This is a genomic window from Salinibacter altiplanensis (genome assembly GCF_002894645.1).
Taxonomy (GTDB): Bacteria; Bacteroidota; Rhodothermia; order Rhodothermales; family Salinibacteraceae; genus Salinibacter; species Salinibacter altiplanensis.
On record NZ_NCQY01000030.1, the window covers coordinates 342,325 to 557,899 of the forward strand.

At 64.7% G+C, this 215,575-nt stretch carries 180 protein-coding genes, 2 tRNA genes and 1 riboswitch; of the genes, 70 read left to right on the forward strand and 112 right to left on the reverse strand.

The genetic code is table 11. The features are described 5' to 3' along the window. Positions 1 to 246: 246 nt before the first annotated feature. From purN to hslU, 7 genes are all read left to right on the forward strand, one after another. Positions 247 to 900 (forward strand): phosphoribosylglycinamide formyltransferase, encoded by a 654-nt coding sequence (gene purN, locus B7R93_RS13490; RefSeq protein WP_103021268.1) that lies wholly within the window; start codon positions 247 to 249, stop codon positions 898 to 900. A gap of 12 nt (positions 901 to 912) precedes the next feature. Further along, positions 913 to 2,499 (forward strand): bifunctional phosphoribosylaminoimidazolecarboxamide formyltransferase/IMP cyclohydrolase, encoded by a 1,587-nt coding sequence (gene purH, locus B7R93_RS13495; protein WP_103021269.1) that lies wholly within the window; start codon positions 913 to 915, stop codon positions 2,497 to 2,499. A gap of 175 nt (positions 2,500 to 2,674) precedes the next feature. After that, positions 2,675 to 3,682 (forward strand): rod shape-determining protein, encoded by a 1,008-nt coding sequence (locus tag B7R93_RS13500; RefSeq protein WP_103021270.1) that lies wholly within the window; start codon positions 2,675 to 2,677, stop codon positions 3,680 to 3,682. A gap of 56 nt (positions 3,683 to 3,738) precedes the next feature. Then, complete coding sequence (gene mreC / locus B7R93_RS13505) at positions 3,739 to 4,560, forward strand: rod shape-determining protein MreC (RefSeq protein WP_232798451.1); 822 nt, start codon at positions 3,739 to 3,741, stop codon at positions 4,558 to 4,560. A gap of 205 nt (positions 4,561 to 4,765) precedes the next feature. After that, complete coding sequence (hslV, locus tag B7R93_RS13510; RefSeq protein WP_103021555.1) at positions 4,766 to 5,329, forward strand: ATP-dependent protease subunit HslV; 564 nt, start codon at positions 4,766 to 4,768, stop codon at positions 5,327 to 5,329. A 106-nt stretch (positions 5,330 to 5,435) separates the two neighbouring features. Continuing rightward, a complete protein-coding gene (locus B7R93_RS13515) occupies positions 5,436 to 6,494 on the forward strand; it encodes an NYN domain-containing protein (RefSeq protein WP_103021271.1) in 1,059 nt (352 codons plus the stop codon). 59 nt (positions 6,495 to 6,553) lie between these two features. Next, entirely contained in the window at positions 6,554 to 7,999 is a 1,446-nt protein-coding gene (gene hslU / locus B7R93_RS13520; protein ID WP_103021272.1) for an ATP-dependent protease ATPase subunit HslU, read from the forward strand. A gap of 612 nt (positions 8,000 to 8,611) precedes the next feature. On the opposite strand, the gene B7R93_RS13525 is transcribed toward hslU, so the two are convergent. From B7R93_RS13525 to B7R93_RS13535, 3 genes are all read right to left on the reverse strand, one after another. Next, complete coding sequence (locus B7R93_RS13525; RefSeq protein ID WP_103021273.1) at positions 8,612 to 9,532, reverse strand: universal stress protein; 921 nt, start codon at positions 9,530 to 9,532, stop codon at positions 8,612 to 8,614. A 188-nt stretch (positions 9,533 to 9,720) separates the two neighbouring features. Next, a complete protein-coding gene (locus B7R93_RS13530; protein ID WP_103021274.1) occupies positions 9,721 to 10,359 on the reverse strand; it encodes an SAM-dependent methyltransferase in 639 nt (212 codons plus the stop codon). 31 nt (positions 10,360 to 10,390) lie between these two features. Next, positions 10,391 to 12,214, reverse strand: a complete 1,824-nt coding sequence (locus tag B7R93_RS13535) for a M3 family oligoendopeptidase (protein ID WP_103021275.1) — start codon at positions 12,212 to 12,214, stop codon at positions 10,391 to 10,393. 174 nt (positions 12,215 to 12,388) lie between these two features. Here B7R93_RS13535 and ytxJ point away from each other — a divergent pair, with 174 nt between their 5' ends. Beyond that, positions 12,389 to 12,748 carry a bacillithiol system redox-active protein YtxJ gene (gene ytxJ, locus B7R93_RS13540; protein WP_103021276.1) on the forward strand — a complete coding sequence of 120 codons (360 nt, stop codon included), beginning with the start codon at positions 12,389 to 12,391 and terminating at the stop codon, positions 12,746 to 12,748. 8 nt (positions 12,749 to 12,756) lie between these two features. Beyond that, positions 12,757 to 13,329: a TlpA family protein disulfide reductase gene (locus tag B7R93_RS13545; RefSeq protein ID WP_103021277.1), complete on the forward strand. Its 573-nt coding sequence runs from the start codon at positions 12,757 to 12,759 to the stop codon at positions 13,327 to 13,329. Positions 13,330 to 13,337: 8 nt separating this feature from the next. On the opposite strand, the gene B7R93_RS13550 is transcribed toward B7R93_RS13545, so the two are convergent. After that, positions 13,338 to 13,757 (reverse strand): hypothetical protein, encoded by a 420-nt coding sequence (locus B7R93_RS13550; RefSeq protein WP_157942307.1) that lies wholly within the window; start codon positions 13,755 to 13,757, stop codon positions 13,338 to 13,340. Between the two features lie 121 nt (positions 13,758 to 13,878). On the opposite strand from B7R93_RS13550, the gene B7R93_RS13555 reads away from it, so the two are divergent. Beyond that, positions 13,879 to 14,535 carry a hypothetical protein gene (locus tag B7R93_RS13555; RefSeq protein WP_103021279.1) on the forward strand — a complete coding sequence of 219 codons (657 nt, stop codon included), beginning with the start codon at positions 13,879 to 13,881 and terminating at the stop codon, positions 14,533 to 14,535. On the opposite strand, the gene B7R93_RS13560 is transcribed toward B7R93_RS13555, so the two are convergent. Further along, positions 14,496 to 14,978 carry a hypothetical protein gene (locus tag B7R93_RS13560; protein ID WP_198598680.1) on the reverse strand — a complete coding sequence of 161 codons (483 nt, stop codon included), beginning with the start codon at positions 14,976 to 14,978 and terminating at the stop codon, positions 14,496 to 14,498. The two genes, B7R93_RS13555 and B7R93_RS13560, sit on opposite strands and share 40 nt — an antisense overlap. Before the next feature lie 118 nt (positions 14,979 to 15,096). On the opposite strand from B7R93_RS13560, the gene B7R93_RS13565 reads away from it, so the two are divergent. The 3 genes from B7R93_RS13565 to B7R93_RS13575 all read left to right on the forward strand — a co-directional run bounded on the left by B7R93_RS13565 (position 15,097) and on the right by B7R93_RS13575 (position 17,661). Next, positions 15,097 to 16,167 carry a metal-dependent hydrolase gene (locus B7R93_RS13565; RefSeq protein ID WP_103021280.1) on the forward strand — a complete coding sequence of 357 codons (1,071 nt, stop codon included), beginning with the start codon at positions 15,097 to 15,099 and terminating at the stop codon, positions 16,165 to 16,167. An 88-nt stretch (positions 16,168 to 16,255) separates the two neighbouring features. Next, the gene (locus tag B7R93_RS13570; protein ID WP_232798453.1) at positions 16,256 to 17,125 is read left to right on the forward strand and encodes a mechanosensitive ion channel family protein; all 870 of its coding nucleotides are present in this window, start codon (positions 16,256 to 16,258) and stop codon (positions 17,123 to 17,125) included. 110 nt (positions 17,126 to 17,235) lie between these two features. Next, complete coding sequence (locus tag B7R93_RS13575) at positions 17,236 to 17,661, forward strand: OsmC family protein (RefSeq protein ID WP_103021282.1); 426 nt, start codon at positions 17,236 to 17,238, stop codon at positions 17,659 to 17,661. Positions 17,662 to 17,736: 75 nt separating this feature from the next. Here the strand turns inward: B7R93_RS13575 and B7R93_RS13580 are convergent, their stop codons facing one another. The 4 genes from B7R93_RS13580 to pgsA all read right to left on the reverse strand — a co-directional run bounded on the left by B7R93_RS13580 (position 17,737) and on the right by pgsA (position 21,517). After that, positions 17,737 to 18,720 carry an NAD(P)H-quinone oxidoreductase gene (locus tag B7R93_RS13580; RefSeq protein WP_103021283.1) on the reverse strand — a complete coding sequence of 328 codons (984 nt, stop codon included), beginning with the start codon at positions 18,718 to 18,720 and terminating at the stop codon, positions 17,737 to 17,739. Positions 18,721 to 18,856: 136 nt separating this feature from the next. After that, on the reverse strand, positions 18,857 to 20,095 hold the full coding sequence (locus B7R93_RS13585; protein ID WP_103021284.1) for a competence/damage-inducible protein A: 1,239 nt from the start codon (positions 20,093 to 20,095) through the stop codon (positions 18,857 to 18,859). Positions 20,096 to 20,192: 97 nt separating this feature from the next. Beyond that, the gene (pyrE, locus tag B7R93_RS13590) at positions 20,193 to 20,873 is read right to left on the reverse strand and encodes an orotate phosphoribosyltransferase (protein WP_103021285.1); all 681 of its coding nucleotides are present in this window, start codon (positions 20,871 to 20,873) and stop codon (positions 20,193 to 20,195) included. A 38-nt stretch (positions 20,874 to 20,911) separates the two neighbouring features. Beyond that, complete coding sequence (pgsA, locus tag B7R93_RS13595) at positions 20,912 to 21,517, reverse strand: CDP-diacylglycerol--glycerol-3-phosphate 3-phosphatidyltransferase (RefSeq protein WP_103021286.1); 606 nt, start codon at positions 21,515 to 21,517, stop codon at positions 20,912 to 20,914. 364 nt (positions 21,518 to 21,881) lie between these two features. On the opposite strand from pgsA, the gene dnaK reads away from it, so the two are divergent. Beyond that, positions 21,882 to 23,882 (forward strand): molecular chaperone DnaK, encoded by a 2,001-nt coding sequence (gene dnaK, locus B7R93_RS13600; RefSeq protein ID WP_103021287.1) that lies wholly within the window; start codon positions 21,882 to 21,884, stop codon positions 23,880 to 23,882. Between the two features lie 172 nt (positions 23,883 to 24,054). On the opposite strand, the gene B7R93_RS13605 is transcribed toward dnaK, so the two are convergent. Further along, positions 24,055 to 24,843, reverse strand: coding sequence for a TatD family hydrolase (locus tag B7R93_RS13605; RefSeq protein WP_103021288.1), 789 nt, complete (start codon positions 24,841 to 24,843; stop codon positions 24,055 to 24,057). A 160-nt stretch (positions 24,844 to 25,003) separates the two neighbouring features. Here B7R93_RS13605 and B7R93_RS13610 point away from each other — a divergent pair, with 160 nt between their 5' ends. Further along, positions 25,004 to 26,308, forward strand: coding sequence for a SpoIID/LytB domain-containing protein (locus B7R93_RS13610; protein WP_232798454.1), 1,305 nt, complete (start codon positions 25,004 to 25,006; stop codon positions 26,306 to 26,308). A 131-nt stretch (positions 26,309 to 26,439) separates the two neighbouring features. After that, positions 26,440 to 28,506, forward strand: coding sequence for a TonB-dependent receptor family protein (locus B7R93_RS13615; RefSeq protein ID WP_103021289.1), 2,067 nt, complete (start codon positions 26,440 to 26,442; stop codon positions 28,504 to 28,506). On the opposite strand, the gene B7R93_RS13620 is transcribed toward B7R93_RS13615, so the two are convergent. The 10 genes from B7R93_RS13620 to B7R93_RS13665 form a co-directional block, all read right to left on the reverse strand. Continuing rightward, complete coding sequence (locus B7R93_RS13620; RefSeq protein WP_103021290.1) at positions 28,492 to 29,508, reverse strand: isoaspartyl peptidase/L-asparaginase family protein; 1,017 nt, start codon at positions 29,506 to 29,508, stop codon at positions 28,492 to 28,494. The genes B7R93_RS13615 and B7R93_RS13620 overlap by 15 nt on opposite strands. Before the next feature lie 24 nt (positions 29,509 to 29,532). Beyond that, on the reverse strand, positions 29,533 to 30,852 hold the full coding sequence (locus B7R93_RS13625; protein WP_103021291.1) for a peptidoglycan DD-metalloendopeptidase family protein: 1,320 nt from the start codon (positions 30,850 to 30,852) through the stop codon (positions 29,533 to 29,535). A 37-nt stretch (positions 30,853 to 30,889) separates the two neighbouring features. Continuing rightward, positions 30,890 to 31,495, reverse strand: a complete 606-nt coding sequence (locus B7R93_RS13630) for a cob(I)yrinic acid a,c-diamide adenosyltransferase (protein WP_103021292.1) — start codon at positions 31,493 to 31,495, stop codon at positions 30,890 to 30,892. Positions 31,496 to 31,608: 113 nt separating this feature from the next. Next, a complete protein-coding gene (locus tag B7R93_RS13635) occupies positions 31,609 to 32,427 on the reverse strand; it encodes an ABC transporter ATP-binding protein (protein WP_198598681.1) in 819 nt (272 codons plus the stop codon). A gap of 41 nt (positions 32,428 to 32,468) precedes the next feature. After that, entirely contained in the window at positions 32,469 to 33,134 is a 666-nt protein-coding gene (locus B7R93_RS13640) for a class I SAM-dependent methyltransferase (RefSeq protein ID WP_103021293.1), read from the reverse strand. A 60-nt stretch (positions 33,135 to 33,194) separates the two neighbouring features. Continuing rightward, positions 33,195 to 33,782: a peptide deformylase gene (def, locus tag B7R93_RS13645; protein ID WP_103021294.1), complete on the reverse strand. Its 588-nt coding sequence runs from the start codon at positions 33,780 to 33,782 to the stop codon at positions 33,195 to 33,197. Between the two features lie 138 nt (positions 33,783 to 33,920). Further along, the gene (locus tag B7R93_RS13650) at positions 33,921 to 34,265 is read right to left on the reverse strand and encodes a phosphomannose isomerase type II C-terminal cupin domain (RefSeq protein ID WP_103021295.1); all 345 of its coding nucleotides are present in this window, start codon (positions 34,263 to 34,265) and stop codon (positions 33,921 to 33,923) included. Between the two features lie 81 nt (positions 34,266 to 34,346). Beyond that, entirely contained in the window at positions 34,347 to 36,293 is a 1,947-nt protein-coding gene (locus B7R93_RS13655) for a Na+/H+ antiporter NhaC family protein (protein WP_103021296.1), read from the reverse strand. A gap of 17 nt (positions 36,294 to 36,310) precedes the next feature. Continuing rightward, a complete protein-coding gene (upp, locus tag B7R93_RS13660) occupies positions 36,311 to 36,940 on the reverse strand; it encodes a uracil phosphoribosyltransferase (protein ID WP_103021297.1) in 630 nt (209 codons plus the stop codon). A 70-nt stretch (positions 36,941 to 37,010) separates the two neighbouring features. Then, positions 37,011 to 38,765 carry an alanine/glycine:cation symporter family protein gene (locus B7R93_RS13665; RefSeq protein WP_103021298.1) on the reverse strand — a complete coding sequence of 585 codons (1,755 nt, stop codon included), beginning with the start codon at positions 38,763 to 38,765 and terminating at the stop codon, positions 37,011 to 37,013. Between the two features lie 589 nt (positions 38,766 to 39,354). Here B7R93_RS13665 and B7R93_RS13670 point away from each other — a divergent pair. Continuing rightward, positions 39,355 to 40,371, forward strand: a complete 1,017-nt coding sequence (locus B7R93_RS13670; RefSeq protein ID WP_103021299.1) for a galactose-1-phosphate uridylyltransferase — start codon at positions 39,355 to 39,357, stop codon at positions 40,369 to 40,371. 200 nt (positions 40,372 to 40,571) lie between these two features. On the opposite strand, the gene B7R93_RS13675 is transcribed toward B7R93_RS13670, so the two are convergent. The 16 genes from B7R93_RS13675 to B7R93_RS13750 form a co-directional block, all read right to left on the reverse strand. Beyond that, positions 40,572 to 40,961 (reverse strand): DoxX family membrane protein, encoded by a 390-nt coding sequence (locus B7R93_RS13675; protein ID WP_103021300.1) that lies wholly within the window; start codon positions 40,959 to 40,961, stop codon positions 40,572 to 40,574. A gap of 101 nt (positions 40,962 to 41,062) precedes the next feature. Beyond that, positions 41,063 to 41,422 carry a nuclear transport factor 2 family protein gene (locus tag B7R93_RS13680; RefSeq protein WP_103021301.1) on the reverse strand — a complete coding sequence of 120 codons (360 nt, stop codon included), beginning with the start codon at positions 41,420 to 41,422 and terminating at the stop codon, positions 41,063 to 41,065. Positions 41,423 to 41,556: 134 nt separating this feature from the next. After that, positions 41,557 to 42,024, reverse strand: a complete 468-nt coding sequence (locus B7R93_RS13685; RefSeq protein WP_232798456.1) for a MarR family winged helix-turn-helix transcriptional regulator — start codon at positions 42,022 to 42,024, stop codon at positions 41,557 to 41,559. Positions 42,025 to 42,138: 114 nt separating this feature from the next. Continuing rightward, positions 42,139 to 42,426 (reverse strand): Asp-tRNA(Asn)/Glu-tRNA(Gln) amidotransferase subunit GatC, encoded by a 288-nt coding sequence (gene gatC, locus B7R93_RS13690; protein ID WP_103021302.1) that lies wholly within the window; start codon positions 42,424 to 42,426, stop codon positions 42,139 to 42,141. 102 nt (positions 42,427 to 42,528) lie between these two features. Next, positions 42,529 to 43,329, reverse strand: coding sequence for a sugar phosphate isomerase/epimerase family protein (locus B7R93_RS13695; RefSeq protein ID WP_103021303.1), 801 nt, complete (start codon positions 43,327 to 43,329; stop codon positions 42,529 to 42,531). A gap of 189 nt (positions 43,330 to 43,518) precedes the next feature. Beyond that, the gene (locus tag B7R93_RS13700) at positions 43,519 to 44,892 is read right to left on the reverse strand and encodes a type II and III secretion system protein (protein ID WP_232798458.1); all 1,374 of its coding nucleotides are present in this window, start codon (positions 44,890 to 44,892) and stop codon (positions 43,519 to 43,521) included. A gap of 145 nt (positions 44,893 to 45,037) precedes the next feature. Further along, on the reverse strand, positions 45,038 to 46,030 hold the full coding sequence (locus B7R93_RS13705) for a hypothetical protein (protein WP_103021305.1): 993 nt from the start codon (positions 46,028 to 46,030) through the stop codon (positions 45,038 to 45,040). Positions 46,031 to 46,081: 51 nt separating this feature from the next. Next, complete coding sequence (locus tag B7R93_RS13710; protein WP_232798459.1) at positions 46,082 to 48,307, reverse strand: SPOR domain-containing protein; 2,226 nt, start codon at positions 48,305 to 48,307, stop codon at positions 46,082 to 46,084. Positions 48,308 to 48,371: 64 nt separating this feature from the next. Continuing rightward, the gene (locus B7R93_RS13715; protein ID WP_232798460.1) at positions 48,372 to 49,646 is read right to left on the reverse strand and encodes a type IV pilus twitching motility protein PilT; all 1,275 of its coding nucleotides are present in this window, start codon (positions 49,644 to 49,646) and stop codon (positions 48,372 to 48,374) included. Positions 49,647 to 49,859: 213 nt separating this feature from the next. Then, entirely contained in the window at positions 49,860 to 50,864 is a 1,005-nt protein-coding gene (locus B7R93_RS13720; protein WP_103021306.1) for a hypothetical protein, read from the reverse strand. A gap of 82 nt (positions 50,865 to 50,946) precedes the next feature. Continuing rightward, positions 50,947 to 51,729: a hypothetical protein gene (locus B7R93_RS13725; RefSeq protein ID WP_157942308.1), complete on the reverse strand. Its 783-nt coding sequence runs from the start codon at positions 51,727 to 51,729 to the stop codon at positions 50,947 to 50,949. A 97-nt stretch (positions 51,730 to 51,826) separates the two neighbouring features. Continuing rightward, positions 51,827 to 52,339 (reverse strand): hypothetical protein, encoded by a 513-nt coding sequence (locus B7R93_RS13730; protein ID WP_103021308.1) that lies wholly within the window; start codon positions 52,337 to 52,339, stop codon positions 51,827 to 51,829. Positions 52,340 to 52,445: 106 nt separating this feature from the next. Next, the gene (locus B7R93_RS13735; RefSeq protein WP_232798461.1) at positions 52,446 to 54,755 is read right to left on the reverse strand and encodes a GspE/PulE family protein; all 2,310 of its coding nucleotides are present in this window, start codon (positions 54,753 to 54,755) and stop codon (positions 52,446 to 52,448) included. Between the two features lie 56 nt (positions 54,756 to 54,811). Then, positions 54,812 to 56,167 carry a type II secretion system F family protein gene (locus B7R93_RS13740; protein ID WP_232798462.1) on the reverse strand — a complete coding sequence of 452 codons (1,356 nt, stop codon included), beginning with the start codon at positions 56,165 to 56,167 and terminating at the stop codon, positions 54,812 to 54,814. Positions 56,168 to 56,512: 345 nt separating this feature from the next. Further along, positions 56,513 to 57,535, reverse strand: coding sequence for an O-antigen ligase family protein (locus B7R93_RS13745; RefSeq protein WP_232798463.1), 1,023 nt, complete (start codon positions 57,533 to 57,535; stop codon positions 56,513 to 56,515). A 627-nt stretch (positions 57,536 to 58,162) separates the two neighbouring features. Further along, entirely contained in the window at positions 58,163 to 58,594 is a 432-nt protein-coding gene (locus B7R93_RS13750) for a hypothetical protein (protein ID WP_103021310.1), read from the reverse strand. Positions 58,595 to 59,135: 541 nt separating this feature from the next. Between B7R93_RS13750 and B7R93_RS13755 the strand changes: the two genes are divergently transcribed. Then, positions 59,136 to 60,131 (forward strand): threo-3-hydroxy-L-aspartate ammonia-lyase, encoded by a 996-nt coding sequence (locus B7R93_RS13755; RefSeq protein ID WP_103021311.1) that lies wholly within the window; start codon positions 59,136 to 59,138, stop codon positions 60,129 to 60,131. Between the two features lie 201 nt (positions 60,132 to 60,332). Here B7R93_RS13755 and metE read toward each other — a convergent pair whose 3' ends face one another. Next, positions 60,333 to 62,642 (reverse strand): 5-methyltetrahydropteroyltriglutamate--homocysteine S-methyltransferase, encoded by a 2,310-nt coding sequence (metE, locus tag B7R93_RS13760; RefSeq protein ID WP_103021312.1) that lies wholly within the window; start codon positions 62,640 to 62,642, stop codon positions 60,333 to 60,335. A gap of 191 nt (positions 62,643 to 62,833) precedes the next feature. Between metE and B7R93_RS13765 the strand changes: the two genes are divergently transcribed. From B7R93_RS13765 to B7R93_RS13800, 8 genes are all read left to right on the forward strand, one after another. Then, complete coding sequence (locus B7R93_RS13765; protein ID WP_103021313.1) at positions 62,834 to 64,009, forward strand: aminotransferase class V-fold PLP-dependent enzyme; 1,176 nt, start codon at positions 62,834 to 62,836, stop codon at positions 64,007 to 64,009. Between the two features lie 151 nt (positions 64,010 to 64,160). Next, positions 64,161 to 65,114, forward strand: a complete 954-nt coding sequence (locus B7R93_RS13770) for an aldo/keto reductase (protein ID WP_103021314.1) — start codon at positions 64,161 to 64,163, stop codon at positions 65,112 to 65,114. Between the two features lie 84 nt (positions 65,115 to 65,198). After that, the gene (locus B7R93_RS13775; protein ID WP_103021315.1) at positions 65,199 to 65,711 is read left to right on the forward strand and encodes a CIA30 family protein; all 513 of its coding nucleotides are present in this window, start codon (positions 65,199 to 65,201) and stop codon (positions 65,709 to 65,711) included. Positions 65,712 to 65,893: 182 nt separating this feature from the next. Further along, entirely contained in the window at positions 65,894 to 66,553 is a 660-nt protein-coding gene (locus B7R93_RS13780; RefSeq protein ID WP_103021316.1) for a deoxynucleoside kinase, read from the forward strand. A 38-nt stretch (positions 66,554 to 66,591) separates the two neighbouring features. Continuing rightward, the gene (locus B7R93_RS13785) at positions 66,592 to 68,697 is read left to right on the forward strand and encodes a TonB-dependent receptor (RefSeq protein WP_157942309.1); all 2,106 of its coding nucleotides are present in this window, start codon (positions 66,592 to 66,594) and stop codon (positions 68,695 to 68,697) included. Between the two features lie 114 nt (positions 68,698 to 68,811). Beyond that, entirely contained in the window at positions 68,812 to 69,876 is a 1,065-nt protein-coding gene (locus tag B7R93_RS13790; protein WP_103021318.1) for a YihY/virulence factor BrkB family protein, read from the forward strand. 94 nt (positions 69,877 to 69,970) lie between these two features. Beyond that, positions 69,971 to 72,187, forward strand: coding sequence for a BamA/OMP85 family outer membrane protein (locus B7R93_RS13795; protein ID WP_232798464.1), 2,217 nt, complete (start codon positions 69,971 to 69,973; stop codon positions 72,185 to 72,187). Positions 72,188 to 72,241: 54 nt separating this feature from the next. Next, positions 72,242 to 77,422 carry a translocation/assembly module TamB gene (locus B7R93_RS13800; protein WP_103021319.1) on the forward strand — a complete coding sequence of 1,727 codons (5,181 nt, stop codon included), beginning with the start codon at positions 72,242 to 72,244 and terminating at the stop codon, positions 77,420 to 77,422. A 50-nt stretch (positions 77,423 to 77,472) separates the two neighbouring features. Here the strand turns inward: B7R93_RS13800 and B7R93_RS13805 are convergent, their stop codons facing one another. The 3 genes from B7R93_RS13805 to B7R93_RS13815 all read right to left on the reverse strand — a co-directional run bounded on the left by B7R93_RS13805 (position 77,473) and on the right by B7R93_RS13815 (position 81,277). Then, the gene (locus B7R93_RS13805; protein WP_103021564.1) at positions 77,473 to 78,162 is read right to left on the reverse strand and encodes a haloacid dehalogenase type II; all 690 of its coding nucleotides are present in this window, start codon (positions 78,160 to 78,162) and stop codon (positions 77,473 to 77,475) included. Between the two features lie 221 nt (positions 78,163 to 78,383). Next, positions 78,384 to 79,580, reverse strand: a complete 1,197-nt coding sequence (locus B7R93_RS13810; protein ID WP_103021565.1) for an MFS transporter — start codon at positions 79,578 to 79,580, stop codon at positions 78,384 to 78,386. A gap of 269 nt (positions 79,581 to 79,849) precedes the next feature. After that, the gene (locus B7R93_RS13815; RefSeq protein ID WP_103021320.1) at positions 79,850 to 81,277 is read right to left on the reverse strand and encodes a pyridoxal phosphate-dependent decarboxylase family protein; all 1,428 of its coding nucleotides are present in this window, start codon (positions 81,275 to 81,277) and stop codon (positions 79,850 to 79,852) included. A gap of 135 nt (positions 81,278 to 81,412) precedes the next feature. Between B7R93_RS13815 and B7R93_RS13820 the strand changes: the two genes are divergently transcribed. From B7R93_RS13820 to darG, 3 genes are all read left to right on the forward strand, one after another. Then, a complete protein-coding gene (locus B7R93_RS13820; protein ID WP_157942310.1) occupies positions 81,413 to 81,733 on the forward strand; it encodes a hypothetical protein in 321 nt (106 codons plus the stop codon). 148 nt (positions 81,734 to 81,881) lie between these two features. Further along, positions 81,882 to 84,794, forward strand: coding sequence for an aminomethyl-transferring glycine dehydrogenase (gene gcvP / locus B7R93_RS13825; protein WP_103021322.1), 2,913 nt, complete (start codon positions 81,882 to 81,884; stop codon positions 84,792 to 84,794). Between the two features lie 136 nt (positions 84,795 to 84,930). Continuing rightward, positions 84,931 to 85,998: a type II toxin-antitoxin system antitoxin DNA ADP-ribosyl glycohydrolase DarG gene (darG, locus tag B7R93_RS13830; protein ID WP_103021323.1), complete on the forward strand. Its 1,068-nt coding sequence runs from the start codon at positions 84,931 to 84,933 to the stop codon at positions 85,996 to 85,998. Positions 85,999 to 86,027: 29 nt separating this feature from the next. Here darG and B7R93_RS13835 read toward each other — a convergent pair whose 3' ends face one another. Next, positions 86,028 to 87,680, reverse strand: coding sequence for a potassium channel family protein (locus B7R93_RS13835; RefSeq protein ID WP_103021324.1), 1,653 nt, complete (start codon positions 87,678 to 87,680; stop codon positions 86,028 to 86,030). 238 nt (positions 87,681 to 87,918) lie between these two features. Here B7R93_RS13835 and B7R93_RS13840 point away from each other — a divergent pair, with 238 nt between their 5' ends. Together B7R93_RS13840 and B7R93_RS15965 are read left to right on the forward strand one after the other, a co-directional pair. Then, positions 87,919 to 88,770, forward strand: a complete 852-nt coding sequence (locus B7R93_RS13840) for a DUF3667 domain-containing protein (RefSeq protein ID WP_103021325.1) — start codon at positions 87,919 to 87,921, stop codon at positions 88,768 to 88,770. A 205-nt stretch (positions 88,771 to 88,975) separates the two neighbouring features. Beyond that, entirely contained in the window at positions 88,976 to 90,364 is a 1,389-nt protein-coding gene (locus B7R93_RS15965) for a UDP-2,3-diacylglucosamine diphosphatase (RefSeq protein ID WP_232798465.1), read from the forward strand. A gap of 39 nt (positions 90,365 to 90,403) precedes the next feature. Here the strand turns inward: B7R93_RS15965 and B7R93_RS13850 are convergent, their stop codons facing one another. The 3 genes from B7R93_RS13850 to B7R93_RS13860 all read right to left on the reverse strand — a co-directional run bounded on the left by B7R93_RS13850 (position 90,404) and on the right by B7R93_RS13860 (position 95,338). Then, a complete protein-coding gene (locus B7R93_RS13850; RefSeq protein WP_103021326.1) occupies positions 90,404 to 91,333 on the reverse strand; it encodes a hydroxymethylglutaryl-CoA lyase in 930 nt (309 codons plus the stop codon). Between the two features lie 177 nt (positions 91,334 to 91,510). After that, complete coding sequence (locus B7R93_RS13855; protein ID WP_232798466.1) at positions 91,511 to 93,721, reverse strand: insulinase family protein; 2,211 nt, start codon at positions 93,719 to 93,721, stop codon at positions 91,511 to 91,513. Positions 93,722 to 93,781: 60 nt separating this feature from the next. Continuing rightward, positions 93,782 to 95,338, reverse strand: coding sequence for a M16 family metallopeptidase (locus tag B7R93_RS13860; protein WP_232798467.1), 1,557 nt, complete (start codon positions 95,336 to 95,338; stop codon positions 93,782 to 93,784). 207 nt (positions 95,339 to 95,545) lie between these two features. Here B7R93_RS13860 and B7R93_RS13865 point away from each other — a divergent pair, with 207 nt between their 5' ends. After that, entirely contained in the window at positions 95,546 to 95,839 is a 294-nt protein-coding gene (locus tag B7R93_RS13865) for a DUF493 domain-containing protein (RefSeq protein WP_103021327.1), read from the forward strand. A 38-nt stretch (positions 95,840 to 95,877) separates the two neighbouring features. Further along, entirely contained in the window at positions 95,878 to 96,411 is a 534-nt protein-coding gene (locus B7R93_RS13870; RefSeq protein ID WP_103021328.1) for a rhodanese-like domain-containing protein, read from the forward strand. 674 nt (positions 96,412 to 97,085) lie between these two features. Here B7R93_RS13870 and B7R93_RS13880 read toward each other — a convergent pair. From B7R93_RS13880 to thiO, 6 genes are all read right to left on the reverse strand, one after another. Next, positions 97,086 to 97,159, reverse strand: a tRNA-Arg gene (locus tag B7R93_RS13880). 116 nt (positions 97,160 to 97,275) lie between these two features. After that, a complete protein-coding gene (gene thiD / locus B7R93_RS13885; RefSeq protein ID WP_103021330.1) occupies positions 97,276 to 98,118 on the reverse strand; it encodes a bifunctional hydroxymethylpyrimidine kinase/phosphomethylpyrimidine kinase in 843 nt (280 codons plus the stop codon). Positions 98,119 to 98,163: 45 nt separating this feature from the next. Continuing rightward, entirely contained in the window at positions 98,164 to 98,796 is a 633-nt protein-coding gene (locus B7R93_RS13890; protein ID WP_103021569.1) for a thiamine phosphate synthase, read from the reverse strand. Between the two features lie 112 nt (positions 98,797 to 98,908). Then, the gene (gene thiG, locus B7R93_RS13895) at positions 98,909 to 99,730 is read right to left on the reverse strand and encodes a thiazole synthase (protein ID WP_103021331.1); all 822 of its coding nucleotides are present in this window, start codon (positions 99,728 to 99,730) and stop codon (positions 98,909 to 98,911) included. A gap of 48 nt (positions 99,731 to 99,778) precedes the next feature. Continuing rightward, positions 99,779 to 100,021, reverse strand: coding sequence for a sulfur carrier protein ThiS (gene thiS, locus B7R93_RS13900; RefSeq protein WP_103021332.1), 243 nt, complete (start codon positions 100,019 to 100,021; stop codon positions 99,779 to 99,781). Then, a complete protein-coding gene (thiO, locus tag B7R93_RS13905; RefSeq protein WP_103021333.1) occupies positions 100,018 to 101,157 on the reverse strand; it encodes a glycine oxidase ThiO in 1,140 nt (379 codons plus the stop codon). The genes thiS and thiO overlap by 4 nt, the downstream gene beginning before the upstream one ends. Before the next feature lie 180 nt (positions 101,158 to 101,337). Here thiO and B7R93_RS13910 point away from each other — a divergent pair, with 180 nt between their 5' ends. Then, positions 101,338 to 102,423: an NAD(P)/FAD-dependent oxidoreductase gene (locus B7R93_RS13910; RefSeq protein ID WP_232798468.1), complete on the forward strand. Its 1,086-nt coding sequence runs from the start codon at positions 101,338 to 101,340 to the stop codon at positions 102,421 to 102,423. A gap of 65 nt (positions 102,424 to 102,488) precedes the next feature. Here B7R93_RS13910 and B7R93_RS13915 read toward each other — a convergent pair whose 3' ends face one another. From B7R93_RS13915 to B7R93_RS13925, 3 genes are all read right to left on the reverse strand, one after another. Beyond that, positions 102,489 to 104,504, reverse strand: a complete 2,016-nt coding sequence (locus B7R93_RS13915; RefSeq protein ID WP_103021335.1) for a S8 family peptidase — start codon at positions 104,502 to 104,504, stop codon at positions 102,489 to 102,491. A gap of 12 nt (positions 104,505 to 104,516) precedes the next feature. Continuing rightward, positions 104,517 to 104,735 carry a hypothetical protein gene (locus tag B7R93_RS13920; protein ID WP_103021336.1) on the reverse strand — a complete coding sequence of 73 codons (219 nt, stop codon included), beginning with the start codon at positions 104,733 to 104,735 and terminating at the stop codon, positions 104,517 to 104,519. A gap of 74 nt (positions 104,736 to 104,809) precedes the next feature. Then, the gene (locus B7R93_RS13925) at positions 104,810 to 105,859 is read right to left on the reverse strand and encodes a YncE family protein (RefSeq protein ID WP_157942311.1); all 1,050 of its coding nucleotides are present in this window, start codon (positions 105,857 to 105,859) and stop codon (positions 104,810 to 104,812) included. Between the two features lie 432 nt (positions 105,860 to 106,291). On the opposite strand from B7R93_RS13925, the gene B7R93_RS13930 reads away from it, so the two are divergent. Next, the gene (locus B7R93_RS13930) at positions 106,292 to 107,671 is read left to right on the forward strand and encodes a pyridoxal phosphate-dependent decarboxylase family protein (RefSeq protein WP_103021338.1); all 1,380 of its coding nucleotides are present in this window, start codon (positions 106,292 to 106,294) and stop codon (positions 107,669 to 107,671) included. 64 nt (positions 107,672 to 107,735) lie between these two features. Here the strand turns inward: B7R93_RS13930 and B7R93_RS13935 are convergent, their stop codons facing one another. The 5 genes from B7R93_RS13935 to B7R93_RS13955 form a co-directional block, all read right to left on the reverse strand. Continuing rightward, positions 107,736 to 108,278, reverse strand: a complete 543-nt coding sequence (locus tag B7R93_RS13935) for an SPOR domain-containing protein (protein ID WP_103021339.1) — start codon at positions 108,276 to 108,278, stop codon at positions 107,736 to 107,738. 48 nt (positions 108,279 to 108,326) lie between these two features. Further along, entirely contained in the window at positions 108,327 to 109,217 is an 891-nt protein-coding gene (locus B7R93_RS13940; protein ID WP_103021340.1) for an aldehyde dehydrogenase family protein, read from the reverse strand. Beyond that, entirely contained in the window at positions 109,118 to 110,707 is a 1,590-nt protein-coding gene (locus B7R93_RS13945; RefSeq protein ID WP_103021341.1) for an aldehyde dehydrogenase family protein, read from the reverse strand. Before B7R93_RS13945 ends, B7R93_RS13940 begins: the two co-directional genes overlap by 100 nt. 160 nt (positions 110,708 to 110,867) lie before the next feature. After that, positions 110,868 to 111,779, reverse strand: a complete 912-nt coding sequence (deoC, locus tag B7R93_RS13950; RefSeq protein ID WP_103021342.1) for a deoxyribose-phosphate aldolase — start codon at positions 111,777 to 111,779, stop codon at positions 110,868 to 110,870. Between the two features lie 103 nt (positions 111,780 to 111,882). After that, a complete protein-coding gene (locus B7R93_RS13955; protein ID WP_103021343.1) occupies positions 111,883 to 113,277 on the reverse strand; it encodes a sigma-54-dependent transcriptional regulator in 1,395 nt (464 codons plus the stop codon). Positions 113,278 to 113,535: 258 nt separating this feature from the next. Between B7R93_RS13955 and B7R93_RS13960 the strand changes: the two genes are divergently transcribed. The 4 genes from B7R93_RS13960 (at position 113,536) to B7R93_RS13975 (ending at position 117,588) form a co-directional block, all read left to right on the forward strand. Next, positions 113,536 to 114,516: an ABC transporter substrate-binding protein gene (locus B7R93_RS13960; protein WP_103021344.1), complete on the forward strand. Its 981-nt coding sequence runs from the start codon at positions 113,536 to 113,538 to the stop codon at positions 114,514 to 114,516. After that, complete coding sequence (locus B7R93_RS13965) at positions 114,513 to 115,538, forward strand: FecCD family ABC transporter permease (protein WP_103021345.1); 1,026 nt, start codon at positions 114,513 to 114,515, stop codon at positions 115,536 to 115,538. Before B7R93_RS13960 ends, B7R93_RS13965 begins: the two co-directional genes overlap by 4 nt. A gap of 131 nt (positions 115,539 to 115,669) precedes the next feature. Then, entirely contained in the window at positions 115,670 to 116,731 is a 1,062-nt protein-coding gene (locus B7R93_RS13970) for a polyprenyl synthetase family protein (RefSeq protein WP_103021346.1), read from the forward strand. A gap of 92 nt (positions 116,732 to 116,823) precedes the next feature. Further along, positions 116,824 to 117,588 (forward strand): MBL fold metallo-hydrolase, encoded by a 765-nt coding sequence (locus B7R93_RS13975; protein ID WP_103021347.1) that lies wholly within the window; start codon positions 116,824 to 116,826, stop codon positions 117,586 to 117,588. Between the two features lie 7 nt (positions 117,589 to 117,595). Here the strand turns inward: B7R93_RS13975 and trhA are convergent, their stop codons facing one another. Together trhA and B7R93_RS13985 are read right to left on the reverse strand one after the other, a co-directional pair. Further along, on the reverse strand, positions 117,596 to 118,288 hold the full coding sequence (gene trhA / locus B7R93_RS13980; protein WP_232798470.1) for a PAQR family membrane homeostasis protein TrhA: 693 nt from the start codon (positions 118,286 to 118,288) through the stop codon (positions 117,596 to 117,598). 97 nt (positions 118,289 to 118,385) lie between these two features. Beyond that, a complete protein-coding gene (locus B7R93_RS13985; RefSeq protein WP_232798472.1) occupies positions 118,386 to 118,949 on the reverse strand; it encodes a YkvA family protein in 564 nt (187 codons plus the stop codon). Between the two features lie 202 nt (positions 118,950 to 119,151). Here B7R93_RS13985 and B7R93_RS13990 point away from each other — a divergent pair, with 202 nt between their 5' ends. Continuing rightward, a complete protein-coding gene (locus B7R93_RS13990) occupies positions 119,152 to 119,571 on the forward strand; it encodes an OsmC family protein (RefSeq protein WP_103021350.1) in 420 nt (139 codons plus the stop codon). An 81-nt stretch (positions 119,572 to 119,652) separates the two neighbouring features. Here B7R93_RS13990 and B7R93_RS13995 read toward each other — a convergent pair whose 3' ends face one another. From B7R93_RS13995 to B7R93_RS16250, 3 genes are all read right to left on the reverse strand, one after another. Next, entirely contained in the window at positions 119,653 to 121,335 is a 1,683-nt protein-coding gene (locus tag B7R93_RS13995; protein WP_103021351.1) for an acyl-CoA carboxylase subunit beta, read from the reverse strand. Positions 121,336 to 122,046: 711 nt separating this feature from the next. Beyond that, complete coding sequence (locus B7R93_RS14000; protein WP_103021352.1) at positions 122,047 to 122,241, reverse strand: general stress protein CsbD; 195 nt, start codon at positions 122,239 to 122,241, stop codon at positions 122,047 to 122,049. Between the two features lie 170 nt (positions 122,242 to 122,411). Further along, the gene (locus tag B7R93_RS16250) at positions 122,412 to 122,633 is read right to left on the reverse strand and encodes a hypothetical protein (RefSeq protein ID WP_272482666.1); all 222 of its coding nucleotides are present in this window, start codon (positions 122,631 to 122,633) and stop codon (positions 122,412 to 122,414) included. Positions 122,634 to 123,151: 518 nt separating this feature from the next. Between B7R93_RS16250 and hemG the strand changes: the two genes are divergently transcribed. Further along, positions 123,152 to 124,537, forward strand: a complete 1,386-nt coding sequence (gene hemG, locus B7R93_RS14010; RefSeq protein ID WP_103021353.1) for a protoporphyrinogen oxidase — start codon at positions 123,152 to 123,154, stop codon at positions 124,535 to 124,537. Here hemG and B7R93_RS14015 read toward each other — a convergent pair. The 15 genes from B7R93_RS14015 to B7R93_RS14085 all read right to left on the reverse strand — a co-directional run bounded on the left by B7R93_RS14015 (position 124,531) and on the right by B7R93_RS14085 (position 143,906). Continuing rightward, entirely contained in the window at positions 124,531 to 125,274 is a 744-nt protein-coding gene (locus tag B7R93_RS14015) for a hypothetical protein (protein WP_232798474.1), read from the reverse strand. The two genes, hemG and B7R93_RS14015, sit on opposite strands and share 7 nt — an antisense overlap. A 146-nt stretch (positions 125,275 to 125,420) precedes the next feature. Next, complete coding sequence (locus tag B7R93_RS14020; RefSeq protein ID WP_103021355.1) at positions 125,421 to 126,275, reverse strand: SDR family oxidoreductase; 855 nt, start codon at positions 126,273 to 126,275, stop codon at positions 125,421 to 125,423. A gap of 56 nt (positions 126,276 to 126,331) precedes the next feature. Further along, positions 126,332 to 128,935 carry an acyl-CoA dehydrogenase gene (locus B7R93_RS14025; RefSeq protein WP_198598683.1) on the reverse strand — a complete coding sequence of 868 codons (2,604 nt, stop codon included), beginning with the start codon at positions 128,933 to 128,935 and terminating at the stop codon, positions 126,332 to 126,334. 213 nt (positions 128,936 to 129,148) lie between these two features. Continuing rightward, positions 129,149 to 129,895, reverse strand: coding sequence for an SDR family oxidoreductase (locus B7R93_RS14030; RefSeq protein WP_103021356.1), 747 nt, complete (start codon positions 129,893 to 129,895; stop codon positions 129,149 to 129,151). Positions 129,896 to 130,054: 159 nt separating this feature from the next. Next, a complete protein-coding gene (locus B7R93_RS14035; protein WP_103021357.1) occupies positions 130,055 to 131,260 on the reverse strand; it encodes a thiolase family protein in 1,206 nt (401 codons plus the stop codon). Between the two features lie 286 nt (positions 131,261 to 131,546). Continuing rightward, entirely contained in the window at positions 131,547 to 133,958 is a 2,412-nt protein-coding gene (locus B7R93_RS14040; protein WP_103021358.1) for a 3-hydroxyacyl-CoA dehydrogenase/enoyl-CoA hydratase family protein, read from the reverse strand. Between the two features lie 129 nt (positions 133,959 to 134,087). Beyond that, a complete protein-coding gene (locus tag B7R93_RS14045; protein ID WP_103021359.1) occupies positions 134,088 to 135,995 on the reverse strand; it encodes an AMP-dependent synthetase/ligase in 1,908 nt (635 codons plus the stop codon). Between the two features lie 64 nt (positions 135,996 to 136,059). Beyond that, a complete protein-coding gene (locus B7R93_RS14050; protein ID WP_103021360.1) occupies positions 136,060 to 136,683 on the reverse strand; it encodes a TetR/AcrR family transcriptional regulator in 624 nt (207 codons plus the stop codon). A 202-nt stretch (positions 136,684 to 136,885) separates the two neighbouring features. Next, positions 136,886 to 138,055: a type IX secretion system outer membrane channel protein PorV gene (gene porV / locus B7R93_RS14055; protein WP_157942312.1), complete on the reverse strand. Its 1,170-nt coding sequence runs from the start codon at positions 138,053 to 138,055 to the stop codon at positions 136,886 to 136,888. 622 nt (positions 138,056 to 138,677) lie between these two features. Next, the gene (locus B7R93_RS14060) at positions 138,678 to 138,935 is read right to left on the reverse strand and encodes a histidine kinase dimerization/phospho-acceptor domain-containing protein (RefSeq protein WP_103021361.1); all 258 of its coding nucleotides are present in this window, start codon (positions 138,933 to 138,935) and stop codon (positions 138,678 to 138,680) included. 71 nt (positions 138,936 to 139,006) lie between these two features. Then, positions 139,007 to 139,864, reverse strand: coding sequence for an MBL fold metallo-hydrolase (locus B7R93_RS14065; protein WP_103021362.1), 858 nt, complete (start codon positions 139,862 to 139,864; stop codon positions 139,007 to 139,009). A gap of 91 nt (positions 139,865 to 139,955) precedes the next feature. After that, a complete protein-coding gene (locus B7R93_RS14070) occupies positions 139,956 to 140,597 on the reverse strand; it encodes an LON peptidase substrate-binding domain-containing protein (RefSeq protein ID WP_103021363.1) in 642 nt (213 codons plus the stop codon). A 252-nt stretch (positions 140,598 to 140,849) separates the two neighbouring features. Continuing rightward, a complete protein-coding gene (locus B7R93_RS14075; protein WP_103021364.1) occupies positions 140,850 to 141,608 on the reverse strand; it encodes an ABC transporter ATP-binding protein in 759 nt (252 codons plus the stop codon). Positions 141,609 to 141,701: 93 nt separating this feature from the next. Next, positions 141,702 to 143,078 (reverse strand): sigma-54-dependent transcriptional regulator, encoded by a 1,377-nt coding sequence (locus tag B7R93_RS14080; RefSeq protein WP_103021365.1) that lies wholly within the window; start codon positions 143,076 to 143,078, stop codon positions 141,702 to 141,704. Between the two features lie 111 nt (positions 143,079 to 143,189). Continuing rightward, positions 143,190 to 143,906, reverse strand: coding sequence for a tetratricopeptide repeat protein (locus B7R93_RS14085; RefSeq protein ID WP_157942313.1), 717 nt, complete (start codon positions 143,904 to 143,906; stop codon positions 143,190 to 143,192). A 347-nt stretch (positions 143,907 to 144,253) separates the two neighbouring features. Between B7R93_RS14085 and gap the strand changes: the two genes are divergently transcribed. The 8 genes from gap (at position 144,254) to B7R93_RS14125 (ending at position 153,094) form a co-directional block, all read left to right on the forward strand. Beyond that, positions 144,254 to 145,258 (forward strand): type I glyceraldehyde-3-phosphate dehydrogenase, encoded by a 1,005-nt coding sequence (gap, locus tag B7R93_RS14090; RefSeq protein ID WP_103021366.1) that lies wholly within the window; start codon positions 144,254 to 144,256, stop codon positions 145,256 to 145,258. Between the two features lie 93 nt (positions 145,259 to 145,351). Continuing rightward, positions 145,352 to 146,548 carry a phosphoglycerate kinase gene (locus B7R93_RS14095; RefSeq protein ID WP_103021367.1) on the forward strand — a complete coding sequence of 399 codons (1,197 nt, stop codon included), beginning with the start codon at positions 145,352 to 145,354 and terminating at the stop codon, positions 146,546 to 146,548. Between the two features lie 434 nt (positions 146,549 to 146,982). Beyond that, positions 146,983 to 147,924, forward strand: a complete 942-nt coding sequence (locus B7R93_RS14100) for an ABC transporter ATP-binding protein (protein WP_103021368.1) — start codon at positions 146,983 to 146,985, stop codon at positions 147,922 to 147,924. A 5-nt stretch (positions 147,925 to 147,929) separates the two neighbouring features. Then, positions 147,930 to 148,778, forward strand: coding sequence for an ABC transporter permease (locus B7R93_RS14105; protein WP_103021369.1), 849 nt, complete (start codon positions 147,930 to 147,932; stop codon positions 148,776 to 148,778). 97 nt (positions 148,779 to 148,875) lie between these two features. Then, positions 148,876 to 149,769 (forward strand): dimethylarginine dimethylaminohydrolase family protein, encoded by an 894-nt coding sequence (locus B7R93_RS14110; RefSeq protein ID WP_103021370.1) that lies wholly within the window; start codon positions 148,876 to 148,878, stop codon positions 149,767 to 149,769. A 122-nt stretch (positions 149,770 to 149,891) separates the two neighbouring features. Then, a complete protein-coding gene (locus tag B7R93_RS14115; RefSeq protein WP_103021371.1) occupies positions 149,892 to 150,584 on the forward strand; it encodes a TIGR04283 family arsenosugar biosynthesis glycosyltransferase in 693 nt (230 codons plus the stop codon). Between the two features lie 337 nt (positions 150,585 to 150,921). Further along, positions 150,922 to 151,335, forward strand: a complete 414-nt coding sequence (locus B7R93_RS14120) for a BlaI/MecI/CopY family transcriptional regulator (RefSeq protein ID WP_103021372.1) — start codon at positions 150,922 to 150,924, stop codon at positions 151,333 to 151,335. Beyond that, on the forward strand, positions 151,316 to 153,094 hold the full coding sequence (locus tag B7R93_RS14125) for a TonB family protein (RefSeq protein ID WP_103026635.1): 1,779 nt from the start codon (positions 151,316 to 151,318) through the stop codon (positions 153,092 to 153,094). Before B7R93_RS14120 ends, B7R93_RS14125 begins: the two co-directional genes overlap by 20 nt. A gap of 65 nt (positions 153,095 to 153,159) precedes the next feature. On the opposite strand, the gene B7R93_RS14130 is transcribed toward B7R93_RS14125, so the two are convergent. From B7R93_RS14130 to obgE, 6 genes are all read right to left on the reverse strand, one after another. Further along, a complete protein-coding gene (locus tag B7R93_RS14130) occupies positions 153,160 to 153,687 on the reverse strand; it encodes a hypothetical protein (RefSeq protein WP_103021373.1) in 528 nt (175 codons plus the stop codon). 134 nt (positions 153,688 to 153,821) lie between these two features. After that, positions 153,822 to 154,322 (reverse strand): HNH endonuclease, encoded by a 501-nt coding sequence (locus tag B7R93_RS14135; protein WP_103021374.1) that lies wholly within the window; start codon positions 154,320 to 154,322, stop codon positions 153,822 to 153,824. A gap of 264 nt (positions 154,323 to 154,586) precedes the next feature. Beyond that, complete coding sequence (locus tag B7R93_RS14140) at positions 154,587 to 155,717, reverse strand: RluA family pseudouridine synthase (RefSeq protein ID WP_103021375.1); 1,131 nt, start codon at positions 155,715 to 155,717, stop codon at positions 154,587 to 154,589. Between the two features lie 38 nt (positions 155,718 to 155,755). Next, complete coding sequence (locus B7R93_RS14145) at positions 155,756 to 156,910, reverse strand: aminotransferase class V-fold PLP-dependent enzyme (protein WP_103021376.1); 1,155 nt, start codon at positions 156,908 to 156,910, stop codon at positions 155,756 to 155,758. 193 nt (positions 156,911 to 157,103) lie between these two features. After that, a complete protein-coding gene (gene dprA, locus B7R93_RS14150; RefSeq protein WP_103021377.1) occupies positions 157,104 to 158,267 on the reverse strand; it encodes a DNA-processing protein DprA in 1,164 nt (387 codons plus the stop codon). After that, on the reverse strand, positions 158,264 to 159,286 hold the full coding sequence (gene obgE / locus B7R93_RS14155; protein ID WP_103021378.1) for a GTPase ObgE: 1,023 nt from the start codon (positions 159,284 to 159,286) through the stop codon (positions 158,264 to 158,266). The genes dprA and obgE overlap by 4 nt, the downstream gene beginning before the upstream one ends. Positions 159,287 to 159,465: 179 nt before the next feature. On the opposite strand from obgE, the gene rnhA reads away from it, so the two are divergent. Next, entirely contained in the window at positions 159,466 to 159,906 is a 441-nt protein-coding gene (gene rnhA / locus B7R93_RS14160) for a ribonuclease HI (protein ID WP_232798476.1), read from the forward strand. Between the two features lie 60 nt (positions 159,907 to 159,966). On the opposite strand, the gene B7R93_RS14165 is transcribed toward rnhA, so the two are convergent. Continuing rightward, positions 159,967 to 160,599, reverse strand: a complete 633-nt coding sequence (locus B7R93_RS14165) for an IMPACT family protein (RefSeq protein ID WP_103021573.1) — start codon at positions 160,597 to 160,599, stop codon at positions 159,967 to 159,969. Between the two features lie 306 nt (positions 160,600 to 160,905). On the opposite strand from B7R93_RS14165, the gene B7R93_RS14170 reads away from it, so the two are divergent. Genes B7R93_RS14170 through B7R93_RS14180 form a run of 3 tightly spaced genes read left to right on the forward strand, consistent with a single transcriptional unit; the run spans position 160,906 to position 166,187 of the window. Further along, positions 160,906 to 162,318 (forward strand): efflux RND transporter periplasmic adaptor subunit, encoded by a 1,413-nt coding sequence (locus tag B7R93_RS14170; protein WP_103021379.1) that lies wholly within the window; start codon positions 160,906 to 160,908, stop codon positions 162,316 to 162,318. A gap of 47 nt (positions 162,319 to 162,365) precedes the next feature. Continuing rightward, positions 162,366 to 165,497 (forward strand): efflux RND transporter permease subunit, encoded by a 3,132-nt coding sequence (locus B7R93_RS14175; protein ID WP_103021380.1) that lies wholly within the window; start codon positions 162,366 to 162,368, stop codon positions 165,495 to 165,497. 39 nt (positions 165,498 to 165,536) lie between these two features. Then, positions 165,537 to 166,187 carry an SAM-dependent methyltransferase gene (locus B7R93_RS14180; RefSeq protein WP_103021381.1) on the forward strand — a complete coding sequence of 217 codons (651 nt, stop codon included), beginning with the start codon at positions 165,537 to 165,539 and terminating at the stop codon, positions 166,185 to 166,187. A gap of 87 nt (positions 166,188 to 166,274) precedes the next feature. On the opposite strand, the gene B7R93_RS14185 is transcribed toward B7R93_RS14180, so the two are convergent. Further along, positions 166,275 to 166,347: transfer RNA gene (locus B7R93_RS14185), tRNA-Ala, on the reverse strand. 252 nt (positions 166,348 to 166,599) lie between these two features. Here B7R93_RS14185 and B7R93_RS14190 point away from each other — a divergent pair. Next, complete coding sequence (locus B7R93_RS14190; protein ID WP_103021382.1) at positions 166,600 to 166,761, forward strand: DUF2256 domain-containing protein; 162 nt, start codon at positions 166,600 to 166,602, stop codon at positions 166,759 to 166,761. Between the two features lie 75 nt (positions 166,762 to 166,836). Next, the gene (locus B7R93_RS14195) at positions 166,837 to 168,288 is read left to right on the forward strand and encodes a DASH family cryptochrome (protein ID WP_103021574.1); all 1,452 of its coding nucleotides are present in this window, start codon (positions 166,837 to 166,839) and stop codon (positions 168,286 to 168,288) included. Between the two features lie 319 nt (positions 168,289 to 168,607). Here the strand turns inward: B7R93_RS14195 and B7R93_RS14200 are convergent, their stop codons facing one another. The 3 genes from B7R93_RS14200 to recO all read right to left on the reverse strand — a co-directional run bounded on the left by B7R93_RS14200 (position 168,608) and on the right by recO (position 171,044). Then, positions 168,608 to 169,234, reverse strand: a complete 627-nt coding sequence (locus B7R93_RS14200; protein WP_103021383.1) for a class I SAM-dependent methyltransferase — start codon at positions 169,232 to 169,234, stop codon at positions 168,608 to 168,610. Between the two features lie 57 nt (positions 169,235 to 169,291). Continuing rightward, complete coding sequence (gene lexA / locus B7R93_RS14205) at positions 169,292 to 169,942, reverse strand: transcriptional repressor LexA (RefSeq protein ID WP_103021384.1); 651 nt, start codon at positions 169,940 to 169,942, stop codon at positions 169,292 to 169,294. A 310-nt stretch (positions 169,943 to 170,252) separates the two neighbouring features. After that, complete coding sequence (recO, locus tag B7R93_RS14210) at positions 170,253 to 171,044, reverse strand: DNA repair protein RecO (RefSeq protein ID WP_103021385.1); 792 nt, start codon at positions 171,042 to 171,044, stop codon at positions 170,253 to 170,255. Positions 171,045 to 171,242: 198 nt separating this feature from the next. Between recO and B7R93_RS14215 the strand changes: the two genes are divergently transcribed. Next, the gene (locus B7R93_RS14215) at positions 171,243 to 171,680 is read left to right on the forward strand and encodes a ComEA family DNA-binding protein (RefSeq protein WP_103021386.1); all 438 of its coding nucleotides are present in this window, start codon (positions 171,243 to 171,245) and stop codon (positions 171,678 to 171,680) included. Positions 171,681 to 171,699: 19 nt separating this feature from the next. On the opposite strand, the gene B7R93_RS14220 is transcribed toward B7R93_RS14215, so the two are convergent. Next, the gene (locus B7R93_RS14220; protein ID WP_103021387.1) at positions 171,700 to 171,966 is read right to left on the reverse strand and encodes a hypothetical protein; all 267 of its coding nucleotides are present in this window, start codon (positions 171,964 to 171,966) and stop codon (positions 171,700 to 171,702) included. 182 nt (positions 171,967 to 172,148) lie between these two features. Between B7R93_RS14220 and B7R93_RS14225 the strand changes: the two genes are divergently transcribed. The 3 genes from B7R93_RS14225 (at position 172,149) to B7R93_RS14235 (ending at position 178,038) form a co-directional block, all read left to right on the forward strand. Next, complete coding sequence (locus B7R93_RS14225) at positions 172,149 to 172,907, forward strand: response regulator transcription factor (protein ID WP_232798477.1); 759 nt, start codon at positions 172,149 to 172,151, stop codon at positions 172,905 to 172,907. Positions 172,908 to 173,182: 275 nt separating this feature from the next. After that, entirely contained in the window at positions 173,183 to 174,202 is a 1,020-nt protein-coding gene (locus B7R93_RS14230) for an NAD-dependent epimerase/dehydratase family protein (protein ID WP_103021575.1), read from the forward strand. 113 nt (positions 174,203 to 174,315) lie between these two features. Beyond that, positions 174,316 to 178,038, forward strand: a complete 3,723-nt coding sequence (locus B7R93_RS14235; protein WP_103021389.1) for a multifunctional oxoglutarate decarboxylase/oxoglutarate dehydrogenase thiamine pyrophosphate-binding subunit/dihydrolipoyllysine-residue succinyltransferase subunit — start codon at positions 174,316 to 174,318, stop codon at positions 178,036 to 178,038. A 183-nt stretch (positions 178,039 to 178,221) separates the two neighbouring features. Here the strand turns inward: B7R93_RS14235 and rpsU are convergent, their stop codons facing one another. Then, complete coding sequence (gene rpsU, locus B7R93_RS14240; protein WP_013061703.1) at positions 178,222 to 178,434, reverse strand: 30S ribosomal protein S21; 213 nt, start codon at positions 178,432 to 178,434, stop codon at positions 178,222 to 178,224. Positions 178,435 to 178,518: 84 nt separating this feature from the next. On the opposite strand from rpsU, the gene rdgB reads away from it, so the two are divergent. Together rdgB and dtd are read left to right on the forward strand one after the other, a co-directional pair. Next, entirely contained in the window at positions 178,519 to 179,157 is a 639-nt protein-coding gene (gene rdgB, locus B7R93_RS14245; RefSeq protein WP_232798478.1) for an RdgB/HAM1 family non-canonical purine NTP pyrophosphatase, read from the forward strand. A 66-nt stretch (positions 179,158 to 179,223) separates the two neighbouring features. Next, complete coding sequence (gene dtd / locus B7R93_RS14250; RefSeq protein ID WP_103021390.1) at positions 179,224 to 179,676, forward strand: D-aminoacyl-tRNA deacylase; 453 nt, start codon at positions 179,224 to 179,226, stop codon at positions 179,674 to 179,676. A 131-nt stretch (positions 179,677 to 179,807) separates the two neighbouring features. On the opposite strand, the gene B7R93_RS14255 is transcribed toward dtd, so the two are convergent. Then, positions 179,808 to 180,017, reverse strand: coding sequence for a hypothetical protein (locus B7R93_RS14255; protein WP_103021391.1), 210 nt, complete (start codon positions 180,015 to 180,017; stop codon positions 179,808 to 179,810). 282 nt (positions 180,018 to 180,299) lie between these two features. Here B7R93_RS14255 and B7R93_RS14265 point away from each other — a divergent pair, with 282 nt between their 5' ends. The 3 genes from B7R93_RS14265 to B7R93_RS14275 all read left to right on the forward strand — a co-directional run bounded on the left by B7R93_RS14265 (position 180,300) and on the right by B7R93_RS14275 (position 183,209). Next, entirely contained in the window at positions 180,300 to 181,931 is a 1,632-nt protein-coding gene (locus tag B7R93_RS14265) for an amidohydrolase (RefSeq protein ID WP_103021577.1), read from the forward strand. Between the two features lie 116 nt (positions 181,932 to 182,047). Beyond that, positions 182,048 to 182,560: a cyclic pyranopterin monophosphate synthase MoaC gene (moaC, locus tag B7R93_RS14270; RefSeq protein ID WP_103021393.1), complete on the forward strand. Its 513-nt coding sequence runs from the start codon at positions 182,048 to 182,050 to the stop codon at positions 182,558 to 182,560. Between the two features lie 46 nt (positions 182,561 to 182,606). Then, complete coding sequence (locus B7R93_RS14275; protein ID WP_103021394.1) at positions 182,607 to 183,209, forward strand: hypothetical protein; 603 nt, start codon at positions 182,607 to 182,609, stop codon at positions 183,207 to 183,209. A gap of 30 nt (positions 183,210 to 183,239) precedes the next feature. Here the strand turns inward: B7R93_RS14275 and B7R93_RS14280 are convergent, their stop codons facing one another. The 5 genes from B7R93_RS14280 to rpmE all read right to left on the reverse strand — a co-directional run bounded on the left by B7R93_RS14280 (position 183,240) and on the right by rpmE (position 187,371). Next, the gene (locus tag B7R93_RS14280; RefSeq protein WP_103021395.1) at positions 183,240 to 184,187 is read right to left on the reverse strand and encodes a UbiA prenyltransferase family protein; all 948 of its coding nucleotides are present in this window, start codon (positions 184,185 to 184,187) and stop codon (positions 183,240 to 183,242) included. 19 nt (positions 184,188 to 184,206) lie between these two features. Next, entirely contained in the window at positions 184,207 to 184,680 is a 474-nt protein-coding gene (locus B7R93_RS14285; protein ID WP_103021396.1) for a hypothetical protein, read from the reverse strand. Between the two features lie 75 nt (positions 184,681 to 184,755). Next, positions 184,756 to 185,541: a PspA/IM30 family protein gene (locus B7R93_RS14290; RefSeq protein ID WP_103021397.1), complete on the reverse strand. Its 786-nt coding sequence runs from the start codon at positions 185,539 to 185,541 to the stop codon at positions 184,756 to 184,758. Between the two features lie 67 nt (positions 185,542 to 185,608). After that, positions 185,609 to 186,976, reverse strand: a complete 1,368-nt coding sequence (locus tag B7R93_RS14295; RefSeq protein WP_103021398.1) for a thymidine phosphorylase — start codon at positions 186,974 to 186,976, stop codon at positions 185,609 to 185,611. A 143-nt stretch (positions 186,977 to 187,119) separates the two neighbouring features. Further along, positions 187,120 to 187,371: a 50S ribosomal protein L31 gene (gene rpmE / locus B7R93_RS14300; protein ID WP_103021399.1), complete on the reverse strand. Its 252-nt coding sequence runs from the start codon at positions 187,369 to 187,371 to the stop codon at positions 187,120 to 187,122. A 179-nt stretch (positions 187,372 to 187,550) separates the two neighbouring features. After that, positions 187,551 to 187,669, forward strand: a riboswitch (SAM riboswitch). Between the two features lie 96 nt (positions 187,670 to 187,765). Between rpmE and B7R93_RS14305 the strand changes: the two genes are divergently transcribed. Next, the gene (locus B7R93_RS14305) at positions 187,766 to 188,971 is read left to right on the forward strand and encodes a trans-sulfuration enzyme family protein (RefSeq protein WP_103021400.1); all 1,206 of its coding nucleotides are present in this window, start codon (positions 187,766 to 187,768) and stop codon (positions 188,969 to 188,971) included. Positions 188,972 to 189,085: 114 nt separating this feature from the next. Here the strand turns inward: B7R93_RS14305 and uvrB are convergent, their stop codons facing one another. From uvrB to B7R93_RS14355, 9 genes are all read right to left on the reverse strand, one after another. Continuing rightward, on the reverse strand, positions 189,086 to 191,161 hold the full coding sequence (gene uvrB / locus B7R93_RS14310; protein WP_103021401.1) for an excinuclease ABC subunit UvrB: 2,076 nt from the start codon (positions 191,159 to 191,161) through the stop codon (positions 189,086 to 189,088). 590 nt (positions 191,162 to 191,751) lie between these two features. Next, complete coding sequence (locus tag B7R93_RS14320; RefSeq protein ID WP_103021403.1) at positions 191,752 to 193,584, reverse strand: FG-GAP repeat domain-containing protein; 1,833 nt, start codon at positions 193,582 to 193,584, stop codon at positions 191,752 to 191,754. A gap of 50 nt (positions 193,585 to 193,634) precedes the next feature. Continuing rightward, positions 193,635 to 194,708, reverse strand: a complete 1,074-nt coding sequence (locus tag B7R93_RS14325; protein WP_232798479.1) for a YncE family protein — start codon at positions 194,706 to 194,708, stop codon at positions 193,635 to 193,637. Positions 194,709 to 194,791: 83 nt separating this feature from the next. Beyond that, positions 194,792 to 197,182 (reverse strand): choice-of-anchor B family protein, encoded by a 2,391-nt coding sequence (locus B7R93_RS14330; protein ID WP_232798480.1) that lies wholly within the window; start codon positions 197,180 to 197,182, stop codon positions 194,792 to 194,794. A gap of 229 nt (positions 197,183 to 197,411) precedes the next feature. Further along, positions 197,412 to 198,257, reverse strand: coding sequence for an acetyl-CoA carboxylase, carboxyltransferase subunit beta (accD, locus tag B7R93_RS14335; RefSeq protein WP_103021405.1), 846 nt, complete (start codon positions 198,255 to 198,257; stop codon positions 197,412 to 197,414). 111 nt (positions 198,258 to 198,368) lie between these two features. Continuing rightward, the gene (gene tsaB / locus B7R93_RS14340) at positions 198,369 to 199,073 is read right to left on the reverse strand and encodes a tRNA (adenosine(37)-N6)-threonylcarbamoyltransferase complex dimerization subunit type 1 TsaB (RefSeq protein WP_103021406.1); all 705 of its coding nucleotides are present in this window, start codon (positions 199,071 to 199,073) and stop codon (positions 198,369 to 198,371) included. 45 nt (positions 199,074 to 199,118) lie between these two features. Further along, the gene (locus B7R93_RS14345) at positions 199,119 to 199,883 is read right to left on the reverse strand and encodes a 3-oxoacyl-ACP reductase (RefSeq protein WP_232798481.1); all 765 of its coding nucleotides are present in this window, start codon (positions 199,881 to 199,883) and stop codon (positions 199,119 to 199,121) included. A 209-nt stretch (positions 199,884 to 200,092) separates the two neighbouring features. Next, on the reverse strand, positions 200,093 to 200,698 hold the full coding sequence (locus tag B7R93_RS14350) for a DUF1684 domain-containing protein (protein ID WP_103021407.1): 606 nt from the start codon (positions 200,696 to 200,698) through the stop codon (positions 200,093 to 200,095). A 36-nt stretch (positions 200,699 to 200,734) separates the two neighbouring features. After that, the gene (locus tag B7R93_RS14355; protein ID WP_103021408.1) at positions 200,735 to 201,226 is read right to left on the reverse strand and encodes a DUF411 domain-containing protein; all 492 of its coding nucleotides are present in this window, start codon (positions 201,224 to 201,226) and stop codon (positions 200,735 to 200,737) included. A 278-nt stretch (positions 201,227 to 201,504) separates the two neighbouring features. Between B7R93_RS14355 and B7R93_RS14360 the strand changes: the two genes are divergently transcribed. Beyond that, positions 201,505 to 203,625, forward strand: coding sequence for an elongation factor G (locus tag B7R93_RS14360; RefSeq protein ID WP_103021409.1), 2,121 nt, complete (start codon positions 201,505 to 201,507; stop codon positions 203,623 to 203,625). Between the two features lie 17 nt (positions 203,626 to 203,642). On the opposite strand, the gene B7R93_RS14365 is transcribed toward B7R93_RS14360, so the two are convergent. Then, entirely contained in the window at positions 203,643 to 205,157 is a 1,515-nt protein-coding gene (locus B7R93_RS14365) for an aminotransferase class V-fold PLP-dependent enzyme (protein WP_103021410.1), read from the reverse strand. Positions 205,158 to 205,320: 163 nt separating this feature from the next. Between B7R93_RS14365 and B7R93_RS14370 the strand changes: the two genes are divergently transcribed. After that, entirely contained in the window at positions 205,321 to 206,121 is an 801-nt protein-coding gene (locus B7R93_RS14370; protein WP_103021411.1) for a hypothetical protein, read from the forward strand. Between the two features lie 75 nt (positions 206,122 to 206,196). Here the strand turns inward: B7R93_RS14370 and rpoN are convergent, their stop codons facing one another. Continuing rightward, positions 206,197 to 207,711: an RNA polymerase factor sigma-54 gene (gene rpoN / locus B7R93_RS14375; protein WP_103021412.1), complete on the reverse strand. Its 1,515-nt coding sequence runs from the start codon at positions 207,709 to 207,711 to the stop codon at positions 206,197 to 206,199. A 292-nt stretch (positions 207,712 to 208,003) separates the two neighbouring features. Here rpoN and ruvB point away from each other — a divergent pair, with 292 nt between their 5' ends. Next, on the forward strand, positions 208,004 to 209,038 hold the full coding sequence (ruvB, locus tag B7R93_RS14380) for a Holliday junction branch migration DNA helicase RuvB (RefSeq protein WP_103021413.1): 1,035 nt from the start codon (positions 208,004 to 208,006) through the stop codon (positions 209,036 to 209,038). A 597-nt stretch (positions 209,039 to 209,635) separates the two neighbouring features. Continuing rightward, positions 209,636 to 209,980, forward strand: coding sequence for a ferredoxin FdxA (fdxA, locus tag B7R93_RS14385; protein ID WP_103021414.1), 345 nt, complete (start codon positions 209,636 to 209,638; stop codon positions 209,978 to 209,980). A gap of 343 nt (positions 209,981 to 210,323) precedes the next feature. On the opposite strand, the gene B7R93_RS14390 is transcribed toward fdxA, so the two are convergent. The 4 genes from B7R93_RS14390 to B7R93_RS14405 form a co-directional block, all read right to left on the reverse strand. Continuing rightward, a complete protein-coding gene (locus B7R93_RS14390; protein ID WP_103021415.1) occupies positions 210,324 to 210,791 on the reverse strand; it encodes a DoxX family protein in 468 nt (155 codons plus the stop codon). Between the two features lie 152 nt (positions 210,792 to 210,943). Beyond that, on the reverse strand, positions 210,944 to 213,052 hold the full coding sequence (locus tag B7R93_RS14395) for an acylase (protein ID WP_103021416.1): 2,109 nt from the start codon (positions 213,050 to 213,052) through the stop codon (positions 210,944 to 210,946). Between the two features lie 30 nt (positions 213,053 to 213,082). Then, positions 213,083 to 213,865: a GHMP family kinase ATP-binding protein gene (locus tag B7R93_RS14400; RefSeq protein WP_103021417.1), complete on the reverse strand. Its 783-nt coding sequence runs from the start codon at positions 213,863 to 213,865 to the stop codon at positions 213,083 to 213,085. Positions 213,866 to 213,936: 71 nt separating this feature from the next. After that, positions 213,937 to 214,659, reverse strand: coding sequence for an alanyl-tRNA editing protein (locus tag B7R93_RS14405; RefSeq protein WP_103021418.1), 723 nt, complete (start codon positions 214,657 to 214,659; stop codon positions 213,937 to 213,939). 256 nt (positions 214,660 to 214,915) lie between these two features. Here B7R93_RS14405 and B7R93_RS14410 point away from each other — a divergent pair, with 256 nt between their 5' ends. Further along, positions 214,916 to 215,437 (forward strand): hypothetical protein, encoded by a 522-nt coding sequence (locus tag B7R93_RS14410; RefSeq protein ID WP_103021419.1) that lies wholly within the window; start codon positions 214,916 to 214,918, stop codon positions 215,435 to 215,437. The last annotated feature ends 138 nt before the right edge of the window (positions 215,438 to 215,575 follow it).

Below are 215,575 nucleotides of genomic sequence, written 5' to 3' on the forward strand. Positions count from 1 at the left end.
ATGTGTCCGGGGTCCGGGCACTCTCTCTTCCCCAAAGTTTGCCGCTACGCCCCTCAGAACGACCGAGCCAGGCGCTCTGAAAGGCAGTGGTTTCGCCTGTGCCGCACGAAAGGATGAAAAGGCCCCGTGTGCACGATCTCACAGCAAATTTGCCGGAAAAGTGCTGGCATTTGCTGTCCCCTACCCGCATCTTTGGTTTTGCACAAGGTGTCCTCCCCTTTTTATCACTTGACTGCAAGCCGACCGATGCGTCTCGCTGTCTTTGCCTCCGGGGAAGGAACCAACTTTCAGGCCATCCTCGACGCGGTCGGCGATGACCTTCTCCCGGCCCAGGTGACGTGTTGCATCAGCAACACCCAAGACGCCGGAGCGCTCCAGCGGGCGGAGCAGCACGACGTGCCGACGGAGGTGATCCCACCTGCGTCCTTCGAGACCCCCACGGCCTTCGGTCAGTCCCTGCTTGACGCTTTGAAGGCACATGAGGTCACCTTCGTCGCCCTCGCGGGGTATATGCAAAAGATTCCCCCGAATGTGGTCGACGCGTACCGGGGCTCCATGACGAACATTCATCCAGCCCTCCTTCCCGCCTTCGGCGGACAGGGCATGTACGGAATGCACGTCCACCGCGCTGTGCTCAACTACGGCGTTCACTGGACCGGGGCCACCGTGCACCTCGTGGACGAAGAGTACGACCACGGGCCCATTGTCCTCCAGGAACCAGTGCCGGTTTACACCGACGACACCCCCGATGTCCTCGCCGACCGGGTTCGCGAGGTGGAGCATCGCCTCTACCCGGAGGCCCTGCGCCTCTTCGCCGAGGATCGGGTTCGCCACGACGGGCGCACCATTCGAATCGAAGATGCCACCGCTTCCCCCCGCTCCCCCTCAGACTCGGAATAACCATTCCCCCGCATGCCCACCGACGCCCCTACGCCTGTTCGCCGCGCCCTCCTCTCCGTCTACGACAAGACCGGCATCGCCGATTTCGCGCGGCGACTCCGTGCTCTCGACGTCGAGCTCATTTCCACCGGCGGCACCGCCGCGACGCTCCGGGATGCCGGCCTTGCGGTCACCGACGTGGCCGACGTGACGGGCGTGCCCGAGGTACTGGAGGGGCGCGTCAAGACCCTCCACCCGGCCATCCACGCCGGCATCCTCGCCCGCCGCTCGCGCACGGACGACCTGGCGGCGCTGGACGAACACGACTATGCCCCCATCGACCTCGTCGTCGGCAACCTGTATCCCTTCTCCGAGGCAGTCCAGGACCCGGACGCCGACCCAGAGACGGTCATGGAATACGTCGACATCGGCGGCCCGACGATGCTGCGCGCCGCCGCCAAGAACCACTTCGACGTGGGCGTGGTCTCGGCGCCGGATCAGTACGCCGCCGTCGCCGACGAACTGGAGCAAAACGACGCGCACCTGTCCGCCCCAACGCGCCAAACCCTCGCCGAAGCGGCCTTTGCCCACACGTCCGCCTACGATCAGACCATCGACGCGCACCTCTCTCGCCCCTCCGAGGCAGGCTCGGACACCGACTCCGGCCTTCAAGACACCTACAACGTCTCGCTTCCCCAAGCCCAGTCTCTTCGATACGGCGAGAACCCCCACCAGAACGGCGCTCTCTATGGGAACCCGTCCAAGTTCTACGAGAAGCTGCACGGCCGGGCGCTCTCCTACAACAACCTCCTCGATACGAGCAGTGCCCTCGCCCTCATCGACGAGTTTCGCGACGCGGGGCCGACCTGTGCCATTCTCAAACACACCAACCCTTGTGGCGTGGCTACCGCCAACACCCTTGAGGACGCGTGGCAGCAGGCCTTCGCCACCGACACCCAGTCTCCCTACGGGGGCATCGTCGTCGTGAACCGGCCCCTCGACCGGGCAACCGCAGAGGCGATCGACGAGATCTTCACCGAGATCGTCATCGCACCGGCGTTCGAGTCCGGTGTGCTCGATTTTCTCACGGAGCAGGACCGGCGCCGCGTGGTTCGTGCCAAGCACCCCGCCCGCGACAGCGGCCGGCTGGACACGCGGTCCGTTCTGGGCGGCGCGCTGGTACAGACGCGTGATCCTGCCCTCCCATCGGCCGCCGATGCCCGGGAGGAATGGGACGTGCCCACTGCCCGCCCCCCCTCCGACGACGAACGCACCGACCTCGACTTCGCCTGGCGCGTGGCCAAGCACGTCAAGAGCAACGCCATCGTCTACGCCCGCGACCGGGCCACCCTCGGCATCGGCGCCGGACAGATGAGCCGCATTGATGCCTCCGAACTCGCGGTCTTTAAGGCCGGCAAGTCGGAACTTGACCTTACCGGTTCCGTGGTAGCGTCGGACGCGTTTTTTCCGTTCGCCGACGGCCTTGAAGCCGCCGCGAGCGAGGGGGCCTGCGCGGCCATCCAGCCGGGAGGGTCCATTCGCGACGACGAGGTGATTGAGGCCGCCGACGCCCACGACGTGGCCATGGTACTGACCGGACAGCGTCACTTCCGGCACTAGGCCGGCCCCGATGACCAGCCCCGACAAACGGCCCTGTCGGGCCGACCGTCAGCGAGCAGCATGGCTCGTCCATCGGCCCCGGCTTCCTCCTCCCCACCGTCCCCATTCCACCGGTTGGCCGGCCCGTAGCCTCTCTTCGGCGCCGCCGGTCCTCATCCTCCGCACAGAACGATTGATGTTTTTCAACCTCTCTCAGGACGTCGCCATCGACCTCGGGACGGCAAATACCCTCGTCTACATCCGCGGCGAGGGCATTGTCCTCAACGAGCCGAGCATTGTCGTGGTCGACTCCGACACCGACGAGGTACGGGAGATCGGTCACGAGGCCCTGCAGATGCACGAGCGCACCCACCAGGACATCGAGACCATCTGGCCGCTGCGGGACGGGGTCATCGCCGACTTCAAGGTCGCCGAGGAGATGATCCAGGGCCTCCTCCAAAAAGTGAAGGGCAACTGGCTCACCTCCATTCGGAGCATGGTCGTGTGCGTCCCAAGCGGCATCACGGAGGTTGAGAAGCGCGCCGTGCGCGATTCCGCCGAGCACGCCGGGGCCCGAACGGTCAACCTCGTGTCCGAGCCCATGGCGGCGGCCATCGGCATCGGGCTCGACATTCAGGAGGCCGTGGGCAACATGGTCGTGGACATCGGGGGGGGAACGACTGAAATCGCCGTCATCGCCCTCTCCGGCATCGTCCTGGACGAGTCGCTCCGCGTCGGCGGGGCCGAGCTCGACAAGGCGATTGTGCAGTACTTCAAGCGCAACCACAATCTCCTCATCGGCTCCCGGACCGCCGAACGCATCAAGTGTGAGGTCGGCAGCGCGATTGAGCTGGACACGGAGCTGGACCTGTCGGTGAAGGGGCGCGATCTCGTGAGCGGGATTCCCAAGGTGCGTACCATCTCGTCGGTCAACGTGCGCGAGGCTCTTCACGACAATCTTGAGCAGATCAGCGCGGCCGTCCTGCGTACGCTGGAGCGCACACCCCCGGAGCTCGGCGCGGACGTGCTGGAGCGGGGCATCATGATGACCGGCGGGGGGGCCCTCCTGGAAGGCATTGATCAGATGCTCCGCGACCGCGTGGAGCTTCCCGTGTACGTGGCCGAAGACCCTTTGAAAGCGGTGGTCCGGGGCACCGGCGAGGTGCTGGAGAACCTGGAAAACTACGAGCGCGTGCTCACCTGAAGCGGCAGAACGCGTTCCGTTGGTCATTCCTTCGGACCTGATGCTGCCTGTCCCCCATGGCGTCTCAGAATCGCCCCACCGACTGGCTTCTTCTGAGCGCCGTTCTTCTGGTGGCGGGGGCCCTCATGCTCACTCAAAACCAGCCGCTGGTCCGCACCCTGCGGGCACAGGCGATGGGATGGACCGCTCAGGTCGAGAGCACCTTCGCCTGGGTGGGCCGCTACCTCCGGGTCCTCGAACGGAACAACGAGCTGCGGCGCGAAAACATTCAGCTCTCTAGCCAGGTCGCCCGCACTCGCGACGTGCGCCAGCGCAACGACGAACTGCGGCGCCTGCTCGACCTCACGGACACCACCGACGCTCCCCTCCGTCCCGCCCGCATCGTCACGAAGGACATCTTTCAGAAGGAAAACTTTCTCATCCTCGATGTCGGCACCGCCGACGGCGTCGCCGAGGGCATGCCGGTCGTCCACGAGCAGGGCATTGTGGGCACTGTCGTCCTGACGAACGAACACTACGCCCGGGTCATGCCCTTCCTTAACACGGACTTCCGGGTGCCGGGCACGATCCTTCCGCTTCGGGCCGAGGGAATCGTCCGCTGGGGCGGCGAACGCCTCGACCGCCTCCAGCTCGACCACGTCGTCAAGACCGAGCCCGTAGAGGCGGGCCAACGTGTCGTCACCAGCGGCCACAGCAGCACCTTCCCCCCTGGCCGCCGCATCGGAACCGTCGACTCCGTGGCCGCTCCCACCGGCCGAAGCGAACTCGACATTTCTCTCCGTCCCGCCGTGCCCCTCTACGAGATCAGCCACGCGGTCGTCATTCTGCGGGAATCGCCCCCCCAGCAACGGGCGCTCCAAGAGCCGTCTGCACGCTAACACCGCCCTTCCCGGCGACGGACAGAAGAGTGTGCGTTCGTCGCCCCCCACCGGCTAAAGTTTAGCGAAAAACGTGGCTCATGGTGTTCAGGCCAGTCAGTCTCGAACCGCTTCCCGCGCAGGGCATATAGGTACGGTGCAGAAGTTTTCCTGCGTGTCACCTAGCAGAATGCGCCCGTTCTCCCTGATGTCCCCCTCCTCGTACATGACTGCCGACACCGACTCCCCCCACGCAACGACCGTCCTTGGCGTCCGCCACAACGGACAAATTGCCCTCGGATCGGACGGCCAAGCCACCATGAACGAAACGGTCGTCAAGCACGAGGCCGAGAAGGTTCGCTCGCTGTACGACGGGGACATTCTGGCCGGGTTCGCCGGGTCCACCGCCGACGCGTTTACCTTGTTCGAGCGCTTCGAAGAAAAGCTTCAGGAATACGGCGGCAACGTGGCCCGGGCGGCCGTGGAGCTGGCGAAGGAGTGGCGCACCGACAAGTACCTCCGCCGCCTCGAAGCCCTGCTGGCCGTCGCCTCGCCGCGAGAGTTACTGCTAATCAGCGGCGCCGGCGACGTGATCGAGCCCGACGACGACATTCTTGCCATCGGCTCCGGCGGCTCGTTTGCCCTGGCCGCAAGCCGCGCCCTTCTTCAGAACGCAGAGGGGCTCTCTGCCCGCGAGGTCGTCGAGAACGGCCTCTCAATCGCCGCGGACATTTGTATCTACACGAATCATAACCGGACCATCCGCGACATTCAGGCGGAATCGGAGTAGCTGCGAGCACTCCCCCATTTGATTCCTCGGGGCTCCACGGACAAATGCTTCCCCCGGACGGAGGATTTCACGTTACATTGCCCTATATTCAGGACACACTCATTCTATGTCCTACGATTCCCCAGCCGATGGCGAGCCGCCCCGACGGGCCGCCATGTACGTCGACTACGACAACCTCTACACCATCCTGAGGTCTCAGAGCGAACGGGACCGGTCGACCAGTGCGTACGCGGAGGAGATCTTCGAAGAAGTCCGACGATACCTGGAGGAAGGAGACGACACCCCCACCATCCAGGGCCGTGCGTACGGCACCTTCGACACCCTGCCTGACGGCAACGACACACAGATTCCTTCGGCCCTGCACCGGAAGGGCATCACCCCGGTCCACGTCTCCGCAGGAATGCAGGACAACACCTCGGAGATTCGCCTTACCCTTGACGTGACCCAGGCCCTGACGCGCCGACCGAATGTCCAGACGGTGGTGATCGTCACGGGAAACCGCCCGTACCTCCCCCTCGTCCGCTGGATTCGGGAGCAGGGCTGTCGCCCGCTGGTGGCCGCCGTCAATCCGCCGCAGACGGCCGACACCCCCTCGTTCGTCGAAGACAGCCGGTATCTCGACGCCCGCAATCTTCTCAGCGAAGAGTCGCGGGAGGATCTGCTGGCGAACGCCCCCACCGGTGGGGCCACTTACACCCGCGCCCAGGCGCCCGACGCCCCGCCCCCCCAGCAGTTTCAGTCGCTCGATAACCCTGCAGCTCAGCGGGCCATCAAGATTACGGAGAAGCACTTTGGACAGTACGACGAGGTGTACCTGACTCCCCTGCTCCGCAAGCTTTCCGACATCATGGGGCCGGACGAGGACCCCAAGTCCCTCGTGAGCGAACTGGAGGCGGCCGGGGCCGCACGCCTCGAAAAACGGAACGGCTACCCCTACAACTACACCGTTCTCATTGTGAACGACGAGCACCCCAGCGTCCAGGAGCTCCACGAGACGGTCGGCCGCTCCTCGACTTCGTCCCCTTCCCCATCCTCGGGCGGCGACGGGGACAAATCCGCCGACGCGTACGACATGGACGAGGCCATCCAGTCCCCCACGGCCCCTGCCTCCGCCGTCGCGTCGGAGAACGAAGACGAGGCGTCCTCCCGCACGGACGAGGACTGAGACGGTCTGTCTCCTGCCCCCCTTTGCACCCTTTCGATCACCGCCGATTCCGATTCTGTATGTCCGACGTCACCCAGCACGTTGAAGACCTCACGCCCCGTCAGATTGTCGACGAGCTCGACAAGTACATCATCGGGCAGGACGACGCCAAGAAGAACGTGGCGATTGCCCTCCGCAACCGTTGGCGCCGCCAGAACGCGCCGAAGGACATGCGGGACGAGATCGTCCCGAACAACATCATCATGATCGGGCCCACCGGCGTGGGAAAGACCGAGATCGCCCGCCGGCTGGCCCGCCTCGCCCGGGCCCCGTTTATCAAGGTGGAGGCCTCCAAGTTCACCGAGGTCGGCTACGTGGGGCGCGACGTGGACAGCATGATTCGCGACCTTACCGACATCGCGGTCAACATGGTGGAGAAGGAGCACAAGGAAGCGGTGCAGGACCGGGCCCGGGAGCTGGCCGAGAAGCGCATCCTGGACATTCTCATTCCCCCCGACGACGACACAGCGGCCCAGGCCGACAACGGGACGTCCGACGGGCCGGACCTTGCGGTGCGCGAGCCGGACGACGCCGAGTCTGAAGACGACTCCACGAGCCTCCGGGAACGCACCCGTGAAAAGTTTCGGGACAAGCTGGAGCGGGGCGACCTCGACGACCGGGAGATCGAGATTGAGGTAACGTCCGACTCGCAGTCGATGATGCAGATGTTCGGCCCCATGGGCATGGAGGAAATGGGCGTCAACCTGGAGGAGCTCTTTGGCAACCTCGCAGGCGGCCAGAAGCGAAAGACGCGGCGCGTGACCGTGGAGGAGGCCCGCGAGATCCTCACGCAGGAGGAGGCCCAGAAGCTGATCGACATGGACCAGGTAAAGGAAGATGCCCTGGAGCGGGTACAGCAGGCCGGGATCGTGTTCGTCGACGAGATCGACAAGGTGGCCTCCGGCACTCGAACCCGCGACGAGGGCGGCCAGGGCGCCGGCGTGTCGCGCCAGGGCGTACAGCGGGACCTCCTTCCTATTGTGGAAGGCTCCACCGTAACCACAAAGCACGGCATGGTCGAGACCGACCACATTCTCTTCGTCGCCAGTGGGGCCTTCCACGCCTCCAAGCCCAGCGACCTCATCCCCGAACTGCAGGGCCGGTTCCCCATCCGCGTGGAACTCAACAACCTCGACGAGGACGACTTCTACGAGATCCTCACGAAACCCAAGAACGCGCTCGTCAAGCAGTACCGGGCCCTCTTCCGCTCCGAGGACGTGACAATCGAATTCGAGAAGGAAGGGGTGAGCGAGCTTGCACGAATCGCCGCCGAAGTGAACGCCGACGTGGAAAACATCGGCGCGCGACGCCTCCACACGGTGCTGACGACGCTTCTGGAGGACCTTCTCTTCGACGTCCCCGAGGAAATTCCGGCCGGCTCCAAGATCACCATCGACGCCGATAAGGTGCGCGACCGTCTGAGCTCGATCGCGTCGAGCCGGGACCTCAGTCAGTACATCCTTTGACTTCTCCCCCGGTTGAAGCCGGGAGATTCTTCACGGGCTTCTCTGCCCTCGTCCCACGACGGGTCTACGTCCCTGCCTCTGGGCCTGTCGGTCCTCAGAGGTCTTGTGCGAACCCGCCGGGTTATACCAGTTGCGAGGGATCACCATGCACCGGATGGCTCTGGGACGTCTCGGAAGGCCCGTCGCGAGGCGCGCCTCGCGACGTTCTCTTCCCGTATCATTCACACGAATGTGCACAATGACCGTCGGCATTTGGTATTACACCATTGCGGTCTGCACCACATGTGCGGTCGATGCCGCCCTCCGGTGGGCGAGGCCATCTCGCCAGCTACTCGGATCCCGAACCTGTCGCTTCTGTGAACCTGTCGCTTCTGTACCTGAAGGCGTTGGTACGCCCACTCCTTCGAGCGAGCCTGCCCAGGCGAAAGCTCAGGGCACAGACGCTTAGAGCGCGGTCGAGAGGCACAGTCGAGAGGGGTTGCCTCCGCATTGCCGCTTGCCCCACAAAGCGCCAGGCACGCCCGCGAACAATGAAATCCTTTCGTTTCACTCAGCAAGAAGAGTCCCGCCACCGACAGGTTCATGTCTCGGCCAAAGCACGGGACGGGACCTTTACATCTCTTCTCGCGCTCTACTCAATACCGTAAGCACCGGGCAGTGCACGTGTCGAATCACCTTCTCGGCCACGCTGCCGAGCAGAAATCGATCGAGCCCGGTACGGCCGTGGGTTGACATGGCCACAAGATCAATGGACTCAGCATCTACGAATTCCGCGATGGATGGAGCCGCATTTCCCACAATCACGTGCGGTCGGGTCTCTTGCTCCGGCCCGCCGGTCTCGGCGAGGAAGGTGTCCAGATGGTCCATCATCTTCTGCTCGATCTCCGGCTCCATGTCGTAGATGGACTGCACCCCGCTCGTGTAGAAGGCCGGCTGGACGCGCTCGGGCACAACGTGAAGGACATCGATTGTAGCGTCGTACAGGGCCGACCAGGCTTTTGCGGTGCGGAGGGCCTTGCGAGACGGGTCAGAAAAATCAACAGGAACGAGGATCCGGTCGACGGCCCACGTGGAAAACGCTGAGGGATCGTCGGCGTGGCCACGGATGGTCAGCACCGGCTGCTCGGCCCGGCGCACCACCTCCTCGGCCACGCTGCCCATCAAGATGCGACTCGGTCCGCGGCGCCCATGCGTGCCGAGCAGGATGAGATCCATTCCGGCCTCCGCCGCGTAGTTTACAATTGCGGGGCCGGCAGACACGTCGCGGCGCACCACGTTTTTAACAGTCACCGCATTGAGGGCATCGGCCGAGAGGGGACCTTCCTGTTGCACCTCGTCGCGAAGCCGCGAGAGCTCCTCGTTCGGCAAGCGCCCCCTCTCCGCGTCCGGGTCGGGGGCTTCGTGCAGGACCTCGGCGTGGAAGACGTGAAGTGTCGCCCCCGTCCGGGCGGCCAGATCCAAGGCGTGGCGAATGGCGCGGGCGGACACCGGTGAATGATCGTGGGCGACAAGCAGGTCGTCAATGTCGAGCATGGGATGGGGAGATGGGAGAAGTGGGGCAGAACAGTCAGGACGCGCGTCCGGGAGTCTCGCAGCGGGAAACGTACCGTCTGCCATTGCTACTGTCTGCACGGGCGGCCCCGACCCACAGGCACGGCAATCCGGGAAAATGTTGTGGGGCTGTCCCCCACATCCGCGCATCATTCAGGTCCGTGTGGCCTTCAAGGGGCCCCAACCTGTACGGTTGCTCGCACGACGGCGGCTTTTCCATTGAGATGCGAACCCTCGTGGAGGTGAACATCGACAGGCTCTACACAGACGTGCGATTCACCCGCGAAGGCCCGACGCACTTCGTCGACCGGGACCATCCGGTCCATCCGGCTGGGGCCCAGGCGGTCATAGTCACCAGTCAGGTGGGCGGGCCGAAGCCACTCGGCAAACATCCAGCCGCCGGGCCGTACCAGGGTTTTTAACAGCCGATACAGTCGGGGGCGCTCGTCGGGAAGCAACTGCAGAAACGTAACGAGGGCCGCGTCCCACTGCCGACTGGGCTGCCAGGTACGCACATCTGCCTGTATGGTGTTGAGCGATAGGTCTTCAGCCATCGCCCACTCCTGTGCCGTTGCGAGGGCCGTCTCTGAAAAATCGACCGCCGTGGCGTGGTGGCCGTGTGCCCGGGCGAGCCAGGCCGGCGTGCGTCCCTCCCCTGCCCCCAGCTCCACGACCGCACTCTCTGGGGGCAGGCGATGGGCCTGTTCCTCCACGAAGGCATTTGGCTCCGCCCCAAAGAGCGGCTCGTCCCGCTCGTAGCGGACATTCCAGAATTCCGGGTGGCTGCTCGAGCGCGAGGAGTCGGACACGGAAGCGAAGGAAAAAGACCGGGTGGACGGCTCACGAAGAGGTACGCGGGGATCCATTCTCACGAGACGGATCGAGCGTGGTCTGGCCCGCGAGCGCCTCCGCCTCTTCGATGAGGGACTCGACGTGCGAGAGGCCCGTTTCCCAAAAATCTTCGTCTTCCAGGTCCACGCCCATCTGGCCGACCAGTGCGTGGGGCCAGTCGGCCCCGCCTGCCCGCAAGAGATCCAGGTAGCGGTCGGCGAAGCCCCCGTCGGCCGCTTCGTAGCGGGCGTGCAGGGCCAGCACCAGCAGCTCCCCGAACGCGTAGGCGTACACGTAACCGGGCGTGTGCAAGAAGTGAGGGACGTAGCTCCACCAGTGTTGATAGTGTTGGCCAAGGGTAACGCTTCCCTCGAACATCGCCCGCTGCGTCTCCATCCAGTGCTCCGCGAACTGGTCCGCCTGAAGCTCACCCTGGTTGCGACGGGCAGTGTGAATTCGGTGCTCGAACCGGTTCATGGCCACCTGCCGAAAGACCGTCGCGAGCGTGTCGTCAATCTTGGCAACCAGCAGGGCGAGGCGGTTCGCCGGGTCCTCCTCGTTGCGCATCAGGCGTTGGAAGACGAGCATCTCGCCAAAGACCGACGCCATCTCCGCGGTCGTGAGGGGCGTGCCGTGGTGAAAAATGGACTGCTCGCGTGCCAGAAACTGGTGCACTCCGTGGCCCAGCTCGTGGGCAAGGGTCTGCACATCGCGGGGCTTGCCGGTGTAATTGAGGAGCACGTACGGGTGCGCACTCGGCACCGTGCCGTGGCTGAACGCGCCGCTCCGCTTGCCCGGGACAAGGGCAGCGTCGATCCAGTCTTCCTCGAAAAACTGGCGGGCAACCCGGGCCATCTCGGGGTGAAAGTCTCCGTAGGCATCCAGAACAAGGGCCCGTGCCTCGTCCCACTCGTAGGTTGTATCCGCCTCGCGGATGGGGGCGTAGCGGTCGTAGTCGTGTAGCTCCTCAACGCCCAGAAGTTGTTTCTTCAGGCGATAGAAACGCGCCACGAGATCGTACCGACCGGTCACGGCCTCAACAAGCGTGTCGACCGTCTCGTCGTCCACCTCGTTCGCGAGATTCCGCTGCTCGAGCCAGTGGTCGTGGCCGCGCAGCCGGTCGGTGGAAGCCTTGTCGGCGAGGAGCGTGTTGAAGACGAATGTGAGGGTGCGACGGTGGTCTTTCAGGCCGTCCGTAAAGGCGAGGGCCGCTTCTCGCCGAAGCGTGCGATCGGGGTCGTAGAGCTTCGACAGAATCTGTTGCTGCGTGAGCGCCTCCCCGTCGAGCTCGTACCGCGCCGCCCCGAGCGTCTCATCGAAGAAGCGAGTCCAGGCGTTTTTGCCAGTGATGCTCTTCTCAGAAAGCACCTTCTCTTCGTCCTCACTCAGGACGTGTTCTTTTCGCCGATATTCGGTCTCCAGGTAGTGTCGGTAGTCGTCAAGGGCCTCGTGGGCGAGGAGGTCGGCCACCCGGTCCGCGCCGAGAGCCACCCATTCGGTCTCAAAAAAGACGAGGCGCTGCCCGATGCGGTCGACCGTCTCCTGCACCGACTGGCGGAGTGCCCCTCGCTCAGCATCATTGGTGTCGGCCGTCCAGTACAGGTAGGCATACGCCTGCGCCCGGCCGAGGCGGTCCTGGAGGGAACCCAGCGCGTCGAGGGCCTCGGCCAGTGTCTCGGGCCCCAGCTCCGCGATCCGTCCTCGGTACCGCTCGGCAAAGGCCGTCGCATCGTCCTCCAGGGCCGCAAGGTCCTTCTTCAGGGCGTCAGGGTGGTCGTAGAGATCAGTGAGGGCCCACTGTACATCGTCGGCCGCGTTCTCTGGCGTCTCCATAAGCGTGCGTGACTGAGTGAAGCAACAGAGGTTGGGGCCCGCCCGGGTCAGTCGGTCCATCTGGAGGCTCCCCAGGTGGTATTGACCGATTGTTCACCCCCGTCCGTGTATCACGGCATCCGTCTTACGGTACGGATAACGCAAGCGATCTGTCCCATTGACGCACAAACTTCAGTGTCTGATTCTCCCTTTCGTCCCCTTTCTACCGATGCCAGCTGGGCGGAGGCGCAATCCGCCTCCAAGGACCGCCCGGTGCTCGTGTTCAAGCACAGCTCAGCCTGTCCGGTAAGCGCCAAGGCGGACAAACAACTGCACGCCCTCGCGGAGGACAGCGCTCTGCCCGTGTACAAGATCGTCGTGCAGGACAGTCGAGCCCTCTCCGACGAGATTGCAGAGGCCCTGGACGTGCGACACGAGACGCCACAGGCCATCGTGCTCGACGATGAGACGCCGGTGTTTGAAGCCTCTCATTTCGACGTGACCGCCGATGCCGTCCGGGAGGCCGTCCAGTCTGCGTCTTCTTCCACCAATTAGCTCATCCCATGCGTCGCCTTTCGACCGTTGCCTGCATCGCCAGCCTACTCCTTCTGCTTGGCGCGTGTGGGGAAGACGACACGACCCAGCCGTCCGATCAGCCATCATCATCCGTATCCGAACCGGGCGGCCCCCTTCCCGGGAAGGTACGGGACGTAGGGCCCGAGCCGGTGCCCGGCCTCACGCTGAGGACGCTCGACGGGACCGAGATTGACCTCGCTGCTCAGGACGGGCAGGTGCTCCTCATCAACTTCTGGGCCACCTGGTGCGCCCCGTGCCGGGAAGAAATCCCGGATCTCAAGCGCCTGCACACAGACCTGGACGACCTCACCGTCATCGGGGTTGCCCTGGATCGCAAGGGGCGGGAGGTGGTGGAGCCGTTCGCCCGGAAACTGGACATCAATTATCCGCTCGTCGTGGACAAATCGGGGGCCGCCGAGGCAGAGCTGGGTCCCATTCCCGGGCTCCCCACCACAGTTCTCGTGACCCCCGACGGCCAGGTCACGAAGCGCGTCGTTGGGATCTTTCCCACCGAGAAGATGCGTCCGACCCTCGAAGCGATGCTCTCTGACGAGGCATAGAGGCGGCTCTACTCGTCGTCTTCTCCTTCCTCCTCTACGCGTTCTCGCCGCATCAGATAGTCCTCAAGGCTCCCCACGACGACACGCGTCTCCTCGTCAACCTCGACGTCCTCGACGTCTCCGGCCCGGATTAGCTTTTTAATCTTCTTCCGATCAATCTGCTTGAGAATCCGCCGGGCCTCAGTCCGGCTCACGACATCCTCCCGGTAGTCGGCAGCGAAGTCCTCAAGAAAATCAAGGGTCTCGTCCGTGAGGTCAATCATCCGAATCTCCTCGTTGGCGTCGGAGAGGGACCAGTACAGGTCTGCATCGATCAGGTGGCGATCGGTCCAACGAACCAGGGTTTGCTTCGAGAGCTGAAGGTGCTCGGAAAGCTCGTCAAGCGGCATCGTCTTCGGCTGCCGGGACGTCGCGGGTCGGTCAGGCACAATATGCATCCGATGGCATTTGGGGAAAGACTAGCATATCTTTGACACAGAACACCCTCTTTTGTTCCTGCGTGTTCGTCCGTACTGCCGCCTGACGGTTCCAGACCCCACGCTTCTCCCAATGCCTCCCTCCCGCTCTCAGAAGGACTGGAACGCCCTGCTTGCCCCGGTCCTTTCTACCTCGGTAAAGGCCGCCAGCGAACGGCTCATGCAAACCGAAGAGATTCGGCAGTGGCTTCGGCAGGCCTCCGCCGAGGCGGCCGAGGGCATGCGTCAACGCCCCGACATGCGTGGCGAGATGCAGGGGTACGCGCAGCTGAAGGCGGCCTTCGACGAACGCTTCCCTGCGCTTCTCGACGCCGTTGCGGACCTGACCGAGGGATGCGGGACGATTGGCCTCGACTGGACGCCCATGAATCCCACCATGAGCCGCGTGGAGGTGGATTTTCACCGGGAACTGGCCGTTGATCTGTTCACGCGGCTGGACGCGCCGACCCTCGAGGCCGCCCGGGCGGCCCTGTACACTGTGGAGGAGGCCCTGCCCGACGGAACGCCCTTTCCGAACCGGCCCAACACGGCTACCGGCCTGGTTGCCCACGACGGCTCTTGCGTGGGGGTCCGGGTGCGGGAGCACCTGGGCGACGACCCGGGGAGCCGGCACCGCACCGTTACGCTTCTGCCGGAAGACCAGAACGCCCTCGAAAACTTGTCGGCGCAGGACGCTGTGCCGCGCCTCCTTCAACTGCTGGCCCCTACAGATTCCTCGGCGGCCGCCTGACCCGACGTGGCGTCGGTCCCGTCAGCCACACGGGCGATTTCCCCTGTGTCTTCGATTTTCCATCCTTGCTCTCCCTCTTCGCTCGCAAACCAGAGCTGTGCGCCCGGTTGTAAAAACTCGCTCAGGAACCGCACGAACGTCTCGGGGGCGACGTTGGCGGGCACCTCGTCACTGACCAGCGTCAGTTGGCCTTCACGGACCTGGAAGTAGCCAAGGGCAAACGGAAGCGGCCCGCTGGTTTTCGTGCTCAGTTCCTCCCGGTACACTTCACTCTCCGCCCGCAAGGACTGGACAAGCTCGACCGTTAGCCAGTCTTTCTCTCGTCCCCCGATGAGGCCGTGGTGCCGCCGCTCGAACAGCTTGCGCACGAGCCCCTCCAGCACCTCCTTCTTTTCGGGGGAGACGACGGCCTCTTCGACGCGACAACGATAACGGTCGGGCATGGCGACCTCATAACGGATGTGCAAACACTACGGCGAGCCCAAGTCAACGGCCCAGAGGCGCCGTACAGAAGGTCCTTTGTGACGTTCCTCTTTCACGCCGAACAACCATTGTGCCCCTATGGACTCAGTCACCCAGATCACCCTAGGCGCCGCGGTGGGCGAGGCCACGGCGGGTCGGGAGGCCGACCTGAAAGCACCGCTGTGGGGCGCAGCTTTTGGCCTCCTGCCCGACCTCGACGTGCTCGCCAATCCGTTTCTGACGGACATTCAGGCGCTTACGATGCACCGGAGCGTCACGCATTCGCTGATGTTTATCGCCTTGGTCGGGGTCTGTGCCGCGTACGGGCTCCGGCGGTTTCACCGCGACATCCCGGTGTCCGTGGGCCGGTGGGGCGCGCTGGTCGTTCTCACGCTCGGGACACACGTGGGGCTCGACTGCCTTACGACCTACGGGACCCAGGTCTTCTGGCCCTTCAGCAACTACCCTGTGCTCCACGGGTCCGTTTTCATTGTGGACCCCCTGTATACCGTCCCACTGGCAACGGGGCTGCTGGTGGCCCTCCGGGGGACCGCCATGGCGTCGGCACGGCGCTGGGCAAACTACGCCGGCCTTGCCCTGAGCTCCGCCTATCTTCTCTTCACGGTCGTCAACAAGGCACACGTAACGGGGATCTTCAACGAGGCCCTTTCGGACTCTCCTCCCGAGCGCGTCTTCACGACGCCCACGCCCTTCAACAACCTTCTCTGGCAGGGCATCGCGGAGACCGACAGTGGATATTACGTCGGGGCCTACTCGCTGCTCGACCCGGACGCCTCCGTGGACTTTCGGTCCGTTCCCAAGCGACATGACCTCCTGGGCGACCAATGGGACAATCCCATCGTGAAGAGGGTGCGGCGGTTCTCACAGGGCTACTTCATTGTGCGCCGGGCCGCCGACGGGGCGCTGCACATCCATGACCTTCGATTCGGACGCAATGACGTCGGCCTCACCGACGATGGCGAGTACCTTTTCACGTATAAGCTACAGATGGAACCGGACGGAACCGTCGTCGGCATCACGCGCGGCGAGCCCCCGTTCGACGTTACCGCCGCGTTGCTCCGTCGATTTCTTGCGCGCATCCTGGGCCACCCCGGTGCCTCTTCTGCCCCGTCGGGGGCGGGTTCTGAAAACGGATCTCCGGCTTCCTGATAATTCCTCGTCGGAATTGGCACTTTTTTTCGTTTCTCGATACGTTTGGGGTGCCTTTCCCTTCCGTCAGTCATCGCCCCCCTCCGCCATGAACGAGCTTCTCTCCCAGTCCCAAGCGTATCTGAACGCCGAGACGATTCAGGTGCTCGGCTCCTACGTGCTGCGCATCCTGGCCTTCGTCCTCATTCTCGCCGCGGGCCGGTACGTGGCACGGTGGGCCCGCACCCTGATCCGAGGGGGCCTCGACAGGCCGAAGGTCGATACGACCCTGACGAAGTTTGCCAGCAACTTTGCGTACTACGCCATCTTCCTGCTGGCCATCTTCGCCGGCCTAGAGACAGTCGGCATCGAAACCGCGAGCTTCGTCGCCGTCCTGGCCGCCGCTAGCTTCGCGGTGGGCCTGGCGCTGCAGGGAACCCTCGCCAACTTTGCCGCGGGCATCATGCTGCTGATCTTTCGGCCGTTCAAGGTGGACGACTACGTGGAGATTGCCGGCGAAACCGGCTTCGTGCGGGACATCTCTCTCTTCTTCACCCGACTGACGACCCGAGACAACCGCCTCGTCATCGTCCCAAACGGCGACATCTTCGGCTCTACCATCCGCAACATTTTTGCCCACGATGTCGTCCGGGTGGACTGTGACGTGGGCACCGACTACCCGGCGGACCTCGACGCCACTCGCGACGTGCTGCTGGAGGCCGCCCGAAATGTGGAGGACCGCGTGACGGAGAAGGGGGAGCAGGCCGCCCTCACCGCGCTGGGCGGCTCGTCCATCAACTGGCAGGTGCGCATCTGGGCCACCCCCGATGACTACTTCCGTCTCAAACAAGAGCTGACCCGGCAGGTGAAGCACAAACTGGACGAGGCCGAGATCGGCATTCCGTATCCCCAGATGGACGTTCACCTCGACGAACTCAACGGCACTGGCGACCCCACGGAGACCGACTCAGTGGAGTAACGCGAATGTGTTTTTTTGCAAACCGGGGCCCCGAGAGGAACGTACAGAGCAACGTTCGTTTGGACAGCCAGCGCTTGCATTCCCCCATCCACAAATTTTCACTTCCAACTATGCCTACTCGTTCTGCGGACGCAACCTGGACTGGAGACCTCCCCGACGGCAGTGGCACCATGCAGCTTGGAAGCGGGGCCTACCAGGGGGCATACTCGTTCCACTCCCGGTTCGAAGACGGAGACGGCTCCAACCCCGAAGAACTGATTGCGGCCGCCCACGCAGGCTGCTACTCGATGGCCCTGTCTAACGTGCTGGCGGAGGCCGGGCACGAGCCCGAATCGGTCAACACCACCGCGGACGTGACGCTTCAGATGGTCGAGGAGGCCCCCACCATTACCGACATCCATCTGACGACCGAGGCGTCCGTGCCGAGCCTCGACGCAGACACGTTTGAGGAGCACGCCGCGGCGGCCAAGGAAGGCTGCCCGGTCTCGAAGGCCCTCGCGGGCACGGAGATCACCCTCGACGCGAGCCTGACGTAGGCGACGACATGTCGGCCGGTTCTCCCGTTGCGCCCCGAATTCTCAGTCGAGGATTCGGGGCGGTCGTACATTGGCCTACGAGATCACCTGCAGGACGATCTTGCCGGCGTTCTCATTGTTCTCCATGCGTCGGTGGGCATCGGCGACCTCGGTCCAGTCGTAGGTCGAGTCGATCACCGGGCGGAGCGGTCCATCCACGAATTTCGGCACTGCCTCCGCCGCAAATTCACGAGTAAGCTGCACCTTGTAGTCGAGGCTCCGGTCGCGAAGCGTGGACGTCAAGAGCTGAACGCGTTTGGCCATCAGATCGCGCAGGCTCACGTCCTCGACTGTGCTGCCGCCCAGGGTTGCAAGCAGAACGATGCGGCCATCCATCGTCAGGGCCTCCACGTTTGGCAGGAAGTACGGGGCGCCGATGAAGTCAAGGATGATGTTCACCCCTTCTCCTCCCGTAAGCGCGTCGATCCGGGCGGCGAAGTCCTCTGACTCATAGTCAATGGTGGCTGCCGCCCCTAGATCGCGGCAGAGCTCGTGCTTCGGGGCCGAGGCGGTAATGAAGGGACGTGCACCGGCCGCTCGCGCAAGCTGAATGGCAGCGGTTCCTACCCCACTGGCGCCGGCATGAACGAGCACATCGTGGTCCTCCTGCAGTCCCCCCAGCCAGTGCAGGGCCTGATACGCCGTGAGAAAGACCTCCGGGAGGGCCGCCGCCTCTCGCATGGAGAGACCCGGCGGCACCGCCATCAGCAAGTCTTTGTGGACGACGACCTGCTCGGCGTATCCGCCCCCGGCCAGCAGGCCAAACACGCGATCTCCCTCCTGCCAGTCGACCACACCGGGCCCGGTCTCTTCAACCACCCCGGCCATCTCAAGGCCCAAAATGTTGGACGCCCCTTCCGGTGGATCGTAGTGGCCACGGCGCTGGAACGTATCGGCACGGTTGAGGGCCGTGGCGTGCACGCGGACCCGGACGTCGTCGGCCTCGGGAACGGGAGTCGGCACCTCGCCGATCATCATCGCGGACGGGTCGCCGGGCTCAGGGACACGAACAGCTTGCATACGCACAGAAAGGAATGGGCGAAAGAGTGTCTCGAATTGGGACTTCCTATAGCGGTACGCGTTGCTAGCCACACTCGGTCGAGGCGTTCCCGTCGGGCAGACCGGCAGGACCGATCGGCGGCCTGTCGTATTCCGCCTACGCCGACAGCTCCCGGCGCGCTTGCTCCAGGGCCGCGGACGCGAACAGCTCCTTGTTCAGCGTACGGTCTTCCACGAACTGGTGGCGCCGCGCCTGTCGTCCGGACGCGTCGGCATGCCCGACCCACACAGTCCCCACGGGCTTGTCCGGCGTGCCCCCCGTCGGCCCCGCAATCCCGGTCGTCGATATCCCCACCGTGGTGCCCAGGGCCTCCCGAACCCCCTCCGCCATCTGGAGCGCGACCGCTTCGCTCACGGCGCCGTGCTCACGGATCGCCGCTTCCTCGACATCGAGGGTCGCCTGCTTCACGGAGTTGGCGTAGGCAACGACACTTCCCAGATAATAGTCGGACGACCCAGATACGCCCGTCAGCCGGTGCCCAATGAGGCCGCCCGTGGCGCTCTCCGCACTGGCGATCGTGGCGTCGTGGGCCCGCAGGGTGTCGCCCAGTGCTTGTTCAAGCGTGACGTCACCGGTGCCGATGACACAGTCGCCCGCCCGGTCCCGGATTGTCGCCTCTATCTCGTCGAGACGAGACGTCGCCGTGGCCTTCTCGGCGCTGGCCGACAGGCGCACGCGCACGCCGCTCGTGGAGGGCAGGTAGGCCAGGGTCACGTCGTCTCCCAGCACGCCAGACAGGTCTCCCAGGTTCTCCTGCAGCGCCGTCTCCCCAATCCCCGCCGTCACGAGCGTCCGGTGACGGACCTCGCCCACGCCGGGCTCCTGCTCAAGGCGCGGTTGGACCGAGGCCTCAAAGATGGCGGTCATCTCTTCCGGGATTCCGGGCAGCAGCACGATCAGGCGCCCGTCCGGGGCCTCGTGCCACAGCCCCACGGCCGCCCCCACCGGATTGGCAAGGGCCTCGAACCCCTCCGGCCGTTCGGCGAGGGACGAGGCGGACGACGGCACGTCCCGGTTCCGCCGGTCGTAGTAGTCTCGCACACGCGCAAGGAGATCCGGGTCGGTCTGGAGGGGGGCGCCGAAGTAATCGCCCACGACCGCCCGTGTGCGGTCGTCATGGGTGGGACCGAGCCCCCCGGTGCAAACGACGAGGCGGGCCGCCTCGTACGCCCGGTCCAGCTCCCGAAAGATGTCTTCGCGGTCATCCCCGACGGTGACCGTCCGGGTCATCCGGACGCCGAGCTGGCTGAGCTGCTCCCCCAGCCATGTGGCATTGGTATTGGGGGTCTGCCCAATCAACAGTTCGTCGCCAATGGTTAGGAGCTGTGCCTTCATCGATACAGGGAAGAAGAACCCAGAGGATATCGGAACGAAACGACGTCTGCGTCTTGGCGGGACCCGTTGTCAGCGTGCAGGGCCGTTGCGGGATGGTTCAGTCCCCGTGTTCGTCGGACCAGGCTTCGGGGTCGGCCTGCCAGTCGTTGAGAAGCGCCTGTGCGTCGTCCGAGAGCGAATGCTGACGGCGCGCCACGTCCAGAAGCATGGGAAACGTCGTCAGCACGTGGCAGGGCACGCCGGCCTCCCGAAACGCCGTGACGGCGGCGTCCAGCCCGTAGGAGAAGATCGCCAGCACGGCCGGAACCGTGGCTCCGGTCTCGCGGACGGCCGCCACCGCGTCCAGCGCGGACCGGCCCGTCGAGATGAGATCTTCCACCACAACCACCGCATCGCCCGCCCCCAACCGTGCCCCTTCAATGCGCTGCCCCTGCCCATGTCCCTTGGCCGAGGCGCGCACGTACGCCATCGGCGCGCCGAGCCGGTCGGCCAGCCACGCCGCATGGGGAATGCCGGCGGTGGCCGTTCCCCCAACGGTGAGCGGCGCCCAGTCGTGATCCGCGACCGTCTCCGCGAACCCATCCGCAATCGCGTGACGAACGGACGGGTGCGCAAGGGTCCGCCGGTTGTCGCAGTAGATGGGGGCCACGAGGCCCGAGGACCACGTGAACGGATCGTGTGGGCGGAGCGAAACCGCGTCGATGCTCAGCAGGGCCTCCGCGAGCGAACGGGCCCGGTCGGCCGATGGCAACACAAAAGGGCTTTGGGAAGTCGGCATAACGGACGACAGGAATCAGTCGAGCACAGGAGGTGAGCCTACTCCAAGTCTACTTTTTCTTCCACCGGGGCCACCACGTAGAGCGCCCCCGTCGCTAGCGTGAAGCCCACAACGACCGTCAGGGCCAGTCCGGGCGCCCCGCTATCGTACAGCACCCACCGGGCCGCCTCCCGAAGCGGGGGCGCGAAGTGCGTGGCCGCCCGGAGCGTGAGCACACCGAACAGGAAGGCCGCCTGCAGCATCGTCTTCCCCTTCGCCACACGGTAGGTATGAAGCGTCTCGCCGGAGGCCTCGACCCACGACCGGACGCCCGTGACGACCAGGTCGCGGAGGGCGATGGCCACGACCGCCCACCACGGCACGAGATCAGGCGCCTCAAGTGCAAGAGCGATGAAGGTCCCGAGAATGAGCACCTTGTCCGCCAGGGGGTCGAGGTACTGCCCGAGCCGGGAGCGCACGCCAAGCCGGCGGGCCAGCACCCCGTCGTAGTAGTCCGTCAGGGAGGCCAGGACGAAGAGCACAACCGCACTCATCTGGCCGGCCTTGCTCGGAATCGACAGGAACAGAAGCAGCAGCGGGGTCACCAAAATCCGGCCGACCGTCAGGAGGTTTGGAATGTAGCGGAGGGCTGTAGAGGTGTACATGATGGTCTCAGGGTAAGCACGAGTCGCTGGAATATCTCAGGCCCTCAGCGATATTGGCAAAAATTTGCACGGGCAAGTGGGGACACGGTTGCAGTTCCAAAGACCATGCCCGCACGCCTGCAAACTTTTCAGTGTGTGGGGGGACGCAGTGCCAATGTTGACGCCCCGCCAGCGCGGATTGCCCCAGCCGGTCCTGCCGCCCTGTCATTCTGGCGGACCCACCCCGGCACTTTTCGGGACGGCATCGTTTTTGGAGCTGGACGCCTGTGGCGATGTAGAGTCAAGGAACGCCGAAGGATGGCTGCTCCCTGACGCCAACGCGCCTTCGACTTTCGAGCTGACCCGAACCAACACGCACGCACTCATGGGCAAAGTCATTGGAATCGACCTTGGCACGACGAACTCCGTCGTGGCAGTGATGGAAGGGGACGACCCGGACGTCATCGAGAACGCAGAAGGAGCGCGCACCACGCCGTCTGTTGTGGCCTACAAAGACGACGGCGAGCGCCTCGTGGGGGCTCCCGCGAAGCGCCAGGCCATCACGAACCCCGAAAACACCGTGTCCTCGATCAAGCGGTTTATGGGCCGCTTCTACAATGAGGTTGAGGACGAGATCGAAGAGGTGCCGTACGAGATCGTCCGCGGGGAAAACGACACCGCGCGCGTCCAGATCGACGACCGAAAGTACACCCCGCAGGAAATCTCGGCCGTGGTGCTGCAGAAGCTAAAGCAGACGGCCGAGGAGTACCTGGGCCAGGAGGTCACCGACGCAGTGATCACTGTGCCGGCGTACTTCAACGACGCACAGCGGAAGGCCACGCAGGAGGCCGGCGAAATTGCGGGCCTGAACGTGCAGCGCATCATCAACGAGCCGACCGCCGCCTCTCTCGCCTATGGCCTCGACGACGAGAGCGACCAGGTGGTCGCCGTGTATGACCTCGGCGGTGGGACCTTCGACGTCTCCATTCTGGAGCTCGGCGACGGGGTCTTCGAAGTGAACGCCACGTACGGGGACACGCACCTCGGGGGCGACAACTTCGACAAGCGCCTCATCGACCACATCGCCGACGAGTTCGAACAGGACACGGGCATCGACCTTCGCGACGACCCGATGGCCCTGCAGCGCCTGAAGGAGGCCGCTGAGGAGGCCAAGATCGAGCTGTCGAGCGCCAAGACGACAACAATCAACCTGCCGTTCATCACGGCCACGGACGAGGGGCCCCAGCACCTCAACATGGACCTCAACCGGGCCACCTTCGAGAACCTGATCGGGGACCTCGTCGAGAAGACGGTCCCGCAGATGGAGAAGGCCCTCGACGACGCGGGACACTCCAAGAGCGACGTTGACGAGGTCATCCTGGTCGGTGGATCCACGCGCGTCCCGCTCGTCCAGGAAACCGTCGAAGACTTCTTTGGCAAGAAGGCCAACAAGTCCGTGAACCCGGACGAGGTGGTGTCCCTCGGCGCGGCCGTGCAGGGCGGTGTGCTGAGTGGCGACGTGGACGACGTGCTGCTACTGGACGTGACCCCGCTCAACCTCGGCATCGAGACGCTCGGGGGCGTGATGACAACGCTGATCGAGGAGAACACCACGATTCCGACGAAGGAGGGCGAGGTCTTCTCCACCGCCGCCGACAACCAGACCTCCGTGGAGGTGCACGTCCTGCAGGGCGATCGCGAGATGGCCAAGGACAACCGCACGCTCGGCCGCTTCCACCTGGACGGCATTCCACCGGCCCCGCGCGGCACGCCACAGATTGAGGTCACGTTCGACATCAACGCGGACGGCATCCTCAACGTGTCCGCCGAGGACAAGGACACCGGCAAGGAACAGTCCATCCGCGTGGAGGCGAACAGCGGCCTCTCCGACGAGGAGATTGAAAAGATGAAGGAGGAGGCCGAGCAGCACGCCGAGGAAGACGAGCGGCGCAAGGAGCGCGCCGACACGATCAACGAGGCGAATTCCATGGCCTACTCCGTGGAGCAGGGCCTCGAGGAGTACGGCGACAAGATCCCGGAGGACAAGCGGTCCTCCCTCCAGGACGCCCTCGATGCGCTCAACGAGGAGCTCGAGACGGCCAGCGCCGATGAAGACGTCACCGCGCTCGAGGACGCCCTTGACGAGCTCAACGCGGCATGGTCCGCCGCCGGCGAAGAGATTCGCGAGGCGCAACAGCAGCAGGCCCAGCAGGGCGCTGCGGCCGGTGCAGGTGCAGGCGCCGGTGCGGCCGGCCCCGGGGCTGAAGGCCCTGCCGGCGGCCCTGCGGGTGGACCGTCCCCCGAAAACGGTGCCACAGACACCGACGACGAGGAGGAGGTCCAAGACGCCGACTACGAGGTGGTCGACGAGGGCGACGACGAGTAGTCGCCAATCCCCTGGACGCACGGTGTAGAACTCACCTCCATCCGCGTTCCTCTACATCGCCCCGCGGGGTCACTCACGAACGGCCCGCGGCCTTCCAAACGCCCCGATCGGCTTGTTCCGGTCGGGGCGTTTTTTGTGGCCCGAGTGGCCGCCCACGCTTACTCCCCAGCCGTCACCGCGTGCCGTCAAGCTCGTAAATGGCACGGGCATTCTGGGTCGTGATCTTGGCGACTGTCTCCAACGGAAGGCCCTTGATGTCTGCAAGCCGCTCCACGACATGGCGCACGTAGGCCGGCTCGTTCCGATCCCCCCGGTTGGGCTCCGGGGCCAGGTACGGACTGTCGGTCTCCACGACGATGTGATCGAGCGGAACGTCCTTCACATACTGGTCCACGTCACTGTTCGAAAACGTCATGATGCCCCCCACCCCGAGGTAGAAGCCCAAGTTCCACGCCCGCTCGGCCACCCTGGGCGGGTCGACGTAGCAGTGAAGAATCCCGCGCATCTTCTCCGGCACGTCAGCCCGTACGTACTCCTCTTCGAGAATGGCGAGAATGTCCGCCGCGGCCTCGCGGTTATGAATGACGAGGGGCAGGTCGGCCTCAATGGCGAGGCGGATGTGCTTCCGGAAGAAGCGCTTCTGGCGGTCGTCGAACGAACGGTCCCAGTAGTAGTCGAGCCCGCTCTCCCCCACCGCCACCACACTCGGATGTGCACACCACTCCACGACCGCCTCAAAATCGTCCTCGGTGGCCGTTTCGGTCTCCGAGGGGTGTAGGCCCGCCATGGCATAGAGCCCGTCGTGACTCTCACACAGGTCTACGGCCTGCCGAATGGAGGGAACGTCGATGGCCGGCATTACGATCACGTCGACCTCGGCGCCCCAGGCGCGACGCAGGACCGCGTCCCGGTCGTCATCGAACTGGTCGAGGTACAGGTGCGCGTGCGTATCGATAATCATGAGCTGAGGAGACAACCGCAGGCGAGAAGGAGACTGGACGAAATGACCCCGCCGATACCCCGGGAACGAAGTCCCCATTTTGCACCGTAGGAGCATCGGCGACAATCAAGTTCACGGTGCGCGTTAGAACATGAACCGAAGGCCTCATACTGTAAACGCGTTGGCGCAAATTTCCCAGATTCTCCGTCCAGGCGTCTGGGGCCTTCCTGAGCGGGTGCTCGCCGTGGTTCTGCTTGGAGCCGGGGCCCCGCTGTCGGCTTCCGCACAATCGCCCCCCGACAGTGCGGACTGGGTACAGGTGCGGCTCCACCACGGGACCGATGTCGAGTCTGCTCGCCTCACCCCAAAGCGGCACCCGCTCTCAGTACGCCTGTCCAGCGGCGATCCCCCAATCCTCCGCCTGTCTCCCGACGAAACCATGACGCTGGGGCGCCGCCAGGGAGACGTGCACGCCCGGCATGAAGAAGCCAACCTGTACGCCCGATCGCTGCGGCTCGCGCCGTCGAATGGGGGCATCTGGACGCTCACACTGCCCTCCGGGTCCACCCGTACGTACACGGGCCGCCTCACCCTTCGCCCCGCCGACTCCGGCGCGGGCCTTCAATTGGTCAACCGGGTGCCCCTGCAGGACTACGTGGCGAGCGTCGTCGCCGCGGAGTATGGGCTCGGCGACCGGGCGGGCACCCGGGCCATGGCGGTCGTGGCCCGGACCTACGCGCTCTTCTCCAGCAAGCACTTCGACGAGGACTACGACCACGTTGACGGCACAGCCTCGCAGGTATACCGGGGGGACGCGGTCATTACCGAACCTGCCCGCCGGGCAGCCCAGGAAACGCGGGGCCAAGTCTTGACCTACGACGGAGCGCCGATTCAATCGGTCTATTTCTCGTCGAGTGGGGGCCACACCGCCGACAACGAGGACATCTGGACGGACAGTCCCTCCCTTCCGTACCTGCGGGGCAAAAAGGACCCGTACGACCAGGGCTCGCCCAAGCACCGCTGGACAACGCGTGTGAACCGACGGGCCCTTCTGCGGGCACTCTCGTTGCATCACGGCACCTCCGTCGACGGATTCCTGCTCGGCGACCGCACCTCGAACGGCCGACGAGCGACCATCAGGGTTCTCTTCTCGAACGACAGCGAGGCGGCGATGGAGGCAGGCACCTTCCGGTCGGTCGTAAACGAGCGGGTGGATGGCGTCTCCCTGAAGAGCACATGGTTCGATGCTCGTCGGGATGGTCCGGAGTACGTGTTTTCTGGACGAGGCCACGGGCACGGCGTCGGCCTCAACCAGTGGGGCGCCCACGCGATGGCCGAGCAGGGCAAAAGCTACCGCGAGATTCTGTCGTTCTACTACACGGGCGTTGAGATCCGACAGCTGGACGAGATGTCGTCTCCTGCGGCCGTGGCCCAGGACCCCCTCAGCCCACCTGTTGACTCTACCGCGCCTCGGGTTGGGTGGTAGGCCGCAGTGCTCGGGTCCCTTGAGAGGGGCGTTCCCACTGCCAGACGTCTGAGTTGCCCCTTTTGGAGGCCTGCATTGTCACTGAGTATCCCCCTGTCCGTTTGCATTTCTCCGCCATTCGTTTGAGAATTATGTCGTTTTCGTCGGTGCGCGTCGCTCTCCTGTATGGGATTGGGCTCGCGCTCCTCGTCGGATGCCTGCTGCACCACTCTCCCAGCCACGCTCAGGCGCCCCCGGACACGTCCGTCGCCATGCAGGTGGAGATGGCCCCGGTTGAGGTGACGGCCACTCCGTTCCGAATCGCGAACGAGGCCCCCTCCTTCTCCGCCGCCACACGGACCCGACCCGATCAAGCCCTCAACAGCACCCCCTCACTGTCGCTGGAGCAGGTGTCCGCGGGACTTCCGGGCCTCTCGGTCCAGAGCCGCACGCACTTCGCCTTGGGCGACCGCATCACGATTCGAGGACTCGGGTGGCGGGCCCAGTTCGGGGTGCGTGGGATTCAGATGCTCCTCGACGGCATTCCGCTCACGACGGCGGACGGCCAGTCGGTGGTGCACATCATCGACCCGTCCTTCGTCCGTTCGCTGGAGCTGGTACGGGGGCCGGCCTCCACCTTCTGGGGCAACGCGAGTGGGGGCGTCTTGTCCCTCTCCACCCGCCCTCCCCGAGCCTCCGCGCATACGGTGCGGCTCAAGGAAACCGTTGGCTCCTACGGGCTCTCGAAGACCGACGTGCAGGTGACTCCGGACCTCGGTGCCCATCAACTGAGCGTCTACTCGTCCTACCTTGCCCAGGACGGCTTTCGCCAACACAGCGAGACACGCCTCCTGCGGTCCGGGGGGACCGGAAACGTCTCACTGGGCGAGGACCGGGGCGTGCGCATAGTTGGGGCCTTGCAGCACATGCCGCAGGCCCAGTCGCCCGGCTCTCTGTCGAAGACGGCGGCCCAGTCGTCCCCCGGCCAGGCCCGCCCGGCCATTCTGGACTTTGATGTAGGAAAGGACGTGACGCAGGGCCAACTTGGGGCGACGTACTACGACGACACGGGCGCCGGCACGGTGAACGCCACCGTGTACGGGCTCTTGCGTGACCTTCGCAATCCCATCCCCTTCAACGTCATCGACCTGCACCGCCGAGCGGGTGGGGTGCGGTTGACCCTCGAAGACGAAACCCCGTCTCTCCGGTGGGGCGTAGGCCTCTCGGGAAAGCTGCAGCACGACGACCGACGCGAATTCACGAGTGCCAACGGGGCCCCAGACCGTCTGTTGATTGATCAACTCGAGACGGTCGACAACGAGGCCCTCTTCGGCCGCCTTTCTGTTCCCCTGGGCCGCCTTCAGGTGGACGCAGGCCTGCGCTACGATCGTCTCCAGTTCGAGGCGGACGATCGGCTCGGAAGCGACGATGGCACACAGGCCTTCCGCACCCTCAGCCCTGCGCTGGGGCTCTCGTACGAAACAGGCCCCGCACGCCTGTTTGCGAACCTGAGTACCGGTCTGGAAGCCCCCACCACGACCGAACTGAGCAATCGCCCCGACGGAGAAGGCGGCTTTAACGACCTGGACGCCGAGTCTGTGGTGGGCATCGAGGGAGGCGCAACGGGCACCTGGCCCGCACAGCACCTCTCGTACGACCTGGCCCTCTTCTACCAGGACGTGGACGACGTGCTCGTCCCCTTCGAGCTGCCGGACGAGACGACGGCCTACCGCAATCAAGGGGCTGCACGGCACCGGGGGGCCGAGATCTCGGTTCGCTGGCAGCCCCCCGGTCCCGTGTCCGTGCAGGCCAGCCACTCCTTCGTGGACGCCGAGTTTACGGAAGGCACTGTGGCGGCGGACAACTCTACGACACGCCTTGAGGGCAATCAGCTCCCTGGCGTGCCGTCGCACCGGTTTGCCGGCACCCTTCGAGCCCGAACGGCCCTCGCCCACGCCTCCGCCTCCGTGCGAAGCGTGAGCGAACAGTACGGCGACACTCAAAATACGGCCACGAACGACGGATACACCACCGTGGACATGCGCCTCAGTCACCCCGGAATCGGGATCGGGGGCGGGGCAACGCTTACGCCCTTCCTCGCCCTCAACAACGCGTTCGACGTGCGCTACAACGACGTCGTCGTGAATGCCTTCGGGGGGCGATTCTACGAGCCCGCCGCCGGTCGACACTGGCGCGCCGGGACCTCACTGCAGTTCTGAACGGGGGGAATCCCGCTGGACGGAATGACGGGTAGTTCCTGCGTCCGTCCACTGCCCTCGTGCCATTCGGGGCGTCGTGAACGCAACCGCAGCGTCTTCGGGCGTGACCGCAATGCAGCCGCCCGTGGCCCCCGTTCCATCCGGAGAGGTGACGCACTCGTGCATGCGCGAGAGGGCCGTGCGCGCCGCCGTCTCCACGGTGTCGCCTCTCCGGACACGCTCCCGCACGCTTCGGGCCAGCCCCACGGCCGCGATGGCCTCCCCCCACCCTGTTGCACTGACCGCCACGTGGGCATCGGCGTAAAAGCCGGCGCCCGGCAGCGGCGAGTCGCCCACACGCCCCGGGGGCTTGAAGGGCGTGCCCCCGGTAGACGTCGCGGCCGCGAGCGCGCCCGAGGCGTCCCGCATCACCGCCCCCACGGTATCACCACCTCGAAGGTCGGCGTCCCCCGAGCGAAACGACTGGCTCGGATGATTCGACCCCGCCTGCGTTCGAGTCCGTTCGTAGCGCTGCCGCTCACGCGGATGGACCAGCGCCTCGTTCGGGACGAGGTCTATCCCCATGGACTCCGCAAACCGCTCCGCGCCCTCCCCCGCCAACATTCGCACGCGCCCTTCTCCGTCCTCCAGCACCCGACAGGCCACGTCGACCGGGTGTTTCAGACGCCGCGTGGCCATGACAGCCCCGTAGTCCAGCGTCGTGCCCTTCATGATCCCGGCGTCCAGCTCCGCCTGTCCGTCTTGATTCAACATCGCTCCGTAGCCGGCATTAAAGGCACCGTGGGCCTCCAGGGCCCTCGTTGCCATCGCAACCCCTGCTAGGGCGTCCGTCTCGTTTTGGTGGAGAGGCCCCTCAGCACGAAGCACAGACTCCTCAAGCACAGACTGGAGCCCTTCACGATGTGCGTCTACCGCGCCGTCCGGGATGTCCCAGGCCCCGCCGTGCACGAGCAGCAGTGGCCCGTTCGTCTCAATGTGCCGGCTGTGGAGGGAACGTGACATTCGGGAGGGGCTAATTCGTGGGGGCTACCGACTGGCCAGGGGGCCTCCTGACAGGTCCAGTGGGGCTCTCCGCTGCGAGCCAGACTCCGATGGCGCCCGGGCAAACACCGTCGTCCCGTCGAGGCGCGGCAGAAGGGCCCGCACGGTCTCCCGAAACGCCTCCCGATGCTGCAGCGGAACGGGCTGTGAGGGGGGCAGCTCCAGCGTAACCGGATTGACGGGCGTGCCGTGCTTCCAGAGCCGGTAGTCGAGATGGGGCCCTGTGGATCGGCCCGTGCTCCCCACAGAGCCGATGGTCTCGCCCTGTTGCACACGGTCCCCGGACGTCACAGCGATCTGCGAGAGGTGGAGGTAGCCGGAGGTGTAGGTGCCGTTGTGGCGGATCTTGACGTAGTTCCCGTTCGGCCCCTTGTACCCGGCCCGTTGCACGACCCCGTCCCCCACCGACCGCACCGGCGTGCCGCGCGGGGCCGCGTAGTCGACGCCACGGTGGGGGCGGTATTCCTTCAGCACCGGGTGGTACCGGCGATTGGTATAGCCCGAGCTGATGCGAGAATACTGCAGCGGGGCCTTCAGGAGCTGACGCCGGAGGCTCTGTCCCGCGCGGTTGAAGTACTCGGCATCGCCCGTCCCCGCTTCGAACCGGAACGCGTAGTAGTTCTCGCCTCGGTGCCGCACACATGCCGCCACGATGTCTCCGGGCTGCACCGCGTCCCCCTCCACCGAGCGGGCCTCGTAGACGAGGCGAAACGAGTCGCCCGCCCGCAGCCGGAAGAAGTCGATCTGCCAGGCAAACACCTCCGAAAGCCGCAGGGCGAGGAGGGGATGTCCCCCATTCTCCACGACACTCTCATACAGTGACCCCTCCACCGTCCCCGCGGCTGTGGCCCACCGGCGACGAACCGACCGGGTGGACACATGGGTGCGGCCCGGATGCCGAAGGTCAAAGACAATGTACCGGAGCGCGTCGATCTGGTACGCCAGATACCGCGGCTGCTGGAGCCAGCGGTTTACGTAGACGCGATACGGGCGCCCGGCCCGGAGATCCGAGACGTCGAACTCAGGCCGGGCCGCCGCCGCGAGATTCAGGATGGTCTGGTAGTCCACCCCATGTGCGTCCAACACGTCCGAGAAGGTCTCCGCCCGGCCCACGCGGTTGTGGTCTACCCGATAGCGGCCTGCGGGCAAGCCGTACCCGTCCGCGGAGGCCTCAAACGTTGCCGTTGACCCATTCGCCTCCTTTTCTGGGGGCGGAGCGGTCGCCCCTGTTTGGCAGGCAAGCGCCCCGCCCGCCACGACCAGGAGCACGGCCAGCAGTCGCAGGGGCCCAAGTGAGAAGGACATGATGTCCGCCGTGAGATGAGTGGAACGTATGGGGCAGTTACGAATCAGTGTCCGCCTCGGACGATGCGTCGTTGGCGTCGGGGCCATCGGGGCTCCACGTGTCTTCCTGGACCCCCGCCTCCCGGTTGGCCCACCGCGCCAGCACGAAGAGGAGGTCGGACAGCCGGTTGAGGTAAATGATCACCTGCTCGTTGATGGGCGTCGCGGTTTTGGCCTCTACGCTGCGGCGCTCCGCACGGCGGCACACGGTACGGGCGGAGTGGAGCGACGCCCCGGCCGGGGTTCCCCCGGGCAGGATAAAGCGCTTCAGGGCCGGCAGATCCGCCTCGAACCGGTCAATCCGATCCTCAAGGGCCTCGATGTGAGCCTCCTCAATGCGCTCCACGACGGGCTTGGCGTCCATGGGCGTCGCCAGATCCGCGCCCAACACAAACAGCTCTTCTTGAATGTCCCCCAGCACCGGATCGAGCGTCTCCTGCCCCGGCTCGCCGTCCAGATGCCCCCGAGCGAGCCCGACGATGGAGTTGGCCTCGTCCACCGTGCCGTAGGCGTCGATGCGGGGATTGCCCTTGCCCACCCGTTCTCCCCCGAAGAGAGACGTGGTTCCGTCGTCGCCGGTCCGGGTGTAGATTCGTTTGCTCATTGGGGGACTGTGGATCGGAAAAACAGGGCGCAACAATTGACCACGGCGTGGCACGGCTGACCTCCGCTTGCGTTTCCAAGGAGCCTCCGGGCAGCGGGAGCGTCCGGGGGAAGTTACCCGGGCCCCTCGCTTCCGTCGGCAGACGGCACAGGCCCCACGTAGTCGATCCGGAGCGTGCCGTCCGGATGGTGGTCCAGCGCAACCCGCATGCCGAACACCGAGGCGATGCGATCCGGCGTCAGCACCGACGCCGGCGGGCCCTGGGCCCGCAGCTTGCCGTCCGCAATCAGGAGCAGCCGATCGGCGTAGCGGGCCGCGAGCTCCAGGTCGTGCCCCACCGCGAGGACCGTCCGCCCGGCCTCCGCCTGGGCCCGCACCTGCTCCATGAACGAAAACTGATAGTGCACGTCTAGGTGGGCGGTCGGCTCGTCCAGCAGCAGCAGGTCCGCCCCCTGTACCAGGGCCTGCGCCAGGAAGACACGCTGCATCTCTCCTCCGCTCAGCGAGAGCACCGACCGGCCCGCAAAGCCGCTCAGATCCACTCGGGCAAGGGCCTCTCGAACGCGCTCGCGGTCCGAGCTCCGGTAGGACTGCAGCCAGCCCCGGTGCGGGGCCCGCCCAAGGAGCACGAACTCTTCGACCGTGAAGTCGAAGGCGAGGGACCGTGCCTGGCGGACGAAGGCCTGCGCCCGGGCTCGCTGCTGGGCGCCCATCGCCTCGATGGGCGTGCCCGCGAGTCGGATCTCCCCCCCAAACGGAATGTGTCCGCCAATGGCCCGCAGAAGGGTCGTTTTGCCCGCGCCGTTGGGCCCGAGGACGCCGACCCACTGCCCGACCGCGACCTCGAAGCTCACGTCACGCAGGATCGTGTGCCCGTCGAGCGTAACGGAAAGTCGGTCGACCGAGAGCAGGGCCACGCTGTGTCCGGACATCAGTGCAAGAAAACCATCCCCCACAGGGCTCGTGCGCTCGCCTACGCAGGCGTCGCGACCAGCACCTCCGAGGGCACGCCCCACCCCGTCACCGTGGCGTGGGTCTGCACGGCCCAGCGGGCCTCATCCAGAAGCGTCCGCTGCCGAAGGGGCCGACACCCGCCGACCCACTCCGGGCGACTCCGGTGAAGGGCATTCCACAACCTGCTCACGCACCAGGGCAACAGCGATCGCCCCCGCGTAAGCCCCGCGAGGCAGAGCCGACCGTCGTCCCGCAGGAGACGATGCGCCTCCCCGAGGAATGTTCGAGCATCATCTCGTGACAGGAGATCCAGCAGGTAGGTGGCCACCACGCGATCGTACCTCCCATCCGGGGCATCAAACGACAAGCGTCCGTCGGTCCGGCGAACCGTTGCGCGGGTCTCAAACGACGCGAGTCGGGTTCGGGCAATCCGCACCATTGTCTCGCTGAGGTCGTGTCCCACGTAGCGCGCCGCCGATGGACAATGGGTCGACAAGAGGCGTTCGGCAAACCTTCCGGTGCCGCATCCAACCTCCATCACCGACCGGGCGGTTTCGAAGTGCCCCCGGGACACGAGCAGATCGAAGGCCGGGGCCTCGTAGAACACCTGGGTGTCCTGCCATGCCCCGATCCGATCGTAAACGGCCTCCACCTCCGAATACGAGAGCGTCCGACGGGCAGTCATGTCGCGTGTCTACGGCGGCAGGCTCAAACGGAGGCGCTTGCTCCTTCGGCGGAATCCACGCTACCGGGACGGAACGGTGTCGTCGTCCTTCGTGACGAGCGGATAGTCGGCCTCCACCTCCCCGTTTACCATTTCCCGAAGGGGGCGGCGGAGCAGCCGCTTGCGGAAGCTGCTGAGATAGTCGGTAAAGAGGACGCCGTCGAGATGGTCCCGCTCGTGTTGCAGGACTCGGGACAGCATGCCCCCAGCCTCCAGTTCCTGCTCCTCAAACGCACGGTTCCGGTAGCGCATCCGGATCCGTTCGGGGCGTGCCACGGCCTCTCGCACCTCCGGGATCGACAGGCAGCCCTCCTCCATCTCCGCGGTGTCGTCGCTCTCCTGCACAATCTCGGGATTGATGAAGGTCATTGGCTGGGGCGGAAGCGACTCTCCCGCCTCCGCAATGTCGTCGGCCATCGGGGTGAGGTCCACCACGAAGAGGCGCTCGGTGCGCCCCACCTGCGGTGCCGCCAGCCCGATGCCCGCGGCGTTGTGCATCGTCTCAATCATGTTGTCGATGAGCTCCTGGAGCGCCTCCGTGTGTTCTTCCACGGGGTCGGTCTCCTCCCGGAGGGCGTCGTGGCCGTACACGTATATCGGCAGTATCATGGACGAAGGGGATTGCCAAAAGACTGTACTCACTGGGTCTAACAGAGCCGTACGTGCGGAAGTGCCGGCCCGACGGCTCCCGAAAGCAGAAATCCCACAAACTCTCCGTCCCCGGTGGGTGCTCTCATCCCTCCCGACCTACTCTCGTCCGTAGTCGTCCTCCAGCCGGATGATGTCGTCTTCCACGCAGCGCCCCATCTGCGTCTCGATAAAGACCAGCGGCCCGTCGCCATCGTTCTCGATGCGGTGCACGTCCCCCTCGTCGATGAAACAGGTGTCGCCCTCGGCCACCGCAATGGTCTCGTCGTTGCGGGTAAAGACGCCCGACCCTCGAACGACGACCCAGTGCTCTTTTCGGAGTTCGTGCTTCTGCAGGGAGAGCCGCTGGCCCGGATGCACGATGATGCGTTTCACGCGGTATCCCGGCTCATTCAGGTATTCCTCCCATCGGCCCCAGGGACGGTCGTCGGCATCGAGAAACATGGCGTTGTGCGTTGATTGGTGAACAGAAAACAGAAGAGGTGCGTGTTGATCGGCATGGCGTGCGGCACGGCGGGTGTGCGCCTACGCCGGGGCTTCCACGGCGGGCTCGGCCGTGTCGACCGGCGTCCCCACTCCTTTCAAGAACCCGTACAGAAGCGCCATGCCGAGCAGAAGCCCGAGCCACCACGGCATCCCGAAGCCAACGGGCAGCGTGCCGAAGAGGATGGCCACGGCGCCGACGCTGAGCGCATACGGCAGCTGCGTGCGCACGTGCTCCACGTGATCACACCCACTGGCCATCGACGAAAGAATCGTCGTGTCCGAGATGGGCGAACAGTGATCCCCCCACACCGACCCGGCCAGCACGCACGACACCGACGAATACAGGATGTGGTAGTGCGCTGAATTGTCCATCCCATTCTGGGCGAGCACTGCCCATACCAGGGGAACCACCAGCGGCATGAGGATGCCCATGGTGCCCCAGCTCGATCCCGTCGCGAAGGCCGTCGCGGCCGCGAGCACGAAGATGAGCGCCGGCACCCCCCCCGGCGGAAGCCACTCACCGAGGACCGACACGAGATAGTCGGCCGTGTGCAGCACTTCGGTGATGTTGGACAGGGCCCACGCAAGCACGAGAATAATCATTGCGAACAGCATGGACTTGAGCCCCTCGTACCAGGCCTCCACGGTCTGCTCCACGTTCAGGATGCCCTGCCCGATGGATAGCGCCGCCGCCACCAACACCCCGAGGATCGACCCCCACATCAGGGCCGTGTACGAGTTTGCCTCCCCAATAATGTCCCGCAAGGGGGCATCAACCCCAGCGGCCTGAACGCCCGTTGCGTACAGCCCGCCGAGCACGCCCCCCACCAGCACGAGGATCGGAAGGACCGCGTTGACGGCGCGAAACGGCGTTCCATCGGGGGGGCGCAACTCTTCCCCTTCCGAGGCCGCCTCGTCGACCTTTGCTTCCTTGCCCAGCACCTCCCCCGTCTCACGGGCCCGCTTCTCCGCCTGGTACATCGGCCCGAAGTCGAGCCCCGAGTAGGCCACCAGGAAGACGAAAAACAGCGCGAGGAACGGGTAAAAGTTGTAGGGCAGTGAGCTGAGGAATACCGAGTAGGCCCCCTGGGAAAACCCGTCAATGTTTTCGATGGCGGTGCCCAGCAGGCCCACCTGATACCCGATCCACGTGGTCACAAACGCAAGGGTCGCGATGGGGGCCGCGGTTGAGTCCACAAGGTAGGCCAACTTCTCACGCGAGATGCGCAGCCGGTCGGTGACCGGGCGCATGGTGTTGCCCACAATCAGGGTGTTGGCGTAGTCGTCGAAAAAAATGCTGATGCCCAGGACCCCCGTCACGATCTGTCCCCGCTTCGAGTCGCGCGCCCATCCCGTCAGGCGCTCCACGATGCCGAGGGTGCCCCCATTTTTGGAAATGATGCCCACCATCCCCCCAATCATGAGGGAGAACAGGATGATGGCCACGTGGCTGGAGCTGGCCATTGCGTTCAACACGTAGACCTGAAAGCCGTCCAGCAGGCCCTTGAACACGCCCCACGGCGTGAAGCCGATGGCGATGACCGCGCCCACCCAGATCCCAAAGAACAGCGCCGGCACCACACGCCGGTACAGCAGCGCCATCCCGATGGCCAAGAGGGGCGGCAAGATAGAGAGCCAGCCCGGAATGGTTCTCGTAGTGGTCGAGCGCAGCACCGCGTCGTTCGCCACGACCTCGACGGAGGCACTCCCGCCCGACGAGACCGAGACGCCGTCCGCGGTCCATGCCGCCTCGGCTGCGTCGTACGAAAGCGAGAACGTGGACCCCGCCACCCGCAGCGTCGGGGCCCCCCGTGCAGCCAACGAGGAGTCTCCAGGCACCGAGACCGAAAACTCAATTCCACTCAGGACCGGGTCTGGGACGTCGATCGCCCCGTCCTGGGCGGCGGCCGGCGTCGTGGTCCCCCAGAGACACAACAGACCCGCGAGCAGAAAAAGGGATCGGGGAAATGAAGCGAGATGGCCCATCGGTCAGCGTCCCTCGGTCACGATCGCGTTCCAAAGATTCGGTCCCCCGCGTCGCCCAAGCCGGGGCGAATAAAAGCATTGTCGTCCAACTCCCGGTCCAGCACCGCCGTCACCACCGGCACGTCCGGGTGCTCTTCGCGGAGCTTCCGCACCCCCTCGGGCGCCGCCACGAGACACGCAAAGGTGAACTCCTGTCCTCCCTCCTCCTTTAGGTGGTCGAGGGCAAAGGATGCACTGCCCCCCGTGGCCAGCATCGGGTCCACCACGAACACATGGGCGCGCTCAACGGTCGACGGGATGTTGCTGTAGTAGTCGACGGGCCGATAGGTCTCCTCGTCGCGCTGCATGCCGAGATGGCCCACCCGGGCCTCCGGCACGTACCGCACGAACCCATCCACCATCCCGAGCCCGGCCCGCATGATCGGCACGACCATCACCTCCTCGGCAATTTCGTAGCCGGTCGTTTGTTCGAGGGGCGTCTCGATGGTCGTCTCCTCCAGCTCGATGTCTCGCATCGCCTCGTAGGCGAGGATCGCCGCCGCGTCGGACACCGTCTTCCGAAACTGGCCGTGCGGCGTCTCCTCCCGGCGCAGGAGGGTCAGGTCGCGCTTTAGAAGCGGATGGTCGACAACCGTCAGGTTCTCCATGGGAGATCGGAAAGAATGCGCAGAACAGGATCGGTGCGGCCGCAGGGAGGCGCTTCCACCTCATTGCCCACTACGCCTCAGGCTCGTCCAGCCACGGCTTCCGAGAGCCATAGTCATCGGTGATCTCTTTCACCTTGTCCGTAAGCAGGATCACGCCGATCAGGTTCGGGACGATCACGATCCCGAGGGCAATGTCCCCGATGGTCCAGATGGTCGTGAGGGCGGTGACCGCACCGGTAAAGTTCATGAGCACGAAGACGACCTTGTACGGGAAGATGGCCCGCTCGCCGAACAGGTAGTAGGCACAGCGGTCGCCGTAGTAGCTCCACGAAATGGAGGTGGAGACGGCGAAGAGCAGCACGCTTAGGATGACGACGTACCCGCCCCAGTCGCCAAGCGGGGAGAGGCCGCGCTCGAAGGCGAGGCGGGTAAGGGGCGCGCCGCTGCGCACGCCTTCCCCGTACAGCACCTCGTACTCGGTCCCGTCGTCGGCCACGGCGACCTCTTTCGTCGGATAGAGCGTGCCCGTAAACGGCTCCTGAAGGTCCTCTGCGTCGTCGCAGTCGTTGGCACACGACGTGTAGAAGGAGCTTACCACGGCCTGCCGCCAGGCAAACTGCGCGTCCTCCTCGGGGTTGGGCACCTGCTGATCGCCGTTCTCAATCCGGATCTCTTCGGGCGTATTGGAACTGGGAAAGATGCCGCCCTCATTCTCCACCCGGTACTCCGCGTTGCCGGAATCAAGATTGAACTCCGTGGCCACCTCGGCCCCCCAGGCCCCACTCACAAGAATGGCCAGGCAGGTGAGCGTGACGACCGTAATCGTATCGATGAACGGCTCCAGAAGAGCCACCACGCCCTCGGACGCGGGCTCGTCGGTCTTGGCGGCCGAGTGCGCAATGGGCGCCGAGCCCATGCCGGCCTCATTGGAGAAGAGGCCGCGTTGCACCCCGTACGTGAACGTCAGTAAGAACGCCCCGGCCCCCGTTCCCGCCACCCCCGCAGAGGGGTTGAAGGCGTTCGCAAAAACGCTTCCGAGCGTCGGAAGAATTTCTGTGTAGTTGAAGGCAAGGACGAGCAGTGCACCGATCACGTATGCCGCGGCCATGACGGGCACGAGGACCCCCGTGACGCGTCCAATCGCCGTCACGCCGCCGAGAATGACGAGGGCGATGATGGTGGCAAGCACAAGTCCCGAGAGCCACACCGCGACGCCAAACTCCGCACTCATCACGTCGGCCACCGTGTTGGACTGCACCGCGTTCCCGGTGAGGAAGGACGTGATCATCAGCATGACGGCAAAGAAGACCGCCAGGGGCTTCCAGTTTTGGCCCAGTCCCTTTTCGATGTAGTACATGGGCCCCCCGGCCACAGTCCCCTTCCAGGTCTGCTTCCAGGTCCCCTTCTCCGCCTCGGTTGGTTCTTCCACGTTTCGGTAGAACTGCGCGATGGTGACCTCGCTGTACTTGGTGGCCATGCCGAGGATGCCGGTGACCCACATCCACAGCAAGGCCCCCGGGCCGCCCACGTGAATGGCAAGGGCCGCCCCCGCAATGTTTCCAATGCCGAGGGTGGCCGACAGGGCCGTCGTCAAGGCTTGGAAGTGAGACACGTCTCCAGGGTCGTCCGGATCGTCGTACATGCCGGACGTGACGGCAATGCCGTGCGGAAACTGACGGATCTGAACGAAGGCCAGTCGAAGGGTGAAGTAGATGCCCGCCCCCAACAGCAACAGCACCACCCACGGTATGTATTGCCCCCCTCCGATGGGGACGCCGTAGGTCCAGACTGCATCGTAGAGGGTGTCAACGATCGTTTGCAACATGGAGTGAGTGCAGTGACACGGCAGTAAGTACGCGAAAATCGGTAGCTAGGAGCCGAAGGCCAATGAGAAGGGTCGATCCGGCACCAGCACGCAGAAGTCCCACGACCATTGCCGGGACCGACGCTCCTCTTTTTTGGAACGCCGTTGGAATATAGGAGGTGGGATGCACCTGCGCAAACGCGTTCACTTTTCCCGTTTCTTCACCCGGAGGACCGGAAGTCAACGGTCGAACGTTCCTGCTCCGAGGACCAGAGCATTCCATCCCATTGCCCCCCGCCCTCTATGCTGTGGATCGCCCGGGCGCCGTACGCCCCCTGCCTTCCCGCCGGCTGATTCTTCAGACACGTGGAGCCGAGTACGCCCCCACGGGTGAACACAGACTGCTCGGCACGCGCCTCCGTACACGACAGCCCCACGCCCCGGCTGCACCCATCATGACGTGCCCTCGCTGCATCCGACAGACAATTGGACGAAGGGCTTTCGAAACCTCGACCTGGACCTTTGCGGGACGGCGGGCGGGTTTGTTTGTTTGGTCCCCGTCGCTGTTTCCGTTTGGAGCACACGTTCTCTTCCCCCGCCCGGTTCTTCTATGCCCTCTTCGTACGCCCCAGAAACGCGCCAGGATCGAATCACCAACCAGTGGGTCGCCTTCGCGCCCTCCCGGCACGACCGCCCCAGGCACACGACAGAGCAGTCGTCCTCTCCGCCGCCCACAGACAGCTCCCCCGAGGAGGGATGCCCGTTCTGTCCGGGGCACGAAGAGATGCTGCCCTCGGTGATCTGGGAAAAGCCTCGGGCACACCCTCCCGGATGGACCACACGGGTGGTCCCCAACAAGTACGCCGCCCTCACCCCAGACCAAGACCACGTCCCTCACACGGGCGACTTGTACCGCACCCGCGCGAGCCGAGGGCACCAGGAAGTAATTATCGATACGCCCGACCATCACCACTCCCTGGCCCAGATGCCGGTCGCCCAGGTCGACGCCGTGCTTGAGACCTATCTCCAGCGCTACCACGCACTCCGCACGAGGGGCGACGGCCTGATCCCCACTCTTTTTCGAAACCACGGCGCACGTGCCGGGGCCTCCATCGCACACCCCCACAGCCAACTGATCGCCCCTGCCTTTCGCCCGTCCCAGATTGAACGGGAGGAGCAGGCAGCCCACGCCCGATACAAGGAACTGGGCGATTGCCCCTACTGCGTCATGATTGAAAATGAACTCGACGTGGCGGACCGGCTCGTCTGGACGAGCGACTCCTTCGTCGTGTTCGTCCCGTTTGCGGCCCGGGTCCCGTACGAAATGTGGATTCTTCCTCGCCGGCACGACCCGGAATTTGGGCGGCTCGAAGCGGAAGAACGCACTGCGCTGGCCCGAGCCCTCCGAACGGCCCTTCGTCGCCTCCACCAGTGCCGAGAAGACCCAGACTACAACTTTTTCGTCCGGACGGCACTCGACTACAACGTCGACCACCCGCACCTGCACTGGAGCCTTCGGATTCGTCCCCGGACTACCATTCAGGCCGGCTATGAGGTGGGCACCGGACAACACATCAACCCTTCAATTCCCGAACGGGACGCGGCTGTGCTCCGTCCATCCAGTTGAGAAGCGGAAGATCTCCCGCGCACAAACACAAAAGCCCCGGGGCACAGACGGCCCTGGGGCTTCTCCTGGTGGGGGAACAAGGTGCTGGTACATATGACTCCGACGCATAGGTTATGTTTCTTGCCTTCCGAACGTACCGATAAATTCTATTGTTGGAAGACCCTTAGCACGCAGAAGCGCCGCGCATGCGCGCAAGAGCTTCAGGATCCGGTGCTCGTCTCCGGACGCAGGCTATACGCGCCCGGTCCATGCACCGCCAGCAGGAGAAGCCCTCCCATGATCGAGAGGTTCTTCAGGAACATGACCACCTGGGTCTGCTGACTGAAATCGGTGTGGAAGATCAGCGTCGCGGGAATCAGGAAGAGCACGAGCACGACAGCCCCAACCCGTGCCCCGTATCCCAATAGGACCGACAGGCCGCCGACCACTTCGAGGACGATGGCGCCCACCAGCAAGAGCCCCGTCGCGGGCATTCCGTACTCCGCCATGTACTGCACTGTCCCCTCAAAGCCGGCAATCTTGTTCGCGCCGGAGACGACGAAGATGAGACCAAGGAGCACTCGTGCAGCGGGGTGGACGTATGCCTTCATCGAAATGTGGAAACCAGGGACGATTGATTGAGGGTGCAGGAAGCAGTGCCGCAGGGGGAGTAGGCCAGATCAGCCCCCTCTCCCCTGGCACGTGTTTCTACCTATCCAATCTGGTAGAACTTCTCATTGGTAACCTGGCCATCATCGTTCCAGGTGCGCACCGCCACCTGCTTCTGCTCCACGCGGCCAACCCCTTCCAGGGTCATCTCGTTGTGCCACTCCGAAAAAGTGACGCGGTTCTCTTCGTCAATGGCCCGGGCCTTGATCTCCGCGGAGTGAAACTGCTCTAGCGAGCCGACGAACTGCTCCTCGTATTCTCGATTTTCCTCCTTGCCAACACGACGACTGTCGCCCTCTTCCATGACAACGTCATCGGCGTAAAATTTGTCGAAGGCCTCCAAGATCTCGCCCTGGAGGATCATCTCGTTAAGCTCTTGATCCAGTGCGCTGAAGTCACTCATGTCAGGTATGAGGTTAGTTGTGGGTAGCGGTCGAACGTGTGCGTGACCGGGCCGCCTGCCTCCGGTCCGTCTAGTGTCCCAACATTATCCGTTGCAACATGTTTCAGGAAGAAAAAAAGGGGTCACGCATTCTCTCAGAACTCTGCGTAGATCCCTTCACAAATTCGGGAAAGGTGCTGGAGGTCGTGCTCGGACACCCGTCCACCAAACCATTGTTGAACCTCGCGAATTTCGGGATCCATCTGCCCGAGTAGGTCCAGTCCGTCGTCGGTGATGGTGTGGATGGTCATCCGGCGATCTTCTTCACTCGTGCTGCGTCGGACAAGTCCTCGGTCCACCAGTTTGTCGATGAGCCGCGTCACGTCCGGCGATGGATCCAACATCCGTTCGATGATCTCGCATCGCGGATGGCCCTCCGGGTGCACGCCTCGCAGGATGCGAAGCACGTTGTGGTGACTGAACTGCAGGTCGTGTTTTTCACACACCTGTTCTACCCGTCCCCGCACCTCCGCCGCGGCCACGAAGAGGTTCAGCATCGCCTCCTGCGTCCCGTCTTCGAACGAGGCGTTTTGTTTGATGTGGTCGCGCAAGATTCGTCCCATACTGATGGATGCCAACTGGGCGGGCATTTCTTATGTTTCAACACACAAGTGAGCAGAGAGAGCCCGCACCAGGATTCGGTGAGTGGCCGTCGCTCTCAACCGCGGACCGAGGATTTACTCGACCACCTGGGGAACGAGAAAGTGGTCGCCGTCGGCCTCCGGGGCCGGTTCCAGGGCCTGCCCCTGGTCGATCCGGTCGTCGACCTCGTCGTTCCGAACAACGTTGGTCACGTCGAGGACATGGGACATGGGCGGCACCCCGGACGTATCCAGCTCGTCGAGCTTCTCCACGTACCCGAGGATTTCACTCAGTTCATCGGCCATCCGAGCCTCTTCTTCCGCCGAAAAGTCGAGACGGGCAAGCTGTGCAACGTGTCGAACGTCGTCGCGGGTAACGGACATGGGGAAAGGGGGCCTGGAGGACGAAAAAGACGGTGTACGAACGGTGCCGATCCAGAAACGAGAGTCCACTGACTCGAGTTTCTCCGGAAGCTCCGCGCGGCCTCACCCCGACGGAGCCGAGGCACGAACCTCTCGGATCATTCGGATGAGGGTGGTGGCGGATCGCAGGCCGTGTTTCGGACGGGGCTCTAAGAACATCTCCAGGCTGATCGGTCCCTGAAAGCCCTGGGCAGACAGCTGCTGCAGCTGTTCCGTCCATCCTACGTCTCCATCGCCCAACGGCGTGTCGGCCCATCGCCCCTCCTCCACACGCCCGTCACTGCACCGGACGAGCGTCACGAGTCCCGCGAGGGCCGCGAGCCCCGTGCTCGGGTCTTCTCCCGCCCGCAGTGCACCGACCGGGTTCCACGCCGCACGGACATTGGGGGCCTCCACGCCAGACAACAGCTCGGCGAGGGCCTGCCCGGTGGGGCATGCAGTTTCGGGGCCGTTTCGCACCGCAACCAGGACGTCGTGCTCGGCGGCCTTCTCGCCCGCCTGCTGAAGCGCCTCCGCCATCGGCCCGAAGGATGCGCCCGGCTCCGCGGCGAATGGACTAATCGTGACCCGCGGGCACCCCACCCGGCGGCACAACTTCAGGGTGTCTTCGAACTGCAGCAGGTCATTCATCCACGCCGCCCGGTCGCTCACCGGCCCTTCGAACATGCTCGGCACCACGCTCGAGAGAAGCAGCTCGGTGCCCTCCAACTGCCCTCGGATCTGCTTCTCGTTGACGAACGGGACCCGATCGTCCGCCCCCCCCACCGTTCGTAGCTCCATGCCGTGCAGGCCCCACAGCTGCGTATAATGAAGGGCCCGGTTCAGATCACTCGTGACCGTGTCGGTTAGCCAAACAGGAACCACGGGAAGAGCAAAGGGATGAGCGAGAAGAGGTACGCCCACCGTATCAGCCGACGAAACGGGTGTTCCCTTTGTCCAAGGCCGTGTGCTCACCCCTGCGCGCTCGCTCGCAGGCGCCAGCCCGTCTCGCCAATCGGGGACGAGGGGACGAGCACACGCTCCCCTGTGACAATGGTTACCACCGGATCGCCGTTACCTCCGCTCGTCGTTGTTTTGCCCCACGGAGTCTCCGGGCGCTTCGTCGGGCTCCGGAAACTCGGCGTCTTCGGATGTACCAATTCGATCCAGTGCTTCACGCGCTTGCCGACGTCGCTGATCCAAAAGATCGTCGTCCGTCTTCTGCTCCGCACGCGCCTGCAGGGGATCGACCACCTCCGCCCGCAAGACGATCATCAACTCCTGCTTCGTCACGTTCGTCTGCTCGGTCCCAAAAACGTAACGCAGCCCGAAGAACCAGCCCGGGAGATCTTTAAGAATGGGCACCCCGCTTCGGGAGGTCGTCTTTTGGGTCGAAATCAGCCCCCCAATGGCGGTCGCCTCGCCGTCGACCAGGAGAATCTGCGTGTTCGCCTGGTTCCGATTGATGATGGTTCCCGAGGGGCTCGGCTGGCTGTTTGAGTCCTCCACCTTTACGTCCATGTGCACAAAGTCCACGACGGGCGCCTCCGCCGTGTCCGCCACCGGCTGGCTAATGAGCGTTGGCGTCACGTCGACGATCACACCTGTCTCGAAAAACTCCGTGACCGTGTTGCCGGAGAAATCGGTGGTCTGGATGGGAATGTCTTGACCAATCTGTATCTGCCCCTGCTCGCCGCTCTGAACCGTGATCTGAGGATTCGAAATGGTTCGGCCGATGTTGTCCTGTTCGAGGAGGTTGAGGAAGCGGCGAAACCGAGAAAGGGAAATCTGGTCCGGCGGCTGGAGAATGCCCTCGACGCTATCAAAGAGATCCCCGGTGTCGATTGTGAAGAGGCTCCCCCCTCCTTGCTGGCCCCCAGCCCCTCCTTGACCGCCCCCGCTTTGTCCTCCGCCCTGTCCTCCAGTTTGTCCCCCGCCTTGTCCTCCTTGATTAATGGACCCGAGGAGATCATCCCAGCGCAGGCCGAGGTCGCGAACCTTCGTGAGGTTGAGATTGAAAAGGACCGCGTTGATTCGAATTTCGCGGGTCCCGATCTCGGCAGGAAGCGTCTCCGAAGGCTCCGTGGAGGCCGTCTCCGTGTTTTCGGACTCCTCCGCCGGCTGTACGAGAAAGGCCGTCTCGGTTTCTCGAAAGACAAGGCCGTTCACCTCCAAGACGTTCTCGAACGCATCGAGGAAGTACGTTCCCGACACGGAAACGCCGATGGGCCCGGAGCGATTGCCCGGGTCAACGACGGGCTTGTCCAGCTCCCGCTCAAAGATCGGACTAATGAGCTCAATGAACTGGTTGAAGGGGGTGTCCTGCTCAAACGACACCAGCAGCTCAGGAGAGATGTTGCGGCGCGTCTTCTGCCGCTCCGGCCGGTCTTGGGCCTCGGCGGGCAGACAGAAAAGGCTCCCCCAGGCGAGGATGAGAAGGACCGACACAAGACCTCGGAGGCGGGAAGGGCAGATCATGAACGCAGGGCGTCGGCGGTGCGAAAGATCACAAGCGAGAAGCGAAGACGGGGGCGGGGGCCTCGGGGCCGGGATCGCGGGGCTTTGCTACCGTGGACTGGAGCAAGGACTATTCCTACGGATCCGTGGGCGCCCCGCCGCCTCCGTTCCGGAGCCGGAGGGGACTCTCTGAGCCCAGTGTGCGCTCGACGCGATCCACGATTCCTCCTCGGTTCAGGCGCGCCACGACTCGCCCCTCCGACGGGCGTACGTCCACGATGCGCCCCAGGTACACCCGGTCCCCCTCCCCCACTCGCTGAAGTTGGCCTTCGGCCTGGAAGACGGCTTTCCCGTTCACAATGGAGACCAACTGTGCAGACTCGACGTTCAGGCGGTCGTACTGGTTGGGCGGCACCTCTTCGAAGACGAGAGGGTAGAATGGGTTGATCTCAGGCGCAGGCTTGGGGACCACCGAAGACGGGAGCGGAGGGCCAGTGGAGGCCTGCGCCACCGGCAGCCGTCCGGCCTCTTCCCCTTCGGAAGCGGAAGTCGGTGCGGGCAGACCCGTGGCGGCTCCGTAAATGGCCTCCACATCCATGTCAAACGAAACGAGGACCTTCATGGTGGTGCGCCCGCTCTCCTCGTCGGTCTCTCGTTCCTCAAGATAATTTAGGCTCAGGCCGCGGACGCGGTAGAACGGCCGGTTGTTTTCGATCGTCCAGACAAACTGGTAGAGGTTTGTAAAATAGGCCTTTCCCTCTGCATTGAACGTGTGCACGCTGTAGCCGTCCCGGTCCTCCGGGCCGGCCGACATCACGTCAAACTGCTGGAACCCCGTCTCAGTAAGTTCGGTGAGGTAGGACACGATGTCCGGAGACGAGATTGTCGCGGGCACCACCTTGTACTGAGTCCGCCACCGACGGCGAACGGTTTTCAGCCGTGACTCCGCGTTGGCACGATCGGCGCGGAGGGATCGAATTTCCTCCCGTCGTTGCTTCTGCTCCTCGATCTGTTGCTCTAGCGTGGCGATCGTGTCCTGCTGGCGAAAGTACGTGAGGTAGGTGCCCACGCCGGCCACCAGGACCAGACAGGCGGTGAGCAAAATTTGATTGGAGTCGAGCCGAAACATGCGTCGTCCGCAAAAGGCGAGAAAGAGTGCGTGCCGTCGGAGATTCTCGTGTCAGGCCGAGCGTTCCGGGTCCGATTGATCGGGCGACGTAGACGGCGAGGCGGCCTCGGTGGGGGCTGTGTCGTCCTGCGCGTCCGTCGTCTCGAGCAGCCAGGCTCCCTTCGCGAGGGTGCCGTTCAGGTCTTGAAGAACCGAGAGTGCGTTCTGGACGGAGACGAACTGCCCGACCCCCACCCGGTACCGCCCATTTTCCGAGCTGTGCCAGATTTGGACCGGATGGGAATCATCCCCCAGGCGCTCTCGAAACCGCCGCACCGCCTCCTCGGCCGCTTCGCTTTCCAGCACCGAAGCCACAACGACCGTCCAGATTGAGGAGGCCTGATCGGTTGTGTCACGACGTGCTGCCGTATCTGCGCCTGATTGGTTTCCTCCACCATCGGCGGTTCTACTGGTATCAGGGCCGGCCGGAGCCGTCGCAGATTGCTCGTTTGGGGCTCCGGAGGAGTCTGAGGCGGGCGGCGGTGCAGTCGGCCCTGCCCCCACCGCCTCGTTCCCGCCGGCCAGCTGCTCGCCCCGCTGCTCTCGCCAGTACTCAATGGCCTCCGGCTCGGTGGTATCGAGTGGCACAGTCAGTTCAAAATCGAACAGCGACACGTCCCGCGTTTCTGTAAACGTGAGCTCCAGGATGCTGCCGTCCAGTCGCTGCGCCAGTTCAATCACCTTCGACCGGTCGGTGGACCGGCCGAGGACGGTGATGTCCGTTCCAGACTGCGGGCTCCACTGATCGAGGGTAAGGCCCCGGATGTCGTTCATCTGTCTCGTGATGGTGGCCAGCCCGCTGCTCCACTTGTTGCTTCCACGCAGGAGGGTGTGGATCGTCTCGTTTGCCTCGGTATACTCGGTCGTCGCGGCCTGCAGGCTGTCGATCCGCCGCTGGAGTGCCTCCCGGTCCACACGGCTCACCGTCTGCTGTAGGGGACGCAGCTCGGAGCGCTTCTCAGTAATGGTGCTCGCGTTCACGTAGTAGAGCCACACGAAGCCGAGGGTTACGACAGCGAGGAGCGTCAGGAGCGCGGGCACGGGCCACCCCACCGGGAGGCGCAGGCGACTCGCCTCGTACTTCTTCGCCAGCATGTTGACGGGCTGGAAGTACGACGCGAACTCGGCGTCGTCAAGCAGGCGAAGCGCCACGCCGGTGGCCCCCACATACGCCTCTCCCTCGGTGTCCTCTCCCCCGGGCAGGTGTGACCGCAGCACGTGGAGCTCGGCCGTGGAGAAGTACGACTTGAACGCACTGGCGAGCACCTTTTCGTCCTCCTCCGCGACGAGCATGAGGTGCTGCACCTGTCCCATCCCGTACTCGTCCTGCAGAAGGAGAACGCGACTGCAGATGGTCTCGGCGGAGTCCTCCGCCGTCAGCTCCGGAAGGTGCTCCGACTGGCGAAGCGTGCTGCCCTCGATGAAGAGGACGAGCGTATCCTCGGTCCCGGAGCGCACGAAGATGGTCTTCTCGGGCGTGCCGGGCGGCAACTGAAGCACCGAGCGGGCGAGGCCCAGGTACAGGGACACCTCCGCGTCCAGCAGCCGCGTCTGCGGAGAGCGGGACAGGGTCTGGTCCTGCATCGCCTCGAGGGTGGACAGGACCGGGCCGCCGGGCCGCGCAATCAGGGCCAGCACCCGCTGGAACCCATCGCCCGTGCGGTGCATCGGCACGAAGCCCACCCGCTCCTCCTCCACCGTTCCTTCGTACTGGTCGTCCAGCATTTCCAGAAGCGTAGATCGGGACGCCGGGAGGGGAAGCCCGTGATCCGTCTCTTCGGCCTCCTCCTCATCGGTCTCGTCGGGCGGGAGACGGAGCTCTACGTCGTCGATCTGGGACGTGGTGTTGCAGAAGGCGATCCTGGGGTCCTCGTATCCCCGCTCGGCACACTCGTCGAGCAGGGTGTCGAGTTCCACCTGAAAGCTCCAGACCTCTTCGCCGTCGTTGGGGGCCCCGAGGGCCTCGTCCCCCTCACCGATGGTATCAAACTCCGATCCCATGAACATGTCATCGCCCCCACCCCCCTCGTCGCCAAACTGAATGGTGACGTCGTCAGGCTCCTCTTCGACGTCGGGCGCCATGTCGCCCGGCTCCTCGAACGGAAGGTTCTCCCCGTGAGGGTCCGACGGGCCGGACGACCACCGGAACTGGACGGTCGTCTCCTCCTCCGTACGGTCCAGCAGCACCGCGTGGAGGGTATCGGCCGATACCACTATGCCAAGGGCGTATGAGCTCATCGACTCGAAACAGTCAGCGTCTCAGAGTGAGAAATGGCCGTACGGAAAGCAGAACGGGACAGTCCTAGAACAGGCGACGGAGGCGCTTCTTGTTGTTGGCGTAGTCCATCGCGTGCTCGGGCTTGATTTTTTTCTTTCGCACGAGGCGGTAGAGGTCCTGCTCGAGGGTGGTCTGTCCCTGCTTCCCCCCCTCCCACATCATCTGGTAGACCTCGCCCACGTTGTCATTCTTGATCGCCGCGCGGGCGGACGAGCCCACCCAGAGCACCTCTTTCGCCATCTGCCGCCCCCCGCCAACCTTGGGAAGCAGCTGCTGCGAGATCACGCACCGGAGCACGTCGGCGAGGCGGTGGCGCACGCGCTCCTGCTCCTCGGGCGGCACCTCCGCCACGATGCGGTCGATGGTTTCCATCGCCGAGGAGGTGTGGAGCGTAGAAAAGACCTTGTGGCCCGAGTCGGTAATTTCGAGGGCCGCCTGGATCGTCTCCGGGTCGCGCATCTCCCCGATGACCACGATGTCAGGGTCTTGGCGCAGGGCCTGCGTGATGCCGGCCTTGAAGGTCTCTACGTCTTTGCCCACCTCGCGGTGGCGCACGATGCACTTCTTCGGCTTGTGCATGTACTCCACCGGCTGGGCAATGACGACGACATGCCCAGGAAAATCTTCGTTGTTCGCGTCGATGATGGCATCGAGCGTGGTGCTTTTCCCCGACCCCGTAACGCCGGTGATGAGGGTGAGCCCGTCCCGCACGTGCCGGAACATCATGCCCTTCTGAATTTTCTCGTGGAAGCCCAAGTCCCCTAGGGCAAACACCTCGTCGGTGATGGCGCGCATGTTGAGGGCGGCGTGGTCGTAGTCCGAATACGCCGTGGCCCGGAAGCGGCGCGGTCGGCCGTCGTCTCCCGTCACGTCCGTCAGCCGGTACGAAAAGTCCGCCGCCCCCTCGTTCAGAAGCTGCTGGGTCTGCTTCTCGTTGAGGAGGTTGAGAACGAGGACGTCGGTCGCCAGCGGGTCGTATCTCCCGAACGCCTCCTCGCGTCGCTTTTCGCCGTCGACCCGGTACCAGATGTTGCCGTCACAGGCCCGCCCCCCGAGGTCCATGTCGCTGGCGTCGAGTGCCAGGGTCCGCTGGACGAACCGGTTTACGTGGTCTCGGAGGGCCGTCTCTTCGTTTGGCGGGAGCGAGGCGGTCTGCTCCGCCAGGTACCGGAGCCGCCGCTGGCCCCGGTACCCTTGGGGGATGGACTCAATGATGCGCGTGCAGGCCTCCGGCACGTCCTCATCGGCCGTGGCGCCGGGCTGCGCGGGGGCCGTCGCGGAAGAGGAAAAATTTTCCATGATCGGATGTCTCTCAGAACAAAGCACGCGGACCCATGACCGGTAGGCTCGCCGGGATTCGTCATACACCACAAGATTCGCGCCGACGATCTAGAACCAGGGGGCCGTGAGGGGTTTGCATGGGAAAAGGGCTCACAGGTCACCCGTGAGCCCTCTCCCACCCTGTTTCTACCAGGGTCTGTGATTACGAAATGAATCCCATTCCCAACAGGACTACGATGAATTTGAATTCGGATCCGTCAGCGCCACGTCGAACACCTGGTCGCTGAAGTCCGGAACGCTCCCGTAGTCCTCCAGGTCGCGAAGGCCCTCGCCATTGGACTCCCATCCCTCGCCTCCGTACGTCTTCTGCCACCGATCCCAGCCTCCGTCGTATCGCGGATAGCCATTCTCCTTGATGTCCCACAGCTGGGCCTCCGAAAAGACCCGCTGGTCTTCGAAGGACACCCGCCAGCCGTCGGACGATCCGATGGTCGTCTCCTCCACCATGCCGTACGGCGCTTCCCGCATGGTATTGAGCTTATCGACGTCCTGCTTGAAGGAAAACTGGGTGTGGTCGTAGTCGTCGGGAAAATTGGCAGACTCGCTGCCTTCGTGGCTGCAGTTCTTGTCCACGGCCAGAATGAAGTTCAGCCGCGTTCCCGACTCGATGGTCTTGTCGTAGCTCGCGGAGGTGCCGTTGCGGTTGTTGCCGGGCGGGAAAATCATTTCGGGGTCGGGCTGATCCTTCGGCTTCGTGCCCGGCTTCACCCGCTTCAGGTAAATGGCCGAACAGTAGCCGGCCATCGACTGCTCGAACGTCACGTTGAGCTGACTGGGGACCTCAACCGTCGGGGCGTCCATCTTGTTGTTCGCGTATCCCCCGAGACGGTACTCCACGGTCGAATCCGCCACCGAGAACCGACTGACCGACACGGCTGTGTAGGCCGAGGAGCTTATTTTCTTCAACCAGGCCTTGTACGTCCCTCCCTCGTACTCTCCCTGAACCGTATCGACCTCGGAGACGACTTCCCCAACCTCTTTGTCCGGTTCGTCGGTCTTGTGGGCCTCGGACAACACCGAATTGTATCCGGTCCGGGCAATCTGACGGGCGATGACCTCCCCCTGACGGAGCGACTGGCGTTCTCTCGTGTCGAGGGACGTTTGGTTTCCCTGGAATGCAAGAACGGTCACGGCGCCGACGACCGATAAGCTGAGAAGCAGACTGAATTTGCCCATGGCAAGTGTGTATTGTTTGTGTAAAGGTTGTTTTGGCCTCCTGACAGCCGAGTTCGTCCCCCTCATCCGACGGGGGCATTTCTCAGGGCTTCCCCCTTGAGCGGCCCCCTTTTCCACCGGGGCATTTGTTGGAGCCTTTGCTTCCGCCCGATGCCGTGTACATGCACGCCGCCGCACACCCGAAGGGCGTGCCGGTCGGGTCCGTCATCTCTTTCCACCCCTTGGGCGTGCAACTTGCCGCGTTCTTCGGAACGTTGATTACACTGGCGTCCGATTGATCTCGGACGAGCAGGACCGATCCCACATGCGTGGCCTGTGGAAAGGTCTGCGCATTTTGGAAGGGCGATACGACGGAAAATCGGACCCGGACGCTATGAACCTGTTCTCCGTTGGCAGCCGGGTTGGCGACCGGATTGGCGTCTTTATCTAGCAGGGAAATCTTGAAGTAGCCGAGCGAAGAGGGACTCACCCCTTTGACATCAGACCAGGAGGACCAGCTCCCCGTCCCCATTTCCTTTCTCCGCTTCCTGCGAGTGAGTTCGTAAAGGGTCTTTTCCGTTCCATCGACCATGCGGGTCCCTTTCGGGCTCACTTTATACCGGGTGGCGATCCGGTATTCCTGATCGCTGCTACTGGCAGTGGTCGAGTCACGGTAGAACGTGAACTGAGTAGTGATGTCGGATCCCGTCGGGTTCTCAAACGGAGTCCGTTCGCTCTCTTCAAAGTTTTCCCCCATCCGCTGGATGTCTTCCTCGAGCCACGAGGCGAAGGTCTGTGTGAGTTCCCCCATCCGATTCCGCGATACCTCCGCCACGCTGTTCTGCGTGGCCCGGGACTGAATGGACAAAAGGATCAAGGTCGTCATCAATGCAACGACCGTGGCGGTTAAGTTATCGTAGAGAAACTGCATGGCGGACAATGACTCTGTGAGGGGAGTCCGGCGTCGTACACCGCTGTCGCTTTTAGTAGTAGCTCAGGACCTCCGAAAATCGGATCGGATCGGTCAAGAAGGGGTCGTCCCCCGCGTCCTGGATATAGATCACGACCTCTTTCCGAAACGTGGGCCCCGCGACCTCCTGCATGCTTGCATCCACGTAGTGGACCTCCACCTCGACGGTAAATTCCATGTCGAATTCCGGGGTCTCGAAGGTCTCAGTGCTGGGCTTCATGTCGTGAAAGTCCCCCACCGAGTCACAGGTTTGACTGCCTCCGAATGCCTGGCAGGCCATTCCTGTCTCGAACGAGTTCTTGAATTTCGAGGGGTCGGTAATCCGCTCTTTGGTCCCCCCCACGGTCGCCTCGTCGAACGCCCGCGCCCGGATCACCTCCATCGTCTGCATGCTCACCCCGAGGGCCATCTGCTCCATCTCCGACCGGACCACCTGCCGCTGCTTTTGCAGCTCCGTCTGCATCTGGTTGAAGTTGAAGAACGTGGCCATCATGAGCGCCAGAAGGGCCAAAAGCGTCTGTTGCATGGCGACCAGTCTGCGTGTTGAACAGTGTGCCGAAGGGCTGTCGTCTTCCGCTCGCGGCGGCCTGTCGGCCGGGCCCCAGTGCGGGCAACCGGGGCCGGACGCGGGTCTACGTCGCCACCACCCGGACCATCTCCTCGACGGACGTCTCCCCGTTCAGAATGGACTCTCGGGCCGAGGCCTGGAGCGACCGCATACCGTCCTCCTGCTCCGCGTGCTTCCGGATGGCTCCCTCGTCGACAATGCCCTCCGCCTCAACGATCATGTGGCGGATCGGCTCGGTGAGGTACAGGGCCTCCGCGATGGCCCGTCGTCCGTCGTAGCCGGTGCCGCCGCACTGACTGCACCCCCCCTTGTCGTCCGCCGCGTAGAACGTGCCGGTGGTGACCTCCTCCTCCGAGAAGCCCAGCTGCCGCAGCTTTACGGCGTCCGGGTTCCTAATCTCTTGCTTGCAGTTCGGGCAGAGCGTGCGGATCAGGCGCTGGGCCACCACCAGGTTGATGGCGTAGGCAATCAGGAAGGGCTCGATGTCCATCTTGTAGAGGCGGCTCACGGCACTCGGCGCGTCGTTGGTGTGAAGCGTCGAGAACGTGAGGTGCCCCGTGTTCGCGAGCTTGATGGCGAGCTCGGCCGTCTCCTTGTCCCGCATCTCCCCCACCATCACCGTGTCCGGGTCGTGGCGCAGGATCGAGCGGAGGGCGTCTTTGAGCCGCAGCTTGTCGCTCAGCTTAATCTGCCGCGCCCCTTCGATGATGTACTCCACCGGGTCCTCAATCGTGAGGACGTTCTCGCCCGGCCCAATCACGCGGTGCAGCGCCGCCACGAGCGTCGTGCTCTTCCCGGAGCCCGTGGGCCCGGTCAGGATGACCATGCCGTTGGGCTGGTTGATCGCGTGCTCGAACCGGTCGAGCGCCCGCGGCCCCAGCCCCAGCTTGGTGAGGTCCGTGATGACCTTGCGGTCGTCCAGCACGCGGATGACGACGCTCTCCGAGTCGATGTCCTGGTTGGAGCTGGCGATCGGCATGATGGAGACCCGGTACCGAATCCGAGTCCCGTCCACGTCGCGCTGAATGAAGCCGTCCTGGGCGGCGTCGCTCTCGAAGCGATCGACGCTCATCGCGTTGTCCTTGATCACCGACAGGAGGGCCTCCGGATGCACGCGATCCTCCGTGTGCCAGTGGTTCAGGCGCCCATCGACCCGGAAGTGAATTTCGACCTCCTTGTTCGAGTTGGGATAGATGTGGATGTCGGACGCGCCCTCCCGCACCGCCTCCACGAGGGTGGCCTCGAACAGATTGATGAGCGTCGACCGGTTGATCTCCTCCTCCAACTTCTCCTCGTCGACCAGGTCTTCCTCCTCCTCAAAGTTCTGCCCGAGGTCGACGGTCGACTCGTCGTCGATGCGGTCCAGGTACTCGTTGTCTTTCGGGAAGGCCTCCGAAAGCAGCTCGTTGACGGCCGACTTGGGCGCGTACTGGAGCTCAAACGCACTCAGGTGGAGCGAGCGGGCCGCCCGATGCACCTCCGGGCGCATCGGGTCGTGGGTAATGAGGATTACCTTTTGTCGTCCCTCCGCGCGCTGGACGTGGTGGGGAACGAGCCCTAACTCAAAAAGCTGCTCCTGCTGGTCTTCGGTGAAGGTCTCAACCGTGGACCGGACGAAGTTCAGGTCGGGGCCTTGGGCTTCGAGGTCCGCCACCGAGAACGCGTAGATGCGGGCCGCCCGCTCGTAAACGACCTCCTCGTCTACCCTGTCCTGCTGAGCCAGTACCCGCCAGAGGGCAAGGTCCGCCTCTTCCGTGTCGCGCTCTGCCTGCGCGGCCTCCACCGCCCCCGCACTCACGACGCCCCGTCGAAGCAGCATCTCCACGACCCGGTCATTGGTCCCGACCGAGGAGTTGGAGGCCATGCGGGAGGCGGCCTCGTCGATCATCTCGGTGTCAATCTCGGCCTCGAGCTCGTCGAGCGCCTCCTCCGGGCTCGGAAGACCAGGGCCCCCGTCGGTGGGGGCATCTACCTCCCGCGGATCGTCGAGGTCGGGGGCCGGAGCAGAAGGGTTTGGCGCCTCCTCCTCGGGGGCCGTGTCCAGGTCTCCGGGGGCTGGAGACCCGTCCCCGAGCGGCTCAGGGGACACGTCCGCCCCAAAATTCGTGTCTCCGGGGGAGTGGCCGTCCGACGTCGTTTCCTCGTCGTTGGGGGACACGGGCAAGCGGTTTCTCGCCGAGAACGGGGGCACGGCAAACCGAGGAGAATCCACCGGCCCCAGCGTCAGGGCCTCTGGACGAGGTCCTCCCCCCAAAGAACGGGACGGCTCTGTGGTCGAGCCCTCTTCTCCACGGTTCGGGGCAGAGGGAGAGGTCGTGTTCTCCTCCTCCGTCCGAAGAGAAAACGTATGGTCGGTGTCGGTCGAATTGCTCACTACGACAACGCAAAATTAAGAACCCAGTCAGTTCAGATCGCCTCACCTGTGCCTGCTTACATGCCCATCATGTCGGCCTGCGACGGCTGGATGAAGGCCATCTCCGCCGAAAGAATGGTGAGGAAAAGCACCCCGATGGCGATGATGATGGACACCCCCGTCTGGATGCTCTCCACCGCCGCGTCGAGGCTCAGCTCCGTCTCCTGCTCGTAGTAGTCGGCCATCTGCCGGGCACTCTCGCGCACGCTGCCCGTCTCGGCCCCGCTCTTAAAGCGCGTGATGGCCATCGAGGTGAACACCCCACTGGCCTTGAGCGCCTGCACGAGGCTCGCCCCCTGTGCCGTCATCATGGGGATGGTCACGTTCCGGATGCGGTACTCCATGTACTTGTTGCCACAGGCCTCGGCCGCAATCCGAATGACCCGCAGGTTGTCCCCGGCCCCCGAGTAGAGAATCGCAAACACCCGGCAGAAAATTTCGATGTTGATCTTGTGGAGCAGCTTCCCGATGAGGGGGATCTTGATCATGTACTTGTGAAGGTAGAATTTCCCCTGCTCCGTTCGGGCCCAGACGGCAAACGCCAGGAGGGGCCCCACCGTCCCGATCAGCACCCACACCCAGTACCGGTCCAGCCAGGCCGCCATGTCGAGCGAGAAGCTCGTAAGCGGCGGCATCGTCACGTCCATGCCCTCGAAGAGTCCTGCCGTGGCCGGCACGATGTACCAGATGTACCAGATCATCGCCCCAATCATGGCGACCGTGGTGACCGCCGGCATGATCATCGCGCTCCGGACCCGCGAGCTAAACTCGTCCTTCCGCTCCAAGAAGCGGGCCGTGGCCTCGTAGATCTCCGCCATGTTCCCGCTCTTGGAGGCAATGCCCAGCATGTAGGCCGTAAACTTGCCGAGCTTGTCCCGGTGCTTGTTGAACGCCTTCTCGGCGTTCATCCCGCCCTTCAGGTCGGAGTTGAGGTCGCGAATGACCTGCTGGAGGCTCGTCGACGACACGTCGTTTACCAGCATCTCCAGCACCTCGTCGAACGGCAGATTCTCTCGGAGCAGGTTCGCCGCCAGCCGCACAAACATGATGAGGTCGTCCTGCGGCGGCGAGAACTCGAAGTCAAACCACTTCTTCCGCACCTTGACCACCTCCAGGCCCATGTTTTCGAGGGCCTCCTCCACCTCCTGACCCGAGAAGGCCTTCTGCTCCCCCGTCTTCACGGTGCCATTCGGGTGGCGCACCTTGTAGGAGAAGGTCCGACGCTTCTTCAGGTCCGACGGCTTGAACCCGTGCTCGTCGGACAGGTCCTCCACCTTCTCGCGGGCCTTGCGCTTCGACGACGCCATGATGGTGCCCTGCACCGACTGGCCGCCGGCCGCTACGCCCTGAAACCGGTATTCGCGAGTGGCCATGGCAAGGGAGGCTGGATTCGTCTGTTTTGATGTCTTTTGTGTAACTGTAGGAGTACCGAAAGTGTTTACTTTGCTCCTACAGATTACACCCCACACACACTGTGCCGGATTTGGTCCCCGGCCTGTCGGCCTCTTCGTCCTGATTTGTTTGGGAGCCACCGTTTATTATCGACGCCATGAACGGAATCTTTACCTCCGCCTTCGATTGTCCTCTCCGCTAATCACTCAGAGGATTCCATCCAGGAGGGCGTGCCACTTGTCACCAAAGCTGTACGGGTTGCCGAAGGGACCGCCCCAAGAATCGTCGGTCGCTCAATTCAGGGCGTCTCAGAAATGCGCGGTGTCCTACCGGTCCCGTCGCGCTCGGTCGATCACCTCGGGATCCCGGACGTGAAGGAACCCCTGTCCCCAGTACCGAGGAGAGAACCGATTCCGATCCACTGCTTCTAACAGGGCGTCCCGCCGCTCGTCGACGGTCGTTAGATCTTTGAGACTGCTCCCCACCACTCCCATCGCCACGACCAGCAGCACGCACAGCACCGCATGGGACATGCTTGAAGGGGCAGTCGTTGGCTCTTGCTGGAATTGGTAGCGGCCCCACGCCCACCCGCCGACCAATGCGAGAAAGACTTGGCTGATGGGCGTCACGAGCAGGCCACTGACCATGGCGTGGCTCGCTGCCGCCAACACCGAACCCACCAACGCCACCCGAATCCCATTGGCTTCTCCCGACGCCCGTTTCGCCGCGCGGGCTTCCTGCCTCATCCAGCGCCAGCCGCCCCACACCGCGAGCCCCGTCATGACGACGGTCGACGGAAGTCCCCACTCGGCCAGCCACTGTAGAAGAGCGTTGTGGGGATGAGCACCAGTTGCGAAATGGAAAGGCGGCCAGGCAAAGTGCATCGGGCCCGCCCCAAACCAGGGATGCGCCCAGGCCAACTCCAAGCTCGTCGTCCACAATTGGAGACGTCCTGAATACGTCCCTCCCTCGGAAAACTTTTCGACCACTGGGGGGCTTTTGCCCGCCGAGAAGAGGAGATAGTACAACAGAAGTCCCGCGAGCAGACCTGCAGCCTGGATGAGAAGCCAGGGTTTCGCGCGGCGCCGAAACAACAATCCAACTCCCACGGCAGCTACACCCATCGCGACGATCGTCCCGCGCACATTGGATGCAAAAATCAACGCCCACCACAGCGCCATCAACCCAAATACCCCCCCTCGGGCTGTTTTCCATGTCTTTGGGAGCACCACCACGATGCCCGCGAGGAGCGGTAGGGTCCAGGTTTGGTAGTGATTGAAGAAGCGGATATTGACGTAGTTCGTGCCACCCTCCGGCCAGAGTTTAATCTCCTCAGTCGTAAGGTGCATGCCGTAGCCTACCCCGAAAAACACGGCATAAAGCAGAGCACTGAGTGCTACTGCTCCGAGAATCCGGCGCTCCACATGCTTCGAGGTCCCCTGGACAGTAGATGCAACGATTCCTGCTGTGACGAAGAGCAACAGAAAGTGTCCGGCTTCCAGAAAACCGTAGAAAGACACTGGGGCCCACAGAGCAGACAGGAGCCCTCCTCCGAGCACCAAACCCAGCCCCCACTTCGCAACTGCTGGGAGCCATCGAAACGTCGCTAGCCAGCGTCGCCGAGTAGCCTGCGACATCAGCAGCACGCAGCCTACCAAATTTAAGAGGCCAATCTGAAGAACTCGCTTTTCGTTGTACAGACCTACCTCAGACAAGAACGAAAACGTGGGAACGAGGGAAACACATCCTAGGATAGACCAAAACAGGATTGAACTGATGGTGATCTTTTGGCCCAAGCATTGAGCAGTCTGGGTCGTATTTTGACCTTGGATGGCATTAATCATCAGCTTGGATCTCTTCAGTTCTAGCCTTTTTCTGCTTCTTTTCACAGACTACTAGATTGGCAGAGAAAAAGGGCGGCCCCAAAACTGGGACCGCCCTCTGACTTTCCTCAGATGGTGGGAGGCTGATTCATTTTAGCTGCTGAAGCTAGTAGAGACAGACTCATCGGCACTCGGATTCACTGTAACTGTCACAGTTTGTGGGGCATCGCTGCTGGTACACTCAATGTCTGCACTACCACCTCCCACATTTTTGATTTCACACTTGCCGTTGCTACCTGCACCTTCAGCCGTAACCTTGGTGTCGGAGCTAGATGTGGTTTCATATCCCAGTTTGGTAACGATACCTGAGGCCGAAGCACCGCTACTAGTGAGATCAACTCCACCCATCTGCGACGGCTTTCCAGCAAGTCCCTGAATGTCCGAGGCAATCGATGTTCCCCGCTGCACGAGGGCATCCTGCGAGGCCTGGGCCTGGTTTTCGCTGAAGGCCTGGATGCCGGCCACGGTGGCCAGTCCGACGATGACGGTACTCAAAACGAGAAGTAAAAGCTGCTGCTGTCCCATGGTATTCGGTGATTGTGGTTAGAGGGTCGCGTGTCGCGGGACGCGCACCGCGGGGACCGTCTTCCGAGGCCCGAAAGCCCGTCCCCGCGGCCGCATGAGGCGTCGCCCGCATCTTCGTCCACTCTTACATCACAGGAACTGTGCCAATTGCTTACAAGACACACGTATTATGTTCTTTAAGATAACATTCCGGGGAGTCCTCTTCCCTGATGTCCTTGAGACGGGGTAAACGCGCGGCTCGGTCTGGGAGAGGGGCCACTTGTCCGCTCCTGCCCGCTCTGCCGTCCGGGTCAATCCGTAATCGGACCGGTAGCATTCTCATCTTCTGGCCTCAGGTCGGGCGCCCTTGGGATACACGCTGTTGCGCCGTACCTATTTTGGCATTTTGTTTTGCAATAACGGATACTGAGGAACCGGTCCGTCTCGGTCGGTTGTCAATGGAGCGCAGCGCCTCCCCCGCTCCTGCCACTGGCTTGCTCAACCTTCCGTTTAGAGTCCCGTTGGGGCAGTGCGCATTCTCTAAACGCTCCCGTTCTCTGCCATGCCCACCGATTCGACCGTCTCGTCTCCCGCCGTCACGTACGCCGACGTGGCCGCCGCGGCCCGTCGCCTCGACGACGTGGTGCACCGGACGCCCGTGATGACCTCCCGCACCGTCGACGACCGCGTGGGCGCCGAGGTCTACCTGAAGTGCGAGAATTTCCAGCGCACCGGCGCCTTCAAGATTCGTGGGGGCTACAACGCGGTCTCGCAGCTGCCCTCAGCGGACCAGGAGCAGGGCGTGGTCACCTACTCCTCCGGCAACCACGCCCAGGCCGTGGCGCTGGCGGGCCGGGCGCTCGGCGTGAACGCGACGATCATCATGCCGGAGACGGCCCCGCAGGTGAAGCTCGACGCGACCCGCGGGTACGGGGCGGAGGTCATCGAGTACGACCCCGACGAGACGGTCCGGGAAGAGCTAGGCCGGCGCCTCGCGGAGGAACGCGGGCTCACGCTCGTGCCCCCCTACGACCACCCGGACGTGGTGGCGGGACAGGGCACGGTCGGCGACGAGCTGTTTGATCAGGTCGGGACGCTAGACGTCCTCCTCGTGTGCTGCGGGGGCGGGGGGCTGCTCTCTGGCTGTGCCCTGGCCGCGGGGCACCACGCCCCGAACTGCACCGTCATCGGCGTGGAGCCGGCGGCCGGCGACGACGCGACGCGGTCGTTCCGCAGCGGCGAGCTGCAGACAGTCGAAAATCCGGACACGGTGGCCGACGGGGCCCGCACGCCCTACCTGGGCGACGTGACGTTCCCGCTCGTGCTGGAGCACGCCGACGACATGGTGACCGTCTCGGACGCCGCCCTCGTCCGGGCCATGCACCTGCTCTGGGAACGGATGAAAATGGTGGTGGAGCCGACCGGCGCGCTCGGCGCCGCGGCTCTGCTCGACGGAGTGGTGCCTGGCAACGACCGCCGGATCGGCGTCGTCGTGAGTGGCGGAAATGTCGACCTCTCCCGCGCACAGGCCCTGTTCGAGACGTATGACCTCGAGTAACAGCCCCCCCGGCGACGGCCTCCCCTCCGCAGACCGGGGACCCAGTCAGAAGCCCGCACCGGTCGGTTGACCGATGCGGGCCCTTGTTCTTTTCCGAACGCCGGGACCGACCGCTGTACTCGTAGAGAGGAGAGGGCACCCCACCGCCAGTGTCTTGGGGGACTCTCTCGTCCCCTCACAGGAACCGGGACTCACGGTCGTCTACGCCGTGGCCCGCTCGCGGGCGTTCTCGGCGGCCTGCACCATGTTTTCGAGCGCGGGGCGCACCTCGACCCAGCGGCGCGTCTTGAGGCCGCAGTCGGGGTTGACCCACATCTGTGACGGCTCGAGCACGTCGAGCGCCGTCCGGATGAGCTCCTCCATCTCCTCCACCGACGGCACGCGGGGGGAGTGGATGTCGTAGACGCCGGGACCAATCTCGTTCGGGTAGTCGAACGCGTCGAACGAGTCGAGCAGCTCCATCTTCGACCGGGACGCCTCTACGGAGATGACGTCGGCGTCCATGTCGGCGATCGCCTCGATGATGTCGTTGAACTCCGAGTAGCACATGTGGGTGTGGATCTGCGTCTCGTCGCGGACCCCACTGGAGGCAAGCCGGAAGCATTCGACGGCCCAGTCGAGGTAATCGTCCCACTGGTGTTCGCGGAGGGGCAGCCCCTCGCGGAAGGCCGGCTCGTCGATCTGGATGGCCTGGATGCCCACGTCCTCGAGGTCGAGCACCTCGTCGCGGATGGCGAGCGCAATCTGGCGACACGTCTCCGCGCGCGGCTGATCATCGCGCACGAACGACCACTGCAGCATTGTGACCGGGCCCGTGAGCATGCCCTTCACCGGCTGGTCGGTCTGGTCGTTGGCGTAGGAGAGCCAGCGGGTGGTCATCGGCTCCGGGCGGCTCACGTCGCCGGCGATAATGGGGGGACGCACGCAGCGCGTGCCGTAGCTCTGCACCCAGCCGTTCTCGGTGAAGAGGAAGCCGTCGAGCTGGCGGCCAAAGTGTTCGACCATGTCGCCCCGCTCGGCCTCCCCGTGGACGAGCACGTCGAGCCCGATCTCTTCCTGGGCGGCGATGGTGTCGGCAATCTGCTCCTCGATGAAGTCCTCGTACTCGGCCTCCGAAATCTCGTCCTTCTTGTACTGGGCGCGCATCCGGCGCACATCGTCGGTCTGCGGGAAGGACCCGATTGTGGTGGTCGGGAGGGTCGGCAGGTCGAGGGCCTCGCGCTGGAGGGGACTGCGGCTGGCGTGCGGGGAGTCGCGCTCCGTCATGGCGGCGTCGATCCCCGTGACACGGCCCTGCACGTCCGCGTCGTTGATCCAGTCGGACTCGGCGCGGGCCGCGTGCGCCCGGCGGCTCTTTTCGAAGAGGGCGGCCGTCGCCTCCTCGTGTCCGTCGGCCCGCTCGGCCAGGGCCACAATCTCTTCGATCTTCTGCGTGGCAAAGGCGAACCAGGTCTTCATCTCGTCGCTCAGGGCCGGCTCCGTGTCGAGGTCGACCGGCACGTGCAGCAGCGAGCAGGACGGCCCGACGAGCACGCGGTCGGGGCCGAGGGCATCGACGGCCGTCTCGACGGTTTCCAGCAGGGCGTCGAGATCCGCCCGCCATACGTTGCGCCCGTCGATGACGCCGAGCGACAGCGCCAGGTCGTCGGGGACGCCGTGGTCAAGGGCGTCGGCCAGCTGTCCCTCCCCACGCGTGAGATCGAGGTGCAGCACGTCGATCGGCAGGTCCAGGGCCGTCGGCAGGTTGTCCTCCAGGCCCCCGAAGTAGGTGGCGACGTGCAGGTCAAGGTCGGCCGCGTCGGCGAGCGCCTCGTAGGCCGTCTCGACGGCGGCACGCTCCGCATCGCTCAGGTCGAGCACGAGATTCGGCTCGTCGAACTGCACGGCCTCGCAGCCCGCGTCGGCCAGCTCCTGCAGCACCTCGGCGTATACCGGAAGCAGGTCGTCGAGCAGGTCGAGCGCATCGAGGTCCTCCGCCTGGGTCTTGCCGAGCAACAAGAACGACACCGGCCCGATCACGACGGGGCGCGTCTCCACGCCCTGCGCTTTTGCCTCCTCGTATTCGTCAATCGCCTTGGTCGACGACAGCGAGAAGCTCGTGTCCCGCGAAAACTCAGGGACGATGTAGTGGTAATTCGTGTCGAACCACTTCGTCATCTCCATCGCCTGCACGCCCGACTCTTCGCCCTCCAGGTCCTTCTCCTGCAGGCCGCGCGCCATGGCGAAGTACGTGTCGAGGTCGACCGTGTCGCCGTCCCACGGAAAGCGCTCGGGCACGGCGCCGACCATGGCGCAGGCATCGAGCACCTGGTCGTAGTACGAGAAGTCGTTGGAAGGCACGACGTCGAGCCCCAGCTCCTGCTGCGTGGCCCAGTGCGATTCGCGGAGGGCCCGGGCCGAGTCGCGGAGCTCGTCTTTCGTGAGATCGCCCTTCCAGTACCCTTCTACGGCCCGCTTCAGCTCGCGGTGGGCACCGATCCGGGGAAAGCCAAGGTTGGTTGCCGTCGCCATGGACGTCGGGGAGGTCGGTTGTTGGGGAGATGAGAGCTACAAGATGTACGGGCGTCCTCACAATTGTTACCACAGTTCTCCTCATTTTCCAGAACCTCCACAATCGGTCCCGAAAGGGCGCTCACGCGAACGGGCGAAGAGAGCGCCCGTACGGAGGACATGTCATTGCCTTGCTCAGCATTCCTAGGGGTATGGACCTCGACCGCCTCCGCGCCGAGACGCCCGGCACCGACCACGTTCTGCACTTCAACAACGCCGGGGCGGCCCTGCCCCCACAGCCTGTCCTCGACGCACAGGTCACGCACCTGGAACGGGAAGCGACCATCGGGGGGTACGAAACAGCGGCCGAGGCCGAGGGACAGCTCCACCGTACGTACGACGCCATCGCCCGGATGCTGGGATGCGGGACCCACGAGGTGGCCCTTGTGGAAAACGCGACCCGCGCCTGGGACATGGCCTTCTACGGCCTCTCCTTCGGGCCCGGCGACCGCATTCTTACCTCCCCGTCCGCCTACGCGAGCAACCACATCGCCTGCCTCCAGGTGGCCGAGCAAACAGGCGCCACCGTAGAGGTGCTTCCCCACGACCAGGACGGACAGGTAGACGTGGAGGCGCTCCGGACACGGATGGGCGACGACGTCGCGTTGATCGCACTCACGCACGTCCCCACCAACGGTGGACTCGTCAATCCGGCCCGGGCGGTCGGTGCGGTGGCGGACGACGCGGGCGTGCCCTTCCTGCTCGACGCGTGCCAGTCCGCCGGTCAGATGCCGCTGCCGGTCGACGAGATCGGCTGCACCATGCTCTCGGCCACGGGGCGCAAATACCTGCGGGGGCCGCGGGGCACCGGCTTCCTGTACGTGCGGGACGACTGGATCGAGCGCATCGAGCCGCCCCTCTTGGACCTCCACGCCGCCACCTGGACCGCCCCCGACGACTACGAAATTCACGCGGACGCCCGCCGGTTCGAGACCTGGGAAGGCCACATCGCCGGGCAGGTGGCCCTCGGGGTGGCCGTCGACTACGCCCTCGACCGGGGACTGGAACCCATTTTCGACCGCAACCAGCACCTCGCCCAGGCCCTGCGTGCCGGACTCTCCGATGTGCCCGGCGTCACGGTCCACGACCAGGGACGCGTCCGCTGCGGCATCGCTACGTTCAGCACGCGGCAGACGGACGCCTCGGCACTCCAGGCCGCACTCCGAACACAAGACATCAACACCTCGGTCTCTCCCCCCAGTTCCACCCGGCTCGACGCCGAGGCACGCGCCCTGCCCGACCTTGTCCGGGCGTCGGTCCACTACTACAATACCGAGGCCGAGATTGACCGCTTCGTGGCGGCCCTCCGTTCGGCTCTGAACCAATGATGGAGGCGAGGAACGGCCCCGCGCCGTCCTTGAAGACCCAGCGAGACCGGCCTGCATCCCTGCGACACGAGAATCATTTCGGGGGGTGCTCGCTACGTAGGCATCGGCCGGTTCCCTCAACAACTTCCGAACATACCCAGCGACACAACCGATGCAGTCCATCTCGTTCGCGAACGGCGACGAAATGCCCATGGTTGGCCTCGGCACCTGGAAGTCTCCCCCGGGCGAGGTCTACAAGGCCGTCAAAACGGCCCTGGAGGCCGGCTACCGCCACGTCGACTGCGCCCCCATCTACAAAAATGAACACGAGGTGGGGAACGCCCTGCGCGACTCGTTCGACGCGGGGACAGCGAGCCGCGAGGATGTGTGGGTCACCTCGAAGCTGTGGAACGACAACCACCACCCGGACAACGTCCGGCCCGCCCTCGAGCAGACGCTCGACGACCTGCAGCTCGACGCGCTCGACCTGTACCTCATCCACTGGCCGGTGGCCCTAACCCACGGGGTCGATTTTCCCGAGTCCCCCGACGACTTCGTGTCGCCCGAGGAGGTGCCCCTGACCGACACCTGGGCCGCGATGGAGGCCCTTAAGGAGGACGGCCTCGTTCGCCACATCGGGGTCTCGAACTTCAGCGTGCCAACGCTCCAGCTGATTCTGGACGAGGGCGAGGTCCGACCGGAGATGAATCAGGTGGAGATGCACCCTTACCTCCCGCAGCCCGACCTGGTCTCGTTCGCGAAGTCACAAAACATCCCCATCACCGCCTACTCCCCACTCGGCTCCGGGGACCGTCCCGACGCCATGAAGGCCGACGACGAGCCGACGCTCATGGCAAATCCCACGATCAACGAGATCGCGGATGCCCACGGCGTGTCTCCCGCCCATGTGCTTCTCCAGTGGGGCCTGAACCGGGGCACAGCGGTCATTCCGAAGTCGACGACCCCGGCTCACATCGAGGACAACCTGGCCGCCGCGGACCTCGACCTGTCCACGGACGAGCTCCAGACCATCGACACCCTCGACCAGAATTATCGCTATCTCGCGGGGGCCGCCTGGACGATGGAGGGCAGTCCGTACACACAGGCCGACCTCTGGGGCGAGTAGCACGCCCCGCTGGTGCAGCAGTAGCGAACGCATGCATCTCGCCTCCCGCCGTCCCCACTGGATCTGTCTTTCGACCGGTCCGAGATGTCTTCCTCCTCTCTCTTCGACTTCTCGTCCGCTACGCCCGACGATCCGGACGAATGGCGGAGTGTCGACGACCCGGTGATGGGCGGCGTCTCCGAGAGTACGTTCGTTGCGGGCGAGGGCCACGCCGTCTTCACCGGCACCGTATCGCTCGATCACGGCGGGGGCTTTGCCTCAGTACGAGCGCCGGACCGCACCTACGACCTGAGCGACCATGAGGGTGTCCACCTGCGCCTCCGGGGCGATGACAAGCACTACTGGTTCACGGCGTATACCGAGGCGGCCCGTTCGGTCAGCTACCGGGCCTCTCTTGCTCCCCCCACGGAGTGGACGACCCGTACGGTGCCCTTCGACACCCTGACCCCGTACCGTCGCGGCACGAAGGTCCCAGACGCCCCCTCGTTCGCCCCCGCCCAGATCCGGACGATTGGGGTTTTGATCGCCGACGAGCAAGCGGGCCCGTTTCGGCTGGAGGTGGCCTGGATTCGCGCCGGCCTCCGCTCCACTTCCTAGCCCCCACCGTCGGCCCTGTCCCTGCCTCCGTTCGTGCCTGTCAAGAACGGCACGACGGCTTTGCTCAGAGGGACATGCCCTCCTGTCTTTGCACAAAAAAGATCGGGACCCCGTGTCGATTTTGCCTCGCCCCTCCTAGATTGCTACGCGGTTCGATGGACTGAGGTACAATTTCTTCTCCTATGGAAAGCGCCCCCGCCAACGCGCACGACGCCCCAAAGCACGTGGCCATTTCTGGCAACATTGGCGCCGGGAAAACGGCCCTTACGGAAGTGCTTGGGGACTACTACGGGTGGGAAACGGTCTTTGAACAGGTCGACGACAACCCGTACCTCACCGATTTTTACAACGACATGCGTCGGTGGTCCTTCAACCTGCAGGTCTTCTTCTTGTCCAAGCGGTTCGAACAGCTGCAGCGGATTGAGGAAAGCGAGACCTCCGTCGTGCAGGACCGCTCCATCTACGAAGACGCGCACATTTTTGCCCGGAACCTTTACGAGATGGGCCACATGAGCGCCCGGGACTACGACAACTACACGGACCTGTTCACCATCATGACGTCGTACCTCCAGCCGCCGTCGCTGCTCATTTACCTTCGGGCGTCGGTGCCCACCCTCGTGAACCACATTCAGCAGCGGGGACGTGAGTTCGAGTCGACCATCCGCATCGACTACCTGGAGCGCCTACAGGGGCACTACGAGGAGTGGATCGACCACTACGACCGTGGGCCCAAGCTCATCATCGACGTGGACGAGCTCGACTTCGTGGGAGAAGAAGACGACCGACGGATGGTGTTGAATCAAATTGAGAGCCGGCTCTTCGGTCTCTTTCCGGACGAGTGACGGCGCCCGGTCGCCCTTACTCCTGACGCGCAGCGGACATGCCTTCTGCCCTCCGGTCATTTTTACGCCTGCTGTTCGGCCTTCTCCTCGTCGGGGGCGTAGGGCTGGGAAGCGCGTTGATGGCGGCCCGGTTCGCGCATGCACAGGCAGACACGACCGCCGCCCCGGACACGCTCCAGCGTCCTTCTGCCGCCGCCCCCGGCCGCTCCTCGTCCGACACGAGCACGGCACGCCAGGAATCGTTTCGTCCCCTGTCCCCCTCTTCCCCGTACGGCCGAGCCCACTCCGACTCCCTACCCGGTCGACGGCCGCACGTGAGCGTCGAAATGATGCTGGCCGAGCAGCCGGGTAGCTTCCTCTACGACCTCGGGGAGTACGGGTGGCCCCACGGCTGGAGTCCCCGGGGCCTCGCTCCCCACCGGGTGCATCTCTGGTCAGGAGGCCTCCCGGTTGACGACCCCCTCACGGGCCGTGCCCGGTTTGAGCTCCTGCCGCCCTCGTTTTTGACCCCGCCGCGCACCGGCCTCGATCCCGGCGGAGGGGCCGTCGGCGTGCACACGGCGTGGCGGACCTACGCCCCCAAGCGCCCGGTCACCGAGCTGCGGTATCGGTTTGACCGGGACGGGCTTCACGCGATCGAGGTGGGCCATTCCCAAAAACGCCGCCTCGACCTCTTCGGGCCGCCCGGGGTGCTCCATCTGACCTTCGGGTACGGCGGCCGAAAGGCCGACGGCATCTACAACGGCAGCGCCCTGCGTACCGAGCGGCGCATCTGGGGCCGCCTTCGGTACTTGATGAACGACTGGGCCTTCGAAGTGTCGGACCGTTCGACGCTCTCCCGCATCGGGGCACACGGCGGGGCCGTCCAGAGCTCCGGCCCCTCGATCTACGCACTTCCCCTTGCCGCCTCCAATGTCCGCCGGCCGAACGACCGACGCAAAACGGTCCGCAATGACCTGACGGCCCGCCTGCAAGGGCCCCTCGTGCCGGGGCTGTCCCGCCCGATGGACGTGTCGGCCCGCTGGACCTCCCACACCTTCGACTTCCGCTCCACAGGGGGCGACGCCGACACGACCTGGACCGTCCCGGTCACCGCGGGGCACATCCGGGCTCGGCAGTCGCTACGGGTCGGCGCTCATCACCTCACGGGAAGCATTCGCGGCTCCCTCTGGAGGATCGGGGACACCAACCTGCCGACGCTCGACGGACGCCGGGGCGCCGCCCACGTCCTCCTTCGCGACTCCCTCCGCCTGGGGCGTTCTGATGTGACGCTCAACGTGGGCGGCCACCTCACGTCTCAGCAACGCTACCCGTCCGTCACAGCCCGCCTCCAGCGCCCAGTCGGGCCCATACAACTATTTGCCTCGGTGACGGCCACTGGGCAACGGGGCGCGTGGATCGAAGACGACGGATTCGCCTCGCACGTCCAGCCCCTGGCCGGGGAGCGCGGCGGGGGTGCCGACCGTGTGCTGGAAGGGACGATCGGGGGACGCGCCCAGTTCGGCCCCTTTAGCGTCGAGGGAACGGGGTTTGCCCATCGGATTCAAAACGCCGTCGACCTATACGCCGTGACGCCGGAGGACGCCGCGGCCACAACGATCACCAATGACGTGGCTGCTCGCCAAACGTCTGCTCCTGTCCAGCGGGTGGGCGCCACCGCTTCGCTTGGATGGCGCAAGGACGCCCAGCGGGGTCTGTACGCCACCGGCCACGGCACACTTCTACAGACGCTGGACCCCGACGCGTCGCCCCTCCACGCCCGCCTCGCCAACACCCTGCCAGAGGCATTCGGCCGGGCACGGCTGGGGGCACGGTTCGTGCTGTTCGACGACTTGATGACAGATCTCTACGTGCAGGGCCGGGGGTGGGGCGCCCTGAACAGCCGATGGTTTCATCCGCCTACGGGGCGCCTCGTGGTGCCCCCTCGCACCTCCTCTCTTCCCAAAACCTCGAGGGGCAGCATCGGCCCGAGTGGCACCGTCGACCTTCGGGCCGAGGTCCAATTTCGCAGTGCGACCCTCTTTTTCACGTTTCAAAACGTGCAGGCCGGCACCCAGCTGCAGCCAGGGACTTTCGTAACGCCCGTTTACCCCCTTCCGCCCCAGCAATTTCGATTCGGCGTCTTCTGGCCCATTTTCAACTGAGTCCTCGCCCCGAGCACCGCCCAGAACGCGCAGGAGGAATCACGACCGCAAACCGCCAGGTATAATCAGGCCCTTTGGAGTTGCTCCGTATCCCCTGTCTCCTTTCTCAACCACATGCCCTCCTGGTTCGACCTTCCGGCGGCTCTGCGAGGGACCTTGTCGTCCGTCTGGACCGGCACAATGTACTACGCCGTCGGGTTGTACCTGGAGCTGTCCGAGAAAAACGTCTTTTTGTGGGCCCAAGCCATTGCCTTCAAGGTCCTGGTCACGATCGTCCCCATCGTGATTCTTGCCACCGGCATCGCCGGACGGGTGCTGCAGGGAAAAGACGCGTTCACGGCCGTGACACGGTTTATTCGGGAGCTCCTCCCGGGCAGCCAGAGTCAGCGGCTCATCGACTTCTTGACCCAGCTTCAGGACGCCAGCGCAACGATCGTGGGGATTGGGGGCGTAGGTCTGTTTCTGTCGGCCATGTCCCTTTTTATTACCCTGCGAATCGCGGTCAGCAACGCCTTTGAGCAGGACTGGCACCAGGAGCGATCCCTCCTTCGGGGCTATCTGTTCGATGTCCGGATGGTTGTCCAGGTCGGAATTCTCTTCCTTTTGAGCGTGGGGCTCTCCGTGTCGCTTCCGTCGTTTGTGAGTGAGGTGATCATCGGGCAGCTGCTGGGCCCCGAGCAGTGGGTGCAGTGGCTGTGGGGACGCGCCATCTGGATGACGGGCCTTCTGCTTCCGCTCCTGCTGACGACCGCCATGTTCTTCCAGCTCTACTACCTGGTGCCCCAGCCCTGCCCCCGAAAGCGCAGTGCCCTCGCGGGCGCCGTCCTCGCCGCAGTGCTTTGGGAATCGGCCAAACAGGCCTTCACGTTCTACGCGACCTACGTCGGCTATGGGACCGGCACCGAGGCGCTGGGCAGCACGTTTGGCCTCATCGTTGCGTTTGTCTTCTGGGTGTACTTTTCCGGCGTCGTCCTGATGATCGGGGCCGTCGTGGCCTCCCTTCAGGAGCACCGGCACGTGACCGCCGGGGAGCTGCCGGGGGCAGAGTTGCCGTCTCAGTTGGGCGTGTCGTTTCCGGGCGGAACCGGAGGAGAAGACGCCCAGGAACCGACGGGGCGATCTGGCCTTTCTGTTCCGCCGGCCCGCCCCTCCCAGTCAGGCCCCCAGTCGTCCTCGTAGGCCCCCAGACCGCCGTCCCTCTCCCAACCGATCGCTTCATTTGACCACGGTGCTGTCTTTTTCTCCGCCTCCTTCAGGCGCCCAAAGGGGACTCGTGCTGTTGCTGCTTGTGCTGTCCGCCACTCTTGCGACGAGCCCACGCCGTGCTCCCGCCCAGGCCCCGCTCCGCTCCGCCGACGCCAACACGTCGGTCCACGAGATTTCCTTCCGGTTCGTAGACCAGCAGACGTTCGCCCCCAGCCGACTCCGCGAACAGATCGGAACTACGGGTCCCGGGACACTCACCCGCCTGCGCAACCGGGTCTCGTTTCTTCCAGGCCTGCAGGCCCGCCGTCTGTCGTTCAATCCAGTGGTCCTTCAGAAGGACGTCGTTCGCCTCCGGCAATTTTATCAGCGAAACGGATTCCCCTCAGCGGAGATCGACTATCCGGCCACCCAGCTCGACTCCTCGCGCAACCGGATCCACATCATCTTCACCATCCGCGAGGGACCGTCCGTTCAGATCCACAGCGCCGACTTTGTGGAGGCCTCGAGCGGGGCCCCGTTCGCGACGACCCTACCGGACGCCCTCCAGGGGGACTGGGCGGCATTCCGGCGCGGCAAGTTGAGCGTTGGCGGGCGATACACGGACTTCGAGCGGACCCAGATCAAAGACCGGGTGCAAGCGTGGCTCCGAAACCGTGGGTTCGCCTTCGCCCGGGTTCAATCGTCCGCCTCGGTCGACACAACCCAGTACGCGGCGGATCTGCGCTTCATGGTCGATTCGGGGCCCCGCACCGTCTTCTCCGAGATTCAGGTGGACGGCAACGCGTCGGTCGACCGGTCTATCATTCTTCGGGAACTGCCCTTCGCCGTAGGCGATCGGTTTTCCGCCGACGCGGTGACGGAGGGACAGCAGAAGCTCTTCGACTTAAACCTCTTCCGCGTTGCCCTGGCCGACGTGCCGAGCCAGCCTCGTGACAGCACCACCACGGTCCGGTACCGCGTGCGTGAGCGCGACCTGCGTGGCTACTCCGGCGAGGTCGGGTACGACACGCGCTCGGGGATAACGGTGAACGGCAGCTGGCGCCACCGCAACTTTTACGGAAACGGCCGTGCCTTCCTGGTAAATCTCATTGCAGAGACCGGATACCCCAACTTTCTGGCCCAACCGTCGTCACAGGAACTGAGCCGGCGCCTTCGGGCCTCCGTAACCCTGCGCCAGCCATATATCTTGTCGAGGGACCTGTCCGGCTCCCTGTCTCCGTTCGTGGAAGAGCGCTTGAACCCTGCCCTCGCGCCGGACCCAACCCGCCCCCTCGATCTCAACGAGCGCAGGTTTGGGCTCGAATCGACCCTGGTGTACGACTTCATTCCGTACCGGACTGTGTCGTTCCGGCATTCCTTGTCTCGTACCCAGCAGTTTTCGGCGTTGGAGACAGCGGATGCGGAGCGTCCGGGCAGACTGACGGTGGAGGACGACCTCTTCAGCAAGAGCATCTTCACGCTCAACGGGACCTTCGGGGCCGCCGACGACTTTTTGAACCCAACCGAGGGGTACATTCTCCGCCCCACCGCCAAGGTCGGCGGCCTCTTTCTAAAGTCCGGGGTTGAGTTCGTCCAGTTGAGCGCCGAGGTGAGTGGATATCTCCCGGTGTCGTCGTACCTGGAGGTGGCGAGCCGCGTGTTCGTGGGGTCGACCTGGCCGTTCGGCGAAAGCCTTGACAACTTGAGCCGTCCCTCCAACCCCTCCGCCACAGACCGACGCGAGAACCTCATTTTTCAGAACCGTTTTTCGGACAACCTCTTCTACGCGGGGGGCGGCAGTGACGTCCGGGGATGGTCGTCCCGTCTCGCAGGCGGGAAGGTTCTCCGGGAGTCGAGTGTTCTGAGCGACGGCTTCGCGTACCGACCGATTGGGGCCCGGAGCAAGGTGGGGCTGAACCTGGAGGCTCGATTTCCCCTTCCCGGCCTCGGATCGAACTGGCGCACAGCCGCCTTCCTGGACGGGGCCTACGTGACCTCGGGCGCCCTCGACCTCACACCCCCAGCCACCGCGCCTTCGATCATTTCGGGGCCGGACGGCACCCCGGTCAGCACAGATCCCTCACAGGTCTTGGTGGGCACCGGGGCGGGCCTCCGCTACGAGACCTCGTTCGGGTTCCTTCGGGTCGACCTCGCGTACAAACTGACCCCCGACGCGTTGGACCTGCGCGCGGCCGAGGACGTGGGCGCCGCCGTAACGGCCGACAATCCGTCCCCACTGTCGGACGTAGACACCGGCTCCCTTCAGCGATTCCGCCTCCACTTCGGCATCGGACGGTCGTTCTAACCGCAGTCCCGGACGCCCTGCCGCCCTCCTTCTCTCGTTGTTTCCACTCTCGTCGTGGCTCCCGCCCCCGATTCGCCCAATCCGAACACTGAGCCCCCTGAAGATGCCGCCTCAGGCTCTCGTGCCCGTCGGTGGGGACGCCGCCTGCTGTGGGGGGTGGGGGGCGTGGTCGGCACGGCTGTGGGCCTCGTGGGGCTCGTGCTGCTGGGCCTGCAGACGGAGACCGGCGCAACCGCGGCGGCACAGTTCCTTGCGCGCCAGGCCAACCCGCTGCCCCAGACCACCCTCACCGTCGGGCGGGCATCGGGCACCTGGGTGCAGTCGCTCCGCCTCACGAACGTGTCGCTGACACGCCCGGACTCCGGCGCATCCGGCCCTGCGTCGATGGCGCACATCGACACCCTCGCGGTGCAGTATCGGCTGGGCGCCCTGCTCCGGGGCCGCCTCCACCTGACGTCGGTCTCGCTCCGCGGCCCCTCGGTGACCCTACGACAAGCCCCCGACTCCACGTGGGACTGGGCACGCCGCCTGCCCGCCTCGGAGCCCGCTCCCGGGGACACGAGCGCCTCGTTTCCGATCGAGGTGGACCGCTTCCGGCTGACAGATGGGGCCTTTTCGGCCCAGTTTTACGCGGGAGGACGCGACTCGACGGCCCAGATTCAGGACCTCGCGGTGCAGACCCGGGACCTCCGGTACGGGTCGTCGACGGGCGGTCGGCTCGACACGCTCGGGCTGCGCGCCCGCCTGCCCGCCGACACGACGGACCTGCGACTGGCGGCGCGAGGGGCGCTGTCGGAGCGACAGGTGACCCTCGACACCCTCCGGCTCACCTCGCCCCGGAGCGCCGTCCACGGCCACGGATCGGCCCGCCTGCCGATGGCGCCCTCCGACTCACTCGACGACGTGGCCCTTTCGCTTCGGGCCGCCCCGCTCGTCCTGGGCGACCTCACGGCATTCGCCCCGTTTTTGGAGGTGGACCCGGCGGAGGCCCTGGACCTCCGCGCCCGGCTGACCGGCTCGGGGAAGCAGCTCACCCTCGCGACTGACGTCACGGTTCGCAACGGCGGCGGGCGTCTCACGGCCGAGGCTACCGCCACGCCGCGCACCGACGCGCCCGCCGAGGGGTCCCCGTTGGTGTACCGCATTGACGCTGAGGCACAGCGCCTCACGACGAGCCTAATCGGGGCGCCCGCCCCCACTGAGAACCGGATCACGGCCACTCTCACAGGAGCGCTGGAGGGACCGGCGCTCGACTCGCTGAACGGCCGCCTGTCGGCGTCCGTGACCGATACTCGCGTCTACGACGTACAGGCCACCGACCTGGGCCTGGAATCGACCGTTCGGGACGGGGCTGCCACCCTGGACCTGCACGGATCCGTGAACGACGTCGGGCTTTCGGTAAGCGGGTCGGCCCGTCCCTTCGACGCGGCCCCGTCGATGGACCTGGAGGGCCAGGTTCGCGCGTTGCCGCTGGCGGCCGTGGCCCCGGACGCCGGGGTGGAGGGGTCCCTCACGGCAAGCGCCCAGGTGCAAGGCCGGGCGATGACGACGGACACAGCTACCTACGACGCAACCGTGCGCCTGAAGAACTCGCGCGTCGGTGCCCAGGCGATCGAGTCCGGGCGCCTCACGGCCGCACTGCGCCCCTACGAGGTGCGGGCGGACGGAAACGTTCACTTCCCGACCGGTCGTCTCCGGATGGCCGGTCACGCTGCCCTCGATGGATCGGAGCGGTTCGTTCTGGAAACGGGACGCGTAGAGGACGTCAACCTGGCCGCCCTCGTGGGCGACACGACCGACAGCCGCGTGACGGCCACCCTGACGGGCGACGGACAGGGGTTCGACCCCGCGACGATGCGGGCGCAGGCCACCCTCGACGTTAAGGATTCGCACTACGGACCGCACCGACTCGACTCGCTGACGACCACCACGCGCCTCCGCGGCGGTCGCATGACGGCCGACGCCACTGCCCGCCTCAATGACAGCGACTGGTCGCTCGCGGCCCAGGCCCGTCCTTTTTTGGCACGCCCGACGGTCGAGCTTACGAAGGGCCGCTTCCAAAGCGTCGACCTCGGCCTGTTCCTGCAGGACTCGACGCAGTCGAGCGCCCTCCACGGGACCGTTGAGGGACGGCTACGGGGCACGCGTCCCGATAGCCTGTCTCTGGACGTTGGGCTTACCCTCGATACGTCCCGCGTGAACCAGCAGCCGATCACGACGGCGTCCCTGGACGCGTCGTTGCAGAACGGCACCCTCCGCTCGACCCTCGCCCTGGATGCCCCAGAAGGAGCCGCCGAGATTCCCGTGCGGGCCCGCCCGTTCGACGAGACCCCCTCCTATCAAATTGACGAAGGAGGCTTCGAAAATCTGGACGTGGGCGCCCTCACCGGGCGGTCATCGCTAAACACGGCCCTCTCGGGCACACTCACCCTGGACGCTGACGGCGCAAAGCTGCCCGCGCTCAGCCTGGAGTCAGAGTTGACGCTCCGCCCCTCTACCATCAACCAGGCGTCCGTGGACGGCCGTCTCTCGGTGGCGACGAGCCCGAACCGGATCGAAGCGGACGGACAGTTCACCGTGGCCGGCGGCTCCCTTCGGCTCCAGGGCCACCTCGACAGCCTCGCCCACACTCCTTCCTACGGGCTCCGGACAACCGCCCGGTCGATGGATCTGGGCGCCCTCGCCGGACTCGACTCCACACGCTCTCGGCTCCACACGGCACAGTGGAGGGCACACGGACGGGGCGTCCGCTGGGACAGCCTCACCGCGTCGACCCACTTTGTCGCCGATTCCATCCGCGTCGACGATGTGCGCCTGAACAGTGTGGAGCTGTCGGGCCGCCTCGAGCACGGTCTTTTTCGGGTCGACACCCTCGGCGTGCAGTCCAACGTGGGAGACGGGCACGGACAGGGCCCCCTCGCCCTGACGCAGGACGCAGGGACATCGAACTTTGACCTACAGGCCAACGTGACCGACATCGCCCCCGTCCGCCGGACAACCGGGCTGTCCTCCCTGGCCCTGCGCACAGGTCGCCTCACCGCCCACGTCTACGGCTCTTCATCGGCGCAGCGGTTTGACGGCACCGTGGAGGTAGACGGGCTCATCTACGACGACGTGCGCCTCAGCGATGTCACCGCACTGTTCACCGGTCGACGCGGCACGACGCAGCTCCTCGATCAGTTCACAATCACCGGGACCGCCGGGTATCTCTCGGCCTTCGACTTTACGGCGACCCGAACCCGTATTGAGGCCGACTACGACGGCACCGCCGTCGATCTCTCGACGGACGTGCAGTTGGGCTCCGATCGTCGCGTGCAGCTTGGGACGAGCCTCCAGCCGGCGGCCGACTCAACGACGATCAGCGTTCACCGCCTCACGGCTCAGCTCGGCCCCGATCGGTGGTCGCTGCGTCGCCCGACCTCAGTTGCGATTGGAGATGCCTACCGGCTGGATACACTTCTTCTGGAGAGCGACAAACAACGCATCGAGGCACAGGGCGTAGTGGCCCCAAGCGGGACGCAGGACTTCAACGCCACGCTGGAGCAGGTCCGCCTTCGCGGCATCGCTCCGCTTCTGGGGCTGTCGGGCCTCGATGGGGTGGCCACAGGGCAGCTCCGCCTGTCCGGCATGGCGTCCGCACCGGTCCTGGACGGCACCCTCGACCTCGACCTCCGATCCGAGGACCGTGCGGTCGGGACCCTTCAGCTGGACGTGGGCTACGAGGATCTGACCGCGCGCCTCGATGCCCGCTTCACCCACCAGGCCGGCAGTGTATTGACAGTCAACGGCTCGGTCCCCGCTGACCTGCGCCTCCAGGCCCCCACCCCTGCCTCTCTCGCCGATCGCTCCGTTCGCCTGAAGACCTCGGCCGACCAGTTTCCCCTCGACTGGGTGGACCCCTTCTTCGATTCGGCCACGATCCGCTCGGTCACCGGCACCCTCACCACCAACGCCAGCATCCGGGGCACCCGCGGCAGCCCCAAGCTCTCGGGGTCGGCTTCGGTCGCGGACGCAGGCGCCTTCCTCCCACCCATCAATGCGACGTACCAGGACGGCCGGGCCCAGCTTCAACTGGCGGGAAACGAACTGACCCTTGAGAGCGCCCGCCTCCGCACCCCCAACGGCGGGTCGGTGCGGGCCGATGGCACCATCTCGCTTCCGCAGCTCACCGTCGGGGAGTACGACCTCACACTGAGCGCGTCCGAGTTTCTCGCCATCAACACCCCTGCCTACCGGCGGGCCGTACTCGACGGCGACCTGACGCTGCGCGGGACCGTGCGGCGGCCGGTGCTATCGGGCGGCGTGCAGGTTCAGAGTGCTAACGTCTACTACGCCGAGGCCCTTGCCGAAAGCGGGGCCACCATGGGTGCCGTCGAACTAACCACACAGGACCGGCTGACGCTCGAAGAGCGATTCGGGCTGCGCCTCACGTCGGCCGACACCACCACCTTCGACACCTACAAGGCCATGGCGCTAGACCTGACCGTTCAGATTCAGGGCAACACGTGGGTCCGGTCGAACAGCAATCCGGAGATGAACGTGCAGTTTACCGGCGACTTGGACGTGCAGAAGTCGTCTCTTCAGTCCCCGCAGGTCTTCGGGACCATCGACGTCGTGGAGAGACGAAGCACGCTACGGCAGTTTGGCCAAGAGTTTCAAATTACAGAGGGGTCGCTCACGTTCAATGGCGACCCGGAGGCGCCATACCTCGACCTGACGGCGGTGTACGACCAGAAAGCGCGCGGGAGCCAGAACTCTGAGGTGCGCATTACCCTCTCCCTGTCGGGCCGCCCCGACGACCTGTCTCCTTCCCTCTCGTCGGAGCCCACGATGAGCACACGCAACATTTTCTCCTACCTCGCCACCGGGCGGCCGGCCGACGCGCTTCTGAGCGGCAGCTCGGAGGGCGGAAACCTCGCCACACAGGTCGCTCTCGGCCAGGCCTCCAACTTCGTCGAAGGCCTCGCAGCTAGCGAGCTGGGGCTGGACGTCGTCCGCTTCGACGTTCGCACCGAGGGGACCTCGTACCTCACGGTGGGCCGCTACCTGACCCCGCACTTCTTCGCATCGATTGAGCAGCCTGTCCTCGCCCCCTCTTCGCAGACGTCCACACAGTCGACGGCCCTCATTCCGGACGTCACCCTTGAGTACCAACTCACCAACTACCTTCAGCTCCGCTCCCGGAGCAACCAGCAGTCCTTGCAGTTCAACCTGCTCTTCGAGTACGCCTACTAGCAGCTTGGGGGCCTGCTACGCGTTTCGGGGCCCCAAAGCATCGGCTGCCGTCACGGAAGAAGCACGTCGGCAAGGCGTTCGAGGTCGGGCACCGCACGAACCGGGTCGGTTTGGGGCGCCGGCGGGTCGAACCGCTCGCCGTAGCGCCGGACCCGCACGCAATCGATGCCGAGCCGCCCCGCCGGGTTCACGTCGTGGTATACGCTCTGGGCGACGTGGAGGAGCCGGTTGGGCGGCACGCCAAGCCGGGTAAAGGTCGTCTCGAAGGGCGTCAGGGCCGGCTTGTACGCGCGCACCTGCTCCGCCGTGATGACGTCGTCGAAGTCCACGCCGAGGTGCCGGGCCGTGTCGTGGAAGAGACCGTCGTCCACGTTCGAGACGACGGCGAGCCGAAATGCCCCATCCAGCCGCCGAAGTGCCTCGTTCGTGTCTGGGAAACAGGGCCAATTCCGCACCGAACCAACGAAGCGCTCCGCCTCCACGTTCGTGGGGGTAAACCCGAACCGATCTCCGAACCGCCGGAGGACGCCCCCCAGCACCTCCCGGTACTTGATGTACTCCCCGGCCTCCACGTCCCGCTCAAACTCCACATAATGCCGAAAGAGGGCCTCGTCGTCGAGCTCAACATCGTGGGCGCGGAGGATGGGCCGGAGCGCCGTGGCGATGCCGTCGGCCCAGTCAATAAGTGTGCCGTAGCAGTCGAAGGTGAGAACGCTGTAGTCGTCGGGGTTGAGCGGCATGAACCAGAAGCAGAGGGGAAAACGGAAGGCGGACAGGGCCACTCATATGAGTGGGCCCGGGACAAGATGCAGCGTCGTGCAGGAGGACCGCATCGTGCACTCCTCAACGGCGCCTGGGGAATCGCAGCGGAGTTGGGACGCAGTGGGCGACGTGGCAGCGCGGGGAGGGCAGCAGCCGAGCACGCGTCGTCCGGGCCGCAGGGCGCCCACCAGACAGCTTTTCAGGACGCCCCCTGTTGCGCCGTGTCCGTCCGGGTGCGTCGCATCCCATACAGGAGCACCACCAGCATGCCTCCCAGCAGTGCCGCCAGGGCAAGGAAGGCCGCCCCCCACCCGAGCAGGTCGGCCAGTGCTCCGGTGACGACGCTGCCACTGGCCCCAAGCACCATGTAGGCCGTCCGGACAAGCCCGAAGCCCGCACTGCGCTCCTCCTCCCCCAGGTGGTCCATAAACTTGGGCAGCAAGGCCGCGCCCCACCCCATCGCCAGCCCGGCGCAAAGGGTTGCCCCCACTGTGATCCACAGTCCCTCTCCCGCAACGAGCCCACCGTACCCCACCACCCCAATCCCCACGGCGGCCGTGGCGGCCGGGTACCGTCCCACCCGGTCCGACAGGGTCCCCAGAAGCGGCTGGGTGAGGCCCTGCACCACGAAGTAAGCCGAGAAGAGCACGCCAGCCAGGGCCTCGCCGTAGCCCTGGTACTCGATTAGGAACGCGGGAAGAAACGAGGCGGTGGCCTGCCATACGAACGCCCCGACGACAGAGAGCCCGGCCGTGAGCGCGATCGGCGGCCGACTGAGCAGCTCGCGCAATGGCTCCAGGCGCACGCGGCTCCAGGGCGACTCGTCGGGGCGCACTGCAGCGATCGGACGAACCACTCGCCCAAACAGGAGGGCACTGGGCAGCGCGATGACCGCCCCTAGCGCGACGGCCCAGCGCCAGCCCAGCCACACCCCAACGCTCCCCGCGGCGAGCGGAACCAGCACCCCCGCCACCGGCGCCCCCGCAGTGTGAAGCCCGATTGCGGAGCCGGTGTTCGGGATGGTGCGGGTCAGCAGGGACGTGGCGACGCTGAAGTGAAGCCCGGCGACGCCCCCCAGCACGACCGCCCCGACGAGGAAGATGGGATAGCTCGGGGCCATCGCCACCAGTGCGCTCGCCAGGGCCGTTCCGCCAACCGCCACGAGGATGATGCGCCGCTCCCCGTACCGGTCGGCGAGCAGCCCACTCGGAAACTGCGAGGCTGCGTACGCCATCCACATGCCCGTCAGGGCCAGCCCAATCGCTCCGTTGGACACTCCGAACGCATCGCTGATGGCCGGGACCACGGGACTAATGGCCAGCCGTGCGGCCATCGTCGCGAAAAAGGCCAGGGTGCACGCCCCGAGGACGGCCCCCTGGTACGACCACAGTTTCACGGTGGAGGCACGATCGGGGAGAGAATTGGAACGAATGCTCGACGTGTACGCGACGCCCACCCCTCGGTTGGGAAGCGAGTGTGACGAACACGGTCTTGCTTTCGTCCTTCGCGAAGTGTTCGCCGGACGGTCTCCCACACTGAGCCCGACTCTCAAGCCCCCGGCAACTCCACTGGCAGTGCAGGCTGAAGCAACACCGCGGCGGTCAACGACGCACTGTCCCCGGAAACAGAACCAGGAGGAACGCCCGGACAGTCGGGGGCCTGCATCTACGGAGAGACTGGAGAGATGTCGGCTCGCAGGGAATCGAGGCGGGCGATGGTTTGCCGGAGGTCGTCGCTCGTCGTTCGCGGATTGATGGGGCAGAGCCGAAGCACAGGCCGGTCGTTGAGCGTCGTCTGCGTCAGGAAGATCCCTCCGTCCTCGTTCATCGCCGGGACGAGGCGACGCGTGAGGGCGTCGGCCTGGTCGGGCGTCCATCCGTCCGGCGCGTAGCGGAAGGTGATGATGCCCATCTGCGCCGGGGTGATCACCCTCCACCCGGGCCGGGCCCGAAGAAGCCGCTCGGCCTGCTCGGCCCGGTCGAAGCCACGCTCGACCGCGGTGGCGACGTGCTCACGGCCGAAGACCTGGAGGGTCATCCACAGCTTGAGCGCCCGGAAGCTGCGCGTAAGTTGAATGCCGGAGGCCGAGAAATTGACCTCATCCTCCGCCCCCACCGCATCCTCCAGGTACTCCGCCTCCAGTCGGAAGGCGCGGCAGAGGTGCTGCTTGTTTCGCACGAGCACGCCCCCGATCTCGAAGGGCTGGAAGAGCCACTTGTGCGGATCCATCGTCAGCGAGTCGACCCGCTCGATGCCCTGGAGCCGTTTCTGTCCCCGCTCACAGACGACCGTCGGGGCCCCGTACGCCCCGTCCACGTGCAGCCACAGGCCCTCGGCGTCGGCCAGGTCCGCCAGTGCGGGCAGCGGATCAACGGCGCCGGTGTTGGTCGTGCCTGCGTTGGCGATCACGCAGAAGGGACGACGCCCGGCCGCCCGATCGGCCGCGACGGCGTCCCGCAGCGCCGACGGGTCGAGGCGATGCCGGCCGTCGGAGGGCACCCGGCGGAGCTGGTCGGGACGAAACCCGAGCAGCCGGAGGGCCCGGTCGACCGACGTGTGCGTCTGGTCGGAGCAGTAGGCGACGGCCCCGGTGACATCGTCGTCCAGTCGGGCATGACGGGCCGCGGCCAGGGCCGTTACGTTTGCCATCGAGCCCCCACTCGTGAACAGTCCCCCGCTCGTGTCGGGGAGGCCACAGAGCTCACGCAGCCAGTCGATCACTACCAGTTCGATCTGTGCGGCCGCGGCGCCCGAAATCCAGGTTCCCGAGAAGATGTTGAACCCCGACGCCAGCAGGTCGGCCAGCACGCCGATAAAGTTGTTCGGGCCCGGCACGAAGCCGAAAAACCGCGGATGGTCCACCCGCATCGTGTTCGGCAGCACCTCGTCCTCCACCCGATCGAGGACATCTTCCGGAGGCGTTCCCTTCTCCGGCAGGACCTCCCGAAAGTGATCCTCAAGCTTCTCCCGCGACGGAGCGTTTCCCAGCGGCTCGTCCGTGCCCTCCGCAAAGTGATCGACCAGGAGGTCCACCACCCGGTAGCCCAGCGTCCGCATTTCATCGGGAGAGAGGTCGAGGCGGTCACGGTCCATGGACACGGTGCTTGCGAGTGTGTAAAGGAAAGCGGTTTGGAAACGAAGTCCCAGGGCACGAGTTGCGCGGGGACCGGAGGACGTCGGGGCCTCTCCTGCCCCCCCACAACGACGGGTTGCTTCGTCGATTTGTACATGCACCCGCCCTTCCACAAGCGCTTCCGATCAGCAGGTCTCATGGTCACCCTCTACCGCCGTCCCGACGACACACAGGCCGACGAGATCGAAGAGGCCCTCAACGACATGGCCATCGCCCATGAAGTCGAACGGGTCGGAGAGGAGGCCCCCCTTCCGGAAGACCTCTCTCCCCTTCCGGCCCTCCGAGAGGACAGCGAGGTCGTCACCGGAGCCTCGGCCCTTCGCACACGCCTCCAAGCTCTACGCGACCTGATGGCGGACTGGCACCGATTTCAGTCCGATGCCTGTTACGTCGAGGAGGACGGATCGATCTGCTAGCCTTCCCGGGATGTCCCCACGGCCGGGCCGGTCTGTTGCAGGCTTTTCAGCAATTGCGGACAACACCGCGTGCCCGTGGGACATATACCTGATTGTCTCGGCATTCTCACGCCCTGGACTCTCTTCTCACCCAACCCTCTGTCTTCAGATGGCCATCGATCTCTCGTCCGCCAACACGTTCGACGAGCGTCACCTCGGCCCCACGGCCACCGACGTGGATGCCATGCTCGACGCCCTCGGGGCCGAGTCGCTCGACGCCCTCGTCGACGCGGCCATTCCGGACTCGATCCGCACCGACAAGCCGCTCGACCTGCCACCCGCCCTTACCGAACAGCAGGTGCTCGGCGCGGCCCAGGACGCCGGCAAGAAGAACGACACGTGGCGCTCGTTCATCGGGATGGGGTACCGCAATACCCACACCCCCCCCGTGATCCAGCGCAACATTCTGGAGAATCCGGCCTGGTACACGCAGTACACCCCCTACCAGGCCGAGATCGCACAGGGACGCCTGGAGGCACTCCTCAACTTCCAGAACCTGACGATCGACCTGACGGGCATGGAAATCGCGAACGCGTCGCTGCTCGACGAGGCAACCGCCGCCGCGGAGGCGATGATGATGCTGAACCGGGTCGACCGCCGCAGCGACGCGTCTACGTTCTACGTGTCCGAGGACTGCCACCCGCAGACCATCGAGGTGGTACAGGGCCGCGCCGAGCCAATTGGGATCGATGTGATCGTAGAGGCTCCCGAGAACTTCGTCTTTGGCGAGGACACGTTCGGCTGCCTCTTGCAATATCCCACGACCGACGGCGCGGTGCACGACTATGGGGACGTGGCCGACCGGGCCCACGAGGCGGACGCCTACGTGGCCGTGGCCGCCGACCTGCTGAGCCTCACGCTGCTGGAGGCGCCGGGCGAGTGGGGGGCCGACGCGGTCGTCGGCTCCACACAGCGCTTTGGGGTCCCGATGGGCTACGGCGGGCCGCACGCCGCCTACTTCGCGACGCGCGAGCGATCCCAGCGCCAGGTGCCCGGCCGCATGATCGGGGTCACCAAAGATGCCGACGGCGAGATGGCGCTTCGCATGGCGCTCCAGACCCGCGAGCAGCACATTCGCCGGGGCCGCGCAACCTCCAATATTTGTACCTCCCAGGTGCTGCTGGCCGTGATGGCCTCGATGTATGCCGTGTACCACGGTCCCGAAGGGCTCCACGGAATTGCCACGCGGGTGCACGATCTCACGAAGACCCTGGCCGAGGGGCTGGAGCGGACGGGCCACACGGTCCGCCACGACGCGTTTTTCGACACCCTGCGCGTGGACCTGACCGACACGACCCAGGCCCAGGTCCGCGAGCAGGCCGAGGCCCACGAGATCAACCTCCGCTACTACGACGACGGGTCAGTGGGCATCGCACTCGACCAGACCGTCGACGCCGAGGACCTCGACGCCCTCTTTACCGTCTTCGGTGCCACCAACGGCCAGAAGCTGTACGCCGACGACCTGGCCGCCACCCTCGACAGTGGCTACGACGGCCCGATGCCACGACAGACCACGTACCTCCAGCATCCGGTCTTCAACTCGTACCACTCCGAGGGCGAGCTGACGCGCTACATGAAGTCGCTGGCCGACAAGGACCTGTCGCTCGTCCACAGCATGATCCCGCTGGGGTCGTGCACGATGAAGCTGAACCCGACCGCCGCCCTCCAGCCGATCTCAAACCCGCAGTTTGCGGGCCTACACCCCTTCGCCCCCCAGGAGCAGGCGGAAGGCTACGAGCAGGTAATCGACGAGCTCAGCGGCTCCCTCACGGAAATCACGGGCTTCGACGACATCTCCTTCCAGCCGAATTCCGGGGCCTCCGGCGAGTACACCGGCCTTCTGATCATTCAGGCCTACCACGAGGCACAGGGCGAGGGACAGCGGGACGTCTGCCTCGTCCCCGAGTCCGCCCACGGCACCAACCCCGCCAGTGCCAACATGGCCGGGATGGAGGTCATCACCATCGACTGCGACGAGAACGGGGACGTGGACCTGGAGGACCTCCGCGAGCAGGCCGAGGCAAACAGCGACCGCCTGGCCGCCGCGATGATCACGTACCCGTCCACACACGGCGTCTTCGAGGCGCACGTCCAGGAGATCTGCGACGTCATCCATGAGCACGGCGGGCAGGTGTACCTCGACGGCGCCAACGTCAACGCGCAGGTGGGCCTCTGCCGCCCCCGCGAGTACGGGATCGACGTGTGCCACCTCAACCTGCACAAGACGTTTAGCATTCCGCACGGCGGCGGCGGACCCGGGGTAGGACCGGTCTGCACGGCCGAGCACCTGAGCCCCTTCCTCCCCGGCCACCCGGTGGTCGAGACGGGGGGCGACCAGAGCATCCCCGCCATCGCCGCGGCGCCGCACGGCAGCGCCCTCATCCTGCTCATCTCGTGGGCGTACATCAAGCTGCTGGGCCCGGAGGGCCTCACCCAGGCCTCGAAGACGGCCCTCCTCAACGCCAACTACCTGGCCGACCAGCTGTCAGACCACTACGACATTGTGTTCCGCGGGCCGAACGACCGGGTGGCCCACGAATTTATTCTCGACCTCCGTCCGTTCCGTCGCGAGCTCGACATCAACGAGCAGGACGTGGCAAAGCGGCTCATGGACTACGGCTTCCACGCCCCCACGATGAGCTGGCCGGTGGTGGGCACCCTCATGGTGGAGCCCACGGAGAGCGAATCGAAGGCGGAGCTCGACCGCCTGGTCGACGCGTTCGCCGCCATCCGCAGCGAGGTTGAGGCCGTGGAGTCCGGCGCGCTGGGAGCGGAGGAAAGCACCCTCAAGCAAGCCCCCCACACCGCCGAGATGGTGACGGCCGACGCGTGGGACCATTCGTACAGCCGCGAGACTGCGGCCTATCCGGTGGAGGCGGTGCGCGAGCGCAAGTTCTGGCCGACGGTGCGCCGCGTAAATGACGCCTACGGCGACCGGAACCTCTACTGTACCTGTCCGCCGACCGACGCGTATGAGGCGGAGGAAGAGGAGGAACTGCAATCGGCCTTGAAGACCGCGTAGCCGTCTTCCCTGGTGGCTCTACGCCGGGCGCTTCGCGCTCGCTCGTGCAGACCGTCCGTTCGAACTTCTTGAATGGAGGGAAAGGGCCACGAGACACGCCTCGGGGCGCTTTCTCTTTGGTCGCTGTGCTCAGCCCATGGTCGAGATTGTACGCGGCGATCTGTTCGATGCGGACGTGGCGGCGCTCGTAAACCCAGTCCACTGCGCGGGCCTCATGAAGCGCGGGCTGTGTCGCCAGTTCAAGACCCGGTTCCCCGATAATTTCGAGCAGTACAAAGCCGCCTGCAACGACGGGGGCCTGGCGCCGGGCGACGTGCTCGTCCACGACCGCGGGGGGCTTTTCGGGGACGATCAGCACCCCCGCTACGTCCTGAACGTGGCCACCAAGGACCACTGGCGCGACGCCTCGTCTCCCACACACATCGAGTCGGGTATGGCGGCCCTCATCGACGAGGCCGTTGCCCACGACATCCCCTCACTCGCCGTCCCCGCACTGGGCTGCGGCGGGGGTGGGCTCGACTGGCCCACGGTGCGCCCGCTGCTCACCGCCCCACTCCAGTCGCTCAATGGCGTCCGCGCCCGCCTCTACGCCCCCCGGTCGGCGGACGCCCAAGAGGATTCTGGGGCGGACGAGCGTCCCGCGATGACACGGGGGCGGGCGCTTCTCCTCGCTGTCTTCGACGCCTACGCCGGGCCGGGCGACACCGTCAGTCCGCACGCGGCTCACAATCTCGCCTTCCTACTGCAGGGCCTGGGCGAAGCGCTGCGCCTCACGTTCGAACCGGGCCCCCGCGGCCTTCGCGCCACGGGCCTCACGGCGGTACTGCGCCGAATCAACGGTCACTTTGTCGCGGGCCACGTTCCGTCGCACCAGGAGTCCCCCTTTCGCCTGCGCCAGGCAGCGATCGAGTCGGCCGGTGACGTGCTCTCGGGCCTCTCCGACGCCACCGAACGTCTCGGCCGGGCGCGGGAGCTCATTGAGGGCTACGATGCGCCCGATGCGCTCGAGCTGCTCGCCACCGTGGGCTGGATCATGCGGCACGACGCCCAGGCTCGGCGCCGCCCCGAAGCGGTGGTACGGGCCGTACAGGACTGGAGCCGCCGCAAGGCAGAGCGCTTCGCATCGGAGCAAATTACGGCGGCCTGGCAGCGGCTCCGCCGACACGAGTGGATCAGTCCAGGACAGCCGGCGGACTCCGAGTGACCGCAGTGGTGCGTGGACCCGGACCTCCGTCACTGCGATGATTTTTCAGGCTCAAATCGAGCTCGAAATTGCTGGATGCCGTCCTCGGTTCCGGCGACGAGCACCTCGTCGTCCGCCTCGAAGGCAAAGAGGGCGTCGTCGGGATCGGTGAGAAAATCGCCCTCCCGATACACGGCAAGCACTGTGTAGTTGGTCTGTGCGTCCGGATCGACCTCCCCCAACGTTTTTCCGGCCCATGGGGAGGCGGGGAGGCGGACCACGTTGATGTGTCGATCACGGGACCGGTAGCCCTCATCCTCGAATATCGTGGCGGCCAGCATCCGCCCACAGACCGTCGGCAGGGCCTGCACAAAGTCCGCGCCGGCCCGGTAGAGGTTCTGGACGGCCATTTCGTCGTGGGTCCGCACCAGAATCTGCACCTCCGGGTTCAGGTCGCGCGCGATGAGCGTCGCAAACGTGGCGACGCTGTCATCGTCCACGGCGATGATGAGGGCCGACGCGTCTTCGATTCCGCAGGTCCGAAGCGCATCAGGGTCGCGAACGTCCCCCGCCACGTCCACCTCCTTTCCGTCTTTGAGGTCGAGCACCGTCACCTCGGCGTGTGCCGCCCGGAGAGATTCCCGCGCGGCCTCCCCCGAGTCGCCGTGCCCAGCGAGAATGATGGACTGTGGCGTGAAGGCGCGCACGTAGGGGGCCATCTCGTCCCGGAGAGCGTCCAGTTGATCGGGCGTGCCGGCAAGAAACAGGCGCGTTCCCGCTTCCAAGGGCGTATCGGCGTCCACCGACGTCTCGAAGGTACCCTCGAACCATGCCCCGACCACGCGCACCCCGAACCGTTCCGTGAGCCGGAGGTCGTGGAGCGAATGGTCGTGGGACGGGCCGTGCCGGGTCACGATAAGCTCCGCAAAGTCGATCTCGGCGCCAATCGTGGCCTGCTCCTCCACGTTGGCCGCGGCCGCCACAGGTACCTTCGCAGCGAGGCTTCGTCCGAGCAGCTGCCGGGGCGACAGCGCCACGTCCGCTCCCGCTGCCCGGTGGTATCGGGTTGCCGAGGCGTCCTCGGCGAGCGTAATAATACGGCGTTCTGGACTCGCCTCACGGGCCGCGAGCACGATGCTGGCGTTTTCGTCGTCGGCCACGTCGGCCACCAGGGCCTTCGCTGCACCCACGGATGCACGCTCCAGGACAGCGGTTGACGTTGGGTCCCCCTCCATGACCTCGTACTCCTGCTCGTAGAGGGACGCAGCCCGATCCGCATCGGGCTCGATCAGCACGTAGTCCTGGCCTCGCGCACTCATTTCTCCAATGAAGACCTCGACCCGGGGTGTGTAGCCGCACACGATCACGTGACCGGACCGGCTCGAGAGCGTCGTCGGGGCCGTGGGGCGAAGCGCCTCTCGGAGCCAGGGTACGACGAACACGTCCACGGCACTCAGGATGAACCCAATGCCCGCCAGCTGGATGACAATCACGAGCACGTTCATCTGGGGACTGCTCCACGGCGCATCCTCGCCGTATCCGGTCGTCGTGAACGTCTGCACCACCACCTCCAGGGCCTGGTACCACGGCCGCGGCCGCCCCTCCCAGAGGCTCATGCCCAGGCTGTATGCCGCCGTCAGCCCCAGCGTGGCGGCCACGAGCACGAGAAGGTAGTACACGGTGCGGCGGGTCAAGAACGTCATCGCGCCGAAGGGTCGTTGGGAGGAAGAAGGTGGATGCTGGAGGGATCGACCAAACGGGAACAGGGCCTGTGGAGATTGGAAAGCCGATCGGCCTTAACCTATGCCTCGACGCCCCGAGGGACAACGTCTTCGTGCACCGTCCATCCGCCCCTGTTGCCTTCCAAGTCGGACGGAACGACGCACCGGGCGCACAAATGCAATCGGAGCGGTTCCTTTCGCATCATCTCTTCTTTGGTCGATGTCCGACACCCCGGAGGCCCACCCCGAAGAGCCCTCGTCGGACCGAGGAGCCTCCTGTCAGAATTGCGGCGCGCCCCTCGTGGGCGAGTACTGTTACCAATGTGGGCAGCGGCACGTCCCTACGCTCCGGGTGCCCTACCTGATGCGTCGCTTTTTCGAGTCGGCCCTAGACCTGGAGGATCTGGAACGAGGCGTCGGGCAGACGCTCCGTCGCGCCGCGCGCAATCCGGGCCGCGTGGCCCGCCGGTACGTGGATGGGGAACGGAGAGAGTTCGTCAATCCCCTCGGCTACTTCCTGCTGACCGCCACGGCCACATTTCTCGTCTTCTCGGTTTTTCAGGAGGTGTGGGTGCAGAGCCAGGCCGAAGCGTACAAGGTGATGTGGCAGTCGCTGGGCGCGAGTTCTGACGAGATCTTCCGATCCGGATCCCCGCTCCGGTCGCTCGGCTGGTCTTCTGCTCAAGACCTTGCAGCGGGCATCTTCCAGTTCTTCCAACAAGTACAAACCTACGTCGGGCTCTTTACCTGTGTCGCTGCGGGCCTGCTTCTTCGGTGGGCATTTCCGAAACGGACCGTCGCCGAGACCCTCGTGTTTGAACTCTACGTTACGGCCCAGGCCACCCTGTTCCTCGGAATGCTCGGCCCACTGCTCTTCTGGGGAGCCCCCACCTTCATCGGTGTCCTGCCTATTTTTTTGCAGGTTGGTCTCCACGCCCACGGTGCCGGGGCGTTCTTCGGAACGCACTGGCGGGCTCGCCTCCTGCCCCCCTGTGCCTATTTGGCCAGTGTGATCCTATTCATTATTGGCTCCGGTCTTGTCACTGCCGGCGTTGTGACCTACCTGGCCTGAGCAATCAGATCCCCATCCCCCCCCTCGCCGCGGACATGGACTATTTCTCTACCGGATGCTAGGTCTCCCCCTCCCCCACAAACTGTTCGGTGGTGAGCGACGTGGCGCCCCCCCAGCCGGACAAACGCTCGCGCTACGGCCTCGACTCGACCGGAACCACAGTCACGATGCGCGGAGACGGGGACCAGGCACTCGGAAGCTCATTGTGAGACGCACTCGCATCCGGCGCTCTCAGTCCGGTAGCGAGGGCCCGTCTCGGACCATGAAGGACTGGCGCGACCAACAAATTTGGAGCTTCGCCCGCTCGGACATCCAGCCGATCGACTTCCGCTGCCTCGCTGACAGCTCCTTTACGGTGCAGCGGGTGGCCATAACCGATGCGGCAGCAGCCTCGGACGCATGGGGGCCGGCGGGCGACACGCTGTTCCAAGACGCGGTCTCGTCGGTGCTGCGTGTTCTCTCATCGCCTCAAGTCGACGGCTTTGCGGCGCCCATCGCTTCCGACACCCAGCAGCAATACCGCGCCGTAGCCGACGACCTCCCGTACGTCGTTCAGTTTCAAGGACGCACGTGGGACCGGTCGCTCCTTCGGGGCCGCTCGGCCCTCTCGTGGAGTCCAGTTGAGAAGGCCCCGTTTGGTCGTGTATTTGAAGCGCACCCATTCGGCCGGCTAATTTTCTCGGGCCGACGGTGCAACTCCACGCGGGGCTCCCTGTTTTCCCACGGCGTGTTGCTTGTCATTTCTCGCTGCGCCCCCATGGCCGCCTCCACGCAGTACCGAGCGATCTGGGTTTCCGATGTCCACCTGGGGACCCCACAGGCCAAGGCTGCCTATCTGCTTGACTTTCTGCGCACCCACAAGGCCGACCGGTACTACCTCCTCGGCGACATCATCGACGGGTGGGCACTGAAGCGGTCCTGGTACTGGCCCTCATCGCACAACGACCTGATCCGGGGCCTGCTCCAAAAGGCCGAGGGCACCAACGTCACCTACATCCCCGGCAACCACGACGAGGTGGCGCGCGATTTCCCCAGCCTCCAGCTCGGCGGCATTACCATTCAGCGCAAGACCCAGCACACCACGGCGGACGGGCGTCGCTTTCTGGTGGTGCACGGCGACGAGTTTGAAGGGGTCGTCCGCCACGCCGAGTGGATCGAGCTTCTGGGGAGCTGGGCGTACACCGGCGTCCTCGCGGCCGACCGTTGGTACAACCGTCTGCGGCGCCTTCTGGACCTGCCCTACTGGTCTCTCGCCAATTACATAAAGGAGACCCGTCACATCCGACAAGTCATCGCGGAGTTCGAGGAGACCGCCGCACGTGAGGCGGACGCTGAGGGCTTCGACGGGGTCATTTGCGGCCACATTCACCGCCCCCGAATGCGGGCCATCGGCGACACGCAGTACGTCAATACCGGCGACTGGATCGAGAGCTGTACGGCGCTGATGGAGCACCGGGACGGACGACTCGAGCTCCGCCGGTGGATTCCGGACGGGGACGGCCCCCGGTGCGCGATCGCGAGGGAAGCGTCTCCAGAGCGGAACGGCACGCCCCCGTTGGTCTCGTCCCCCGGCGGGGCCCCTCAGGAGGAATAGCTGTGCTCGGAGACCGGGCGTCTGCCGGGGTCCTCTTGTTTATTCGGCAGAGATTTCGGCCTCGGATCCCTCCGCTCGCTGCAAAAGCCGATGCAGCTTCCCCGGGAACTCTTTGCCCAGAACCGACTCGACACGAGCCGACGCTCGTCCCACCACGTCCCGGTCGACATCCGTCTCAATCCCGAGTCCGTCGAGCAGGTACACGGTGTCTTCCGTGGCAATGTTGCCGGTGGCCCCGTCGATGAACGGACAGCCCCCCATGCCCGCCAGGGACGTGTCGAACCGTCGCACGCCGCACTGCAGCGCCGCGTAGACGTTGGCGAGGCCCAGCCCACGGGTGTCATGGAGGTGGAGGACGAGGGGCGTATCACCGATGGCGTCCTGCACGGCCCGAACGCGGTCTTTGATCATTCGGGGATGCGCGAGGCCCGTGGAGTCGGCAAGCGACAGCGACTCGACGCCCAGGTCGGCGAAGTGGCGGCTCATGTCGACAACCTGGCCGAGCGGCGTGTCGCCCGGCGCCCGGTACCCAAACACCGTCTGGAAGCCCATCTGTACGTCCAGCTCATGCTCGTGGGCGTACCGCACCATGTCCTCCGCCTGCGCGACGGCCTCGCCGACCCTCCGGTTTGCGTTGTCGCGGCTGTGCTGGTCGTGCGTCGCGATCGAGAGATCCACCTGCGACAGCCCGGCTTCTCGGGCGCGCTCTAGCCCCCGCTGGTTCAGCGCGAGGCCGGCGTACGTAACATCGTCCCGCTCGGGCAGTCGCTCGCACACCGCTTCCGCGTCCTTCATCTGAGGGACCCACTTCGGGTGGACGAACGAGGTCACCTGAATGCGCGGCAGGCCCGCGTCGGCCAGCGCCGCAATGGTGTCGACCTTGCGGTCGGTCGGAATAAACTGGTCCTCGAATTGAAAGCCATCGCGGGGGCCGACGTCGCAGAGCTCGACGGACTGAGGGAGGGACATGGGGGCGATAAAACGCTGTGCACGAGAACGAGCGGTACTCCAATGCCCCAGCGCGCCCGAACGTTCGGCAGACGGACTCTCCTCCCCCCACGAATCGAACACGGAAGGACGAAACGCCCGAGGCTCCATGGACAGAGCCCCGGGCGCTTGTGGTGTCTCGTTGTTTCTTCTGAAAAGCTACTGCGATGCGCCACCGCTCGCCGAAGAGTCAAGGGTGAAGAGCCCCTCCTTCAGGTCCGTGTTGATGTCAAGGCTCTGAATGTTCGCCGTGACGGTATTCTCGCCGTCCCCGGTCGACTGGATCGTCTCGGTGGTGAACGGCAGCCGGACGCCGCTGACCTCTCGGAAGTCGGTGAACGTCTGCGTGACGCTCACCTGCTGGCCCGTCTGCGGATTGGTCTGTTCGAGGGTCAGGCGCTCCGGCCGCATCGTCTCGGCGTGGAGGTAGAGCGTGTATTCGGACCCGGCGGGCGGCTGCACATCGGCGACCCGGTAGCGCGTCCCGTCCACGGTCGTCTCTCCTTCGGCCGCAACTGTCAGGCCCTCGTGGTCCAGGCTGGCCATCAGGTAGGGGAGACTGCGCCAGAGCTGCCCCATAATCTGACCGCGGGCCGACGGCGGGGCGGTGCGCGTGCCCTGCGGGGTCTTCATTTTCATCGTCTCGCCGTCGTTAACCACAGTGATGTTCCCCATGGCGGTGCTGACCTCCGTCCGCAGTTGATTCGGGAGCCGGACCACGAGCGTGCTCTCAGTTCCCTGCTGCTCGGTGACGACCCGCATGTTCTGAATCTGGTCAAAGGCCGATCCGCCGAGGGCCTCTTTGGCGTTTGCCATCAGCTGTTGCCCTGCCATCGCGGCCTCCTCCTCGGCCGCCGTCATGTCGGCCTGTTCTTCACTCGGGGACTCGCGCGGGATTGAGATGTCGAGGGTATCGACCGTCCCGTCTTGGCTGAGCGTCGACAGGTCCTTGCTGAACTGGTCGCCGTTTCCGACGATCAGGATGTGCGACTCGTCCGGGTGGAGGTACGTCTGCGCCGCCGACAGCACATCGTCCGGCGTCACTTCCTCGATGGCGGCCCGCGTCCGCTGCAGGAAGTCGGCGGGATAGTCGTAATACTCGTAGGTCGCACGGCGCCCCAGGATTTCCCGCTCCGAGTCAAAGTTAAAGACGAAGGAGTTCAGGTAGCTGTCCTTGGCAAGGCCGAGCTCCTCCTGAGTGGGCGGCTCGTCCCGCATCCGCTTCACCTCCGTCATGACCGCGTTCGTGGCCTCTACGGTGCTGGCGCTCTGGGAGGCGACACTCGCGTAGAAGCGTCCCGGTCGATTGTAGCCCGCCGTGTACACGCCCCCGACGGAGTACGCCAGGCCTTTTTCCCGACGCACCTGCTGAAACAAGCGACCGGAAAAGCCGCCACTGAGGACCTCGTTCATCATCTGGACCGACGCGTAGTCGTCGCTCTGGCGGGTCAGCTCCCCCGGGTGTCCCATGCGAATGTTGCTCTGGTTGACGTCGCTCTTCTGCACGAAGTTAACCGAATGGGCCCGCTCAGCATCCGGTTCGGGGGGCGTCGGCGGCTCAAAGTCGGTCGGGGCTTCCCAGTCCCCAAACTGTCTGCGGAGTTTCTGCTCCATCTGGTCGGCGTCGAAGTCCCCCCACACACTCAGGATGACATTGTTCGGGTGCACGTACTGGTCGTGGAAGTCGACCAGGTCTTGCCGCTCGATCCGGTCTACGGTGTAGAGCTCCGGGGTGCGGGCGTACGGACTGTCGTCTCCGTACAGGACCTTGTCAAACTCACGCCCCACGATGGAACTGGCGTTGTCGTTCCGGCGCGTGATTCCCGACTGGACCTGGCTCTTGGCCTGCTGCACGCGATCCTCTGCGAAGGCGGGCCGGCGGAGCACCTCGGCAAACACAGGGAGGACCGTGTCGACGTGGTCGGCAAGCGTCGACATGTAGGCCGAGCCGGAGGTCTCCCCGATGTTCGTCTCGACGGTGGCCGCGATGTTTTCGAGAACCGTGTTCAGGCTGTCCGGCGCCATCGATTCGGTGCCGCCGGTGCGCATGACGGTCCCGGTGATGGAGGCCAGGCCCCGCTTCTCGGCGGGCTCGTAGACGGAGCCCACCCCGATCTGGGCCGAGGCATTCACCTGGGGCAGCTCCGGGTCCTCCAACAAAAAGACGGTCATGCCATTGTCGAGCTCGATGCGCTCCGGCTCCGGCACTTCGAAGTCGCGGAGATCCGGGTACGTGAGCTCCGTCACGTCGTAGTCGGCCGTCTGGATGTCCGTCTCCTGGGCCGATGCCGACGGCACAACACCCAGCCCCAAGAGGGCAAGGCCCAGGGCCGCGACGGACAGGATACGAGAAAGGAAAAGTCGATCCATCGTACGAGGAGATTCTGGTCAGCGAGATGTACCGAGAGGGTGTGGGAGCAGCGAGTCGGGTTAGTTCGCGGCGGCCGTGGGCTGCTGCTCATCGTCGGTCGTCTTGATCATCGCAACGGTGCGGTTGCTCTGCTTGAATGTGTTCTGGGCCACGCGCTGCACATCGTCCGCCGTAATGGATTCGATGGCGTCCAGCCGCCGGAAAACCGAGCGCCAATCGCCCGTCAACTCCTCCATCTGTGCAAACTGCAGGGCAAGCCCCTGATTGGAGTCGAGCTGTCCGATGAGGTTGGACCGGGCTCGCGTCTTCGCGCGCTCCAGCTCTTCTTGCGTGATGCCGTTCTCCTTGAGGGCCTCTAGCTCATCGTAGATCATGTGCTCCACACTGTCCGGCGAAACGCCCCGGTTGGGAACCCCAAAGATGCCGAACATGGTGTCGTACTTGCTGCCCGGGAAGGCTGGCAGGGCCTGCACCTGGAGGGCCTTCTCTTGCGTCACCAGGCTCTCGTAGAGCCGACTCGTGCGGCCGCCCGTCAGCACGTCCCCCAGCACGTCATACACGGGCGCATCCTCGCTCTGCATGCTGCCTCGGTGGAACCCCATCATCACGAACGGCTGCGTCTGTTCGCGGATGACGACGCGGCGCTCACTGATCTGCTCCGGCTCTTCGGTCCGGACCGGGAGCGGCTCGTCCCCCCCGGACAGATCCCCAAAGTACTCCTCGGCGAGGGACCGCATCTGCTCCGGGTCGACGTCCCCCGCGATGCCGATGGTTAGGTTGCGGGGACTGTAGTGCTTTTCAAAAAACTGCTTCGCATCGGTCCGCGACAGGTTTTCAAGGTCCGACATGTGCCCGATGGTCGGGTTGCCGTAGGGATGTGCCTTGAACGCGGTGGTCAAAAACTCTTCGACCAGGCGGCCTGTGGGGCTCGACTCCGTGCGCTGCCGACGCTCCTCCATTACCACGTCGCGCTCCGTGTAGAACTCGCGGAGCACCGGGTTTGCAAACCGGTCGGATTCGAGGGCAAAGAAGAGCTCGGCCTTGTTGGCCGGCAGGCTGTAGAAGTACCGGGTCGCGTCGGCCGAGGTGCTGGCATTGAGGCCGCTCACGCCATTCCGCTCAAGGACATTTTCGAATTCTCCCTTCTCGATGTACGACTCGGCCTCGTTCGAGGCCTGCTGAAACTGATCTTCCAGCTCCGCAATGCGGGACGAGTCGGCCTGCGGCCCCTTCGCTCGCTCTCGTCGAAGCTGCAGGTAGACCTCCTCCTGGCGCTCCAGGGCCTGCATTTCTTTCTCGATGTCCTTGGTGCTGATCGTCGTCGTGCCCTTGAACGCCATGTGTTCGAACATGTGGGCGATGCCGGTCTTGCCCTGCGGCTCATCGACCGACCCCACGTCGGCGTACGTCGCAAACGAGGCCACCGGCGCGTCGTGGCGCTCGACCACCACGAAGTCCAGTCCGTTGTCGAGCGTGAAGGTGGTTACCTTGTCCTCGAATTTCTGTAGCAAGTCTTGTCCCTGCGTGGGCAGTGCCGTCCCCGCCAGCAAGACAAGCAGTGCCGTGAGCGTGAGGCCAATCCGCGACCAGCGCTCGCGAAGCAAAGTCCAATCCATGAGACACGGAGGCTTTTTGAAGTGGGAATGACGTTTGGCACATTTAATAACGACCCTGCTCCGCTAATTTGATACAGCCTCGCCCCCACCCACACCCTCCTTTATTGATAATTTCACACTCTCCCTACACCCCACGTCGTAGAACGTACCGATACCGCCACGCGTAGGTAGATGCGCCAAGGGCTTTTGAACCAATGTCTTCTTTTGATGCAGTTTATCAATCAGCCGGACGCCGAAAACGACGAGGCCTGGTGGGACCGCTTTGAAGAATTGCTCGACGACCAGAACGACTGGCCGACACAATATACCTTCAAATTTATCGCCCCGGCGGCCCGACTGGACGACCTGAAGGCCGTGTTCGATGATCACCCGGTCCGGGTTCGGGAGTCCAGCAAAGGAAACTACAAGAGCGTAACGGCCCACCTCCGCATGTCGTCAAGCGAAGAGGTCGTCGAGATCTACGAACGGGCCTCCGGCATCGAGGACGTCATCGCGCTCTAGTCCCCCCACTCGCCCTCGCCCATCTGTCCCTCGTATTGATGCATAGGCTCCTTGCGTCTCTTCTGTGTTTGGTGGTCCTTCAGACCGGCTGTTCGGAGGAACTGACGTGGCGGGCCGTGGACCACCTAATCGCGAGCGACTACCCGGACACGCCCTCCCTCTCGACCGACTCACTCGCCGCGCGGCTGGCGGCCCGCTCCTCCTCGCGGCCCGTTCTGCTCGATGCCCGTTCGCCCGAGGAGTACGCGGTAAGCCACCTGCCCGGAGCGCGGCGTGTGGATCCGTCGGCGGACGCCTATCCCGCCCTGGACACCCTTGCGTTGGACGCGACAATCGTGGTGTACTGCTCGGTCGGCTACCGGTCGGCGGGCGTGGTACAGGCACTGCAGACGCAGGGCTTTTCCCGAGTCTACAACCTACAAGGCTCCATCTTCCGCTGGGCAAACGAGGGGCGGCCGGTTGTCCGGGACGGCGAACAGGTTTTCGCGGTGCACCCCTACGACGCGACCTGGGGGCAGTTGCTCACAGACTCCTTGCATGTGGACCAGGCCCCTGAGAACGGCACACTGTGAGCGCGTTGATTCCCTCGTTCCGCCAAGGACGACCTGAAAGGAACGAGTATTTCAGCGGTGCAAAATTGCAATACCAGAAGCAGACGCGACAGAGAGTAAGGGGTTTGTTCCGGCGCATTTGTTCGATGGACGCGGGCACGCCAGCAGCGCAATGTGGATGCCTCCACGTGGCCTCTTCACGGTCGGAATCCGAAGAAAGAGGCATGGGAACGACCATCCAACTCCCCCGGTCGCCGTGGTCGCGTGGAAGCTGCGTCTCAAGAGCAAGGGCTCCGGCAAGAAGGCCACCAAGTTCAGGATCGGGCCCCTCAACAACTGCCGCTGACGGAGCGCCCACCATGCGGCAGAGGAGACCGCGAGCACGAAGCCGACGGCCGGAAGGGACTCGCCCCGAAGGACGGCGGCACTGGTGCTGGGGAGGACGGCACCATGGCCGTGGCCGGCCACATCCTCGCCGTCAGCGAGAGAACGGGCCGGGCGCACGCGGCACGGAATTGAGGTGGTGAGCCTGGGGACCGTGCCGGAGTAAACCGGCCCCTTTTCGAATCTGACCCTGACAGTATGCCCGACAGGGAGACTTTGGGCGGCCCGAGTCGGTTCACAGAATCCGCCCCGCTATCCCACAAACATAGAAAATCCCGCTCCGGCGGAGACGCCAAAGCGGGATTGAACTGCCTGCCCGGGAGGATTCGAACCCCCGGCCTCAGCCACCGCAAGGCTGCGCTCTGTCCAACTGAGCTACGGGCAGGTGTTTTGCTCGCGCCACCGTTTCTGCGCAAGACACCATCTCACACGCTCTACGAAACGCAAAAGATCCCCTCGTCGACGTTCTTACGAAGTGTTCACGCTGTTGGGGCCCAGCCGCTACGTCGACGCGGCGGCCACGTCGGCTTCTGTAAGAGCTGCCTCGGGATCGAGGTGGAAAAAGTGATTCGTGGGTCCCCGTCCATCTCCGAGCGGCAGAGCGTGGCGGATGGCCCCGGTTACGTACCGCTTCGCCCGGTCAATGGCCGCACCCAGGTCGTGCCCCCTCGCCAGGTGGGCGGCGATGGCGGAGGCGTAGGTGCAGCCGGTGCCGTGGGTGTGCTCCGTATCGATCCGCGGGGCCTGGAAGCGCCGTGTCGTGTCGCCGTCCACGAACACGTCCACTGCGTCGTCGGTCCCGGACAGGTGTCCCCCTTTGATGAGGACGGCGTCCGGGCCGTGCTCAAGCAGCACCTCTCCGGCCGCCCGCAGGTCCTCGGGCGTGTCGATTTCGATATCGGTGAGGTGCTCGGCCTCGTGGACGTTCGGCGTGACGAGGGTCGCCAGGGGCAGCAGGTCGTTGACCAGCGTGTCGATGGCCTCGTCCTGCAGGAGCTTGAAGCCGGTTTTCGAAATCATGACCGGGTCGACGACGAACGGGCGCAGGTCATGGGCCGCCACCCGGTCGGCCACCGTCTCAATGATTTCGGGGGCCGAAAGCATCCCGGTCTTCGCCGCCCGGACATCCATGTCGGTGGCGACGGCATCGATCTGAGCGGCCACGAGCGACGGCGGCAGGTTGTGTGCCTGCGCAACTTCTTCGGTGTTCTGCGCCGTGACGGCTGCGAGCGCCGACGCGCCGAAGACGCCGTTGGCCTCCATGGCCTTGAGGTCGGCCTGGATGCCAGCACCACCTCCGGAGTCGCTTCCCGCAATGGTGAGGGCGACGGGTTTCGTGGGCATGAGCAGGACTGGTGTTGGTGAGTGCGATGCGGCGAAGGGACGGCTCTACGCGTGCTCGGCGAGTGCGCGCAGGTAGGCGCGGGCCGCGGCACGGGGCGTGTCCACGTCCATGATCCCCGAGAGCACGGCCACCCCACGAGCGCCTGCCCCCCGACACACCGAGACCCGTTCGGGAGTAATGCCGCCGAGGGCAAGCACGGGCACCGGCGACGCAACGCGACAGAAGGCGCGAAGCGTCCCCACGCCCGCCGGAGGCTGATCGGGTTTGCTCGTGGTTGGAAAGACCGGACTGAAGAAGTAATAATCAACCCCCTGCGTCCGGTCCCCTTTCGCCTCCGCATGCTCGTGGGCGGAGTAGCCGAGGAGGGCCTTCGCCCCTAGCCTCTCGCGGGCCTCCCTCCCCGACGGCCCCCGCCGTCCAACGTGTGCCCCGAGCCCAAGCGCCTCGGCAACGTCTACGCGGCTGTTGACCGTGACTGTGACGTCCGCGGCCGCGGAACGGAGCCGCGGGGCGAGCACGCGCGCCGCCGTCGCAAACGCTTTCGGCTTCGCCTCGTGGTCTCGAAGGTGCACCCAGCGCACCCCGGCCTGAACTGCCTTCACTGCCCGATCGGCCCGGGCGTCGCTCGTGAAGCCGTCCGCAATAAGTGCCAGGGGCGGGCGCGGCAGGGATGCCATGGGAGACATCGAGGGAGTTGGGAGCAGTGCGGGCAGTACGGTTCAAGGCCCGAGCACCGGGCCGCCCGGGCGGACGCGCCACTCGCCCCAGCGTGGGCAGCGCCTTCTCCCATCATGTCCCGATCCGTCCCTCCATCGAAGAAGACGCCTCCGCGTACAGGCGCTGTGGAATGCGACCGGCCCGATGGGCCGTTCGTCCCGCCTCAACCGCCTTGCGCATCGCGCGGCCCATATCAACCGGGTGCTGGGCCTGCGCGATCGCCGTGTTGAGCAGGATGCCATCGTACCCCAACTCCATCGCCGTCACCGCGTCGCTGGCGGTGCCAATGCCCGCGTCGACGATCAGGGGCGTGTCCTCGATCATCTCACGGATAATGCGCAGGTTGTACGGGTTGACGATGCCCATGCCGCTTCCGATGGGCGACCCGAGGGGCATGACGGCCGCGCACCCAAGGTCGGCCAGCTTGCGGCACGTGATGGGGTCGTCGTTGGCGTAAGCGAAGACCGTAAAGCCATCGTCGACGAGCGTCTGGGCGGCATCGAGCAGCTGCTCCACGTCTGGCATGAGCGTCTCATCGTCCCCGATCACCTCCAGCTTGACGAGGTCGGTGCCGAGGGCCTCTCGGGCAAGGCGGGCCGTCAGGACCGCTTCGCGGGCCGTGTAGCAGCCCGCCGTGTTCGGCAGCACCTCGTACCCCCCCTTGCGGATGAGATCAAGGTGGCTCTCCGGCGCCGGCTTCTCAATGTTGACCCGACGGATGGCGACCGTGACCAGCTCGGTCCCCGTCGCCTTCAGGGCATCAAGCATGACCTGCGGGTTCGGATAGCGGCTCGTCCCGACAATGATACGGGACGAGAAGGAATGGTCGCCGATCACGAAAGCGTCGTCCGTCTCCTTCGCGACCGTTCCGTTGGTGTGTGCAGCGTCATTCATAATCAGAATGCTCAACGCAAAAGGCCTCGGTCCCCCCGATCCCCGTTCTTACCCGCCCGGCTGCGCCTGAATGATCTCCACCGAGTCCCCTTCGGCCAGCCGCACGTCCTCCCAGTCCTGGCGACGGACCACACTGTCATTGAGGGCCACGGCCACCCCGGCCGTCTCGTCCTCGTTCTCAGGGTCGATTTCCAGGTCTCGGAGCAGCTCGGTCAACGGGTAGTCCTCAGGCACGGTGCGCCGGTCTCCGTTGACCGTGACAGGAATGGACAGGTCGGTCGACGAACTCATGCGGACGCGGTCGTGGATTGAGTGTTGGAAAACCGACAGGGAGAAAACGGTCGGAGCCAGTCCGAGGTTTCTCCGGTGCGGATCAGCCGCGCCATTTCCTCGGCCGTGATGGGAGTCAGCAGGATGCCGTGGCGGTAGTGGCCGGTCGCCATGAGGACCCCGGGGGCGGCCGACGGTCCCAGGAGGGGCGCGTGGTCGCGGCTCGCCGGCCGCAGTCCGGCCCACGTCTCGTCGACCGGCAGGTCGCGGATCCCCGGCACCACCTCCCAGCCGCCTTCCAGGAGGTCGTAAAGCCCCCCTGCCGTCACCGTGGTGTCAAACCCCATCTCTTCGCTCGTGGCCCCCATCACGATGCGTCCGTCGCTCTTCGGGGCGAGGTACGCCTCGGGCCCCCGGATTACGTGCTGTAGGTCGAAGGGGCGCTTGCTCTGCAGCTGCAGCGATTGTCCCTTCACCGGGCGCACCGGGGGCGTGGCATTGGGGGTGAGGCCATCCAGCTCGCGGGACCAGACCCCCGCCGCCACCACGACACGGTCGCCTTCAATGCACGCCCCGTCGGCCGTCCGGACTGCCGGGGCGTCCCCGTCCGGCACCACCGCCTCGACGGGCGTTTCTTCGTGCAGCGTGCCCCCCTCCGCCCCGAACGCCGTCTTCAGCGCCGCCACGAGGCGACGGTTGTCAACCTGATGGTCCGAGGGGGCGTACACGGCGGCGGCCAGGCCCGGGGCCACGAACGGCTCCACGCCCCGCGCCTCCTCCCCGGTGAGCCACTCCACGTCGAGGCCCTGGTCTCGCTGAAACTCGTAGAGCCGTTCCAGGGCCTCGGCGGCATCGCGGTCGTCGGCCACAATGAGGGTCCCTTCGTCGCGGTAGTCCACCGACTGTCCCGAGGCCGCTTCCACCCGCTCGGCAAAGTCCGGCCAGCGCCGCAGGCTCTCTCGGTTGAAGTCGTAGAGCTCTCGCTCCTCAAATTCAATCTCGGCGTCGGGGGCCAACATGCCCGCCGCCTGGTACGACGTGCCGCGCCCGGCCGCTTCCTTCTCAAAAATTGTCACGGGGGTGCCACGGCGGACAAGCTCAAAGCCGATGCTCAGCCCAATCGTCCCCCCTCCAACGATGAGAACATCCCGATCCATACCAACACTCACGATTCGTGTCACAGGCTGCGCGGCGCTTTCGGTTGCCCTTTCGTGGGAAAACGCCCAACCACTTGATGCTGCGGTCTCAAACAGATCATTTTCCAAAAGTGTCCCGAACGCCAGCGCGCAGGGCGCGTGTGGAAAGGGTACGTTGCATTTGCCCTTGTTGTCTTTCGTATGCGTTACGACGCCGACGTGATTGTCGTGGGGGCTGGGCTGGCCGGGGCCTGCGCGGCCTTCACCCTGAGCCGGAACCACAAGGTCCACGTGCTGGAGTCCGACGAGCCCGCGTCCGGGGCGTCCGGGGCCGCCGCGGGCCTCGTGAATCCATTCATGGGGCGCCGCGCCCGCCCCACCTGGCGCCTGCGCGAGGCCTTGGCCGCCGTGCCAACGCTTCTGGAACGGGCCGGCGCCGCCGAGCTGTTTCCCGACACCGGCGTCCTCCGCCCCGCCGTGGAGCCCGATCAGGTGGCCCCCTTCCAGGAAACCGCCGAGAACCATCCGGAGCTTGCGACTTGGCTGCCGCCGGCGGCCGTGCAGGCTCGGTACCCCACGGTGCGCCCCGACCGCGGCGCGCTGTTCATCCCTCGAGGCGGGGCCGTCAACGTGAAGGCGATGGTGCGGGCGCTCCTGGACGCTGCGGCGGCCCGAGGGGCCACAATCGAAACCCGGGCGCCCGTGCTCTACTGGCGCGAGACGCCCACCGCCGCGGTGGTGGAGGTGGATCGGGGCGACGACACGGACGAGCTCCGGGCCGACCGCGTGCTCCTTACCCTCGGGCAGGGCTTCCCGCCCTTTCCCGAACTGCGACGACTGGGGCTCGACGGGGTGAAGGGCCAGACCGTCCGGGTCCGCCGTCCCGCGGGATGTCCCAAGAACCTTCCGCCACTGTCGGGCCGCGGCTACGTGGTGCCGGATGGCAAAACCTTGGTTCTCGGCAGCAACTACGAGAACGACTACGACGACCTCACGCCGGACCCGGCCGCCACAGAATACATCCAGGAAAAGGCAAGCCGCATGATTAAAGGCCTCGACCAGGCCGAGGTGCTCGACGAGATGGCAGGCGTTCGCGTGAAGCACGCGGAGACGAACCTGCCGCTGCTCGGCCCCCTTCCCCGCCGCGATCGAATCTGGACCTTCACCGCCCTCGGCTCCAAAGGCCTCCTCACCGCCCCCCTTCTTGCCCTCGATCTCCCCACCTATCTCGCCGACCCGGCTCAAATCCCGGAGGCGGTTCGCATTTCGGGGACCGAGCCTTCCTGATTCCCCCTTGGAATCCCTCCGCTTGGGCCGTCCGCTACTGATAGACATCCGTGGAGGGCGCCCTTCTATCGCACCACCACGATCCGGCGCGTCGTCGTCACGTCCCCGACCGTCACGCGGGCAAAGTACACCCCGCTCGGCAGCCCCTCAACCCCAATCGCCATCGCGTGCCGACCGGCCGGGCGCGTCGCGGCGTGCCGCCGTACTTGCTGGCCGACGGTGTTGTAAAGGGCCACCTCAACGCTTGCCCGCTCCGGAAGCGCCACCGACAGCCGGGCCTGCGAGCGGACCGGGTTGGGGGCCACCGTGCCGACCTCAACGGTATCCGGAAGTGCCTCGGCCCCGAGGGCCGACGTCTTGCTCTCGGAGGAGAGGCAAATCTGATTCCCAGTGACAGCATTGCAGCCGCCCCCACCGCCGTCGTCGTTCGGGTAGATGGTTACTGAACGTTCAGCCACACCGGTTGCGTTGGTTACTTCATCAAAGGCAACGACGCGAATGCCTCCATTGTCGGTCGTCTCGTCGTCTGTATCCCGAAACGAGGTCGTGCAGGTGAGGCTGGTCCCGCAGGTTCCCAGCCACGAGTCGCCGCTTTTGCGCTGTTTCTTCCAGCTGATCGCGTAGGAGCCGGAGCCCCCAGAAACGGAGGCCTCCCACGTGGCCGTTTCGCCTTCTTTTACTTTGATCGGACCACTGATGATCTGCGCATTCGGGGGTGGGAGGGCGTCTTCGACTGACTGTCGCGCATTGAGGCGGCCTGCGCCATCCCAATTCGTATTTCCGTAGTCGTCCGCATTGGTCTCGATATCACTCCGAACGTCCGACTCAGTGAGAGACGAGTTCGCCGAGAGCATCAGCGCCGCTGTCCCCGACGCCTGTGGCGCCGCTGCCGACGTGCCGCCGAAGCAGCCGTAGTAGTTTTCTGGCTCGTCAGCGTCATCAGTCTCATCACAGGCGGTCGCGTCAGGCTCGTACCCACTGCCTCCCACGCGATCCGAGGTGCGCACGTCTCCATTTCCTCCTACGTCGCCGCTGGGAGCAACGATGGCCACCTCGTCATCGCGCGGGCTGTAGTACCATACATTGTCATCCTTGTCAACAGCGCCCACCACCAGCAGGCCCGGTATTGTCGCGGGAAAGGTGACATCGTTTCCAGTGTTGCCAGCAGACTTGACAACCACACTGCCTTTCCCGTTGCGTCCATCTTGGCGGGCGCGAGTGAGGGCGGCCTCAACTTCATCGTTCGGTGGACCGCCCCAACTGTTGCTCAAGACATCAGCGCCGTTTTGCCACGCGTAATCGATGGCATTTGAAGTTGGTTCGCCGTAGGGACCATCGAAGATATTGATCGGCATGATCTTGACGTTTGGGGCCACGCCGCGCACACCTTTTGTATTGTGATTAGCTGCGATGATCCCCGCGACAGCTTGGCCGTGCTGGCTTGCAGAACTGGGTGAGCCGTCACCGCCTCCTGCCGTGCGACCGTTGATGACCTGTCCACTGCGAAAGTCCTCGTGTTGCTCCACGCCGTCGTCCACTACGGCGACGGTGATAGAGGAACTTCCTTTCGAGAGTGCCCATGCTTCCGGCGCGTCGATGTCCACGTCGGCGGTGCCAAGGTTACTGCTAGTGTTGTTCAGATAGTATTGCTTGGGATATAGCGGGTCGTTGGCGCTGGAACGGGGCTGAATCCTGCCCTCCCTCTGGAGATTGACGTGAAAAGTGGGCACCGACCAGACGGTTAGCTCGCTCTCGTAGTAGCGATTCGCCGCTTCGAGGGCGTTCAGGGCCGACGCTTCGGTCACGCGCAACGGGTACTCGTTGTACTCACGCGCCTGCCGCCGGTCAATTTCGTTGTCCAAAGGGGCGACTTCGACGCCGTACTTCTCGTTGAGCGAGTCGATCTCGGCCCGGGAGACGTCTGGCTTGAATTTGACACTGAACTCGTCGGTCATGACAAAGTGCGTCGTGTCGCTGTTTTGCGTGCGGAAGAACGCCGGTATGGTGCGTCGAACAGGCACCTGCTGGGTAAGCTGGTTGATGATGGTCAGGCTGAGTGCCTGCCGGTCTTCCGCTTCCAACCAGTAGAATCCTCAGTCGGCGTTCAAGACTTTGCGCAGCCGGACGTCAGGCCGACGAGACAATGCGCTGGTGAGCGCCGCTTGGGCGGTTTCGGGGATCTGGATGACCTTCCACTTCTCGGCCTGCTCGATGGGTATCTGGCGCTCGTCCGAGTAGTAGTGGTGGCCCTGCCCAAAGGCAGTTGGGGCCAGCAGGAATAGTACGGTAAGGAGCGTAGCAAACTGTTTCATGACGTTAACCCGCTGTAAGTTTGTTCGTGAGAAAGCGACTGTGAAGCTCGAAGGCAGCGCTTCGAGTCTGGAGTCTACGGATCGGGAACGGTTGCAGTACCGAGATGCAAAATGTAGCTCTTTACGTACCCCTCCTTATCGCGCTCCGGAGTGTAGGTGGCGAGCACCTCCGCCGTCTCTGTATCCACTTTGATCAGCGCCGGCCTCGCTTGCCCATCGTCGTCAAGTCTGATTCGGGCCGGTCTCGGGTTTCTAATTACGAATGCCCCCCCATTGGGGAGCATCGTGATCTTGTCGGCGATCAGCGCTTCGTAGCCCAGCTCAAGGGCTTCTCCCCCATCGATGAATACAGTCAGTTCGCGCCGCTGTGTATCGAAGCGGAGCACCTGATTGGTCGGAACATGTTCGAGCATTCCGCCCGCCGGGCAGTCGATGAAGACGTAGCGCCCGTTCGGCGTGACGGCCAGCTCCGCGTAGCTTCCTACCTGACTCGTAAAGAGCACTTCGCCGCTTTGCACGTCCATCATGTAGAAGCGACCCGGCGGGCCCAGCGACGACCACGTCGTCGCAAACAGGTAGCGCTTGTCCGGGGAAAGGGTCAGATCGGAAAGACCTAACTTATCGGGCAGGGAAATCGTGCGTGTAACCTTTGCCTCGTTCGGGTCGTAGACGCGGATCTGAGGCCCGCTCTCGGTGCTCACGCCGAAGTAGATCTCTCCGCGTTCGGGATCCACCGCCGCTCCCTCCAGAGGACCGACGGATAGTTCATGCTCTAACTCCAGCGTCGCGGCGTCAAAGAACTGTGCGCTGCCGTCAAGATCAAAGACGACTAAATGATCGTTTACCGGTTCGTAGAGCAACGGGGCACGTCCCTTGAACGAGCCGGCCACTGAGGCACGCTTCATGATGCGTCCGCTGGTAGGATTAAAGGCCGCCAGCACTTTGCGTGCGCTCCCTTCAAACCTATTTCCGGTGCCCCAAGCGGTGTACCAGCGCTCACGATCCAGGGAAGAGGCCACCCCGATGGGCGTGCGATCCGGCACCTCAGTAATCGGCGCAGGTTCGAGCGTCTCGGGGTCGAAGCGCCAGAGGCCATCCGCGTCGCCACCTACCGAGGCGACCACAGCGGGTCCCGCCGGTAGCGGCTGGCCCGTGTCGCCATCAGAACCAAAGAGGTCGCACCCGGCCAAGAGACTCAACCCAAAAAAGCACACAATGCCATAGACTCCCCCCCGCAACAAGAGCCGTCTCCAGAAGCGAAAGGATTCGGGTTGACGAGCACTCATCGGGCAATGCGTCTTACGCAATAGGAAAAGACGACCGGGAGCGACGCACTCAGAAGCCGATCCGACCGGCTCGGAGCACTTGGCGTCAGCAACGTGTAGTATTTATGTAAGGTACACAATTATAATAACAGAGGGGGGGTAGGGATGTCAAGCCACGATCAATCGCCTCTGCGAGGCCGCCCCGATTCCCTCCCTTTTGCCACTGCATCTTCGGCGGTCGAGTCCTACGTTGTATCGTCCGCGGTTCTCCTCACAGTTGCCTGTCCCCCCATGCCCGATGCCCTCCTCCACCGCGCCCTCCAGCACGTTGAGGACTGGGAGCAATCCTGGGGCGACTTCGAGCGCCATCCCTCGCTCGGCGTCAGCCCGGATCGCCTCGACAGTGTCTTCGACGAGTACCTGGAGCGGCTGGAGGGCAACTACCCGTTCCACCACCCGCGCTACGCCGGGCAGATGCTGAAGCCGCCCCACCCCGTCGCCTGTGCGGCGTACGCGGCGGCCCAGCGCATCAACCCCAACAACCACGCGCTCGACGGCGGCCCGCCCACCAGCCAGATGGAGACGGAGGTCGTGGCCGACCTGGCCGCCATGCTCGGCCTCCCCGACACCGCCCTCGGCCACCTCACCGGCGGGGGCACGGTGGCTAACCTGGAGGCGCTCTGGGTGGCCCGCGAGCTGCGTCCGGATCAGGCGGTCGCGGTGGCCGAGAATGCCCATTACACCCACGGCCGCATGAGCGACGTGCTCGACACAGAGGTGGTCCCCGTCTCGGCCGATGCGCGGGGGCGGATGGACCTGGACAGTCTCGAACGAGCCCTGGAGCAGAATGGCATCGGAACGGTCGTGCTCACCGCCGGAACCACGGGCCTCGGGGTCGTGGATCCGATCGACGAAGCAATCCCACTCTGCGAGGCGCACGGCACCCGCGTTCACGTCGACGCCGCGTACGGGGGCTTTTTTCGGCTCTTGACGGAGGACGCGGCGCCCGAGATTGAGGGCTTTCCAGCCGAGCGATTCCGCGCGATTGAAGACGCCGACTCGGTGGCCATCGACCCGCACAAGCATGGCCTCCAGCCCTACGGCTGCGGGTGCATCCTCTTCCGCGACCCGGCGGTCGGGCGCTTCTACCAGCACGACTCGCCGTATACCTACTTCACGTCCGACGACCTACACCTGGGCGAAATCAGTCTGGAGTGCTCGCGACCCGGGGCGGCGGCCGGGGCCCTCTGGTGCACATTGAAGGCCCTCCCCCTGGCTCCGGACGACGGCCTCGGCCCTATCCTAACGGCATGCGTGCAGGCGGCCCGGACCTGGACCGAGGCGGTGGAGGCCACCGACGCCCTCCGCGTCGTAGCGCCCCCAGAGACCGACATCGTCTCGTATGTGCCGGCCACGACAGAATCGTCCCTCTCCGCCGTCCACGAGGCCAGCCAGGCTCTCTTCGACACGGCCATGAACGACCCGGACGATTCCATCTTTACCAGCGTCTACCAGCTCTCCGCCGACGCGCTGACGTCCCTCCACCCGTCCCTCACGGCCGATCGGGACGAGGCCGCCGTCCTGCGCAGCGTGCTCATGAAGCCGGGGCACGAGACGTACGCAGAATCCCTGGTGGAGCGGCTGTCGACCCTTGCCATGGAATCCGTCTAGCTAATTTGCCTCCGAACGGGTGAGGGAATTTCGTGTCGCGTGTTTCGTAGCTGCCTCTGCCCCTCTATTTCACGACCGTGACTGTGCCGCGTGAGATGAAAGCGTTCGGGTACTCCTTCTGCACGAGTGCAAGCGCGTCTTCGGCGGCGTCCCGCTCGGCAAAGGCCCCCACCCGCACCCGATAGTAGGGCTGCGAGTACTGAACCACGATGGGCGGATCACTTCCCAGCACGGAGGCCGAGTCCTGGCCCTTCTGGTTCTCCCACCACTGCCGCACCTGCTCCCGGAAGTCTTGCGCCGCCTGCTTGTCCCGCGCCGAAAACACCTGCACTCGAAAGCCCTCAACGGTCTGCTGCACGCCCTCGTCCGCCCGCCCCTGCAACAGCCGATCAGGCACCTGATGAGTCACCTCCACGGTGCGCTTCGGGGGGCGCGCGTCGTAGGCCGACGGATCGAACGTCTCGTACTCGGCCACTGGGGCTGCCTCCTCTGCGGAGCCCGGCCCAGGCTCCGCGGGGCCGCCCTGGCCAGAGGTCTGCGACGTGCCGGTGCAGGCACACAGTGCGACCGCCAGCGCGGCGATTGAAAGAGGCGAATGGACACGCATGGAAGGGGGAGAATTGGCAAAAGAATGTCTGTCAGGGCGTCGGGTCCCCTAGCGACCGACCGGGTGCCACGTGGTCTTGACCTCCACGAACGGCACGATCCAGTAGGGCGACTGACTCTCATCGGCCCGCCACTCAGTGGGCGACCGATCCGACCGAAACTCCATCCGCGTGACGCTCTCCGCGCCCTCCCGCTCCAGAATGGTCCGCTCTTCGGTCGACGCCCCCACGCTCAGGATTGCGTCCACGTCGCGGTGCCCGCCCACATGTCCCCGAAGCTCTTCCCGGGAGCCCGTAAGGATGTTGACGACGCCGCCGGGAAGGTCGCTCGTGTCGAGCACTTCCGCGAGGTCGAGGGCCAGCGTCGGGGCGTCGTTCTCCACGAGGAGGATGACCGTGTTGCCGGGCACAATGATCGGGGCCATGCAGGAGACGAGCCCGAGGAGCGGCGCACTCTGGGGGCAAAAGGCAGCGACGACGCCCGACGGCTCCGGGACCGAGAAGTCGAAGTGCGAGCTCGCCACCGGATTGATGCTCCCGAACACCTGCGCGAATTTGTCGGTCCAGCCCGCGTAGTAGACGAGCCGATCGATCGCTGCGTCCACCTCCGCCACGGCCGCCCCGGAATCGTAGCCGGCCGTCTCGACCAGGGTGTCGACGAACGCCTGCCGGCGAGATTCCAGCATCTCGCCCATACGGTACAGGATCTGCCCCCGGTTGAAGGCACTCCGCCCCGCCCAGCCATCGTGGGCGTCGCGGGCCGCCACTACTGCATTCCGAAAGTCTTTGCGCGACGCGCGACAGATGTTGGCCACGAATTCGTCTTGATGGTCGGTGGCGGTTATGTATCGTCCGCTTTCGGTTCGGGGGAAGCCCCCGCCGATGTAGAGCTTGCGGGTTTTGTAGACGGGGAGCCGTTCGTGGGCGTCTGTGGCTGCCATGACTGCGATGGAAGTTCAAGGTACGGAAGAAGACCGTGGACGCCCCCCTCGCGGCCGAAGCCGCTTTCCTTGTAGCCGCCGAAGGGGCTGGCGGGATCGAACTTGTTGTAGGTGTTGCCCCAGACCACGCCGCTTTTCAGCGCCTGTGAGATGGAGAAGAGTTTCGAGCCCTTGTCGCTCCAAATGCCGGAGGCAAGGCCGTACTCGGTGTTGTTGGCCCGCTCAACCGCCTCTTCGGGGGTACGGAACGTGCTGACCGACAGGACGGGGCCAAAAATCTCCTCCTGCGCAATCCGGTGCGACTGGGTCACGTTGGTGAAGAACGTAGGCGGAAACCAAAAGCCATTCTCCGGCAGGTCGCACTCGGGCTGAAACTTGTCTGCTCCCTCCTGCTCGCCGATGTCTACAAGGCGCCGGATCTTCTCCAGCTGCTGTTGCGAGTTGATGGCCCCGATGTCCGTGTTCTTGTCCAACGGATGGCCCACCCGGAGCGTCGCGATGCGATCGCGTAGCTTTTGGGTCACCTCCTCGGCGACGCTCTCCTGTACCAGCAGCCGCGACCCGGCGCAGCACACGTGCCCCTGGTTGAAGTAGATGCCATCGACGATGCCCTCGACGGCCTGATCGATCGGCGCGTCCTCGAAGACGATGTTCGCCCCCTTCCCGCCCAGCTCCAGCGTGAGGCGCTTCTGCGAGCCGGCCAGCTGCTTCTGGATGTGCTTGCCGACCTCGGTGGAGCCGGTAAACGCGATCTTGTCGACCTCAGGGTGCTCAACGAGGGCGGAGCCCACCCCGCCGGCGCCCTGCACGATGTTGACCACGCCGGGCGGGAGGCCCGCCTCTTGGATGACCTCCGCGAGCTTGAGGGCCGTGAGGGGGGTGGTCTCGGCGGGCTTCAGCACGACCGTGTTGCCGGTGGCAAGGGCCGGGGCCAGCTTCCACGCCGCCATCAGGAGCGGGAAGTTCCAGGGGATGATCTGGCCACAGACGCCCAGCGAGCGGGGTCGACCTGGGCCCGGAAGGGCGTATTCCAGCTTGTCGGCCCACCCGGCGTAGTGGAAGAAGTGGGCCGCCACGAGCGGGATGTCCATGTCGCGCGACTCACGGATCGGCTTGCCCCCGTCCATCGACTCCAGCACCGCAAACTCACGCGACTTCTCTTTGATCATTCGCCCGATGCGGTAGAGGTACTTCGCCCGCTCTTTGCCGGGCAGGTCGCGCCAGTGCGACTCGTAGGCGGTGCGGGCCGCCAACACCGCGTCGTCGACGGTCTGCTCATCGGCAAGGCCGACCTCGGCAATCGTCTCCTCCGTGGCCGGATTGATCGACGGAAAATACTCGTCTGTGTCCCGGAACGCCCCGTCGACGAACGCACCGTAGCGGTCCTCCAGGCGCACGTGGTCGGCGGACTGCGGCGCGGGGGCGTACTCCCACTCGTCACCGAAGAGCAGCTCGCGGGCGGTGTCGGGGGCAGCCTCTAGTTCACTCATACGCTTCAAGCGAATGATGCAGAATCAGTTACGTCAAACGTGCTCAGCAAAGGCAGCGCGAAGTATTTCGTGCTGCGTACGTCGTGTTGTTCGTCCACCTGCGCAATGCGCAACACAAAACGACATTCAGAGCACCGGGCTCAGGCGTTCTTCGGAAAGATCAGCCCAGGGAAAGATATCGTTTCGAATAGTACCGCCCATACTGTTCCTTCTCCAGTTGCAGAAGCAGATCGTTGAGCAGGGACGACGCCCCAATGCGAAACCGCTCGGGGGTCAGCCATGCGTCGCCGAGCACCTCTTTGACCATGACGAGGTACCGGAGGGCCGGCTTCGCCTTCCGGATGCCCCCCGCCGGCTTCATGCCGACCTCGCGGCCCGTCTCCCGGTAGTAGTCGCGGATGGCCTCCAGCATCACGAGCGTCACCGGCATGGTGGCCGCGGGCTTGACCTTGCCGGTGGAGGTCTTAATGAAGTCGGCCCCGGCGTCCATCGCGATGCGACTCGCAAGGCGGACCGCGTCGTAGGTTTCCAGCTCGCCGGTCTCCAGAATCACCTTCAGGTGCTTCTCCCCCGACGCCTCCACCAGCGCACTGATCTCGCGGTGGACCCGCGCGTACTCACCGGACAGAAAGGCGTTGCGGCTGAGCACCACGTCGATCTCATCGGCCCCGGCGTCCCGGACCCGCTCCACCTCGTCCACCCGCTCGTCGAGTGCGGCCTGTCCGCTCGGAAAGTAGCTGGCCACCGAGGCAACCCGAATGTCCGTGCCTTCCACATGCTCGCGGGCCACCGGCACCATCGGCGGGTACACACAGACCGCCCCGACGGAGGGGTGGTCCTGACTGCTGCCAGGATCGGGCGTGCGGGCCTTCTGGCAAAGCGATTTCACCTTGCCCGGCGTATCGGCCCCCTCTAGCGTCGTCAGGTCCAGCATCGCGATGAGCCGCGTCAGCCCCTCCACCTTGGCCTCCTTCTTGATGCTGCGGCTGGCGAGGCGGGCAGCACGCTCTTGAGCGGCCACCTCGTCGACGGTGGGCACCTGTGGGGGGCGATACGCAGCAGGCCGTGGCATAGGGGAGGCAGAATTGTGCCAAAGGGGTGTTCGAGAGGATGCTCCGGTCAGATCTCAAAACGGGTTGGACCCCGGACCGATCCCCACGCAGTTTGAGAGGCCGCTACCGGTCCACGACCTCGTCGAGGTTATAGCGCTTGCGCTTGTCCCAAAGCGTCTTCTTGGAGATGCCGAGATCGTCCGCAATGTCGGCGTAGCTGTCGTCCAACCGGGTTTCGAGGGTGCGACGGATGTAGGCCCTCTCTACGTCCTTGAGGGTCTGGCCGAGAGCAAACTGAAACCCGTTGTTGCCCACGGGCTGTTCCCGGTCGTCGAGGCGACTGGGCGGGGCGAGGGTCAGGTCCTCCGCCTCGATCCGGTCGCCATCCACAAAAATCATGGCCCGCTCAATGACGTTCCGGAGCTCGCGGACGTTGCCGGGCCAGGTGTGATTCAGCAGCTTTTCCCGTGCCGGATTTGCAACGCCGTTCACGTCGCGCCCGAACTCTCGGTTAAATTCGGAGATGATGTGCTTGCCGATCAGCAGTACGTCGTCCCCCATCGAGCGCAGCTGTGGCATCTTGACGTTTACGACGTTGATGCGGAAGAACAAGTCTTTCCGGAATTTGTCCTCCTGGACGCTCTTTTCAAGGTCGGAGTTGGTGGCGCAGAGGATCCGCACGTCGGCGCTTTTGTCCTCCACCCCCCCAAGGCGCCGGAACTCGCGGCTTTCCAGGAACGAGAGCAGCTTCGCCTGCAGGGCGAGGCTCATCGAGTCAATTTCGTCGAGGAACAGGGTGCCCCCGTCGGCCACCTCAATCAGGCCCTCCTTCGAGTCGCGCGCGTCGGTGAAGGCCCCCTCCTCGTAGCCAAACAGTTCGGCCTCGAGCAGATTATCGGGGAGGGAGGCGCAGTCGATGTCCGTAAACGCCGCCTCGGCCCGCGGGGAGTTGTAGTGGAGGGTCTTGGCCGCCAGGTTCTTTCCGGTGCCCGTCTCACCGGTAAAAAGCACCGTCGTGTTTGACGCATTGCGGAGCGTTTCGAGAGTCTCCCGCACCTCCATGATCGGCTCGCTCTCGCCCAGTATGCCCTCGATGGGATACTGCTTCTGCTTCTCGGTTTTGATCTGCTTGAGCTCCTGCTGCGCCCCGTACAGCTCAATGGCCTTCTCCAGCAGGGCCCGCATCTCTTCCAAGTTGACGGGCTTCTCGAGGTAGTGAAACGCCCCCTGCCGCATGGCCTCTACGGCCGTCTGCACCGACGAGTGGGCCGTCATGATGATGATGGGCACGTCGAGCTCCCGCTCGCCCAGGTTTTCCATCAGCTCCACCCCGTCCATCTCGGGCATGATCATGTCCGTCACGACCACGTCGGGCTCCTCACTGCCCTCGTCGAGGGCCTCCAGAAGCGAGTTCGGATTCACGAAGGCATCGACGTCGTAGCCATCTCGCTCCAGTACGTTGCTGAACAAGTTGCCAATTTTCGGCTCGTCGTCGACAACGAAAATCCGCTTGCTCATAAAAATCCTGGGGGCTCTGCACCAATGATGGACCGGGCCGGGCGTGCCGTTTTCACCCGCGACGGCTGACTTTGCTTTGAAGAAGAGATAACTAATGTAAAGAGTGTCCTCCTCCCTGTCCAGCGCACCGGGAGATTCTTTGATTTTGCGTCGACTGCCCCGTCGGTGCGGGGCGCCGTGGCCCATCCTCCGCCAACACCTTCCCCACCCCGCAGTACAAGCGAGGCCGGAATCAACTTTTCCACTTTGCTTCCCTCCATGACCCATCGCTCCATTGGGCTTTTGCTTCTGGTCGTCGTGCTGACGGGCGGGTGCGGAGACGCCGCTCCCGATGAGGCCTCTCGGACCGTCGTCGACGACCTCGATCGGACTGTTGCCCTCGCCCCATCCGTCCGACGGACAGTCTCCCTCGCGCCCAACCTTACCGAGATCGCCTACGCCGCCGGCGCCGGAGACCGGCTGGTAGCCATCACGTCGTCGGGCAATTATCCGCCGCCGGTCGACACCCTTCCCCACGTGAGCGCCCTGCCCATTGACTTCGAGGCCGTGGCGGCACAGGAGCCGGACCTCGTGCTGGCCACCGATCAGATCAACGCGCCCGGCGACACGGACACGTTCGAAGCCCTCGACGTGCCGATCTACTTCTTCTCCTTCGGGTCGGTGAACGACATCCTGTCCGGCATCGAGACCATGGGGCAGCTCTTGGGGACCGAGGCCGCCGCCGCGGACAGTGCCGAAGCGCTGCGATCCTCCCTCGATGCCCTTCGTGCCCGTACTGACTCGATTCCGGACGCGAAGCGGCCCCGCGTGCTCGTGCTGGTCGGAGACGATACGCTCTACAGCTTCGGTCGCGGAAGCTACGTGCATACACTGGTAGAGGCGGCCGGCGGGACAAGCATTACCGCCGACATCGAGAATCAGGCCCCGACGCTCAGTGACGAGTACGTTCTTCAGGAGAAACCGGACGTGATTCTTGGGCTGTGGGGCCCCGACTACGACCCGAATCGTCTGCTCGACCTCCATCCGACGTGGGACGTGGTGCCGGCCCTCCAGAACGACCGTGTCTTCAGCGTCCCTACGTCGCTCATCGCCCGTCCTGGCCCGCGCGTCCTGCGAGGCACCCGCCTGCTGGCCCGATCCCTGCACCCCGACCGCTTTTCGGGCACGCCGGACTCTATTGGGCACGCGCCCTCTTCTTCCGCCCCTTCTCCTTCGACGTCGCCCTCCACGGCTCCATGAAGCGCCCCTGGCTCGTCGGTGCGGGACTGACGTCGGTCCTGGTCCTCACGATCGGGGCGGCCGTGGCGGTGGGCAGCACGGCCACGGCCTGGGCCGACGTGTACCAGGTTCTTGCCCATCGGCTCTTCGGGCTCGGCCCTGCGCCGGACCCCATCGTCGATCGCATTGTGTGGCGTCTGCGCCTCCCGCGGGCCGTCCTGGCCTGCGTCATGGGCGGCGGGCTCTCCATCATCGGCGTGGCAATGCAGACCCTCGTCCGCAACCCGCTCGCGGAGCCTTACATCCTGGGCATCTCCAGCGGGGCCTCGGCCGGGGCGTCGCTCTTCTACCTCGGCTTCTTGCCGCCCCTGCTCAGCAAAACCTTGACCATGCCCCTCGCGGCCTTTGCGGGGGGACTGGCCTCCATCACGATCGTCTACCTCGTGGCCCGCGACGGGGTCCGCGTGTCGGTGGCCCGGCTGTTGCTGGCCGGGGTCGCGATGTCCGCCCTCATGGCCTCGATCACCTCGTTCGTCACCTTTTCTTCCCCGGAGCCCGACAAGCTGCGAGCGGTCCTCTTTTGGCTGCTCGGCTCGCTGAGTGGGGCGCGGTGGGGACTGCTTCCCATCCCGGCCGTCACAACCGCCCTTGGCCTCGGGGCCATGCTGGTTCTCGCCCGCCCCCTCGATGCCCTGCTCGTGGGAGAAGAGCCCGCTCAGGGCCTCGGAATGCCGGTCGAGACCCTCAAGCGCGGGCTCATCGTATTGGCGACGCTGGTCACGGGGACGCTCGTGGCCGTCTCCGGCGCCATTGGGTTCGTCGGGCTCATCGTGCCGCACGCAGTGCGCCTGCTCGTGGGGGTGCCCCACCGGCGCCTCGTGCCGCTTAGCTTCGTGGGGGGAGCCATCTTCCTCTGCTGGGCCGACCTCGCCGCCCGCACCGCCCTCCCGGGTCAGGAGCTGCCCGTGGGCATCCTCACCGCCCTCTGCGGCGTGCCCTTCTTTCTGGCCTTGCTCCGCCAACGCGCCTACCAGTTTGGGTGACCGAGGCACGGAGGGACCACGGAAGAGAGTGGGCCTTCTTCCCCTCTCACGCTCGCCGTCGCCTCCGGCAAACCTTTCCCCGGGCCGAGACGTATCGGGAGTAGATGTTTCAATCCAAACTGAAACCCCAAATGCCCGACGCCTCCTCCGCCGCCACGAACGGGCGCGCCGACGCCCCCCCCACCGACGGAGAACCACCGCCCCTGGACCGGCCCGTCCCCACCACCCTCGACGACATCCGCGTGCCGGTGGAAGACGACCTCGACGCCTTCCGCTCCTACTTTCGGGAGGCAATGCGCTCGGACCACATGCTGCTGGACAAGGTCACGCAGTACGTCCTGTGGCAGAAGGGGAAGCGCATTCGGCCGATCCTGGTGCTGCTGTCCGCTCAGGCGTGCGGGGGCGCCGCAACGGACCAGACCCACCGGGCCGCCGCCCTCGTCGAACTTCTGCACACCGCCACCCTCGTGCACGACGACGTGGTGGACGACGCAGAGGAGCGACGCGGGGTGTTTTCGATCAACGCCCTCTGGAAAAACAAAATCGCGGTCCTGCTCGGCGACTTTCTGCTGAGCCGGGGGCTGCTTCTCTCCCTGGACCACGATGACTACTCGGTGCTCCACACCCTCTCCGACGCCGTGCGGCGAATGAGCGAGGGGGAGCTGCTCCAGATCGAGAAGTCCCGCCTGCTCGACATCGACGAGGAGACGTACTTCCGCATCATCTCGGACAAGACCGCCTCCCTCATCTCCGCCTGCACCAAGAGCGGGGCCGTCAGCGTGACCGACGACGAATCGCTGATCGAGCGCATGGACCAGTTTGGCGAAACCCTGGGGCTCGCCTTCCAGATCCGGGACGACCTCTTCGACTTCAGCGTGGAGGACGCCGGAAAGCCCATCGGCATCGACCTGCAGGAGAAGAAGATGACGCTGCCGCTGATCGTGTCGCTGCGCGAGGCGGGCAAACGCGAGCAGAAGCGCATCCTCGACATCGTCGACCAGGACGAGAAGGACCGCGACGACCTCCGTACCATTGCGGACTTTGTGGATGACTACGGGGGGATCGAGCATGCGCGCCGCAAAATGGAGTCGCTGGCGGCGGATGCCCGCTCGCTACTGAGCGCCCTCCCCCCATCCGAGGCCCGTGCCTCCCTCGCCGGACTCACGGAATTTGCCATCCAGCGCTCACGCTGAGGCCGCGACGGAGTTCGGCATTCGGAGGATGAGTTTCGGTTGACGCCCTCGGCTCCTCGCACATCGCCGTTCACAATCCGAAACGACCCGCCATGCCCGCCCTTCATCTCCTCGGCACCGGCGCCGCCCTTAGCGACCCGCACCGCACCACCACCATGCTCGCGGTGACGGACGACGCCTCGCCCCCCAATACGCTCGTCGTGGACTGCGGCGGGAACGTGCTCCAGCGCCTGCAGGCCTGCGGCCGGTCCATTGACGACGTCGACGGCCTCCTGGTGACCCACGCCCACATGGACCACACGAGCGGCTTTCCGCTCTTCATGGAAAAGATCTGGCTCGACGGACGCGACCGGCCGATTCCCGTCTGTGGAATCGAGCCCGCCCTGGCCCAGGCCCGGCGCGTCTGGGACGCCTTCGCGCCGGTGCACGAGGGCTGGGACGGCATTCCCCCCATCGACTGGCGCGAGGTGCCCCACGAGCGGGGGACCCGCATCTGGACCCAGGCCCCGTGGACCGTCACTGCAGCCCCAGTGAATCACGGCGATACGGCGAACGTGGGGCTCCGCATCGAGCACGCCGACGGCGACGGGGGGCTGGCGTACTCCTGCGACACGGCTCCCGCCTCCAGCGTCGTGGACTTGGCGCAGGGCGCCGACGTGCTGGTCCACGAGGCCAATGGCGTCGGGGGCGGGCACTCGACGGCCGCGGGCGCGGCGAAGGTGGCCGCCGAGGCCGACGTGGATTACTTGCTCCTCGTGCATCTTCCGCCGGGCGACAAGCGGGACCGCCTGCGCGAGGCCCGCCAGGTCTTTCCCCACACGGACCTCGGCGAGGAACTCGGGACGTACGCGTGGTAGCGCGGGGCTACAGGACGTACAGCACCACCGCGGCGTAGTGACAGGCGCTCCCCACCAGCACGAAGACGTGCCAGATGGCGTGGCTGTACCGCAGGGAGTGCCAGCCGTAGAAGAGGACGCCGACCGTGTAGGCCAGCCCGCCCGCCGCGATTAAGAGCAGCCCCCCCAGCGGCAGCGCGGCGCTCATGGGGTTCGCGAAGAGCACCCCGAGCCACCCCATGAGCAAGTACAGTGTGGTCGCCGCCGGGTGGAAGCGGTGCGTCGAAAACAGCTTGAACAGCAGCCCCGCGAGGGCGAGCCCCCACACGAGCGCGAGCACGGTCCAGCCCCAGTCCTCCCGCATGAGCACCCCCACGAACGGCGTGTAGGTGCCCGCGATGAGGAGGAAGATGGCGACGTGGTCGAGGATGCGCAGGATCCGCTTCAACCGCGCGGTGCCGACGCTGTGGTAGAGGGTCGAAGTGGCGTAGAGGAAGACGAGCGTCCCCCCGAAGACCGCCGAGGCCGCCAGGTCCCACCCCCCGCCCGCGACCCCCGACAGGACGATCAGTCCAATCCAGCCGATCACGCTCAGCACGAGGCCAATCCCATGCGTGATGGCGTTCGCGAGTTCTTCCTCGTAGGACTGCCGCTTGTGCGGCGCCATGGTCGGGTCCTGGGCGGGCTCGGAGGCCTCGCCCTCAAAGTTCCAGGGAAGCATGGCGGGCATTGCCTACCGGCGACCAGTCAAAAGGAAATAAGAGCATCCCATGTATGGGTCTCCACGTGTAAGGTACGACGCGCCACGGAGCCTACTGTTACGAGGAAATTAGGTCCGGACCGGGCGCGCCCCGATCGGTGGTTTCTTCCTGTCTTCGGTTGGCGCGTCGCCATATTCGGTAGTCCCGCAAATCTTGCTCCACCAGGGAGAGACAGGCCGACACGACGGCGGCATCGTCAAGGAGCCCCACCAAAGGCAGAGCATCCGGAACGAGGTCGAACGGGTTGAGGACATAGAGGAGCGCGAAGCCCACCGCACTGAGCGTCCAGACCGGGAGGCCACGGTACCGCCCCGCCCGGACATCCCGGATCAGATCCAGAAGCAGCCGGCCGTCGTCCAGCAGCCGCCGGATCCCGCCGTCCTTCCGAAAACGCGCCTCAATCGCCTCGGCGCGGTCGACCACCGTGTCGAGGTCCGCCTCCGTGATTCGCCGAGCCTTCTCCCGCACGTACTCGGCATCGATGCGGTCCAGCCGATCGGCGAGGCGCGTGTCCCGGACGCTCCGGATTCGCTTCCGAAGTCGGGCAAAGACGGACGCGGAGGAGGAGTCATCCGACGAACCCTGTGAGATGGGGGAAGGATCGGTCTGACCGTCGGCCATGTCAGGCGGAGCGATGTGGGAAACACAGGGATACACGAGATGCGGGGACGAATGCTCCCGCCCCTGGCGTTTTAGATCCCCACTTGCCCAACATCCCAAAATTCATTTTGCAATAACGGCAGCGTACGCCCACTGACTCTTTGCCTTCAGTTTTCTATACTGAGACCCGAGGTTCTTTTCACCTATCCCCCTTTTCGTGCGTATGCACCTGAGCATAGACCAGATCAACGATGCCGTCCAGTTTCGGGGCACAAACGGCGATCACGACGTGACGATTGCCTCCACGAACGACCAGGAGGGGCTGAGTCCGATGGAGATGGCCGCGCTGAGCGTCATCGGCTGCAGCAGCATCGACCTCCTGACAATCTTGGAGAAGCAGAAGCAGGACATTGAAGACTTCAGTGCCGACATTGACGGGGAGCGCGCCGATGATCCCCCGCGCGTCTTCACCGACCTGCACCTACACTACGAGTTCAGCGGCGGCGTGGACCCGGACAAGGTCCGCCGGGCCATTACCCTGAGCCTCGACAAGTACTGCTCGGTGTCAAACATGGTCGACCAGACCGCTACCATTACGTTCACCTTCACCGTCAACGGCGAGCGGTACGAGCAGGAGGAATAGTCACTCCTCAAACATCACTCCTCAAACAACAGTTGCCCCTCGGCACCGGACACGGGCCGAAGCCCCTCGCCCTCCGCCGGCCTATGTCTGGATCACACCGGGATTGAACCGCTCCAGGGTGGGATTGTGGTCTACCATGTCGAGGCCACGGGCGAGCCAGTCACGCGTGTCATGCGGATCGATAAGGGCATCTACCCAAAGGCGGGCCGCCGCGTAGTAGGGCGTCGTCTGCTCCGCGTAGCGATCCTGGATTTTGGACAGCAGCTCCTGCTCATCCTCCTCCGACAGCTCCTTCCCCTGCTTCTCCAGCTGGCGCACTTTGATTTGCTTCAGCACCTTGGAGGCCTGCGTTCCCCCCATCACGGCAATCTTGGCCGAGGGCCAGGCCAGCACGAGGCGGGGGTCGTAGGCCCGCCCGCACATCGCGTAGTTGCCGGCCCCGTACGAATTGCCCACCACGACGGTCAGCTTGGGCACGGTCGAATTGGACACGGCGTTCACCATCTTCGCTCCATCCTTGATGATGCCTCCCTGCTCGGCCCGCTTCCCGACCATGAAGCCCGTCACGTCCTGGAAAAAGACGATCGGAATCTCCTTCTGATTGCAGTTCATGATGAAGCGGGCCGCCTTGTCGGCGGCGTCGGCGTAGATGACACCCCCGACCTGAATTTCGCCCTTCGAGTCGAGGTCCGTCCGGTTGCGCACCACGGCCCGCTGGTTCGCCACGACCCCCACATTCCACCCGTCGATGCGGGCGTAGCCGGTGAGAAGAGTGCGTCCGTAGCCCTCCTTGTACTCGGTCCAAGACTCCGCGTCGACAATCCGGGCCAAAATCTCGCGCATGTCGTACTGCGCATTCCCTTCCGCCGGAAAGAGACCATACAGCTCGTCCGCCGGGTAGGCGGGCTGGACCGGCTCCTTTCGGGCGTATCCGAAGCGCTCCGTCGGGCCGGAGTGGTCGACGAGCGATCGGATCTTGTCGAGCGCCGCCTCGTCGTCCTCCACCTTGTGGTCAACCACGCCGGAAATTTCGGAATGGGCCGTGGCGCCCCCCAGTTCTTCCGCTTCCACATCCTCCCCGATGGCCGCCTTCACGAGGTACGGCCCCGCCAAAAACACGGAGCCGGTGTCCTCCACGATGATGGCCTCGTCGCTCATGATGGGCAGGTAGGCCCCGCCGGCCACACAGCTTCCCATGATGGCCGCGATCTGCGGGATGCCCTTGCTCGACAGCTTCGCGTTGTTGCGGAAGATGCGGCCGAAGTCGTCCTCGTCGGGAAAAATCTCGTCCTGCATCGGCAGGTACACGCCCGCCGAGTCGACGAGGTAGAGGATGGGCACGTGGTTCTCCAGCGCAATTCGCTGCGCGCGAAGGTTTTTCTTGGCCGTAATCGGAAACCAAGCCCCTGCCTTCACGGTGGCGTCGTTCGCCACGATCATACACTCCCGACCGCTCACGGGCCCCAGTCCCATGACGGTCCCTCCTGCCGGGCAGCCCCCCTCGTCCTCATACATCTCGTACCCGGCAAAGAGCCCCAGCTCCCCAAATGCCGCCGGGTCGTCGACCAGGTACTCGATTCGTTCCCGGGCCGTGAGCTTGCCCCGCTCGTGCTCTCGCTCCCTCTTTTCCGCCCCGCCTCCTGCCCGGACCTGCGCGGCCCGCTCCTGCATCGTCTCGACGAGGGCCTCGTACTGGGCCGCCTGATCCTGAAACGAAGCGCTTTCAACTGGGGATTCGGTGCCTATCGTGTCGGAGTCGGACATGCAGAGATGAGCGTTGGGGAAGACAATTACGAAGCCACTTCTGTCCCTAAACTAATCGATGCGGGCCCCAATCCAAAATGCTCTGCCACTCCCCTACTCGGTACAGGGAGGCACAGAGAGACACGAGAGGCGCGGGGAGATACGACAAGACAACAAGGGCCTTTCTCCTCTTCTGCCTGGAGCCTCACCTTTCCACCAGCGGTCTCGACCGGAGGCCCCCGACCCGAAGCACACGACGCGCGAAGCATCCCCGCAGGGGCAGGGCCTTTCACCGGGCAAAACACAGCCGAGAATGACTCGCCTTTTTGCGTCTCTCAGGGACGACGCTCGGCTGATGGCTGGGCTCCTCAAACACCGTTTGTGGGATGGATGAGTCGCCGTGACAAAGGGAGCAGGGCAACGTTGCAAATAGCACTCATGTGATCCCTCGTGTCGGCGCTACCAGGGACGTGCAAAGGCCATCCTGCGCGCGATTCCCAAGGTCGCAGCGCTGGAAGCGAAGTGGCCGAGTGCTTTCAGGGTGCGATCGGGTACTGGCCGAGGGAGCCACAGAACGTCCACCAAACAGATTCTCATTCTCTCAAACGCAAGGCGAACACAAAAAGCCCGCCCTCACGCCGAGGGCAGGCCTTTGTGAACAGTACGCAGCGGGTTTGCTGGATGAGAATGCCCGCTCGTCCGAGGCGTCACTCAACACCAGCACCGAACAGTCTACAGGATGGCGCTCATTTTGCGACGGATTTCGTCGACGGGCTCTTCGGTTTTGTCGTGGATCAGCCCCACGATCTTTGTGAAGTTGCCCCGGGCTCGCTTCATTTGCTTGTTGTCAAAGTCCGTTTCGTCCCAGATGTCTTTGATTTGGTCGCGGATCCGACGCCAGTCTTCATTCATTTTTTCCGTCGCCATAAGCCAGTCTCGTAGGGATTTTGAGTAAGGATGCGATGTGGTAAGTGGATGATACTGTGTTTTTAGCGCCGGAGTTTCCTCAGTTCACGCCAGACAGACGCGCGGGTCTGCCCTCATCACTGGAACGACATGTCGCGGGCCGCTCTCGTCGAACTGTCTCATTGCGTTGGTCAACGGAGGGGGACGCCGTCGCCCCTGGAAGACTGCTGGGCCGTTGCGGGCACTCGTTCCTCCGTGTCGCCCCCCGAGCGTCCTGTCGTCGCTAACCGGAACTGATGAACGAGCTGGCGCGCATCGTCGCTCGCGTCTCGCAGTTTCGAAATGGCCTGCGTGATGTCCCGGGTCGCCTCGTCGGCCTGGCCCGCCAGTTCACGAATCTCTTCGGCCACCACGGCAAACCCTTGTCCCGTTGTCCCCGACTGGCCGCGTTCAGCGCAAGGAGGTTGGTCTGATGGTCCCGTCGGGCTTAAATTCAATGACCGCTTGGGACCGATGAACGGCCTCAACCAGGGCGGACGTGCCCATGTCTGCCTCTTGAGGGGATGTCTCATCGACGTCGTTTTGAGGGGAGGAATCGGAGTCGAAAAGCGAACCCAGCACGAAGCAGAGAGCTGTAATACCAAATGCCGACGGTCATTGTGCACATTCGTGTGGATGATACGGGAAGAGAACGTCGCGAGGCGCGCCTCGCGACGGGCCTTCCGAGACGTCCCAGAGCCATCCGGTGCATGGTGATCCCTCGCAACTGGTATAATGCAACGATTGTCGCGAGGGTCGTCCGTAGGGATCGACTGCTCCCACCGAGGCTTAACCTCACTCACGAATCAGTGGCGTCCCCCTCCCCGAACGGCAAGAAACGTTCTTCGTACAAACCCTCTCGGTTGTTTTCGAAGTAGCAGTAGTATTCTCAATGCCCGACATTGGAATTATCGGGGCCGGAATCAGCGGCCTGGCGGCCGCATACCGCCTGCAACAACAGGGCCTCTCGGTTCAAGTACTTGAGGCCTCCGGGCAGACGGGCGGCGTGATTCAGTCGGAGTCGGCGGAGGGTTTCCTGATCGAACACGGCCCGAACTCGATCCGGGCCGGCGATGCCGCCCTGGAGACATTGATCGACGCCCTCGACCTCCACGAGGATCGCGTCTGGGCCAACGACGTGGCCGACACCCGATACGTGGTGCGCAACGATCAGCCCACCCCCTTGCCTCGGTCGGTTGGCGCCTTCCTCACGACCGACTTGTTCTCCACCCGCGCGAAGTTGCGGCTCTTGGCGGAGCCGTTCATCGGCCGCGCCGCAGTCGAGGAGGAAAGCGTGGCCCGGTTCACGGAGCGGCGCCTGGGCCCGGAGGTCCTCAAGTATGCCGTGGCCCCGTTCGTGGGGGGCGTGTTCGCGGGCACGCCCGACACCCTCTCCGTCCGGCATGCCTTCGAACGCTTAGCGGCGCTCGAAGACGAGTACGGGTCCCTCCTCCTCGGTGCAATTCGGCGGGCCCTCACGAGCAACGATGAGGAGACGCCCGACACCCCCTCGGGGCTCTTCTCCTTCCGTGGCGGCCTCCAAGCCTTTCCCAACGCGCTGGCCGATGCGCTTGGGGACTGCATCGCCTTGAATGCCCCCGTCCATGCCCTCGCCCACGACGGGACTGCGTGGCGGGTGACCGTTGCCCCCACCGACGCCGCCACGCACACCCGCTCCTTCGACGCCCTCGTTTGCACCGTTCCGCTTCATCGGCTCTCCGACATGAGGCTGGAGACCTCCGTGGACCTCTCTCCTCTCGGGGACGTCACGTACCCCCCCCTAAGCGTGCTGGCCCTCGGCTACGAGCGGGACGCAATCGACCATCCGCTCGATGGGTTTGGGATGCTCGTGCCCCCTGTGGAGGACTCGTTCGACGTCCTCGGGTCCATCTTTTCTTCGACGCTCTTTCCCGGCCGCGCCCCGGAGGGACACGTGCTCCTCACGACCTTCGTCGGTGGGGCGCGGGCCCCGCAGCACGCCACGTCCGATGCAGCGTCCCTTCAGGGCCTGGTCGCGCGCGACCTGGATTCTTTGCTCGGCGTGGACGCGTCCCCTGTCTTCCGGCGTCTCGTGCACTGGCCCCACGCCATTCCACAGTACGAGATCGGGTACGGGGCGGTGAAGAACACGCTTAACGCCCTGGAAGCAACACATCCCCGGCTTGCCTTCGCCGGCAACTACCGGGCGGGCGTGTCGGTGGGCGATGCCCTCGCCTCCGGCCTGCAGGCGGCCGACCGCCTGCTCGGGGCGAACGAGCAGGCCGGACAGCCTCACTGACGCCGCGCGTCGGCTCCTCCTGTCTCGGCGGCCAACTGGCGCACCAGCCGCCGCTTCACAACCGGCAAAAGCGTCTCCTGGTACGGAACGGTACGGGCAATCTTGGAAAAGTACGTGGCGGGATTGGGCAGGTCGCGGCGCTCTTCGATGAGCTGGAGCTTGATCGTCGACGGGTTCGCGTCGACGTCCACTTCCGGAACGGTTTTGCAGTGGACCGTCTTCAGAGCGCGGTGGGTCTCTCCGTCGCCCTCGATGAGCGACAGCGTGTAGCGGAGGACATTCAGCTCTTCGTCGTCCCGGTGCGGCACCATGAGATACCCCTCTTGTACGTAGGACGGCACGATGCCCACCGTTTCGAGCTCCAGGCTGTCTTCGACCTGCTCGTAGACGGTCTGTCCCTCTTCGATAACGTCCCGGATGTGGGGCAACGCCCACCGGATCAGGTCCTCCACCTCAGCCATCTCACAACCGTCGAGGTCCGGCCACTCGTAGGTCAGGGCCTTCTCCTCCCAATCCACGCCCGCGATGCGGCCGGTGTCCGGCGTGCGGAAGTTTTCCGTCCGGTCCAGGATCGTCGTGAGTGCACCGTACAGCTTCACGAGTCGGCCGAGGTGGGGATAGACGCGCTGCTCCCCGAACGCGGACTGGGCCTTCTGCAGGCCCGCGAGCACTTGGTACTGCGTCCGCTCGACATCCTCGACGGCACGGGTAAACAGGTTGAGGCTGAGAGGATCCATGGGACTGGGGCTGGACGCCTGAATGTGAAGCGAAAGACAACGTTGTGCGTAGAATTCATGCACGTAGTCGTCAGTCGCCCAAGAATCATTCCGGGTCAGCTCCGTCGTCGTTCGCGCCGGACGCAGCCGAGTCCCTGCGTTCCCCCTTACTCGGGGCGCATTTGTTCCATCAGGGCGTTTACCTGGCGGCGGGGCATACGGGTAAAGGCATTGAACTGCCCGCCCGCGGCCAAGGCCTCTCCGCCGTCGAACGTGACGACCTCCCCGTTCATGAAGGCGGACAGGTCGCTGAGCAAGAAACTGGCCAGGGTGGCCAGCTCGTCGGGCTCCCCGAAGCGACGCACCGGGATGCGCTCCCGCATTTTTTGCTCCAGGTCATCGTCGGGCACAAGCCGGTCCCACGCGCCGTCGGTCGGAAAGGGACCGGGAGCGACGGCGTTGAGGCGGACTCCCGCCCTCCCCCACTCCGCGGCCAGCGAGCGCGTCATGGCGACGATCCCGGCCTTCGACATGGCACTGGGCACGACGTACGCACTGCCCGTCTCCGCGTACGTGGTGGCAATGGAGAGCACGACGCCCTCCGTGTCCCGCTCCAGCCACCGCCGCCCGCAGGCCTGCGTGCAGTAGAACGACCCGTACAGGTTCGTCTTCACGATGGCGTCGAATCCATTCGGGGAAATCTTTTCCGTCGGCGCCAGGAAGTTGGCCGCAGCGTTGTTGACGAGCCGCGTCACGGGGCCCTGCCGGTCTTCGGCCTCTTCGAGGAAGGCCTGCACGGCCTCGTGGTCCCGGACGTTGCACGGAATGCCCTCTGCGGTGCCGCCGTCCTTCTCAATGGCCTTCACCGTCTCGGCCAGCGGGTCGGGGCGACGTCCATTGATCGTCACGACCGCCCCCAGGTCGGCGAATCGGCGGGCCATGGCGCGCCCCAGCCCGGTTCCACCGCCGGTGACGACAATGTGGTGGTCGGCGAGGAGATCGGGCGCGAACGAGTCGGACATGACGGGCGGGACGCAATCATAGAGGGCCAGCGTGCGTATTCTGTATGCCCGTGGGCCTACGCCGGTTCGTGCGACCCCGATCGGTCGGGCGCGCCATCCCCCTGTGGAGAAACAGGAGGCCGTTCTTCCCCATCGTCCGGCGTGACCTCCACGTCCGTCACGTCCCGCTCCAGGCCCTCCACAATTGCGGAATCGAGGGCGCCGCGGTCGGCGGGCTGTCCGGGAAGCATCCGCCGCTGGCGATATTCCTCCAGGCCAAAGTCATCTACCTGAATGTAGCGTTCCCGCGCCTCGTCGGCGCGGTGGACGAGATCACGCTCCTGCTCGGTGATCACGTCGGCTTTCACCGCCTCTTCGAGCAGTTGGGGAGGGCGCTGCTTCGGCAACTGCCCGGCGCGGACCGCTTCTTTGATCTTCTGGCCCACGTGGTACGCGTCCCGGCTCAGGCGAAATGCGTGCTCCAGTTCTCCCAGCGGCTGGTCGGCATCGTCGGGCACGTAGAGGTCCTCCGTGAGCCATGTGCGGGCTCCCTCCTTCTGCTGAATGGCCCGGGCGAGCGTCCCGCCCAGGTCGTCCCCCGGCATCTCGCCGATCGTGTTGAGGCGCGACCACGGTGCCACCACGCCCCGCAGAAGCCACGTGAGGCCCGGCACCGTCAGGTTCTCGAACAGGCCCTCGAACGCCTCCTGCATCTGCGCGAAGGCGTACTGGAGGCTCCAGTGCAGGAACGGCTCCTGTTCCTCCGGGCGCCCCTCCTTCTCGAACCGCGTGAGCACCGCCGTACCCAGGTACATCCAGGAGAGAATGTCGGCGAAGCGGCCCGTAATCTTCTCCTTCCGCTTGAGCATGCCCCCAAGGCTGCCCATCGCCAGGTCGGCAAAGAACGCGAAGCTGGCCGAGGCCCACGCCATCTTGCGGTAGTACGGGGCGGCGGGTCCCCCCACCGGGCTGCTCGCCAGGCGGCCGCGGGTGAGACTCAGGCCGAGCGCCCGAAAGCCGTTGCGGACCACGTGTCCGATGTGGCTCCAAAAGGCATCGTCGAACTTTTTCGTGTCTCCCTCCATCAGGGCCTCGATTTCTTTGAGGGCGTACGGATGGCACCGGATTGCGCCCTGTCCGAAGATCATCATCGTCCGCGTGAGGATGTTCGCCCCCTCCACCGTAATGCTGATCGGCAACGCCTGGTAGGCCAGCCCCATGAGGTTGTTGGGGCCGCGGGAGATGCCGTTGCCCGCCAGCACGTCCATCCCGTCGTTCACCAAATCCCGCTGCAGCTCGGTCGTATTGTACTTCATGATGGCCGACACCACGCCCGGCTTCTCCCCTCGGTCCACCGCGCCGTTCGTGTAGCTCCGCGCGGCGTCCATGATGTAGGTGTACCCGGCGATGCGCGCCAGGGGCTCTTCGATCCCCTCAAACTTCCCAATGGAGAGGCCGAACTGCTCGCGCACGGCGGCGTGCGCGCCGGCGGCGCGGACGACGAACTTGCCCCCACCCACGGCCTGTGCCGGCAACATGATGCCCCGGCCGGCCGAGAGCGCATCCATCAGCATGGCCCAGCCGCGTCCTGCCCCCTCTTTCCCCCCAATGATGGCGTCGAGGGGCAGCACCACGTCGGTTCCCTCCGTCGGACAGTTGAAGAACGCCACGCCGAGGGGATCGTGGCGGCGGCCCAGCTTCACGCCCGGCGTGTCCGTGGGGACGAGCGCACAGGTGATGCCCAGGTCTTCGCCCTTGCCCAGATGATTCTCGGGATCGTGCAGCTTGAACGCAAGGCCAAGCACCCCGGAAATGGCGGCCAGCGAGATGTACCGCTTCTCCCAGTTGAGGCGTAGCTTCAGTTCGCCGTCGTCGTCCTCGAACACCTCCCCGGTCGACTTCATCGCCCCGGCGTCCGAGCCCGCGTTCGGTTCGGTCAGCGCGAAGGCCGGCAGAATCTCGCCGCTCGCCAGTTGCGGCAGGTAGTGGTCCTGCTGCTCATCGGTGCCGTAGTGGAGGAGCAGCTCGCCCGGGCCGAGGGAGTTGGGCACCATCACCGTGATGGCGAGGGGCACCGAATGGCCGCCCAGCTTCTGCACCACCGCACTCCGGGCGGCGACGGAGAAGCCCTTTCCGCCATGCTTCTCCGGGATGATGAGGCCAAAGAACCCCTTCTCTTTTAGGAAGTCCCACGTCTCGGTCGACAGATCGCCGCGCTGGTGGACCTGCCAGTCGTCGACCATCGCGCAGACCTCTTCGCACGGCCCGTCCAGAAACGCCTGCTCCTCGTCGGTGAGCTCCGGGTAGAGCTGATCAAGGGTCTTCTCGAAGTCGGGGTTACCGGAGAACAGCTCCCCCTCCATCCACACGGTCCCGGCGTCGATGGCCGTCTGCTCGGTCTCCGAGATGGTGGGCAGAAATTGAAGCGCTTCCATCAGCCTCATGACGCCGGCGGACACTTGCCGCCGAATCGGGCCGACGTTGAAAACGGCGACGAGGACGCCATACGGGACCCAGACCCAAAGTGGCGCTCCGGCCCCGTAGAGCCCGGCTCCCCCGACCAGGGCCCACGCCCAGAGCGGCGCCCCCGTGTAGCCGAGCACGGCAAGTACGAGGAGGAGTCCGCCGACGACCCCGGCCGCTGGCATGCCAACGAAGAACTCAAACAACGGAAGATTCATGGCGAGCTCTCCTGATTGGTGAACAGTCGCGTATGTGCTGACCTGGCCTCTCCCCCGGCCAAACGCCGCCAGGGGCGTAGGTTAACACTGTTAATTCATGCTTACACAATAGTTAACGGTGTTATCTTTTACAAGTTCGACACATTGCATGAATCCAGGGAGCTCCACGTCCACGGGGCCGTCGGCCCGGTCCGGACGCTCGACGTCGCAGTGTCACAGATTCTGGCTGGTCGGCCGATAGAGAATCTCGTTCACGTCCACTGCTTCCGGCTGCTCGATCGCAAACGCGACGGCCCGCGCAAACGAATCGGCCGACACGGCGTGCTCGTCGTAGAGCGCGTCGGTCTTCTCGGCGACATCGTCCTCGGAGATTGTGTCCGGCAGTTCCGACTCGACGGCGCCGGGAGAGATGACCGTCGTGCGGAGGCCGTAGGGCGTTGTCTCCTGCCGGAGGCCTTCGGAAAGGGCCCGCACCGCGTGCTTCGTGGCCGAATACACGGCACTTCCGGGCTGTACGTCGTGGCCCGCGTCGGAGGCGACGTTGATGATGTGGCCGGACTTCTGCTCCTTCATGTGAGGAAGGGCCGCGGCGATGCCGTACAGGACGCCCTTGACGTTCACGTCGATCATCTGGTCCCACTCCTGGACGTTGAGCCGGTCGAGGGGAGAAAGGGGCATGACTCCCGCGTTGTTGAGCATCACGTCGATGCGGCCACACTCGTCAACGGCGGCATCGACCAGGTTCTGAACCTGTCGGCGTTCGGTCACGTCGGTCGGGACGGCAAGTGCCCTTCCGCCGTCTTCGGTGATCTCATCGGCGATCGCTTCGAGGCGCTGGGTGCGCCGGGCCCCGAGAACGACCTCGGCGCCGTTCTCAGCAAGGTGACGCGCGGCGGCCGCGCCCAGCCCGCTGCTGGCACCAGTGATGACGACCACGTTTCCTTCAATGCCTGCACTCATGAGGAGGCCTGTGGTTGGGAGCAAGATCTGCTGGATTCAGCGCCGGGCACGCACGCCGACGCCCCCACAGACTACCGCCCACGCTGCGGGCTCAAAAATGCGATGGTTGAACCGTTTCCCAAAACTGGGCCAGGAATGCGGAGCCGAGGACGCAGCCCACTAAGCACGCAGGTTCTCGATCACCCCCGCGGCGCCCATTCCGCCCCCCACGCACATCGTACAGAGGCCGTACCGCACCCCGCGACGGATCATTTCGTGGAGCAGCGTAGCAGTGAGCTTCGCCCCCGTACAGCCGAGCGGATGGCCCAGCGCAATGGCGCCGCCATTCACGTTGACAATCTCTTCGTCGAGCCCCACCTCCCGAATGACAGCGAGCGACTGCGACGCGAACGCCTCGTTTAGCTCCACGAGACCGATGTCGTCGAGCGAGAGCCCCGTTTGCTCCAACACCTGTGGGATGGCCTCCGCCGGCCCGATGCCCATCAGCTCCGGGTCGACCCCCACCACGGCGAAGCCGCGGAGCGCCCCCAGCGGATCGACCCCCAGCTCGTCCACCCGGTCGCCGCTCATGACCACCGTCGCGGCCCCGCCGTCCGAGCGCTGCGACGAGTTGCCGGGCGTCACGCTGCCCCCCTTCTTGAACGCCGCGGGCAGTTGCGAGAGCACCTCCAGGTTCGTGTCGCGGCGCGGTCCCTCGTCGACCTCAAACGTTTTGGTCTGCGTCGTGGCCTCGCCCGTGTCCCCGTTCGCCGACTGATAGTGCGTCTCCTCCAGCGTCAGGGGCACCCGTTCGTCCCCAAACCGCCCTTCGTCAAGGGCCTCCACCGCTCGCTCGTGGGAGCGCAGCGCGAAGCGGTCCTGTTCTTCGCGGGACACCTCGTACTCGTCGGCCACGTTTTCGGCGGTGATGCCCATCGAGACGTAGGGGCCAATGTTCTCCTCCGTCAGCCCCGGGTCCGGCTGAAAGAAGAAGCCACTCATCGGCACCTGGCTCATCGACTCCGCCCCCCCCGCTACGATCACGTCGGCCGTGCCCGTGGCAATCCGCTGCGAGGCCTGGGCGATCGTCTGCAGGCCCGAGGAGCAAAAGCGGTTGACCGTGGCACCGGGCACATGGTCCGGCAGCCCGGCCTTCTGGGCGATGAGGCGCCCGACGTTCATCCCCTGCGGCCCTTCGGGAAATGCGCAGCCCATGAGCACATCGTCCACCATTTCGGGCGTCAGCCCGTCCACGCGATCCAGGGCCCCGGTCACGGCGTCGGCGCCGAGGTCCTCCGGGCGATAGTTCGCGAGCGTGCCCGTCTCTGCCTTGCCGACGGGCGTACGGACGCTGCTGACGATGTAGGCGTCGTGTTTTGCATTCATCGCATTGAAGGGTTGAACGTTGGAAGGTTGAATGTTGGGCAGTCGGACACTGGCACGTTGGGAAGGCGGAGGAGATGGCCGAAAGAAGAGTGTTCAGAACCTGTTTGGCGACACGCCTGCGGCCTTTGACGTCATGGATCTCGTGCAATGACCCTTCGGCATATCCCCTGGTAGCCCCGCTACAAGGTTCATTTGGGCGATTCATTGCCCTTCGCCCCCCGTGTCTCCGCCTTCCCATTCGCTCGCAAAACAGGTTCTCAACGTCAAACGTGCCAACGTACAACGCTTAATTCCGGAGGGGCTTGTTGTGCTCCAGCATGTGCTGGATGCGGGCCTGCGTTTTCTCCTCCCCTAGCAGACTCAAGAAGACCTCCCGCTCCAGCTCGATCAGGTAGTCCTCGTGCACCGTCTGCGGGCTGCTCAGCTTCCCGCCGCACATCACTTTCCCGAGCTCCGTGGCCAGGTGCTCGTCGTACTCGCTGATGTAGTTGCCCTCACGGTACTGCATGAGCGCTACCTTGAACGTCGACAACGTCTTCTCCCCCAGCACCGGGATCTTGTTCATCACGGGCGGCGGGGCGTATCCCTGCTCACTGAGGCGAAGGACCTCCTGCTTTGCGGCGTAGAGGCGTCGGTCCTCGTGCATCACGACGCGCGTGTTGTCGGGGAGAAACCCCATGTCGATGCCCTGCGCGGCGCTCTCGGCGACCTCGGCCATCGCCACCGTTTCGAAGTAGGGGCGCAGGTGGTCCTGGATTGCGTTGGGGTTGTCGTTCGGGGCCTTCTGCGCGGCCTTCGCGGCGAGGCGCATGGTCCCGGTTCCGGCCGGAATGAGCCCCACCCCCAGTTCCACGAGCCCGATGTAGGTCTCGGCGGCGGCCACCGGATGGGGGCAGGCCATCGCCATCTCGCAGCCCCCCCCCAGCACACGCTGGTGCGGCGCCACCACCACTGGCGACGAGGCGTAGCGCACCTGCTGGATGGTTCGCTGAAATTCGTCGATGTACTGGTCGATCACGTCGAACGCCCCCTCCGAGGCAGCCATCGCCATCTCCCCCAGATTCGCCCCAACGGAGAAGTTTTTGCCTTCGTTGCCCACGACCATCCCACGCAGGTTGGCATCCTGCTCCACCCGCCCAATGCACTCGCGGAGCCCCATCATCACATCCCGCCCCAGGGTGTTGGCCTTCGACCGAAACTCGAAGAGGGCCACGCCGTCGCCCACATCAAGCAGGGCCGCGTCGCCGTTGCTCCAGAGCTCGTTTGCGGCGTCCTGTTTGAGGGGAGCCAGGCGCAGCTCGTCGCCCGGGTGCGGGTCGGGCTCGTGCTGGTCGACACGGGGCATAAAGACTGCCCGCTCGCCGTCACGAGTGTCGTAAAACGTGTCGCCCCGTTCGTGCATCTCCGTCACCCAGTCCGGCACGTCGAGGTCGTGCGCCTCCATGCCGTTCAGGACCGTCTCCATCCCGAGGGCGTCCCACATCTCGAACGGTCCCTTCTTCCACCCGAATCCCCACCGAATGGCACGGTCCACATCCGCCGGATTGTCGGAGACCTCCCCGAGGCGATTCGCACTGTAGGCCAGCAGCTCCAGCGTCGTTTCCCGAAAAAACCGACCTGCCCGGCCGTCGGCCTCGTGCAGGGCCCGGAGGCGCGCCGACAGGCCGCCCGCATTCCAGATCGTCCCCAGGTCGCCGAGCTCCTCGTCCGCCGCACTCTTGTACCCGAGGGTCTCTGGGTCAACCGACTTGATCTCTCCATCTTCTTTCTTATAAAATCCGGCCTTCGTCTTCTCCCCCAGCCGGTCCTCGTCCACGAGACGCTGCAGGAGGGCGGGCACCGCAAAGGCTTCGCGCTGGGCCTCGTCGTCCACCAGGTCGCGCAGGTTGGTCGCCACGTCCATCAGCACGTCGAGCCCCACGAGGTCGGCGGTGCGGAAGGTGGCGGACTTGGACCGGCCCGAGATCCTGCCCGTGAGCGTGTCGATTTCCTCGATGGTGTAGTCGCCGTCGGTGAAGTGGCGAATCGCCTGGAGCTGGGCAAAGACGCCGATCCGATTGCCGATGAAGTAGGGCACGTCGTTGGCCACGACGATCCCCTTCCCCAGCCGCAGCCGCCCAAACTGCGCCACCCGCTCGGTCACGTCCGGGTCAGTGGCGTCGGTGGGCACCAGCTCCAGCAGCTTCAGGTAGCGCGGCGGGTTGTAGAAGTGGGTGCCCAGGAAGCGGCGCTTGAAGTCGTCGGACCGCCCTTCGGTTATTTCGTGGATGGGCAGCCCACTGGTGTTCGTAGAGATGACGGCCTCGTCCGCGGCGTGCGTCTCGATGCGGGCATGCACGTCCCGCTTCACGTCCATCCGCTCCACGACCGCCTCCACGACCCAGTCAACCTCGCCGACACGCTCAAAGTCCTCCTCGAAGTTTCCGAGGTGAATCCGGCCGGCCTGCTCGTCGGTGAAGAAGGGATCGGGACTCGCCTCACAGGCCTGTTCGAAGCCCGTGCGCACGACGGCATTCGGATCATCGCCGTCGTCCGGCGCAATGTCGAGCAGGTGCACCTCCAGCCCAGCGTTGGCGAGGTGCGCCGCGATCTGCGCGCCCATGGTGCCCGCCCCCAGCACGGCCGCGGTGCGGAACGGGGGATGCGTGGGCGGGGCCTCCAGGTCGAGTGCGCGCGTGTCGAGGGATGTGGTGTCCATGGCGTCAGTTCGGGACGTGAATGAGAACAAAGCTGTCAACCTTAACGGCGTTAACCACGAACATCAAGAGCCGGAACCGCTTCCGGCCCCGGCGGAGGCTCGTGGGCAGGTGGGCATGTTTTGAGGGCATCATACCTCCGCCAGGACCGTTCCCTCATCGGCCCACTGGCCGGTCCGCCCATCGTCGTCGTACAGGGCCTCAATCTCGTCGGCGTAGGCCGTCCGCACTTTTGGCCGGCGGATTTTCATCGTCGGCGTCATCAGGTCCGATTCGACGGTCAGTTCGTCGGGGATGAGGGCCAGCCGCTTCACGGTAGACCAGGGCTCCATTCCATCGTTTGCGCCCTGCGTGATCGACCGGTACGCATCCACAATGTGGGGCTCAGTCAGGAGATCTTCAATGTCCCGCTCGGCCCCCAAGCCCCGTTCGTCCGCCAGCGCCCGCACCTGGTCCTGCGCCGGAAACAGAAGGGCCGCGCAGAACTTGCGGTCGCTGCCCACGACGACGGCGTTGTCCACCAGCGGGTCGCTGCCCATTCGGTTCTCCATGGGCTGAGGCATTACGTACTTGCCCGTCGAAAGCTTGAACAGGGCCTTTTTGCGATCGGTGATTTTGAGAAAGCCGTCGGCGTCGAACTCACCGATGTCTCCGGTGCGGAGCCACCCGTCTTCTTCCATCACGGCGTCCGTCTCGTCAGGGGCCTTGTAGTAGCCCTGCATCACGTGGGGGCCCCGTGTCAGGATCTCCCCGTCCTCCGCAATTTTGACCTCCACGCCGGGCAGCGGCTCGCCCACCGTGCCGGGCTTGTTGCGCTGCGGGCGGGTGTAGGAGATCACCGGGCTCGTCTCGGTTAGGCCGTAGCCCTGCACCGTCGTGACGTCCGCCGCCGCCAGGAGGTTTGCCAGGTCCGACTGGAGGGCAGCTCCCCCCACGACAATGTATTTGACGCGTCCCCCGAAGGCAGCCCGCCACTTGCGAAACACGAGCCGGTCCGCCGCCGCGTGCTTGAGGGCGTAGAGGGGCGACATCGACTGGGTTGTATCGTAGGCCTGTGCCACCTGGAGCCCCCACTCCCCAATGCGTTTTTGAAGCCCCTGCATGCCCATGATCTTTTTCTTTATGCCCGCGTACACCTTTTCGAGAACACGCGGGACCGACGCGAAGACCGTGGGCCGCACCTTCGGCAGGGCGTCCACGAGATCATCGGGATGGACAAAGTAGATGCTGATGCCCCGCATCATGTAGGCGTACTGCAGCATGCGGGCGAACACATGCGTGAGGGGAAGAAATGAGAGTGCGACCTCCCCCTCCGGTCCGGTCTCGAAGTCGTCGATCTCCGCGATCGACGTGATGGCGTTCGACGAGATGTTCTCGTGGGACAGCATCACGCCCTTGGGCTGCCCCGTGGTACCGCTCGTGTAGATGATGGTCGCGAGGTCGTGGGGATCGAGTTCCGCCCGGAGGCCGGCGATGACCGCCGACGGATCTTCAACCTCGCTCCGCCCCAGCTCCTGGACAGCCCCCAGCGTCTTCACCGTCACCCGGTCTGGCAGGTCCGGACGGTCGGCCTCGGGGCCCGGATCACAGACAATGACCGTTTCGATGCGGGGCAGGTTCGGGAGCCAGGCCGCAGCCTGGTCCAGGCGCTTCGGGTTGGACACGACGAGCACCTCCGCCCCGGCGTGGTCGACCACGTACTGCATTTGCTCCGGCGCGCTCGACAGGTACAGGGGCACGTCGATGAGCCCCCCGATGAGGCATCCCATGTCGACGACGCAGTAGTGCACGTCGCTTTCCAAGAGAAGGGCCACCTTCGTCCCCCGGGTCAGGCCGAGCGCGCGCAGGCCGAGGGCCGTCTCTTCCGCCCGCTGCCGAAATCGGTCGAGCGACATGGGGACCCATCCCTCCTCCGTCGGTTGATTGAGGGCCTGGGGATTTTCGTACGCGTCGGTGGCCTCGTACAGCAGATCGGGGATGGTTCGCCCCCGCACACAGGGACCGGCATCCGGAGGGGCCGCGTGAATGGGACCGGACATGGAGTGGGAGCAGACATCGGTGAGAGTAAACCGGATGCCACGCCGAAGGGCTTCCAGAAGCACATCAGGGCGTGGACGAGGCGGGGACGCGAACCCCGTGGATGACCTGGCGAATGGCGGTGTCGATGAACGTGTCCGGATCGATGCGCGCATCCACCCGGTCGGCGAGCAACAGCGACACCGTGCCGTGCAGCGAGGCCCACGCGGCACTCGCGGACACCCGGCTGTCGTCTATCTCGAAGGTGCCCTGCTCGACGCCTCCGTCGAGGGCCCGGGCAAAGAAGTCCAGGTTTTCTCGGGCCGCTCGGTACTTCTCGGGCGGATAGCGTTCCATTCGCTCCGGACGGAGTTGGAACATGATCTCGTAGTACTCCGGATTTTCGAGCCCAAACTCAACGAAGCACTCACAGAGGCCCCGGAGCCGTCGGACCGGCGCCTCGGGGTGTTGTCCCGCCACGTCCCGAAGACGATCTCGAAGCTCCATCATGCCTTCGTGGATGAGGGCGTGGAGCAGTACATCCTTGCCGTCGAAGTGGAGATAGATGCTCGTGGCACTGTAGCCGATGGAATCGGCAATCGTGCGCATCGACAGCGCGTCGTATCCCTCCTGCACGAGCAGGTGACGCGCCGTATCCAGGATGCGGCGGCGGAGTTCGGACTCCTCAGACCCGTCGGTCGTCGACGTCATGCGCGGATTTCCTCGTGCCTCGCGTGGCAGAACGACATGGGCCCCACGCCCACAGGGCAATGTATTGCACGATCAGCACTGATCCAACCCCCTGGCCCCTGGGCCCACAGTTCACTTTTGCATCCCTTCCCCAAGGCCGTCAGGGGGGTACCGGGATGGCCGGTGCTGCCCAATCTTCCCCGCGCCGCCTCGATGGTCTTCTCTACTGGAAGTTGAACAGGAGCGAAAAGCGAAGAGTGTTGGCCAGGGGACTGTCGTCCTCCGCGGTGTAGAGGTATGAAATGTCGACCCCGACGATGTTGTACCGAAGCCCGGCCCCGAACGTAAGAAACTGGCGGTCACCGTTGTCCGGGTGCTCGTAGTAGTACCCGGTGCGGAGCGCAAACAGGTCGCTGTACCAGTACTCCAGCCCGGTCCCCACAGTGACCTGCTGGGCCAGCGAGAGGCTGGTCGATTCATTATCAGGCCCGACCTGTCCGCGGGCTGACCCCCATGAGTCGAAGAGGGCCTCAAACCCGGTATTCCCCACTCGGACTTGTGTCGTGTCTCCGTCCTCGATGATCGTCTCACGATCGACGCTTACCAACGACTTATTGAAGTCTGTGGCGAGGGTCAATGAATTAAACTCATCGAAGTCAATGGTGAGGGCCGGCCCGAACCGGAGATTGGCAGGAATCGGGTCTTTGTCCCGACTGTTCTCGTTGAACTCCAACGTCCCCCCGAGATTGGCGATGTTGAGGCCCGCCGAGAAGGTGGCGTCCGCCCCGCCCAGCGTGAAGGGCGCCGACCGATACAGGGCCGAAATGTCGGTGGCGAACGTGGAGGCGTTGCCATCTCCAGTTCCTTCCCGCTCGCCGGAGGTGAGCTTCGAGTGAATGTATCGAAGGGACGTTCCCACCCCCAGGCGCTCAGAGACCTTCACGCCATAGGACGTGGAGATGGCCAGCTGGTACGAATTCGTCACACCCAACTCATTCCCCGAAGGATCACGGATCTCCGTTTCCCCGAGGTTTAGGTACTGGACGTTCCCCCCAAAGGTACCCACCCCGTCGACGTGGTACGACCCGACGAGATACTCGTAGAAGAGGTTGGCATTGAATTCCGGCAGCCAGTTCGCATGGGTAATACCAACCTGTGTGTCTTTCTGAAACGCGAGGCCCGAGGGGTTCCAGAAGACCGTGTTGGCGTTGTCTACGGTGGCCACCCCCGCGTTGCCCATCCCGGCCGCCCGGCTGTCGGGCTCAATCCGAAGGAAAAGGGCCGACGACTGGGCAACCTGTCCGTGGGCCGGCATTGCCAGCCCCCCCACGAGCAGCAGTCCAAGAACAGCGGGAAACCATTGGGACACGCGCGAAAGAACCGGATCAACCATGGGACAAGAGGATTGGTCGCGTACAGAACAAACGTCAACGCCGAAGACGATAGGGATGCAACCGTGTACACACATCCGTACTGAACGGAACGGACACACACCTCCGTTTCGGCTCACCGCACCGGTCCAGGCTGACTCGCCGGGACCGTTCACCTTGAGGCATCGTCCGTTCAGTTCGACTCGTGTGGCGTAGTCTGTAGCAGTTTCGGACCAACAGGCCGTGGGGAATCTGCAAAGAGAACCGGCGGAGTTACCGAAAGCGCTAGAACAGCGCCATTGTTAAACGTCAGTATAGTGGCTGTTCTGGACATATCCCAAAGAATATCTCAGAGCTTGCTACACGACAAAAAATCAAAGGGCCCGTTCCCTGTGTCAATCACAACAAGAGGGGTCATTCTAGAGAAGCCTGCGACTGAAGAATCTCCTTGAAGAGCGCAGAATCTGCAGAAAAAGGCCCCTCGTCCCAGGTCTTGTCTCCGCTGACGCCAAAGAGATCCTTCGGCTTCGCTTAGGATGGCCTCCGCTCAAAATTTTTGTCGTGTAGTGTACTCCCGAAGACAAGAGACACAGCGGTTCTCTCTTGGCAAAACGTCCTCTTCGGGGACTCCTCGCCCTGTTCTTTTCATGCCTCTCCCTGGTCTTCGAGAATTTCTTTGAGACGGGTCAACCGCTGGAGAGATTCCGCCATGCGCTCGCTGGCTTCCTGAATGTCTTGGGCCGAGGAGGCAAACTGGTCGTCAAGCTCCTCTTCCCGACTCAATTCGAGTAAAAACTGCGCATTTCCCGAAATAATGGAGAGGGGATTGTTGAGATCGTGGTAGACGGTGGACAGGGCCTCGTGGAGCTCGTCCGTTGTTTCGGGCTCTTCGAAGTCACTCATCGTTCCGGGTCGCTGCTGGCAAAATGAAGGAGGGATGGTGAGGCGGGGTCCTCCTCGGCCTCTGCGGGCTTCTACAGGGCGTCGAGGGAGCGTTCATTGACGACCTGAATGCCCCGATCGGCGCGTTTCACGTCGGCAACCGCAACTTCCGGATCATGTTCGAAGAACAATTTCCATTCCGAATCCACGGCCTGCTCCAAAAACTCACCTTTCTCATCCATCGTCCGAAGTGGGCGGACGTCGTAGGCCATCGTCCAGGCGGGCGACAAGTGGTGCGTGGTCGGCACCAGGTCTGCTACGTAGACGAGGGTCGTTTCGCTGTCCCGTACCGTTACGGTTTGCTGCGCCTCGGTGTGGCCGTGCGCGAGGGACACCTTCACGTGCGGAAACAGGGTGGTTTCTCCATCCACAAGGTTGAGGTGCCCTGCCTCCATGAGGGGGGCAAATGTGTCGGGGCGGAAGGACTGCGCCTCCTTCGGGTTCGGGTCGGCAGCCCACTGCCAGTGTCGTTGTTGGACGTGGTAGGTGGCGTTGGGAAAGCGGACCACGGGCGTGCCGTCCACCCGCCGGGTACTGCCGCCCGCGTGATCGAAGTGCAGGTGCGTCAGGACGACGTCCGTGACGTCTTCGGGGGCCACTTCGTGGGCCGCGAGCGAGCGCTCCAGGGTGGCCGCGCTGTGATCTACTGCGAAGAGATCCTGAAACTTCGTGCCCTCGAACGTGTCGCCGATGCCCGTGTCGATCAATATGACACGGTCGCCCCCAATCAGCAAGAGACAACGCATGTTCAGCGGAATGCGGTTCTGGTCGTCCGGCGGAATGCGCTGCGACCAGAGCGGCTTTGGCACGATTCCAAACATGGCGCCGCCGTCCAGTCTGAATCGACCGGTCTCGACGGTGTGGAGGCTGTAGGGGCCAATCTGAGGCATTGTGGGGACCCGGGGATCTGTGACGAGAGATGCGGAAGCGAGGGATGTGCCCCCTCAATCTCTCGAACACGTGCCCCAATGTCCACGGCCACTACACCTCTTCGGGCGGGAAGTCCTTGAAATGCCCATTTGAACGAATCCGGCGCCGGACCCCTTCCTGCTCCTCGATCCGAGGGATGACCGACTCGAAGTGCTGAATGAGGTAGCGGATTCGCTCAGCCTCGGTGCGGCCCTCAAGCACCTCCTGCTTCTGATCGCCATCGAGGGCCCCGTTTTGCGCCAGGACAAACGACAGGCGGTCCACGTCTTCGTACAGATCCGGACGGACGGTGCGACCGGCCAATTCCAACAGCTTCATGTGCTGTGTGATGACCCGCTCTTTCAGGTCCAGGTCAACGGTCGTTTCCTCATCCTCGACCAGTGTCACGTCGGCGGTGTAGTAGCTCGCCTGGTCGTCGTGGACGGACTCAACCTGGAATCGCTCTTCTCCGTGTACTACAATGTCCGACCGCCCGTCGTCGTACTGCTTTACGACCTGCTCGATGCGGGCCGTTGTGCCCACCTCGGCCCACGACTCTCCATCGGTTCGGACAATGCCCAAGGGCACCTCATGCTCCAAGCAATATGCAGTGAGGGCCCTGTACCGATCCTCGAAGATATGGAGGGAGAGCTGCTCGCCCGGATACAGGACGAGGCTCAGTGGAAACAGCGGGAGGGAGTCAATCGAGTTCATGAGGATACAGCACCTGGTAGCGGAAAGATAACATCCGGAGACGAACAGGCGATTCGGCCCCTGCTCAGAGACAAGAGGACGATCATTCCTCCCACACGGACGGGCCCGTGTTGAACAATGCCTGTTCGGCCCCGCGGCCCAGGCCCTGCACGAGAGTGAGCACTGCCCCAACTGTGCAGTGTCGGCCAACGCACCCTCCGATCCGGAGTTCGACACGGGCCGCTAAAGGATCATTTTTGTTTCATCCCACGACTAAGCGTCTGGGCGCCCCGTGTCCGAGGGGCCGGGGTCCGGGGCCATCTCGTCGGTCGTACCCAGAGGATGCAGCGTGCCGTGTTCGAGCCGGAGAATGCGACCGGCCACCTCGGCGAGGGACGGGTCGTGTGAGGCCAACACGAAGGTATGGTCCATTTCTTGACTGAGTCGTTCGATCTCGCGATGCAGGGGCTCGGCCGTGCGGGCGTCCAGATTGCCGGTCGGCTCGTCCATGAGCACCAGTGCGGGCTCGTTCATGAGGGCCCGTGCGATGGCAACCCGCTGCTTCTCCCCTCCCGAAAGCGTGCGGGGCCGGTGGTCGGCACGGTCGGACAGGCCCAGGAGGCCCAGCAGGTCGCGGGCCCGAGGGGTGGCATCCGCCATGGCCTGATGGTGGATGAGAGACGGCATGGCCACGTTTTCGAGCGCCGTAAACTCCGGAAGCAGGTGGTGGAACTGAAAGACAAACCCAACCGATCGGTTGCGGAAGGCTGCGAGCTCCTCGTCGTTCTTGGCGAAGACGTCCTTTCCTGCGAACCGGACCGTTCCGTCGGTAGGGCGGTCCAGCGCCCCCAGCAGATGAAGGAGCGTGGACTTCCCAGTCCCACTTTCCCCCACGATGGCAAGAATTTCGCCCTCGGGCACGGCCAGATCGAGGCCCTGGAGGACGGTAAGGGGCTCTCCCCCTCCAGTATCGTATTGCTTGAGGAGCGCGTCGACCTGAAGCAGCGGCGTGTCCACGGTGGAGGAAGACATAAACGACGACAATGGAGGGTGCGTGCGAGCCGTCCGGATCAGACACCGCCCATCCGCCCACGGATGCAGTGAAGGATCCGGGGAGAGATCCTGCTAGTCTCCCCGCTCCAGTCCGTACTTGTTGAGCTTGTTGTAGAGGTGGGATCGCTGGATCCCAATCGTCTCAGCCGTCTGGCTTACGTTCCAGTCGTGCTCGTGGAGCTTGTGCTGGATAAAGTGCTTCTCAAATTGATCTCGGGCGTCACTGAAGTCGTCGTAGGCCTCAATGAGGTCCTGGGTTGGCCCTTCATCCGCCCCCGCCCGGACGAACCGGTCGATGTCATCCCCTTCGATGACGGGGTTCTCAGCGAGAATGAGGAGGCGCTCGACGACGTTGTGCAGCTCCCGGACGTTCCCGCGCCAGTCGTAGCGCTGGAGGCGCTGAATCGCCTCCTCCGAAAAGTCCTTCGGGGGAAGGCCGTTTCGCTGGGCCACCCGCTCGGCGATGTGTCGCGTTAGCAGCGGGATGTCCTCCCGACGGTTTCGGAGCGGAGGCACGTCAATGAGAATGACGCCAATGCGGTGATACAGGTCCTCTCGAAACTGTCCCGCTTCGATCTCCTCCATCAGGTCCTTGTTGGTCGCCGCGACCACGCGGACGTCCACCGGAATGGTGTGCTCCCCCCCCACCCGTTCAATTTCGTTTTCCTCTAGGACGCGAAGCACCTTCGCCTGAGCCGAGAGACTCATGTCTCCAACCTCGTCCAGAAACAATGTCCCCTCGTGGGCCTGCTCAAACTTGCCAATCCGCTGCTCCGTGGCTCCGGTGAAGGCCCCCTTCTCGTGCCCGAAGAGCTCGCTTTCAATCAGCTCGCTTGGAATGGCCGCGCAGTTCACTTCCACCATCGGCTCGCCGGCCCGCCCCGACTTGTGATGCATCCATTTGGCCACAAGCTCTTTGCCGGTCCCATTTTCCCCAGACACCAGCACCCGCGCCTCCGTGGGGGCCACGCGCTGGATTGTGTCTTTGATCTCCTGAATCTCGGCGCTCTCGCCGATGATTGGAGGCAGGTCCCCGGTGCTCTGCTCGGTGATCGCCTGCCGCATCCGACGGTTCTCGACCTCCAACTGCCCGTGGTCCAGGGCGTTGCGGACAGTCACCAGCAGCCGGTTCAGGTCCGGGGGCTTCTCGATGAAGTCGAAGGCCCCTAGCTTGGTCGACTCCACGGCCGTTTCGATGGTGCCGTGGCCGCTAATCATAAGAACTGGCACCTCGTAGCCCTCCTCGGCGATCGTTTCGAGAACCTCCATGCCGTCCATCTTCGGCATCTTCACGTCGAGGATCACCAGGTCGTAGGCGTCCTCCCCGAGGGCCACCAGTGCCTCTTCTCCATCGACCGCTTCTTCAACCCCAAAGTCCTCATACTCTAAAATCTCGCGGAGCGTCCGCCGGATGCTCGCCTCGTCGTCAACGACCAGAATCGTAGGCATGCCGGGAAATACACTCGTCTACAGAACGCGCAGGTGACCACAGGGGCTGGGACGGTCGCAGGAATGCGTCTGCCCCGACCGCCAGTCCCTTCGTGCCGCCCCCCAAGAGACCTACGACGAGGATGTGCTGCCCCGGCGCACCTTGGCGCGGGACAAGTACTGTTCGGCGGTGCGGACCTGGTCGGCGTCCGGATACTCATCCTGAATCTTCTCGTACATCCCCACGGCCGCTTCGTACTGACCGGCCTCTTCGTAGGCCTGGCCCGCACGGAGCAGGTACCGGGGGGCCGTCAACTCATTCTGGTACTGCGAAGCGGCCTGTTCGTAGAGACTGGCCGCCCGTTCGAAGGCACCCTGGGTTTCCTGAATGGCTGCCTGCGCCGCGTACGCACTGGCCCCGATAAAGTCTTGATCCTTTTCAAACCGCTGATAATGGGCTAGGGCCCGGTCGTACTCCTCACGCTGGTACAGGGCGTTGGCGGCGTAGAAGGTGGCAAGATTCCCCGCGCTGGTGCCGCCGTAGTCGTCCGCAATCGTGAGGAGCCCTGCCCGGTCCCCCGTCCCGTCGAGGGCCTGCTGGTAGTTGCCCTGCTCGTACACCGGAAGAATCTGACCGAGCTGCTGATTGGCCGCCTCGGCCTGCTGCTGATAATAGTAGATGTACCCCGGGATGGCCAAGATCAATACCAGGAGCGCCACCCCGAGTCCCTGCGCGAACCGTTTGTACTCATCATAGAATAAAAGAGTCCGCGCGTAGAGATCGACAAGGATGTTTTGCCGGAGCTCTTGTCGGCGCGATGTCTTTTCGGGCGTTTTGAGGGCAGCCATGTACAGCGGGGGACCGAAGTCAAACGAACACGAAGGAGGGATCTCCGGGGCAAGACTCCACACGGAGTGATCCGTTTTGGGTACCGAATTCCGTTTAACGTCCCGTCGTTCGTTCGTTTCCACCAGGACCAGGCCGACCCGGGATCGGTCCGGTTTTGCATGTGATCTTTACCGAAGAGGCTTCCGGCTCTTTTATACCTTAACGGACCGACACACCGAACACGTTTGCTTTCTTGCCGCTTTCTTTCGTGGAGACGTCCGCAAACAATTTGCTCTTTTGTGGCTGCGCGCCCCCATTCCGGCGCGCCTTCGCCTGACTGTTGAACTGAGATGATGTCTAGCTCCTTATGTCAATTAAGCTTGGAATCAATGGATTTGGCCGCATTGGACGGCTGTGCTTCCGCGCCCTTCTGGAACGCGAGCAGGACGAGATAGAAATCGTGGGCATCAACGACCTGACGGACGCCGAGACGCTGGCCACCCTGCTCAAGTACGACTCGGTGCACGGCCAATTTCCCGGCGAGGTGCGCCTGGAGGACAACACGCTTGTGGTCGACGACCAGACGTTTCCCGTGTTCAGGGAAAAGGATCCCACGAGCCTTCCGTGGGGCGACCACGACACCGATGTGGTCATCGAGTCCACGGGAATTTTCCGAACCTACGACAAGGCGGCCCAGCACTTGGAAGCCGGCGCAGACAAGGTTGTGATCAGTGCTCCCGCCAAGAGCGAGGTGGATGCCATGGTGGTATTGGGGGTCAACGATGACATCATCACCGGGGACGAGGACGTGGTCTCCAATGCCAGCTGCACCACCAACTGCCTCGCTCCATTGGTGAAGGTGCTGGACGATGCCTTCGGCGTGGAGAGCGGCCTCATGACGACCGTACACGCCTACACCGCGTCCCAAAACATCGTGGACGGTCCTCACGGCGACCTCCGCCGCGCCCGGACCGCCGCGGAGTCCATCATTCCCACCACCACCGGCGGCGCGAAGGCCGTCGGCGAGGTCATGCCCCACCTCGACGGCACGCTCGACGGGATGGCCATGCGGGTCCCGACGCCGGACGGATCGGTAACGGACCTGACGGCGGTCGTGGAGCAGGACGTGACGGTCGAGGACGTTGATGAGGCCTTCCACGAGGCCGCCAACGGCGAACTGGAGGGCATTCTCGCCTACAGCGACGACCCGATCGTCTCCCGCGACATCATCCACGACCCGCACTCCTGCATCTACGATGCGCCGTGGTCGAAGGTGGCTGGCTCGCAGGTCAAAGTGGTCGGCTGGTACGACAACGAGTGGGGCTACGCCAACCGGACCGTGGATCTCGTGGAGCGGCTTATGAACGCGTAATCGCCCCCCTCGCAGTTGTCCCGTGCCCTCGACGGTGGGCCTCGCGGGGCGGCGCGAACAGTCGCTCGTTCTGTCGCTCAACTTCCCCGTTCCATGCACAAGCTAACCCTCGACGATGTCGACGTTCACGGCCAACGCGTTCTCATCCGTGTTGACTTCAACGTTCCGCTCAACACCTCCGAGGACGGACGCCCCTGTGTAGGGGACGACACCCGCATCCGCGCGGCCCTCCCCACCATTCGCCACGTCCTCGACCACAGCGGGAAGGCCATCCTCGTGAGCCACCTGGGCCGTCCGGGCGGACAGCCCGATCCGGACCTGAGCCTCGCCTGCGTTGCGGATCACCTGGGCACGCTCATCGAGGAGCGGGTGCGCTTCTCCAGCAACACGGTGGGAGAGACCGTCGAGGAAGTGATCAACGGCATGAGTGACGGAAGTGTGATTTTGCTGGAGAACACGCGCTTCGACTCCGGCGAGAAGACCAACGATACGGCCTTCTCGAAGGCCCTGGCGAGCCTGGCCGACGTGTACGTCAACGATGCCTTCGGCGCGGCCCACCGGGCGCACGCCTCCACCGCCGGGGTGGCCGAGTTCATGGACGTGGCGGCCCTCGGGCGCCTGATGGAGGACGAGATCGAGGCCCTGGCGCGCATCCGCGACACCCCGGCGCATCCCATGGTCGCCATTCTCGGCGGCTCCAAGGTCTCCGACAAGCTCGGAACGATCCGGGCACTCTCGGAGACGGCGGACCACCTACTCATCGGAGGGGCCATGAGCTACACCTTCCTCAAGATGCTCGGGCACGAGGTGGGCGCCTCGCGCGTGGAGGCCGACCGGTTGGACACCGCCGAGGAGCTGTACAAACAGGCCGAAGGCACCATCGCTCTTCCTACAGACCACGTCGTGGCCGAGGCACCGGAGGCCGAGGCCGAAGCCCTCGTCGTAGAGGACGACATCCCGGAGGGGCTCATGGGACTCGACATTGGGCCGGCGACCGTCGACGCGTACCGCGCCCGCATCCTCGACGCGGCCACAGTGGTCTGGAACGGCCCCATGGGCGTGTTTGAGGTGGATCAGTTCGCGGACGGCACGACCGCAGTTGCGGAGGCCCTGGCCGACGCCTCGGACGACGGCGCTTTTTCGGTGGTGGGGGGCGGCGATTCAGTGTCGGCCCTCACCCAGTCCGGGTGTGCCGACCGCATCCGCCACGTCTCCACCGGCGGCGGCGCCTTGCTTGCGTTTTTTGAGGGGGCCTCCCTTCCCGGCGTTGAGGCGCTCACGGATGCTTGACGTGCCCCCCCACACTCCCGCGGTCGCCGCACCGTCGACACAGGCTCTCGACGTTCTGCCCCCTCGTGAAAGACTCTCCCCAGTCCGACGGAACCCCGGTGGGCCTGAGACACCGGCCTCCAAGCATCGTGTACCGTTCAGCGATAGATCCTGAATGCCAGTGTGCCCGTGGGCTTCAGCCACAGTTGCACGGTTGGGTCCTGGGGATCGGCACGTCTAAGAATCCAAGAACAGGCGAACAGCCCGCGGCGGCGCGAGAGTGACGACGGGATCGCAACGCGGGCTTTCAAGAAGAGGCGGTCCTGGCTCCAGCCCCGCAGCGCATGACACGCGCGACCCGGAGCGAGACGCCGCCTTCCGCCTTCGACCCCGGTTATATTTATCCTTCGAACCCTCCTGTGTCTTCGGAGCCCGCAGAACACCGTCCCCCAGCCATGCCTGCCCTCTCCGTCTCGTCGCTGTCGAAGACCTACCGCACAGGCCTGCTTCGGCGCTCGACGGTGCAGGCGCTGACCGGCGTCTCGCTGACGGTGGAGGAGGGCGCCATTTTCGGCCTCCTGGGCCCCAATGGCGCGGGCAAGACGACCCTCATGAAAATCCTACTCGGGCTCGTTCACCCCTCCGGCGGCACGGCCCGCCTCTTCGGACAACCCGCCGGCACCCCGGCCGCCCGCCACCGGATCGGGTTCGTTCCCGAAAACCATCGCTTTCCGGGCTTCTTTACGGCCACCCAGACCCTGCACGCCTACGGCCGCCTGGCCGACGTGTCCACAGCCGCGCGAAATCGACGCATCCCGCAGCTGCTGGACCGCCTGGCCCTCGATGGACGGGGGGACACAAAAGTCAAGACGTTCTCGAAGGGAATGCTCCAGCGGCTCGGGTTGGCCCAGGCCCTCCTCAACGAGCCCGACCTCTTGTTTCTCGACGAGCCGACCGGCGGCGTCGACCCGGTGGGGCGCCGTGCCATTCGGGACATCGTGCTGGACCTGCGGGACGAAGGCAAGACCATCTTCCTCAACTCTCATCTCCTCTCTGAGGTCGAAAAGGTCTGTACGCAGATCGCCATTCTGCGAGACGGCACGCTGGTCCGGCAGGGAAGCGTCGAAGAACTGACCGCCGTGGACCGGGTGTACGACCTCCTCGCCACTCCCATCCCGGACGCGCTCTTAAACGCGGAGCTTCCCCTGTCCCCGGCGCCCGATGGCTCGGCCCCCGACTCAGAACTCCACCAGTATCGGGTCCGTGCCGACGATCGGGCTACGCTCAACACCGTCGTGGACCGGCTCCGCGATGCCGACGTGGACATTGAGTCCATCACTCCGCTCCGGCAGTCCCTCGAAGACTATTTCATTGACGTGGTCGATGCCCCAGCCTAACCGCCATGCGCCCCCTACTCGGTCTTGTGTTGATTACGTTTCGGGAGCTCTGGGCGCGGAAGATCGTGCTGGGGCTGTTTATCGTCAGCTCCCTGGTGCTGCTGGCGGTTGCCTTCGCCCTGAACCTGGACGTGGTGGAAGGGTCGCTCGCCGGCATCCGCCTCTTCGGCCAGGAGGCCGCGCCCGAAGACCTGGGCGGGGAAGACGCAGCCCCGCTTACGCTCTCCCGCGTGGTGATCGCGGTGGAGTCCGTTGTGGCCGGGGTGGCGTACTGGATCGGCATTTTGCTGGCCCTCTTTGCCTCCGCCTCCCTGTTTCCCGACCTGCAATCGGAGGGGCGCGCAGAGCTGTTGCTGTCCAAGCCCATCGGCCGCGTCCGTGTCCTGTTCGGGCACATGCTGGGGGTCTGGAGCGCCATTGGGCTCCTGGCAACGTATCTCCTGGGCGGCGTCTGGGGGATCATGTCCCTCAAAACGGGGGTGTGGAACCCACGGTTTCTGCTCTCCCTTCTCCTGGTGGTGGGCATGTTTGCGGTGATGTACGCGGCCGTCATGCTAATGGGGGTCTGGACCGAAAGCACGGCCCTGGGCCTCATCGTGTCCTACGGCCTCATCTTCGTCTCGATGGTGCTGGCCGCCGCCGATCAGATCGGACCGACCCTTGGACCGCTCACGAGCCCGGTCTTCTGGGGCCTGTACCACACCCTCCCCAACTTCACAGAGGTCACCAAGATTGTCTCCGTCCTGGCCGAGGGAGAGGCCGTGGACTCCTGGTATCCACTCGTCTCGTCTCTCCTCTTCGGCGGGGCCACCTACGGGGTCGCGGGCTACTGGTTCGTCCAGCGGGACTTTTGACCGTGGGAACAGTGCGCCCCCAGACGTGGACTTCCCCCGCTGCCGTCCCTACTTTTGAATCTCGCGCCTGTCGCCCAACTGTGGTCCCCCCGTGTCCATGATCTACCGAACGCCCGATGCCCTCGACTTCCGGCTGGATGAGATCCCGTCGCTCCCGCGTCCGCGGCGGGTCGTCCTCACAACGCCCACGCACTTCGACGTCGAGTACGTGATCAATCCACACATGTCGGAGAACATGGGCAGCGTCAACAAAGACGTCGCGTGGCAACAGTGGAAGGCCGTCCGTGCCACCTACGCGGCCCTCGACTGCGCGCCCGTCGTGGCAAACGGCCGGTCCGGGCTGCCCGACATGGTCTTCTGCGCGAATCAGACCCTCCCCTTCTACGATCCCGACACCGAGACGAGGGGCGTGGTGCTTAGCCGCATGCACAGCGAGCACCGGACGGACGAAGTGCCGTACTACGCCCAGCTGTTCGAGGAGGCAGGCTACGTCGTCGAGTCCCTGCCCGATGCCCTCAACGCCGACTTCGAAGGGATGGGCGATGCCCTCTGGCACCCGGGCCGTCGTCTCTTGTGGGGAGGATATGGCTACCGAACAAGCATTGAGGCGTACGAGGCGCTCGGCGAATTGCTTGACGTCCCCATCGTCGCCCTTCGCCTCGTCGACCCGGACTACTACCACCTCGACACCTGCCTGTGCCCCCTGGACGCCCAGCACGCCCTCCTAGCCCCGGAGGCCTTCGACGAGACCGGCCGAGCCCTCATCGACGCCCTCTTCGACACCGTCATTGACGTCCCGGATCACGAGGCCCGACACCAGTTTGCCTGCAACGCCCACTGTCCCGACGGCCACCACGTCCTTCTCCAGGAAGGCTGTGAGGGGACCAACGACCAACTGCGAGCCCACGACTTCGTCCCGGTGGAGCTCGACACCAGCGAATTCATGAAGTCTGGCGGGTCGGTATTCTGCATGAAACAGATGGTCTGGTAACCCCACGTAGGAGCGGGGGACTCTGGGCATTGTAATGTGCGGAAAGCCCCCCGAGACACATAGGGCCTACATGTCTCACTGCCCCCAACGCTCCTCCCTCACAATCCCTGCCCCACTACGGAGTGACTACCCCGCGGCTCGTTTCGATCATCATTCCGACCCTGAACGAAGAAGGGACGATCGCCGGTACGCTGCGCCGGGTCCATCAGCAAGAGGCTCCTGTTGAAATTCTCGTGGCGGACGGGGGATCAACCGACAATACCCGATCCGTCGCCCGGGCACACGGCGCAACCGTCCTGAAGGCCCCGCGTGGCCGGGCTACACAAATGAACCACGGGGCGACCCACAGTGCCGGCCGCCTCCTCCTTTTCCTTCACGCCGACACTCAGCTTCCCCCCGATGGGGTGTCCCTCATTCGACAGTCCCTGTCTCCTCCGGATGCGACCGCCGGTACGTTTCGTCTCCGATTCGACGACCCGACCCCCCTACTTCGCTTCTACGCATGGTGTACCGGGTGGCCGTGGATTCGTCTCTGCTTCGGCGACCGCGGCCAGTTCGTGGAGCGGTCGGCGTTTGAATCCGTGGGCGGCTTTCCAGACTGGCCCCTTTTCGAAGACCTGGAGCTGGCGGCTCGGCTCCAGAAACACGGGGGGTTTCGCTTCCTGAATGCATCTGTCAAAACGTCGGCCCGACGGTTTCGGCGCCACGGCCCCCTCCGCCAGCAGCTCCTCAATCTGTATCTATGGACCCACTACCTGTGGGGCACCGACCCTGACCAACTGGCGTCTCTGTACCCCGCCCACACCGACGACTAGCAGTCTGTTCTGATTTTGGGTCGGGTCGCGAAAGTGAGGATCGGCGGCGCGAGAACCGCCCCGTACCCGAAGCCGGCAGCGGTGTGCCCTGCGCAACAGCAAGGAAGAGCGGCCGCGCGCCACCGGCCGAGCAACGGAACGACTCGCAACCCGCGCGGAGCGCCCCGCACAAGGCAAAAAAGGCTCCCCAAGGTGCCCGGGAGACAAACTCAACTAGACGTGAGGCCCGGTCCCCATCCATCGCCCTGTACGTTTTGTGAAGAATACAAGAACTGCCTTGCACCGGTACGACTTGTGTAGTACTAATTAAGTAGTAATAAGACCAACGACTCCCCCCATGCAGCACAAATCCCTCACTCATCTTGGCGAAACAGAAATGGAGGTTCTCCACCACGTGTGGGATCTCGGCGAGGCGACCGTGGCCGACGTGCGTGAACGCATCCTGCACGACCGGGATGTGGCGTACACAACGGTCATGACTGTACTGAAGAAGCTGTCCGAAAAAGGCTATCTCGACTATTACAAGGAGGGGCGGTCCTATGTCTATCAGCCCGCGGAGGAGCCGGACGCGGTGCAGCACAGTCTCCTGCAACGGCTGATGGAAAAAGTCTTCCGGGGGTCCCCCACAGCACTCGTACAGACGCTGGTGCAGCGCGAGAACCTGTCCGACGACGAGCGGAAGGAGCTGAAGGCCCTCATCGACGCCCTCGACGCACAAGACTCCGAGACCGATGATACAAGTGGTTCCTGAAACGTTGGCCGACCTCGGGTCGGCAACGACCCCCACCATCTGGGGGCCGGTTCTGGCCTGGACCCTCCTTGCCCTCCCACTCTGGGTCTTTTTGAAGCGAACCGATCGCCTGCATCCCCTGGCCGAGTATCGCCTTTCGCAGGTCCTTCTCGCCGCATTGCCGATCAGCATTGCGGCGGTCGGGATTGTCGATCTCCTTCCGGCGTCTCCAGCCCCGCCGCTTCTTCCCGATGCCTCGGTCCTGATGCTCCCTCCAGTCGAATCAACGACAACACCGCCCCCAGGGGGGACCTGGCGCTGGCACCACGCGACCGGCGCGCTCACGGTGCTCGCGCTTGCGGTGGGAGCGTATGAGCTGGCACGGCTCGGGGGCGACGCCGTGGCCCTGGGACGCGTCCGTGACCGGGTCCTCCCCGCCACGCTGCCTACGTTGCAAGAAGAGCTCGATCGGCTGAGAGATCGACTCGACATTCGTCGGCCGGTACGAGTGTGTGCCACCTCGAACACCGCGGTCCCCGTCACACTGGGCGGGAGACGGCCCGTGATTCTGGTCCCGAAACGGTTGACAGAGGCCCCCGACGCGTTCCGCATGACCCTCCACCACGAACTGGTCCACATCCGTCGCTGGGACGACGTTGCCCAGTTTGTAGAACGGGTCGTCGCGGCCCTGTTCGCCGTCCATCCGCTGGTCAGTCGACTTCGCCGTCGGATCGACGGGGCGCGAGAGCGAGCCTGCGATGCGGCCGTCCTCGCCGACGAACAAGCCCCCACAGGCGACTACGCACGCCTCCTGGCCACCTTTGCCGACGGCAGCGGCCCCCGTCGCCTCGGGGCGCTTTCTCTCTCCGAATCGCCCTCCTCCCTCAAAGACCGCCTGTCCGCCATGCAATCCTCAAGTCCCTCCCTTCTCTCGACCCGACTCCCCCTCGTTGCCACGCTCGTGGCCGGGGGCCTGGCCCTCACGCTCGGCGTGGTCGCCTGCTCGGATAGCGTTGCGCCCTCCGCCTCCACAGACAATCCCACCGCTACAGAGTCGTCCTCGGCCTCTGCCAAAGACGGCAAGGTGTTCATGGTCGTCGAGGACCCGCCCGAACTGGTGGGCGGGATGAGCGCCCTGCAGGAGTCGATCAGCTACCCGGAGGTGGCCAAAGAAGCCGGGATCGAGGGCCGTGTCATCGTTCAGTTCATTGTGGACGAGAATGGAGCCGTAACGAACCCAACAGTCACCCGCAGCGTCCAGGAGGAGCTTGACCAAGCAGCCCTCAACGCCGTGAAGGCCCAGGAATTCGAGCCGGGCCAGCAGGACGGCGAGGCCGTGAAGGTACAACTGTCGCTCCCGGTGACCTTTCGGGTGCCGGATGACTCTGGCACGACCTCTTCCCACCAACCGACCGCAGAGCCGCGAGGGAACTCCGCAACGGCTGGCCTGGACGCATTTCATTTCGAGAGGGGGTCTCCCGTCATCGATCGGAAAACCCGAGAGCCCCTCCACCGCAATGTCTCGCCCCCCAAATTGGCCCAAAAGGACGGAAGGGAAGGGAGGGCCAGGGTTGATTTTGCCATAAACAGTGCGGGCCAGGCCACCAATCCACGCATTTCGAATGAACGAACGGGGCTTGACTCTCCTCCCGACCTCCTTGCTCAGTCTGCACTCCGTGCAGTGGAGGACGTGACGTTCACCTCAGAAGGCAGGGATGGCTTTTCGGGCCAGCAGGTTGGGGTCGCGTTTCAATTTCGGCTCCCCGAAGAAAAGGTGTAGCTGGGATTTGGGATGCACGATGGGACGCTTCTCCGCACGGACGGGACGAGAGATTTCTCCAGCTTCTACGTTCGAACGGTTTTTCGGGCCGGGTGGTCGGGATCGGGCTCGGAGACGCCCCGCTCTGCGGGGTCACCGTCTCGGCGCAGACTTCGGTTCCAGAACCAGATGGCGATGCCAAAGAGCAGGGCACCCCCAAAGCTCATGAGGCCATTGATGCCGGCAATGCGGAGTTGCGTGTCCACGACGGGTGTCGAGTTGATGGCTTCGGTCACGACAATGGACCGACTGCCCTCCGATCCCACACGTACCTGCAGGGTCTCTCGCCCTTCTAGCGCCGGCACAATGCCGTGGGGCAATGAGAGCCGCTCGCGCGTCAACGCTGAGCCGTCGGGCATCGAGACGCGGAGGCTCACGTAGTCGTACGTCACCTGGGTTCGGTTCGACACCTTCACCTCTTGCACCTCGGCCGTCGCCGTTGTGCCCTGCGTCTTGGTGGTGTGCAGGTCGTACGCCACCTTGCCCTGGTGCAGCGAGAGGACGGCCATGAGCAACGGGACGAGCCAAGCAGCGCGGGCAATCCAACGAATCATTGGAGGTACGGTCGGTTATGCAGGGAGAGTGGACAACGTGTACCGAGGCCGCACAGGCGCGAGCCACACTCAACCGGCCTTCCCCGGGGATTATCCGTGAAAAGCGTCCAGCAAACAGTGCCGCAACAACCGCTCTAGGACAAGAAGAGATATGGCTTCCAGGTGTCGTCAATCTCCCCTGCGAAGTCGCGCAGGAACATCACGTAGCTGGGCCGAAAGGGCTGACGTGCCAACTCCATGTTCGCCTCTTCGGGCGTCGAATCCCCCTTCTGGTTGTTGCACGTGACGCAGGCGGCCACGAGGTTCTCCCACGTGTCGCGCCCCCCTCGTGACTTGGGCACTACATGGTCGATCGTCAGATTGCTCTGCGCCCCACAGTACTGGCATGTGTTGCGGTCCCGCTTGAGCACGTTTTTGCGGGAAAGCATGACCCGCTTGTATGGGACGTTGGCGTACTGCTTCAGCCGCACAATCCTCGGCCATGGCAGCTCCACGCTGGGAGAACGTACGTACTGATCCTCCGCTGCTTCCACAAGATGCACCTTCCGCAGGTGCATCATCACGACAGCCCGTTCCACACTGCAGACGGTGAGTGCACTGTAGTCCTGGTTCAGGACGAGAACATGCCCGTTCATCACAAACGGGCCTCCCGTGCAACACGAGCTCGCTGCCTCTCCCCCAACAAAAGGGGAACGGCACCGATCGTTGGCACGACCTGCATAGAATCAGTACGGAAGAGAAGAGCCTCCACCGGGCTACCCGGCGTTGTTTAAAAGATCAAGACGCCAATTGAGGCTGGAATTCAATAGACCCGTATCAGAGGATAGGGCCCTTTGTTTCTCCACACAGCATCCCGCAAGACTGCAAACCTGTAACGTTTCACGTTTCGCACCGTCCCCTCACGCACCCGCATTCTGCTCCCCTTCCCGTCGTCTCAGCCGGTCCAGGACGCGACGCCACGCTGTGGGCGGGTCGGCCCCAAAGTGAAGATGATCCTCCGTGATGGGATGGTCGAAGCCGAGGCGGAACGCATGGAGGGCCGGGTGCGGAAGAAGCTCGAAGAGTTCTTCGAAAAAGCTCCGGCGGGCTCCACCTTGCGTTCCGTACCGGACCCGCTGCCCACCGTACTTCGGGTCTCCGAGGAGCGGATGTCCCTGGGCACGGGCGTGCACCCGGATCTGGTGGGTGCGCCCCGTGTCCAGCCCAAATTCAACAACGGATGTGTGGGCGTGGGCCTCCACGGTCTCGTAGTGGGTGCGTGCCCACTTGCCCTCATCCTCGGGCACGACGGCCATGCGCTGGCGGTGGTGTGGGTCGCGGCCGATGGCCCCCGCAATCGTTCCGCTGGGGGGAGCCAAGCGTCCCCAGACGATTGCACGGTACCGCCGGTCTACCGTATGGGCTTTAAACTGCGACGCGAGCGGATGGTGGGCCCGGCCTCGTTTTGCGACCACCAGGAGGCCGGACGTGCCTTTGTCCAGGCGATGCACGATGCCGGGCCGCACAACCGGGTGGTCCGGCGCCTGCGGCAGCGCATTGACCATCGAGAGGCCGACCTCCTCCTCCGATACCTCGTCTCGCTCATCGTCGGCGGCCACCTCGCCCCCGTCCACGTGGTGGAGCAGGGCGTGTACGAGCGTTCCCGAGCGGTGCCCCGGCGCCGGGTGCACCACCATGCCCGCCGGCTTGTTCACCACGAGCAGGTCGTCGTCCTCGTAGACCACGTCGAGCGGAATCGCCTCCGGCTCGGCCTGCATCGGCGGCTTGCGGATCAGCCGGAAGACAATTTCGTCGCCCGGCGCCACCGGGTACGACTTCTTGACGTCCGCCCCGTTCACCTTCAGGTGCCCCTTCTTGATGGCGCGCTGGATTTTGGTGCGGGAGGCCTCCGGGTAGAAGCGCGTAAGGTACTTGTCGATGCGCGGTTCGTCCGTTTCTGATGCGGGCACCACCACTTCTACTACATTCTCTTCGCGGGTCACCTCGGCGTCGTACTGGGCCGGGTCGAACGAATCCGGGAGTGTCGCCATGGACGCGGTTCTGAGTCATGCGAGGACACAAGCGGACCTCAACGCCCGAACGAGTCGATCGCGCTCAGGACGGCGTGGAGGTCTTCGTCGTTATTGTAGTATGTCGGCGCGAGCCGCAACTTCCGGTTGCGCACCGCCCCGGTAATGCCGTGCTCCTTCAGGTGTTCAAAGAGGGCGTCCGGAGCCTCGGGCGTGACCGTGACGATGCCGCTGGCATGGGCCGGGTCGTCGGTGCCGTAGCGGGACAGTCCGCGGTCGCTCAGCTCGTCCGCGAGGGTCCCCGATAGGGAGAGCACCCGTTCCTCACACCACGCGGGACCGGCCTCGAGATAGAGGCCAAGCGCGGCGTGCAGGGCCGCGACCCCGACGCTGTTGAGGGTCCCCGTGCGGAACCGGCGGGCATCCTCATGGAACGTGAGTTCGTACTCGTCGAGATGCTCCCAGTCGACCGGTCCGTGGAGCCACCCCGTAGGCGGCCGCAGACGATCTTGGAGCCCCTCGTCGCAGTAGAGCACGCCGATGCCCTGCGCGGCCATCAGCCACTTGTGCCCCCCCGCCGTCAGGAAGTCGATCCCCGCCGCCTCCACGTCCACCCGCAGTGCCCCGAGGCCCTGAATGGCGTCCACGCAGAACACCACGCCGCGCTCCTCACAGAGCGCACCGAGCGCCTCCAGGTCGGCCCGGAAGCCCGAGAGGAAGTGCACCCAGGACACGCTCAGGAGCCGTGTTTCGGGCCGCAGGGTCTCCGCCACATCGTCGACCGTGTACGCTCCGTCCGTCGTCGGCACAAAGTCGACCTCGACGCCCTGGGCCTCCAGGTTCAGAAACGGATACACGTTCGTCGGGAAGGCCCCGTCCGGAACCGCAATGCGGTCGCCCGCCTCCCAGTCGAGCCCACGGGCCAGCACGTTGAGTCCCGATGATGTGTTGGGCACAAACTCAACCCGGGCGTCTGTCGTGCCAAGGACCGTCGCCACTCGCTCCTTCGTCTCCTCTATCACAGGAAAGAAGGTCTCGAAGTTGGCAATCGGGGCGTCCGGATCTGCCCCGTGCCGCTCCGCCACGTACGCGTCGATGGCGTTCTGGACGGGCCGGCTCATGGGGCTCACCGCCGCGTGATTGAGGTACGTCTGATGAGCGGTATGGGGATAGTGGTCGCGAAGTGCTTCGGGCGTCATGGAGGAGGCGATCATTCGCAGACCGTAAGACCAGCGGACAACAGCACCAGTGGCACGGGCCATCTCCACCAGCGTTCGCCCTCAGCGGAATCGGGGGTGTTCTGCCCCATCGCGTCGGCCGATGATGTTCTCGTGGGGGCGGGCTCGCCCACGGTCGCGAGCAGGCCCCAGGGCTGTGGGCGGACACCAGAGCGCAGGGCGGGCAGATTCAGGAGCGCCGAAACTGCTTGCCTGCGAGCTGACGCACGAGGCCGTTGAACTCCAGCTTGAGAAGGGTGGGCAGGGCCGTGGACGGGTCGAGGCCCGTCTCCTCACAAAGCTCATCGACGTGAACGGGCGTGGCCGAAAGAGCATCGTACAGCACCGATGCGTCGCCCGACAGGCCGCTGGGATCGGGGCCTGAACCGGCGGTGACGGTGTCCGCATCCACGTCGCCGGGCTCTTTTACCGTCACCGCCGGAAGCTCCTCCAGCATGTCTTCCACCTCCAGCACCAGCTTGGCATGCCCTCGCTGAATAAGCCGGTTGGTCCCCCGGCTGGAGTTCTTTGTGATGGCACCGGGCACGGCAAAGACCTCGCGGTTCTGCTCCACCGCGAGGCGAGCCGTGATGAGGGCCCCGCCCTCCGCGTGCGACTCCACGACCAGTGTGCCGAGGGCGAGCCCACTCACGATGCGGTTTCGTTCCGGAAAATGAGGCGCGTCGGGCTCCGCGTCAAGTCCATACTCGGACAGCACCGCCCCGCTCTCGGCAATCCGCTCCGCAAGGGCCGTATGCTTCTGCGGATAGATGCGGCCGATCCCCGATCCAAGGACGGCGATTGTGCGCCCCCCGGCGTCGAGGGCCCCCTTGTGGGCGGCCGCATCGATGCCATAGGCCAGCCCGCTCACGACCGTAAAGCCGCGACGGGCCAGCTCAGCCCCGAAGTGATGTGCCTGGGTCCGGCCGTAGTCCGTGCAGCGGCGGGTGCCCACGACCGTCACCATCGGGCGGTCGCTCTCGGGCAGCGTGCCTCGCATCCATAAGAACGCGGGCGGGTCGTAGATTTCACGGAGGCGATTGGGAAAGCGCTCGTCCCAGGGCGAGACGAGGGAGGCCCCCAGGTCATCGGCCCGCTCCATCTCGTGCCGCACCGACGCTCGGTCGTCGAAGGTGAGGATCGCCTCGGCGGTCTGTTCGCCCACCCCGTCCACCTGCGTCAGGGTCGAGCGCGACGCCCGAAAAATCGCGCTCGGGGTCTCAAATGCGGCCAGGAGGGCTCGGAGGCGCTGTGGCCCCACCCCCGACACCAGCGAGAGGCCAATCAGGGCCCGCTGGTCACTGGCCCGGTCTCGGCCCGGCGGGTCGTCGTCGTCCGGAAGAGGGAGTCTCATGCTTCGATTGTATCCGCCGATCGCGTGGAGGTGACGGTGTCGAAGAGAGTGTACTTGAGTTGGTCGAGGCCCACGTCGGCCACCGCACTAATCGGGAGGAGGGGCACGTCCTCCGGAAACTCATCGGCCACCACCTCGGGCAGAAGCTCCCGCTCGTCGGGGGCCAGGATGTCGACCTTCGACAGCGCCACGGCACGGGGCTTGTCGAGCAGACGGGCCTCGTGGGACTCAAGTTCGTGGAGGAGTGCCTCGTACTCTTCGCCCAGGTCCTGCGACGTAATGGGGATGACGAACAACAGGACCGACGTGCGCTCGATGTGTCGGAGGAACTGGAGCCCCAGCCCCTTTCCTTCGTGCGCATCTTCAATAATGCCCGGAATGTCGGCCATCACGAAGGTCTCGTACTCGCTTACGTAGACCATCCCCAGCTGGGGCGTGAGCGTTGTGAACGGATAGTCCGCCACCTCCGGCTCCGCGGCCGACACGGACGATACGAGCGTGCTCTTCCCCGCGTTCGGGAACCCCACGAGGCCCACGTCCGCCATCAGCTTCAGCTCAAAGGTCAGCTCGTGCTCCTCCCCGGGCTCTCCCGGCTGGGACTCGCGAGGGGCCTGGTTCGTGCTCGACTTGAAAAAGGCATTGCCCCGCCCCCCCTCTCCCCCTTCGGCCACGCAGATGCGCTGTCCCGGCTCTACGACCTCGCCGACGAGCGTTTCTGTGTGCTGGTCTTTTACGACCGTTCCCGGCGGCACCCGGATCACCTTGTCGTCCCCCGAGGCACCCGTCTGCTCACGGCGTCCCCCCGGCTCGCCATCCCCCGCAAAGACCTGCGTACTGTGGCTTAGGTCCATCAGCGTGTAGAGGTTCTCGTCGGCCTCAACATACACCGAGCCCCCGTTTCCCCCGTCGCCCCCCGCAGGACCTCCCTTCGGCACGTATTTTTCCCTGCGCCACGCCACGACGCCCTTGCCCCCGTCGCCGCTGCTCACCCTGAGGTCAACTTGGTCGAGAAACTTCATGCTGGGCTCCGGAGGTGTGACTCCTGGACTGGTTTTGGACTAGGGTTATATGGAACGGTCGTACGTTCGCACAGGGCCCAAGGTTTTCACTGGGCTTTTTTGGCGCAATCCTGGACCTGTCCCACCGGGCCGCGTACGTTTGACAACATCCTCCTTTTCTCTCCTAATTTTCTGGCCTTATGAATGACATTACCATTTACACCGACGGTGCCTGCAGCGGAAATCCTGGCCCCGGCGGCTGGGCCGCCGTCCTCCTTTCCGACGACGACGCCACCGATCCGCTCACCGGCGGCGCGCCCCACACCACCAACAATCGCATGGAGCTGATGGCCGCCCTGAAGGCCCTGCAGGCCCTCGACGCACCGAGCCGGGTCGCCCTTCACACCGATAGCAAGTACCTCTCGAAGGCGTTCAACGAAGGGTGGCTCGACAGCTGGCAGGAGAACAACTGGCAGACCTCTTCGAACAACGACGTCAAAAACCAGGACCTTTGGAAGGCCCTCCTCGACGAGGCGGATCGGCACGAGGTCGACTGGGTGTGGGTGAAGGGCCACGCCGACGATGAGCTCAACATCATGGCCGATGAGTTGGCCGTGGCCGCGATGGAGCAATTCAAGTGACCGACGGCACAGGCTGAACGGAAGCGGGCCGCGACGGTGTACGTCTCGGTCTGTTCCGCCTTACCCCCCCACGTCTGCCTCGTCCTGGCCCATCCGGCTCAGTTCGCCACGCCCCGATAGCGCGTCCCGAAATGCCTTGGCGAACGTGTCCACCTGGGATTTACGGACGCCCACCGTAAGGGTCGTTACGTCCGTGTATTCGCTGTCCTGCACGTCCGCATCGAAGTGCCGAAGCACCTGTTCCGCAGGGGCCGTATCGTCGTACGCGTACCGGACCCGAACCGGCGTCCGTACGACCCGCTCGACACGATCCGCCCGCTCCAGCGCCGCGGCCGCGGCGGTGCCGTATGCTCGTGTCAAGCCTCCGGCCCCCAACTCCGTGCCGCCGAAGTAGCGCGTTACGACGACGAGCGTATTTGTGAGATCCTGCGCGTTCATTCGACGAAGAATGGGCGGGCCCGCAGTCCCGCTCGGCTCCCCATCGTCATTGTACCGGAACGTGTCGCCGGCCACCCCCACCCGGTAGGCCCAACAGTGGTGGGTGGCCTTGTGCTCCCGCGTGCGGACGGCAGAAATCGCCTCTTCGGCCGCCGTCTGGGTCGCCACCGCGACGGCCTCCGCCAGGAAGCGGGACCCGTCGACTGTGTGCACCGCCCGGCCCGACGCGTCAAGGGTGTAGTACACATCAGTCATGGTGTGCAGAGTCATGGTGTGCAGTCCGCAGTGCGAAGACCTCATTCCGGCCTCCTTCCGAGTGCCCCTTCAGGGAAGAACCGCCCGCCGATTCCGCGGCGTCGAAGTGTCGTTGGGCCCCTCGCGCATGCAATTGATCGCCGGCCCAGAAACCTGCAACGAACGGCGTAGTGAACACGCCCTCTGACCCGCAGAAAATGGCCCTGCGGAGACGCATTGTCGTTTCGCCCCCGGCGTCGGGGGACATCGTGGTCATCGGTTCGATACTATTTCTGCCTCCCCTTCTCAGTTCCTCTGCCCCCACTCATGGCCCGGTTGGCTTTCGTCGGTCTCACGTTTCTTCTTCTCCTGAGCGGCTGCAGTTCGTCTTCGGACGGGGACTCGCAACGCTCGCGGGACCAGGGAAACAGCTCGCCGCCCTCGGTGGAGGCGGTGCAGGCCCGCGGCGGAACCCTCCCGTTGCAGGAACGGATGAGCGGCACGGTGCGGGCGCGCAACCAAGTCGCCATCTACTCGGAGTTGAGTGAGCCGGTCGTCGCGGTGGAGGCCCAGACGGGCGACTACGTGGAGGCGGGAGAGCCGCTCGTTCGGCTCCGCCGCGAGACGTACCAGCAGCAGGTCCGACAATCCAAGGCCGCCCTCCGCAACGCCAAGGCCGAGGCCCAAGGGGCCCAGGCCGGCCTCCGCGAGCTTCGCTCTCAGCTGAAGCGCACCGAGCGCCTCGCCGACCAGGACTTTGAGAGCCAACAGCAGCTCGAATCGCTGCGGGCCCAGGTCGAGCAGGCCAAAGCGACCTACGAGCAGGCCCAGGCCCAGGTCGAGCAGGCCGAGGCAACCCTTCAGGAACAGCGGACGGCCCTCCGGCGGACCGTCGTGCGCGCTCCCGTGAGCGGGCAGGTGGGCCAGCGCAACGTGGAAGTCGGGCAGCGGGTGGGGCCTGACACGCGCCTGTACACGATGGGCAACCTCGATTCCGTGGAGGTACGCGTCGAGGTCACCGACCGAATGTTTGGCCGCGTTCGTCCCGGACAGACGGCGCGCATCCACGTGCCGCGCCAGGACACCGTCCTCACGGCATCGGTTACTCGCATGTCGCCGTTTCTCAACGAGGCGTCGTACAGCGCCGAAGCCGTGATTGAAGTGCCCAACGAAAGCCGCCTTCTCAACCCCGGCATGTTTGTGGAGGTCGACGTGGCCTATGGCGAGAGCGAGCGGGCCACCATCGTCCCCCTCAGCGCCCTGTACCAAGACCCGGCCTCCGATGCCCGCGGCGTGTTCGTGGCCCCCACGCTGGGGACGGAAATTCCGGTGGACATGCCCGATGAGTTCGACGAAGACAATCCACCGCCGCTCACGCCCCCGACCCCCACGACCTTCCGTGAGGTGGAGGTCCTCGCGGAGGGACAACAGACGGCCGGGATCAACGGCGTGGCCCCCGGCGACTGGGTCGTGGCGGTGGGGCAGAACCTGCTCGCAAACGACACCGGCGAGCGAGTGGATGCCCGCGTGCGCCCCCTGCCCTGGTCCCGCCTGCTAGCCCTGCAGCGCCTGCAAGACACCGACCTTCTCAATCGGGTGCTCGAGCGCCAGCAGCGCCTCGCCAAGCAGCGATTTGGGGACGACTCAGCGTCGGACGACTCGGCGCGCTCCTCCGTGTCCAGCCAAGACGCCCCCACAGACACCACGGCCCTGGACATGACAACGAGCCAGCGCCGCTAGCCCCCGCTGCCCCTCGTCACTCCTCCCTTGTTTGATCGCCCCCGCTCATGTCGCTCTACGACGTTTCTATTCGACGCCCGGTCGCGACGGCGATGACGTTTTTGGCCATCATCGTGGTCGGTAGTGTCAGCTTTTACTACCTGCCGGTCGATCTCCTGCCGGAGATCGAGTATCCCCGCGTAACGGTCTACACCAACTACCCGAACGTGGGGCCGGAGGAGGTCGAGACCATCATCACCGACCCGGTCTCGAACGCGGTCTCGAGCGTCCCCAACGTGGAGCGGATTACCTCCAGCTCCGAGGAGGGGTCGAGCCGGATCAACCTCGAGTTTGCGCAGGGCACCGACCTGAACGCGGCGGCCAACGACGTGCGGGCCGCCCTCGACCGCATCCGGGACGACCTGCCGGTGGAGGCCGAACCGCCCGGCATCTGGAAGTTCGACCCCAACAGCCAGGAGATCGTGACCATCGCGGTGGAGTCGAGCCGCGACATGGAGTCGCTCACGCGGCTGATGGAGCGCAACTTGGGAAAGCAGTTTGAGAAAATTCCAGGGGTGGGCACCCTCAACATCCAGGGCGGCATTTACCGGCAGATCCGCGTCAACATCGATCGTGATCGGCTGAAGTCCTACAGCCTGTCGGCCGCGCAGGTGCAGCAGGCCATCTCGTCGTCCAACGTGGCGCTTCCAGGGGGCAACGTGAAAGAGGGGCTGAATGACCTCTACGTTCGGACGCAGGGGGAGTACGAGTCACTCGACGAGATCCGGCGCACCGTCGTCGCGACCGCCGAGCAAACCCCCATCCGCGTGGAGGACGTGGCCGAGGTGGTGGACGGCTACGAAGACCTGGGCCGCGTGGCGGAGTTGAACGGCATCCCAGTCGTTCGCCTTGAGATCCAGAAGCAGAGCGGGGCCAACACCGTCACCGTCGCGGACAACATCCGCACGGAGGTGGACCGTGTCAATGAGGCGCGCTCCGATGTGAACCTGACGGTCGTAAGCGACCAGAGTCAGTTCATCCGGAAGTCGATCAACAACGTCCAGAACTCGGCCCTCTGGGGCTCGCTCCTGGCCATCTTGGTGCTGTACCTGTTTCTCCGGAACGGATCGACGACGTTCATCATCGCGTTGTCGATTCCCATCTCGATCATCGCGACGTTCGCCCTGCTGTTCTTCAACGACCTGACGCTGAACCAGATGACGTTTGGGGGGCTGGCCTTGGGGGTGGGCCTGATCGTCGACAACGCAATCGTGGTGTTAGAAAACATCATTCGCCAACGGGAGGAGAAGGGACGATCGCTCAAGGAGGCGGCGTCCATCGGCACCCGTGAGGTGGCGGGCGCCATCGTGGCGTCCACACTCACGACCTCGGTCATCTTCCTCCCACTCGTCTTCGCGCGAACCACCACCGCGGCCCTTTTTCAGTCACTGGCCCTGGTGGTGGTGTTTGCCCTCGTGTGCTCGCTGCTCGTGGCGCTTACGCTCGTGCCCATGATGGCGAGTCGCTTCCTAACGGTGGATGCCGGCGACCAGACCCTCGACCAGGATGCATCGAAGTCGTGGTTTCAGCGTGCGTTCGCCCGCCTGGAAAATCGATACTCATCCCTCATCGAATCCCTTCTCGGTCGTCGCTGGCTCGTGTTTGGGGCCACGGCACTGCTGCTTGGCGGGGCCGTGGCGCTGTGGCCCATGGTGTCGGTTGAGTTGGCGCCCCAAACCGACGCCAACGAGATCGACATCGACCTGGACATGGCCCAGGGGACCAACATCGCCGTCGTGATGGAATACCTCGACGAGCTGGAGCAGAACGTGAAGCCGATGCTCCCGGAGGAGGACATGGAAAACTTCGCCAAGCAGGTGCAGCCGTGGGGGGCAGAGGTCGAAATCCGGCTCAAACCGTCCGGTGAGCGGTCCGTCAACACCTTCGCGCTGGCCGACAGCATCCGGTCCGAAGTGCTCGGAACGGTCCCCGGCGCCGACATTCGGGTCGGCGCCCAGTCGGGCCTCTGGATCCTGCGACGTGTCTTTAGCACCGGCGGGGGCAACGAGGCCCTGCAGGTGGAGCTCCGCGGGTACGACCTGGACCGTGCCCGGTCCCTTTCCAAACGCATTCAGTCTCGGCTCGAAGACGTTGACGGCGTCGCCTCGGCCCGGACGGGACGGCGCGAGGGGCGCCCCGAGCAGAACATTCGCTTCCTCCGCGACAAGATTTCCTCCCTGGGGCTGTCGACACAGGAGGTGGCCGCGGCCGTTCAGACGAACGTGGGCGGAAGCCGGGCCGCCTCCTATCGCGCCGGCGGCGAGCAATTCCCCATTACCGTCCGCCTGCGGCCCGAGGACCGGTTGTCGGTGGAGGACCTGGACAACGTGTCGATCCAGACGCCCAACGGCGAGTCCGTGCCCCTTTCCACCCTCGTCGACACGGACCGGGGACGGGGCCCTACGGAGATCCAGCGCATCAGTGGCCAGCGTGTCACCTACATCTCGGCCACCCTCAACAGCGACGCGGTGCTCGGGGAAGTCGTGGAGCGCGCCCGAAGCGACTTGGCCGACCTCAATCTGCCGGGGGGCTTCTCCATCACCTTTGGGGGCGAGTACCGTGAGCAGCAGAAGGCACAAACGGACTTTCTGATCGCAATCATCATGGCCCTGGTGCTCATCTACATGGTGATGGCCGGCCAGTTCGAGCGCTTCCTCGACCCGTTTGTCGTCATGTTCAGCGTGCCCCTGGTGCTCATCGGGGTGCTGCCAACCCTCGTGCTCACCGGCACCACGGTGAACATTCAGAGCGTAATGGGACTCGTGATGCTGATCGGCATCGTGGTGAACAATGCCATCGTACTGGTCGACTACATCAATCTGATGCGGCGCGAGCACGAGATGGACCTGATGCCGGCGGTGGCCGAGGCTGGACGCTTGCGCCTGCGCCCCATCCTGATGACCACGCTGACCACTGTGCTCGGCCTGGTGCCGCTCGCCCTGGGGATCGGGGCCGGGGCCGAGATTCAGGCCGCGCTCGCCCGGGTGGTGATCGGGGGCCTCATTGCCTCCACCCTGGTTACCCTCGTCCTGATCCCCACAGCGTACGTCAGTCTCGAACTCACGGCCCGTACCGTGCGGTCGAAGCTGCCGGACTGGTCCTGGCTCCCCGACTCTACCCTGCGGCCGCGACAAGCGTAGGTCCTTCGTCCCCGGCGTCTCACGCACCCGACCTCCCCCATGCGTTCCTCTCGCCGACTGCTCCTTCCGCTCCTCGCGATTGGCCTCCTCGGAGGCGGGCTGCTTCCCCTCTCCGGCTGCGCACAGGATGAGGAACAGCCCCCGACCGGCGGGCCGGACACCTCGGCGACGCCGACGTCCGCCCCCCCTTCGATCGTAGACTCCACGGTCGGGGCGGACGTGCCCTTCGTGGTGAGCCCGGAGGAAACCGTCGAGGGCATGCTGGAGCTCGCTGGCGTCTCCAGGGCGGACACGGTGTACGACCTCGGAAGCGGCGACGGGCGCATTCCCATCACGGCCGCCAAACAGTACAGTGCTCGCGGCGTGGGGATTGAAATTAAGCCGGACCTCGTCCAACGGGCCCGCAAACGCGCGAAGCTCGCCGGCGTCCAGGACCTCGTGGAGTTTCGGCGGCAGGATCTTTTCGAGGCAAACTTCAGCGACGCGACCGTCGTGACGATGTACCTCTTCCCGGAGGTGAACCTCAAGCTCCGGCCCATGCTTTTTGAGCAGCTCGCCCCAGGGACGCGCGTCGTCTCCCATAGCTTCGACATGGACGGCTGGGCGCCCGACTCGACGGCCAACGTGGACGGGGACGTGCTGTACCTTTGGACCATTCCGGAAGAGACTCCCGATCACCTACAGGAATAAGGCTCTTCCCCGTTTCACTACCAACCCCCGCTCCTGCCGAAGGGCAAGAGCGGGGGTTGGCATTGTGGACCCAATTCGCCGGGAGAGTGGAGCCACTGGGATTCGAACCCAGGACCTCTGGAGTGCGATTCCAGCGCTCTACCAACTGAGCTATGGCCCCAGACGGAAAAATGACCAGCGCAGCAGAAGGCGTTGCTGGTCTGCTTGATAAGACACGTTTGACTACGGTCCCTTTTTCGAGTCTGTTCCTTCCCGGTGCGCGACTGAGCCTCCTTGCCGGCCGAATTGTCGTGAGAACCGTGCGAAGTCCGGCGGTCTTGACGAGCGTGTAAGAAGACCAATCCTGCTGGCACGTCCCCTCACCCTGACCGTATCGCCGAACGCTGCCTCTTGTAATAAGCGTCCCTATACCATGAGTCACCAAAATCTCCCGACGAAGACGTGTCCGGTGTGCAACCGTGAGTTTGAGTGGCGCAAGAAGTGGGAGGACGATTGGGAAAACGTGAAGTACTGCAGCGAGCGCTGCCGCCGCAACAAGGACCGCGACCGCATCCCCTGGGCGAAAGAGGAGTAGCGCACAGACCGACCGGAGGGCCCCTGCTTCCGACGCCCGAGCAGTCAGAATTCGCCATTGCATCGCCCCATCACCGTGCTTTCGACCGCCCTCGTCTGGATTCGGAACGACCTCCGCGTGCGTGACCACGCCCCCCTCCGCTACGCGGCCGACCACTACGACCAAGTCCTTCCGGTCTACTGCTTCGACCCACGCCACTTCGGCACGACCATGTTCGACCTGCCGAAGATGAGTGCCATCCGGGCCCGCTTCCTCCGCGAAAGCGTACAGGACCTTCGAGACTCGTATCAAAACCTCGGGACAAACCTCGTGGTCCGCCGAGGACGTCCCGAAGACATCCTGCCGGAGCTCGTGCGGCAGACCGGCGCCAACGAGGTGCTTCAGTTTCAGGAAGTCGGGGGCGAGGAGGAAAACGTGGAAACGGCCGTGGAGGACGCGCTCCGCGACACCGATGCCACGCCCGGCTTTTTCTGGGGGAAGACCCTCTACCACATCGACGACGTTCCCTTCGACGGCCCCGACGACATTCCGAAGGTGTACACCAACTTTCGGAAGGCCGTCGAGAAGAAAAGCACGGTCCGCCCCCCTCTAGACGCCCCGGACTCGCTTCTCCCTCTGCCCGAAGACATCGATCCGGGGACGATTCCCACACTCAACGAGCTCGGCTTCGAGGACGACGGGACCGTCGATGAGCGGGGCGTGCTTCCCTTCCGGGGCGGTGAGACCCGAGGACACGACCGCATCGACGAGTACATCTGGCGCGGAGATTTTCTGAAGAAATACAAGACCACACGCAACGGCCTGCTCGGCGCGAACTACTCCGCGAAGTTCAGCGCTTGGCTCGCGCACGGCTGCATCACCCCCCGACAAATCCACGAAGAGGTGGAGCGCTACGAGGACCGGCGGGTCGACAACAAGTCGACGTACTGGATGAAATTTGAGCTGATCTGGCGCGATTTCTTCAGCTACGTCACGTGGGAGGCCGGCGACCGTCTCTTCCGTCCCGGCGGCATCAACGGCAACGACATCGACTGGCGCTACTACGACAAGTCGTTCGAACGGTGGGCCGCCGGCACCACCGGCATCCCGTTCGTCGACGCCAACATGCGGGAGCTGAACCGAACCGGCTACATGTCCAACCGGGGCCGCCAGAACGTCGCCAGCATGCTCTCACAGAGCCTGAAGCTGGACTGGCGCATGGGAGCGGCCTACTTTGAGTCGCGCCTCGTGGACTACGACGTCGGCTCCAACTGGGGCAACTGGGCCTACAACTCCCGCGTGGGCAACGACCCGAGGGCCCGTTACTTCAACATCGTGAAGCAGGCCAAGCGCTACGACGAGAACGGCGAGTACGTTCGCTACTGGCTGCCAGAACTGGAGGACGTGCCCGACACGTTCGTGCACACCCCCCACCGCATGAGCCACGAGCAGCAGAAGCGCTACGGCTGCGTTCTGGGGGCGGACTACCCGAAGCCCGTCGTGGACCTGGACAAAACATACGAGCGGATCCGAAACGAACGGAAGTAAGGCGGCCTTCTACGGCAGACACGTAGGGGGCGTTCACCCCTCGGGCAGTGCAGGTCCCTCCTCCCTTTCGTTCCGCACTGCCGTCGCACACTGACGGGTGGGCCGTCGACGCGGGACAGGCAGTGGGTGACGACATGGTCGCGTCTACGGCGGCGTAGGGTCTTCACCGCAGAGAGGTTGCGAGGGGTGGGGATGTCCCTGGACGAGCCGGCTCCCTTGTGCAGGGCCCTCTCTTCTCCTCACACCCATCTGTCTGGGGACGACGGACCTACATCTTCTCCTCCCTCGCAGTGCCTGCCGCCCCAGGGCAGTCCCCGGCTCAAGGACTCTTCCGGCCGCCCGCCACGAAGAAGTCGTCCTGACGCCAGGCACAATCCACCTCCGTAAACCCAGCGCGCTCCATGGCCTTGAGCTGCGAGTAGAGCGGAAGGGTACCAACGTGATCCCCGATGAGGCAGTGTCCACCGGGACGCAGAGGTTCGAGAACGCTCCGAAAGAGAAGCTCGTAGCGCGACTCCGCCTCCGCCGGATCCACCTCATGCCCTACAATTGCGTGTAGGGCCAAGGAGGCCACGACAAGGTCGTACGGCCCACCCGGGAGCGGTGCCCCGTCGGAGGGCACCGCCACCTGAAGGGGCTCGGCATTGCGGGTGAGCTGTCCCACCTTCTCGTGCGCGATGGAAAGCAGATCGGGGTCTTCGTCGAGCAGTACGAGTTCCACCTGCGGGTAGGCGTCGAACACTGTGGCGGCCGCGTTGCCGGTGCCACACGCAAGGTCGCAGACCGTGGCCCCGGGTGGCAGGGGCGGGAGGGCCATCGCCAGTTCTTCGAGCATCGGAACGGCCTGCGGAAGCTGGCGCTCAAGATGAATGTCGTACCAGCGGCCGTCATCCCAATGCCCCCCCTCGCGACGCAGATTATCTCTCCAATTCGGAAGATCACTCATGGAAGCAAAGGCGTGAGACCAGAACGATCGGAGGTGTACAGATGTCTTTACAGGGGACTAGCGGACAGCCGGAACCCCTTGGTTGCTTTTTTTGTGAATGCCATCGTCGTTGATGTGACCCACGTAGCGCCCGAGAATAGTAACTTCCTCGAACACGTCGGGCTGGATGTGGATGTCCTCGTATTCCGGATTGCAGGGCTCTAGACGAAGGCCCTCGTCGTCGTGGTGCACGCGTTTGAGAGAGGTCTCCCCGTCGTACAGCACTGCACCGATGCCGCCTTCCGGAATGTCCTCATCGATGAGCAGCACGTAGTCGCCATCGTGGATGTTTGCCCCCCGCATGGACTGCCCCGACACTCGGATGGCAAAAATTTGGTCGAGGTTCGGAAAGAGCGTGTCGAGCGTGATCGTCCCAAGATCGGCCTCCACGGCCTCCTGAAGCATTCCCGCCGAAATGATGCCCTTCACTGGAATGCCGGGTTCTTCCTGCTCCTGGTACCGCTTCGCGAGGTGATAGCCCTGATCGTCCCGCGTGAGGTGCCCCTTTCGGTGGAGCGCCTTCAGATTCTGAGTGACGCTGTTGGGCGAACTGTACCCGAAGTGATCAATGATCTCCCGGTAGGTTGGCCAGACGCCTGTGTCCCGGGTGTGATCAATCAGGAACTGCAGGAATTCATGCTGCTTGGCGGTGAGCTTTTTCCGGCCCATGGCGGGAAAGCAGTGACACTCAGCTGGTGAATCCGATGCCAGAGCTTTCGGCAAGGAACAGGGAAGACCACATGTTCCACACAGTAGGGTATCGAGCACATCGGACAAGGTCAAGTCCCCAAGCCGGGGGGGCAGAGGAGTCGCGTACCGATCCTGGACTCGGGGACCGACGGCAATCCGTACTCATCGGACGCGTGCACAGGCCTCTCTATCCAGTCAAATGGGATCCTGTCCCACGGGCACATGGGGCAATCGGCGTGAATTTCGCCACCAGGAAATAGAGGTGCGTGCCACGGTTCGGGGCTATTGACTAGGAATGTGACTGCCCAGAGCCGGGCGCCCCCGCTCTCTCAATCTGCGCGATGACCGAACGGCTCCGATCCGGGTAGGCGTCGTCAAACTGGTACCGTAGAAAGTCGCGCACGAGGGCATTCACCTCCCGCCGAACCGCCGGGGCCATGTCCAGCCGCATCACCGTATCGAGGTCGGCCCGGGCGCACACGGCATAGGCCCGGAGGGCAGACCGAGACGCTCGCGTCGGCCGTTCGGGCGTCGCGTCGGTCGGATAGACGCCGCCGTCCGCCAGGGACAGCAGCCCCTCCTCCCCCGTCACCGCTTCTACCCGCGCTCGCTCGACAGCGGGGGCCACCCCCAACATCTGAGCCAATTGAAGCTGCACGAACGGCCAGAGGTTGCCCACCCGCACCTCCGAGTGGTTCAGGCGGTGCAGGGCCCGAACCATCAGTCCAAACGCCGCGGGCTGGGGGTCTTCTTTCTCCATCAGCGCATCGACCAGCTCGACGATGCGCAGCCCGACGGTGATGGTTGGGAGGCTCCCACGAAGACGGTGGAAGGACTGGACGTGACTGCTCTCACTGAGGGTCTGCAGGGTGCGGGCAGGTTTGTAGTAGAACACCACCTGCGTGTACGCCATCGGCTGCAGGGTCGCCCCGAACGAGCTTTTGGGACGCCGAGCCCCCTTCGCCATAACGCCAATCTTGCCCTTCTTCTGCGTGAAGAGGGTCACGATCTGACTCGTTTCGCCGTAGTCGATGCTCCGCAGGACGACGGCCTTCGTACGGACAATTGAGCGCTGCGCCATGATCACGAGATGCCAACAGGGTCAAGGGCAACGAAGCCCGCGCGAGGCGTCCCAAACTGCGGAGAGTCGGGCCGGGACGTCCAGACGAACGGTCCCGCCGTCCCGAAGCCGGAAGACGTTAAATTCTGGCTCTGTATGTGTCTCTTTCTACAGAAATAGGGCTCGCGTTGTGATGGATGCCTTCACAGGCCCGTCGCCATGATTTGGCTTTACCGACTGCAGCAACGGCTCTCCATTACTCGTCAAGAGGGCTTAGCAATTCTCACCCTCGCCGTACTGTTTCTACTTGGCCTGACGGTGCGTCACCTCCAGAACCAACAGGTCCCCCCAGTGGCCGCCGACTCGCTCGTCGCCAAGCCCCCGACAGACACAACCGGGGCCTCCTCGGCAACGTCGGGACCGCCGCCGCCCTCCGCAGAGCACCCAATCAATGTGAACACAGCCTCCTCGGAGGCGCTGGAGGCCCTGCCAGGCATCGGCCCCGCGTTGTCGGAACGGATCGTGACGTATCGGTCGACCCAACGCCCGTTCCAGCGCGTCGCTGAGCTGCGGCGCGTCGGCGGCATCGGCCCGGAGACGCTTGCGACCCTCCGTCCCATGGTCCAGGTTGCCCCGCCCGACAGCGTCGCGGAGTAGCGGACGACCGTGTGCCCCACTAGGACGCAGGCGGGTGAGGAGCTGCCTCCTCTCGTTCGGCGGAACGGGCCTCATCTACAGCCTCCGTTCCGCTCGTCGGGGAGGACCTGTGCTCGCGCACCCGTTCGTCGACGGCCTCCGGGGTCCACTCCCTCGCGGCCTCTTCTTCCCGGTCGAGGAACCGCGAAATCGGTACGAGAAGCAGGGCAGCCAGTAGGGCAAATCCGAGCAAAGTTCCGACGATGATGGGAAGATACTCGGGATCGAAGAGCGGCGATGCATCCATGCGTCGGGGCGCTTGTTCAGCGTTTGCTGTGTAGGCACATGTACGTACGATTCCGTGGGCCGTTCGGCGCTTCTCCTCTTGGGGATGCGTCCCCACGAATCCTGCCCTTCAAGCGCCAGTAGGGAGATTCATGCGGCATCGATTTGCCTTTTTCGCACTGTCTGCGAACCGGAGGTGCAGTCATGGCTTTGCCCGGCGGCATGATGACAAGGCCCGCTGAGACTCAACTTCTGATTGCCGAGGACGACCCGGACCTGGGAAGCAGCCTGGAGGCATTCTTTGCCCAGAACGACTACCAAGTCCACCGCGCGACGGAGGGCGAAGAGACGCTCCAAGCAATGACGACCCTTCCCCCCTACGACCTTGTGCTGCTGGACGTGAAGCTGCCCAAGAAGACCGGATTTGAGGTGTTGCGCGAGGCCCGCCAGGCCGGGGTCGACTCGCCTGTGATTGTGCTCACGGTCAAGGACCAACAGAGGCATAAGCTGAAGGGGTTCGACCTCGGGGCGGACGACTACGTGACCAAGCCCTTCGACGCCCAGGAGCTTATGGCCCGCGTCGAGGCGGTTCTTGCCCGAAGCAGGTCGGCCCTTCCCGACACCGGCGACGTGTTCACGTTCGGCGACGTGACGGTCCGCTTTCCCGCGGAAACGGTCACGAGGGGGAATGAGAAGATCGGACTGACGGACCTGGAGTTCGACATCCTGACGTACTTCATCACCCACCGCGGCCGCACAGTGAGTCGCGAACAGCTGCTCCGCGACGTGTGGGGGATTAGCGGCAACATTACCACCCGCACCATTGACCGGCACGTGGCGTCGCTGCGCAAGAAGATCGAGCCCACCCCGGGGGCCCCCACGTACGTGAAGACGGTGTACGGCATCGGGTACAAGTTTATCACGGACGATGTCTCCGGGACCCGCGCCGCGGAGACCGACTGACGCCCCTGGGTTCCACGACCGAGCCACAGTCCCACTCGGAGCTCATTGACTGTGCCCGCCCTCAGGACGCGGGGAACAGCCACGCAGGCCGCGGCGGGTCCGACAAGGTGACCCCCGCAGCCCTGCGCATCGGACGGGGTGCGGAGCAGTCAGTGGGCTCATGGGGGGGCGTGGGTTTCCCCTACGTGTGCCCCGGAAGCCCTGAACCTGGCGCCCCCGCCTCCGTCTTGCTCTTGTTTGTTTTTTCGCTCTTCCAGCCTCGCCTTTCTCAGCAGATGGCCTCGTACGCAAAGCGCACGGCGTTTGTCACCGGCGGCACCGGCTTCGTCGGCAGTCACCTCGTGGAGGAGCTTTTGCGCCGCGGCATGGAGGAGGTCCGCTGCCTCGTACGGACCGATCCGAAGTGGCTCTCGGGCCTGGACGTGACGACCGTGCGGGGCGACCTGTCGGACGTGGAGGTGCTTTGGGACGCGCTCGAGGGCGTGGACGAGGTGTACCACGTGGCGGGTCGGACACGGGCCCCGACGGAAGAGGAGTTTTACGAGGCAAACGTACAGGCGACGCTCAACCTCCTGGGCGCCGTCCGGCACGCCGCGCCGGCCCTCGACCGGGTACTGGTGACGAGCAGCCTGGCCGCCGTGGGGCGGTGCGAGCACGATGTGGCCACGGAGGAGGCCCCACTCCGGCCAGTCAGCATGTACGGACGCAGCAAAGCACAGATGGAGCAGGCCCTCCGTGAACGGCCCGAGACCACGCCTGAATCGTACGCGGAGTCGTTGCCGCTGACCGTCGTTCGCCCCCCTGCCGTCTATGGCCCGCGCGACCGGGACATTCTTGATTTCTTTCGGGCCGTGACGCGGCACGTGTGCCCCGTGGTGGGCGGGGGCTCCGCCCGGACACTGAGCCTCGTTCACGCACGGGACCTTGCCGTCGGCATGGTCGACGCCGTCCGGCACCCGGATGCAGCCGGGGAGACGTACTTCCTCGGCAGCCCACGGCCGTATGCCTGGAACGAGGTCAAACAGGCCGCCACCACGGCCTTAGACACATGGGCCGTGACCGTGCCAGTGCCCGGCCCGCTACTGGGCGCCGTCGGCGCGGCGGCGGAGGCCTGGGGCACACTGACCGGCACCCATCCGCCGCTCAACCGCGACAAAACCCGCGAAATTCGGCATGCCTGTACGGCCTGTTCCAGTGAGAAGGCCACCCGTGACTTCGACTACGCCCCGTCGGTCGCCCTCGGGGACGGGGTGTCTCGCACGCTTCGTTGGTATGTGGAGCAGGGGTGGCTGTAGGGCCGCCTCCGCCGACCCATTCCCCCGCGAATCCTCGTCGGGAATGCGTCGTACATGGTAGTCGCTCCAGGCGGGGAGCCACGTTTCTCTTGCGATCAACTGATCTTTCCACCGTGAGCAGCCTCGGATTCAACACGGGCTACATCGAAGAACTGTACAAACAGTACCAGGACGACCCCGACAGCGTGAGCGAGAGCTGGCGCGAGTTCTTCGCGGACTACGACCCGGACGCGTCCTTCATTCCGGTTACACAGACGACCGCCGGCGACGGGGAGGCCACCACGCCCCCCGAACAGCCGACGGAGCCGGAGGCCCGCGAGGAACCGCCCGGGGCGTCTCCAACTCCCCCAGCGGCCGAGGACGGCGTCGTGGAGCCCCTCCGCCCCGCCTCGGCCCCTGCGGTCGACGAGAACAAGGCCGACGTGACGGCCATGACCGGTCCGTCGGCCAAGGTCGTCGAGAACATGGAGGACAGTCTCGGCGTCCCGACGGCCACCTCCGCCCGTACGATCCCGGTCAAGCTGCTGGATGAGAATCGCACGCTCCTAAACGACTATCAGAAGCAGGTCGGCGGCGAGAAAATCTCGTACACCCACATCATCGCCTACGCGATGGTGCAGGCAATGAAGAAGTACCCGGACCTGAACACCACTTTCCGCCGGAGCGAGGACGGCACGCCGGAGCACGTCAAGCCCGATCAGATCAACCTTGGGCTTGCCGTGGACGTGGAGCGACGGGGCGAGCGCACCCTGCTGGTGCCCAACCTCAAGGATGCGGGCAGCCTCAGCTTCGCTGAATTCCTCGGGACCTACAACAATGTCGTCGGCCGCGCGCTGGACGGCGACCTCAACCTGTCCGACTTTCAGGGCACCACGGCCACCCTCACCAACCCGGGCATGATCGGCACGTCGATGAGCGTGGCACGCCTGATGCCCGGCCAGGGGGTCATCGTGGGGGCCGGGGCGATCGACTTCCCGCCGGAATACCGCGGGTACGCCCCCGAGGTGGCGAGCAAGGCCGGAGTCTCTCCGGTCATGACACTGACCTCCACCTACGATCACCGCGTCGTCCAGGGCGCCACCAGCGGGGCCTTCCTGAACCACATCGAGGAGCTCCTGATGGGCACGCACGACTTCTATCAGCGGATCTTTTCCGATCTGAGCGTGCCCTATCAGCCCTTCCAGATGGCCACCGACTCGACACCACAGCTCGGGCGGGCTCGGCCCCAGGACGAGCTCGACATGACGGAGAAGCAGGCGGCGGTGCTTCAGCTGATTCGGGCCTACCGGGTCCGTGGTCACCTGCAGGCCGACATCAACCCGCTCGGCTACGAGTGGCAGTACCACGAGGAGCTCGACCCCGCCACCTACGGCCTCACGGTCTGGGACCTGGACCGGGCGTTCATCACTGGCGGCCTCGGGGGCGAGGAGAAGCTGCCCCTCCGCAAGATCCTGTCCATCCTTCGGAAGTCCTACACCAGCGAGGTCGGGACGGCCTTCATGCACATCTCCGATCCGGAGGAGAAGACGTGGATCCAGAACCGAATCGAGCCGATGCGGGATGCCGGGCCGCCGTCCGAGGACGATCGGCACCGGATTGTGCAGAAGCTCAACGCAGCGGAGGCGTTCGAGCGCTTTCTGCACACCAAGTACGTCGGCCACAAGCGCTTCTCCCTGGAGGGGTCGGAGACCATGATTCCCCTCATCGACACCCTCCTCTCCGACGCCGCCGACGCGGGCGTGGAGGACGTGGTAATGGGCATGGCCCACCGGGGCCGCCTCAACGTACTGGCCAACATTATCGGCAAGCCCTACGAGGAAATCTTCTCCAAATTTGAGGGCAACATCGACCCGAACACGACCCAGGGCTCCGGCGACGTGAAGTACCACCTGGGCGCCGAGGGCCATGTCACCTCGCCCGACGGCAACGAGATTGCCGTGACGCTCGCCTCGAACCCCAGCCACCTGGAGGCCGTCAACCCGGTCGTGGAGGGCATGTCCCGCGCCAAGCAGAACCTGTTGCGCGACGAACACCCCGAGGCGACAGAGGACGACTACCACGACGCCGTAATGCCCCTCCTGATTCACGGGGACGCCGGCTTCGCCGGGCAGGGCGTGGTGGCGGAGACCCTGAACCTCAGCAAGCTGCGCGGCTACACGACCGGCGGCACCGTCCACCTGGTCATCAACAACCAGATCGGCTTCACCACCCCTCCGGGCGACGCTCGCAGTTCAACCTACGCCACGGACCTGGCCCGTGCCATCGAGGCGCCCATCTTCCACGTCAACGGGGACGACCCCGAAACCTGCGTCCGCATCGCGCAGCTGGCGTTCGAGTACCGTCAGCGCTTCAACAAGGACGTGGTCATCGACATGATGTGCTACCGCGTCCACGGACACAACGAGGGCGACGAACCGACCTTTACGCAGCCGCTGCTCTACGAGAAGATTGAGGCGAAGCGCTCCCCACGCAAGCTCTACACCGAGATGCTGCTCCGCCGTGGCGAGATCGAACCGGACGAGGCGGAGCAGATGCTCGACGACTACCGAGGCCGGCTCCAGGAGGCCTTCGACCGCACCAAGGACCTGGAGGAGAAAGACGCCGAGGCGGCCTTGCAGGAACGGGTTCAGCGCACGGCCGACGATCGACTCCCCGAGGTCGATACCACGGCGCAACGCGAGCACCTGGAGCGGGTTGTGGAGGTTCTCACCGACTTTCCAGACGATTTCAACGTCCACCGGAAGCTCAAACGGCTGTTTGGGAAGCGCGACGACCTCTTCCACGATCAGGAGCGCATCGACTGGGCCTTCTCCGAGGCGCTGGCGTTCGGCTCACTGCTGCAGGAGGGCACGCGCGTTCGACTGAGCGGACAAGACTCGCGTCGCGCAACGTTTAGCCAGCGGCACGCCGTGCTCATTGATCAGGAGACCGGCGACGAGTACACGCCGCTCAACAACCTGTCGGACGACCAGGAGCGGCTTCTCATCTACGACAGTCTCCTCTCGGAGTACGCGGTGGCCGGGTTCGAATACGGCTACTCGGTGGTGGACAAGGATGCCCTGACCTGCTGGGAGGCTCAGTTTGGCGACTTCGCGAACGGGGCAGAGATCGTGTGGGACCAGTTCGTGAGTGCCGCCGAGGAGAAGTGGGGACAGACCTCTGGCCTCGTGGCTCTGCTGCCCCACGCCTACGAAGGCCAGGGCCCTGAGCACTCTTCGGCCCGCCTGGAGCGCTTCCTGCAGCTCTGTGCGGAGCAGAACATGATCGTCGCCAACTTCTCCACGCCGGCCAACTACTTCCACGCCCTGCGCCGACAGGTGAAGCGCGACGTCAAGAAGCCGCTCATCATCATGACGCCCAAGAGCCTGCTGCGGCATCCAAAGTGCGTCTCTACTCCCGACGAGCTCATGAACGGGGGCGTGCAGGAGGTCATCCCGGCTGCGACGAAGGCCACGGACACCACACGGCACATTCTCTGCAGCGGCAAGGTGTACTACGACCTTGTGACGGCGCTGGAGGACCACGACCGCCGCGACGAGATTGCCATTACGCGTCTGGAGCAGTTCTATCCCTTTCCCGCGTCGGATCTGCGGGCGGAACTGGAGCGCTACGCCGGGGCCGACGAGACCGTATGGGTGCAGGAGGAGCCTCAGAACATGGGCGCCTGGTCGTTTGCGTCTCCACGCTTCGAGACCCTCCTGGAGGAGATTCACGGGCCCTGCGAGCAGCGCCTTCAGTACGTGGGGCGCTCCGCCAGTGCCAGTCCCGCCACCGGCTCAGCCAAGGTACACGACCGGGAACAGGAGCAGCTGGTCGAAGACGCCCTCGCCCTCTAACGCTCCTCTCTTCTTGACTCGGTTTCCGCACAGGCCCCACCCAGCACGGTGGGGCTTTTCTTTTGTGTGTTGGGGGGTGGCAAAGAAAGCGGCACAGAAAAAGGGACGGACCCGCTCGGGCCCGTCCCCAACAACGATGCCGGACGTCGTTTCGTCGACGTCCGCGACCAAATGTAGGGCGCTCTACTTGCGTTTCCGATTGTCACCACGTTTCCGCTGGCGGTGACGCCGTCGGCGCGACCGCTTCTCTTCAAGCCGCTTCTCCTCCGAGGGCTTCATGTACGTCATGTTCTGCCGATACTCCTGCAGCACACGGCTCCGGTTCACCTGACGCCGGAAGCGCTTGAGCGCACGATCAATGTCTTCGTTGTTCCGTACTTTTACACCAACAGCCAAGGTAGATCCCTCCGTAGGGAGTTTGGTTTTGAAGTAGAATGGATAGTGCTTAAAATGCAAAGCAGAAACGCGAATGTGAGAGGCATGTTTCTTTTCTGCGCCTTTACGCCTCTCCTCCACTCCGTTGCCCTCATGACAACCCTCTCTCCGTTGGTGCTCGCGACCGGAAACCCCGGCAAGGTCGACGAGCTTCGCGCCCTGCTCGGCGACCTCAATCAGACGCTCCTCCCGGCCAGTGAACTCGGCGCGTCACTCACCGTGACCGAAGACGCTGGCTCCCTCGACGGCAATGCCCGAAAGAAGGCCCGGGCGTACCACGACAACACCGGCCACGCCGCCCTCGCCGACGATACGGGACTGGAGGTGGCGGCACTCGACGGAGCCCCCGGGGTTCATACCGCCCGGTTCGCCGGGGCCGACGCCACCCCCGAAGACAACAAACAGAAACTGTTGACAGTCATGGACGGGGTGGACGACCGACGCGCTCAGTTTCGTACCGTGGTAGCCCTCATCGATGCCAACGGGACCTCCCACACCTTCGAAGGCCGCTGTGAGGGCACTATTGTACCTGCCCCGCGCGGCGACGGGGGCTTCGGGTACGATCCGCTCTTCCACCCGGACGGCTACGACCAGACATTCGCGGAAATGCCAACGGCGACCAAAAACAAGATTAGCCACCGCCGAGAGGCCCTCGATGCCCTCCGCACCTTCCTCTCGCGCTAGACGCCCGAGACGAACCGGTGCCCCCCTTCTGTCGACAGTCCCTCGAATGCGTATGTCTCCGTCCGTATGGTTGCACTCGTTCAACGCGTCTCCGATGCCGCCGTCGAAGTCGACAACGAAGTCGTGGGGGCGATCGATGACGGCCTCCTTGTCCTCCTCGGCGTCCACGAAGACGACACCCACACCGAGAGCGAGTGGTGTGCCCGGAAGTGCGCACAGCTTCGTGTTTTCCCCGACGACGACGGCAAGATGGACGAGTCGCTCCTCGACACTGGCGGCGACGCACTCGTAGTGCCCCAATTCACGCTCTACGGCGACACGAGCGCGGGCAACCGCCCCTCATTTGCCGAGGCCGCCCCGCCCGACCGGGCCGACCGGCTCTACGAACACTTCGTCCGGCGGCTCGAAGAACATCTCGGCCGGGAGGTCCCCACGGGCAAGTTTGGCGCGCTGATGGATGTCCACCTCACGAACGACGGCCCGGTGACGCTCTGGGTAGAGCAACGGGCCGACGAGTAACATGCCCCGGGCTCCGGGCAGCAGTAGGAGCTCACCGGTCGAGGGACAGATTGGAGGTTTGCGGACTCGCCGGTGCTGACCCGTTTCCCCATCCAGCTCGTCGCCACCTCGTGCATCTCCTGGGCTCCGGGCTAGGAGGTGCCGAATGACATGGACGTCGTGAAGAAGCGCTGCACAATAGACTCGGTGGATTCGACCGCCGCCCGCAGAATGGCGTCGTCCGGATCGGGGACGGACTCGAGCAGACCACGGGGCGTCTGGGGCGTATTCGTCTGATCATTGACGGACGTCGCGAACTCATCGTAGGCGCCTGGACGATTCTGGCGCACCGCGTGCCCCATGGTGGCCTGGACACCGGAGCAGCGCGAGGGCCCGCTTGGCCATCGCCTAGTCCTTCGTGCCATTCAGATCCACGAAATCCCAACGCCGCAGCTGGATCGTGCCCGCCGAGGCCCCAGCGCCGGAGGATCCAAGGAGGACACAGGGAAGGAGGACGGAGAAGAGCAGCTTATACTTGGCAATCTACTATAATACCATAGTTTTGAATAAATTCCCTACGGTCATCTACCTTTGAAAAGCCCCCTGTGCAGCCGTCTTTTTAATTTTAATTGTACTTTTTCAAGATGATGCCCTCCAAGTTTCTCATCACGAACGCTCGCGTGTATCCGGTTGACGGAGGGTCCAGTCCGGCCCCGGCCCTAGCCGTCCGTAACGGGCAAATCGTGGCGGTTGGCTCGTCGTCCGACGCATCGGCGGCCGTTCCGGGGGCCGCACGCATCGACGCCGGGGGCCGCACCATCGTGCCGGGATTCATCGACGCACACGCCCATCTTCAGGAGCTGGGACTGGCCCTTCGGCGCGCCGATCTGACAGGCGTGTCCTCCCCCACCGCCGCCGTTGAACGGCTCCGGGCATTCGTCGCCGAGCACAAGCGTTCCCCTGACGTCTGGGTACGCGGACATGGGTGGGACCAGACCGAGTGGACGCCCTCTCGCTTCCCCTCTCGTGACATCTTGGATGCCGCGTTCCCCGAACGGCCCGTGTGGCTCACGCGCACGGACGTGCATGCAGCATGGGCCAACACAGCCGCCCTGGAGGCCACTGTGGGCCTCGACCGCCTCCACAAGATGAGTCCCCCGGACGGAGGACACATCCACCGCGACGACAGCGGGGCCCCCACGGGGGTGCTGATCGACGCTGCGATGGCCCTCGTCGAGGACCACATCCCAGCCCCCAGCGAAGCAGAACGGGGGCGCGCCCTCTCGGCTGCCCTTAGTCACACCGCCCAGCGCGGCGTCACCGGCCTCCACGATGCCGGCGTGGGACTTTCCACTCTTCGCCGCGTTCAGGACTTCATCGAAGAGGATCGATTTCCCCTTCGGCTGTACGCCATGATCGACGGGCGCGGGGAGGCCTTCGAACACTTCTGTGAACAGGGTCCGCTTCACCATCCATCGGGACGCCTGGACGTCGAGTCGGTCAAGTTCTTTGCCGACGGTGCACTCGGCAGCCGCGGGGCCGCCCTGCGTGCGGACTACGCCGATGCACCGGGCACTCGGGGCTTCCTGCTCCACGAAGACGACGCGTTTCGGGAAAACGTGCGGGCGGCCCACGAATGCGGATTTCAGGTCAATACTCACGCCATTGGTGACCGGGCCAACCGACAGGTGCTAGACGCATACGAGGCGGTTTCCCGACGGAGCCCCCATCCGCTGCGCCGCCCCCGCATCGAGCACGCCCAGATTGTGAGTCCCGAGGACCGTCCTCGCTTTGGCCGCCTCGGCGTGATCGCCTCCGTGCAGCCGGCTTTTGCGCCGAGTGACCAGGACTGGGCCCCGGCGCGCCTCGGGGCCGACCGCACTGAGGACGCCTACGCGTGGCGAAGCCTGAGCGACACCGGGGCTACGCTCGCCTTCGGGTCCGACGCCCCGGTCGAGCCCCTCGATCCCATTCGAACTTTCCACGCCGCCGTTACCCGCCAGGACGCCAGCGGGGCCCCGAGCGGAGGATGGCACCCCAGCGAACGACTCGCCCGCAGCACAGCCCTTCACGCCCACACTCAGGGCGCCGCCTACGCTGCGTTTCAGGAGGACGACGCCGGATCTCTATCCGTAGGCAGCCGTGCTGACTTCGTGGTATTGTCCCAGGACCTCATGACGGTCCCGGCCGACCGCCTCCTCGACACGAAGGTCGTGGCGACGTATCTTGGGGGCCTCCCGGTGCATGCGCAGCCGGATTGGCCAGACACACGCTAGCACCTCCCTGGCCTACATTTTGAAACCAACGGGCCCCCTTGCGATTCGAACGGACGGCGCATTCCACAAGCCCCACTCCACACGTACGCACTCATCTCGCTTCCGCTGATTGACCCATGGCCGACCCTTCCACGCTTACCCATCCCGATCCCGACGGGGGCGTCCGCATGATGGATGCCTCCCAGACGTCGGACTCCGCTCGCACCGCCGTCGCCGCCGGACGAGTCCATCTGGGGGAGGAAGCGTTTCGGCGCGTCCGGGAGCACGACATCGAAAAGGGCGATGTTTTGACCACCGCTCAAATCGCCGGGATCATGGGGGCCAAGCAAACCGACAAGCTCATCCCCCTCTGTCACGACACCACCGTCAACGGCGTGGAGGTCGACTTTACGTACAACGAGAATGAACAGGCGATCGACGTCCAGGCCTTCACCAAGTCCTTCGGCGCGACAGGGGTGGAGATGGAGGCGCTGACGGCAGTCTCGGTGGCCGCCCTCACCGTTTACGACATGTGCAAGTCCGTCACCAAGGACATCCGCATTGGCAACGTGCACCTGCGTGCGAAGACCGGCGGGCAGAGCGGAAACTGGAAGAGCAAGTTTGAGGACGACGCCTCCGCCGAGTCTTGATCCCGGCGTGGTTCGCTCACAGTTCCGTTCCCCGGTTTGACGTCTCATGCCTTCCGACGATTCCGACACTTCCCTTGACCGTGTGGCCCGGTTCACCTCCTTTGCGACGGTTGGAACCCTGGGCCTCACACAGGACCTCACCCACGCCGTGCTCGAAAGTGTCGGTGACATGGAGGGGGCCGATCCAGAGCTCGTGGCCGAGGAGACGCTCTGCCTCACCGCTACGGCCACGGCCCGGGCCGCCGAGGTCGGACTTGAGGACGAACCCGACCGTGCGCCGTCCATCATCGAAGCGCTTCTCGACCTGCCCTTCACGTACCGGAACTATCTTCTCGGGAAGGCGATGGTGGCGGAGGAGCGTCCGGAACTCTCGGAGGTGGCGGGCGAAGTGCGTGCCCGTCTCGAAGAGAAGCAGGCCTTTTATACCTCTCATCTGCCGGGCGGCCAGTTTCCAGGGCCTCATGCACTCGGGGACAAGATGGAGCTGTGGATGGGGCGTGTGAGCCCGCCCAAGCTTCCGGAGACCCCACAAGAACGGCTCGACTCGCTGGGCCTGGTGGACCCGACGGTCGCTCACCTGAAGCTCGTGCTCGCCTACGGGCGCCGGGGCGTTCCCCCCCTCGGGTCCGCGTCGGAGCCGTTGGAGTGAGCCCGGCCGTCAGGACTCTCTTGGCTCCGGTTACTCCCGGATTTGAGACGGAGACGACGGCTCTGGGGCCTCTCCTTCGGGGCTGGACGCGGACACGTCGTCGTTGGGCAAACCAAGGGCTCCATCCGTGGCTGCATCTAGCTCTGCGTCGAGCGCATCAAGGTCCTCGTCCCTCCCGTCGTCAAGGTAATCAGCCGGGGCAGCAAAGACATCTTCGATCTCGCGGATGGAGCTCTGCGTCTCCTCCACCTCTTGAAGCAGGGTGTCGAGCTGGGCCGTCACCTCCTCCGGGTTCTGTAGCGTCCATGATTGTTCGTGGATGTACCGCACCACGTCCTCGATGGTGCCAAGCTGCGCGCCGATGACCTCCAGGTTCTCATGGGCCTTTCGAAAGCGCGCCAGGCGGCGCTCCAATACCTTCAGCCGTCGCTGCTTGACGGCCCGAACCCGTTCGGCATCGTCGGCCATGTCTTTTTTCAGCGCCTCGATGGACTCCAGGATCTGCGCCTCCGTGGCACTGTCCATGAAGTCCCGATACCGCTCTCGCTGGTGCAGCAGATCGAGGTACGAGTCGAGGAGGCCGTCGATCTTTTCGACATGGCTTCCCAAAATGCCCTGGGAGGCATAGCTGAGCTTCTGGTAGTTTGCCTCGACCTGCTCCTTGAGTTTCCGCAGCTTGGCGTATCGGCGCTGGCTCCGGTTGCGGAGCTGACTGAAGATCTCACGCTGGGACGGCGCCTGGTGCCGCTCGGAGCGCTTTTCGGCCCGGATGTACCGCTGAAACCGGTCGTGCCGGGGCATCCCCCCCAGATAGAGGAGCTCCGCCCCGCCCCCCACCAGGAGAAGAAGCTCGGGGAGCCAGCCAGGGAAGACGCCGACCAAACCGAGGCCCGCCGCCACGGCCACAACCGTGATCAGAAACACCAGATTCCAGGTGTTGAAGAGGGCCTCCTTCGTGTAGTTGATGTCGTCATCCATGGTGGTGGAGCTGTTCGGGCTACGAAGCATCGTCGGCACGGGGGGCGCCCATGCGGCCAATGGTCTTGTCGGGGCCGTCTGGGAGCGGGTCGTCGGCCTCTTCCTCCGCCTCCGAGGCGGACGATGGGCCGGCCCCCCCGCCGGAATCGGGGGACGACGAATTGCCCTCTTCCGCCTTCATGCGACGGACGCGCTGCTCGGCCCGCTCCTCACGGAGGGCCTCTTCGGCCTCGTGCAAGCCATCTTCTCCCTCCCACTCATCGTCGAGGGCTCCTTCAAGGCGCGCGTCCCGCTCCGCAACGGCCCCCCGCAGTTGATCCACGAGTGATTCGGTCTCGGTCAGCAGCCGGCGGGCACCTTGTTTCATCCGCCGCACGACGCCCTGCGTCTCGTCTTCTTGCTTCAGGTTCTTGAGGGTCGACCGAAGCCGTTTTCGGGCCCGCAGGTGTCGCTTTTCCGTGTCCTTCAATCGATGAAATTCGTCGTCGGTCATGATCGTGTCGAACGGCGGATTATGAGCATCAGCGGGGGCGTGTGTTCATCATTCAACCGTCCTACCGGACGCGGGCTACTCCGTCTCGCTGCGCTGCTTGCCGATGGTCTTCGACGGTTCTTCGACCTCTTCCTCTTCGGGCACGTCAATCGTCTCTTCCTCAATGGAGTCTTGGTCCAGCGACTGCTCATCGGCCATGCCCATGTCCGCCTTGAACTCATCGACGACCTGCTGCGCCCGTAGCTCTTCGGCGTCCTCTTCGATCTGAAGGGCCTCCGTGTCCACCGAGTCGAGCGCCATTTCCATCCGGGCCTCGTTCTTGGCCGACTCCTCGTCGAGGCGTCGGACCATCTCGTCGTGGGTCTGGTCCAGCCCCGACACTTCGAATTGCTCCATCGTGTCGGCAATCTCGGCCTGCCACTGCGCCCGCTCGTGCTGGCGAAGGGCATCCTTTGCCTCCTGGATTTTCTGCTCCTTCTCGCGCATGAAGGCCTTTTTCACCTTGAGGGCCTTCTCGTAGGCCCGCTCGGCCCCTTCGAGTTGCTCCTGCGTCCGCTCGAGGCTTTCCTTCTGATCTTCGAGCCGCTTCGCGTACTTCTTGGCGATGTCCTCACGGTCGGACTTCAGGGCGGTCTTAATGCGAGTGGAAAGCTGCTCCACCCGGTCCCTGGTCTTTTTGACCTCTTTCTCAAGCATGATCTTGTTCGCCTTCACCGTGGCGATGTTTTCGTTCATCTCCGGCACCTGATCGTTCAACTCCCGGATGTTTTGCTCGAGGATCGTCCGCGGGTCCTCCATTGCCGAGACGGCACCGCCGAAGATCGACTTTACTGCACGCTTGAATCGGGACCAGATGGACATGGCGGGGGAGTGGGTATCGAAGGGTCGGCGAGTCTACGGTTCATATACTTTACATGCAGGCGGATTGTTACACCGCCCCCGCGGCACTCTCCGACAGGCGGGTCCAGCCCTCGGCGTCGTAGCGGGCCTTGAGGGCCGGAGCTGCGGACGGCGGCGCGTCGGAGACGGTGTACGCGTCGCGCACGGCGGCCCGGACGGCCTTCAGGTCGGGGGCTTCACTGGCGTGGAGGCGGGCAAGCACATCGCCCTCCTCCACCGGATCGCCTGGCTTCTTGAGTCGGGTCAGGCCGGCCATCGGATCGACCGATGCCTCTTTCGTCTGGCGACCGGCCCCGAGCTCCACGGCGGCCTGCCCGATGGAGAGGGCATCGAGGTCCGCTACGTATCCACTCGTTCCTGTGGGCACGCTCACCTCGGCGATCGGGGCACTGTCGGAACGCACATCGGGGTCCTCAACGACCGCCGGATCCCCGTCCTGTGCGTCCACGAGGGCGCGAAACTGGGCGAGGGCCTCCCCCTCCTCAATCGCGTTCCGGGCCTTGGCTCGCCCCTCCTCGGGCGTCTCGGCCTGCCCGCCCAGCGCAATCATCTCGCCGGCCAGCCCACGCACGATCTGCATCAGGGAGGACTCCCTGTGCTCCCCTCGCAGACAGGCGATGGCCTCTCGGATCTCGGGCCAGTTGCCCACGGCCCGCCCGAGGGGCACGTCCATGTTCGTCATGACCGCCGCCACCGGCATGTCGTGCTCGGCCCCGATGGCGACCAGCGTCTCGGCCAGCGCCCGCGCGTCGGCGTCCGTTTTCATAAAGGCTCCCCGTCCACACTTCACATCGAGGACGAGCGCATCGTTGCCTTCCGCGAGCTTTTTGCTCATGATGGAGGCGGCGATGAGGGGAATCGAATCGACGGTGGCCGTCACGTCGCGCAGGGCGTAAATCTTTTTGTCGGCAGGGGCCACCTCTCCGGTCTGCCCGGCAATGACCCCACCTACGTCCCCCACCTGCCGCCGGTACTGCCCCACGCTCAGGTTTGTGCGGAATCCGGGAATGGATTCGAGCTTGTCGATGGTGCCCCCGGTGTGGCCGAGCCCGCGCCCGCTGAGTTTGGCCACCGGGACACCACAGCTGGCGACGAGGGGGACGAGAATCGGAGACACCTTGTCCCCCACCCCACCCGTCGAATGCTTGCCGACCTTGGTCCCCGACACCGACGAGAGGTCGATGTGGGCGCCGGAGTGGAGCATCGCATCGGTGAGGGCGGCAGCCTCGGCGGCAGACAGGCCGTTAAGGTAGGCCGCCATCAGAAATGCACTCATCTGATAGTCCGGCACTGTTCCGTCCGTGTAGCCCTTGACGAGGGTCCTTAGATCATCGCCCGAGAGCGCCTCGCCATCGCGCTTGGCAGCGATCAGGGAGACGGTGTTCACGTCACTCATACAGGTCGAGGGTGGTTGGGGGATAAAAAAGAAGCAGTGCCCGCCCAGGAATGGCCTCAAACCCTGATGGATTGCCCCCTGAACAACAAAAAGGCCACCCGTTTCCACAGGTGACCTTCGGGGACCGGCATGGAGACAATGGCCTATTCGTCCGTGTCTTCCTCCGTCTCTTCGCTCTCTTCATCGTCATCGGTGAGTCCGTACCGGCGGTTGAACTTCTCCACACGACCCGCCGTGTCGACAAATTGACGGCGGCCGGTGTAGAACGGGTGATTCGTCGAGTCGATCTCGGTCTCGTAGGTATCGGTCTCCATCGTGGACCGGGTCGTCATCTCGGTGCCGTCCGCAAGCTCGATGGTGACTTCGTTGTACTCGGGGTGGAGGGCGTCTTGCATAGCGCTGCCGTCGGTGGACTCTGTCGACAAGTCGTGATTTATTTTCGCGTCTGATACACATCGTGGATGCTCGAAAGTTTCGGGGAGAAAATCCCCCACACGTGAAGAACGAGCGAGGGCCTCAGGGCCCGGCACATCGCTCCCTTGACAACTCATCCTTCGTTTCTTAACGTATGCATGTCTCATCAAGAACGACCGAGGGAACAGGCCCGATGACGTCGTGGCAACCGGACTCCTCCTCGCGAGGGGTCGCCCTGGTGCCAACTCCTGCTCCACTTCACGTGGGGACAGATGAGAGGGTTGCTTCAAGCACGCGGACGTACGTTCTTGAGGTCCTCTGTCGTCGTCTTGGTGAGGCCACCACGCTTCTTCACTCACCGAGACGACCTTTCCTATGGATTTTGACCCGGAAACGACCTTGTCCCTCGCCGGGCAGGACCTCGACGACACGTTCAACAGCGTTTTGCCCCCCCTCTACCAGTCGGCCATCTTCCAGTTCGAAGATGTCGGCGAAACGAAGGGCTACGATTACACCCGGAGCGGCAACCCCACGCGGACGGCCCTAGAAGACACTCTGGCCGATCTCGATGGTGGGGCTGGCGCCGTGGCCTGTGCAACCGGCATGGCTGCGGTGTCGACGGTCACCTCGCTCTTCGACGCCGACGCGCACCTGATCTGTGCGCACGACTGCTATGGAGGCACGGAGCGTCTTTTTTCTCACCTCGCCGAACGGGGCACGCTTGCGGTCTCGTACGAGGATCTGTCGGACCGCAACGCACTCGCCGACGCCGTGCGGCCCGAGACGGAGGCCCTGTGGGTGGAGACGCCCTCGAATCCCCTCCTCCGCATCGTCGATCTGGAGGCGCTGTCGGACTTTGCCGACACGCACGACCTGCTCCTCATCGTCGACAACACATTCCTCTCTCCTCTCCTCCAGCGGCCCCTCGACTACGGGGCCGACCTCGTCGTGTACTCGACGACGAAGTACCTGAATGGCCATTCGGACGTGGTGGGCGGGGCCATCATTGCTCGCACGGAGGCCCTGGCCGACAGGGTTGACTTTACCGCCAACGCGCACGGCACCGTCGCCGCTCCGTTCGACAGCTGGCTCGTGCTGCGTGGGGCGAAGACACTGCCGGTCCGCTTGCGCCAGCACGAGACCAACGCCCGGGCCATCGCGCATTTTCTGAACGACCATCCGGCCGTTGGGCGCGTTTGCTATCCCGGCCTCTCCGGCCACCCCGGCCACGAGATCGCTCGCACTCAGCAAAACGGGTACGGCGGCATGGTCTCGTTCTTCGTCGACCCCGAACAAGTAGACGTCAGGGCGTTTCTGGGCTCGACCGAGGTCTTCGCCCTCGCCGAGTCGCTGGGCGGCGTGGAGTCCCTCATCGAGCACCCCGCCACCATGAGCCACGCCTCGATGGCTCCGGACCAGCGCGACGAGGCCGGCATTACCGACAATCTCGTCCGCCTCTCCGTCGGCATCGAGTCAACCGACGACCTCCGGAGGGACCTGGACCAGTCCCTCACGGCGGCAGGCCCCGAGACATCATCGACGGAGCGCCAGCATACGTCCATTCCCCCTGTGGAGGCCTAAGCTGCTTGGGGCTCAGGCAGGGCATTCGGTCAGTGTACGCGGTGCGGAGATCAGGAGAGACCCGTCCCCGGCGTTTCCTCCGCCCGTCACCGGCTCACCACTTCCCATTCCGGACTACTCTCCATTTTCGGCAAGGTCGTCCTTCAACTCCTCGATGCTGTCTCGCAGCTCGGCGGCGCGCTCGAACTCCAGGTTTTCGGCGGCCTCTTCCATCTCCTCCTTCATCTGATCGACGAGGTCTTCCTTCTGATCCTCCGAGAGGTATTCGACGACCGGATCGGCCACCTCACTGGAGAGCTGGTCGGGGCTGCCGTAGTGGTGCCGAGAGCCGGCGTCCTCGCCCTCGCTCTTCTCGTCGGCAATCGCCGTACCCATCTTAATTTCGTCGGGCGACTTTCGGATGGGCTCCGGCGTCACGTCGTGCGTCTCATTGTATTCGAGCTGCCGCTCGCGGCGGCGCTCCGTCTCGTCGATCATCTTCTGCATGGCGTCGGTGATCTCATCCGCGTAGAGGATGACCTCGCCGTTCACGTTGCGGGCGGCGCGCCCGGCCGTCTGGATGAGCGAGGTTTCTGAGCGCAGAAAGCCCTGCTGGTCCGCATCCAGGATGGCCACGAGCGACACTTCGGGCAGGTCCAGCCCCTCCCGCAGGAGGTTCACCCCCACCAGCACGTCGTACTCTCCGAGGCGCAGTCCACGGATAATATCAACCCGTTCGAGGGCGTCGATGTCGGAGTGCATCCAGCGGACGTCGACCCCGTAGCCGTCGAGGTAGTCGGACAAGTCCTCCGTCATCCGCTTCGTAAGGGTCGTCACGAGCACCCGCTCGTCCTTCTCGGCCCGCTTGCGGATCTCCTCCATCAGGTCGTCCACCTGGTTTCCGGTCGGGCGGACGTCGACCTGAGGATCGGGGATGCCGGTGGGGCGCACCACCTGCTCCACGAACACACCGCCACTCTGCTCCAGCTCATAGTCTGCCGGCGTGGCACTCATGTAGATGGTCTGTGGCGTCAGCTCCTCGAACTCCTCGAACGTGAGGGGGCGATTGTCGAGGGCCGACGGGAGGCGGAAGCCGTGCTCGACCAGCTTCAGCTTGCGCTGGCGATCGCCGTTGTACATGGCCCGCACCTGCGGAATCGTGACGTGACTCTCATCCACCACCAGCAGGAAGTCGTCGGGGAAGTAGTCGAGCAGACAGTACGGACGCTCCCCCGGCTCCCGGCCGGTCAAATGGCGCGAGTAGTTTTCAATTCCTGAGCAGTAGCCCACCTCCTGCATCATCTCAAGGTCGAACATGGTGCGCTGCTCCAAACGCTGCGCCTCCACCATCTTGCCTTCCTCTCGCAGGACCGCCAGCCGCCAGCGCAGCTCCTCCTTGATGTCTTCGATGGCCCGCTCCAGCCGATCGTCCGGGGTGACAAAAATCTGCGCCGGGTACAGCGTAAACCGATCCACCTCTTCTAGCTCGCGCCCGCTTTCCGGCTCGAACAGGGCCAGACGGTCAATCTCATCGCCCCAGAATTCGATACGGAGGGCCAGCTCTTCACGATAGGCCGGAAAGATATCGACCACATCGCCCCGGACCCGAAACGTACCCGGGGTGAATTCGATGTCGTTGCGCTCGTAGAACAGATCAATGAAACGGCGCAGCAGGTCGTTGCGCTCCACCTCCAGGCCCTGCTCCAGGGGCAGGATTTCTTTCCGAAACTCCGCCGGCGACCCGAGGCCGTAGATGCAGGACACACTCGCCACCACAATTGCATCGTCCCGCCCACTGATGAGCTCAGACGTCGCCCGGAGCCGTAGCCGCTCGATGCGGTCGTTAATGGCCACGTCCTTCTCGATGTAGGTGTCGTTGGGGACGATGTACGACTCCGGCTGGTAGTAGTCGTAGTACGAGATGAAGTACTCGACGGCATTGTCGGGGAAGAACTGCTTCAGTTCCCCGTAGAGCTGGGCCGCCAGGGTTTTGTTGTGACTCATGACGAGGGTCGGCTTGTTCACCTCCTCGATCACGTTCGCCACACTGAAGGTTTTGCCCGTCCCTGTAGCCCCGAGCAACGTCTGGTGCTCGTCGCCCCTCCGGACCCCATCCACAAGTTCACGGATTGCCTGGGGCTGGTCGCCCATCGGCTCGAAGTCGGACTCGAGCTGAAACTGATCCGTCTGGTCGTCGAGAATCTCCGTCATATGCGCAGCGCAATTGTGTTGAAGATCTGCCACCAGCGGGCTTGAATCTGCTCACCTTCGTTGAGTTGCGACTGATCCGTAAGAAATATCCCCGACGTCTTCCTCCAGGAGACGCCCCAACGGAGCATCGCCAACGTCCCAGGGAATTTGATGGAAGCGCCCTGCACATTCGGAAGGGCATTCGCCACGCTCATTCCACCATGCTGACCTCTATGATATCCCCCCGCTCTGACGAGGCCTTTTCCACTTCTGATGACTCATCTTCCCCCGCGCGACTCCCCCTCGATCACTCCACATCAAACCTCGAGGAGGCAGTCGGGCAGTTCCGGGCTCGCCCCGGGGCAACACCGCGGCGGGCCCGAAGGCATCACCGGTGCGCCCTAAACGCCCTGCAGGCAGGGGCGTACGAGGCTCTCTCCAACGAGACGCGCGAACACCGCACGCGTCGGTTCCGCTCCGGCCGAAGGTCTTGAATCAGGCACTGAACGGAGAAACCCCCCGGACACCGGGTCTTTTTCGTCTTGCCCATCCCCGTCCGGGGACGGACTGATGGGACGGTGGTGATACCCGAGCACGGATTCACCACGCCGCTATTCAGTCGCAGACTGGGGCTGAAAGAGGACGAGCCCACCGCGTGTGCCCCCCACGACTAGGTCCGCCGCTCCCGTTCCGTCCAGGTCTCCCCATGCAGGCGTGGCGTTTCGGGGAATGCCGTTGAGGTCGACCGGCGTGGGCGCCCCAAAGTTCGGGGCATCGGCCATGCCCTTATTGCGCAGAAGAAGCAGGTCGTCGTCCGTCCCGACGAGGAGGTCCAGGCGGCCGTTGCCGGTCACGTCGTGGAGCGCAGGGGCGGCTCGTCCATCCACCTCCGCAAGCTCGGTGCCCTCCGAGGCAAAGTCTGGGGTCGTTTCCGACCCTGCATTGCGATACAGGGTGAGGGTGCCACTCGCAGTTCCCAATACGAGGTCCAGGGCGCCGTTGCCCGTCACGTCTCCCAGGGCCGGCACTACATTGCTCCCGCCCGACAGGCCATCCAGGGCCTCGTCAACCGCCTCAAACGTACCGTCGCCCTGGTTCTCGTGGTAGGAGAGGACGCCCTGCCAGGTCCCGAGAATGAGGTCATCAACCCCATCGCCGTTCAGGTCGCCAAGGGCCGGGGCGTAATGGTACGCGTCCGGCAAATCCAACGGCGACTCTTTCTGAAGCTGTGTCCCCTCATCGGTCGGCGTCAACGGATACACGAGGGAGGTCTCGCCCTTTTCAGGATCGATTTTGTTCGCCACGAGCACATCGGTCTGCCCGTCTCCCTGAATGTCTCCGAGGGCCACGGTACTCTCGCTTCCCACATCGAGCCCCCCGACAAATTGGCGCGTCCGCAGCTGATACCCGTCGGCCGTATGCTCGTAGAAGTAGAAGTTGTCTGCGAGGCTGCTGTTGGAATCACTTGAGCCCCCGAGAACCCCGACGAACAAGTCCGGACGTCCGTTGCCCGACCAGTCGGTAAAAGCGGGCGCGTTGTACCCGCTGGTCAAGAGCGGATTCGACGACGGAAAGCGTTCCGGCTCGCCGCTGAGAACGGGGTTTCCGCAGGCCCCCGTGTTCTCAATGAGGAGAAGCCCAGGCTCAAAAAAGTCCCCCCAGAACAGGTCGGAGTCGCCATCGTCGTCCACATCCGCAAACGTGAGGGTATTGGCCCCGTGGAGCGACGGGCCCTTCTTGCCCGTTTCGCCAACGATCTTGATCCCCTCAAATTCATCCGTCACATGGGCGAACTGGGGCATGCCCTCCGTCTCGTTGACCGACTCGTAGTGCGAAATGCTTCCATCGAGCCGCCCCAGAAAAAGGTCCAGCTGGCCGTCGCAGCCGAGGTCCGTGACGTTTGGGATGTTCTGGCGATCCGAGAAGATGGGCTTCCCCTTCACCGTCCGCAGCGTGTCGGCGTAGAGCTCAAACGTCGGCGCCGTAGCCGAGCCGACGTTCCGGTAGGCACGAAGATGGCTGTAGGGCTCTTCCGTCAACAGATCGGGCATCCCGTCCTGGTCGAGATCCGCAAACCGGTACCATTCGCCGATCTCCAGGTCCCGATAGTGGTCCGTACGCCACACGAGACGCGACGAGTCCCCCTCGGCGACGTGCTCGAAAAACGCGAGCTGGCCGGGACGCTCCTGAACGAAAAGGTCCGAGTCCTCGTCCCCGTCGATGTCCACAAACTGCGGGCGCGGCGCGTTGAAACCGCCGTAGAACGGATTCGAAATGAGAGTGCCGTCGGCGTCGGTTACCCCGACGGACGGGTCCACCACACGCTGGTAGTCGTTCGGAAACGAGGCCGGCAAGGCATCCGAAGACACCGATTGCGAAGATCCGGCACATCCGGTCAGAAGAAGACCGACGAGGCCAACGGCAAGCGCGAGAATGCGTGGCATCAGGAAGCGCAAAACTGTCACATTAGCGGAGCAAAGGGCCCGACCGGCCACTATCGGCCAACGGACTGTGCCCCGCCAAGGGTGCCGACACCAGTGGGATAGGTCCCCACCTCGATGACCTCTACAATCTCGTTGGTGTCGGTATCAATCACCGTCACCGTTCCCGCGTCGGAATTGTCTCCACGGGGCTCGTAGGTGCCGTCCCGATTGTTGTTCGACACGAAGAGGTGCTGTCCGTCAGCTGAGAGCACCGTGCCGTGGGGCTGGGCGAGGCCATCACCGTGAATGGTGGCCTGCACCGACGCGTTGTCGACGTCGACAACGCTGATGGAGTGGGACATTTTGTTGGGCACGTAGGCCCGTCCACTCTGCCGACCGATGACGGGATGCCACGGCTGATTTCCTACGGCGAGGGTGTCGGTCACGGACAGGGCCGGGGCCTCACTGGCGTCAAACACGAGGAGCTGCCCAGTCTTCTGCCCCCCCGCGATGAGGGTCGACCCGTCGGCCGTCGACGCGAACTGGACGGGGGTCTGGGTCGTCCCGTCCAGACGCGTCAGTTGCGTCTCTCGCGTGTCCGTGTCGATGCCCATCAGCTGGTTCGTGCCCAGGCTCGCAATGAAGGCATACTCGCCACTCGGCGTTACCGCCAGGGGGTGGGGACGCGGAAAGAAGGTGCCGACCCGTTCCATAACCTCCATGTCGGACCGTTGGATCATGCCCAAGCTCTTCGGGGGATTCACCGCGCTCATCGAGCGGCCCGCATACAGCACATCCTTCGACGGGTCGAGGGCCAGAAGCCCCGGCACCTCGAAGTCATCCAGCCGACCGACAATCTCATTCTGTCGGTTCATCTTGAGGATCGCATTCGCGCCAATCAGGCTCACGTACCAGTGACTCCCGTCCGGCTCGGCCACGACGTGGTGCGGCTTCGCGTTCTCCGAGAACCCTCGTTTTTTCAAGTCGACGGTCGTCTCGACGGCCATCGACTCCATATTGATGATCGAGACAGTGGCCTCTCCCTGGTTGCACACGTACAGCTTCGAGCTTGGAGTCTGTCCCCACGCCGGAAGCGTGGCACACAGGAGCACACCGGCAATCAAAGTCGAGAGGAAACGACGCATGGTCGTGCGAAGGAGATTGGTTGAGGGGAATCAGACCAGTGGAAGCACGCGGACCATGCCCTCCGCGAACATCGCTCCTCTGCCTAGAGCTCCTGCTGTGATTCCTCCAGCACGAACAGGCCTTCGCCGATGCTCGACACGATGATAATGCCGCTCTCGAAGTACGGGTAGTTGCTCCAGGAGCCCTGGAAGCCGGTCCCGTTTTCGTCGTAGGGCTGTGTGTCGAAGTGAGCCACCTCTTCCGGGCTCTCCCGGTCGCTAATGTCAAGGATGCGCAGTCCACTCTTGTAGTTCGACTGATACATCGTCTCGCCCTTCACGTACAGGTTGTGATCAATGGATTCCTCCGGAAGCATAAGCTGGTTGACGAGCTTCGGGTTGTCGAGATCCTGCAGGTCCCACACCAGCGTGCGCGTCTGGCCCGCCTTGCCCTGCGCCTCATCCAGCTCATCGTTCTGGTAGAAGTAGCGCTGCTCTTCGTCGAACCAGCCCTGATGGACGTAGCCGTAGTCCGGGTACGAGGCCGTGGAGATGGCCGAGGTGCTGTCCTTGTTCGTCACATCTGCGACGCTGATGGCCGTTTCGTTAAGCCCAACGCAGATCTCACGGCCCTGATACTCGGGATCCGGTCCCTCGTAGACGACGCACTGGGCATCGTGGCTGTAGCCGGTGCCGGAGCGGCCCGTGGACGGATCGGCGAAGCAGCCCTCGAAGGTGGGGTTGAGCGGGTCCTGAATGTTGATCATGTGGAGCCCGCCGCCGCAGGTCTTCCCTCCGCCACTGCTGCCCACGGCGTAGGCGTAGCCCGTCTGCTCATTGATGACGACGTTGTGGACACTGTTGACCTGATCGTAGAGGGCGTCGTGGTCGAAAGTCACGGGCATCTCATCGGCGCCCACGTCACGGAGGCGAGTCAGGTCGAACACCTGCATGCCGTGATCCTTGGCATTGTCCGCCACCACGAATGCGTGGTTGTCGTAGACCTTGACGTCGCGCCAGGAGTTGACACGCGCACCGTCCGTGAGCGGAAGCTCACCAATGTACTGCGGATTCGTCGGGTCACTCACGTCGACGAAAGACGTTCCGTCGGTGCGACCCACCAGCGCGTACTCTGTGCCCGTCTCCGGGTCGGTCCAGCCCCAGATGTCATTCAGGTTGATGCCGCGTTCGCCCCCGATGGCGCGAATCGGAAGGAAAGATTTCAGGTCAACGCCCTCACAGGAGAACTGAGCGGCGTTGCCGTCTGCGCAGTCACGCTCCTCGCCCGTCATGGTACTGAGGGCCTGACCGGTCGACGGAGCGATGGGGGTTGTCTGGGTCCACTCGCCGGACGCAGTGGAGTAGAGTCCCATGGTGCCAGCCCCATGGTCGTCCCCCGGCAGCCCCGTCGCGAGCACGTCTCCGTTGCCCGCAAGCGTGGCCCCCAATCCATTTCCCGACTCCGCGCCCGGGTGCACTGTCCGCGTGGCCCCCGTCCACGAGCCATCGCTGTGTCCGTAGCGGTAGAGGGCCCCGCTCCGGTCCGACGCGCCCGGGGCCCCCACCCAGAGGTCCGTGCCGTTGTAAGCAAAGGCCGCGCCGAAGAGATGACGGGACGCACCATCAAACGGAAGGAGCCGCCCGTCCACGGACCAGCTCTCTGCCTCCGCGTCGAACGAGAGGGTGTAGGCCAGTCCGGTGGCGTCGTAGGCCCGAGGCGCTCCGACGAGCACCTGCTCTCCCACCGCCTCGATCGCCGAGCCAAACCGGGCGTTGCTGCTCAGTTCGCCGGGCGTGACCGTTTGGAGCTCCGTCCAGCCCTCAGCGTCTCGGTGAAAGGCGACGACGGCACCTCCGTTGTGCTGAGGCGCCGTGGCGAGCAGGTGGTCCCCCGTCGTGAGCAGCGCACTCGCAAATCCCGCGTCGGCCCCGACCTCTTCGCTCCGGAGGGTAGCGCCTTCCTGCCAGGTGCCATCTTGCTGCCTAAAGACGTGGACGGCCCCCGTCGTTAGGGTATCCTTCTCCATCATCGATACGGTCGAGGAGGTGCCCACGAAGAGCCGGTCGCCATCCAGCACCACACTTTGTCCAAAGTTCGAGGTGCTGTCCGACACCGTCAGGCGGGCGCTCTGAGTCCACCCGTTCGTCCCCGGTTCAAACACGTAGGCGGCATTGGCCGAGGGGGCGCCTACGACAACCTGATCGCCTGCCGCGTCAAGGGCCGAGCCGAAACTGTCTCCAACCTCACCGTCAGTGGCTTCGAAGTAGGTCGCCTCCGTCCAGTCGCTGTCGCCCTCCGCGTAGACGTACACCCGCCCAGGGGTGTGGATATTCTCAGATTCTCCGACGAAGACCTGATCGTCCTCCACGTCGAGGGCGCGGCTGAAGCCGTTCATCTGCACGGCCGAGCCGACGGGTGTCGTTTGAGCCGAAGCCGGGAGGCCCCAGGCTGCAAGACAGAGCGCAAGACTCAAAAGGAGCGATAGTCGTTTCATGAGAGCTGGGGTGCGTGTCCGCAGGGATTACGAAGCAGAGGTTAAGAGGAATGACACCCCATCATAACCATCTTTGCCGATGGGGTTTCGGAGGAGATCCTGAACGTTCTCCACACTCTCGTAACGCCGACATGCCGCGGAAATTCTTGCCACGAGCCCGTCCATCGTCCGGTGCCCGCCTGCCGGCGTGCCCACGCGACAGGCCCACGCGACAGAAGGGGCGATCTATCTACTCCATCAGAAGGTTGAGCAGCCGGATGATGCGGCGGCGGAGGCGACGCCGGTCCACGATCATGTCTACGAACCCGTGCTCCTGCAGGAACTCCGACTTTTGGAAGCCTTCCGGGAGGTCGGACCCGATCGTCTCACGAATCACGCGCGGCCCGGCAAACCCAATGAGCGCGTCCGGCTCGGCGATGTGGATGTCTCCAAGCATCGCAAAGGAGGCCGTGACGCCCCCCGTGGTGGGGTGTGTCAGAATAGAGATGAACGGCAGCCCGGCCTCGTCCAGCCGCGTGAGGTGGGCACTCGTCTTGGCCATCTGCATGAGGCTGAGGGCCCCTTCCATCATGCGAGCCCCCCCGCTCTGGGCAATGGTAATGAGCGGCATCCCTTCCGTGTAGGCGCGTTTGATCGCCCGGGCCACCGTTTCCCCGACGACCGAGCCCATCGATCCCCCAATGAAACTGAAGTCCATGCCCGCCATCGACACGGGATGTCCCCCGATGGCACCGGTGGCGGCCTGCACGGCCTCGTTCTGTTCAGTCTCCTCCATGGCACTCTCCAGCCGCTGGCTGTAGGGCTTGCGGTCCTCAAAGTTGAGGGCATCCACGGACCGCAGGTCGGTGTCGTGCAGGTCGTAATCGCCGCCGTCGAACAGAAAGCCAAAGTACTGGTGACTGTCCATGCCGAAGTGGTACCCCGAACCGGGAAAGACGAGCAGGTTTTCTTCCAGCTCGCGCCGGTTGGTGATTTCGCCGGTCTCCGGGCACTTCACCCACTGCCCCTCCGGCATTTCGTTTTGCTCTTCGCGGGTGGTGCGGATGCCGGCCTTCTCGCGTCGAAACCAGGGCATGGCAGAGGGAACGTGGGCGGTGAAAAGAAACGGGTGCGAACCAAGGGGCCGAGGCTAGGACTGTGCCCCGGCAAAACATCAGAACCGGCGCCCGCAAAGTCCAAACAAAACTCAGTCGAAGGGGGACGGAGCCGGAGTGGCGTGCACGTCTTTTACGTACAACGGTTCGGCCGTCGCCGCGTCGTCAGGGCCGTGCGCCTCCAATCGCTGTCGGCCGCGCCGGGCGACCCAGCCCGCGGAGGGCGACACCGCGTCGGCGGGAAGCGTGACGCAGGAGAACGCGTCGTCGGCAAGGGCGTCTCGGCTCTTCGGCGCCCCGTCTCCGACGAGCCACAGCTGCCCGTCCACAGTTCCCAGCCAGTCGGGGAGAGTTTCCACAGGCAATGCCGTCGTGGGCGCGTGCTCGGCCAGCCCCTCCGTCGTCCGTCGGAGCGCGCCGGCGTACACCTCATCCCGACGGGCATCGAGCAGTGCGCAGACCACGTCTTCGGGCGCGGCCATCGGCCCTACCCGGGCCGCGTACGCCTCCAGCGTCGGCACCCCCACGAACGCTGCGTCTGCGGACAGCGCCCACCCCTTCGCCGTGCTTGTCCCGATGCGGAGCCCGGTGTACGAGCCCGGCCCCATCGACACCGCCACGGCGTTCAGGGCCTCCGTCGACACGTCGGCGTGGCCGAGCACATCTTCAATGAGCGGTGTCAGACGCTCGGCGTGCACACGGGGGCGATGTAGATGAGCCTCCGCAACCACCGCATCGTCGTTCAGGACGGCCACGCCGCAGGTCGCAGTCGCGGTTTCGAGGGCGAGCAGAGTCACTGGTGCAGGGGCGAAATTTAGACAGGGGGCGACTTGTGCAAAGGCCTATTGCATCACGAGCCCACCATCGACGATCAGGTTCTGCCCCGTGACGGCCCGGGCCCACGGGGAGGCGAAGAAGAGCACGGCGTCGGCCACTTCGTTCGGAGTCGTCACTGTGCCACGCGGAGTGTTTTGTCGGATGGCGTCGAACACTGCGTCCGACGTCGCGGCACTAGCATCCGTTTCGTCGAGCAGCCCTCCCGATACCAGGTTCACGGTGATGCCGTCCGCCCCGAGCTCAGCCGCCATGTTGCGCGTAAATCCGAGGAGGGCCGCCTTGCCGGTAGTATAGTTGTGATACGGGACGGCCGGGTCCTGCACGAGGTTGGAACTGATGCCCACGAAGCGGCCCTCTCCCGCCGCCCGCATCTCGGGCAGGCAGGCCTGGAGTAGGTGAAGCGCCCCTTTCACCGACCCGTCCAGCTGCGTCTGATAGTCCTCCCAGTCGATGGTGTCGGCGGTCTCCCGATTTTCCGCGTCAAACTGGTAGTCAATCAGTGCATTGTGGACGGCGGTCGTGACGGGGCGCCCGAAATGGTCCGCAGCAGTGTCCACCATGGCCTGCACGGCGTCCGGATCGCGCACATCGGCCTGCACCGGCACGGCCCGATCCCCAATGTCGGCGGCGACGGCCTCGGCCTGGTCGGGGCTCTGGTAGTAGTTGACGACGACCCGGGCCCCTTCTCGGCCGAAGGCCCGAGCAATGGCGGCGCCGAGCCCGCGGCTGGCCCCGGTGATCACAACCACTTGCGAATCGAGTGCGCGCATGAGAACCTGGCTTCTTGGTACGTGCAGAACAGTGAAGCCAGACGGTACGGCGCTCACGCGCAGGTCCCCGGACGGTGCCGAGGCACTTCCTCCACCGGTACAAGCCGGATCAGGTTCGAAGGGTGTCTCTCAGCCCGCGCCTCCCCCGCGACGGGTACCCCTGGCCACACCTGTAAAGTATTTGCCTCAGCTCGCAGATGCAACTCGCCCTATCCCCCGAAGGTTGGTCTCTTCTCTCCCGCCAGCACGGGCACGGCAATCCGGTTTTCCGGGGGCGGCAGCGGGCACGCGAAGTCCGGGTTGTAGGCACAGGTCGGATTGTAGGCACGGTTGAAGTCGACCACGACCGAATCCGCGTCCGTCGGCGTCAGGTCGACGTATCGCCCGCCCTTGTACGTGACGTGTCGGTTCGTAGAGTCGGCAAACGGGATCCACAGTCGGCCGCGCGGCGTGTCGCCCTCGCCCCGAAACACCACCAGCTCCTCGGGCCCCTCCGGAAGCGGCACCGTAACCTCCCCGACCCGCTGCTGCGGACGCAGGTCGCCGGTGCTTTCAGGAATCATGACCGTGTCGGGCGCCTCGAATCGCCGGAGCGGGACTGTGTATCGGTAGGCCGGGTCCACCTCGTAGAAATTGAGTCCCTGAAAGGCCTCTCTCTGGCCCGGGGGCAGCACGCTCTCCTTGTCCCGCATCTGCATGTCCCGCTGCACACGGTCCTGCATGACGGTCTGTTCGTAGTCTTCCGACGACGGGTTTGAGCCGCACGCCAGGAACAGGCCCGCCACACAGAGGAGAAGCAAGAGGCGAGTGCGCATCGTACACGAGTCTTGAAGTGCAAGGGAGGCCGTCGCCTACCGTCCGTACTCGGCAAACACAGTCGTTTCTCCCGACGGGGTAAACGTCACCACCTCGTACGGCTCTTCCCGATCGCCCCGCTCCATGCCCGGCGAGCCCACCGGCATGCCCGGCACGCTGAGGCCACGGACGTCGGGGGTTTCACGGAGAAGCCGCTTTACGTCTTGTGCCGGCACGTGGCCCTCCACCACGTAATTGCCGACCACGGCGGTGTGGCAGGCCGCGAGCGACGATGGCAGCCCCACCTGCTGCTTGACCGGCTTCATGCGCAGCTTCGAGTTCACTTCCACCTGAAAGCCCTGTTCCTTCATGTGGGTGACCCACTCGGAGCAGCACTGACACGAGGGGCTCTTGTACACCGTCACCGTCGGCAGGTCTGCTGACGCCGCCGGGCCAAACTGCAGGTAGGCCCCAACGCCAAGGGCAGCGAGGAGGATGCCAGCCCCGAAGGCCTTGAAATGGGTCTTGTACGACGCAAACGAAGCCATGGTGGTCGAGGCATGATCCACGAGGAGCGAGTGTCTTCGGAAACCCAGTCCCTAGACCCGTGTTTCGCGGCGGGAGGCGACGCTTCGCCGCTCTGTGCCGTCGGCCACGCCTGGGATCTTCCCGTCGGGATCGGGGAAAGGCCCCTTTCGCCCCGGGCGCTCATCTTGACTCCTCGGATTCTTTTTCCCACCTTAGTCGCCCTCGAAGGCCCCACTTCGACAGCCGTTTCCACTCGGTGCCTTTCCCCCAACACTTCCGCAGCAATTCCTTCAGTTCGATGACCGTTTCCGATGCCCAACAGATCCGCAACGTTGCCCTGGTCGGCCACCAGGGCAGCGGCAAGACCGCACTGACCGAAGCCATGCTCCACACGAGCGGCGCACTCTCGCGCGTCGGTTCTGTGTCGGAGGGCACAACGCAGAGCGACCACCACGCGAGTGAGAAGGAGCGACAGATGTCGATTTTTGCGACGCTGCTGCACACCTCCTGGGACGGCAAAAAGATCAACCTCCTCGACACGCCCGGCTACCCCGACTTCGCGAGCGAAGTGATCGCCTCGATGCGGGTGGCTGACACTGCACTCTACGTCGTGGACGCCCGCTCCGGGGTGGAGGTGGGAACGGAGATGGCCTGGTCGTACGGCGAGCAGACGGCCACGCCCTCCCTGTTTGTCCTCAACCACATCGACCAGGCGGGCGCCGACTTTCGGGGCATCGTCGACGAGATTGCGGACCGCTTCGGGCGGGGGGCGACGGTGGTGCAGCTGCCCGCCGGCGAGGGCACCCGCACCCTGGTCGACGTGCTGCACATGCGACAGCTTTACTATCCGGAGGGCGAGACTGAGCCGGAGGTGCAGCCGATCAACGACGCCTTCGAGGACGAGGCCCGCGCGCTCCACGAGACGCTCGTCGAGGACATCGCCGCCAGCAACGACCGACTCATGGAGACCTACTTCGAGCAGGGCGAGCTGACGGACAATCAGCTACGCAACGGCCTGCGGAAGGCCATGATCGACCGGGCGCTCTATCCCGTTTTCGTGACGAGCGCGACTGAAAAGCTCGGCGTCTCTCGGCTGCTGGACTTCATCGGGTCGGTCTGCCCCTCCCCCGCCAGTCGGCGGGTCGAGACCGAGAGCGGTCCGGACCTGACGGCCGACCCCGACGATACGCCGGTCGCGTTCGTCTACCGCACGATGGCCCAGGAGCATGTCGGCGAGTACGCGTTCGTCCGCGTGATGGACGGGACCCTCCAGTCGGGAGAGGACCTCGAAAACGCACGCACCGGCGCCACCGAACGCGTTGGACAGATCTACGAACTCAACGGAGAAGCGCGCAACCACGTCCCTCGCCTCATCGCCGGCGACCTCGGCGCGCTTGTGAAGCTGGAGGACACCACCACAAACGACACGCTCCGCGCCCCGAACTCCGACGTCGTCCTTCCGTCCATTCAGTTTCCCGCCCCTCGGTACCGAATGGCCGTACAGCCGGTCCAGGAGGGCCAGGAGGACAAGCTTGCCCGGGGGCTCCACCAGATTACCGACGAGGACCCCTCACTCGCCTTCCACCACAATGCGTTGCTGAACCAGCTCACCCTGAGTGGCGTGGGCGAGATGCACCTTCAGATCGCCAAGTCGCGCCTCGAACGGCAGGCCGGCGTCGAGGTCACATTCGTGGAACCCCGCATCTCGTACCGCGAGGCCATCCAGAACCGCGCAACCGCCGAGTACCGACACAAGAAGCAGTCGGGGGGCGCCGGCGAGTTCGCCGACATTTCGATGCTCGTCGAGCCCCTCGACGGCGCGTTCGATCCGCCGGACGCCATCGACGTGCGGAACGAGAACATGGTGGAGACCGACTGGAACGCGCAGGTGCACTTCGTCGACGCCATCGTCGGCGGGGTAATCGACATGAACACGTTTTTCTCTTCCATCCAGAAGGGCGTCCTCGACACCATGGAGGAGGGACCGGTGGCCGGGTTTCCCATCGGGGACGTGCGAATCGTCATTCACGACGGCGACATGCACCCGGTCGACTCGAACGAGGCGGCCTTCAAACAGGCCGCCTTCAAGTGCTTTCGCCGCGCGTTCCAGGAGGCCGGGCCGGTGCTCCTGGAGCCGATCCACGAGGTCACTATCACCACACCGGACGACTACACGGGCGATATTGTTAGCGACCTCAACACGCGTCGGGGGCGGGTTCAGGGCATCGATACGCAGGGGACCCTTCAAAAAATTACCGCCGAGGTGCCGAAGTCGGCGCTGCACCAGTATTCCACCACGCTCCGTTCTCTCACACAGGGCCGTGGCCTGCACCACACGAGGTTCAGCCACTACGAGGAAATGCCGGACTACGTGCAGGAGGAGGTCATGGAGAAGAAAACGGCCTCAGCGGCGACATAGGGCACGTGGACCGAAGACTAGTCCGCAGCACGGAGCCACGCGTCGACCTCGTCCTCCATCGAAAAGACCTCTTCGGGCGGGTGCTCGAAGGACCGGTGCACCCAGTCGCCACTGCCATTGCGGCGGGGACGGTACTGTGCGCGATACCAGTCGGGCCGGGCGGCGAGATCGGACAAGGCCTCGACGGCCGCGTCGATGTCCGGCTCCGTATTGTAGAGACCGAGGGACGCCCGCACCATGCCCGGCTGCGTCTCGGGGCCGCACTCTGCACCGTTCGCGGCCCCCTCGGCCCCACCCGTCCGGCCGAGCAACTCGCGCACGAAGGGCTGGGCGCAGAAGCATTCGTTGCGCACGGCCACCCCGAAGTAGTCGTTCAGGGCCGCGGCGACGAGGCCGTGGGGCAGGTCGGCAAGGTTGAAGGCAACGACCCCGATCCGATCGGCTACCTCTAGGCGATGCGACCCATAGATTGAAAGCCCCTCGACACTCGCGAAGCGCTCCAGCGCGTACTGCGTCAGCTCTCGTTCGTCCGCCGCCACGAGGTCCATGCCGATGCGGCCCAGCAATTGGAGCGTGGCGGCGAGCCGCAGGGCCCCGGGCAGATTGGGCGTGCCCGCCTCCTCCCGCTCCGGCAACGCGTCGGTGATCTGGTACTGGCCCGTTTCCACTCGTTCTACGATGCCGCCGCCCACCACCTGAGGCTCCAGTCCGTCGAAGAGGGCCTCCCGTGCCACGATCACGCCGGGGCTTCCGGGGGCGTAAATCTTGTGCCCACTCATGCACACAACGTCGAGCGCCTCGGCCTCGTCGCGTCCCTGCACGCTGATCGGTACATGGGCGGCCGACTGGGCCGCATCGACCACGCACAGAGCGCCGGCCTCGTGGGCGTGGCGGGCCACCTCGTGGACCGGGTTGACGATGCCGGTCACATTCGACGCCGCCGTGATGGCCACGTAGTTCAGCCGGTCGGCATGCTCCTCGATGGCGGCCCGCAGTGCGCCGGTATCCACCCGCCCGGCCTCGCCGTCCGGGTCGCTCTCCAAGGGCACGTGCACCACCTCGCCCACATGCTTGCGGTGGGGCAGGTCGTTGGCGTGGTGCTCCATCAGGGTCGTGATGACGAGGTCGCGCTCGGGGCGTCGCTCGGCCAGCACGCGCGCCATGCGGTTGAGGCCGCCCGTGACGCCGCTGCCGACGAAGACGGTTGTGTAGTCGTCCGGGGCATCCACGAAACGCCCCACGATCTCATGCGCCTGCTCGTAGAGATGGGTCATGGTGCGGGCCCCGGTGTGCAGCGTCGAGTGCGTGTTGGCGTAGTGCCGGAGGGCCCGCCGGACAATGTCATCGGCCGCCCGGCAGCGCAGGGTCGACGCGGCACTGTCGAGGTAGATGCGCGGGGTCGTCGCGCCCTCCGCCAGCGGATACTCGGTGTCGAGCCCGGTGAAGGCGCGGCTGAGGGCATCCAGCTGAGAGCGCCGTTCCGTGCGAGACCCGCGCGGGGCAATTTGAGAGGTGCGAGCGGAGTCAAGCATAACAAGGAGGCACGTGCAACGAGAGGGCCGAAATGCAGGTTGAATTCCATGCGATAATGTAGCAACTGCGAACGAGAGATGCAGTCCATCCGTCGGGGGACATGTCCATGGCAGCATTCATACGCCGTCTTCTCCCGTTTCTTTCATTTCTGTTGTTCTTCTCATGCGCACCCTCCTCGTTTTGTTGATCTCAATCGCTGGAACGGGGGTGCTTGCCCTCCCCGCGCAGGCCCAGACCATCTGGTCGCGGCCCTACCAGCCCAACCAGATCGCCCTGGAGGCCGTCGTACCAGACCTCCCGGCGGACGATGCGTCGGCGGCATCGGGCGCCGCGTTTCTGACAGCCACCCGCTCCCTGAACGACAACGTGGAGCTGGCGGTCGAGCTCCCCGTGGCCCGCTACGCCACCGACGCGACCGCCTCCACGGCGGTGGGCAATCCCTACGTGGGGATCGGGCTGAGTAGCTCCTCCCGGCCGATCTTGCTCGAGCTTGGCATTCGCATTCCCGCCGCCCCCACCAACGAAGCGTTGCGGGCGGGCCAGCGCGCCGACCCGGGACGCACCGCGGCCTTCCGGGACGAGTCCGTCGCGCCCTCCGCTCTCTTGAATGGACGCCTGCCGCTCGGGCGGCGCGCCTCCCTGCGCCTTCGCACGGGGCTCACGTACGCCTCCGCCGATCGCCTCGACGAGGAAGGCACGGAGAACCGATGGCGGCTTCCCTACAGCGCTCAGCTCTGGTGGAACGGAGAACGGTTCATGTCCGGACTCAGCGTGGAGGGACGCCCACGTCTTTCTGGATCGGAGCCGGACCGGAGCACACACCGTGCCGTCGTGTCGGTCATGCTCGACGGCGGTCGTGTACAGCCGGGCCTTCTCGCAGGCACCGGCCTTGATCCGCTCGTTCAGGACGGCCGGTTCGTGACAGTGGCGGGTCTCACGGTATCGGTCTCCTACGGCCGGTAGGCAAACGCAGCCAACGGACGACGGACAGGGGCGGGCCTCGGGCCACAGCCCTCTCCTGGCGGCGATGCCCGCCCGTTACTCCTCGGCTTTCTCTTCGTCTTCGAGGACAATCTCTCGGCGGAGGCGCGCAACAGGGATGCTAAGCTGTTTGCGATACTTCGAGACCGTGCGACGGGCAATCTTGAACCCTTTCTCTTCGAGGGCGTCGGACAGGTCCTGATCGGACATCGGATCGGTCTTGTCCTCCGCATCCACGATGCGCTGGAGCTCAGACTTCACCTCCTTGTTGGACACCTCGTCTCCATCCACGGTCTCCAGCCCCTCGGAGAAGAAGTACTTGAGCTCGTAGACGCCCCACTCGGTCTGCACGTACTTTCCGTTTACCACCCGGCTGACCGTGGAGATGTCCATGTCGATGATCTTGGCCACGTCCTTGAGAATCATCGGCTCGAGGTGGCCCTCCCCGTACCGGAAAAAATCCTCCTGCAGCTGCACGATGGCGTCCATCACCAGGTACATCGTGTGGCGCCGCTGGTTGATGGAGTCGATGAACCACTGCGCCGAGCTGAATTTGTCTTTGAGAAACTCTTCGGTCTCCTCGTCGACCTCATCCACATCGTCCGATTTCTTCTGCGCCTTCAGCTTTTCCAGCATCTTTCGGTAGTGGCGTGAGACGTGCAGGTCCGGCGCATTGCGGCCATTGAGGGTAATCACAAATTCGCCGTCCACGTAGCGTACCGAGAAGTCGGGCGTGATGTAGTTGGTCTGTTCCGAAAATTCGCCCTCGCCCGGCTTCGGATCGAGGCGCTGTCGGATGAGGTCGAAGGCCGTTTTCAGCTCTCGCTCGGTGACGTCGAGCCGCTTCTGAAGCTTGTCGAAGTGCTTCTTGGTGAACTTCTCGTACTCGTCCTCCAGCATGGCAATGGCCGTGTCGCGGCCGTCCACGTCGCCGGGCATGCGGCGAAGCTGCAGGAGCAGGCACTCCTGCAGGTCCCGTGCGGCAATGCCGGCGGGGTCGAGCGACTGGACCTGCCGCAGAACCGCCTCCACGTCCCCCTCTTCAATCTCGATGCCGTGGTTGAACAGAATGTCGTCCAGAATCGAGTCGATCTCCCGCTTCAGGTATCCGTCCTCGTCGATCGACCCGATGATCTGGTCGGCGATGATCTCTTCAGTCTCGTCGAGGTTCAAGAACGAAATCTGCCCTTGGAGCTGCTCGGGCAGCGACTGGTCCGCGGGCATGGGCCGATCCCGATCCTCATCGTCGCCCTGATAGCCAGGGTTGGCGTTGTAGCCGTACATGTCGTCGGTGTTGTTGAGGAGGTCCTCCACGTCGAACTCTTCCTCCTCATCCTCCGTCTCTATCTCGTTCTCCATCTCGTCGGCCGTGGAATCAATCTCGTCTTCCTCCCGCTGCTCCTCCTCCCCAAGCCCCTCTTCGAGCAGGGGGTTCTCCTCAAGTTCTTCTTCGATGCGCCGCTCCAGGTCGAAGGTGTCCAGCTGCAGCAGCTTGATGTACTGGATCTGCTGCGGAGAGAGCTTCTGCTGAAGGTCCTGTTCCTGTTTGAGTTCGAGGATGTTGCTGCTCATACGGGTGTGGGGAGGCCGGCCGGGTGTAACGAACGTGGGGTGCCGCTCCGAGAGCAGGCGAAGACGATTGCAGGGTCTCCGTGCTCTTGATTTGCGTCACGCAGCAAAATTTGTTCCTTTGTTTCCAAGGACTTTTACAGAGACAACCGTCAGAAGTTTGAGACGGTCGCTCGTGCCGGGCTTCGGTTCGTCAGGGGCCCCTCAACACAATGGGCACACATGAAACCCTGCCCTCCAAACAGCCGTCCGGTAGGTCCCAGTTTTCTCTCCACTCAATCCCCGCTCCCTGTCCATGAGCAATCCCCGCTCCGACGCCCTGAAGGCGGAGGCCGAATCGTCGGAAGCCGACGTCGAAAAGCTGCTGCGCCCGCAGTCGCTCGACGAGTTCGTCGGCCAGGAGAAAATTAAACAAAACCTGAATGTGTTCATGACCGCGGCCCTGCAGCGCGGGGAGACGCTCGACCACGTCCTGCTCTCCGGCCCGCCGGGGCTCGGCAAGACCACGCTCGCCATGATCATCGCCAATGAGATGGGCGCTCGCATTCGCACCTCCAGCGGGCCCGTCCTCGAACAGCCAGCCGACATCGCGGGTGTGCTCACGAACCTGGAAGAGGGCGACGTTCTGTTCATCGATGAGATCCATCGCCTGAGCTCCGTCGTCGAGGAGTACCTGTACTCCGCAATGGAGGACTACCGCATCGACATCGTCATCGATCAGGGCCCGAACGCCCGCACGGTGCAAATCGATCTGCCACCGTTCACGATGGTGGGGGCGACGACGCGGAAGGGGCTTCTCACCGCTCCGCTCCGCGCCCGCTTCGGAATCGACTTTCGATACGACTACTATACCGCGGACCTGCTGCAGGACATCACCCGGCGCTCCGCCCGCATCCTGGAGGTGGAGACCACCTCCGACGGGGCCTACGAGATTGCACGCCGCAGCCGCGGGACGCCCCGCGTGGCCAATCGCCTGTTGCGCCGCACGCGTGACTTCGCGGAGGTCGAGGGCGACGGCGAAATTACAAAGACCATCGCCGACCGTGCCCTCAACGCCCTCGACGTGGACGAGGAGGGCCTCGACGACATGGACACCCGCATTCTGCTCACCCTCATCGACAACTTCGACGGGGGGCCTACCGGTCTCAAGAACTTGGCCGTGTCCGTCGGCGAAGAGTCCGGCACGCTCGAAGAGGTGTACGAACCCTACCTGATCCAGGAAGGCTTCATGGAGCGCACGCCGCGAGGCCGCGTCGCCCTCCCCCGGGCGTACGACCACTTCGATCGAACCTCTCCGTCTGCCGACCAGGATCTCTTCGACCAGGATTGACGTCTCCGCCTGCCAGGGCCTCTCTGCGGTTCGGAGTGCGTCGGGCCTGCCCGTCCCTACTGAGAAAAACCACAGCCACTTGGCGATCACCGGCTGTATGTCCTGTCCCCAGCGCCTTCGGTTGTATCCTGCGCGAAGGTCCTCTGCAGCCCAGCCAAAGCCGGGAGCCCCATCGCCCTCTCATGCCCTCCCAGTGCTGTAACGAGGTCTGTCGCAGCTCCCCCACTCTCGTCTCTAGCGCATCCGGCGGGCCGGGGCGTTTCCGGTGCACGTCCGGGGCACGATCCCGAAGCGTCGCTCCCGTCGTCTCGGCGTGTTACCAGTGGGCGACAATCGGGACGAAGCACCCCAGATGGTTCCTCGATGACCAGACGAAGCCCGATCGGCCGTCTCACCGCTGTGGGCAACGGGCGGACCAGAGGGACGTGCCGGACGCAGAGCCGCACCGCGAGGAAATGACTCAACGGGGCCGTGACGCTTTGCAGAAATGACCGGGTTGGCCGCGTGTATTCGGAACCGCACTTCTCGGCTGATCTACCACATTACGGAATTTCGGCTCCCGATACACCACGTGCCCCTACTGGTCTCTTTCCCCGTATGCCTTACGTTGTTACCGAGCCCTGCGTCAACTGCAAGTACACCGACTGCGTAGAGGTCTGCCCGGTCGACTGCTTCTACGAGGGCCCGAACTTCCTGGCCATCCAGCCGGACGAGTGCATCGACTGCAACGCCTGCGTGCCGGTCTGCCCGGTCGAGGCCATCTATCCGGACGACCAATTGCCGGACGAGTACGAGCACTACATCCAGTGGAACGAGTATCTCGCCAACCAGTGGCGCGAGCTCGGCTACAACGTGACCGAGAAGACGGGCCCGATCGAAGACGCCGAGGAATGGGAGGACAGGGAGAAATCCGAAGAGGACATCCTGACATGGGACGTGTAAGGAGGGACGCCCAAGTAGCCCCCAGAAACACCTGCATCTGGATGTCCTCTTGAGAAACTGACTCCTGAGAAGCCGAGGGGGCCGAAGTCCGCCCAGGGTCTTCCTGAGGGGCGGTGAGCACACTGATGCAGATCCATACTGACCTGAAGGTCCCTTCGCGAGCCTTCGGAGCGACTCCTCCTGAGAGCACGCGGTCACCGTCTTCTCAGCCCCCCGACTCCGCTCCGCCGCCCCGCGTGCCCGACTGTTCTCGCCCCCAGCGCTGCGCTCAGAAGGGCCCACTGCCACGCTTCTCTTACGGGTCTATCTAGAGCCTGGGAGGCGCCGAGCGTTCCAGCCTCCTTCATTCGTCCGCCCGTTTGCGGACAGTGCCCCCCACCACGAGCGCCGCACCGATGAGGACGGCGTTCTTGACGATGTACTGCCCCTCCAGCGTGAGCCCCCAGGGGACGTGCGTGAAGCAGACCTCGGGCAGCAGCACGAGCGGGAGAAGCGTGCCCGGCATCTGCAGAAACAGCAGAAAGATGGCGGTGCGGTTGAGGGGGCGGTACAGGAGCCCCACCCCGATGGCGACCTCCCACCAGCCCAGAACCGGAATGAAGAGATCCGGCGGAACGAAGTAGACCGTGCGACGGACCAGCTCCGCGGCGGGGCTCATGCCAAAGGGCTTCAGAATTCCGTACCAGATGAAGACCGCGGCCAGCCCAATCCGGAGGACGAAGAGTCCGTTGCGCTGCATCCATCCCGCGATGCGGCGATCAAGGGACTCCAGGCCGAGGCGTTCAATCAGTCGCTCTTCGAGAGTGGGCATGGCGGGCCAAAAGAATCGAAAACGGGGGCCGAAAAATGTGTCGTATTCAAATCCATCTGTGCACTGATCGTCCCCGCCAGTTTTCTAATTCACGCCGGGTTGACGCTATATGCACCGCGGGTCTACACAGAACCGGCTCCCGGGGCTGTTTTTCAAAATGCCTTTCGGTGTTCAAGGTGAGCACGAACACTGTCGCGACGAAGCCACACCGGCCGCATCTTTTTCTCTGCGTGGAGCCGGAACTGGTCGCCGCGGTGTGGGGACCCGGCCTGAGAGGCATTGCCGTACGGCAGCACCGCCTTCGCCCGCGGGCCGTCCTCGGTAAACTCAGTGAGCGCCACGTACGAATCGCCGAAGCGTGCGCGCCGCCGCCCGTCCTCCATCCCTCCGTATTTTAAAACGCGGAAGGTGCCGAACAGCCCATCGCTCCCGGACACCGGATACGACCCATTCGGGCCCACGAGCCGGTGCACATCGCCCCACGCGACGGTCAGCGAATCGTGCCGCTGCCGCACCTGCTGAGCCACTGTCTCAAGGGTCTGGACGGCCGCCTCCGGATCGGCAAGGCCGTCCGGCGTCGTACGGGGGGCCCCCGGCCGGTACGGCGTAGCGAATGGGTCCTCCGCCCCCTCCACCATCGCGCGCAACCAGCGGGCAAACAGCACGCTGCCCTGGCTCTCGGCGTCGGCGGTCCGGTCCCAGTTTTCGAGCACGTCCGCGGCGCGCCATACGGACGCACGGCCGGAGGCCCGTGCCGCCGGAAGCAGGTCGTCCAGGAGCCGGTCGGCGGCGAGCATGCGGGTGTCGTTCTTGTAGGCCTGCAGCTCTTCGAACGTGATGGAGGAGTCCCCGGCGAGCATCTCGATCGAGCGCTGGGGCCGAAACATGTAGGCCGATTCCGCCGGGGCGCGAGGGGTCATGTAGCCGGGCACCTCGGCGGGCGCCACCCGCGGCGGCAGCGTGGCGGTAAAGGGCGGCTCGTTGGCGTTCTGCACCCACCCGCTCGGCGGGTCGACGACGCGGGGCAGTTCCTCGTAGTCGTGGACCGCGTTCCAGAGCGTCGCGGACGTGTCCCCCGGCACCACGCCCTGCCAGTAGCTCCAGCCGCCGCGGTCTCGCTTCGGCACCCGGCCGCCGAAGTGGTACAGAATGTGGCCGTCCGCGTCGGCGTAGACGGTGTTGAACATCGGCATCTGCTGCCGACGGAGGGCGGCTTCGAACTGGGACAAGGTGATGGCCCGAAGCATCCGCCAGTACTGTTCGAACACCTTCGACTGGGTCAGGCCCGCGATGCGAAGCGCCAGTGCCTCGCCGTCCCTCTGCCCCACGACGGGCCCGTGCACCGACCGCCGGACCGTAAGCGTATCGGCCCGGAGGGACCCGTCGGGCTGTTTCACCTTCAGCACCTTGGTGTCTGTGTTGAAGGGACGCACCCCTCCATCCCACCGATACCCCCCTTCGGTGAGGGAGAGGCGATAGAGGTCCGAGGCATCAATCGGGTTGACGGTGTGGGTCCACCCGAGGCGATCGTTAAACGCGACGGCCGGAAAGGGCATGCCGAGCAGCGCGGCCCCGTATGCGTCGATGTCTGGCCCCCGAAGCTGCGCCTCGAACCACGTGAACCGGTCGCCCCAGGGCAGGTGTGGGTTCGTGAGGAGCATCGCGTTCCCACTTGCGCTGCGAGAGGGCCCAACGGCCCAGGCGTTCGACCCTGCCCGCCGCCACGGCCGCGTTCGCTGCAGGTCTTCGCCGGCCACGAAGGTGGCATGGACGGTGCGCAGAGTGTGAGCAAACACATCGGTCGGCTGCACCGGCAGCACGGCCGTTCGGGCGTCGGCAATGCGGGCGGGGTGCGCCTCGGCGTAGGCGTTCATGCCCGCCACAAACGCCTCCACATACCCGCCGAACGGCATGTCCTGGTCGTCGGCCCACCGTCGTGCATGCTCGGGCAGCTCCAGGGTGCGCACCCGCCGGTCCGAGGCGAGGTGCTCTTCGCCCCAGTACTCGGCGGCCCGGCCCCGCGCTTCTCCGTACAGCCGCAGCACACGGTCGCCGTGGGCCCGCATCTGCGCCCAGCCGAAGGCATACATCAACGAGTCGGTGCTCGCGCCGTACACGTGCGGCACCCCCCAGGTGTCCCACAGGATTTCCGTCCGGTCCGGCCCCTGTCCCGGGGCACACCCGGACAGCCCCACCGCCAGGAGGATGCCGACGAGGAGTGTCGTGAGCGAGGCCGTTCGGGGGACGGCGGGTATTGTCATGGCTGGTCAAACGCGTGAGAATCGTGTCGACTACTGGAGGGCGGCCCCGTCCGGCGTGATGCGTGTTTCCTGGTCGAGGCCCCCGTCGGCCTCCGCGGCAACGACCGTGTCGCCGATCAGGGCCATCGTCCCCGCGCCGCCCGCTGCCCGCACCGCCGCAACGGCGTCCGCCACGCGATCGGAGGCGAGGCCGGTCTCTTGCGCAACCCGCCAGGACGCTTTAAAGAGGTCCACAATCGGCCCGTCGGGCTGGAGGTCTGCCAGCACGTCTCGGCCCGCCGCCCGGATTTTCTCCATCGTTCCCTCATCCCCCAGCACCGCGGCGGTCGCAATGCCGCCGAAGCTCTCATACGCAATCCGCGTGGTGCGGGGGGCGTGCCCTAGGCCGTCGCCCGCGTTCCACACGAGCCCCCCCTGGCTTTGAATGAAGACGTCCCCAAGGCCCGTTCCGGCCGCTACCTCCGCCCGGTGAGACATTTCCACGAGGGCGTCGCGGTCGTGGCCCAGGCCGAACCGCTCGTTGGCGGCGAGGGCCGTGGCGAGGGTGGCCGCCCCGCTGGCCCCGAAGCCGCAGCCGATGGGCACTTCCGTATCGAGGCGCACCGTGGCGGTCACGTCGAGCCGGGCGAGGACGCCCGTTACCGGCGCCACCTCGGCCGGGCGGTCGTCCAGGTAGATCAATGGATCGCGGGTGCTCTCGACGGTCGCCGTGACCCCGTCGGCCGTGGCAAAGCTGATGCCGAGCGAGGATTGGCCGTCGCGCGGGACGAAGATGGGGGTGACGCTCCCCGGAGCGTGGGCGGTGACAGACATGAAGACCGGCGGTCGAGCAAGAGAGAGAAAACAGGGGGCCGCTCAGAAGAGAAGGCGGAGCACTGGGCTCCCTACTCTTCCAGTGCAAACTCGATCCGGTCCACGTCGGCGCCTTTCGACGTGCGGTTGGTGATGCGGAGGCGCCCAACCTCGCGGGTGTGATCGACGTGAGTCCCACCGCAGGGACAGAGGTCGAGGTCGCCGATCCGCACCATGCGCAGCGGGTCCACGTGGTCGGGGATGAGGTCGAGCAATCCCCGGCCCTCCGGGGTCTGCTCTTCGGCTTTGGCGCGATCCATTTCGTTCTTTTCCACCGGCAGGTCCTGCTCGATGGCCGTGTTGGTGCGGTCCTCGATGAGGGCCACGTCCTCCTCAGAGAAGTCGGCGGGCTCGAAGTCGATCCGCGAGCGGTCCGTGTGGATCTGGTTGCCAGCCGTCTGCGCCCCGAACACGTCGAGCACTACCTTCGACAGCACATGCTGGGCCGTGTGCATGCGACGAAGCGCCCGGCGGCGCCCCTCATCGATCCGGCCGCGCACCTCGTCTCTCTCTTCCGGCAGCCCCCCCTCCTGGTTGTCAATGTGGTGCCGCACCGCCCCGTGCTCCTTCTGCACGTCGGTCACGTCGGCCGACCCGCCGTCCCACTGTAGCGTGCCGTGGTCGGCGGGCTGCCCCCCGCCCTCCGGGTAGAAATATGTGCCGTCCAGGACGATGTAGTCGTCGGTCGCGTCCGCAACGGTCGCGGTGAAGGCGGTGACGTCGTCGTCATCGGGGAGGTAGCGGAGCTCGGTCATGGAGAGGGGACCGTCATCGAGAATCGAGCGTCGGTCTCCCCTCACTTTTCGTCCCTCATATCGTTCCGATGGAAAGAGGGGCGTCCCCCGTCTCCGCCTCGGCGAAATGGCGCAGAGGTCGCCGAGAGCGAGGGACCAGATCTTTCCGCCGGTCGGGATCCTCGAGCTTGGTCTAGCGGCGAATACCGGCGAGCATGGCATCTCCTTTGCAAGATTTTTGGGCACCACTCTCTTCTATCCTCGTCCGCTCTGCACAATGCTTCCGTTCTCCTCCGCCGGCTCTTGGGAATCCTGGAGGGGTGCGCTTCGGAAGTGGATTCTCTCGCTGCTGCTCGCGCCCCTGTGCGGATATCTGTTGTGGGCCTACGCCACCGGTACGTTCACCGTATTCGACACCACCGCGCTCATCGTTCACGAGGCAGGGCACGTCTTCTTTGCTCCCTTCGGCTGGACGCTCCACATTCTCGGCGGCTCTCTCTTTCAGCTCCTCCTTCCGGGGCTGTTCGTCGTTTCGTTTCTCCGGCACTCGTACCGCCCCGGCCTGCAGATCGCACTGGTGTGGTGGGGACAGAATGCCTTGTACGTAAGCACCTACGCCGCCGACGCACAGGAGCGGGCCCTTCCCCTCATCACGAACGACCCGAGCACGCACGACTGGTGGAATCTTCTCCGGGCCGCAGGGCTTCTGCCGTTCGACGACATGATTGGATATGCCTTCCTGGGCCTTGGACTTCTCACGTTCGGAATCGCGATTCTCCTTCCGCAGGTACTGCTTTAGCTGCGGGCCCGGCTGGATAGTCTGTTAATTTGTTTAGGACGTGGCACAAATTAGCACCGCATACGGCCTGCGACAGTTCTCAGTGGGCCCAAGTCCACTTCAAAAAAAAAAAAAAACGCCGCCCCGAGACCGACGACG

What these genes read in the sequence shown, in the direction of transcription:
- purN (WP_103021268.1), top strand. Translation starts at nt 247, where the DNA reads ATGCGTCTCGCTGTCTTTGCCTCCGGGGAAGGAACCAACTTTCAGGCC.
- purH (WP_103021269.1), top strand. Translation starts at nt 913, where the DNA reads ATGCCCACCGACGCCCCTACGCCTGTTCGCCGCGCCCTCCTCTCCGTC.
- B7R93_RS13500 (WP_103021270.1), top strand. Translation starts at nt 2,675, where the DNA reads ATGTTTTTCAACCTCTCTCAGGACGTCGCCATCGACCTCGGGACGGCA.
- mreC (WP_232798451.1), top strand. Translation starts at nt 3,739, where the DNA reads ATGGCGTCTCAGAATCGCCCCACCGACTGGCTTCTTCTGAGCGCCGTT.
- hslV (WP_103021555.1), top strand. Translation starts at nt 4,766, where the DNA reads ATGACTGCCGACACCGACTCCCCCCACGCAACGACCGTCCTTGGCGTC.
- B7R93_RS13515 (WP_103021271.1), top strand. Translation starts at nt 5,436, where the DNA reads ATGTCCTACGATTCCCCAGCCGATGGCGAGCCGCCCCGACGGGCCGCC.
- hslU (WP_103021272.1), top strand. Translation starts at nt 6,554, where the DNA reads ATGTCCGACGTCACCCAGCACGTTGAAGACCTCACGCCCCGTCAGATT.
- B7R93_RS13525 (WP_103021273.1), bottom strand. Translation starts at nt 9,532, where the DNA reads ATGCTCGACATTGACGACCTGCTTGTCGCCCACGATCATTCACCGGTG.
- B7R93_RS13535 (WP_103021275.1), bottom strand. Translation starts at nt 12,214, where the DNA reads ATGGAGACGCCAGAGAACGCGGCCGACGATGTACAGTGGGCCCTCACT.
- B7R93_RS13545 (WP_103021277.1), top strand. Translation starts at nt 12,757, where the DNA reads ATGCGTCGCCTTTCGACCGTTGCCTGCATCGCCAGCCTACTCCTTCTG.
- B7R93_RS13555 (WP_103021279.1), top strand. Translation starts at nt 13,879, where the DNA reads ATGCCTCCCTCCCGCTCTCAGAAGGACTGGAACGCCCTGCTTGCCCCG.
- B7R93_RS13560 (WP_198598680.1), bottom strand. Translation starts at nt 14,978, where the DNA reads ATGCCCGACCGTTATCGTTGTCGCGTCGAAGAGGCCGTCGTCTCCCCC.
- B7R93_RS13565 (WP_103021280.1), top strand. Translation starts at nt 15,097, where the DNA reads ATGGACTCAGTCACCCAGATCACCCTAGGCGCCGCGGTGGGCGAGGCC.
- B7R93_RS13570 (WP_232798453.1), top strand. Translation starts at nt 16,256, where the DNA reads ATGAACGAGCTTCTCTCCCAGTCCCAAGCGTATCTGAACGCCGAGACG.
- B7R93_RS13575 (WP_103021282.1), top strand. Translation starts at nt 17,236, where the DNA reads ATGCCTACTCGTTCTGCGGACGCAACCTGGACTGGAGACCTCCCCGAC.
- B7R93_RS13580 (WP_103021283.1), bottom strand. Translation starts at nt 18,720, where the DNA reads ATGCAAGCTGTTCGTGTCCCTGAGCCCGGCGACCCGTCCGCGATGATG.
- B7R93_RS13585 (WP_103021284.1), bottom strand. Translation starts at nt 20,095, where the DNA reads ATGAAGGCACAGCTCCTAACCATTGGCGACGAACTGTTGATTGGGCAG.
- pyrE (WP_103021285.1), bottom strand. Translation starts at nt 20,873, where the DNA reads ATGCCGACTTCCCAAAGCCCTTTTGTGTTGCCATCGGCCGACCGGGCC.
- pgsA (WP_103021286.1), bottom strand. Translation starts at nt 21,517, where the DNA reads ATGTACACCTCTACAGCCCTCCGCTACATTCCAAACCTCCTGACGGTC.
- dnaK (WP_103021287.1), top strand. Translation starts at nt 21,882, where the DNA reads ATGGGCAAAGTCATTGGAATCGACCTTGGCACGACGAACTCCGTCGTG.
- B7R93_RS13605 (WP_103021288.1), bottom strand. Translation starts at nt 24,843, where the DNA reads ATGATTATCGATACGCACGCGCACCTGTACCTCGACCAGTTCGATGAC.
- B7R93_RS13615 (WP_103021289.1), top strand. Translation starts at nt 26,440, where the DNA reads ATGTCGTTTTCGTCGGTGCGCGTCGCTCTCCTGTATGGGATTGGGCTC.
- B7R93_RS13620 (WP_103021290.1), bottom strand. Translation starts at nt 29,508, where the DNA reads ATGTCACGTTCCCTCCACAGCCGGCACATTGAGACGAACGGGCCACTG.
- B7R93_RS13625 (WP_103021291.1), bottom strand. Translation starts at nt 30,852, where the DNA reads ATGTCCTTCTCACTTGGGCCCCTGCGACTGCTGGCCGTGCTCCTGGTC.
- B7R93_RS13630 (WP_103021292.1), bottom strand. Translation starts at nt 31,495, where the DNA reads ATGAGCAAACGAATCTACACCCGGACCGGCGACGACGGAACCACGTCT.
- B7R93_RS13635 (WP_198598681.1), bottom strand. Translation starts at nt 32,427, where the DNA reads ATGTCCGGACACAGCGTGGCCCTGCTCTCGGTCGACCGACTTTCCGTT.
- B7R93_RS13640 (WP_103021293.1), bottom strand. Translation starts at nt 33,134, where the DNA reads ATGACTGCCCGTCGGACGCTCTCGTATTCGGAGGTGGAGGCCGTTTAC.
- def (WP_103021294.1), bottom strand. Translation starts at nt 33,782, where the DNA reads ATGATACTGCCGATATACGTGTACGGCCACGACGCCCTCCGGGAGGAG.
- B7R93_RS13650 (WP_103021295.1), bottom strand. Translation starts at nt 34,265, where the DNA reads ATGTTTCTCGATGCCGACGACCGTCCCTGGGGCCGATGGGAGGAATAC.
- B7R93_RS13655 (WP_103021296.1), bottom strand. Translation starts at nt 36,293, where the DNA reads ATGGGCCATCTCGCTTCATTTCCCCGATCCCTTTTTCTGCTCGCGGGT.
- upp (WP_103021297.1), bottom strand. Translation starts at nt 36,940, where the DNA reads ATGGAGAACCTGACGGTTGTCGACCATCCGCTTCTAAAGCGCGACCTG.
- B7R93_RS13665 (WP_103021298.1), bottom strand. Translation starts at nt 38,765, where the DNA reads ATGTTGCAAACGATCGTTGACACCCTCTACGATGCAGTCTGGACCTAC.
- B7R93_RS13670 (WP_103021299.1), top strand. Translation starts at nt 39,355, where the DNA reads ATGCCCTCTTCGTACGCCCCAGAAACGCGCCAGGATCGAATCACCAAC.
- B7R93_RS13675 (WP_103021300.1), bottom strand. Translation starts at nt 40,961, where the DNA reads ATGAAGGCATACGTCCACCCCGCTGCACGAGTGCTCCTTGGTCTCATC.
- B7R93_RS13680 (WP_103021301.1), bottom strand. Translation starts at nt 41,422, where the DNA reads ATGAGTGACTTCAGCGCACTGGATCAAGAGCTTAACGAGATGATCCTC.
- B7R93_RS13685 (WP_232798456.1), bottom strand. Translation starts at nt 42,024, where the DNA reads ATGGGACGAATCTTGCGCGACCACATCAAACAAAACGCCTCGTTCGAA.
- gatC (WP_103021302.1), bottom strand. Translation starts at nt 42,426, where the DNA reads ATGTCCGTTACCCGCGACGACGTTCGACACGTTGCACAGCTTGCCCGT.
- B7R93_RS13705 (WP_103021305.1), bottom strand. Translation starts at nt 46,030, where the DNA reads ATGTTTCGGCTCGACTCCAATCAAATTTTGCTCACCGCCTGTCTGGTC.
- B7R93_RS13710 (WP_232798459.1), bottom strand. Translation starts at nt 48,307, where the DNA reads ATGAGCTCATACGCCCTTGGCATAGTGGTATCGGCCGATACCCTCCAC.
- B7R93_RS13715 (WP_232798460.1), bottom strand. Translation starts at nt 49,646, where the DNA reads ATGGAAAATTTTTCCTCTTCCGCGACGGCCCCCGCGCAGCCCGGCGCC.
- B7R93_RS13720 (WP_103021306.1), bottom strand. Translation starts at nt 50,864, where the DNA reads ATGGGCAAATTCAGTCTGCTTCTCAGCTTATCGGTCGTCGGCGCCGTG.
- B7R93_RS13725 (WP_157942308.1), bottom strand. Translation starts at nt 51,729, where the DNA reads ATGACGACCTTGATCCTTTTGTCCATTCAGTCCCGGGCCACGCAGAAC.
- B7R93_RS13730 (WP_103021308.1), bottom strand. Translation starts at nt 52,339, where the DNA reads ATGCAACAGACGCTTTTGGCCCTTCTGGCGCTCATGATGGCCACGTTC.
- B7R93_RS13740 (WP_232798462.1), bottom strand. Translation starts at nt 56,167, where the DNA reads ATGGCCACTCGCGAATACCGGTTTCAGGGCGTAGCGGCCGGCGGCCAG.
- B7R93_RS13745 (WP_232798463.1), bottom strand. Translation starts at nt 57,535, where the DNA reads ATGCACCTTACGACTGAGGAGATTAAACTCTGGCCGGAGGGTGGCACG.
- B7R93_RS13750 (WP_103021310.1), bottom strand. Translation starts at nt 58,594, where the DNA reads ATGGGACAGCAGCAGCTTTTACTTCTCGTTTTGAGTACCGTCATCGTC.
- B7R93_RS13755 (WP_103021311.1), top strand. Translation starts at nt 59,136, where the DNA reads ATGCCCACCGATTCGACCGTCTCGTCTCCCGCCGTCACGTACGCCGAC.
- metE (WP_103021312.1), bottom strand. Translation starts at nt 62,642, where the DNA reads ATGGCGACGGCAACCAACCTTGGCTTTCCCCGGATCGGTGCCCACCGC.
- B7R93_RS13765 (WP_103021313.1), top strand. Translation starts at nt 62,834, where the DNA reads ATGGACCTCGACCGCCTCCGCGCCGAGACGCCCGGCACCGACCACGTT.
- B7R93_RS13770 (WP_103021314.1), top strand. Translation starts at nt 64,161, where the DNA reads ATGCAGTCCATCTCGTTCGCGAACGGCGACGAAATGCCCATGGTTGGC.
- B7R93_RS13775 (WP_103021315.1), top strand. Translation starts at nt 65,199, where the DNA reads ATGTCTTCCTCCTCTCTCTTCGACTTCTCGTCCGCTACGCCCGACGAT.
- B7R93_RS13780 (WP_103021316.1), top strand. Translation starts at nt 65,894, where the DNA reads ATGGAAAGCGCCCCCGCCAACGCGCACGACGCCCCAAAGCACGTGGCC.
- B7R93_RS13785 (WP_157942309.1), top strand. Translation starts at nt 66,592, where the DNA reads ATGCCTTCTGCCCTCCGGTCATTTTTACGCCTGCTGTTCGGCCTTCTC.
- B7R93_RS13790 (WP_103021318.1), top strand. Translation starts at nt 68,812, where the DNA reads ATGCCCTCCTGGTTCGACCTTCCGGCGGCTCTGCGAGGGACCTTGTCG.
- B7R93_RS13805 (WP_103021564.1), bottom strand. Translation starts at nt 78,162, where the DNA reads ATGCCGCTCAACCCCGACGACTACAGCGTTCTCACCTTCGACTGCTAC.
- B7R93_RS13815 (WP_103021320.1), bottom strand. Translation starts at nt 81,277, where the DNA reads ATGGACCGTGACCGCCTCGACCTCTCTCCCGATGAAATGCGGACGCTG.
- B7R93_RS13820 (WP_157942310.1), top strand. Translation starts at nt 81,413, where the DNA reads ATGCACCCGCCCTTCCACAAGCGCTTCCGATCAGCAGGTCTCATGGTC.
- gcvP (WP_103021322.1), top strand. Translation starts at nt 81,882, where the DNA reads ATGGCCATCGATCTCTCGTCCGCCAACACGTTCGACGAGCGTCACCTC.
- darG (WP_103021323.1), top strand. Translation starts at nt 84,931, where the DNA reads ATGGTCGAGATTGTACGCGGCGATCTGTTCGATGCGGACGTGGCGGCG.
- B7R93_RS13835 (WP_103021324.1), bottom strand. Translation starts at nt 87,680, where the DNA reads ATGACGTTCTTGACCCGCCGCACCGTGTACTACCTTCTCGTGCTCGTG.
- B7R93_RS13840 (WP_103021325.1), top strand. Translation starts at nt 87,919, where the DNA reads ATGTCCGACACCCCGGAGGCCCACCCCGAAGAGCCCTCGTCGGACCGA.
- B7R93_RS13850 (WP_103021326.1), bottom strand. Translation starts at nt 91,333, where the DNA reads ATGTCCCTCCCTCAGTCCGTCGAGCTCTGCGACGTCGGCCCCCGCGAT.
- B7R93_RS13855 (WP_232798466.1), bottom strand. Translation starts at nt 93,721, where the DNA reads ATGGATCGACTTTTCCTTTCTCGTATCCTGTCCGTCGCGGCCCTGGGC.
- B7R93_RS13860 (WP_232798467.1), bottom strand. Translation starts at nt 95,338, where the DNA reads ATGGATTGGACTTTGCTTCGCGAGCGCTGGTCGCGGATTGGCCTCACG.
- B7R93_RS13865 (WP_103021327.1), top strand. Translation starts at nt 95,546, where the DNA reads ATGCAGTTTATCAATCAGCCGGACGCCGAAAACGACGAGGCCTGGTGG.
- B7R93_RS13870 (WP_103021328.1), top strand. Translation starts at nt 95,878, where the DNA reads ATGCATAGGCTCCTTGCGTCTCTTCTGTGTTTGGTGGTCCTTCAGACC.
- thiD (WP_103021330.1), bottom strand. Translation starts at nt 98,118, where the DNA reads ATGCCCACGAAACCCGTCGCCCTCACCATTGCGGGAAGCGACTCCGGA.
- B7R93_RS13890 (WP_103021569.1), bottom strand. Translation starts at nt 98,796, where the DNA reads ATGGCATCCCTGCCGCGCCCGCCCCTGGCACTTATTGCGGACGGCTTC.
- thiG (WP_103021331.1), bottom strand. Translation starts at nt 99,730, where the DNA reads ATGAATGACGCTGCACACACCAACGGAACGGTCGCGAAGGAGACGGAC.
- thiS (WP_103021332.1), bottom strand. Translation starts at nt 100,021, where the DNA reads ATGAGTTCGTCGACCGACCTGTCCATTCCTGTCACGGTCAACGGAGAC.
- thiO (WP_103021333.1), bottom strand. Translation starts at nt 101,157, where the DNA reads ATGGATCGGGATGTTCTCATCGTTGGAGGGGGGACGATTGGGCTGAGC.
- B7R93_RS13910 (WP_232798468.1), top strand. Translation starts at nt 101,338, where the DNA reads ATGCGTTACGACGCCGACGTGATTGTCGTGGGGGCTGGGCTGGCCGGG.
- B7R93_RS13920 (WP_103021336.1), bottom strand. Translation starts at nt 104,735, where the DNA reads ATGAAACAGTTTGCTACGCTCCTTACCGTACTATTCCTGCTGGCCCCA.
- B7R93_RS13930 (WP_103021338.1), top strand. Translation starts at nt 106,292, where the DNA reads ATGCCCGATGCCCTCCTCCACCGCGCCCTCCAGCACGTTGAGGACTGG.
- B7R93_RS13935 (WP_103021339.1), bottom strand. Translation starts at nt 108,278, where the DNA reads ATGCGTGTCCATTCGCCTCTTTCAATCGCCGCGCTGGCGGTCGCACTG.
- B7R93_RS13940 (WP_103021340.1), bottom strand. Translation starts at nt 109,217, where the DNA reads ATGGCAGCCACAGACGCCCACGAACGGCTCCCCGTCTACAAAACCCGC.
- B7R93_RS13945 (WP_103021341.1), bottom strand. Translation starts at nt 110,707, where the DNA reads ATGAGTGAACTAGAGGCTGCCCCCGACACCGCCCGCGAGCTGCTCTTC.
- deoC (WP_103021342.1), bottom strand. Translation starts at nt 111,779, where the DNA reads ATGCCACGGCCTGCTGCGTATCGCCCCCCACAGGTGCCCACCGTCGAC.
- B7R93_RS13955 (WP_103021343.1), bottom strand. Translation starts at nt 113,277, where the DNA reads ATGAGCAAGCGGATTTTCGTTGTCGACGACGAGCCGAAAATTGGCAAC.
- B7R93_RS13960 (WP_103021344.1), top strand. Translation starts at nt 113,536, where the DNA reads ATGACCCATCGCTCCATTGGGCTTTTGCTTCTGGTCGTCGTGCTGACG.
- B7R93_RS13965 (WP_103021345.1), top strand. Translation starts at nt 114,513, where the DNA reads ATGAAGCGCCCCTGGCTCGTCGGTGCGGGACTGACGTCGGTCCTGGTC.
- B7R93_RS13970 (WP_103021346.1), top strand. Translation starts at nt 115,670, where the DNA reads ATGCCCGACGCCTCCTCCGCCGCCACGAACGGGCGCGCCGACGCCCCC.
- B7R93_RS13975 (WP_103021347.1), top strand. Translation starts at nt 116,824, where the DNA reads ATGCCCGCCCTTCATCTCCTCGGCACCGGCGCCGCCCTTAGCGACCCG.
- trhA (WP_232798470.1), bottom strand. Translation starts at nt 118,288, where the DNA reads ATGCTTCCCTGGAACTTTGAGGGCGAGGCCTCCGAGCCCGCCCAGGAC.
- B7R93_RS13985 (WP_232798472.1), bottom strand. Translation starts at nt 118,949, where the DNA reads ATGGCCGACGGTCAGACCGATCCTTCCCCCATCTCACAGGGTTCGTCG.
- B7R93_RS13990 (WP_103021350.1), top strand. Translation starts at nt 119,152, where the DNA reads ATGCACCTGAGCATAGACCAGATCAACGATGCCGTCCAGTTTCGGGGC.
- B7R93_RS13995 (WP_103021351.1), bottom strand. Translation starts at nt 121,335, where the DNA reads ATGTCCGACTCCGACACGATAGGCACCGAATCCCCAGTTGAAAGCGCT.
- B7R93_RS14000 (WP_103021352.1), bottom strand. Translation starts at nt 122,241, where the DNA reads ATGGCGACGGAAAAAATGAATGAAGACTGGCGTCGGATCCGCGACCAA.
- hemG (WP_103021353.1), top strand. Translation starts at nt 123,152, where the DNA reads ATGCCCGACATTGGAATTATCGGGGCCGGAATCAGCGGCCTGGCGGCC.
- B7R93_RS14015 (WP_232798474.1), bottom strand. Translation starts at nt 125,274, where the DNA reads ATGGATCCTCTCAGCCTCAACCTGTTTACCCGTGCCGTCGAGGATGTC.
- B7R93_RS14020 (WP_103021355.1), bottom strand. Translation starts at nt 126,275, where the DNA reads ATGTCCGACTCGTTCGCGCCCGATCTCCTCGCCGACCACCACATTGTC.
- B7R93_RS14025 (WP_198598683.1), bottom strand. Translation starts at nt 128,935, where the DNA reads ATGAATCTTCCGTTGTTTGAGTTCTTCGTTGGCATGCCAGCGGCCGGG.
- B7R93_RS14030 (WP_103021356.1), bottom strand. Translation starts at nt 129,895, where the DNA reads ATGAGTGCAGGCATTGAAGGAAACGTGGTCGTCATCACTGGTGCCAGC.
- B7R93_RS14035 (WP_103021357.1), bottom strand. Translation starts at nt 131,260, where the DNA reads ATGAATGCAAAACACGACGCCTACATCGTCAGCAGCGTCCGTACGCCC.
- B7R93_RS14040 (WP_103021358.1), bottom strand. Translation starts at nt 133,958, where the DNA reads ATGGACACCACATCCCTCGACACGCGCGCACTCGACCTGGAGGCCCCG.
- B7R93_RS14045 (WP_103021359.1), bottom strand. Translation starts at nt 135,995, where the DNA reads ATGTCCGGTCCCATTCACGCGGCCCCTCCGGATGCCGGTCCCTGTGTG.
- B7R93_RS14050 (WP_103021360.1), bottom strand. Translation starts at nt 136,683, where the DNA reads ATGACGTCGACGACCGACGGGTCTGAGGAGTCCGAACTCCGCCGCCGC.
- porV (WP_157942312.1), bottom strand. Translation starts at nt 138,055, where the DNA reads ATGGTTGATCCGGTTCTTTCGCGCGTGTCCCAATGGTTTCCCGCTGTT.
- B7R93_RS14060 (WP_103021361.1), bottom strand. Translation starts at nt 138,935, where the DNA reads ATGAGTGACTTCGAAGAGCCCGAAACAACGGACGAGCTCCACGAGGCC.
- B7R93_RS14065 (WP_103021362.1), bottom strand. Translation starts at nt 139,864, where the DNA reads ATGCCTCAGATTGGCCCCTACAGCCTCCACACCGTCGAGACCGGTCGA.
- B7R93_RS14070 (WP_103021363.1), bottom strand. Translation starts at nt 140,597, where the DNA reads ATGAACTCGATTGACTCCCTCCCGCTGTTTCCACTGAGCCTCGTCCTG.
- B7R93_RS14075 (WP_103021364.1), bottom strand. Translation starts at nt 141,608, where the DNA reads ATGTCTTCCTCCACCGTGGACACGCCGCTGCTTCAGGTCGACGCGCTC.
- B7R93_RS14080 (WP_103021365.1), bottom strand. Translation starts at nt 143,078, where the DNA reads ATGCCTACGATTCTGGTCGTTGACGACGAGGCGAGCATCCGGCGGACG.
- B7R93_RS14085 (WP_157942313.1), bottom strand. Translation starts at nt 143,906, where the DNA reads ATGGCTGCCCTCAAAACGCCCGAAAAGACATCGCGCCGACAAGAGCTC.
- gap (WP_103021366.1), top strand. Translation starts at nt 144,254, where the DNA reads ATGTCAATTAAGCTTGGAATCAATGGATTTGGCCGCATTGGACGGCTG.
- B7R93_RS14095 (WP_103021367.1), top strand. Translation starts at nt 145,352, where the DNA reads ATGCACAAGCTAACCCTCGACGATGTCGACGTTCACGGCCAACGCGTT.
- B7R93_RS14100 (WP_103021368.1), top strand. Translation starts at nt 146,983, where the DNA reads ATGCCTGCCCTCTCCGTCTCGTCGCTGTCGAAGACCTACCGCACAGGC.
- B7R93_RS14105 (WP_103021369.1), top strand. Translation starts at nt 147,930, where the DNA reads ATGCGCCCCCTACTCGGTCTTGTGTTGATTACGTTTCGGGAGCTCTGG.
- B7R93_RS14110 (WP_103021370.1), top strand. Translation starts at nt 148,876, where the DNA reads ATGATCTACCGAACGCCCGATGCCCTCGACTTCCGGCTGGATGAGATC.
- B7R93_RS14120 (WP_103021372.1), top strand. Translation starts at nt 150,922, where the DNA reads ATGCAGCACAAATCCCTCACTCATCTTGGCGAAACAGAAATGGAGGTT.
- B7R93_RS14125 (WP_103026635.1), top strand. Translation starts at nt 151,316, where the DNA reads ATGATACAAGTGGTTCCTGAAACGTTGGCCGACCTCGGGTCGGCAACG.
- B7R93_RS14130 (WP_103021373.1), bottom strand. Translation starts at nt 153,687, where the DNA reads ATGATTCGTTGGATTGCCCGCGCTGCTTGGCTCGTCCCGTTGCTCATG.
- B7R93_RS14135 (WP_103021374.1), bottom strand. Translation starts at nt 154,322, where the DNA reads ATGAACGGGCATGTTCTCGTCCTGAACCAGGACTACAGTGCACTCACC.
- B7R93_RS14140 (WP_103021375.1), bottom strand. Translation starts at nt 155,717, where the DNA reads ATGGCGACACTCCCGGATTCGTTCGACCCGGCCCAGTACGACGCCGAG.
- B7R93_RS14145 (WP_103021376.1), bottom strand. Translation starts at nt 156,910, where the DNA reads ATGATCGCCTCCTCCATGACGCCCGAAGCACTTCGCGACCACTATCCC.
- dprA (WP_103021377.1), bottom strand. Translation starts at nt 158,267, where the DNA reads ATGAGACTCCCTCTTCCGGACGACGACGACCCGCCGGGCCGAGACCGG.
- obgE (WP_103021378.1), bottom strand. Translation starts at nt 159,286, where the DNA reads ATGAAGTTTCTCGACCAAGTTGACCTCAGGGTGAGCAGCGGCGACGGG.
- rnhA (WP_232798476.1), top strand. Translation starts at nt 159,466, where the DNA reads ATGAATGACATTACCATTTACACCGACGGTGCCTGCAGCGGAAATCCT.
- B7R93_RS14165 (WP_103021573.1), bottom strand. Translation starts at nt 160,599, where the DNA reads ATGACTGATGTGTACTACACCCTTGACGCGTCGGGCCGGGCGGTGCAC.
- B7R93_RS14170 (WP_103021379.1), top strand. Translation starts at nt 160,906, where the DNA reads ATGGCCCGGTTGGCTTTCGTCGGTCTCACGTTTCTTCTTCTCCTGAGC.
- B7R93_RS14175 (WP_103021380.1), top strand. Translation starts at nt 162,366, where the DNA reads ATGTCGCTCTACGACGTTTCTATTCGACGCCCGGTCGCGACGGCGATG.
- B7R93_RS14180 (WP_103021381.1), top strand. Translation starts at nt 165,537, where the DNA reads ATGCGTTCCTCTCGCCGACTGCTCCTTCCGCTCCTCGCGATTGGCCTC.
- B7R93_RS14190 (WP_103021382.1), top strand. Translation starts at nt 166,600, where the DNA reads ATGAGTCACCAAAATCTCCCGACGAAGACGTGTCCGGTGTGCAACCGT.
- B7R93_RS14200 (WP_103021383.1), bottom strand. Translation starts at nt 169,234, where the DNA reads ATGAGTGATCTTCCGAATTGGAGAGATAATCTGCGTCGCGAGGGGGGG.
- lexA (WP_103021384.1), bottom strand. Translation starts at nt 169,942, where the DNA reads ATGGGCCGGAAAAAGCTCACCGCCAAGCAGCATGAATTCCTGCAGTTC.
- recO (WP_103021385.1), bottom strand. Translation starts at nt 171,044, where the DNA reads ATGGCGCAGCGCTCAATTGTCCGTACGAAGGCCGTCGTCCTGCGGAGC.
- B7R93_RS14215 (WP_103021386.1), top strand. Translation starts at nt 171,243, where the DNA reads ATGATTTGGCTTTACCGACTGCAGCAACGGCTCTCCATTACTCGTCAA.
- B7R93_RS14220 (WP_103021387.1), bottom strand. Translation starts at nt 171,966, where the DNA reads ATGGATGCATCGCCGCTCTTCGATCCCGAGTATCTTCCCATCATCGTC.
- B7R93_RS14225 (WP_232798477.1), top strand. Translation starts at nt 172,149, where the DNA reads ATGGCTTTGCCCGGCGGCATGATGACAAGGCCCGCTGAGACTCAACTT.
- B7R93_RS14230 (WP_103021575.1), top strand. Translation starts at nt 173,183, where the DNA reads ATGGCCTCGTACGCAAAGCGCACGGCGTTTGTCACCGGCGGCACCGGC.
- rdgB (WP_232798478.1), top strand. Translation starts at nt 178,519, where the DNA reads ATGTTTCTTTTCTGCGCCTTTACGCCTCTCCTCCACTCCGTTGCCCTC.
- dtd (WP_103021390.1), top strand. Translation starts at nt 179,224, where the DNA reads ATGGTTGCACTCGTTCAACGCGTCTCCGATGCCGCCGTCGAAGTCGAC.
- B7R93_RS14255 (WP_103021391.1), bottom strand. Translation starts at nt 180,017, where the DNA reads ATGGGGCACGCGGTGCGCCAGAATCGTCCAGGCGCCTACGATGAGTTC.
- B7R93_RS14265 (WP_103021577.1), top strand. Translation starts at nt 180,300, where the DNA reads ATGATGCCCTCCAAGTTTCTCATCACGAACGCTCGCGTGTATCCGGTT.
- moaC (WP_103021393.1), top strand. Translation starts at nt 182,048, where the DNA reads ATGGCCGACCCTTCCACGCTTACCCATCCCGATCCCGACGGGGGCGTC.
- B7R93_RS14275 (WP_103021394.1), top strand. Translation starts at nt 182,607, where the DNA reads ATGCCTTCCGACGATTCCGACACTTCCCTTGACCGTGTGGCCCGGTTC.
- B7R93_RS14280 (WP_103021395.1), bottom strand. Translation starts at nt 184,187, where the DNA reads ATGGATGACGACATCAACTACACGAAGGAGGCCCTCTTCAACACCTGG.
- B7R93_RS14285 (WP_103021396.1), bottom strand. Translation starts at nt 184,680, where the DNA reads ATGACCGACGACGAATTTCATCGATTGAAGGACACGGAAAAGCGACAC.
- B7R93_RS14290 (WP_103021397.1), bottom strand. Translation starts at nt 185,541, where the DNA reads ATGTCCATCTGGTCCCGATTCAAGCGTGCAGTAAAGTCGATCTTCGGC.
- B7R93_RS14295 (WP_103021398.1), bottom strand. Translation starts at nt 186,976, where the DNA reads ATGAGTGACGTGAACACCGTCTCCCTGATCGCTGCCAAGCGCGATGGC.
- rpmE (WP_103021399.1), bottom strand. Translation starts at nt 187,371, where the DNA reads ATGCAAGACGCCCTCCACCCCGAGTACAACGAAGTCACCATCGAGCTT.
- B7R93_RS14305 (WP_103021400.1), top strand. Translation starts at nt 187,766, where the DNA reads ATGGATTTTGACCCGGAAACGACCTTGTCCCTCGCCGGGCAGGACCTC.
- uvrB (WP_103021401.1), bottom strand. Translation starts at nt 191,161, where the DNA reads ATGACGGAGATTCTCGACGACCAGACGGATCAGTTTCAGCTCGAGTCC.
- B7R93_RS14320 (WP_103021403.1), bottom strand. Translation starts at nt 193,584, where the DNA reads ATGCCACGCATTCTCGCGCTTGCCGTTGGCCTCGTCGGTCTTCTTCTG.
- B7R93_RS14325 (WP_232798479.1), bottom strand. Translation starts at nt 194,708, where the DNA reads ATGCGTCGTTTCCTCTCGACTTTGATTGCCGGTGTGCTCCTGTGTGCC.
- B7R93_RS14330 (WP_232798480.1), bottom strand. Translation starts at nt 197,182, where the DNA reads ATGAAACGACTATCGCTCCTTTTGAGTCTTGCGCTCTGTCTTGCAGCC.
- accD (WP_103021405.1), bottom strand. Translation starts at nt 198,257, where the DNA reads ATGCCCTGGTTTCGACGCGAGAAGGCCGGCATCCGCACCACCCGCGAA.
- B7R93_RS14345 (WP_232798481.1), bottom strand. Translation starts at nt 199,883, where the DNA reads ATGCGCGCACTCGATTCGCAAGTGGTTGTGATCACCGGGGCCAGCCGC.
- B7R93_RS14350 (WP_103021407.1), bottom strand. Translation starts at nt 200,698, where the DNA reads ATGCGCACTCGCCTCTTGCTTCTCCTCTGTGTGGCGGGCCTGTTCCTG.
- B7R93_RS14355 (WP_103021408.1), bottom strand. Translation starts at nt 201,226, where the DNA reads ATGGCTTCGTTTGCGTCGTACAAGACCCATTTCAAGGCCTTCGGGGCT.
- B7R93_RS14360 (WP_103021409.1), top strand. Translation starts at nt 201,505, where the DNA reads ATGACCGTTTCCGATGCCCAACAGATCCGCAACGTTGCCCTGGTCGGC.
- B7R93_RS14365 (WP_103021410.1), bottom strand. Translation starts at nt 205,157, where the DNA reads ATGCTTGACTCCGCTCGCACCTCTCAAATTGCCCCGCGCGGGTCTCGC.
- B7R93_RS14370 (WP_103021411.1), top strand. Translation starts at nt 205,321, where the DNA reads ATGCGCACCCTCCTCGTTTTGTTGATCTCAATCGCTGGAACGGGGGTG.
- rpoN (WP_103021412.1), bottom strand. Translation starts at nt 207,711, where the DNA reads ATGAGCAGCAACATCCTCGAACTCAAACAGGAACAGGACCTTCAGCAG.
- ruvB (WP_103021413.1), top strand. Translation starts at nt 208,004, where the DNA reads ATGAGCAATCCCCGCTCCGACGCCCTGAAGGCGGAGGCCGAATCGTCG.
- fdxA (WP_103021414.1), top strand. Translation starts at nt 209,636, where the DNA reads ATGCCTTACGTTGTTACCGAGCCCTGCGTCAACTGCAAGTACACCGAC.
- B7R93_RS14390 (WP_103021415.1), bottom strand. Translation starts at nt 210,791, where the DNA reads ATGCCCACTCTCGAAGAGCGACTGATTGAACGCCTCGGCCTGGAGTCC.
- B7R93_RS14395 (WP_103021416.1), bottom strand. Translation starts at nt 213,052, where the DNA reads ATGACAATACCCGCCGTCCCCCGAACGGCCTCGCTCACGACACTCCTC.
- B7R93_RS14400 (WP_103021417.1), bottom strand. Translation starts at nt 213,865, where the DNA reads ATGTCTGTCACCGCCCACGCTCCGGGGAGCGTCACCCCCATCTTCGTC.
- B7R93_RS14405 (WP_103021418.1), bottom strand. Translation starts at nt 214,659, where the DNA reads ATGACCGAGCTCCGCTACCTCCCCGATGACGACGACGTCACCGCCTTC.
- B7R93_RS14410 (WP_103021419.1), top strand. Translation starts at nt 214,916, where the DNA reads ATGCTTCCGTTCTCCTCCGCCGGCTCTTGGGAATCCTGGAGGGGTGCG.